195 protein-coding genes, 3 tRNA genes and 2 pseudogenes are annotated in these 203563 nt (G+C 44.2%); 110 read left to right on the forward strand and 90 right to left on the reverse strand.

Going from position 1 to position 203563, the window contains the following annotated elements; all coding sequences use genetic code 11:
- From PO830_RS12230 to PO830_RS12250, 5 genes are all read right to left on the reverse strand, one after another.
- A partial coding sequence (locus tag PO830_RS12230; protein ID WP_272853867.1) for a DUF1028 domain-containing protein occupies positions 1–1727 on the reverse strand: 1727 nt, incomplete at its 3' end.
- An 88-nt stretch (positions 1728–1815) separates the two neighbouring features.
- Positions 1816–2673 carry a hypothetical protein gene (locus PO830_RS12235; RefSeq protein ID WP_272853868.1) on the reverse strand — a complete coding sequence of 286 codons (858 nt, stop codon included), beginning with the start codon at positions 2671–2673 and terminating at the stop codon, positions 1816–1818.
- 39 nt (positions 2674–2712) lie between these two features.
- Positions 2713–4077: a choice-of-anchor J domain-containing protein gene (locus tag PO830_RS12240; protein WP_272853869.1), complete on the reverse strand. Its 1365-nt coding sequence runs from the start codon at positions 4075–4077 to the stop codon at positions 2713–2715.
- A gap of 68 nt (positions 4078–4145) precedes the next feature.
- The gene (locus PO830_RS12245) at positions 4146–4889 is read right to left on the reverse strand and encodes a hypothetical protein (protein WP_272853870.1); all 744 of its coding nucleotides are present in this window, start codon (positions 4887–4889) and stop codon (positions 4146–4148) included.
- 305 nt (positions 4890–5194) lie between these two features.
- On the reverse strand, positions 5195–7369 hold the full coding sequence (locus PO830_RS12250) for a hypothetical protein (protein WP_272853871.1): 2175 nt from the start codon (positions 7367–7369) through the stop codon (positions 5195–5197).
- Between the two features lie 228 nt (positions 7370–7597).
- On the opposite strand from PO830_RS12250, the gene PO830_RS12255 reads away from it, so the two are divergent.
- From PO830_RS12255 to hemL, 3 genes are read left to right on the forward strand one after another with little or no spacing between them, the layout of a single operon-like run.
- A complete protein-coding gene (locus PO830_RS12255) occupies positions 7598–8533 on the forward strand; it encodes a 1-aminocyclopropane-1-carboxylate deaminase/D-cysteine desulfhydrase (protein WP_272853872.1) in 936 nt (311 codons plus the stop codon).
- Positions 8533–9381: a glucosaminidase domain-containing protein gene (locus tag PO830_RS12260; RefSeq protein WP_272853873.1), complete on the forward strand. Its 849-nt coding sequence runs from the start codon at positions 8533–8535 to the stop codon at positions 9379–9381. The genes PO830_RS12255 and PO830_RS12260 overlap by 1 nt, the downstream gene beginning before the upstream one ends.
- A 5-nt stretch (positions 9382–9386) precedes the next feature.
- On the forward strand, positions 9387–10679 hold the full coding sequence (hemL, locus tag PO830_RS12265) for a glutamate-1-semialdehyde 2,1-aminomutase (protein ID WP_272853874.1): 1293 nt from the start codon (positions 9387–9389) through the stop codon (positions 10677–10679).
- A gap of 49 nt (positions 10680–10728) precedes the next feature.
- Here the strand turns inward: hemL and PO830_RS12270 are convergent, their stop codons facing one another.
- Together PO830_RS12270 and PO830_RS12275 are read right to left on the reverse strand one after the other, a co-directional pair.
- Complete coding sequence (locus PO830_RS12270; protein WP_272853875.1) at positions 10729–11055, reverse strand: hypothetical protein; 327 nt, start codon at positions 11053–11055, stop codon at positions 10729–10731.
- 76 nt (positions 11056–11131) lie between these two features.
- Positions 11132–11569, reverse strand: coding sequence for a hypothetical protein (locus tag PO830_RS12275; protein WP_272853876.1), 438 nt, complete (start codon positions 11567–11569; stop codon positions 11132–11134).
- A gap of 163 nt (positions 11570–11732) precedes the next feature.
- Here PO830_RS12275 and PO830_RS12280 point away from each other — a divergent pair, with 163 nt between their 5' ends.
- Positions 11733–13040: a hypothetical protein gene (locus tag PO830_RS12280; RefSeq protein WP_272853877.1), complete on the forward strand. Its 1308-nt coding sequence runs from the start codon at positions 11733–11735 to the stop codon at positions 13038–13040.
- An 83-nt stretch (positions 13041–13123) separates the two neighbouring features.
- Here PO830_RS12280 and PO830_RS12285 read toward each other — a convergent pair whose 3' ends face one another.
- Positions 13124–15358: a TPR end-of-group domain-containing protein gene (locus tag PO830_RS12285; protein WP_272853878.1), complete on the reverse strand. Its 2235-nt coding sequence runs from the start codon at positions 15356–15358 to the stop codon at positions 13124–13126.
- A 182-nt stretch (positions 15359–15540) separates the two neighbouring features.
- Here PO830_RS12285 and PO830_RS12290 point away from each other — a divergent pair, with 182 nt between their 5' ends.
- On the forward strand, positions 15541–16716 hold the full coding sequence (locus tag PO830_RS12290; protein ID WP_272853879.1) for a hypothetical protein: 1176 nt from the start codon (positions 15541–15543) through the stop codon (positions 16714–16716).
- A gap of 15 nt (positions 16717–16731) precedes the next feature.
- Here the strand turns inward: PO830_RS12290 and PO830_RS12295 are convergent, their stop codons facing one another.
- Positions 16732–18192, reverse strand: a complete 1461-nt coding sequence (locus PO830_RS12295; RefSeq protein WP_272853880.1) for a hypothetical protein — start codon at positions 18190–18192, stop codon at positions 16732–16734.
- A gap of 149 nt (positions 18193–18341) precedes the next feature.
- On the opposite strand from PO830_RS12295, the gene yiaA reads away from it, so the two are divergent.
- The gene (gene yiaA, locus PO830_RS12300) at positions 18342–18818 is read left to right on the forward strand and encodes an inner membrane protein YiaA (protein WP_272853881.1); all 477 of its coding nucleotides are present in this window, start codon (positions 18342–18344) and stop codon (positions 18816–18818) included.
- Positions 18819–18844: 26 nt separating this feature from the next.
- Here yiaA and lysS read toward each other — a convergent pair whose 3' ends face one another.
- The 3 genes from lysS to PO830_RS12315 all read right to left on the reverse strand — a co-directional run bounded on the left by lysS (position 18845) and on the right by PO830_RS12315 (position 22680).
- Entirely contained in the window at positions 18845–20539 is a 1695-nt protein-coding gene (gene lysS / locus PO830_RS12305; protein WP_272853882.1) for a lysine--tRNA ligase, read from the reverse strand.
- A 75-nt stretch (positions 20540–20614) separates the two neighbouring features.
- Positions 20615–21514: a TlpA family protein disulfide reductase gene (locus tag PO830_RS12310; RefSeq protein WP_272853883.1), complete on the reverse strand. Its 900-nt coding sequence runs from the start codon at positions 21512–21514 to the stop codon at positions 20615–20617.
- 98 nt (positions 21515–21612) lie between these two features.
- Positions 21613–22680 (reverse strand): helix-turn-helix transcriptional regulator, encoded by a 1068-nt coding sequence (locus PO830_RS12315; protein ID WP_272853884.1) that lies wholly within the window; start codon positions 22678–22680, stop codon positions 21613–21615.
- A 99-nt stretch (positions 22681–22779) separates the two neighbouring features.
- Between PO830_RS12315 and PO830_RS12320 the strand changes: the two genes are divergently transcribed.
- From PO830_RS12320 to lipB, 3 genes are read left to right on the forward strand one after another with little or no spacing between them, the layout of a single operon-like run.
- Positions 22780–22935 carry a YqaE/Pmp3 family membrane protein gene (locus tag PO830_RS12320; protein ID WP_084677456.1) on the forward strand — a complete coding sequence of 52 codons (156 nt, stop codon included), beginning with the start codon at positions 22780–22782 and terminating at the stop codon, positions 22933–22935.
- 6 nt (positions 22936–22941) lie between these two features.
- A complete protein-coding gene (locus PO830_RS12325) occupies positions 22942–23691 on the forward strand; it encodes a hypothetical protein (protein ID WP_272853885.1) in 750 nt (249 codons plus the stop codon).
- Between the two features lie 4 nt (positions 23692–23695).
- Positions 23696–24427: a lipoyl(octanoyl) transferase LipB gene (gene lipB, locus PO830_RS12330; protein ID WP_272853886.1), complete on the forward strand. Its 732-nt coding sequence runs from the start codon at positions 23696–23698 to the stop codon at positions 24425–24427.
- On the opposite strand, the gene PO830_RS12335 is transcribed toward lipB, so the two are convergent.
- Complete coding sequence (locus PO830_RS12335) at positions 24420–26852, reverse strand: hypothetical protein (RefSeq protein ID WP_272853887.1); 2433 nt, start codon at positions 26850–26852, stop codon at positions 24420–24422. The genes lipB and PO830_RS12335 overlap by 8 nt on opposite strands.
- Positions 26853–26927: 75 nt before the next feature.
- Positions 26928–27527 carry a ribonuclease HII gene (locus PO830_RS12340; RefSeq protein WP_272853888.1) on the reverse strand — a complete coding sequence of 200 codons (600 nt, stop codon included), beginning with the start codon at positions 27525–27527 and terminating at the stop codon, positions 26928–26930.
- Positions 27528–27641: 114 nt separating this feature from the next.
- Here PO830_RS12340 and PO830_RS12345 point away from each other — a divergent pair, with 114 nt between their 5' ends.
- A complete protein-coding gene (locus PO830_RS12345) occupies positions 27642–29585 on the forward strand; it encodes a putative porin (protein WP_272853889.1) in 1944 nt (647 codons plus the stop codon).
- A 2-nt stretch (positions 29586–29587) separates the two neighbouring features.
- Here the strand turns inward: PO830_RS12345 and PO830_RS12350 are convergent, their stop codons facing one another.
- The 7 genes from PO830_RS12350 to PO830_RS12380 form a co-directional block, all read right to left on the reverse strand.
- Complete coding sequence (locus PO830_RS12350) at positions 29588–31258, reverse strand: hypothetical protein (RefSeq protein ID WP_272853890.1); 1671 nt, start codon at positions 31256–31258, stop codon at positions 29588–29590.
- Positions 31259–31271: 13 nt separating this feature from the next.
- Complete coding sequence (locus tag PO830_RS12355; protein ID WP_272853891.1) at positions 31272–31784, reverse strand: hypothetical protein; 513 nt, start codon at positions 31782–31784, stop codon at positions 31272–31274.
- Positions 31781–33034, reverse strand: a complete 1254-nt coding sequence (locus tag PO830_RS12360) for a DUF6638 family protein (RefSeq protein ID WP_272853892.1) — start codon at positions 33032–33034, stop codon at positions 31781–31783. The genes PO830_RS12355 and PO830_RS12360 overlap by 4 nt, the downstream gene beginning before the upstream one ends.
- Entirely contained in the window at positions 33031–34995 is a 1965-nt protein-coding gene (locus tag PO830_RS12365; RefSeq protein WP_272853893.1) for an AAA family ATPase, read from the reverse strand. The genes PO830_RS12360 and PO830_RS12365 overlap by 4 nt, the downstream gene beginning before the upstream one ends.
- A gap of 1 nt (position 34996) precedes the next feature.
- A complete protein-coding gene (locus PO830_RS12370) occupies positions 34997–36046 on the reverse strand; it encodes a hypothetical protein (protein ID WP_272853894.1) in 1050 nt (349 codons plus the stop codon).
- A 50-nt stretch (positions 36047–36096) separates the two neighbouring features.
- Entirely contained in the window at positions 36097–37434 is a 1338-nt protein-coding gene (locus PO830_RS12375) for a microtubule-binding protein (protein WP_272853895.1), read from the reverse strand.
- A gap of 213 nt (positions 37435–37647) precedes the next feature.
- A complete protein-coding gene (locus tag PO830_RS12380; protein WP_272854054.1) occupies positions 37648–38790 on the reverse strand; it encodes an acyl-CoA dehydrogenase in 1143 nt (380 codons plus the stop codon).
- A gap of 69 nt (positions 38791–38859) precedes the next feature.
- On the opposite strand from PO830_RS12380, the gene PO830_RS12385 reads away from it, so the two are divergent.
- The 6 genes from PO830_RS12385 to PO830_RS12410 all read left to right on the forward strand — a co-directional run bounded on the left by PO830_RS12385 (position 38860) and on the right by PO830_RS12410 (position 44806).
- Positions 38860–39957: an anhydro-N-acetylmuramic acid kinase gene (locus PO830_RS12385; RefSeq protein ID WP_272853896.1), complete on the forward strand. Its 1098-nt coding sequence runs from the start codon at positions 38860–38862 to the stop codon at positions 39955–39957.
- A gap of 86 nt (positions 39958–40043) precedes the next feature.
- Positions 40044–41270, forward strand: coding sequence for a Glu/Leu/Phe/Val dehydrogenase dimerization domain-containing protein (locus tag PO830_RS12390; RefSeq protein WP_272853897.1), 1227 nt, complete (start codon positions 40044–40046; stop codon positions 41268–41270).
- Between the two features lie 23 nt (positions 41271–41293).
- Positions 41294–42661: a sodium:proton antiporter NhaD gene (gene nhaD / locus PO830_RS12395; RefSeq protein ID WP_272853898.1), complete on the forward strand. Its 1368-nt coding sequence runs from the start codon at positions 41294–41296 to the stop codon at positions 42659–42661.
- Between the two features lie 56 nt (positions 42662–42717).
- Positions 42718–43419 (forward strand): MotA/TolQ/ExbB proton channel family protein, encoded by a 702-nt coding sequence (locus PO830_RS12400; RefSeq protein WP_272853899.1) that lies wholly within the window; start codon positions 42718–42720, stop codon positions 43417–43419.
- Between the two features lies 1 nt (position 43420).
- Positions 43421–43813 (forward strand): ExbD/TolR family protein, encoded by a 393-nt coding sequence (locus PO830_RS12405; RefSeq protein ID WP_272853900.1) that lies wholly within the window; start codon positions 43421–43423, stop codon positions 43811–43813.
- Positions 43814–43987: 174 nt separating this feature from the next.
- Complete coding sequence (locus PO830_RS12410) at positions 43988–44806, forward strand: energy transducer TonB (RefSeq protein ID WP_272853901.1); 819 nt, start codon at positions 43988–43990, stop codon at positions 44804–44806.
- A 12-nt stretch (positions 44807–44818) separates the two neighbouring features.
- Here the strand turns inward: PO830_RS12410 and PO830_RS12415 are convergent, their stop codons facing one another.
- Both PO830_RS12415 and PO830_RS12420 read right to left on the reverse strand, forming a co-directional pair.
- Entirely contained in the window at positions 44819–45481 is a 663-nt protein-coding gene (locus PO830_RS12415) for a T9SS type A sorting domain-containing protein (RefSeq protein WP_272853902.1), read from the reverse strand.
- A 66-nt stretch (positions 45482–45547) separates the two neighbouring features.
- A complete protein-coding gene (locus tag PO830_RS12420; protein WP_272853903.1) occupies positions 45548–46210 on the reverse strand; it encodes a T9SS type A sorting domain-containing protein in 663 nt (220 codons plus the stop codon).
- Positions 46211–46488: 278 nt separating this feature from the next.
- Between PO830_RS12420 and PO830_RS12425 the strand changes: the two genes are divergently transcribed.
- The 6 genes from PO830_RS12425 to PO830_RS12450 all read left to right on the forward strand — a co-directional run bounded on the left by PO830_RS12425 (position 46489) and on the right by PO830_RS12450 (position 52634).
- Positions 46489–48978, forward strand: coding sequence for a T9SS type A sorting domain-containing protein (locus PO830_RS12425; RefSeq protein ID WP_272853904.1), 2490 nt, complete (start codon positions 46489–46491; stop codon positions 48976–48978).
- Between the two features lie 7 nt (positions 48979–48985).
- Positions 48986–50206: a bifunctional folylpolyglutamate synthase/dihydrofolate synthase gene (locus PO830_RS12430; protein ID WP_272853905.1), complete on the forward strand. Its 1221-nt coding sequence runs from the start codon at positions 48986–48988 to the stop codon at positions 50204–50206.
- A gap of 155 nt (positions 50207–50361) precedes the next feature.
- Positions 50362–50436: transfer RNA gene (locus PO830_RS12435), tRNA-Val, on the forward strand.
- Between the two features lie 562 nt (positions 50437–50998).
- Positions 50999–51181: a hypothetical protein gene (locus tag PO830_RS12440; protein WP_272853906.1), complete on the forward strand. Its 183-nt coding sequence runs from the start codon at positions 50999–51001 to the stop codon at positions 51179–51181.
- Positions 51182–51275: 94 nt separating this feature from the next.
- A tRNA-Val gene (locus PO830_RS12445) sits at positions 51276–51350 on the forward strand.
- A 306-nt stretch (positions 51351–51656) separates the two neighbouring features.
- Positions 51657–52634: a YitT family protein gene (locus PO830_RS12450; protein ID WP_272853907.1), complete on the forward strand. Its 978-nt coding sequence runs from the start codon at positions 51657–51659 to the stop codon at positions 52632–52634.
- Between the two features lie 66 nt (positions 52635–52700).
- Here the strand turns inward: PO830_RS12450 and PO830_RS12455 are convergent, their stop codons facing one another.
- The 8 genes from PO830_RS12455 to gldJ form a co-directional block, all read right to left on the reverse strand.
- Complete coding sequence (locus tag PO830_RS12455) at positions 52701–53204, reverse strand: Dps family protein (protein WP_272853908.1); 504 nt, start codon at positions 53202–53204, stop codon at positions 52701–52703.
- 143 nt (positions 53205–53347) lie between these two features.
- Positions 53348–53764 carry a DUF2452 domain-containing protein gene (locus PO830_RS12460; RefSeq protein ID WP_272853909.1) on the reverse strand — a complete coding sequence of 139 codons (417 nt, stop codon included), beginning with the start codon at positions 53762–53764 and terminating at the stop codon, positions 53348–53350.
- Positions 53761–54051, reverse strand: coding sequence for a TIGR03643 family protein (locus tag PO830_RS12465; protein WP_272853910.1), 291 nt, complete (start codon positions 54049–54051; stop codon positions 53761–53763). The genes PO830_RS12460 and PO830_RS12465 overlap by 4 nt, the downstream gene beginning before the upstream one ends.
- On the reverse strand, positions 54041–55576 hold the full coding sequence (locus PO830_RS12470; protein WP_272853911.1) for a cryptochrome/photolyase family protein: 1536 nt from the start codon (positions 55574–55576) through the stop codon (positions 54041–54043). The genes PO830_RS12465 and PO830_RS12470 overlap by 11 nt, the downstream gene beginning before the upstream one ends.
- The gene (locus PO830_RS12475; RefSeq protein WP_272853912.1) at positions 55573–56892 is read right to left on the reverse strand and encodes a DASH family cryptochrome; all 1320 of its coding nucleotides are present in this window, start codon (positions 56890–56892) and stop codon (positions 55573–55575) included. The genes PO830_RS12470 and PO830_RS12475 overlap by 4 nt, the downstream gene beginning before the upstream one ends.
- Positions 56859–57023, reverse strand: a complete 165-nt coding sequence (locus PO830_RS14835) for a DUF2256 domain-containing protein (RefSeq protein WP_442870111.1) — start codon at positions 57021–57023, stop codon at positions 56859–56861. Before PO830_RS14835 ends, PO830_RS12475 begins: the two co-directional genes overlap by 34 nt.
- Before the next feature lie 35 nt (positions 57024–57058).
- Positions 57059–58339, reverse strand: coding sequence for a UDP-N-acetylmuramoyl-tripeptide--D-alanyl-D-alanine ligase (locus tag PO830_RS12485; protein ID WP_272853914.1), 1281 nt, complete (start codon positions 58337–58339; stop codon positions 57059–57061).
- 80 nt (positions 58340–58419) lie between these two features.
- Positions 58420–60108 (reverse strand): gliding motility lipoprotein GldJ, encoded by a 1689-nt coding sequence (gene gldJ / locus PO830_RS12490; RefSeq protein WP_272853915.1) that lies wholly within the window; start codon positions 60106–60108, stop codon positions 58420–58422.
- Positions 60109–60338: 230 nt separating this feature from the next.
- On the opposite strand from gldJ, the gene porU reads away from it, so the two are divergent.
- The 9 genes from porU (at position 60339) to PO830_RS12535 (ending at position 72579) form a co-directional block, all read left to right on the forward strand.
- Positions 60339–64187: a type IX secretion system sortase PorU gene (gene porU / locus PO830_RS12495; protein WP_272853916.1), complete on the forward strand. Its 3849-nt coding sequence runs from the start codon at positions 60339–60341 to the stop codon at positions 64185–64187.
- Positions 64188–64221: 34 nt separating this feature from the next.
- The gene (porV, locus tag PO830_RS12500; protein ID WP_272853917.1) at positions 64222–65376 is read left to right on the forward strand and encodes a type IX secretion system outer membrane channel protein PorV; all 1155 of its coding nucleotides are present in this window, start codon (positions 64222–64224) and stop codon (positions 65374–65376) included.
- Positions 65376–65858 carry a cytidine deaminase gene (cdd, locus tag PO830_RS12505; protein WP_272853918.1) on the forward strand — a complete coding sequence of 161 codons (483 nt, stop codon included), beginning with the start codon at positions 65376–65378 and terminating at the stop codon, positions 65856–65858. The genes porV and cdd overlap by 1 nt, the downstream gene beginning before the upstream one ends.
- 147 nt (positions 65859–66005) lie before the next feature.
- Positions 66006–67004 carry a pyruvate dehydrogenase (acetyl-transferring) E1 component subunit alpha gene (pdhA, locus tag PO830_RS12510; protein WP_272853919.1) on the forward strand — a complete coding sequence of 333 codons (999 nt, stop codon included), beginning with the start codon at positions 66006–66008 and terminating at the stop codon, positions 67002–67004.
- Between the two features lie 2 nt (positions 67005–67006).
- A complete protein-coding gene (locus PO830_RS12515; RefSeq protein ID WP_272853920.1) occupies positions 67007–68686 on the forward strand; it encodes a pyruvate dehydrogenase complex dihydrolipoamide acetyltransferase in 1680 nt (559 codons plus the stop codon).
- 71 nt (positions 68687–68757) lie between these two features.
- Complete coding sequence (locus PO830_RS12520; RefSeq protein WP_272853921.1) at positions 68758–69444, forward strand: SDR family NAD(P)-dependent oxidoreductase; 687 nt, start codon at positions 68758–68760, stop codon at positions 69442–69444.
- Between the two features lies 1 nt (position 69445).
- On the forward strand, positions 69446–70042 hold the full coding sequence (locus PO830_RS12525; RefSeq protein WP_272853922.1) for a SprT-like domain-containing protein: 597 nt from the start codon (positions 69446–69448) through the stop codon (positions 70040–70042).
- A 4-nt stretch (positions 70043–70046) separates the two neighbouring features.
- Positions 70047–71126: a mannose-1-phosphate guanylyltransferase gene (locus PO830_RS12530; protein WP_272853923.1), complete on the forward strand. Its 1080-nt coding sequence runs from the start codon at positions 70047–70049 to the stop codon at positions 71124–71126.
- A 4-nt stretch (positions 71127–71130) separates the two neighbouring features.
- Positions 71131–72579, forward strand: a complete 1449-nt coding sequence (locus PO830_RS12535; RefSeq protein ID WP_272854055.1) for a DUF389 domain-containing protein — start codon at positions 71131–71133, stop codon at positions 72577–72579.
- Here PO830_RS12535 and PO830_RS12540 read toward each other — a convergent pair.
- From PO830_RS12540 to gcvP, 7 genes are all read right to left on the reverse strand, one after another.
- Entirely contained in the window at positions 72576–73349 is a 774-nt protein-coding gene (locus tag PO830_RS12540) for an ABC transporter ATP-binding protein (protein ID WP_272853924.1), read from the reverse strand. The two genes, PO830_RS12535 and PO830_RS12540, sit on opposite strands and share 4 nt — an antisense overlap.
- Positions 73349–74086, reverse strand: coding sequence for an MlaE family ABC transporter permease (locus tag PO830_RS12545; protein WP_272853925.1), 738 nt, complete (start codon positions 74084–74086; stop codon positions 73349–73351). Before PO830_RS12545 ends, PO830_RS12540 begins: the two co-directional genes overlap by 1 nt.
- A 48-nt stretch (positions 74087–74134) precedes the next feature.
- Positions 74135–75208 carry an alkaline phosphatase gene (locus PO830_RS12550; protein WP_272853926.1) on the reverse strand — a complete coding sequence of 358 codons (1074 nt, stop codon included), beginning with the start codon at positions 75206–75208 and terminating at the stop codon, positions 74135–74137.
- 69 nt (positions 75209–75277) lie between these two features.
- Positions 75278–76123, reverse strand: a complete 846-nt coding sequence (locus PO830_RS12555; protein ID WP_272853927.1) for a glycosyltransferase — start codon at positions 76121–76123, stop codon at positions 75278–75280.
- Between the two features lie 52 nt (positions 76124–76175).
- On the reverse strand, positions 76176–76697 hold the full coding sequence (locus PO830_RS12560; RefSeq protein ID WP_272853928.1) for a class I SAM-dependent methyltransferase: 522 nt from the start codon (positions 76695–76697) through the stop codon (positions 76176–76178).
- Between the two features lies 1 nt (position 76698).
- Positions 76699–77760: a 3-oxoacyl-ACP synthase III family protein gene (locus PO830_RS12565; protein ID WP_272853929.1), complete on the reverse strand. Its 1062-nt coding sequence runs from the start codon at positions 77758–77760 to the stop codon at positions 76699–76701.
- A gap of 66 nt (positions 77761–77826) precedes the next feature.
- The gene (gene gcvP / locus PO830_RS12570; protein WP_272853930.1) at positions 77827–80682 is read right to left on the reverse strand and encodes an aminomethyl-transferring glycine dehydrogenase; all 2856 of its coding nucleotides are present in this window, start codon (positions 80680–80682) and stop codon (positions 77827–77829) included.
- A 138-nt stretch (positions 80683–80820) separates the two neighbouring features.
- On the opposite strand from gcvP, the gene PO830_RS12575 reads away from it, so the two are divergent.
- Complete coding sequence (locus tag PO830_RS12575; protein ID WP_272853931.1) at positions 80821–81645, forward strand: hypothetical protein; 825 nt, start codon at positions 80821–80823, stop codon at positions 81643–81645.
- Here the strand turns inward: PO830_RS12575 and PO830_RS12580 are convergent.
- Genes PO830_RS12580 through purK form a run of 5 tightly spaced genes read right to left on the reverse strand, consistent with a single transcriptional unit; the run spans position 81627 to position 86166 of the window.
- Entirely contained in the window at positions 81627–81869 is a 243-nt protein-coding gene (locus PO830_RS12580) for a hypothetical protein (protein ID WP_272853932.1), read from the reverse strand. The two genes, PO830_RS12575 and PO830_RS12580, sit on opposite strands and share 19 nt — an antisense overlap.
- A 3-nt stretch (positions 81870–81872) precedes the next feature.
- Entirely contained in the window at positions 81873–82424 is a 552-nt protein-coding gene (locus PO830_RS12585) for a sigma-70 family RNA polymerase sigma factor (protein WP_272853933.1), read from the reverse strand.
- Positions 82425–82473: 49 nt separating this feature from the next.
- A complete protein-coding gene (locus PO830_RS12590) occupies positions 82474–84504 on the reverse strand; it encodes a M3 family metallopeptidase (RefSeq protein WP_272853934.1) in 2031 nt (676 codons plus the stop codon).
- Positions 84505–84512: 8 nt separating this feature from the next.
- Entirely contained in the window at positions 84513–85004 is a 492-nt protein-coding gene (gene purE, locus PO830_RS12595) for a 5-(carboxyamino)imidazole ribonucleotide mutase (protein ID WP_272853935.1), read from the reverse strand.
- Entirely contained in the window at positions 84997–86166 is a 1170-nt protein-coding gene (gene purK, locus PO830_RS12600) for a 5-(carboxyamino)imidazole ribonucleotide synthase (RefSeq protein ID WP_272853936.1), read from the reverse strand. Before purK ends, purE begins: the two co-directional genes overlap by 8 nt.
- Before the next feature lie 146 nt (positions 86167–86312).
- Between purK and PO830_RS12605 the strand changes: the two are divergent.
- The 5 genes and pseudogenes from PO830_RS12605 to PO830_RS12625 form a co-directional block, all read left to right on the forward strand.
- Positions 86313–86891, forward strand: a pseudogene (locus PO830_RS12605) (adenylate kinase); the annotation flags it as partial.
- 20 nt (positions 86892–86911) lie between these two features.
- Positions 86912–87925 (forward strand): GTPase ObgE, encoded by a 1014-nt coding sequence (gene obgE, locus PO830_RS12610; RefSeq protein ID WP_272853937.1) that lies wholly within the window; start codon positions 86912–86914, stop codon positions 87923–87925.
- A gap of 41 nt (positions 87926–87966) precedes the next feature.
- Positions 87967–88485, forward strand: coding sequence for a DUF4136 domain-containing protein (locus PO830_RS12615; RefSeq protein ID WP_272853938.1), 519 nt, complete (start codon positions 87967–87969; stop codon positions 88483–88485).
- A gap of 33 nt (positions 88486–88518) precedes the next feature.
- Positions 88519–89484, forward strand: coding sequence for a tetratricopeptide repeat protein (locus PO830_RS12620; RefSeq protein WP_272853939.1), 966 nt, complete (start codon positions 88519–88521; stop codon positions 89482–89484).
- A gap of 126 nt (positions 89485–89610) precedes the next feature.
- A complete protein-coding gene (locus PO830_RS12625; RefSeq protein ID WP_272853940.1) occupies positions 89611–90966 on the forward strand; it encodes a UDP-N-acetylmuramate--L-alanine ligase in 1356 nt (451 codons plus the stop codon).
- On the opposite strand, the gene PO830_RS12630 is transcribed toward PO830_RS12625, so the two are convergent.
- Both PO830_RS12630 and PO830_RS12635 read right to left on the reverse strand, forming a co-directional pair.
- Complete coding sequence (locus PO830_RS12630) at positions 90959–91564, reverse strand: FMN-binding negative transcriptional regulator (RefSeq protein WP_272853941.1); 606 nt, start codon at positions 91562–91564, stop codon at positions 90959–90961. The genes PO830_RS12625 and PO830_RS12630 overlap by 8 nt on opposite strands.
- Entirely contained in the window at positions 91564–92007 is a 444-nt protein-coding gene (locus PO830_RS12635; RefSeq protein WP_272853942.1) for a DUF1569 domain-containing protein, read from the reverse strand. The genes PO830_RS12630 and PO830_RS12635 overlap by 1 nt, the downstream gene beginning before the upstream one ends.
- Positions 92008–92072: 65 nt before the next feature.
- Here PO830_RS12635 and radC point away from each other — a divergent pair, with 65 nt between their 5' ends.
- From radC to PO830_RS12670, 7 genes are read left to right on the forward strand one after another with little or no spacing between them, the layout of a single operon-like run.
- Positions 92073–92765: a RadC family protein gene (gene radC, locus PO830_RS12640; RefSeq protein ID WP_272853943.1), complete on the forward strand. Its 693-nt coding sequence runs from the start codon at positions 92073–92075 to the stop codon at positions 92763–92765.
- A gap of 6 nt (positions 92766–92771) precedes the next feature.
- Positions 92772–94055 carry a DUF7033 domain-containing protein gene (locus PO830_RS12645; RefSeq protein ID WP_272853944.1) on the forward strand — a complete coding sequence of 428 codons (1284 nt, stop codon included), beginning with the start codon at positions 92772–92774 and terminating at the stop codon, positions 94053–94055.
- Positions 94052–94741, forward strand: a complete 690-nt coding sequence (locus PO830_RS12650; protein ID WP_272853945.1) for a YjjG family noncanonical pyrimidine nucleotidase — start codon at positions 94052–94054, stop codon at positions 94739–94741. Before PO830_RS12645 ends, PO830_RS12650 begins: the two co-directional genes overlap by 4 nt.
- 47 nt (positions 94742–94788) lie before the next feature.
- Positions 94789–95346 carry a hypothetical protein gene (locus tag PO830_RS12655; protein WP_272853946.1) on the forward strand — a complete coding sequence of 186 codons (558 nt, stop codon included), beginning with the start codon at positions 94789–94791 and terminating at the stop codon, positions 95344–95346.
- 5 nt (positions 95347–95351) lie between these two features.
- Positions 95352–96755: a DUF5723 family protein gene (locus tag PO830_RS12660; protein WP_272853947.1), complete on the forward strand. Its 1404-nt coding sequence runs from the start codon at positions 95352–95354 to the stop codon at positions 96753–96755.
- Positions 96752–97561 carry a hypothetical protein gene (locus PO830_RS12665; protein ID WP_272853948.1) on the forward strand — a complete coding sequence of 270 codons (810 nt, stop codon included), beginning with the start codon at positions 96752–96754 and terminating at the stop codon, positions 97559–97561. The genes PO830_RS12660 and PO830_RS12665 overlap by 4 nt, the downstream gene beginning before the upstream one ends.
- Complete coding sequence (locus PO830_RS12670) at positions 97548–100919, forward strand: VCBS repeat-containing protein (RefSeq protein ID WP_272853949.1); 3372 nt, start codon at positions 97548–97550, stop codon at positions 100917–100919. Before PO830_RS12665 ends, PO830_RS12670 begins: the two co-directional genes overlap by 14 nt.
- On the opposite strand, the gene PO830_RS12675 is transcribed toward PO830_RS12670, so the two are convergent.
- Positions 100913–102199: a replication-associated recombination protein A gene (locus tag PO830_RS12675; RefSeq protein ID WP_272853950.1), complete on the reverse strand. Its 1287-nt coding sequence runs from the start codon at positions 102197–102199 to the stop codon at positions 100913–100915. The two genes, PO830_RS12670 and PO830_RS12675, sit on opposite strands and share 7 nt — an antisense overlap.
- Before the next feature lie 88 nt (positions 102200–102287).
- Here PO830_RS12675 and PO830_RS12680 point away from each other — a divergent pair, with 88 nt between their 5' ends.
- Positions 102288–103046: a rhomboid family intramembrane serine protease gene (locus PO830_RS12680; protein ID WP_272853951.1), complete on the forward strand. Its 759-nt coding sequence runs from the start codon at positions 102288–102290 to the stop codon at positions 103044–103046.
- On the opposite strand, the gene rlmB is transcribed toward PO830_RS12680, so the two are convergent.
- The 6 genes from rlmB to PO830_RS12710 form a co-directional block, all read right to left on the reverse strand.
- Complete coding sequence (gene rlmB, locus PO830_RS12685; RefSeq protein ID WP_272853952.1) at positions 103043–103777, reverse strand: 23S rRNA (guanosine(2251)-2'-O)-methyltransferase RlmB; 735 nt, start codon at positions 103775–103777, stop codon at positions 103043–103045. The genes PO830_RS12680 and rlmB overlap by 4 nt on opposite strands.
- Position 103778: 1 nt before the next feature.
- Positions 103779–104522 carry a DUF6503 family protein gene (locus PO830_RS12690; protein ID WP_272853953.1) on the reverse strand — a complete coding sequence of 248 codons (744 nt, stop codon included), beginning with the start codon at positions 104520–104522 and terminating at the stop codon, positions 103779–103781.
- A gap of 65 nt (positions 104523–104587) precedes the next feature.
- A complete protein-coding gene (locus PO830_RS12695) occupies positions 104588–105565 on the reverse strand; it encodes a hypothetical protein (RefSeq protein WP_272853954.1) in 978 nt (325 codons plus the stop codon).
- Between the two features lie 19 nt (positions 105566–105584).
- Entirely contained in the window at positions 105585–107285 is a 1701-nt protein-coding gene (locus PO830_RS12700; protein ID WP_272853955.1) for a SusD/RagB family nutrient-binding outer membrane lipoprotein, read from the reverse strand.
- A 16-nt stretch (positions 107286–107301) separates the two neighbouring features.
- Positions 107302–110577 carry a SusC/RagA family TonB-linked outer membrane protein gene (locus PO830_RS12705; protein ID WP_272853956.1) on the reverse strand — a complete coding sequence of 1092 codons (3276 nt, stop codon included), beginning with the start codon at positions 110575–110577 and terminating at the stop codon, positions 107302–107304.
- A gap of 121 nt (positions 110578–110698) precedes the next feature.
- On the reverse strand, positions 110699–112441 hold the full coding sequence (locus PO830_RS12710) for a POTRA domain-containing protein (RefSeq protein ID WP_272853957.1): 1743 nt from the start codon (positions 112439–112441) through the stop codon (positions 110699–110701).
- 135 nt (positions 112442–112576) lie between these two features.
- On the opposite strand from PO830_RS12710, the gene rpsL reads away from it, so the two are divergent.
- The 39 genes from rpsL (at position 112577) to PO830_RS12905 (ending at position 137139) form a co-directional block, all read left to right on the forward strand.
- Positions 112577–112951, forward strand: a complete 375-nt coding sequence (gene rpsL / locus PO830_RS12715) for a 30S ribosomal protein S12 (protein ID WP_024770883.1) — start codon at positions 112577–112579, stop codon at positions 112949–112951.
- Between the two features lie 31 nt (positions 112952–112982).
- Positions 112983–113459 carry a 30S ribosomal protein S7 gene (gene rpsG / locus PO830_RS12720; protein WP_272853958.1) on the forward strand — a complete coding sequence of 159 codons (477 nt, stop codon included), beginning with the start codon at positions 112983–112985 and terminating at the stop codon, positions 113457–113459.
- Between the two features lie 8 nt (positions 113460–113467).
- Complete coding sequence (gene fusA / locus PO830_RS12725) at positions 113468–115600, forward strand: elongation factor G (RefSeq protein ID WP_272853959.1); 2133 nt, start codon at positions 113468–113470, stop codon at positions 115598–115600.
- Between the two features lie 10 nt (positions 115601–115610).
- Positions 115611–115916, forward strand: a complete 306-nt coding sequence (gene rpsJ / locus PO830_RS12730) for a 30S ribosomal protein S10 (RefSeq protein ID WP_010181931.1) — start codon at positions 115611–115613, stop codon at positions 115914–115916.
- A gap of 173 nt (positions 115917–116089) precedes the next feature.
- Positions 116090–116701, forward strand: coding sequence for a 50S ribosomal protein L3 (gene rplC, locus PO830_RS12735; protein WP_272853960.1), 612 nt, complete (start codon positions 116090–116092; stop codon positions 116699–116701).
- Entirely contained in the window at positions 116701–117330 is a 630-nt protein-coding gene (rplD, locus tag PO830_RS12740; RefSeq protein WP_272853961.1) for a 50S ribosomal protein L4, read from the forward strand. Before rplC ends, rplD begins: the two co-directional genes overlap by 1 nt.
- A gap of 7 nt (positions 117331–117337) precedes the next feature.
- Positions 117338–117628 carry a 50S ribosomal protein L23 gene (gene rplW, locus PO830_RS12745; RefSeq protein ID WP_272853962.1) on the forward strand — a complete coding sequence of 97 codons (291 nt, stop codon included), beginning with the start codon at positions 117338–117340 and terminating at the stop codon, positions 117626–117628.
- 27 nt (positions 117629–117655) lie between these two features.
- On the forward strand, positions 117656–118480 hold the full coding sequence (gene rplB / locus PO830_RS12750; protein ID WP_272853963.1) for a 50S ribosomal protein L2: 825 nt from the start codon (positions 117656–117658) through the stop codon (positions 118478–118480).
- A 6-nt stretch (positions 118481–118486) separates the two neighbouring features.
- Positions 118487–118765 (forward strand): 30S ribosomal protein S19, encoded by a 279-nt coding sequence (gene rpsS, locus PO830_RS12755; protein ID WP_272853964.1) that lies wholly within the window; start codon positions 118487–118489, stop codon positions 118763–118765.
- Positions 118766–118771: 6 nt separating this feature from the next.
- On the forward strand, positions 118772–119179 hold the full coding sequence (rplV, locus tag PO830_RS12760) for a 50S ribosomal protein L22 (protein ID WP_272853965.1): 408 nt from the start codon (positions 118772–118774) through the stop codon (positions 119177–119179).
- 7 nt (positions 119180–119186) lie between these two features.
- On the forward strand, positions 119187–119900 hold the full coding sequence (gene rpsC, locus PO830_RS12765; RefSeq protein ID WP_272853966.1) for a 30S ribosomal protein S3: 714 nt from the start codon (positions 119187–119189) through the stop codon (positions 119898–119900).
- A gap of 20 nt (positions 119901–119920) precedes the next feature.
- Positions 119921–120340: a 50S ribosomal protein L16 gene (rplP, locus tag PO830_RS12770; protein WP_272853967.1), complete on the forward strand. Its 420-nt coding sequence runs from the start codon at positions 119921–119923 to the stop codon at positions 120338–120340.
- Positions 120341–120357: 17 nt separating this feature from the next.
- Positions 120358–120549, forward strand: coding sequence for a 50S ribosomal protein L29 (rpmC, locus tag PO830_RS12775; RefSeq protein WP_272853968.1), 192 nt, complete (start codon positions 120358–120360; stop codon positions 120547–120549).
- Between the two features lie 17 nt (positions 120550–120566).
- A complete protein-coding gene (rpsQ, locus tag PO830_RS12780) occupies positions 120567–120833 on the forward strand; it encodes a 30S ribosomal protein S17 (RefSeq protein WP_272853969.1) in 267 nt (88 codons plus the stop codon).
- 2 nt (positions 120834–120835) lie between these two features.
- Positions 120836–121204 carry a 50S ribosomal protein L14 gene (gene rplN, locus PO830_RS12785; protein WP_272853970.1) on the forward strand — a complete coding sequence of 123 codons (369 nt, stop codon included), beginning with the start codon at positions 120836–120838 and terminating at the stop codon, positions 121202–121204.
- Positions 121205–121215: 11 nt separating this feature from the next.
- Entirely contained in the window at positions 121216–121530 is a 315-nt protein-coding gene (gene rplX, locus PO830_RS12790) for a 50S ribosomal protein L24 (RefSeq protein WP_272853971.1), read from the forward strand.
- 2 nt (positions 121531–121532) lie between these two features.
- Complete coding sequence (gene rplE, locus PO830_RS12795; RefSeq protein ID WP_272853972.1) at positions 121533–122084, forward strand: 50S ribosomal protein L5; 552 nt, start codon at positions 121533–121535, stop codon at positions 122082–122084.
- Position 122085: 1 nt separating this feature from the next.
- On the forward strand, positions 122086–122355 hold the full coding sequence (rpsN, locus tag PO830_RS12800; protein ID WP_272853973.1) for a 30S ribosomal protein S14: 270 nt from the start codon (positions 122086–122088) through the stop codon (positions 122353–122355).
- Between the two features lie 65 nt (positions 122356–122420).
- On the forward strand, positions 122421–122822 hold the full coding sequence (rpsH, locus tag PO830_RS12805; RefSeq protein WP_272853974.1) for a 30S ribosomal protein S8: 402 nt from the start codon (positions 122421–122423) through the stop codon (positions 122820–122822).
- Positions 122823–122839: 17 nt separating this feature from the next.
- A complete protein-coding gene (gene rplF / locus PO830_RS12810) occupies positions 122840–123382 on the forward strand; it encodes a 50S ribosomal protein L6 (RefSeq protein WP_272853975.1) in 543 nt (180 codons plus the stop codon).
- A gap of 11 nt (positions 123383–123393) precedes the next feature.
- Complete coding sequence (rplR, locus tag PO830_RS12815) at positions 123394–123750, forward strand: 50S ribosomal protein L18 (protein WP_272853976.1); 357 nt, start codon at positions 123394–123396, stop codon at positions 123748–123750.
- 7 nt (positions 123751–123757) lie between these two features.
- A complete protein-coding gene (gene rpsE / locus PO830_RS12820) occupies positions 123758–124282 on the forward strand; it encodes a 30S ribosomal protein S5 (RefSeq protein ID WP_272853977.1) in 525 nt (174 codons plus the stop codon).
- Between the two features lie 11 nt (positions 124283–124293).
- A complete protein-coding gene (rpmD, locus tag PO830_RS12825) occupies positions 124294–124473 on the forward strand; it encodes a 50S ribosomal protein L30 (protein ID WP_272853978.1) in 180 nt (59 codons plus the stop codon).
- Positions 124474–124483: 10 nt separating this feature from the next.
- Entirely contained in the window at positions 124484–124936 is a 453-nt protein-coding gene (rplO, locus tag PO830_RS12830) for a 50S ribosomal protein L15 (protein WP_272853979.1), read from the forward strand.
- A 13-nt stretch (positions 124937–124949) separates the two neighbouring features.
- Positions 124950–126293 (forward strand): preprotein translocase subunit SecY, encoded by a 1344-nt coding sequence (secY, locus tag PO830_RS12835; protein ID WP_272853980.1) that lies wholly within the window; start codon positions 124950–124952, stop codon positions 126291–126293.
- 2 nt (positions 126294–126295) lie between these two features.
- Entirely contained in the window at positions 126296–126511 is a 216-nt protein-coding gene (infA, locus tag PO830_RS12840) for a translation initiation factor IF-1 (RefSeq protein WP_034259287.1), read from the forward strand.
- Positions 126512–126515: 4 nt separating this feature from the next.
- Positions 126516–126632, forward strand: a complete 117-nt coding sequence (gene ykgO / locus PO830_RS12845; RefSeq protein WP_015361145.1) for a type B 50S ribosomal protein L36 — start codon at positions 126516–126518, stop codon at positions 126630–126632.
- A 2-nt stretch (positions 126633–126634) separates the two neighbouring features.
- A complete protein-coding gene (gene rpsM / locus PO830_RS12850) occupies positions 126635–127009 on the forward strand; it encodes a 30S ribosomal protein S13 (RefSeq protein WP_272853981.1) in 375 nt (124 codons plus the stop codon).
- A gap of 9 nt (positions 127010–127018) precedes the next feature.
- Complete coding sequence (rpsK, locus tag PO830_RS12855) at positions 127019–127417, forward strand: 30S ribosomal protein S11 (protein WP_272853982.1); 399 nt, start codon at positions 127019–127021, stop codon at positions 127415–127417.
- A gap of 94 nt (positions 127418–127511) precedes the next feature.
- Positions 127512–128117, forward strand: coding sequence for a 30S ribosomal protein S4 (rpsD, locus tag PO830_RS12860; protein WP_272853983.1), 606 nt, complete (start codon positions 127512–127514; stop codon positions 128115–128117).
- 21 nt (positions 128118–128138) lie between these two features.
- Positions 128139–129131, forward strand: a complete 993-nt coding sequence (locus PO830_RS12865) for a DNA-directed RNA polymerase subunit alpha (RefSeq protein WP_272853984.1) — start codon at positions 128139–128141, stop codon at positions 129129–129131.
- Between the two features lie 28 nt (positions 129132–129159).
- Complete coding sequence (gene rplQ, locus PO830_RS12870; protein WP_272853985.1) at positions 129160–129636, forward strand: 50S ribosomal protein L17; 477 nt, start codon at positions 129160–129162, stop codon at positions 129634–129636.
- A 118-nt stretch (positions 129637–129754) separates the two neighbouring features.
- Entirely contained in the window at positions 129755–130480 is a 726-nt protein-coding gene (locus PO830_RS12875; protein ID WP_272853986.1) for a hypothetical protein, read from the forward strand.
- A gap of 88 nt (positions 130481–130568) precedes the next feature.
- Positions 130569–131321 (forward strand): hypothetical protein, encoded by a 753-nt coding sequence (locus PO830_RS12880; RefSeq protein ID WP_272853987.1) that lies wholly within the window; start codon positions 130569–130571, stop codon positions 131319–131321.
- A gap of 47 nt (positions 131322–131368) precedes the next feature.
- On the forward strand, positions 131369–132070 hold the full coding sequence (locus tag PO830_RS12885; protein ID WP_272853988.1) for a hypothetical protein: 702 nt from the start codon (positions 131369–131371) through the stop codon (positions 132068–132070).
- 103 nt (positions 132071–132173) lie between these two features.
- Positions 132174–133298, forward strand: a complete 1125-nt coding sequence (gene carA, locus PO830_RS12890; protein ID WP_272853989.1) for a glutamine-hydrolyzing carbamoyl-phosphate synthase small subunit — start codon at positions 132174–132176, stop codon at positions 133296–133298.
- 134 nt (positions 133299–133432) lie between these two features.
- The gene (gene eno, locus PO830_RS12895; protein ID WP_272853990.1) at positions 133433–134719 is read left to right on the forward strand and encodes a phosphopyruvate hydratase; all 1287 of its coding nucleotides are present in this window, start codon (positions 133433–133435) and stop codon (positions 134717–134719) included.
- A gap of 175 nt (positions 134720–134894) precedes the next feature.
- Positions 134895–136181: a citrate synthase gene (locus tag PO830_RS12900; protein WP_272853991.1), complete on the forward strand. Its 1287-nt coding sequence runs from the start codon at positions 134895–134897 to the stop codon at positions 136179–136181.
- 43 nt (positions 136182–136224) lie between these two features.
- Positions 136225–137139: a dimethylarginine dimethylaminohydrolase family protein gene (locus PO830_RS12905; RefSeq protein WP_272853992.1), complete on the forward strand. Its 915-nt coding sequence runs from the start codon at positions 136225–136227 to the stop codon at positions 137137–137139.
- Here PO830_RS12905 and PO830_RS12910 read toward each other — a convergent pair.
- Complete coding sequence (locus PO830_RS12910; RefSeq protein WP_272853993.1) at positions 137136–137696, reverse strand: sugar O-acetyltransferase; 561 nt, start codon at positions 137694–137696, stop codon at positions 137136–137138. The two genes, PO830_RS12905 and PO830_RS12910, sit on opposite strands and share 4 nt — an antisense overlap.
- A gap of 193 nt (positions 137697–137889) precedes the next feature.
- Here PO830_RS12910 and ctlX point away from each other — a divergent pair, with 193 nt between their 5' ends.
- Positions 137890–138822 carry a citrulline utilization hydrolase CtlX gene (ctlX, locus tag PO830_RS12915; RefSeq protein ID WP_272853994.1) on the forward strand — a complete coding sequence of 311 codons (933 nt, stop codon included), beginning with the start codon at positions 137890–137892 and terminating at the stop codon, positions 138820–138822.
- 2 nt (positions 138823–138824) lie between these two features.
- On the opposite strand, the gene PO830_RS12920 is transcribed toward ctlX, so the two are convergent.
- On the reverse strand, positions 138825–140252 hold the full coding sequence (locus PO830_RS12920) for an SDR family oxidoreductase (RefSeq protein ID WP_272853995.1): 1428 nt from the start codon (positions 140250–140252) through the stop codon (positions 138825–138827).
- A 106-nt stretch (positions 140253–140358) separates the two neighbouring features.
- On the opposite strand from PO830_RS12920, the gene PO830_RS12925 reads away from it, so the two are divergent.
- Positions 140359–140565, forward strand: a complete 207-nt coding sequence (locus tag PO830_RS12925; protein WP_272853996.1) for a hypothetical protein — start codon at positions 140359–140361, stop codon at positions 140563–140565.
- Here PO830_RS12925 and PO830_RS12930 read toward each other — a convergent pair.
- Entirely contained in the window at positions 140562–140993 is a 432-nt protein-coding gene (locus tag PO830_RS12930) for a hypothetical protein (protein ID WP_272853997.1), read from the reverse strand. The genes PO830_RS12925 and PO830_RS12930 overlap by 4 nt on opposite strands.
- Positions 140994–141069: 76 nt before the next feature.
- Between PO830_RS12930 and argS the strand changes: the two genes are divergently transcribed.
- Complete coding sequence (gene argS, locus PO830_RS12935; protein ID WP_272853998.1) at positions 141070–142851, forward strand: arginine--tRNA ligase; 1782 nt, start codon at positions 141070–141072, stop codon at positions 142849–142851.
- A gap of 1 nt (position 142852) precedes the next feature.
- Here argS and PO830_RS12940 read toward each other — a convergent pair whose 3' ends face one another.
- Genes PO830_RS12940 through PO830_RS12950 form a run of 3 tightly spaced genes read right to left on the reverse strand, consistent with a single transcriptional unit; the run spans position 142853 to position 146882 of the window.
- On the reverse strand, positions 142853–145417 hold the full coding sequence (locus tag PO830_RS12940; RefSeq protein ID WP_272853999.1) for a TonB-dependent receptor: 2565 nt from the start codon (positions 145415–145417) through the stop codon (positions 142853–142855).
- Complete coding sequence (locus PO830_RS12945; RefSeq protein WP_272854000.1) at positions 145398–146303, reverse strand: FecR family protein; 906 nt, start codon at positions 146301–146303, stop codon at positions 145398–145400. Before PO830_RS12945 ends, PO830_RS12940 begins: the two co-directional genes overlap by 20 nt.
- Positions 146304–146360: 57 nt before the next feature.
- The gene (locus tag PO830_RS12950) at positions 146361–146882 is read right to left on the reverse strand and encodes an RNA polymerase sigma factor (protein ID WP_272854001.1); all 522 of its coding nucleotides are present in this window, start codon (positions 146880–146882) and stop codon (positions 146361–146363) included.
- Between the two features lie 95 nt (positions 146883–146977).
- On the opposite strand from PO830_RS12950, the gene PO830_RS12955 reads away from it, so the two are divergent.
- Positions 146978–148747 carry a hypothetical protein gene (locus PO830_RS12955; protein ID WP_272854002.1) on the forward strand — a complete coding sequence of 590 codons (1770 nt, stop codon included), beginning with the start codon at positions 146978–146980 and terminating at the stop codon, positions 148745–148747.
- Positions 148748–148771: 24 nt separating this feature from the next.
- The gene (locus PO830_RS12960; protein WP_272854003.1) at positions 148772–149263 is read left to right on the forward strand and encodes a hypothetical protein; all 492 of its coding nucleotides are present in this window, start codon (positions 148772–148774) and stop codon (positions 149261–149263) included.
- A gap of 47 nt (positions 149264–149310) precedes the next feature.
- Here the strand turns inward: PO830_RS12960 and PO830_RS12965 are convergent, their stop codons facing one another.
- The 6 genes from PO830_RS12965 to PO830_RS12990 form a co-directional block, all read right to left on the reverse strand.
- Positions 149311–149949, reverse strand: coding sequence for a response regulator transcription factor (locus PO830_RS12965; RefSeq protein ID WP_272854004.1), 639 nt, complete (start codon positions 149947–149949; stop codon positions 149311–149313).
- Positions 149946–151937 (reverse strand): ATP-binding protein, encoded by a 1992-nt coding sequence (locus PO830_RS12970; protein ID WP_272854005.1) that lies wholly within the window; start codon positions 151935–151937, stop codon positions 149946–149948. Before PO830_RS12970 ends, PO830_RS12965 begins: the two co-directional genes overlap by 4 nt.
- Positions 151938–152070: 133 nt before the next feature.
- Positions 152071–153555 carry a M28 family peptidase gene (locus PO830_RS12975; protein WP_272854006.1) on the reverse strand — a complete coding sequence of 495 codons (1485 nt, stop codon included), beginning with the start codon at positions 153553–153555 and terminating at the stop codon, positions 152071–152073.
- A 38-nt stretch (positions 153556–153593) separates the two neighbouring features.
- The gene (locus PO830_RS12980; protein WP_272854007.1) at positions 153594–156104 is read right to left on the reverse strand and encodes a TonB-dependent receptor plug domain-containing protein; all 2511 of its coding nucleotides are present in this window, start codon (positions 156102–156104) and stop codon (positions 153594–153596) included.
- Between the two features lie 2 nt (positions 156105–156106).
- A complete protein-coding gene (locus PO830_RS12985; RefSeq protein ID WP_272854008.1) occupies positions 156107–157006 on the reverse strand; it encodes a FecR family protein in 900 nt (299 codons plus the stop codon).
- A 54-nt stretch (positions 157007–157060) separates the two neighbouring features.
- A complete protein-coding gene (locus PO830_RS12990; RefSeq protein ID WP_272854009.1) occupies positions 157061–157588 on the reverse strand; it encodes an RNA polymerase sigma factor in 528 nt (175 codons plus the stop codon).
- A 74-nt stretch (positions 157589–157662) separates the two neighbouring features.
- On the opposite strand from PO830_RS12990, the gene PO830_RS12995 reads away from it, so the two are divergent.
- Positions 157663–158319: a hypothetical protein gene (locus PO830_RS12995; protein WP_272854010.1), complete on the forward strand. Its 657-nt coding sequence runs from the start codon at positions 157663–157665 to the stop codon at positions 158317–158319.
- Positions 158320–158443: 124 nt separating this feature from the next.
- Positions 158444–159820 carry a fasciclin domain-containing protein gene (locus PO830_RS13000; RefSeq protein WP_272854011.1) on the forward strand — a complete coding sequence of 459 codons (1377 nt, stop codon included), beginning with the start codon at positions 158444–158446 and terminating at the stop codon, positions 159818–159820.
- 159 nt (positions 159821–159979) lie between these two features.
- On the opposite strand, the gene PO830_RS13005 is transcribed toward PO830_RS13000, so the two are convergent.
- Entirely contained in the window at positions 159980–161365 is a 1386-nt protein-coding gene (locus tag PO830_RS13005) for an NAD-dependent succinate-semialdehyde dehydrogenase (RefSeq protein WP_272854012.1), read from the reverse strand.
- A 258-nt stretch (positions 161366–161623) separates the two neighbouring features.
- Here PO830_RS13005 and ffh point away from each other — a divergent pair, with 258 nt between their 5' ends.
- Together ffh and PO830_RS13015 are read left to right on the forward strand one after the other, a co-directional pair.
- The gene (ffh, locus tag PO830_RS13010; protein WP_272854013.1) at positions 161624–162952 is read left to right on the forward strand and encodes a signal recognition particle protein; all 1329 of its coding nucleotides are present in this window, start codon (positions 161624–161626) and stop codon (positions 162950–162952) included.
- Positions 162953–162976: 24 nt separating this feature from the next.
- A complete protein-coding gene (locus tag PO830_RS13015) occupies positions 162977–163855 on the forward strand; it encodes a bifunctional 5,10-methylenetetrahydrofolate dehydrogenase/5,10-methenyltetrahydrofolate cyclohydrolase (RefSeq protein ID WP_272854014.1) in 879 nt (292 codons plus the stop codon).
- A 7-nt stretch (positions 163856–163862) separates the two neighbouring features.
- Here PO830_RS13015 and PO830_RS13020 read toward each other — a convergent pair whose 3' ends face one another.
- The 9 genes from PO830_RS13020 to PO830_RS13060 all read right to left on the reverse strand — a co-directional run bounded on the left by PO830_RS13020 (position 163863) and on the right by PO830_RS13060 (position 170046).
- Complete coding sequence (locus PO830_RS13020; protein ID WP_272854015.1) at positions 163863–164300, reverse strand: YkvA family protein; 438 nt, start codon at positions 164298–164300, stop codon at positions 163863–163865.
- Positions 164301–164357: 57 nt separating this feature from the next.
- Positions 164358–164840, reverse strand: coding sequence for a thiol-disulfide oxidoreductase DCC family protein (locus PO830_RS13025; RefSeq protein WP_272854016.1), 483 nt, complete (start codon positions 164838–164840; stop codon positions 164358–164360).
- A gap of 5 nt (positions 164841–164845) precedes the next feature.
- The gene (locus PO830_RS13030; protein WP_272854017.1) at positions 164846–165880 is read right to left on the reverse strand and encodes an AI-2E family transporter; all 1035 of its coding nucleotides are present in this window, start codon (positions 165878–165880) and stop codon (positions 164846–164848) included.
- Positions 165881–165882: 2 nt separating this feature from the next.
- Positions 165883–166314, reverse strand: coding sequence for a VOC family protein (locus tag PO830_RS13035; protein WP_272854018.1), 432 nt, complete (start codon positions 166312–166314; stop codon positions 165883–165885).
- Positions 166315–166317: 3 nt separating this feature from the next.
- Entirely contained in the window at positions 166318–167274 is a 957-nt protein-coding gene (locus PO830_RS13040) for a YybH family protein (RefSeq protein ID WP_272854019.1), read from the reverse strand.
- A gap of 60 nt (positions 167275–167334) precedes the next feature.
- A complete protein-coding gene (locus PO830_RS13045) occupies positions 167335–167574 on the reverse strand; it encodes a Rho termination factor N-terminal domain-containing protein (RefSeq protein WP_272854020.1) in 240 nt (79 codons plus the stop codon).
- Positions 167575–167617: 43 nt separating this feature from the next.
- A complete protein-coding gene (locus PO830_RS13050) occupies positions 167618–167818 on the reverse strand; it encodes a hypothetical protein (RefSeq protein WP_272854021.1) in 201 nt (66 codons plus the stop codon).
- A 100-nt stretch (positions 167819–167918) separates the two neighbouring features.
- Positions 167919–168509, reverse strand: a complete 591-nt coding sequence (locus PO830_RS13055; protein WP_272854022.1) for a hypothetical protein — start codon at positions 168507–168509, stop codon at positions 167919–167921.
- 4 nt (positions 168510–168513) lie between these two features.
- Positions 168514–170046: a helicase HerA-like domain-containing protein gene (locus PO830_RS13060; RefSeq protein ID WP_272854023.1), complete on the reverse strand. Its 1533-nt coding sequence runs from the start codon at positions 170044–170046 to the stop codon at positions 168514–168516.
- 79 nt (positions 170047–170125) lie between these two features.
- On the opposite strand from PO830_RS13060, the gene PO830_RS13065 reads away from it, so the two are divergent.
- Genes PO830_RS13065 through PO830_RS13075 form a run of 3 tightly spaced genes read left to right on the forward strand, consistent with a single transcriptional unit; the run spans position 170126 to position 171295 of the window.
- Positions 170126–170380 (forward strand): hypothetical protein, encoded by a 255-nt coding sequence (locus PO830_RS13065; protein WP_272854024.1) that lies wholly within the window; start codon positions 170126–170128, stop codon positions 170378–170380.
- 29 nt (positions 170381–170409) lie between these two features.
- Positions 170410–170619: a RidA family protein gene (locus tag PO830_RS13070; RefSeq protein ID WP_272854056.1), complete on the forward strand. Its 210-nt coding sequence runs from the start codon at positions 170410–170412 to the stop codon at positions 170617–170619.
- 46 nt (positions 170620–170665) lie between these two features.
- Complete coding sequence (locus PO830_RS13075) at positions 170666–171295, forward strand: 7-carboxy-7-deazaguanine synthase QueE (RefSeq protein ID WP_272854025.1); 630 nt, start codon at positions 170666–170668, stop codon at positions 171293–171295.
- Positions 171296–171342: 47 nt separating this feature from the next.
- On the opposite strand, the gene PO830_RS13080 is transcribed toward PO830_RS13075, so the two are convergent.
- Entirely contained in the window at positions 171343–171888 is a 546-nt protein-coding gene (locus PO830_RS13080) for a DUF2911 domain-containing protein (protein WP_272854026.1), read from the reverse strand.
- Between the two features lie 219 nt (positions 171889–172107).
- Between PO830_RS13080 and gyrB the strand changes: the two genes are divergently transcribed.
- The 5 genes from gyrB (at position 172108) to secDF (ending at position 180139) form a co-directional block, all read left to right on the forward strand.
- The gene (gene gyrB, locus PO830_RS13085) at positions 172108–174048 is read left to right on the forward strand and encodes a DNA topoisomerase (ATP-hydrolyzing) subunit B (protein ID WP_272854027.1); all 1941 of its coding nucleotides are present in this window, start codon (positions 172108–172110) and stop codon (positions 174046–174048) included.
- A gap of 75 nt (positions 174049–174123) precedes the next feature.
- Entirely contained in the window at positions 174124–175143 is a 1020-nt protein-coding gene (locus tag PO830_RS13090) for a DUF6588 family protein (protein ID WP_272854028.1), read from the forward strand.
- A 181-nt stretch (positions 175144–175324) separates the two neighbouring features.
- Complete coding sequence (mdh, locus tag PO830_RS13095; RefSeq protein WP_272854029.1) at positions 175325–176251, forward strand: malate dehydrogenase; 927 nt, start codon at positions 175325–175327, stop codon at positions 176249–176251.
- A 70-nt stretch (positions 176252–176321) separates the two neighbouring features.
- On the forward strand, positions 176322–176954 hold the full coding sequence (locus tag PO830_RS13100) for a hypothetical protein (RefSeq protein WP_272854030.1): 633 nt from the start codon (positions 176322–176324) through the stop codon (positions 176952–176954).
- Between the two features lie 158 nt (positions 176955–177112).
- Positions 177113–180139, forward strand: coding sequence for a protein translocase subunit SecDF (gene secDF / locus PO830_RS13105; RefSeq protein ID WP_272854031.1), 3027 nt, complete (start codon positions 177113–177115; stop codon positions 180137–180139).
- Between the two features lie 72 nt (positions 180140–180211).
- Here secDF and PO830_RS13110 read toward each other — a convergent pair whose 3' ends face one another.
- From PO830_RS13110 to PO830_RS13140, 7 genes are all read right to left on the reverse strand, one after another.
- A complete protein-coding gene (locus tag PO830_RS13110; RefSeq protein ID WP_272854032.1) occupies positions 180212–180703 on the reverse strand; it encodes a DUF192 domain-containing protein in 492 nt (163 codons plus the stop codon).
- Positions 180696–181529, reverse strand: a complete 834-nt coding sequence (gene lgt, locus PO830_RS13115) for a prolipoprotein diacylglyceryl transferase (RefSeq protein WP_272854033.1) — start codon at positions 181527–181529, stop codon at positions 180696–180698. Before lgt ends, PO830_RS13110 begins: the two co-directional genes overlap by 8 nt.
- A gap of 73 nt (positions 181530–181602) precedes the next feature.
- Positions 181603–181857: a membrane protein insertion efficiency factor YidD gene (gene yidD, locus PO830_RS13120; protein ID WP_272854034.1), complete on the reverse strand. Its 255-nt coding sequence runs from the start codon at positions 181855–181857 to the stop codon at positions 181603–181605.
- A 5-nt stretch (positions 181858–181862) separates the two neighbouring features.
- Positions 181863–183347 (reverse strand): cysteine--tRNA ligase, encoded by a 1485-nt coding sequence (gene cysS, locus PO830_RS13125; RefSeq protein WP_272854035.1) that lies wholly within the window; start codon positions 183345–183347, stop codon positions 181863–181865.
- 21 nt (positions 183348–183368) lie between these two features.
- Positions 183369–184046 (reverse strand): GTP cyclohydrolase I FolE, encoded by a 678-nt coding sequence (gene folE, locus PO830_RS13130; RefSeq protein ID WP_272854036.1) that lies wholly within the window; start codon positions 184044–184046, stop codon positions 183369–183371.
- A 136-nt stretch (positions 184047–184182) separates the two neighbouring features.
- A complete protein-coding gene (locus tag PO830_RS13135; RefSeq protein ID WP_272854037.1) occupies positions 184183–185700 on the reverse strand; it encodes an OmpP1/FadL family transporter in 1518 nt (505 codons plus the stop codon).
- Positions 185701–185732: 32 nt separating this feature from the next.
- Positions 185733–186758, reverse strand: coding sequence for a hypothetical protein (locus PO830_RS13140; protein WP_272854038.1), 1026 nt, complete (start codon positions 186756–186758; stop codon positions 185733–185735).
- Between the two features lie 119 nt (positions 186759–186877).
- Here PO830_RS13140 and proS point away from each other — a divergent pair, with 119 nt between their 5' ends.
- From proS to PO830_RS13160, 4 genes are all read left to right on the forward strand, one after another.
- Entirely contained in the window at positions 186878–188353 is a 1476-nt protein-coding gene (gene proS, locus PO830_RS13145; protein WP_272854039.1) for a proline--tRNA ligase, read from the forward strand.
- Between the two features lie 77 nt (positions 188354–188430).
- Positions 188431–188505, forward strand: a tRNA-Glu gene (locus PO830_RS13150).
- Positions 188506–188522: 17 nt separating this feature from the next.
- On the forward strand, positions 188523–188774 hold the full coding sequence (gene rpsT, locus PO830_RS13155; RefSeq protein ID WP_272854040.1) for a 30S ribosomal protein S20: 252 nt from the start codon (positions 188523–188525) through the stop codon (positions 188772–188774).
- Positions 188775–188851: 77 nt separating this feature from the next.
- Positions 188852–189685: a glycoside hydrolase family 16 protein gene (locus PO830_RS13160; protein WP_272854041.1), complete on the forward strand. Its 834-nt coding sequence runs from the start codon at positions 188852–188854 to the stop codon at positions 189683–189685.
- Here PO830_RS13160 and coaD read toward each other — a convergent pair whose 3' ends face one another.
- Together coaD and PO830_RS13170 are read right to left on the reverse strand one after the other, a co-directional pair.
- Positions 189686–190123, reverse strand: a complete 438-nt coding sequence (coaD, locus tag PO830_RS13165; protein WP_272854042.1) for a pantetheine-phosphate adenylyltransferase — start codon at positions 190121–190123, stop codon at positions 189686–189688. It abuts the gene before it with no gap.
- 27 nt (positions 190124–190150) lie between these two features.
- Positions 190151–191134 carry a D-alanine--D-alanine ligase gene (locus PO830_RS13170; RefSeq protein WP_272854043.1) on the reverse strand — a complete coding sequence of 328 codons (984 nt, stop codon included), beginning with the start codon at positions 191132–191134 and terminating at the stop codon, positions 190151–190153.
- Between the two features lie 96 nt (positions 191135–191230).
- Here PO830_RS13170 and PO830_RS13175 point away from each other — a divergent pair, with 96 nt between their 5' ends.
- Entirely contained in the window at positions 191231–191851 is a 621-nt protein-coding gene (locus PO830_RS13175; protein ID WP_272854044.1) for a PASTA domain-containing protein, read from the forward strand.
- Positions 191835–192884, forward strand: coding sequence for an RluA family pseudouridine synthase (locus PO830_RS13180; RefSeq protein ID WP_272854045.1), 1050 nt, complete (start codon positions 191835–191837; stop codon positions 192882–192884). Before PO830_RS13175 ends, PO830_RS13180 begins: the two co-directional genes overlap by 17 nt.
- Before the next feature lie 61 nt (positions 192885–192945).
- Here the strand turns inward: PO830_RS13180 and PO830_RS13185 are convergent, their stop codons facing one another.
- The 3 genes from PO830_RS13185 to PO830_RS13195 form a co-directional block, all read right to left on the reverse strand.
- Positions 192946–194694 carry a T9SS type A sorting domain-containing protein gene (locus PO830_RS13185; RefSeq protein WP_272854046.1) on the reverse strand — a complete coding sequence of 583 codons (1749 nt, stop codon included), beginning with the start codon at positions 194692–194694 and terminating at the stop codon, positions 192946–192948.
- A gap of 276 nt (positions 194695–194970) precedes the next feature.
- Positions 194971–195831, reverse strand: a complete 861-nt coding sequence (locus tag PO830_RS13190; RefSeq protein WP_272854047.1) for a hypothetical protein — start codon at positions 195829–195831, stop codon at positions 194971–194973.
- 338 nt (positions 195832–196169) lie between these two features.
- Positions 196170–197060 carry a hypothetical protein gene (locus PO830_RS13195; protein ID WP_272854048.1) on the reverse strand — a complete coding sequence of 297 codons (891 nt, stop codon included), beginning with the start codon at positions 197058–197060 and terminating at the stop codon, positions 196170–196172.
- Between the two features lie 291 nt (positions 197061–197351).
- Between PO830_RS13195 and yaaA the strand changes: the two genes are divergently transcribed.
- Positions 197352–198113: a peroxide stress protein YaaA gene (gene yaaA / locus PO830_RS13200; protein ID WP_272854049.1), complete on the forward strand. Its 762-nt coding sequence runs from the start codon at positions 197352–197354 to the stop codon at positions 198111–198113.
- Complete coding sequence (locus PO830_RS13205; RefSeq protein WP_272854050.1) at positions 198113–198775, forward strand: uracil-DNA glycosylase family protein; 663 nt, start codon at positions 198113–198115, stop codon at positions 198773–198775. Before yaaA ends, PO830_RS13205 begins: the two co-directional genes overlap by 1 nt.
- A 2-nt stretch (positions 198776–198777) precedes the next feature.
- On the opposite strand, the gene PO830_RS13210 is transcribed toward PO830_RS13205, so the two are convergent.
- From PO830_RS13210 to PO830_RS13220, 3 genes are all read right to left on the reverse strand, one after another.
- Positions 198778–198906, reverse strand: coding sequence for a 30S ribosomal protein THX (locus PO830_RS13210; RefSeq protein ID WP_272854051.1), 129 nt, complete (start codon positions 198904–198906; stop codon positions 198778–198780).
- Positions 198907–199035 carry a hypothetical protein gene (locus PO830_RS13215; RefSeq protein ID WP_272854052.1) on the reverse strand — a complete coding sequence of 43 codons (129 nt, stop codon included), beginning with the start codon at positions 199033–199035 and terminating at the stop codon, positions 198907–198909.
- Between the two features lie 78 nt (positions 199036–199113).
- Complete coding sequence (locus PO830_RS13220) at positions 199114–202413, reverse strand: VCBS repeat-containing protein (protein ID WP_272854053.1); 3300 nt, start codon at positions 202411–202413, stop codon at positions 199114–199116.
- A 179-nt stretch (positions 202414–202592) separates the two neighbouring features.
- Here PO830_RS13220 and PO830_RS13225 point away from each other — a divergent pair.
- Positions 202593–203563: pseudogene (locus PO830_RS13225) on the forward strand (hypothetical protein); the annotation flags it as partial.

The following is a 203563-nucleotide window of genomic DNA, read 5'->3' on the forward strand; positions in this document are numbered from 1 at the left end:
AGTACTAAAAAGGCACTGTTGAACACATCGTTACGTGTTTCTGCGTCCATCGGACTTCCCATGACCATAAAGTCACGTTTTTGAAGGATCGGAGTAGAAACAGCAACATTGATTGTCCCATTATTGGTCACTGAGGCATCTTCTTCAACCTGAACCAGACTTCCTGTATGTTCTAATAACAAACTTCCATCAACGGTAATATCAGCGTTTACACGCACATAATCGTCTGCCGCAATCGTCAGCGTCTCTCCCGTATTCACCGTAAGGGTACACACATCAAGTATTCCATGGATATCTGTATCGTAGGTGCCGTCTATCACCACCGGATTGGTGCTATCTGGAGCCCCACTTGGAGACCAAGAGCTTCCATTCCATGTTTTAATAGGGCCAGTACAGGCGGCGATTTCAGTCGTAGTAATTTGGATATCATCAATAGCCATATCACTGGCAAAGCCATTCCCTAAAAGGGCATTTATTCTAATTTTAACGGTGCTCCCGGCATAAGCGGATAGATCGATGAATTCATCATTCACCCAACTAGCACCTTGATCGCCGGTTCTACTCCATAGTGTATTCCAGGAAGATCCACCGTCATCACTAGCTTGCACAGAAAGTGTTCCCATATTTGCTCCAAGCATATGATAATCAAAGGTCATAGAAACAGTGTGTCCGGAAGGAAATTCAAAACAGGGTGATCCAATCATTGCATTTCTAGGTGCTGTTCCTTGTCCATCAATATTGGAAGCTTCTACAAAGGTATATAGAGTGCCCTGATTGGCCCCAGTAGGTCCCGTACCATTGGACGGTGTCGAGTGACGGGTTCGAATCCAAGAACTGTTGGTGTTACAGGTAATAACTTCCTGCTCCCAAATGGTTTCTTCAAAGTCCATTGCATATGGGAATGTATTTACCGTTTGTCGGCAATGAGGTGTGTTTTCTCCAATGTCATACAGACATTGCAAGATATCAATAGGTTCAATATAATCTGCAACAGCAGCGGTAGTGTCGCCAATATCATATATAAGTCCCGGGCTTGTCTCACCGGGAGAAAGAACTTGCACAAATGCCGTTCTACCGCTATTTCCTCTGGATTGGCATCGGCTGTCTCCCCCAACACGCTTAGCCGCTTGAAGCGCAGCCATAAGCTTATCTCCTAAGGTGCCCTCTGTATTGTTGAAAATAGCTTCCATGTCATCTAATAAATCCTGTCCGTTGGCGGTGTCTAAAATGTTTCCTTGAATGGAATAGGTATATAAGGCGTTATCACCTTGTTGATCGTTTTTATAATCTCCATTGGAGGCACCTGAGAATCCGGCAGCTCCTGGATTATCCACACCAACGACTCCATATTGTCGGCTAGCGGAATTTCCGTCAGCCGCTACCGTTGCGTTAATGATCTGCTGTGGGGTGTCTCCGGCAAGCATTCTATTTCGCGCAATGGTTTGTGTTGAAGCATTATAGGCTGCCTGTGAGTGAATAGCTCCTACAATATTATCAGGGTTTGTGGTGCCATCGGTAATAAGGTCACTTAAAAAATCGATTCCGTTTGTATAGGAAACACAGCTACAGGCGGCTCCACCTACTTGACCGGTGGTTTTATCGTAGGCCACGATAGAAAAAGTATCTCCTTCACTGTCTCGCGAAGTATCTGGATTCGTACCTAAGTTTCCTTCAGCTTCTTCAGGATTTTGTTGACAAGCAGTCATTCCGAAGAAAAGAACGGCCATAAGTAAACTCGTAATTATTACGGGGGTTTTGAGTAATTTGTTGATCATTGTTGTGTAGGTATAAGATTATTTGAGGCGTATTTAAATGTTAGAGTTGTTGTAATAAGGTGATGGTTAAATAAGCATCTTGCGCATTGTCTGTTAAACCGTCGTTTCCGTTATAAGGACCCGAGCAGATACCAAAAAAGGCATAGCCAGTAGTGGGTCCACCGCACAAGCCAGATACGTTGAGACTATTCGGGTTGACATTTATCCAATCCCATAGGCGGGCTCTCACACGAATGTTGTAGCTAACACCTTCAGTTAGACTCACCTGATGTTGGATGGTGGTTTGACGTCCTAGCGCTTGAAAGGCATTGGTAGGTGCTCTCTTGGTGTTTGAGGATACATTGCTTTCCCCAACGGTTACACCATCTATTTCTAGCATGTAGGAGCCATGTACGGTACCTTCATAGGAAGTGTTCGACATGTTTGCGGCAGCGATGTACCCGCTCACATGAATTTCGTAGACGCCCGTGTAGGGTGCCACAAAATTCTGGTCTAGCCCCGGAATGGTATAGGTTGTAGTTGTATTTGCTGCTCTTTCTGTAGTTGTCTGCTCATATTGAACGGTAAACCCTTCATTGAACATTTTTTCCCATTGCGTTCCATTCCAAAAATAAAATCCTGGTGACACCTGATTTAAACCGCTTCCCATGGTAGCGGTATTATACACCCATAAGCCTTCTACGTTGGAAGGTGAAATTGTTGTCGCGTCATTTCTTGATTGTAAGGCGACTCTAGGTATCATGAGGCCTTGGTCGTCGCTATTAAGCTGAAGAATAGCGCCATCTTCGATGGTTTCGTAATCGCCGGTTGACGTTTCGCCAATGATCACCTGAGAAGATGCAGGCAGTGACATTGTCAATAATATAAGTGCGATTAAGCGTGAAGTAATATTTTTCATGATTATTATTTGAGAATTGGGGTGCAAATCGGTGTCTTGTTAGAATTGTCGAATTAGACTAATTGTCATGGTTCCTCGCTGCGCGTCGTTTACAGAGCTACTTCCTGAATAGCCACTGGTGTTCTTTCCAAAGGTGGCTGTACCCACATTGTTTGGAAGCCATTCTCTTCCGCGTACTGCAAATCGATAGGTCGTTCCTGCGGCCAGATTGATATTATAGATGATGCTCGCACTCTGCGCCAGGTTATTCACGGTAGTACTACCAAGTCGTTTGGAGGAAGAGGTGAGGTACGTTTCTTTCAATGTGGTAAAGGATGTCACCGCAGTATTGGTCAAACTAATATTGTCAATAGCAATATCTGCTTGCCAGGTAGAGCCGGTGGTCCTATTGAATCGTAATTGAATAGATCCTCCTATATAGGCAGACAAATCTACGCTCTGTGTGTTCCAAACGTTCCCTTGATTTCCGGTCTGTGACCATATAGGAGTCCAGGTTCCTCCGTCATCATCACTAACCTCTAGAAGGAAGGTTCCCATATCGGCAGCGCCATACATATGATAGTCGAATGTAAAGGTGGCGGCAGGCAAAGAGGTTAAATTGAAACAAGGAGACGTTAATATCGTCTGTCTATCTGGATAGTTGGGGGTCGATGCTTCGGTATATATATACCAGCTCCCATTGGAGGCTGCAGCGGGTCCGGTATTTCCACTTGGGGTCCCTCCCGCATCACGGGTCCAATCAAAAAAATCAGCCGCCGATTGTGTCCATAGGCCAAGTCCGCTTTCAAAACTCTCGTTGTAGGGATAGGTCGTAACACCTCCGGTGCAGTCGTCACCGCTTCCACCGCCACCGCCACCGGTACTGATGTCGGCCATGGCTAAACTTATGGATCCTTGAGTGGCGCCATCGCCAGTTGTACTTATCAGGTTCCCTGCGGAATAAAAAGCTTCCACTCTAATTTGGTAGGTTCCGCTGAAAGGAACGGTAAATTCTCCGGTATCGAGTCCGGGAAGAATCACATATTCTGTGCTGGTAGTACTTGCTAACACTTCAGCCGATTGCTCGTAGGTTAAATTATAGCCCTGTGTATAAAAGCGTTTCCATATCGAGCCATCGAAGTAATAGAAACCGGGTGTCACTTCATTTCCAACACTTCCTGCCGTCGCGGTATTGTAGACCAAGAGACCGGTAGTGGGCGATCCGCTGATCGTGGTATTATCGTTGGTTCCTGTAAGAGCTACCTTGGTCATTAAAAAACCCTTATTGGTACTTCGTATATCTAGAGCTGCCGAGGCATTTGGAGTGGTAGTATTCACCCCAACCTGAGCGGTGGCCACTGTAGCGCACAGTAGTAAAGAGATTTTGAAGGTTGAAAACCGATTCAATATTGTAAAAAGTTTCATAGTAAGATGCTTAATCCAGTTGATATGTAAATCGCTTCATTCATAGAAGAATAGGCAGATTACTGATTTTATTGTTGTTTTAACAAAGTCACGGTAATGGACCCTCGTTGGGCATTATTAACCCCACTGGCACCAGGATATCCGCTAGTGTCCTTACCGAAGGTACCCAGGCCAACATTATTGCGTGACCATTCTCTACCGGTTACGTTAAAACGATACGTGTCCAGAACATCGAGGTCTACAGTGTAAATAATCGTTGTATTTTGGGGTAAACTGTTCAAGGTAGTCGTCTGAATTCGTTTGGAAGTGGAAGTCACATACTTTTCTTTCACGCGCACCGGTAGGCCTAAAAGTCCCGTAGTCATATTTAAACTCACTGAAGCCTGGCCAACTCCTTCGGAAGTGGTGGAGGATAAGTTTCCACAGGCATAGGCAGTTTCAACTCTAATTTGATAGGTTCCGGAGTAAGGCACATTAATAAATCCCGTATCCAAACCAGCAATTTGGGTGTATACAAAAGATAACGCACTTGCAGTCGTTTGTGAGCTTTGATCAAATTTGATTCCATATCCCCGGTTATAGAAACGCGACCATTGGGTTCCATTCCAATAATAGAAACCCGGGGTAACTTGAACCGGAAGTGCCCCGGCTGTTACCGTGTTGTAAACCAGGAGTCCAACAGATGCAGCGGGGGTAATGGTAGTGACATCGTTGGTTCCTGAAAGCGCCACTTGAGGCGTTAATAGTCCTTTGTTGGAACCTGAAATATCAAGTAGGGCACCGCTTGCCGGAGAAGTCGTATTTATTCCCACTTGGGCGGTTGTTGTTACCACTGCAAATGAAGAAATAAATAGAAAATAGCGCCAACACCTTTTTCTTATGTAATAACTCATCATGGTCTGATACTTAATTAATTGGGGATACAATAGCATTTAAAAATCTTTGAAATGCATTAAAAAATCGATGAAATGCATTAAAAATTAATATATGTCAGTAAATACTTACGTAAAATGTAGGAATGTGGTTTTATTGTATCTAACTTTTCCTTGAATTCTTACATCAAAAAAAACCCGTGATTGGCATCACGGGTTTCAATAGTAAATAAGATTGGTAATGGTCAGCGGTTTGTATTTTCAAATAGTACCGTGTTGTTCTCCTGAATCCCGTCCTCGCGGTTGTTATTGGGAAGGATCGCTTCAGGGGCATTGGGAAATCGCAAATCGGTATACAGCGACCGTGCTTCGGAAGTTGTTCCTTCAGAATCTTTTCTGTTAGCCACAATATGCCAGGAAAATGGAACGCTACTCGTTCCGCCTTGTAATTCTGTAACAGTAAAGCCGCTTTGTGTTTTATTCGTTACGTAAACACCATTACAGTCTCCTTCGAGTTGAATAAAAACCTTTAAGGGATGTTGCTCACTCACTACAATATTGTTCGAAAGGATCGGATCGATTGTGACATTGGCGACGCCATTTTGAAGAGTTCCGGTTCCATAGTCTTCAAAAAGTACTTCGGGAGCCTCTGGGGCGAACATGATTTTTTTAGGATCTCCATTCGTGGCCCCATCAACAATAGTAGATACAGTGCCGTTTCCAATAATCTTATATTGAGTAGACCCGTAGCGAGCGCCTGCATAGGCATACGAGTAATTGCTGCTCGAGCCGCCACTGTAAAAGAATCCGCCGTAATACATAGAAGATCCTCCTACGTAGCTACTGTTCGTAAACCCGGCGAGCATAGCTCTTGGATCTCGGTTATCGGCATCGATAGCGCTTCCGGTATAGTTGGTTTGAAAGCGTGCGGCTTCCCGATCTCCCGAGGTTTTTTCCGTAAGAACATACAATCCCAGATCGGTAGCATTGCTATTGACCCCCACATTATAGTGAAGGCTTGAGGCAGAAGAAATTGAAGTTGTGCTTCCAGAAACGGCTCTTATCCCCATATTTTGTCGGGTAGTTCCTATGGCATCACTCACGGCCAACACACCATTGGCACCATTAGCACCCGTACCCCAGCCAATTATGCCTCCTATTAGGAAAGAGCTTCCGGTAAAGGCTGTGGTTCCGTAGACTCCGTGATTATTAGCAGAGGTGCCAAAAACCCCAAAGCCTGTTCCCGTATCAGAACCATAAAGTGCTACTCCCGTACCATTGGTTTCAGAAATAACTCCATACGGTTGAGCGGGGTTATTCACACGAAGAGCAGCATTGTTATAAGGATTGCTTCCTATGCCTACGGTACCAGCATCTGCAATCTGCATACGCTGTACATCATTGGTTCGAAAGCTCAGAGACGTATTATCGGTGGTACCTAAAAAATTGGTGCTGCTATTGGTACCAGCATTTCCCAGAAGTGACCAGTCCCGGCCTCCAGTTCCTCCCATGGCAATCCATTCCCCATCATCCCAATAGTAGAATCCTGGAAGTACTTCGGTGCTTCCGCTACTAGCGGATGCTGTATTGAATACCAATAATCCTGATGTAGGTGCCACAACCGGCGCAGCCACATCGGTAGCGGTAAGTGCTACACGATTGATCAGTAGTCCTCTGTTGATATCTGCCAATTCCAATTGTGCGCTTCCATTGGGCGAATTAGTACCCATTCCCACGTTATCACTGCTACCATCTACGAATAGGGCATTTTCTTGGTTGTCGGTTTCCACCCGTAAATTAATATCATCTCCAATAGGATTAAAGGTCCATTCCAATTCTGATCCACCGGAATTGTTGGCATTGGCGTTGAAGAAATCATAGCCTTCAATAGACATGTTCATTTGATTGGCTCCAGGTTTCCAGAATCCCATGGTACGCTCCGAATCCCAGGAGTAGAAGGGGCGTATCCGCGTCCCGTTTCCCATGGCTAGTACCTGAAAGTCGTTGGCGACTCGAAATCGCTGCGTATCATTGGTACGAAAGGTAAGCGCTTCATTGTCGGTAGTACCCACAAAATTGATGTCGGCATCAGTACCATCGTTTCCAAGGAGTTCCCAATCGTCCCCGGAAAGTGAGCGCCATTGTGTTCCGTCCCAATAAAAATAACCGGGTCCGGTCGTGGTATTGGTGTTATACACCAACAAGCTTTCTGTTGAGCTACCCACGATAGGGGCAATGGTACCTAAATTTAAAATGTTCACTCGGGGTACCAAAATAGCCTTATCACTACTTGTGATATCTAAAATGGTTCCGGAGTCAGGCGTTGTGGTGCCTATTCCTACTTGCGAATAAAGCTGGGTCGCAAATAGCAGGGATACTACAACGCAGGGGCAAGTAATAGAGCGTAGTAGTTGTTTCATAAGATTTGGGTTTTTGGTTTTTTGTCATAACACAATTCTAATAATAATAACGACAAAACGCAAAAAACATAGATGAAATACACTAAATATTAACAGAAAAGCTAACAAATTGCCAAAATTAGAATTTATTCCATGCTATTTTAGCAATTTCCCAGATGATATTCTCACAGTGTATCTTACTACTTGATAATCAAATACGTAGTATTTGCGTAGTTTTGAAGCATGAGGATGTCGCCATTTTCTTTTGAACCGACCTACGATGTCGTCGTTGATGAAATTAAAGCTGAGTTCTTGACCGAAAAGGGAGTTAGCTTGCATCTTTTACGTGAGGATACGCTTCATCCTGAGATTTCCGGAAACAAATTTCGAAAATTGAAGTACAACGTAGCAGAAGCACTCAACAAGAAAAGTTCCGGATTGTTAACGTTTGGCGGAGCTTATTCCAACCATATTGCCGCTGCGGCCGCGGTCGGAAAAAGGATGAATCTACCTACCATAGGAATCATTCGAGGGGATGAGCTAGAAAATTCGTTTCTAGAGAATCCGACGCTTCGCTTTGCACACGAACAAGGAATGCAATTAGAATTTTGGAGCCGGAATGCGTTCCGAAGAAAAGACAGTACCGAATCCATTGAAGGATGGAAGCAACAGTGGGGTGATGTGTACATCCTTCCCGAAGGCGGCACCAACGCCCTTGCCGTGAAAGGCTGTGCCGAAATTATTAAGAAGCCTCATCACCAGTATACGCATATCGCAGTTTCTGTTGGAACTGGTGGCACCCTGGCGGGAATTGCAACCACCGCAAAACCCCATCAGCAGCTGCTTGGCTTCTCTGTCCTAAAAGGCACCTTTCAGGCAGAAGTGATTGAAAAATATGCCCCTTCGAAGAATGTTATACTTACCGATGACTATTGTTTTGGTGGCTATGCCAAGGTAACCCCCTCCCTTATATCTTTTATAAATACCTTTCGGCTACAAAATAATATTCAGCTCGATCCCGTTTACACAGGAAAGATGATGTGGGGACTTTTTGACTGGGTTAAAAATGGGAAGTTCCCTAAAAATAGCCGTATTTTAGCCGTTCATACAGGTGGCTTGCAAGGCATCGCCGGTATGAATCAGCAATTGAAACGAAAAAATAAGCCGCAAATTCTAACTTCATAATGCGTTACCTACTTGTATTGCTTCTCTGTGTCACCTTTTCCGTTGTAGGATGTAAAGCGAAGAAAAAAACGACCTATAAAAAACGAACCACGACAGAACGGGTCAGCAAACGGCCTAAAAAAGAGGAGGTAGTTATCCAGAACACCACTACCGAGAGAGAAGGCAGCACCGTGGTGATAAAACCCGATGCCAATGCCTCGTATGCCGAGATCGTTGCGGCGTACATCGCGAGTTACAGTGAGATTGCCCAGGATGAAATGCTTCAGTACGGCATTCCCGCGAGTATCACACTGGCTCAAGGTATTTTGGAAAGTGGCGCTGGCCGTGGCGAGCTCACCGGAAAGGCCAATAACCACTTCGGAATAAAATGCCATAAAGGTTGGACAGGGGGAAGGGTGTATCACGATGATGATGAAAAAGGCGAGTGCTTCCGAAAATATAAAGATCCTAAATATTCGTTTCGAGATCATTCTTTGTTTCTAACGCAACGCAGTCGCTATCAAGATCTCTTCACACTGAAAAAAACAGATTATAAAGGCTGGGCCCGAGGCTTGAAAAAAGCGGGCTATGCCACGGATCCCAAATATCCCAACAAGCTCATCAGCATCATCGAGCGCTACGATCTTACCCGTTTCGATAAGGAGGTGTTAGGAGGTTCGTACGATTCCGAAGAAAACCAACAAGGGGAAACCATTGAAACCTATACCATCCGCAAAGGGGATACTCTTTACAGTATTTCTCGTCGATTCAATATGACCGTGGATACGTTAAAAGAGTATAACGGCCTCACAAGCAATACCATTTCTGTAGGACAAGTGTTATATTTGCGTCCAATTAAAAATCAATAATTTTTATGTTGTACCAACGCAGTAGCGCCTTATTTGCAGCCGCGAAAAAGGTAATACCCGGTGGGGTTAATTCGCCTGTACGTGCTTTTACTGCAGTAGGTGGTGATCCTATCTTTGTTGAAAAAGCCAAAGGCGCATACCTCTATGATGCCGACGGAAATCAATTGATAGATTATATCAACTCTTGGGGTCCTATGATTTTAGGACATGCACACCCTGACGTGCTCGAAGCCGTTATCTCCTACGCCAAAAAAGGAACATCCTTCGGAATGCCCACCGAATTGGAAACGAAGATCGCTTCTCTAGCGGTCGAGATGGTGCCAAATATTGACAAAATTCGCTTTGTCAATAGCGGTACCGAAGCGTGTATGAGCGCGGTTCGTCTCGCAAGAGGGTATACCGGACGCGAAAAGATCATCAAATTTGCAGGATGTTATCACGGCCATAGTGATTCCTTTCTGATTCAGGCGGGAAGTGGTGCCGTTACCTTTGGAACCCCTAACAGTCCCGGGGTTACCCAAGGAACAGCCCAAGACACCCTGTTGGCGCGCTATAACGATATCGACCACGTTACGACTATCGTGGAGGCTAATAAAGACGCCGTTGCCTGTATTATCGTAGAACCGGTAGCGGGAAATATGGGATGCATTCCCCCAAAGGAGGGATTTTTAGAAGGACTCAGAGCGCTCTGTGATGCCCATGATATTTTGCTGATTTTTGATGAGGTGATGACCGGCTTCCGATTGGCGCCCGGCGGAGTTCAAGAGCTTTTGAATGTGCGTGCCGATATCGTTACCTTCGGAAAAGTTATCGGCGGTGGATTGCCCGTGGGAGCCTTTGCTGCCAAGGCCGAAATCATGGGGCACCTTGCTCCTGAAGGCCCCGTGTATCAGGCTGGAACGCTAAGCGGAAACCCCTTGGCTATGGCCGCGGGATTTGCCATGTTAACAGCACTAAACAATGAAAGGGAGGTGTTTTCCTCGCTGTCACAAAAAACGGAATATCTACACAAAGGCATGGCGAAGGTGTTGGATGCGACATCGCGACCCTATACCATTAACCGAATCGGCTCGATGATTTCTGTTCATTTTTCGGAAACTCCTGTAACCGACTTCGAAACGGCGGCGAAGGCAGCCACAGGTGACGCGTTCAAAACCTTCTTTCACGGGATGCTGAAAGAGGGGATATACATCGCTCCCAGTGCCTTTGAAACCTGGTTTCTCTGTGATGCCTTAACCTATGACGATCTCGATGCTACCATAGTTGCATGCGAGAAGGTGTCGAAAACACTAGCATAAAAAAACCCCTCAACGTTTGAGGGGTCTATTTTTATTTGTAAAATACGAACTAATTTCTGCTTTCCATCCAAGCGGTATATTGAGTGCTTGTGAGCGTCTTTTTCATTGCCGCATGTAACTTCGCATCATTTTCTTTTACCGCTGCCTTGTAGGCACTGGTAGATTCATCCATTCCCTGAATTTCTTTTCTGAAAGCTACTTCATGGCTTACGAGTGCACGGAAAAGAGTGCGTTCCTGATCTCCTGAAAGATCTAGTTTCGCATCTAATTGCGCTAATTTGTTCTTGGCTGCTTCCTCAGGGCGAAGTTGATTCTGGGCATCAACCGTCTGAATTGATAAGAAAACTACCGTAAGTAATAACATAAATCGTTTCATGGCCGTCCTATTTAGGGGTCTAATGTAATACATAGCGTCTTACAATAGACAACAATTAAGCCAAAATGATTAAATCTTAACGTTTTTTATGACCTTTACGATGTTTTTTCATGCGATGTTTCCGTTTTTTACCCTCTTCCCATTTTTGAAACTGGGCTTCCGTCAATATGGATTTCATTTCTTTTTTGTAGGCAATCTGTTGGTCTAATCGATTCTTTTTCAGCTCAAACAGCGCCTCTGAACTAAGTTCACCCTGTTGTTTTCGCGCCGCTTTTTGTGATTGTCTTTCGGTAGCCTTGGTAGTTTCCAATGCTAACAGCTGCGATTGTTGCGCACTGTTGAGATCCAACGCCAATGTCATTTTTTTGACGTGCAACGCTGCCTTTTGTTCAGGGGTGAATTCCTTCATTTTCTGTCGCATCTCTTTTCGCATAGAAGCGCGATCTTCTTTTTTCTCCTGGGCCCGTACTGCGACTATAGTGAAGAGTAGAAGTACGGTAACTAACTTTTTCATTACTACTATTTTTTAAAGATTACACCTCTTGGACTTCCTTCGGAAGAAAAAGTTTAATCGCCCTGCGACTGCTTCCCTCATTCAGAGTGCGGGTTGCCTCATTCTTGCTTTCATGCCTATTTGCGACACGCTATTTTCGGAGCGAACTTTAAAATGAAATAAGATGAAAGCAAAATGGATATTACTAGTACTTCCCCTAGCTGTGGGCACTTGGGTATTATCAGATGTGTTAGAAAAAACGCCATCTCCCGAAACCAAACGCACCTTACTGGCAGAACGGGGTTGTGTTTTTATGACGACCATGGGATCGCAGTCCTCTACAAATTATGCCAAGTACAAAACCAACGAGAACATCCTATTGAGCGTTCGTGATGGCTTGAGTTGGCTAGCAGCGGCGCAACTTCCCAATGGCGGTTATGGGGCCGGAAGCCACAATGCGCAACACGTTCGAGATCCACATGCAGTACCTGCCGATCCAGCAACTACGGCCATGGTGGCACAGGCGCTACTGCGCAGCGGCAACACCTTCGAAAAAGGTACTTATGCTCTTCAATTGAAACGTGCCGTGCTCTTTTTGCTCGAAACGATTGAAAGTAGCGAGGCAAATGAATCGTTTATTACTGAGGTACGCGGTACGCAAATTCAACGAAAGTTGGGAGAGAACATTGACGCCGTACTCACTGCGCAATTGCTTTCAAATGTGTTAGATCGAAATTTAAAAGGCATTGACAAAAAGCGAATTACTCGCGGATTGGATGTTTGTATTGATAAAATTGAATCGGGAACGGATGCTTCCGGAAAACAAATGGGTGCCGGATGGGCTGGAGTGCTGCAAAGCGGATTAGCCACTAGTGCTCTGGAAAGTGCCAAGGCCGTGGGAGTTCAGGTGGATGAAGCGGTGATGGATCGCAGTCGGAAGTACCAGGAAGGAAACTACAACAAAGATACGGGTGCCGTGAGCACCGAAGATGGCGCGGGAATCATGTTGTACGCGGTGAGCGGTAGTGTACGCGGAAGCGCTGCCAAAGCTCGGAAGGCCAAAAAGGCGATCGAGCGGGCAAAACGAAACGGTATCCTTTCCGAAGATGCCGAAGTGAATGCCATGAACTTAAAGAAAGCGGGTTTTGCTGAAAGTGATGCGATGGGCTATGCTACCTCCTATGAAGTGTACGAATCTGCCAAACAAAAGGCGCAGGAGGATGAGGTGATGAATGGCTTCGGAAATAATGGAGGCGAAGAATTCCTGAGCTTTCTTCAAACGGGAGAGTCGCTTTTGGTGAACGAGGACGATCAGTGGAAGCAGTGGTATGACGATATGAGTGGTCGAATTCTTAAAATTCAAAATGACGACGGAAGCTGGAACGGGCATCATTGTATTACCAGTCCGGTATTTTGCACGGCTACTAGTTTGTTGCTGCTCACGGTTGAAAACGACATTGACTTTTTGAAAAAAGTAGGCGCAAACGATTAGTTTTTTGGTTGGTTAACACCATTCGGTTGTTTCGGAAAGGAACCCAGGGGCGTGCATCAGCAATCCCACACCGGATGGTGTTCTTATTGATATTTGGCCAGTACTTCTTGAAATTTCGGATCGTTACGATACGCGTCCCAATCGCTGTCCTTCTCGACAAAGGCCACGGTTTCCTCTTTCCGTTCTAAGGACTTCTCAAGCATCTCAAATGCTTTCTCCCGATCGTCGGTTTGGGCGTACAAACAAGCCAAATTATACGACGGACCGCCCATCGCATTCGCTGCTTCCAAAGAAGCTTTTCCTTTTTGGATAAAGACTGCTTTTTCGGAATCTGAATCGAGATACCCCGATTTGTACAAATACGCGACCCCTAAGTTTTCAAGTATATTATCATTGTCTGGGTCGAGTTGTTTGGCACGTTCAAAATGGGTAATTCCTTGGTCCAGCATGGCTTCCTCCTTGATTTGTTGTGAGTGTTCGGTAAGAACATATCCCAGTCCGTTAATCGCATAGACCGAATTGTTTTCCAACGTGAGCGCCTTTTCAAACGACTCTTTTGCAGCATCAAAATCGGCCAAGGTTCCAAAGGCCTTTCCTCGCTCAAACAAAATGTTGCCAACTCCATTGTGCGCGCTTACGTATTTGGGGTCTAGCGCAAGGGCTTGTTGGTACATGGCTAATGGGTCATCAAACGATTCGAAAGTTTCAAAGGGTTTGTTTTGCTCGAATAGAATGTTTCCTAGAATAACGTAGGACACGGCATCATCTTGATTTATTTGTAACGCTTGGGTGACCTTCTCATGTGCTTGTTGGAGATGATACGTATCCCGTTCGAGGATATATATTCCATAAAGGCTAAGTCCCCAATTGGCGTATACCAAATTGTTTTGAGGGTTAATCTGTTGGGCTCTTTCATATTTTTCAATACTACGCTCATAGATGGCAGTGTTTTTTTCAAGAAAGCCTTTTTGATACAAGGCTACGCCCCAACTATTGAAAAACAGATCTTCTTCCGGATGGTATTGAGAGGCGATTTCAAAGTGTTTCAAGCTTTCCTCTAGGAGGGCTGGGTTGGCATCCTGTTGTAACCAGATTTCGTATTTTTTGTAGGCCCATTCCGAATGCAAGGTCTTCTTCAGGTTTTTATAAGTTTCCGAAGTTTTATCGGGAAAGTCTTCAAGAATGGCGTGCGCCTCTTCATAGTGTTGACGAGTAATTAAATCAATGACTTCCTGATTGTAACTCTTCTCGGCAATTTCTTGTTGCGACAACGATGTTTGCACGTGCCCGGTTCTGCTTTCTTGTTCGTAGCGGTGAACCGCGTCATTAATGAGCTTCCGGCTGTTTTCGAATCGATCTTTGGTGTATTTATATAATTCGGTGTTGATCTTGGTGTTGTTCAAGGTGCTTTCTTTCTTCGGAACATCGATATCCTTTATGTTTTCCGTTAGGTCCATGAGGAACGAAAACGGCTTATGAAAGATTTTTGGCGTTTCAAGTTCCAGTTCGCTGTGGAGTTTCAGAAAAAAAGAATCGGCGTCATACCCTTTGATGTTAAAAGCACCCTTGTTGTTGTTTTCAAAAAGTGTTTGATGCACGCGCTCGCTAGGATCGTTGTTGAGGTAGCTTACCCAGAACAATTCGTTATCGAAGCGACCCAGATCGCCTATCACATTCAATATTGGGTCGTCGCCACTATACCCCAGAATGATCCAGGGCCGATCAACACTTATTTTGCTGAGGATATTGGAAGCGCTTTTAACAACCCGATTCATTTCATCGTCGGTATTCAGAAGCCAGAGTCCGTGTTGCTGTCCATGTAAATAGGTCACAGAGCCGGTGGGCAGCGAACCGGTAGTAATATCGTTGAGAATAGCGATGTCGTACGTAGGGGGAATAAAATTATAGAGGGCGGAGGCGCGCAGTAACAGGTCGTCAAAATTTACGGTCAACACATAATCCACATATTTATGTTTTAAGAGTTGCGCCAGGTAAATATGCGCCACGTTTACTTTCGCTTCTTTAATATAAGTACGAAGTAAGGTGTTTCGGTCTTTGGCATTCAAACATTTTAAGACATTCGCATAGGTTTGTTGATGTTTGCTAAGGCGCTTGATTTCGGGTTTATCACAGTACAACTCTAATGCTTTTTGCATAATGGTATGGGCCGAAGGAATTCCGGCAGAAACCGAGGCACCCGCGCCCAAAAACACGATGGGTTTGGGTTGTCCATCGGCATGGGCTTTCTTCATCAAATAGACCAAGCTTTCAATGTCTTTGGTTCGAAACTCCAAAGGAGGATTGCTGTTCAGATCCATAGCTAAAATTTAAAAACCGAGGGGAAAGGCGTACTAAGATAAGCAAATGTTTGATATTCAATTGCTTTTAGAGGTGGTGCTAGCAGTACTTCCCTTGAAATACACGAATATGTATCTACATGGTCACTCCTATAGACGCAAAAGTTAGTTTAAAAATGGTATTTTCACCAAAAAATATAGCTATGCTTCGAGCGTTTTCTATTGGTGTTGTCCTATTTTTTATTCTTTCTTGTGGTTCCGATGACTCCGTGACTTCAGAAGCCTCTGACGATATCTCGGCTTCAGATGATACTGGCGATTCTTATACAGATTCAATAGACTTCGATATTACGTTGTTAGCTGAAAACGAAACGGAGGAGTTCTTGCTTCAGCAAATTCAGGGCGGAGCAATGTTTTCCGAAGTGATGAATGTATCGCAATCCAGCGGGGCGAAAGGCGGGATCTACCATTATAATCGTACCGATAACAGGCTCTCTTTTTCGGTACTCAATTTTTTTGAACCCACCGTGCTTCAATTCGACTTGGCATCCAGAGACTTTACCGAGTACCAAGGATTTTTCAATATTCCCACCGAGGGCAGTCGCTATGCTTTCGGAAGCGGTCAAAAGATTATTACGTTCTTTAATGATCCAACCGTAGATGAAAAGTATCTATTTGAAGTGTATGACATTCCCTCTGGAATGAGTTCTGGCAGTATTGAGTTGGCACCTTGGCAATTTGTCAATCCGTTTAATCGGGAATATAATTTTATGAAGAATAATTATATGGCCTTGTTTCTCGATGATGGGTCCTCTGGAGTTAATAAACGAATCATCAATCTAAATGATCCTGAGAATATTCATACCATTGAGTTGCCAGAAGCATCGGGTTCTGAAGCAATTTTGCAAGACCGATATTATCTGTTTCAAGGAGATTCGTATTTGGTGTATGATCTTACGGAAGGATCGTGGGAAGCTCCGGTTTCGGGCGGCGATCCCATTGAAGGACATCGCATCCGCCACAATGCATATCAAGTAGGGGCTGAGATGGCATACCTAGAAGCAGCGTTACCGCCTACTTTTTACCGATATTCTCCCACTATTTATAATTTCGACACAAAGTCAAAGCGTAAATTTCGGCCCGATGCGCTCACGGAGGCGCTGGAAGCAGGATACGGGCATTCAGCAACTCGTATCAATACGCAGTACCTCAGTCTTGAGAAGGAGGTTATCATTTACGCTTATGAATACAGGCTTTTTGATGATAGTGGCGACACCTATGAAGATCGGTATGCCGTCGCTTTTATGAACTATAATGATGAAATCATTGCAAGGCTCGATGTTCCTAATGAAGTCCTTGATATTTTTATTACACGATAAGTACGGTGGTAAGTATTAAAGAGTAGCATCCCCTCGAAGTACCTCTAAGGTGGTCTGATATATGGGTTGCTGGAGCGTTTTCGACTTCAGCCAGGCGTAAAAGCTCATAGCAAAGAGATCTTCTTCCTCCAGACTGCGCCACTCGAATGAGGTCTCTATTTTCTGTAGAAATTCTTCGGAAGTCGCTACAGATGGAGTATCGTACCACTGTTCGGCCAGGGAAAGAAACACCAGGGCTCTCGATTCTCCCATTCGCTGTAAGGTAGTTCGATACTTTCTACGGAAACTTTTAAGTCGAGAAGCCAGCGGATCCAATAAGTCCTTTTCCATGAGTAATAATATTTCCATGAGTTCTTTCTGAAGTACCCAGGCGTTCCCAAAAGTTTTCAAATAATAGGCGGGCGAACGATCCAACTGAAGCAGTTTTCGGTACGCGGCATCAAAATGCTCCTGCTGAAAAGATACCAGTACCTGAATCAATATAGCTTCGGGGGCAGTTTTATCAAGTTTAGCGAGGGTTGTCACCGCCTTCTCCAGGTCGCCGCTGTAGAGGAAATTGAGCGTTCGATACCGTTGAAGTTGTTGCTTCAGGTTTTGGCTGCCGGGAAACAACTTAGAATTCAATGCTTCTTCCAATTGTGACAGTACCGCTAAGGAGGTTTCAAACGTCTTATTTCGAAAATGTGAAATAGCTACCAAGAGGAGAATTCGACTGTAATAATAACGATGTTTTGTAGTGGACTCATTTTTGCCTTGTACTGCGGAAAATAACCTAGTAATCCACAAATGCGCTTCCTTAAAATGTCGGGTTTGCTCCCCCACGCGATACACTTGTTTTAGCACCATGAAGTAGCCTTTATAGGTAATGGTTTCGTCAAACTGCAACTGTGAATCGGTTTGAAGCCACGAAAAAGGAGCTGTTTGTGGTGCTTCCGAAGCCATGCCTACTTGGGCGCATAAGATGTTTATTTGGTGTTCTTGCTGAAGTGCCCGCACGTATTTGTGGTAGGTAGTTATGGAGTTGCTACGGGTCTCCGAGGGGTAATGATGTAAGTGTTGCACTTTGGTATGGTAGATTTCACAGAGCAGCGCATAGGCATCCAGCATTTCTGCCTCCTGTTCGGCCTTCCGAAGTGTTTTCATCGCTAGCGAAAACAAACGTTGTTCAAAAAAGACTCGAGCCGCTAACAACCCCCGTAGGATATGCATTTCTTCACTGCTTTCTTCCTCGAAGTTCTGGATCGCGATAAATTCTATCAGACTATCTTTTAATCGCTTGGTCAGTGCATATAAGCTATTTTTGGCTGGTTTCCCGTAGATCGCAGTATCTAAATGGGTGTAGTTCTTCTTGCAAAGCAAGCGAAAAAGTGCTGTGTTCTTGGTGTCGCTTCGCTGATTACGCGCCTGCTGAAATTGAATAAATCGCTGCCGTTCTCGATCGCTAAGAAGGTCGATAATATCAATAAGATCATCCATTGAATCGTTAGATTGTAATGATAAATATACTGTAAATAGTGAATTTTAATTCAAAACTACTGATTGAATCATAAGAATATTGTAAAAGTTGATTTGTCAGGATGGCGCATTCCCGGCATCTTTGGGTTCTAATCATAACATCATGTGATATGGAAACTATTGAAAACAACACTACCAACACGGTAAAAAATAATGCGAAGGAGCAGATTCCTTTTCATTGCCGACCAACCCCTGCCTTTATTTCGGCTTCCTGGACGGCCTTATTTATTGGAATGATCTCTTTCTGTGTCGGACTCTGGAACTCGAACATGTGGTTGAACGAAAAGGGATATTACTTTACCATTTTAATGTTTGGCCTCTTTTCGGTCGTGTCGGTTCAGAAGAGTGTGCGGGATAAACTAGAAGGGATTCCGGTAACCGAAGTGTACTACGGGATCAGTTGGTTTACCACCATTGTTTCGATTTTATTGTTGGTCATCGGACTCTGGAACGCCGATCTCGAATTGAGCGAAAAAGGATTTTACGGAATCACATTTATTTTAAGCTTGTTTTCGGCCGTAGCAGTACAAAAAAATACCCGCGATATTCATTTTCTGGACCGGCAGAAGGAATCTAAGACCCCATAAGAAAAAAGCCGCATCCGCGGCTTTTTTTAATGTAGCTCAACAAAGAGGCCTTCGTCTGTTTTCTCGACCTTGGCCAATTTGTGTTTGGTGAGGGTCTTAATAGACTTATCCCACTTCTTATTGCTGAGTCCGCTCTGTTCTTTTAGGTCTGAAAGCGGAATTCGCTCTGCTTTTTTCAGAAGTTCGAAAACTGTTTTTTCCTCTTCCTTTAGATCAACTTGCACACGGCGCTCCGGCTTCATTTGTGGGAAAAACAATACTTCTTGAATAGACGCATTGTTGGTCAAAAACATCACCAGTCGGTCCATTCCAATCCCCATGCCACTGGTTGGCGGCATGCCGTATTCCAAAGCGCGTAAAAAGTCATAATCAATAAATTGCGTTGCTTCGTCATCGCCGCGATCGGCTAATTTAAGTTGTGCTTCAAAGCGCTCTCGCTGATCAACCGGATCATTCAACTCGCTGTACGCGTTTGCTATTTCTTTTCCGCAGACCATCAATTCAAAACGCTCGGTAAGCTCGGGATTCTCTCTATGCTCCTTGCACAAGGGGCTCATTTCCTTGGGATAGTCTGTAATGAATGTAGGCTGAATAAAATGGGGCTCGCATTTCTCACCAAAGATTTCATCGATAAGCTTGCCTTTTCCCATGCTGTCAACTACCTCGATATCCATGGCTAAAGCAGCTTCGCGAATGTCAGCTTCCGATTTGCCTAAAATATCGAAATCGGTATATTTTTTTATCGCTTCGGCCATGGTTACTCGTGGATACGGCGCTTTAAAATCGACCGTATGGGCTCCGAAGGTCACCTGGGAAGTACCATTTACCTGCGTGGCACAATATTCCAATAATTGTTCGCAGAATTCCATCATCCAATGGTAGTCTTTATAGGCCACATAGATTTCCATGGCCGTAAATTCGGGATTGTGCGTACGGTCCATTCCCTCGTTCCTGAAATTTTTACTGAACTCATACACGCCGTCAAAACCACCTACAATAAGACGTTTGAGGTACAATTCGTTGGCAATACGCATGTACAGCGGAATGTCTAAACTGTTGTGGTGCGTCACGAAGGGACGTGCGGCGGCACCACCCGGAAGCGGTTGCAGAACAGGTGTTTCTACTTCAAAATAACCACGTTCATTAAAGAAGGTACGCATCGCGTTGAACAACTTGGTACGCTTTAAGAATACTTCCTTGACATGTGGATTCACAACCAGATCCGCGTACCGTTGCCGATATCGAAGTTCGGGATCGTTAAAGGCATCGTGCTCTTTACCCTCACTGTCTGTTTTTGGCAAGGGTAGCGGTCGTAAGGCTTTTGAAAGCAGGGTGAAGTCATTTACCATGACGGTTTTTTCCCCTACTTGTGTGGTGAACAAGGTCCCTTCAATACCGATGAAATCACCAATATCGAGGAGCTTTTTGTAAATATCGTTGTATTTTTCCTTGTCGTCTCCCGGACAAATTTCATCTCGATTAAAATACACTTGAATGCGTCCTTCCGAATCCTGTAGTTCCGCAAACGAAGCTTTTCCCTGAATTCGTCTCGACATCAAACGACCGGCCATCACCACTTTCTTTCCTTCCTCGAATTTCGATTTGGCGTCTGAGGTTAGCGTGTCTACCGGAAACAAATCGGCCGGGTAAGGGTTAATCCCTTTTTGCTGTAATTGTTTGCGTTTTTCTCTACGTACTTGTTCTTGTTCAGAAAGTTGCATGCCTTGTAATTTAAAGGCACAAAATTAGCCTATTTGGAGCGTATTCTTCCTAAAAGTTTCTAAAAAATAACCCTCTTAATCGGCTTTGGCTCCCTTTAATACAGCGATGGTTTCCTGTAGGTTTTTATCATCCGGGTGAAGGTCTAAAGCTTTTTCGTAAGCGGCAATCCCGGCTTCCCTCTTACCGACAGCTTGCAGCTTGTTACCAAGATTTACAAAGGTGTAGTATTCTTCGGGAAAGACGAGTGTTGCGAGCGTCGCTACCGCTACGGCCGCTTCTGGTTCTTCGGCCGCGAGCAAGACACTGGAGTAGGTTAGCATTCCGCGTAGGTCTTGAGCACGCTCTTTGAGGGCTGCGATTACGTAAGGTTGTGGTTCATGTAAAGATGCCGCACCTTGATTTTTCAGTTGCTGTATTATAAAAGTGACTTCAGGGTACTTAGGTTCATACGTTTCTGAAGTAATGATGGCTAGCAGGTCTGCTTCCAAAGAGGTTTTTGGAGACTCCACAATTCTTCCTATTTCTCGATGATTTTTATACACCACAAATGTTGGGACTCGATGAATGCCCAGGCCTTCTTCTTCGCCACCCGGACTCTGTTTGTACTGAGATCGGTCATTATCGAGCGCAATAAGTTGTAACCGGTCTAAGGGGAATGCTGCTGCTTCCAATACCTTGTAGAAACGAGGGATTTCGCGTTGGCTGTCGCCACACCAGGTTCCCATAAAGGCGGTGATGGTATATTCTGAAAGTTGGGTTTGAAGCGAGGCAACAATGCTCGCGTCGGGTTGGTACGCTTCCCATTCGGAACTGAACCACGCTGCAAAGGGTTCAGAAGAAAGGGCCTCCTTGTTGATGGAACCTACTAGTTTTAGGGAAGCATCGTCCTGAGTAATGCGCTGGTTAAAAGACTGAGCCGAAAGCGAAACTGTAAGGAAACAGCACAGAAACGTGCAAAATATGGAATGTAACATATGGAAAGAGTTTTTAAAAGTTCCTTCCAAAAGTGTGCTTCTCAGGTTGTATCTGAAAGAAAATCGGGGTTGAAAAAAGTACTAGACCCCCGTTTGATTTAGGTCTGAAACCGTTGCTTTACCTCCGACCGATTGCGCACCCCCAACTTTTTATAGAGATTGTTAATGTGCGTCTTTACCGTGCTCACGCTTACGAAAATTTCACCGGCAATCTCCTTATTGGTCTTATTGTTGAGTATGAGTTGCAATACTTTTTCTTCTTGGTCGGAAAGGCGTTCTCTGGCCTGCTGTTGCGAGAGACGTTGCGTGTTTTTCCTTCGGAAGAGATAGGCGTTACCAAGGATGGAGAGTAGGCATACTCCGCCTAACAAATAAACCCACCACGGTAGCGATGTGGTGATATCGGCTTCTGAGATCAGAAAGCGATCGCTTCTTAGTTCTGCCTCAAATTGCTTGGTATAGGGCGCTTCCGGGTAAGCGGTTTGAAGTCGCTCTAATAGTTGATCGTAGTATTCATTGTTCCGAAGATCGGTTAAATAATAGGAGTGCAGCATGCTTTTTCGGTCGCTAATGAACGAGTAGATATAAAGCTCTGCCAGGGGCTCGTTTAATTGTGCCCCGTATTCCTGAAGAATCCCAAACCACTTCTGAGTATTCACTTTGCGATTAGCTTCACTGCGGTACTCCATAAAGGCATACCGCATATCGTTTTTCAGCGAATCGATTTTTAGAAAGGTGCCGGCACTTCGATCGCGGGTAACGATCTTGCAGAACATTTCCTGCTCAAACCCAAAGGGGAGCTCCAGAGTGGTTGTGTTGTTGGCAACGAAGAGTATTTCTTCACTATTGGGGCAATGTCCGGTGATATGAGCTACATTTTGATCGGTATCTTCACAGATATCGGCATGAATGCGATAAATCTTGTTTTCCGAAGGAAGATTGGTTCCGGCAAACATAAAATACCCCTGGCTATCGGGTCGGGTTTTGGCAATAATCTGTTCGTGGTACACTCCGGAAAGCTTGCGGTAATCCTCTACCAACGACAAGTATACCGTGCCCTCCTCAAAGGCAGGACCCACCTTGCCTTCAAAAAGGTATTGCGCGTTGAGTGGAGGCGAACAAATCGCACTCAAGAGAAAAATAGCTATGGGTAGTCCGCGTATCATTTCGACCAAGATACTAACATTGCGCCTGTCCTACAATGCTTGTAACAATTCTATTTTTCAACGACCCATAGCTTGATTATTAATCGTAATTTTGTAAGTATGAGTATTTGGCGGGTGTTACTGTCCATTTTATTTCCGCCTCTGGCGGTTATTGACAAAGGGTGTGGTTCGATCCTGATTGTTTTAATTTTAACCATTTGTGGTTGGATACCCGGTGTGATTGCGGCCTTAATTATTCTGAATAACCCAAAATAACGAATGATGATTAAAAAAGTACTACTACTCGGAATGCTTGCCATATCCTTGGTGAGTTGTCAGTTTACGGAAACAATGGTGCTCAACGAAGACGGGAGTGGAAGGATGACCGTGCAAATGGATCTTAGTGAGATGATGGCTTTTACGCAGGAGTTTCAGAAAGATTCTACGCTTACGAAGCAAGACACCATTATTCCTTTTAAAGCTCTTTTTGAAGAAAAGAAAGACAGTATCGCAAAGCTTTCAGCAGCCCAACAAGCGCGACTCAAGAAAATGGAGAACTACAGCGCTCATTTAGTAACCGACCCTGAGGAGGGTACTATGATTCTTGATATTTTCGTTGATTTTGCTTCCGTGAGCGAAGCTAATAATTTGATGAACGGATTCAGTCAGGCAGAAGGCCTCGTCCCCAAGTCGGGTACCAATATGAGCGAAGATGCTTCCGAAGAAAACGAAGAAGAACCGGAGGTTCTGGGAGTGAAGTATGCTTTTAAAAATGGCGTGTTCAAAAGGGACGCGTTTATTAAAGACAAGGCAGCTCACAAAAAACAGATTGATAGCTTGCAATCGGCCAAGGCGTTTATGGAAGATATTTCGTACACCTTAAAATATACCTTTCCGAAGGCTATAAAGCAAAGTTCTGCAGAAGACGCCATGTATTCTTTAGACCGAAAAACCGTACAGATCACACGGAAATTTATCGATTACATGACCAATCCGGATGTACTGGATTTAGAAGTAGTTTTAGAACAATAGAACCATGAATAAAAAGGTGGCGCTTACCGATCTGGGTAATAAAGACTACAAGGATACGTGGGACCTGCAGGAGGTTTTGTTTCAAGACATTCTTGACACTAAAATCAAGAATCGCAGAGAACAAACGTCGGTCGCTACCAACAATCATTTTTTGTTTGTTGAACATCCCCATGTATACACCCTCGGAAAAAGTGGTGATATATCTAATTTGTTGATTTCTGAAAACCAGCTAGAAGATATAGGCGCAACTTTTTACAAGATCAACCGTGGGGGTGATATCACTTATCACGGTCCGGGACAAATTGTAGGGTATCCCATACTCGATTTAGAGAATTTTTTTACCGATATCCACAAATACCTGCGGCTGTTAGAGGAAATGGTGATTTTAACCCTGGCCGATTATGACATTGCAGCCGAACGTTCAAAAGGTGAAACCGGCGTTTGGTTAGATGTAGGGACTCCCTTTGCCCGAAAAATCTGCGCTATGGGAGTACGCGCTAGCAGATGGGTAACCATGCACGGGTTTGCGCTAAATGTCAACGCAGATTTAGGCTATTTTGATCATATGATTCCCTGTGGCATTCGAGGAAAAGCGGTAACCTCCCTGCATGTAGAATTAGGGGAAGAACACATTGATGAAGCGGAGGTAAAAAAGCGATTGCTTGAGCACTTTTCCAACTTGTTTGAAGCCAGCCTTGAACCTCGTGCCCTTTCTGAACTTTCAGCCCTTATTTGAGCTCGTACCGCATGAGCGTCTTGGCACCTCCTTGTCCTGTTAATAACAGTTGCCCTTGGTGGTACTCAAGATCGAACGGACCACTACCATATACCGGAAATCCGCGTTGCAAAACTCCCTCTCGATTGTATAGATATACCTTGTTTTCTTGTGTCTCGGTGACGCAAATATAGAGTCCGTTTCGCGTGTTCAGAGTTACCGGCTGGGTATAAATTCCAAAGGGCAGTTCAATCAGTTGCTGGTCTATGCGTAACAAATTGTCGTTCAAAGTGATCAGGGTGGTACCTGCGGTTTGTCTTGAATAGCCTGCTGAAACATTTTCTTTCGTCGATTCGACACTGCCTGACGTCGCGATCTTTGAGAGCGTGTTATTTTCCTCCCAAACTACAAAATGTCCGTTTTCTCCTGTAATGGGTAGTTCTGAAAATGCAAAGGTTTCTGAAACCGATACGCGCGTTTTTCCGGTTCTACTGAGAATATGTAAGGTGCCGTTTTCCAGCGCTAGCAGTACGTAGTCCTTATTGCCCATTCTGATGTGTTGCACGGGCAATACAATAGGCGATGCTGCCTTTCGAAAGGTAAACCCGTTTACTACCTTGCCTTTAGCGTTGTAGAGAAGCACTTCCTTGCCTTGAACGATGGCAAAGCGATAGTTGCGATTGTTATCATAGTCAAATACCGAAAGCGGCTGTGTAATATCATCCTTAAACTGAATAGGGAAGGGAGCGACCGGTTTTCCATTCCGATCCCATACGTGAAGCGCGTTTTTGGTGGTGAACACAAGCTGTTTTTTACCGTTTCGCAAGAGGTCTATTTCATGAAAACGACCAATAAGAGGTTCCTTTAACGACTTGCTCCAAAGGAGGTTTCCTTCGGCGCTCAGTAAGTGGACCCTGTTCTGAATATCCTGAACAACAACATCTTGTCCGGATGTACGGTGATTACTAAAAAATGTGGGGAGTGAAAGCAGGTCGTTATCCATTGTTTTGCTGAAGCGTTGCACCACCTGTCCCGGCGGTTGTTGTGAACTGCCAACAGGTAAACAAGCAAAATTAGCATGCGCAAAGGAGCCTTCGTGAATCAGCTGTAACATGCTAAACGGATATCTGGAAGATGCGGAGGTAGTTGCAGACGGCGTTTTGAAAAAGAAATTTGCAGTGCTCTCCATCGCTTGGTTGCTCCAGTGGTAATATACCAAGGAAGCGTTGCTCGTCATTACATTCATATGGTCCTCATAATACGCTGTCTTGCTCAAGGTGTTATTCGTTTGAAACGCTACGATAAGGGCTTCGGCAACTGCCCTATTTTCAGTTAGCACCACAAAATCTTCCAGCTCGAAAGCATAGACAGGATTAAGGGCTCCTAATAAAGGTTCTAGCGGACCAAAAAATTCTGGGGTTCGACCCAGTGTGTATAATTGTTGATCGCGAAACGTCTCATCTTCGTTCAAAAAGGCGGTCCACACCTCCATCATCCGAGCGGGGTCGATACCTCTGAAGGCCCAGGCCTTTCCAGATGCCATTACAAGGCTTCCCAATTCACTGGTTCCACTTAAGATGCCTTCCGGATCTTCTACGACAATCGAATCTTTTTCTCGAAAGCTGAGTTGCCTTAGCAAACGCGACCCGTCCGAATAGGTCGCAGAAGTCGCTTCCTGTGCATCCAATGGTAGTATTTCTGGAAGTAAATTGGTTTGGGGTTGCTGTTGCTTAAAAAGGTTCAGAAGCGGTTTGATAGAATCATTTACCAATACGACTCCGGTAGTCTCGATACCTCCTGAAAGTAAATTCACATCCCAGACGCCGGGACCTCCTAAAAGCCCCGTTTCCTTTGAGTTCTTCCGCAGCGGTTCATTGTAAAGAATCGCAAGTTCTGAGGTTTCCTTCAAACTAAAGAACTTTTCAACCGAAGCGTCCCAGGTCGCTTTCGAATCTAGCTGTGCTACGAGCCATTCTTTAGAGGAGGAAGCTAAGAAAACACTGTCTCGCACCGCCGTATAGGCAATGGTCTCGCCTAGGGTCACTTTTTTGTATTCCAAAGGTGCTTGCGTGATGCCTTCTACCATTCGATTCGGAACGCTATCTAACACCAGCAGGGTGCTGTCATTCCTGGTAACATAGAAATAATGGGCAACACTATCCTGCCGCTTGAAACCCAAATAACTTTTAGCTGTAGGCTTAAGGTGTTGGAGTAACGACTCTTGTTCGTCGAGAAACACACTAAGTGGATTATCCGGAAACTGAGAAATTAAGGCGTTCTGTTCCCAATCGGTTCTAAAAAGATCGTAGTCCGAAATTTCGTAGATGATCGAGGTATCCTTCGGAAGGTATTGGTAGAGGGGTTGATCCTTCGAATCGGCCAATTGACAAGCGCATAAGTGCAATAATGCGACCCCCAGGATAATACCGAAAACAGTCCTTTTCATACGTACAAAAATACGCAGGAATGGAACGACATATTGGCTTAATTAAAAGAGATTATTGACGGGTTGTTAACAGTGCTATAAAGGAAAGGATAACTGTTTTGGAAGCAATTGAAAACTGCTGCGATGATAGGGAGTACTTCCAAATTCTTGCAGGGCCTTTCGGTGTGCTTTGGTAGGATAACCTTTGTTGCGATCCCATTGATATTCCGGATGCTCTTCGTGAATTCGTTTCATGAATGCATCGCGATAGGTTTTAGCTAAAATTGAGGCCGCTGCAATGTGAACGTACTTGCCATCTCCTTTGATCACACATTCATAGGGTATGTCGTCTACCGGCTTAAACCGATTGCCATCCACCGCGATGAAGTCGGGTGTAGGTGTAAGTTTGCGAATCGCTCGTTGCATCGCGGCGACAGACGCCCAAAGAATATTCATGGTGTCAATTTCTTCCATCATCACGTGTACCACGGCGTAGCTAATGGCTTCGTTTTCAATAACCTTCTTTAAATACTCCCTCTTTTTCGCTGAAAGTTGCTTAGAATCATTGAGCATGGGGTGCGCGAAGTCCTTCGGAAGAATAACGGCTGCTGCCGTTACAGGTCCTGCCAAACATCCACGACCAGCTTCGTCTGTCCCACATTCTATTCGGGCTGGGGAAATATAAGGTGTCAACATATCCTTAAAAGTACTTTTTTTATAATGATAAAAGAAATCTCGGTTCCTCACGTTATCGATTGAAAGCATTTCGGGGCAAAAGCATACCTTTGCGCCTTAATCGCATTCGGCGCCATGAAATCAGTTGTGTTTTTCTTTATTTTCTGTTGTTCCTTTGGAGGGCTAACCGCACAGATAGGAGGCACGCCAGCCAACCTTCCCGCGAACGACTCACTGGATTCACCTTTCAAGGGAAAGGACATTGGTGAAATTAAACGCGCACCTATCGACTTGTACAAAATTATTTCCTTTGAACGCGATACGACCTACTTAGATACTACCTTGTCGATCCAAAAGGAATATAAATTCAATTACTTGAGACGCGACGATTTTGAACTGCTTCCGTTTGCGAATGTGGGGCAGACCTATAATTCGTTAGCCTATGATTTCGATCAAGACAACCTGATGCCCCTATTTGTCGCGCAATCCCATCACTTTAATTATTTAGATACCGAAGACATTAACTATTATCGGGTTCCGACGCCGCTTACCGAACTGTACTTTAAAACTGCTTTCGAACAAGGGCAACAGTTGGACGCTTTTTTTACCGTCAATACCAGCGAGCGCTTCAACTTTTCAATCGCCTATAAAGGGGTGCGCTCGTTGGGGCAATACCAACACATTCTTACGAGTACTGGAAACTTTCGTTTTACCACTAATTACTTCAGTAAAAACAAACGGTATCGTTTTCGCGGGCATCTGGCCGCGCAAGATATTTTGAATAGAGAGAACGGGGGACTTACTCCCAACTCTATTTTATTGTTTCAAACCGATGATCCCGAGTTTGAAGACCGCGGTCGCTTAGACGTGAATTTTGAAGATGGTGAAAACAAATTGGAGGGACTGCGCTTTTTTGGAGAACAAGAATACGACCTCATCGCCCAACGGGATTCTACGGGTTATAATGTAGTGACCGCCGGAATGAGAGCTTCTTACGAAGACAAATACTATGAGTATCGTCAAAACGATCCGTATGTGCCGTACGGGCCTTCTTACAAGACCGAAGAATTGCGTAAAACGACGAAATTGGAAGATTTTAAAGCTCGGGGGTATGCGCGATGGGAAAACTCCTTGTTGGGAAATATGAGTGCGTTTATTCAGTACACTGACTACAACTACGGGTATAATACGGTAATTGAATTAACCGATGGGCGTATTCCCAACCGTCTGAAAGGAAATTTGGTGCAAGCCGGAGCCACTTATGAAAAGGAATATCGTGGCTTTCAATTATCGGGGGAAGGTATGATTAACATTTCGGGCGATTTCGACGCCAATTACCTGCGTGGTGCCGCTTCGTTTGCTTTTAATGAAGATAATAAAGTGGAAGCTTCCATCCGTGTACATTCGGTAGCGCCTAACTTCAATTTTCTGCTCAACCAAAGCGACTATGTCAATTACAATTGGCAGACTAATTTCGATAATGTAAAAACGCAAGCGCTACAATTCAAATTAGAATCAAAAAAATTGGTAACGGCTACGGTTACGTACACCGGGATCGATGATTATACCTACTTCGCCATTCAACCCCAAGATTCAACCCCCACCCCACAACAGTTTGGAGAACGGGTTGATTATCTCAAGGTCAAAGCCGAGCGGGAGTTCCGCTACGGAAAGCTCGCGTTGATGAATACCGTCCTGTTCCAGCAGGTAGTTAGTGGCGAAACGGTATTCAATGTTCCGCAATTGGTGACTCGAAATTCGCTGTATTATACCGATGAGTGGTTTAAGAAGGCATTATTCCTGCAAGCCGGCGTTCATTTTAAATATTTCACGTCCTACAACATGAATGCTTATGATCCCGTTCTTGCTGAATTCTATGTGCAAAACGATCAGGAACTGGGAGGGTTTCCGCTTGTCGGACTCTTCTTTAACGGAAAGATTCGACAAACTCGAATCTACTTTCAGTACGAGAATTTCAGTGCCCTTTTCTCAAATTCGAATGATTATTTTTCAGCTCCGGGATATCCTTATCGCGATCCGGTATTGCGTTTTGGTCTCGTTTGGAACTTCTTGCTCTAGTATTATTGCCTCGGAAGAGAAGGAGAAGGTTGTGCCGTCTCCTGTTGCGTAAGCGTGTCCTTCACAATGGTATCCAAAGAGCGCGTTGGGATCACATCCGGGTCCATACGTTCTGGCCAAATGTCTGTGTCCTTTAAGTTTTCGGAAGCTTTCCAGGTTTCCCCTAGCTGATTGAGTATTTCCTCGTTCCAGCGGGAAGGGTGTTTGGCGTCTATCCACACCACGTCCCTGTACTGCGCATCCACCAAGGCGAGATCGGGCGTCGCGGCGCCATCAAATTTTTTACTGTCCTCACGTTTGGCAGCAACCGTAGAAAGTACGAACAAGCGTTTTCGGCCCGCAATATTTTTGATGAACGGACGGAATTCTACCGGTCGATTAACCGTCCAATCGTATTCTTTCCTCGATTCGATCACTTTAAGCGGCATGGCAGAAACCCCGGCCATACCTTCTTTCTTGGCGGCATGATTGTAATAGAAAAGCTGGTCGGTTCCATCTGCTGGGATCATGACACTGAAAGAAAGACTGGTGCGTTCTTCTCCGATGGGTTCGAGACCAAACCAATGATAGAGTCCGCTATACGCGTCCACTTCCATGCCATCAAAATTAAAATCGGTCACAAACGGCTGCCAGTTCTCATCATCCTCCAGATCGGGTATTTTTACTGCTGTTTCCATGTTCCACGGCAATGGGTCGGTAAATCCACCCAGGAACTGCAGCGATTGTGCCTGGAGGCGTGATACTTCTTCCGCTAAGGTGTTCTGTCGGGTTAGGAAGGGGTGCTCTTGAATTTTGGAAACAGGTATATAGGTGCCTTTACCAATGGTGACGCGTTCCAAATAATCGGACATATCATGCTCACCGGGTTCAATAACCATCACGCCGCCATAGGTTGGGTAAGGAAAGAAAAATCCTTTCCAACGAATCAAACTTACCACCTGCACCCAGCGGCCCTCGTCGTTTTTCATATAGAAAACATCGCTGGGTTCCAATGTGAATAATTGCAGCAGGTTAAATCGCTGTACCACCGCATTGTAGGTGTTTCTGCTGAAGGCCATAGATTCTCCGATGCTAAAGGTGATGGGTACTCGATTTTCTCCTGCGAAGCGCGGAAACGGAGACGTGCTTTCTACCACAAACACTTCCTCGGTATTGTCGTTCATACGTTGCCACATGTATTCTTTGGAAGGTTGTACGGCCATGGTCCATTGATTGGTGCTGTCTACCCGTACTAATTGAGGCAGTGTGACTTCTTGCGTTTCGCCAACCGATTCGTAGGCCATGGTGACAATGTTGTTGAACGGTTGAATGCGTTCGTTTTGCGTCAATGGCAATTCATGAATTTCGACCTTATTAAGATGTGTAAAAACGTTGTAAGTCTTCATGTAATCATAGAGCTCCAATTTCCAACCAAAGAACCAGCCTGTAACGAAGAAGGCCGCAATTCCAAGTAAGATTAGAAGTCGTTTTCCCGCATTCGGTGCGTTCCGAAATTGCCGAAGGGTAAGGAATAGAAAGAGCAATCCTATCAAGAGAATAAATAGATACTTCCGTAAAAATAACAAGGCCGGCTGATAATCATCTCTCAAAAAGAACAAGAGGGCGACCAAGAGAAGTGCGCTTATGATAACAATGCGTTTTTGTTTGGGACCTTTTTTCCAATACGATTTCATGATACGTTGGTTTTTACTTGATCATTCCTTTATTCTTCAAACGTTCCCGAGCGCTGGGACGATCTTCGGTTTCCGTTTTTTCAGTGGGTTCCGGCGCCGATTCGGGGGTGTCTTCTTCAGTGATATCTTCCACGAAATCTCGTCCTTTGTTATAGGCATCCTTCATATTCTTTTTGATATTTTCAGCTTTTAACCCTTCCGAAGTAAAAAAGAATAGAGAAGCAATATAAGTTCCGATCAACGTTCCAACGATAGCCGAAACGAAGTATTGAACAAACACATTCACGGGGGTCGCGAAACTAATAATGGCTCCTGCAATCACAAACACCAACGTAATCCACACAAGTCGCATGAGAAAGGGTTGCCGATGTACAAACCCTTTGCGATTTTCGGGTTTCATTTGTAATTCTTTTGAATGCATTACCGTATTGAAAAAGCGATAGATGCGATTGCTCTTGGATTCACGCCAGTAAATGACGATACCCAAGAGAATAGCCAGCGTAAAAACAATAATTTCTAGTGTCATGATGCTTTCGGTTTTCGTGGGTTGAGCACGCTTTCAATGACCCATTTGCGATAGCTTTCGGGCCAGGTGGGAAACGCGCTATAAAATGTTTCTTTATCGTACCAATAGAGGTGAAGAGGGTCAATAGGGGTAAGTTTGGTAAGTAGTGTCCAAACAAGCTCAGTATGCTCTTCCTCTAACGATGAATGGGGTTCTAGCAATGCTTTTGAATAAACAGGGGCTACGACCTCATTGATGTTCAGATCACGTTCTACGATTTTTCTTTGATTATAGCGTTCTACGCTTAAAAGTTCTTTCTGAGTGGTTTCATCAAGTTCGTTAAGATAACGTTTGAAGATAAACGGACTGTCGAGGATCTCCTGAAGCGGATGATTCCATTCGGTGAGCTTCTGCACAAAAAGGTGCTTTTTAATACGTTCGTAGCGAGGGGTTTTAGCGGCTTTTCTGATGTCGAATTCAGCGATCACATGGTTCACTAGCGTAGTCGTTAATTCAGTGTGATTAATGTGAAATAAGGTTACCTCGTGCGCCGTGTCTTTGATCGCTTTTTTGAACATTTCTTCCGATTCAAACACCATGATGTCCGTAATGAAATCGCGCAGCAAAAAGACGCCACCAAACGCTTTGGTGTAGAAGGAGCGCACTTGTAAGGTGAGCGGTTCAAGATCTAATTTTCGATTTCGCAAATCACCATAGGTTCTGGCCGAATCTAATAATTGGTGATGCAACTGCGTATCGATAAAATGATTTCCATCTTGAAATTTTTCAACCAACTTGCGTTGCTCAGTTTGTTTTTTCTGAAGATCATTCAGCAATTGAAAGCGAACTTCCACTTTTTGATAGCGTAATAAATCGAGGGGCTCGAAATAGGAGTCCATAAACTGATCGATATCGAGGCACAACGCTGAATCTTTCGTGATATCGCGAATTTCTTTTCTATAGGCAGCGAACACTGCCGTCATTAGATCTGCATCAAAGCTATGAAACGGATAATATACCGGCTTGTCCTCCTGCTGGGGCGACACAATAATAGCATGCGTATTCGCTTCACTTGGGTTGAGGTAATGCCGATGTTCCTTCTCTTCGGCAATTTCAGGGCTCCACCCCATGGCGTCAATGTGAAATCGCTCCAGTGACGTAGGTGCGATTCCTAACAACTCTAAACAGCCATTGTAGCGACGTGCCAAAGCTCCTGAAACAGGAACCAGACCCGCGCCAAATAATCCGGCTGATTTGAGTTCGTCTATCATAGCGTGTCTTTTTCAAATTGATCTCGTGCTTCCATCTGAACGCGGAGATCGTGCACCCGCTGGTCTACTTTCCGTTTAAAATCGGTATCGGCAATGGTCGCCACGTTGTCTAAGTATCGTACCACCTCTTGCTTTCGGATGTCTGCAAAACTCATTCCTTTCATGTTTTCCTTCATCAATTCCTGCAACATCTCGAATTTTGTATCGTAAGGTTGTTTGAAGTATCGCGTGGGGTCTTCAAACCATTCCTTCGGAAGGTCAAAATCGGTGAGGCGCAAGGAAACCGCACTCTGAATGTTTCGAACATCCCGGGAGGAGAAAAACGGAAAAGCCTTTTGGATCGCCTGATACAAGGCGGCATAGAACATATGATCGGTGTCTTGATGCTTGCCAGAAACCTGCTCGTATATCGCTAATACGCGTTCTTCTGTAGGTTTTTCTATCTGTGAAAGAATTTCTCCCATGTTTTTGGCGAGTCCCTGATCGCTCAAGTAGTGGTAGTCCGTAGGATTGTTCATATTGACAAACCCGGGTAAAGTCTTTTCAATTTTATGCCACCACAAATAATCCTGGTCTACAAAATCGGGTAGGCTGCGGGCGCCATCAATTTTAAACCTGCCTTGAACACGAGAGATCACGGCTTTATCGAGCATTTCGGGTAGGTTGGTAAAGAGTCCCACCGAGCTATTTCCGTAGTTGACGGCATAGGCACCTTCGGTATAGCGTAAAAACACACCAATCACCTCCTTCACTCCTGCCGAAACTCCTTGTGCGGTTCGTTCTTGCAAATTGTTCTCGGCATCGTCAATGGGTGCGAAAATCAATTTTGTAGGATCTTGCAGGGGTTTCATCCATTGTACCATTTTTTCAGCAGAACCTCCCTGAAAGGTAGAGATGAGGGTATCGGGCATGGGGTGAAACAAAAATGGAATTTCCAATTGATCACAATGCTCTTTCAAGCGGGTGGCGATGGCCGCAATGAGCATGCTCTTTCCAGTACCCGGAATTCCGTAGCCCATAAATACCGGCATAAATCCGCCTAGCTCCTGAAACGGATTTTTCTTCGCCTGAAAATCATAGCTCAGCAAACGCTCGGTCAATCGACGAGCAAAGTGCTTGGCATCGCGGTTCCCCACGATCTCTTCAAACTTAATTTTATTGAATTCAACGCTTTTAGCCGTTCCTTCCAACACATTCTCCCAGCCCGAAACGGCAAAGTCGCTGTCTTCTAATTTGTACGTGCGGTCGGTAATCGTTTCGGTGTATTCGAGGGATCCAATACGTTGTTGAATTTCAGAAACTAAGGCTTCAAAGAACACCGCCGTAAGGTCGGCCACATCCTGATCGGATCGTACCATTTCTGGGTGCGACAGGTATTTATCATAATAAAATAAGGTGCAGCTAATGCCCTTTATGGGAGAAACGAGTGAAACCTCTGGAATCCCGGCAAATTTATTTTTCAAAACGGTAAGGTCGTCCGAAGCCACTTCTCGTAATTGGTATTGAATGAAGTATGCCATTCCGTAGAGCATAAAGGCAGTGGCCGTATGCTGTTTGGAGTCGAATTCCCGTCTTCCCGAAGCGTCCAGAGCTTCTTTGCGTTCGTTGAGGGTAGAAAATCCTGAGGCATCCGAATAGCTGTCCCGTAACCATAATCCAAGCGTAATTCCTTCTTGAAGCGCATAAAGTGCTTTGTTTAGTTGCAACGGAATGGCGACACTTTCGGGCAACAATTTCTTTTTTAAGGCCAGAACCGTTTTGGAGACCGAGGTAATATCGTTGGTCGCTTTTCCGGTCGCTTTTGAAAGGTACAAGAGAATGGAATCGTCCTGGCTGCCTTTTTCTTTGCTTTTGGCGTTATAGCTTTGGTCCCATTGAATTCCCTTGAGGTACGAGGTGGCTTCGTCCCGAAGGTTTTTCAGTTCAACGTGTTTTATGGGAAACGTACTGTTATGTTGCATATTAGGGGTCTAGGGTCTCTATTTCAATGGGCGGAACCGTCAATCGGTTCATCGCTTCTGGAATTTTATCGTAATACAATTGCATCACACGATGCGGGCAAAATACGTAGGTGGAGGGCCGTTGGGTCTCCCATACCTGTAGTTCTTGTTTGCTAAAAATACTTCCTTCACTCACCGTTTCTGTGCTCACGCAACTGGCAATCTCCAAGCTCATGGCAAAGGCGTGCAAATCGACGGTTTTTTTAACAATAGCTTCTAACAGGATGTGGGTCAACGTAAGTTCATCTTTTGCAAACACATTGTGCAGGGGGCCCAAATCGATCTTTTTCACCTCTTTGGGATGAAGCTTAGGCAATTTTTTGTCGATGCCATAGGCCATCATTTCTACGCTCATATTTCGGTCTGCCACCTGTTCAATCGCCTCATAAATGGCTTCGGTATATTCGTTAACCGTTGTTTTGTACAGGTCGAAATACATGAAACAAACAAACGGGCGGTTGTGCGTTACATCGTAAAAAGCCCAGCTTACCACATATGGGGTTTCGCTGTTTTCGATGCGAACGATCTTTCCTTGTACGAACTTCCGAAAGATGTAATTTCGCTGTACAGAGTTGTAGTATACAATGGATGCTGCTTGTTGCAGTTTTCGCTTCGGAATGGGTTCCTTGTATTTCAGCAATTGCGTTAAAAACTCTTGTTGCAAGTGCTCCTTGCTGGGGAGTTTCGCAATGTGTTCTTTCCGAAGTTCCAAATCGTTATAGAGATACCGAAATTCCAAATAGTTAGGAAGGCCCGACTCGGTCAAATCGATCTTCATTTTTTCATCCTCATCGTACAAATACTTTACCCGAAACGCTTCTAACGAATAGGTGATCAAATCGCAGTACTGCTGTAGGAAGGAAAGTTCAATGGCATGGCAAATCTTTTCGCGATCCATGGCCTGAAGCATCTGTTCAAAGGCGTGGGTAACGATCTTAAAATAGACCGTATACTGCTCCTTGGTTTCCAGGACAGCACTGTCTAAGGGTGTTACGATTTGGTTAATCCCCATGCTATTAGATGTACGATTTTTGGTTGTCTATGCTTCGGAACGACAATGGGTTAGCTTAACAGGTCATCGTCTTCAGATGACGCCGGAGCGGGCGCATCGGGGGTCTTCTTAGCAGGGTTTTCTTTTCCGGAGGCGTAATACTCCTCAAAGATTTCCTTCATGTCAATACCATAGCGGGCGGCAAAATCCTTTTGAATTTCGGCATCCTTCTCCCTAATTTCCTGTAATGATTCGGCATAACTGCTGTAGACGCCCTGCATTACCTTTTCATGCACAGGAATATTGTCCATCATTTCCTGGCGGGCTTTGGCGCTCGCACTGTGCATCGCGGCTAGGGTAGAACCTATATGCTCGTCGGTTTTAACCCCAAGATGTTCAAGGATGGCAGCAAATTCCTGATCGGTTCTGGCTTTGAGAGCCACTACATATCCGTCATAATATTTCAAACGCTCGTCTGTATCACTTTTCAGTTTCGCACGGTGTGTTTGTAGGTTGCTTCGCAAGCTGGTGAGTACTTTGATCGTGAGGTTGTGCTTGTGAACAAAGCTATCTTTACTCGCCGCCAAGGTGGTGTAAGCGTTTTTAAGCCCTTCTAGTTCTTCTACTTTTTGTTCGATCTCAGTGATCTTTCCGATGGCTTCAGAATATTCTGTAGATTGTTTGTCGCTAATAGATTCCAACTCTTGTCGGGCTTGTTTTAATAAGGCGTATTGTGCTTCTAATTTCTCTTCCGTCTCCTTTTTCTTTTCTAACGCCTTCGTATGATTTTTACTGGCTTCGACAATGGCTTCCTGTAATTTTTCTTCCACCTCTTTAATTTCCACCTCGCGATTCTTCAGTCGCGTCACGGCAGCCTGACTTTTAAACGATAGCTCGCTTAATAAGGTTTGCACATCGGCATTCTCGATACGTTCCTGAAACATTTGCTTGGCCTTGAGATCGGCAGCCTCGCGTGTTTTCTGGGCCGCTTTCAATTCTTCTTCGCGCTTGCGGATGCGCGCTTTGCGCCCCCAAAGGTTATTCCACCAGTTATCGGTTACATTTTCGGCATCTTCTAAGGCCAATCGCGCTCGCTCCAGATCTTTCTGGGCGTTATCAATAACTTTTTGCTCATTGGCATTGAGCGTAGAAAACTTCTCGAAGATAATACCTACCTCATCCTGATAATCGGTAAGATCTTTAATGGCGTCCAGTAGCGTCGCACGGTCTTTTTCCGCCATATGCACCACATCATCCAAGGTGGCATTTAGAATTTTTTGGCGTACTTCCGGGTCGTCCTCCTGAGCGAGTTTCGACTTCATTTGGTCAACGGCTTTTCCCCAATTGACATCTACTTTTTCTTGTTTGGAAGCAGAATCGGTTTCTAAAAGATCAAAATCATCAGACATGGTAATGGTTGTTTAAAAGTGTTGGTTGAACATAATAGGGATGTAATTTCGGTAAAAAAAACGAGTTAGGGAAACACGCTTTTTAAATTTGAAGCCGATTTTTCCAAAGCTCCCGAACTATTAGTCGAAACACGCTAGAATTGTTACATGACCTGCCGATCGCTCATAAAATAACCTGCCAATCGGCAGGTTTTCCAAAGCTATTCTCCAGCGCTAGTCACGCAGCAAGCCTCTGGAGATCACAATCTTTTGAATTTCGCTGGTACCTTCGTAGATCTGGGTAATCTTGGCATCCCGCATCAGGCGCTCCACGTGGTATTCTTTTACGTATCCGTTTCCTCCGTGAATTTGCACGGCTTCCACAGTAGTTTCCATCGCCACTTTACTGGCTTGTAATTTTGCCATGGCACCGCTCATATCGTAGTTGGCTCCCTGATCCTTGTCCCAGGCGGCTTTCATTACTAAATGTCGCGCCGCTTCAATATTCACATGCATATCGGCCAACTTAAAAGCGATTGCCTGATGGTTGCAAATCTCTGTGCCAAAAGCCTTTCTGATCTTAGAATATTCTCTGGCTAAATCGTAGGCTCCTGCGGCAATTCCAAGGGCTTGAGCAGCAATTCCAATACGGCCTCCGCTTAAGGTTTTCATTGCGAATTTAAATCCGAATCCATCTTCGCCAATACGATTTTCCTTCGGAACTTTTACATCGTTAAAGTTGAGGGTGTGAGTATCGCTTCCCCGAATTCCCAATTTGTCCTCTTTCGGGCCTACCTCAAAACCATCCCAAGATTTTTCAACAATAAAGGCATTGATGCCTCGGTGTCCCTTGTCGCGATCGGTTTGTGCGATGACGAGATAGTAATCGGCGCTACCTCCATTGGTAATCCAGTTTTTTGTACCGTTCAGGAGGTAATGATCTCCTTTGTCTACAGCAGTGGTACGTTGCGAAGTAGCATCGCTTCCTGCTTCCGGTTCGCTGAGGCAAAAAGCGCCAATCGATTCTCCGGTAGCGAGCTTGGTTAGGTATTTTTGTTTTTGTTCTTCAGACCCATAGGTTTCTAATCCCCAGCATACAAGTGAGTTGTTTACGGAAACAATTACCGAAGCGGAAGCGTCGATCTTGCTGAGTTCTTCCATGGCAATCACATACGAAAGCGTGTCCATTCCGCCACCGCCGTATTTTGGGTCGACCATCATTCCTAAGAATCCGAGTTCGCCCATTTTTTTGACTTGTTCGGTCGGAAAGGTTTGATTCGTATCTCGCTCAATCACTCCCGGGAGCAGTTCATTGTTGGCAAAATCACGCGCTGCCTCGCGTATCATCAGGTGTTCTTCGGAAAGGTTAAAATCCATGGTATCAGTACTTTTATCTAAATCGTTTTCGATGCGCGGCAAAGATACCTTTTTGACTAGAATTTTTCAATGAATCGCGCTATTTTTACAGAAATGAAGCAGAACCAATATCGGGTACTCGGAGTGATGAGTGGCACTTCCTTGGATGGGATCGATCTCGCGGTGGTGTCGTTACAGGCACCCACGGAAGGCAGGGATAACCATTGGTCCTTTTCGTTGGAAGAGACCCAAACAATCCCGTATGATCCTACCTGGAAACATATCCTGCGAGAAGCGGTTCATTTTTCGGAAGGCCGATTGCAACAGTTAAATCATAAGTATACCCACTATCTGGCGTCTGTTATCAAAGAGCACTTCGGGCAAACGACCCTACAAGGCTTCGATGCCGTTTGTAGTCACGGTCATACTATCTTGCATGAACCCGACAAAGGGTATACCCTGCAAATCGGCAATCAGCAAGCGTTGGCGTCGCTCTTGCAAACCACCGTGGTCTGTGATTTTCGCGTGGCCGACGTGGACTTGGGGGGGCAAGGGGCTCCCTTGGTCCCCGTAGGAGATCGCCTTCTATTTTCGGAATACAACTATTGTTTAAATCTGGGAGGTTTTGCGAACTGTTCTTTTGAGTACCAAGGCAAACGGATCGCCTACGATATCTGTCCGGTTAACATTGTGCTGAATCGCTATGCTGAAAAATTAGGATTTGAGTACGATGCTTCAGGAGCACTGGCTGCTTCGGGTACCATTAATGAAGAATTGCTTGAACAGCTCAATTCTCTGTCGTTTTACAAGCAAAAGCCGCCTAAATCGCTGGGAATAGAATGGGTTCTTCAAGAGATGTTTCCGCTTCTAAATGCTTCCGAAGAACCTCCTAAAAATATACTGCGCACCGTCACCGAACACATCGCGGTACAATTAAGTCGCCAATTTAATCCGCAGGCTACCGTACTGGTTACTGGCGGGGGTGCCTACAACGATTATTTGCTGAACCGCCTTCGAATACATTCCCGAGCAACCTACATCTTGCCTGAAAAACAGCTTATTGATTTTAAGGAAGCCCTGGTATTTGCGCTTCTGGGGGTGTTGCGATTGCGAGGTGAGGCGAACTGTCTTTCAAGCGTCACAGGGGCGTCAAAAGACCATTCAAGCGGTGTGATTTATAAACCCTAAAATAATGGTAAAATAACCTAAAGCCTTCACAACTTTTCTATATTTGTAGTTCTTACTTTAAATTTCCGTATCGAAGCTATTCCTGCATGAAAGAACTCCTTAAGAAGTACGAAGAAAAAGATCCCGAAATTGTATTCCACTGGAACGACCCAGAAACCGAAGCGGAAGGGTGGACCGTCATCAACTCATTACGAGGCGGCGCAGCCGGCGGCGGAACGCGTATGCGTCCCGGTCTCGATCAAAACGAAGTGCTATCTCTGGCCAAAACCATGGAAGTGAAATTTACCGTCTCGGGTCCGCCTATCGGTGGCGCGAAGTCTGGTATTAATTTCGATCCTAGCGACCCACGAAAAAAAGGAGTCTTAGAACGCTGGTATAAAGCGGTTTCTCCCCTTTTGAAAGCCTACTATGGAACCGGGGGCGACCTCAATGTCGATGAAATTCACGAAGTAATTCCCATCACCGAAGAAAGCGGCGTATGGCATCCTCAAGAGGGGGTGTTCAACGGTCATTTTACGCCTTCCGAAGCCGATAAGATCAATCGCATTGGGCAATTACGGCAAGGTGTCATTAAGGTTCTGGAAAATGAAACCTATTCTCCGGATGCCTCTAGAAAATATACGGTGGCAGACATGATCACCGGGTATGGTGTAGCAGAAGCAGCGCGACATTATTATGAGATCTACGGTGGAGATATCAAAGGGAAGCGTGCGATCGTGCAGGGCTTTGGAAACGTAGGCGCTTCAGCGGCCTACTACCTGGCTCAGGCGGGCGCTAAAATAGTGGGAATCATCGATCGCGTTGGCGGAATTATTGACGAAGATGGATTAGGCTTTGAAGAGATCAAATCGTTGTTTCTGAAGAAAGAGCGCAATACTTTGCAGACCGAAAACATGCTTTCGTTTGAAGAAATGAACGAAAAAATCTGGAGTTTGGAAGCCGAAATCTTTGCGCCTTGTGCCGCGTCCCGACTGATCACGCAAGAGCAGATCGCGACCTTGATCGATACGGGTCTGGAAGTGATTAGCTGCGGCGCCAATGTGCCGTTTGCCGATACGGAAATATTCTTCGGTCCCATTATGGAGTTTACCGATAACAAAGTCAGTTTAATCCCTGATTTTATTAGTAACTGCGGAATGGCTCGTGTGTTCGCTTATTTTATGGAACGGAAGGTACAAATGACAGACGAGGCCATCTTCAATGATACCTCCATGACCATCCGAAATGCCATTCAGAATACCTTCGACAATAACAGCACCAAGACAAATATTAGCAAGACGGCTTTTGAAATTGCGCTGAAACAATTAATTTAGAACCATACTAAACACACCCATATATGGAGTCCATCATTATCTTGATATTTGTAATAGGCTATCTCTCTATTACACTCGAACACCCCTTAAAATTAGACAAAACAGTTCCCGCGCTTATCATGGCCGCACTTATTTGGGCCTTATTAGCGGTAGGATTCCATGAAGGTTGGTTTGATGTTATCAATACGGAAGAACAAGCCTTTAACTTTTTGTCGGGAGGTGAAGTGGCCGAAGAGGGCTTCAATGGAACCTTATTACACCATTTAGGGAAGACCGCAGAAATTTTAATCTTCCTAATTGGCGCCATGACCATTGTCGAGATTATTGATCTTCACCGTGGGTTTGAAGTGCTGAAAGGCGCCGTGAAAACCCGAAGTAAGCGCAAATTGCTGTGGATCATTGGTATTTTAGCGTTTATCCTTTCGGCTATTATCGATAACCTTACCGCGACGATCGTTCTGGTAACTTTACTTCGCAAACTCATTCAGAAGCGAGAAGACCGCCTTTGGTATGCGGCTATGGTTGTGATTGCCGCCAACGCTGGTGGAGCCTGGTCGCCCATTGGAGACGTTACTACCACCATGCTTTGGATCGCAGACCGCGTAAGTGCGCTTGGATTGATTGAGTATGTGGTATTACCTTCTATTGCCTGTTTCTTATTGCCCTTCTTTATTGCGGGCATGCTTAAACCCTTCAAAGGAGAAATTTCGGTGGATAGTACTGAAGACCTGGAAGCCGAACGACTGTTGAGCAGTCGCACCATGTTATTTCTTGGTTTGGGAATGATCGTATCGGTACCCATCTTTAAAACAGTAACCCACTTACCGCCGTACATGGGAATGATGCTGGCCCTAGGAGTTGTATGGTTGGTTTCTGAATACATTCACCCGGAAGAAGATTTTACCGAAGAACGGCGTCATCTCTATTCGGCGCATAAAGCATTGTCGCGGATTGAAATTTCCAGTATTCTATTCTTCTTAGGAATTCTAATGGCCGTCGCCGGATTGGAAAGTCTGGTATACGGTGTCGTTAACGGGGAAGAAGTAGGAACCCTTCGATATTTAGCGGAAGTACTTCAGAAAGCCATTCCGAGTCAGGATGTGGTGGTTATTCTCTTAGGAGTCTTGTCGGCGATCATCGACAACGTGCCGCTAGTAGCAGCCTCTATGGGAATGTATGACGCTCCCATGGATTCACCGCTATGGCATTTTATCGCCTATTCTGCCGGAACCGGAGGAAGTATGCTCATCATTGGATCGGCTGCGGGTGTAGCCGCTATGGGAATGGAGCGAATCGACTTCATCTGGTATCTGCGCAAAATAGCTTGGTTGGCATTGATCGGCTTCTTAGCCGGTGCCGCCGTGTTCTTAGCGGTAGAATACCTTTTCTAAGTCCCAAACAATTTAAAGACGCCTTTGTCGTTATCCATTAAAACCTAAAGGAACCTATGCTTACCCTCTTCTTTCAGGACGGTGCGGAAGCAACCGGGCAAGAATTAGAGCCCGTTGTAGAAGAAAAAACACTGTCGGTTATTGAACTCATTATGAATGGCGGCCTCGGAGCGCAAGTCATTATTGGAGTTCTGTTCGTATTGCTTTTTATTGCGGTCTATATCTACTTTGAGCGCTTGTTTGCGATCAAAGCCGCTTCTAAACTGGACAACAATTTCATGAACCAGATCAAAGACAATGTAGCGAACGGAAATGTACAAGCGGCTAAAATGCTCTGTGCCCAACAAAACAGTCCGGTGGCCCGCCTTACCGAAAAAGGGGTATCGCGTATTGGGAGTCCGTTAGAGGATATCAACACCGCCATCGAAAATGCAGGTCGATTAGAGGTCTATAAGCTTGAAAAGAACGTAAGTGTGTTAGCGACCATCGCCGGAGCCGCACCCATGATTGGGTTCTTGGGAACGGTGATCGGGATGGTATTGGCGTTTCATCAATTGGCGACGAGCAGCGGACAAGCAGAAATGGGCGCTCTTGCCGAAGGTATTTACACAGCGATGACGACAACAGTTGCAGGATTGATCGTGGGGATTATTGCCTATATGGGATATAACCACCTGGTGGTGCGCACCGATAAGGTAGTCCACCAAATGGAAGCCACGGCAGTAGATTTCCTCGACTTATTAAACGAACCGGCTTAAAATGAATTTACGCGGTCGAAATAAAATCAGTCCCGAATTCAGCATGAGCTCCATGACCGATATTGTATTCCTGTTGTTAGTCTTTTTCCTATTGACCTCTCCTGCGATTACTCCGGATGCCCTGGATCTTATACTTCCGAAGGCAAAAGGAAAATCAACGAATCAGCAAAAAGCCTCGGTAAGTATTACCAGCGCCGGCGCGTATTATGTAAATAAAGAGCGCGTTAGTGAATACAGCATTGAATCAGAATTGAAAAGCATATTGGCAGGACAGGAAGAGCCTACCATCATTTTAAGAGCCGAAGAAGGTGTGCCCATTGAAGATGCCGTCTTTGTAATGGACATTGCCAATAAAAACGATTTTAAGGTCGTTCTAGCGGTACGTCCCAATTAGGGCGTTCCCCCGCCTGCGGCGCGGTCCGGCCTGCCTGCCGGCAGAGGCAGGCTTTCGGCACTACACGGTAGATTGCCTCAATCTGCCTGATTTCTCAAATATGAGGTTAAGGCGGCAGACAGGTCCGTAACGCAGAAAGAAACATTGGAATCAAATTTTGTAGTTCAACAACACATGGCACTATTAGACACCCAACATAAAAAAAGAAGCATGACGATCACCGTGGTGCTACACGTGCTTATTTTGCTGCTGTTGTTCTACGTGGGGCTTACGTATTTAGACCCGCCTCCTGAAGATGGGATTGCCGTAAACTTCGGCACCATGGACACGGGTAGTGGAGACGTTCAGCCTAATGAACCTATCAAATCGGCGCCTCAGGAAACCACCCCGCCACCCGTTTCACAACCCAAAAGCGAGATCAAAGAAGAGGTGGTCACACAAGATACTGAGGAAGCTCCTGTCATCAAAAAAGAAGAAAAAAAGGTGGAGGCGGTAGAAACGCCTAAAGAGACGCCTAAGAAGGAACCTCCAAAAAAGGTAGAACCCAAACCTGATAAAACCACTACCGACGCTATTTCGAGCCTGATTAACGGACCTAAAAACAACGGTACCGCCCAAGGCAGCGAAGGCGATGACAACACCAGGGGTGATAAAGGAGATCCCAATGGCGACCCCAATGCCAAAAGTTATTACGGTACCGGCAAAGGATTGGATGGCGACGGAAATTATCTATTGGGCGGCCGAAAAGCGTTGAACAAGGCCAAGGAGACTCAGGAATGCAACGAAGCCGGAACGGTGGTGGTAAGTATCGAAGTAGACCGCAACGGTCGCGTAATCAGCGCCACTCCCGGGGTGCGTGGAACTACGAATAATTCAAGATGTTTGCTGGAGCCCGCCAAGCGCGCCGCCTTGGCAACAAAATTTAATTCCGATAGCAATGCGCCCGCCAAGCAGATTGGGAAAATCATCTACAATTTCAAACTTTCACAATAATACATTAGGAAACTACCGGGCAATTATCAGTTTTTTAATTTCTCTGGCATTTTCGGCTTCTATCGTTAAAAAATACACTCCGGCTGGCAGGGTGCTCACGTCCATACGTAAGGGTAAGGTACCACCCTTTTTTTGTTGTACTTGTTGACCTTGGGCATTATAGAGTGTGAGCTGTTGCACGGGGATGGCGGCTCCTTGTATGGTGATGATCTCCCGCCCCGGGATAGGGGTGATGGTAAGCATGGCCAGTGCTGTACTTTCCACATTTAACACGATGGGGTCTTCCAGCGGGGCAGAAAAAGTAGTTGAGGCGCTATCGGCAAGCTCTTTGGGTAAATAATTACATTCCAGTTCGGGATCCAGGGTAAAATATATCTCGCATGTAAAATGATAGTCTGCGGGCACCTGAGGTAGTGTTATTAGATGATCGGTAGTGATGGTGGTAGGGATAACATCAAGATTTTGGAGGTAGCATAATTTTAGGATGATACTGTCATTAGTAACCACCTGTGCTTCTTCAAGATAGGCTGTCGAAAAATTAGGACTATGCATTACCACTTCCACATCAATTTCTGAAGGATCGCCGGTAGGCGAAATCGTAACTCGCTCAATTCTGCCTTGACACAGGGTGACCGTGGTATATAGTAAGAACACAAGAACTACATAGGGTTTCATAAAATTAATTTTTGAGAAGGTTATATGTATCCACAATTTCAAACTTTTACAATAGTGAGTTATGAATTACCGAGCTATTATTAATTTTTTTATCTCCCTAGCGTTTTTGGCTTCTATCGTTAAAAAATAGAGGCCGGCTGGCAGGGTACTCACATCCATACGTAAAGGTAGCGTGCCACCATTTTGGTGTTGCACGTTTTGACCTTGAGCATTATAGAGAGTGAGCTGTTGCACGGGAATGGCTGCTCCTTGTATGGTGATGATCTCCCGCCCCGGGATAGGGGTGATAGTAAGCATAGCCAACATTGTACTTTCCACATTTAACACGATGGGGTCTTCCAGCGGGGCAGAAAAAGTATTTGAGGCGCTATCGGCAAGCTCTTTGGGTAAATAATTACATTCCAGTTCAGGATCTAAGGTAAAATATATCTCGCATGTAAAATGATAATCCGCGGGCACCTGAGGTAGTGTTATTAGATGATCGGTAGTGATGGTGGTAGGGATAACATTAAGATTTTGAACGTAGCATAACTTTAGGATGATACTGTCAGTAGTAACCACCTGAGCTTCTTCGAGATAGGCTGTCGAAAAATTAGGGCTATGCATTACCACTTCCACGTCAATTTCTGCAGGATCGCCGGTAGGCGAAATCGTAACTCGCTCAATGCTTCCTTGACTTAGGGTTATTGTGGCATATAGCAAGCATGCAAGAACTATATAGGGTTTCATAAAATTAATTTTTAACAAGGTTATATGTATCCACAATATCACCATCACAGATTAATGCTAGGGTGTAATAGCCGGTTACACATGCAGGGGAGCGTCGTCAATATACGAAATAACTAGGTCTATATAAGTGGCTCTTCTTTTATATCACAGCCAAGATTTATGGTTCTTATATACGCAATCTTTCAATAAATAGCCTGCGTAGCATCTTTCAGTAGCTCGTTTTCTCAGTGTCAAAAAAAGCTGCTGTTTTTCAGTATCTTTATCAAAAATAAGATACTATGAAACTCCAATACCTTACTCTTTTATTACTATCCATTTTCTCTTTAGGGTGTCAAGACATTCAGACATCCAAAACTTCAGGAGCAACATCAGAAAAAGCGCCTACCGATGTCATGTTTATGCAGCGGGCGTTTCCTTCAGGACAACTTAATACCTCGGCGTATCGGGAAGCCATTGCATGGAAAAAACAACGCAACAGCGAGGCGCCTTCCGCGGCCGTGTGGGAATTTACAGGACCTACCAATATTGGAGGTCGTATTACCGATATTGAGATCCCTTCCAACAACCCCGATACCTATTATGTTGGGGCGGCTTCCGGAGGAATTTTTAAAACCACCGATGGGGGTAGCAGTTGGACGCCCATCTTTGATGATCAGGAAATGCTGTCTATTGGCGACATCACCATTTCCGAAGCGAACAATGATATTGTTTGGGTAGGTACAGGCGAAGTGAATGCCGGAGGAGGTTCTTTAGCCTATGACGGCGATGGGGTATATCAAAGCATCGATGGCGGCCTTACGTGGCAACCTAAAGGCTTGCCAGATATTGGCAGCGTGGGTAAAATTTTAATAGATCCTAATGACGGAAACACAGTCTTTGTAGGTGCCATGGGCCCTCTCTTTCGGGATGACGACAATCGCGGCGTGTACCGAACCACTGATGGCGGCACTACCTGGGAGCAGGTATTGTTCATTAGCGATGTGACCGGAGTGATCGATATGGCCATGCACCCCACCCACGGCGATATTCTATATGCGGCCACCTGGGAGCGCATACGCCGACCGGAATTTAGACAATACGGCGGTGCTACTTCCGGAATCTACCGATCACTAAACGGCGGTGATTCCTGGACCGAATTAACCACAGGGCTTCCCTCAGCCCCTACCGATAAAGGACGTATCAGTATTGTGATTGCACCTTCTAACCCGGATGTGTTGTACGCGCGCTACGCCAATGCGTCAGGAAGCATTGAGGGGGTGTATCGTAGTAGCGATGGCGGTGATTCCTGGACGGAAGTAAATTCGAGTCAGCTGACCAACGTAGGCTTTCACTGGTGGTTTCGTGGAATTTATGTGGATCCTACCGATGAGGACGTGCTGTATAATGTCGACTTTGTCGTTGAAAAATCAACCGATGGGGGAAATAACTGGACTGCTTCTTTTCCCGGTGTTCACGTGGATCAGCATGCCATGGCATTTCATCCTAACAATTCTGATATCGTGTTACTGGGGAATGACGGCGGTTTTTATAAAAGTTTGAATGGGGGTGCGAGTTGGACGAAGGACGAAACCCTGCCTATAACGCAGTTTTATCGCTTCCATGTCGATGCGCAAAACAGTGATAAACGATATGGGGGTGCTCAAGATAATAGCACCATGCGAACTAGTTCCGGCGCTTTGGGAGATTGGAATATCATTACGGGAGGAGATGGATTCCAACCCTTAGTCGATCCTACCGATACTAATGTGATTTATGCCTTATCGCAGTATGGCGGACTCGTAAAATCGACAAATAACGGCGCCTCTTTCAACTTGGTGTTGAACGGCATCGACGGTGCCGATCGGAACAACTGGGATACGCCTATTTGTTTTGATCCCGACAATTCACAAACCTTGTATTTTGGTACGAATCGACTGTATCGTACGACAAATGCCGCAAACAATTGGACGGTGATTAGTCCCGATTTAACAAACGGACCGGGCGGAGGAAATCTTACTTTTGGAACCCTTACGACCATCGATGTTTCTACGCTGGATAGCAACCGGATTTATACTGGAGCCGACGACGGTACGGTGTTTACAACGCCAGACGGTGGGACCACTTGGACTGATATTTCGGCAGGCCTACCGGATCGTTGGGTCACGAAGGTGCTGGCAGATAGAGTGGATGCCAATACAGTATATGTAACGCTTTCTGGGTATCGATTTGGAGAAGATAACGGTCATGTCTATAAAAGCACCGATGCCGGAGCGACCTGGACAAATATCGGAACCAGCTTACCGGATATCCCGGTGAATGATATTGTAAAAGATCGTTTTGACAACTTGATCATCGCCACGGATGTGGGCGTTTTTGGAAGTCAGGATGAAGGAACCAATTGGCAGGTATTGGGAGCGAATATTCCTTCAGTGGTGGTTAATGATATGCATATCGACGAGGCAAACGATCAATTGTATATCGCTACGTATGGTCGGTCGAGCTATCGATTGGATTTAAGTTCAGACATATTTTCTGTTTCGGAAGTAGGTACAGCTTCCCCCGTGTTAGCTCCGAACCCTGCTTCGGAACGTACCGTAATTTTCTTTGAGACACCGCGAAGTGGTGTTTGGAAATTATACAACGCAACCGGAACTTTAATTGAGCAGCAAGCCTTTCCGCAGCAAAAAAGTGTAGCGCTCTCTGTGGCAACGTTGTCGGAAGGAATGTATTATGTGCAAATAGTTTCTTCGGAAGGAACTACGACCCAAAAATTATTGGTATCCCATTAAGTAGACTGTGAGTAACTATTCTGAAACGATTGCGTGGCTGTTCAAGCAGTTACCCATGTACCAGCGACAGGGGCAAGTAGCCTATAAAGCCGATTTATCGAATACCCTTGCGCTGATGGACCATTTGGAACACCCCCACCACAGCTTTAAAAGCGTTCATGTGGCCGGAACCAATGGAAAAGGTTCTGTGAGTCATATGCTCGCTTCAGTACTGCAAGAAGCCGGTTATAAGACAGGATTGTACACCTCGCCACACTTAAAGGATTTTCGGGAGCGTATTAAAATTGATGGCGCGATGATTACTGAAGATGAGGTGGCTTCCTTTGTTCAAAAGCACCAACACTTTTTTGAAGACCAGGCACTTTCATTCTTTGAGATGACGGTGGGCCTGGCCTTTGATTATTTCAGAAAGGAAAACGTGGATATCGCCATCGTAGAAGTGGGGATGGGCGGTCGCTTAGACAGTACCAATGTGGTCGTGCCGGAAGTTTCTGTCATTACCAATATTGGTTTAGATCACACGCAGTTCTTAGGAAGTTCTATTGCGGCTATTGCTCGAGAAAAAGCAGGGATCATAAAAGAAGGAGTTCCCGTGGTTATTGGAGAAATTCACGAACAATCGGAACCGGTATTTCAGGAAATAGCGGAAGCCAAACACGCCCCACTGGTTTTTGCAGAACATACCGATTGGCCGAACTATGAGTTGCCACTTAAAGGAACGTACCAAAAGAAGAATTTGAAAACCGTATTGGCAACGTTACAATCGTTACGGAATCAAGGATGGAACATTTCCGAAGAACACCTGCAACTGGGGCTTCAGAATGTCTTACTAAATACGGGCTTACAAGGAAGGTGGCAGGTGTTGGGAACCGCGCCAACGATCATTTGTGATACGGCGCATAATAGGGAGGGGTTGACGTATGTACTACAGCAACTTGCGGAAGAACCCTACGAGCAACTGCATATTGTAATGGGAGTTGTCAATGATAAAGACCTTGATTCAATATTACCCCTCTTTCCGAAAGCGGCGCACTACTATTTCGCAACACCAGATGTTCCTAGGGGGCTACCAGCTTTGCAATTGCAGGAAATAGCCCAAAGATTTGACCTGCAAGGGGCTGTATTCGAGTCGGTTGCAAAAGCGTTAGAAGCGGCGAAAAATGCTGCTCATACCACCGACCTGATCTTCGTAGGCGGGAGTACTTTTACGGTGGCGGAGGTGGTGTGATATTTTTTACGTATTTGTTTGTGGGAAATAAAAACTACCTTATATTTGCATCCGCTAACTGAAAGGGCGCGTAGCTTTCTCCTCCGTTCACTACGGCGGACAGGCAACTTCGCTACACGCAGTGAAAATTTGAAGTTGGCGAAGTTGACATATTGGGGCGCGTAGCTCAGTTGGTTCAGAGCACTTGGTTTACACCCAAGGGGTCAGGGGTTCGAATCCCTTCGCGCCCACTTCAAACAGAATCCCGATGCAGCATTGCATCGGGATTTTTCATTTCAAGCGGTGAGAGCTTGTTCTCATCCGTGAAGAAATGAAAAATACGATAACTGCGAAGCAGTTTAGGGATGATTCTATTTGCAATCGTGGTTTCGCTTCGGTATGTTTTCCGCAGGAAAAGAATCCCGTATGAAATACGGCTTTTGCTTGCAAATATTATAAAGCCTTGCTACCGTTTCGCTCCTCGCTAAAAAAGTCCATTGGACTTTTTATGAACGCTCGGCCGTCCTCGCGCCCACTTCAAGCAGAATCCCAATAACGGCAAAGCAGTTTAGGGATGATTCTATTTGCAATCGTGGTTTGGCTTTGGGATGTTTTCCGAAGGAAAAGAACCCTAAACCGATTGGATTTTATTCGTAGCTGGGAATTGGAGTATTACAGTAGATCACTCTCCAAGTGCAATTTTTTTTAATAGTTTCTATGTCTCATATAATCAGATAACTAAAAATTTATTATCTTTAAACGTTAGCTCCCGGTTTTGTCTAACTCCTTATCATGGGAATAAATAATTTTATTATGAAAAATGCTTTTGCGATAGTGATCCTGCTAATTTTAGCACTCAATGGTTGTTCACCAGAACAGGAACACAGAACAACTTTGTTGCCTGAAGAACGGGAAAATGTCCAACTTTCAGCTCAAGAAATTCAACTCGCTAGTGAAGCCATTGTAAAAGCCGTTATGGATAGCGATTGTCATTGATTCACGCGAAAAAAATTAATTAAGATTTCCATTAAATAGTTGCACCGCTGCTAGATTAATAGCTGCGGTTTTTTTATTTTTAACCCTTCATAATGGGTCATTAACTCAGTTGGTTCAGAGTGTTACCTTGACAGGGTAGAAGTCACTGGTTCGAATCCAGTATGACCCACATCAAGCAGTCTCCCGGGGAGGTTCTTCCTGGGATTTTTCATTTCAGACCGTACCGCAACATTGTAATTAAGGGAAAGAAATAAAAAATTCCTAGCTGCCGAAGGCGACTGGGAGGCTATTTGCAGCAATGAGTTTAATTGGATCATTACAATAATCCATTATGCCCCACATCAAGCAGTCTCCTGGGAAGTCTTTTCCCGGGTTTTTATTCCTAAAATTTTACTGGAATCGTTGGTAATATTTTTGGTTTTTCATTGGTAAGAAACCAACTTCCTCCTATCTTTTATACCAAAATCAACACACAGTGAATACACTCTTTAAAAGCATCATTAAAGAAGCGGTAAAGCGGCGGTATCAGAATCATGCTACGAAAGCAACCACCGCATTTATCGAAGAGAAGACCAAGCGAATTGAGATTGAAGTCTCGCACGAGTTGCAAGATTTCTTCTACATTGTGCTGGGTGTGTTGTCGGCTACCTTCGGATTGCACGGTTTTCTACTACCCAATTCCTTCATTGATGGCGGAGTTACCGGAATTTCCCTGATCATTACCGAGTTGTCAGGGATACCGCTACCGCTTTTGATCTTCGGAATCAACCTCCCTTTCATTGCATTGGCTTACGTGGCGGTAAGCAGGCGATTTGCGATTAAAAGCATTATCGGTATTTCGCTGCTTTCGTTGTCCTTGTATCTTATCCATTTTGATTCGTTAACCAATGCCCCCATCCTGATCGCTTCTTTTGGCGGATTGTTTTTGGGCTTGGGCATCGGTCTCGCCATACGGGGTGGGGCCATTATCGATGGGACCGAGGTGCTCGCTATATACATCAGTAGGAAGTCGAATCTAACGGTGGGTAATGTCATTCTTATATTCAACATCGCTATATTTCTAACGGCGGCCTATATCTTTTCCACGGAAATCGCGCTCTACGCCATTCTCACCTATTTTGCCGCCTCTAAGACCGTGGATTTTGTGATCGACGGGATCGAAGAATTTATGGGAGTGACCATTATTTCTGAAAAACACGAGGAGATACGAAAGGTGCTTATTGAAAAACTAGGAAGGGGATGTACGCTGTACAAGGCTCAGAATGGTTTTCCGAAGGAAGGCATTGGTCTGGTAGATACGATGGTGGTCTATACCGTCATTACCCGTTTAGAAATGAGTAGATTGCAAACTGAAATTGACAAAGTAGACGAGCAGGCATTTATTATCATGGCTTCTGTAAAAGATGCCAAAGGCGGAATGATCAAGAAAAAACCGTTAAAGAAACTACATTAAACGTTCGAACGCAAAGACATAAAAAAGCCCACGGTGCCGTGGGCTTTTTTGTCATATAGGTGGTGTCTACTCTTTTAGGATGCTACTGTTGAGCCGTTCTTTGCCTCGCTTCGTCCAAGCATTCAGCATCCAGCTGGCTTTTTCCAAATACCGAATGTAGGCGCCAATCAAATCGATGGTACCTTCATCCCCAGAATCGTCTGCCTTCTTCACAACCTTTTTCATTTGTTCCAGTAGTTTTCCGTGATCCTCGATTAAGCAGTTCACCATCTTCTTATCATCAATAAGTGATTTCTCTTCAGTGATGTTTGAGATTTCCAGATAATGACTGTATTTACTCATCGGGTGGAAATTCAGCGTCAGGATACGCTCTGCGATCTCATCAATCTTTTCGCGAGCATCGGTATACAACTCTTCAAATTTCAGATGTAAATCAAAAAAGTTCTCCCCTAAAATATTCCAGTGGAAATTCCGAAGCTTTTGATAATATAAGTGATAATCTGCCAACAAAATATTGAGTTCCTTAACGGTTGGCTTATGTAATTTTTCTTGTTCTTCTAGATAGTTCATGTATGCTATATTTGGTAATTTTTCAATGTAAAGATACGTCAATAAACAACTGGAATAAAGTGTTTTAACGCCCTTTAACCGATTTTAGAATTTTCCTAACGTATAAGAAAACGCAATGCGTGTATTGCTCAAATAAATCGTGCCTACGAAGGGTCCGGAAGTTTCTTCCACAATTTATCGGCGGTTAGTTGGAAGGTGCCCACGTAATCAAATGAACACTCGTCTGGAGCAATTGGAGACAGAAATAAAGCTTCCTTTTTATCGCGGTACAGAAAGTAGGTAGCGCCTACATTGGGCTCAAATTGAAACCGAGCATTATAGATTAGGTTGTTGTATTCATATTCGTCCCGTAAGGTATCCAATTGCTTTTTGAGGGCGGCAAAGCGGGTTTCCAATTGTTTGTTAACTTTCTCAATGTTCCGATTCTTCCAATGCGTAGTATCGGTCGTCGTGATAGCAGGAGCGCCCAGATTGGTGCCATAGGCCTTCAATGAGGCATCATAGCGTTGTTGCTGCTCATCGTAGACTACCTGATCTGGTTTCTTTTTGTGGCTGCTCATTTTCGCTTTGCTATTTTATTGTGAGAAATATGTCGCTGTCGCGAACTTTTAAATCGATTATCGCTTCCTTCAAAGGTACGCAATTTGGCGTGTTTGGTTGCGCGACCTTGAACGCGCTTCCGCCACATGCGAAAGCTCGAGGCTTTCATCTGTTGGCGCATAAAGGTAATCACTTCGTCTTCGGTCAACCCAAACTGAAACGTGATCGCTTCAAAGGGCGTTCGGTCTTCCCAGGCCATTTCTATGATCCTGTCTTTCTCTCTCTCGGTAAAATTTTCAGTATGCATCTGGGTTTTTTATAATGTCATGCGCACGCTCCTTATGCGCGGTTAATGTTTCTTTGTTCATTTTTTCGAGCAAATTCATCATCATGCTCATTCGTTGATTGTCTTTAAAGTACTCTTTTTTGTCATCTAGAAAATGCCAATACAAGCTGTTGAACGGGCAAGCATCCTTTCCGGTCTTTTTAGATACCTTATATTGGCAATCGCCGCAATAGTTGCTCATCTTATTAATATAACTTCCGCTGGAAACATAAGGTTTGGTCGCGATTTTACCACCATCGGCAAACTGACTCATACCCCGGGTGTTGGTAATTTCAACCCATTCAATCGCATCTATGTAGATGCCCAAATACCAGGCATCCACTTCGTCGGGATGCGTTTGCGTTAGGAGGGCAAAGTTGCCGGTGATCATCAACCGCTGAATATGATGTGCGTAAGCATGATCCATACTTTGCTTGATGGCATGATGCAAACAATTCATCTTGGTATCACCGGTCCAGTAGAAATCAGGGAGCTTATTCTGGTTGTCAAGTTTATTGGAGCGTCGAAATCCTGGCATTTCGAGCCAATACATGCCACGCATAAATTCACGCCATCCTAGAATTTGGCGCACAAAGCCTTCTACCTGAGAAATATCAATACGCTCTTTATCTTTTTCCCAGGTCTCGATCACGGCATCTATCACTTCCTTGGGAGAGAGCATTTTGGTGTTAAGCGCAAACGACAGTTTACTGTGGAAAAGAAACGACTCTTTGGGGTCCATCGCGTCTTGATAATCACCAAAATGTACTAGCAATTCTTCCGTAAAATACCGTAACACCGCTAGGCAATCGGTTCTGGAGGTTGGCCAACGAAATTGCTTGGCATCAATGGTGCCCATGGTTTTAACCTGTTGATCCTTCAGTAAGGTGACCAGTTCTGAAACATCCTTTCGAAAGCCTTTATCATGCGGAATCTCGGGCGTGCCCTTCCATTTCTTGCGATTGCTCTTGTCGTAGTTCCATTTGCCTCCCTCCGGATCTTTATCGTTCACCATTAGAATATCGTGCTTCTTTCGCATGTAGCGATAGAAGTACTCCATGGTATAGGTTTTTTTGTCAGAAAAGAAGGAAGATAACTCTTCGCGGGTGGTCAAAAAGTGTTCGGTGTCGAAAGCTTCCGTTTGAATATCGATTGCTTCGCATAGTTCCTGTAATTGTTCGTCCAACCGATATTCATCAGGAAGCAGGTATTCAAATTTATCAATTTGTTCGATTTCTATGAGTGCGGTAATGTTCTTCGGAAGGGATTGTTGATTATCAGCATCGTCCAGCGTATGATACAGCACCCTGTGGCCGTGCTCTTGAAGCCAATCCGAAAAATTCCGCATGGCGGCAAAGAATCCCACCACCTTCTGAATATGATGCGTTACATAGTCGGTTTCCTGACGCATTTCAGCCATATAATACAATACGTTGTCATCAGACTCCGAAAACCAGCTGTGCTTGGCGTTTAACTGATCGCCTAAAATAAGTCGGAGTGTCTTCATATGTCAGTAGTTTCAGCGGTCCACAAGGCTCGAAAAGCGCCATCGGCATCGTAACGTTCCGCTTGCTTAGCCACATTAAATTTCCGGTCCCGTGGATCATTTCCGACGCCTGCCACATACATCCAATTGCCGTAGTTGCTATGCACGTCGTAATCGATGAGTTGTGATTCAAAGTAGGCGGCACCAATACGCCAATCCTGTAGTAGCTCTTTAGCAAAGTAGGACGCCACATTTTGTCTTCCACGATTGCTCATCCACCCGGTCTTTTTAAACTCGATCATATTCGCATTCACAAAATCCGACTCCGTTTTACCCTCGATCCAGGCGTTAATTTGATCCCAATCCGTATTCCAATCGTACTCCTTTTGTAATATGCCTCCTAGCTGAAAAATCGCGTTCTCATGGGCAAGAGACACATATTTAAAGAAGTCGCGCCATATCAATTCGAAGAGCAACCAATACGTGTCTTGATTCTTTTCAATTTCTTTTTCATAGCGTTTTACCGCATGATATATGGTGCGTGAAGACACACTTCCATTGGCGAGCCAAGCAGAAAATTTTGAACTGTATGCCGTGCCTATGAGTCCGTTGCGCGTATGTTTATAGGTGCTTAATTGGCGTGTTTCAAAAAGATAATGTTGCAGGCGATGCAGTGCTTCTTTTTCTCCTCCGGAAAAAGGAAACGCGGTATTGGGATGTGTTTTAGGCGGACTAAGTTCCAGGGTTTTCCAACTGGGTACCTCTGTTTCTGTATCGACAAAGTTTGAAAGCTCAAGCGGTTCCGGCGCTACTAGTGGTCGCACTTCGGAATATTTTTCCAGTTTCTTTCGAAAGGTGGTAAACACCTTTGGAATGTCATTCAGAGCGAAGGGAACGTCGTCCGGGTGAAACAAAAACTGGTCATAACACGTTTGTACCGTCACATTGGTTTCGATAAGATTTTTCTTGAGGTTGGTTATTATTTCTTTTTCTTCAGAAGTCCATTCTTCCTGGGTGTAAATACAGGAGATATCATATTCTGAAATTAATTCGGGAAGAATTGTTTCGGGTTTTTCAAAATAAATGAACAATGGGATATTCAATTCCCGCAACGATAATCGTAGCTCTTTTACCGTCTCCTTTAGAAATTTCGCTCGAAAAGCGTTGGTCTTGGGAAATCCAAAGCGATCTTTCTGAAACTGCCTGGGGTCAAAGCAATATACGCCAATGACGTTGCGATGTTTGGTAGTAGCTTGGTATAAGGAGTGCTGATCCTTCGTTCGGAGGTCGTTCCGAAACCAAACTAATGCGGTACTGTTTTCTTTTTCTTTCGACATCCGTTGCTACAATAAATAACCGATTCCCAGTCGCGTTCCCACTTTTTACGCCACTGAAAGGGTCGTTGACAAACCGGGCAAATTTTGGTAGGACGCTGAGAAGGTTTCATTTGTCTAACAAAAATAAACATCTGTTAAACAAAATCTGTTAAGAGAATGGCAAATTTTACAGATAGGGTAGGGCGCGTTCCAGTGCCATGCCGCGACTCCCCTTAATAAGCATATGGCTTTTCGGCAGCGGTTCTTTTTGAAGTGCTTGGGCGAAGGCATCAAAGGTTTCGAACACCTGTATGTGTGCAGCTGTATGGCGAGTAGCCGCAAAATGGGCGCCTACTAAAAACACCTTATCAATGGCTGCCGTATGCATCATATCAACAATTTGCTGATGCTCTTCGGAAGCGGTTGCCCCCAATTCGAACATATCACCCAGAATGGCGACTTTATGCGGCGCTTTGCGCGCGAGAAAATGCTTCAGCGCTGCTTGCATGCTAGTAGGGTTGGCGTTGTAGGCGTCCAGCAAAATATGGTGACCGTTGTGTTCTCGTTGTTCACTACGATTCATTTTTGGGTGGTAGCTTTCAATGGCGTTTTTAATGTTGTCGATGGTTACGTTGAAGTGTATTCCTATCGCCACGGCCGCGGCAATATTTCCGAAGTGATACACACCCCCTAGCTGGCTTTGAATGGTGTTGTCTTGTGCCGCTACGGTAATGGTGGGATCTTCCGAAGCTAAGGTTATTGGAATATCGGCAGAAGCGTTACCAAAGGTGATGCGATTGACTCCTTCTGAATGCTGCAATTGTGTGGTGTCTGTGGCGTTGACAAACACCATTTTATGATGTTTTTTCAGATGCCGATAGAGTTCGGTTTTTCCTTGCACTACGCCTTCCAGACTTCCGAAGCCTTCTATATGCGCTTTTCCGAAGTTGGTAATGTAGCCAAAGTCAGGCATGGCAAGAGAACTCAAGAATTCAATTTCCTTCAGGTGATTGGCGCCCATTTCAATAATACCGTATTCGGTAGCAGGGGTGAGGCGCAGTAATGTAAGCGGCACACCAATATGATTGTTCAGGTTTCCTAGAGTGGCGACCGTATTGTACTGAGTAGAAAGTACCGCTTGAATGAGTTCTTTGGTCGTCGTCTTGCCGTTGCTACCGGTAAGCGCAATAATGGGAACGCCCAATTCGTTTCTGTGCAACGATGCGAGCTGTTGTAGTAAGGTCAATACATCATCACATAAAAGAGTTTTGCCAGGAACCGCATACTGTTCTTCATCGATCACGGCGTAGCGAGCTCCTTTGGAAAGGGCTTCTTGCGCAAAGGTGTTGCCATTAAAAGACGCGCCCTTCAAGGCAAAGAACAGGGAGTTCGGAAGGATCTTGCGGGTATCGGTACTCACACCATCGCATTCCAGGAAAAGAGGGTATAGGGTTTCGGCGGTTACCATAGGGTTCTAGCTTGTTGAGAAGGTACTAAAAAACCCTCACATGGTGGCATGGAGGGTTTTTGTATTTTTTCGTAAGACGCTTAGTGTCTTGGTCGTTTTCCTTTTTGTGATTTTGAACCTACACGAGACATGGCGCAACGGAATCCGATATAGTCGGTTGCCATATCCTGCGGGAAATAGCGTCGCTGAGCCGGATCTAACCAGTAGTCGCGATCTCTCCAGGATCCTCCTTTGTACACGCGTACTTCGTTGTTAATAAGGGTGGTTCGCTTGGTAGATTCGTCGTACTGACGTTCAAGGTTTCCAGTACTATCTGCATACACTTCGTGTGTAGGCGAGTTGTACATGCGCTTGCTGTTGTCTACTTCACTATCCCCACCATCATAGAAATCATTGCTGAAGGATTGATAGTAACGCGTAGAACGCTTATCTCCATCACGGTAATCGCGGTTATCGCTGGTAGAGAAGTTGGTTCTTAAATACGTTTCTGATTCGTCTACAGGCACCTGCAAGATTTCTCCCGGAAGGTTTCTCGCGACGATCTTACCGTTGCTCAAGGTGTCGTACACAATAGAATCGGCGGTCACTACTTTTACCTGACCGTCTTCGCCAATGGCGTTCTTGGTATAAACGTTTCCACGGTAATAGTTGAAGTCATTAAACTCATCATCAACGATAGGTCGATAGACATCCGCCACCCATTCGGCTACGTTTCCGGCCATATCATAAAGTCCGAATTCATTGGGTTCGTACGATTTCACTTCGGCTGTAATATCGGCACCGTCATCACTCCATCCTGCGATTCCACCGTAGTCACCGTCTCCTTGCTTGAAGTTCGCCAATTGATCTCCACGGCTTCGACGTTTCCCTGAACGCGTATACTGTCCGTCCCATGGGTATTTCTTTCTTCCGCGGTATACATTGTAATTACGTAAACTTACCAAACCTAAAGCGGCATATTCCCACTCGGCTTCCGTTGGAAGTCGGTACGAAGGTAACAAAAGACCATCTTTGCGCTGAACGTATAAATTGGTACTGTCTTCGTTTCTTCTTGCTAAGGATTCAGATCGTTTTCCGCCACGGGTAATAGAGTCATTTCCACCGTACGTTTTGGTAGGTGAATTTAAATACGTTTCTGTGCTGAAGGTTTCTCCCGGTTCTACATCATATCGTGCGTTTCTCGAAGTAAATCCTTCTTCTTCCAGGATCAATTCGTTTACACGATCGGTACGCCAGTTACTGAATTCAACCGCTTGAATCCAACTTACACCCACCACCGGATAATCGGCATAGGCAGGGTGACGCAAATAGTTATTGGTCATCACCTCGTTGAAACCAAGTCGGTTTCTCCATACAAGAGTGTCTGGCAAGGCGCCTTCATATATTTTTCGATAGTTTTCTTCGGAAGGTGGAAACACCCCTTTCAACCAGTCAAGATATTCGAGGTACATTAAGTTAGTAACCTCTGTTTCGTCCATGTAGAAGGACTGTACGTGTTGTTGATTCGGACTGTTATTCCAATCATGCATCGGATCATCTTGTACCCTCCCCATCGTAAAGGTTCCTCCTTCAATGAAGACCAAACCGGGGCCGGTTTCCTGTTCTTTTGCCTGCGGATTGTACTGGAAACCACCATCTTTGGAGTTCATTTTCCAACCGGTAGCACGAGAACTGTTCTTATAATCACGTGATTTGCTACAGCTCACAAAAAAGGTCGTAGCCACGACTGCCAAAGCAAGCTGCAACGCTAGGGTTTTTCTTAAGTTCATAGTTTAAGGTTGTGCAAAATTGGGTTCGCAATATACTAATTAACGTCAAAAGCGCAATATTATTTTGTTAAATTAATACGCTGTAAGGATAGGTCTTAGCGACCGACACTGTTCGATAACGCTTCAATTTTTGGTTTAGTATATCATGCCAATATGATTGCTTATAGTGTTGCTGAAAAACTTGCCTCTTACAGAATACTAAGTGTATATTTGAGGCGTTAGTATTTATGATGAGAAAATCCTTACTAGTTGTCGTTTTCTTTTTGTTTCTATTGCCGATTGTAGCGCAACAGCGTTCGGTGACTATTGATTGGAGCCGACTCAACCCGTCGGCTACCGAAAGTGCCACAAAGACTTCCGCCAATCCTTCGGAAATACTAACCACGCGTGAGAGTGTCTCTCAATCGTTGCATGTAGATGAATTTCAGCTGGCGTTTTACTACCATTGGCGGGATAATGCCTGGGTGGCGCCAAACTCCTTACAGCTTACCAACGTACGCTACGAAAGTGTAACCGCTGCGGAAAGAGCCGCGGTCAATGAAACGTTGGTGCCTACATCCATTACGGCTTCTATTAGTACGAGCAGTGCTCGTGATGTATTGCATACACAACTTATGATTTCTCCTATAGTGCGTAGAAACGGAAGCCTTCAAAAGGTGGTTTCCTTTGATTTTACGGTTTCGTATGGAGGCCGTAGCAGTATCGGGACTAAAATGCCATTGAGCAATTCGGTCCTGGCAAACGGTGTCTGGTTCAAATTCAGAATTGATAAATCGGGTGTCTACCAACTCGATCGTTCTTTTCTCGAGCGTTTGGGGATGAATGTCGGGAGCATCAATCCCCGGAACCTTAAAATTTATGGTCATGGAGGGAAGCCCTTACCATTGGCGAACGACCTTAATGATCAAATCGATTTACCCGAAGTCGCCATAAAAGTCGTGGGAGAAGCCGATAATTCTTTTGACTCGGGTGATTTTATTTTGTTTTACGGCGAAGGAACTCAGGGTTATGTCGAGGAAAACGATTCTCACCTCAATCCCTACAGTGATGAAACCTATTATTACATTACCGCCGATGGTGGTCCGGGTCTTCGCGTGCGTCCCATGAACGAACCCTCTGGAGCCGGAACGCCTATTACTACCTTTAACGACGCACTGTTCTTTGAGGAAGATGAATTTAGTCCGTCGCTGGTGGGAAGACAATGGTATGGCAACAGATTTGATATCGAAAGTGAGCAATCCTTTACTTTTACCATTCCTAATATTGTGAGTAGCGTCCCCACCAATATAATTATCCGGGCCGCAGCAACCTCCGAGTCCATAACCTCTATGGCGGTCTCGGTAAATGGTACCAGCCTCGACCCCTTAAATTTTGGGGCCACTAGTCAGTCTTTTTTACTGTCCATTCAAGAAACGACCGCAGAAGTTCCGCTAGGTACAGAAGAAATTACGGTAGACATGACCTATAATAATTCGGGTAACCCTTCTTCTGTAGCCTATCTGGATTATATACGCATTGAAACCATGCGAGCGCTTGCGGGTGTAGCGGGTCAATTGTCCTTCCGATATAACGATGCCGCGACGAGTTCTGGCGTTGGGGAATATCAAATCGCAAATGCCGCCCAATTTTCAGAAGTGTGGGATGTTACACAGCCAGCTTCGATTGTGGTGAAAGAACACGACGGAAGTGGTTCTCTTACCTTCAAGGCTAATTTGGGAGAAATTCGAGAGTATGTGGCGGTAAACCCTTCCGACTACTTTACCCCTATCGAAATTCCTGACGCGCGTGTACCCAACCAAAACCTGAAAGGAAGCGTCTTCAATGCCACTGGCGGCGGATTTCAGGATGTTGACTATCTAATTGTCGCGCCCCCCATTTTCATTCAGCCTGCCCTGCGATTGGCAGATCATCATAGAAACCATAGTGGGCTGCGGGTCAAGGTAGTCACTACCGATAAGATCTACCAGGAATTTAGTAGTGGGAAACAGGATATTTCGGCCATTCGAAACTTTGTCAAGTATATATATGACAATGCGTCCAATGCTGAAAATCGCATTAAGTACGTAGGCTTCTTCGGAGATACTTCCGTAGATTATAAAAACCGACTTCCCGGTAATAACAATATGGTCCCCACCTATCACGAGCTTATAGGAAGTAGTTCTGTACAATCGTATATGAGTGATGATTTCTTCGGAATGATAGACTCGGGAGAAGGTACCATGCTAAGCAATGATCGCTTAGACATTGCGGTGGGACGAATCCTGGCCGACAATGTTACCCTCGCCAATCAAATGGTTGATAAGATTATAGGATATTCTTCAAATGCTGCCTACGGAAACTGGCGCAATAACTTTGTGTTGGTTTCTGACGATGTAGATGAGGTGTACGAATATGAAGACATTGAGGTTACGCTAGATGCCTTAGGCGATCAGATTGAAGCAGAAATACCCTTCGTTAACGTTAAAAAAATTCATTCCGACGCCTTCCAACAAGAAACCTCTGCCGGAGGAAATAGATACCCGGCGGTCACCGAAGCGATTGAAAATGCAATCGACGTAGGTTCATTAGTAATGACCTACCTGGGGCATGGTGGAGAAGACGGACTCGCAAAAGAATTTATCTTCACAAAGACCATTGCGCAAGAACTCAAAAACACCAATCGCTATCCCTGCATCGTCACGGTTACCTGCGAGTTTTCAAAATTCGATAACCCGCTACGTGTCACAGCAGGAGAACTTACCTACTGGAATCCAGACGGTGGTGCCATTACCCTTATAACTACCACCAGGTCTATTAATGTATCGGTCGGGGTAGATTTTAATCAGCAATTAGCGCCGTTTCTTTTTGGTTTTGAAACGCCCGATTACCCAACACCGGCGGAAGCCCTTCGATTGGCAAAAGCGAATATTAATGCGGAACAAAGACGCGTAGCATTTTGTGTAGGAGATCCGGCTTTAAAATTGGCCTTTCCGAAGAACAAAATAGAGCTTACTACAATCAATGGTATCCCAATCGAAGCGTCCACCGATACGCTTCAGGCCCTCAGTAAAGTGCGACTGGGCGGAGTAGTCACCGACCCGGCCGGAAATGTATTAACCGATTACAATGGAGTGCTAGAGGCCAAGGTATTTGATAAGTATGTAGACCGACAAACTCTTGGGAACGATGGCGTGCGTGATCCTACCACCAATGAGTTGTTAATTCTAAATTATAGAGCCTTAGGAGAAGGTTTGTTCAACGGACAGGCTACGGTGGCCAATGGAGCATTCGAATTTGAGTTCGTTGTGCCACGGGACATTCAGATTCCGGTAGGAAACGGTCGTGTTAGCTTATATTCTGTCAAAGAAAACTTTCAAGAAGACCAAACCGGTGTTAACCTTACTATTAATGTAGGCGGATTAAATGAAGACGCTCCCGAAGACAATGTGGGCCCCACGGTGCGTCTCTTTATGAACGACGAAAGCTTCACCTCGGGAGGGGTAACGAACGATTCGCCCATTCTCATCGCCAAGCTCGAAGACGAAAATGGGATCAATACCGCTAGTGGCATTGGGCACGATATGATCGCGATACTCGATGGCGATGAGGTAAACCCGGTCATTCTGAATGAATATTACCAATCTGATGTGGATGATTTTACCAGAGGCACCGCTTCTTATCAACTTCGAGATCTGGAAGAAGGATTGCATACCCTCACCTTAAAAGCGTGGGATGTGTACAATAATTCCTCTACTCAAGAAATTCAGTTTGTCGTGGCCGGTGATGACGAATTAAAAATTACGCGTGTGCTCAATTACCCCAATCCGTTTGTAAATTACACCGAATTCTGGTTCAATCATAACCGTCCTTTTGAGCCTTTAGAAGTTCAGGTACAGGTGTTTACAGTGACAGGAAAAGTGGTGTGGACCAAAAACCAATTGATCAATACCGACGGGTTTTTGTCGCGTGATATCGTCTGGGATGGTCGCGATGATTTTGGAGATCGTATCGGAAAAGGTGTTTATGTATATAAGATTACGGTAAAATCTACGTTAACCAATCAGCGGGTTGAAAAATTTGAAAAACTCGTTATCCTTTAAAAATTAAAATTATATTTGTCAAAAATTGAACCTCATGAAGAAATTTTTCCTTCTCATAACCCTCATTTTCTTTACCTTCAAAGCGTTTTCTCAAGGTCCTACTGAACAAAGTCGAGTCATTACGACAGGTGTTCCTTTTTTATTGATTTCGGCGGATCCTCGTTCGGCTTCCATGGGTGATGTTGGGGTGGCAACTTCAGCGGATGCTTTTTCACAGCAGTGGAATCCAGCCAAGTACGCATTTTCGATTTCGAAACAAGGGGTAGGAGTTACCTACACGCCTTATTTGAGCAACCTGGTGAACGACATTTTCTTAGGAAATCTGGTTTATTACAACCGTATCAACGAACGTAGCGCGATTGCCGGAAGCATTCGTTACTTTAGTTTAGGTGAAATTGAAGCGCGAGAAACACCGCAGCAAATTCAGCCGCTGATTCTGAGTCCGAATGAATTTACCATTGACCTTTCTTATGCGTTGCGTTTAAGTGATCGCTTTTCTATGGCGGTTGCGGGACGTTATTTGAGATCCGACCTGAAACTTCAGGTGGCTTCTGAAGATGCTTCTGCCGCAGCTTCTTTTGGGGTTGATATTGCGGGATACTATCAAAGTGAAGAGATCGCCTATAACGACTTTGACGGTCGTTGGAGGTTAGGATTCAATATTTCGAACTTAGGTCCTAAGATCAAATACGATGACATTGGGCAGGAAAACAGTCTCCCTACCAATCTTGGTATTGGCGGTGGTTTCGATTTTATCTTGGATGAATACAACAAAATCGGACTTACCGCAGAGGCCAATAAATTGTTGGTGCCTACACCAAGTGATTCAAATAACGATGGCGTGATTAACCGGGAAGATGACTATTATAACGAAAGCTTCTTTAGTGGCGTGTTCTCTTCCTTTGGAGATGCTCCAGACGGATTTAGTGAGGAGATTAAAGAGGTTACGTGGGCACTAGGAGCCGAGTATACCTATCAAGATGTGTTCGCGCTTCGTACCGGATATTTTAATGAAAGCGATGAGAAAGGAACGCGTAAGTTCTTTGGTTTGGGAGCCGGTTTTAAGTATACGGCCATTACTATCGATCTATCGTATCTGTTCTCAACCTCCCGAGTTATTAGTCCGTTAGAAGGAACGCTTCGTTTTGGTCTTACCTTTAGCTTCGGAGACGAGTACGACGAATACTAGTGAAAAAGCACCACATTACGACCACTCTGGAAGTGTATGAGAGCATTTCAGAATTAGAAGGTCCTATTCAAGCATTAATGCATAAGGCGCAAGTGGCACGAGATAAGGCCTATGCGCCTTATTCGCGTTTTAAGGTGGGAGCCGCGCTATTACTCGACAACGATGAAGTAGTTACTGGAAATAATCAGGAAAACGCGGCCTTCCCTTCAGGCTTATGTGCCGAACGTGTAGCGGTCTTTTATGCCGGTGCCGAACATCCGGGACGTTCAATCAAAGCACTTGCCCTTACAGTACATTCTGAAACCAAGAATATTACTACTCCGGTGCCGCCCTGTGGCGCGTGTCGTCAATCGTTAGCAGAATATGAAGTGCGACAAGAAGCGCCCATCGAAATCTATTTTATGGGGGCCACTGGAAAGGTGGTTAAGGCCGCTTCCGTAGAAGCACTTCTTCCGTTAGTTTTTGATAGCTCATTTCTGTAACCCACGGGTTTTATTATTATCACTCGAAATCGTTTTCGGTTGTTTTTGCTGAGAACTTGTTTTGTAGAACTTCAGAATATAGTATTTTTGTTATGCCTGTGCGGTTTCGCATGGCTGGTATTCAACACGAACCCAACAATTCAATTGATGAAAAAAATAACGAAAGCTACCTACTTGCAGTGGTATGAAGATATGCTGTTTTGGCGCAAGTTTGAAGATAAATTAGCACAGGTGTACATTCAGCAGAAAGTGCGTGGATTTTTACACTTATACAACGGGCAGGAGGCAGTGTTGGCCGGTTCCCTGCATGCCATGGAGCTCGGTAAAGATCGCATGATCACCGCCTATCGAAATCACGTGCAACCTATTGGTATGGGGGTAGATCCCAAAAAGGTGATGGCCGAACTCTACGGAAAGGCCACAGGGACCTCAAAAGGATTAGGAGGCTCGATGCATATCTTTTCAAAGGAGCACCGTTTTCATGGTGGACATGGAATTGTGGGTGGGCAAATTCCTCTTGGAGCTGGGATGGCTTTTGGTGATAAATACAACGAAACTGGTGCCGTAACGCTCACATTTATGGGAGATGGTGCAACGCGTCAAGGGTCGCTTCATGAGACGTTCAATTTGGCCATGCTGTGGAAGCTTCCGGTGGTTTTCTGTGTGGAAAATAACGGATATGCCATGGGAACTTCGGTAGCGAGAACCGCCAATCATACAGACATTTATAAATTGGGTCTGGGGTACGAAATGCCTTGTAAACCTGTGGATGGGATGAAACCCGAAGTGGTTGCCAAAGAAATGCACGAGGCCATTGAAAGAGCGCGTCGCGGAGACGGACCTACGTTTCTGGAATTGCGGACGTATCGATATCGTGGACACTCCATGAGTGATGCCCAACACTATCGTACCAAAGAGGAAGTGAAGAAAAAACAGGAGGAAGATCCTATCTCGTATGTGTTGAATCATATCTATGAAAAGAAATGGGCGACCGAAGAAGATGTGAAGAAAATCGATAAACGGGTAAAGGATCTGGTAAGCGAATGTGAAAAATTTGCTGAAGAATCTCCCTATCCGGAAACCAGCGTGATGTACGACGCAGTATACGAACAAGAAGATTACCCCTTTTTATCACATAAACTATAAGTATGGCCGAAATAATCAACATGCCGCGCCTCAGCGACACCATGGAAGAAGGAACTGTTGCTACCTGGTTGAAAAAGGTGGGCGATAAAGTAGAGGAGGGCGATATTCTTGCGGAGATTGAAACGGATAAAGCAACCATGGAGTTTGAATCTTTTTATGAAGGTACGCTGTTGCATATTGGTATTGAAGAGGGCGAAACGGCCGAAGTAGATAAACTACTGGCTATTATTGGTGACGAAGGTGAAGACATTTCCGAACTATTAGAAGGAGGCACAGCCAAAGGTTCTGATGAGAAGAAAACGGCGAAGGAAGAAACCAAAGACGAATCAACTAGTGAGGAAGCAGACGAAGGTGCTTCAGAGGATGCTTCCGAAGAAGCCACAGAAGAAGAAACCGTTGAAAAATCTGATGATCTGCCAGAGGGTGTAGAGATCATTACCATGCCACGGTTGAGCGATACGATGGAAGAAGGTACCGTTGCCACTTGGTTGAAGAAGGAAGGGGATGCTGTAGAAGAGGGTGATATTCTGGCGGAAATTGAAACCGATAAGGCCACTATGGAATTTGAATCCTTTTACAGTGGAACACTGTTGAAAATAGGGATTCAGGAAGGAGAAACGGCAAAAGTAGATGCGCTACTGGCCATTCTTGGGCCTGAAGGTACCGATGTTTCCAAGATCGACACCAGCAAGAAATCCAGTTCAGCTAAGAAAGAGGCTCCGAAGAAAAAGGAAGCTTCCGAAGAGAAGAAACCTGAAGTCAAAACCGAAACCAAGGAAACCTCCAAAAAGAAAGCAGAACAACCACAACAATCAACCTCCTCTGGCAGTAGTAGTGAAGGAAGAATTTTTGTCTCTCCATTGGCTAAAAAATTGGCGGAAGAACGAAATATCTCACTGAAACTGGTGCAGGGTAGTGGTGAAAACGGTCGAATTGTAAAGCGCGATATAGAAAATTATCAGCCTTCAGTAGCAGGCGCAGCCTACACTCCTGTTGGAGAAGAAAGCTTTGAGGAAGTCACCAATTCCCAAATGCGCAAAACAATTGCCAAACGCTTGGGCGAATCTAAGTTTACGGCACCGCATTACTACTTGACGATAGAGTTGGATATGGATCACGCAATCGCTGCGCGAACCGCTATCAACAGCGATCCCGATGTCAAAATATCCTTTAACGATATGGTGGTAAAAGCATGTGCGATGGCGTTGCGAAAACATCCGCAAGTTAATTCTCAATGGACTGATAAGACCACCAAGATCGCCAAACACATTCACATGGGTGTAGCGGTAGCGGTAGACGAAGGTCTGGTGGTTCCTGTGTTGAAATTCGCCGATCAAATGAGCTTTACACAAATTGGAGCTCAGGTCAAAGAGCTAGCAGGGAAGGCGCGCAACAAAAAGCTAACACCCGAAGAAATGCAAGGGAGTACCTTTACGGTTTCTAATTTAGGCATGTTCGGAATTAAAGAGTTTACGTCGATTATTAACGCACCCAATTCGGCCATCCTCTCAGTAGGAGCAATAGTACAAAAACCTGTAGTGAAAAACGGTGCGATTGCGGTAGGGAATACCATGACCGTCACCTTGGCCTGTGACCACCGTACCGTCGATGGAGCCACCGGAGCCAAATTCTTACAGACGGTTCGACAGTACATTGAGAACCCGGTAACGATGTTCGCATAGTACCTTTTGAAAAGCTATAGAATCCCGCTAGAATCTCAGGAAGCTAGCGGGATTTGTGTATCTTTAAGTCTATGAAAAAAAACATTATTATTACCGGAACAAGTCGCGGTATTGGTTATGAAATGGTGCCAATTCTCACGGATGCCGGACATAATATTTTAGCGCTTTCTCGTAACGAAGTACCGGTGTCTGGTTTAGATATTTCCAATTGCACATGTTTCTCCTGTGATATTACCAGCAAAACTGACATTAAGAAAGTATCGGCCTTTGTCACCGAACAGTGGGGAGGAAAAGTAGATGTATTGATCAATAATTCAGGTACGCTCGAAAACAAGCCGTTCGCTACCATGAAATTGGAGGAGTTTAAGGAAGTCTATGAGGTCAATGTTTTTGGCCTGGTTGCGATTACCAAGGAAGTTATTCCATTTATGACGAAATCGGGACATGTAGTTAATATAAGCAGTATGGGAGGTATTCAAGGAAGCGTGAAGTTTCCCGGTCTTAGCGCCTATAGCAGTAGCAAGGGAGCGGTCATTACCTTGACGGAACTATTAGCGGAAGAATATAAAGAAACAGGCCCATCATTTAATGCGCTGGCCTTAGGGGCGGTCCAAACCGAAATGTTGGCTGAAGCATTCCCAGGCTATAAGGCACCGTTAGATGCAAAACAAATGGCTCAGTACATTTCTGAATTTGCCCTGCATGGAAATGCCTATTATAACGGAAAGGTGCTACAAGTCTCTAACTCGACACCCTAAGATGGAAGCGACTCTCGCTAAATATGTGCCTCCCGCTGCGGTGACTCCCTTATTTCAATTGATCCAAACACATCAAGTGCATCTCAAAATTGTCAACGAGCGCGTCACACGACACGGAGACTACCGGAAGCGCCCTGATGGAAGCCATCAAGTGACCATTAATGCAACGCTAAATCCCTATCGATTCTTAGTAACCTTGGTCCATGAAATAGCGCACCTAGTGGCATTTTCACAATTTGGCGCACGTATTAAACCACACGGCAAAGAATGGAAACAAACCTTTCAGCGGTTAATGTTGCCCTACCTGCGTCCGGAAGTATTTCCGCAGCAATTATTACCGTTATTGGCACGTCATTTTAAGAATCCGAAAGCGAGCAGCGATACCGATGCGCCTTTAGCATTGGCGCTAAAACAATTTGATCCGCCGAACGATAAAAACTATATATTTGAAATCCCAATGGGAGGCGAATTTCGTCTTTACAACGGAAAAATTTTTAAGCGCGGAAACAAACGCGTAAAACGATACGAATGTTTGGAGATCGCAACAGGAAGAATCTATTTGTTCAATCCGAATGCAGAAGTAGAATTTTTGAAGTAATCTTATGAATACCAATTATTATGCAGTAATTATGGCCGGCGGCATCGGATCCCGTTTTTGGCCGGTAAGTACCTCCCAGTTTCCGAAACAGTTCCACGATATGTTAGGAACTGGGCAAAGTTTGCTGCAAAAGACATTCAACCGACTTACACAACTAGTGCCTCCTCAGAATATTCGGGTGTTAACCAATGACCGGTACTTGGATTTGACCTTAACCCAATTACCAAAAATTGATGCCTCCCAGGTGATCCTCGAGCCCGCTATGCGCAACACGGCACCTTGTATCTTAATGGCAGCCATGAAAATTCAGAAGGAAAATCCTAATGCGTTGATGTTGGTAGCACCCAGTGATCATTGGATAGAAGATGAAACAGCGTTTCAGGCAGATGTTATGCAGTGTTTTGGGCGTTGTGAACAGAACGACCATTTACTTACATTGGGGATCCCTCCTGCCTTTCCCAATACAGGTTATGGTTATATTGAAAGTGCAGCAGAAGATATCAAGGGAATCAAGAACGTCCTTCAATTTAGGGAGAAACCCGATTACGACACCGCAAAAGAGTTTGTCGCGGCTGGTAATTTTTACTGGAACGCTGGTATTTTCATTTGGAGCGTGACGTCTATTACCACCGCTTTTGAAACCCATGAACCCGTTATGCATGCATTGTTTTCTGAAGGGAAACCAGTCTATAACACTTCCGAAGAAATTGAATTCGTGAGGAATAATTATGAAAAGGCAGAAAACATCTCGATTGATTATGCCATTATGGAAAAAGCCAACAATGTGTTTGTAAAGGAAGCGAACTTCGATTGGAACGATCTGGGTACCTGGGGCGCGTTGCATGATAAACTTGCAAGCCATAGTTCCGAAAATGCTACCGTGCGTGCCACCCTTCATGCGGAATCAGCTAAAGGAAACATGGTCTATACAGCCAAGGAGAAGCTGGTCGTGATCGATGGATTAAAAGATTATATCATCGTGGATAAAGAAGGGGTTTTGATGATCTACCCCAAATCAAAAGAACAAGACATCAAAAAATTAGTAGCAGACATACGCCAACAATACGGCGATCAATATTTATAGCATGATGGAGCAGGAGCAGAATAACCACTCGAACCCTTCCGGTTCACCTGATCAAAAAAAACAAGCTGCCTTTGAAGCTGCGAAGTTAACTGCCTGGGAAGGACTCAAAAAATTCTTTTCAGAACTTCTAGACATACGTAGCGATACCGATCGCGATGCCACCGTGGCAGCGGTTAAGAAGGACATTCCGTTTAAAGGACACAATGCCTGGATCTTGATTTTCTCGATCTTTGTGGCTTCTATCGGATTGAATGTGAGTAGCACTGCCGTAGTCATCGGTGCCATGTTAATTTCGCCGCTAATGGGTCCGATTGTAGGTGTCGGACTTTCCGTAGCCATTAACGATGTAGAAACGCTGCGACGCTCCTTAATTAACCTGGGCGTTATGGTGGTCTTAAGTGTTCTTACCGCCTTCCTGTATTTCACTGTATCGCCTATACGCGAAGAAACGCCAGAGCTGGTCGCGCGAACCTACCCAACCATCTTGGATGTACTGGTAGCTATTTTTGGCGGACTCGCACTGATTGTTGCCAAAACAAAAAGCGGGACCATTGCCAGTGTGATCTTCGGGGTAGCGATTGCTACGGCCCTGATGCCACCGTTGTGTACCGTGGGATACGGACTCGCCATTGGAAATTTAGAATTTGCCGGAGGCGCATTATACCTGTTTTCGATTAATGCCGTTTTCATCGCATTGTCTACTTTTTTGGTCGCAAAACTGCTGCGGTTTCCATTGGTGCGCTATGCGAACTCAAAACGTCGGAAAAGAATTGCACAAGTGGCGTCCTTAATTGCCGTAATCGTTATGGTGCCTAGTGTGTGGTTATTTATCAACTTATTAGATCAGCAGGTTTTTGAGCAGCGTACCAAAGATTTTGTTAAGAATATTATTCGTTATGAAGGCGCCGAAGTGGTGAAGTTTACCCAAGATTATAAATCTAAAAATATAGACGTATATCTTATTGGGCAACCGGTGCCACAACCTAAGATCAATCAATGGATGCAGGAATTAGAAGCGACAGAAAACCTGGAGGGTTGTAATCTGCGCATCTATCAAGGTGCCGACCGTAGTGGTGAATTGGCCGCTCAAATTTCAGGAGATTTGAAAGCTGATATTCTTGAGGAACTCTATGTGAAGAACGAGAATACCCTGCGAGATAAGAACGAGCGTATTGAGTTTCTGGAAGATGAAGTCGCCCGCTTAACGCTACGTGAAAAGGTGCAATTCACTGATGTTACGAAAGAAGCTAAGATTATATATCCCGAATTGGAGTCGTTGAGTCTTTCTGAAAAGATCACCGACAATTTCGAGCGTGTGGATACACTATCGGTATTTACCGTATCCTGGAACAACGGTTTGAATCGCAGAGAGCGCGAACGCAACGCCGAAAAATTAGCGGCCTGGCTTCAATATAAAATGAAATTAGATACGTTGGCGATTGAAGGAAATTAACCGCGCGTTTTTTCTTGGTTCTGAATATCTCGAATCTTTTTGAAAAGATCGGAAGAGTAGACAAATTCGGTGACGTCTTTGTTGGTGGTCTGGAAGATTTCATTGCTATCGCCTTGCCACGCTAAGTTCCCTTTCTGAAGGAAGACAATTTTCTCTCCAATTTCCATCACCGAGTTCATGTCATGCGTGTTAATAACCGTAGTGATATCGTACTCATGGGTAATCTCCTGGATCAAATTATCAATAAGAATCGCCGTCTTCGGATCCAGTCCCGAGTTGGGTTCATCACAGAATAAATATTTGGGCTTATTGACAATAGCACGTGCGATGGCTACCCGTTTCTGCATTCCCCCTGAAATTTCTGAAGGGTATTTTTTATTGACATTTTCTAGGTTCACGCGCGCCAGTACTTCATTTACCCGCTCTAGCATATCCGCTTTTTTCTGCTTGCTGAACATGCGCAACGGGAACATCACATTTTCTTCAATATTCATGGAGTCGAAGAGGGCCCCGCCCTGGAAGACCATGCCCATTTCTTCCCGAAGATCACTTTTGGCATCGGCGTCCATATCTTGGATGGCTTTTTCTTCATATATAATGCGTCCTGCTTCCGGCTCGAACAATCCTAATAGGCATTTCAGAAATACCGTTTTCCCGCTTCCGCTTTGTCCAATGATCAAGTTAGTTTTACCTTTTTCGAATTCGGTGGAAATTCCTTTCAGAATATGATCGGGTCCAAAGCTCTTATGTATTTCTTCCACACGTATCATTAGCTAAGCAATAAAGAGGTTACAATATAATTAGTAAGAATTATCAGCACACTGGTCCATACAAAAGAGTTGGTACTCGCTTTTCCTACTTCCAAAGCGCCTCCTTTCATGTAGAACCCTTGCCAAGAAGGAACCGTGGCCAAGATAAAAGCGAATAAGGTCGTTTTAATAAAGGCGTAGAGTACGTGAAAAGGAATAAAATCCTCCTGGAGTCCCGTAATAAAGGATTCTGAAGATGTAAAATCGCCATATACGGCAGCCACCCATCCTCCCAGAATTCCTAAGAACATCGATATCACAATAACGAAGGGGTAAAATAATAACGCTATAATCTTTGGAAAGACGAGATAGTTTAAGGGGTTTATTCCCATCACCTCCAACGCATCGATTTGTTCTGTGACGCGCATCGAACCGATACTTGAGGTAATAAAGGATCCCATTTTACCCGCCATGATGATCGAAATAAAGGTAGGCGCAAATTCCAATACAACCGATTGGCGCGTTGCATAACCTATTAAGTATTTTGGTATTAGCGGGTTATTAATGTTGAGAGCGGTTTGGATGGCTACCACACCCCCAACGAAAAAGGAGATGAAAGCAACGATTCCTAATGAATTGATAATAAGCTCGTCTATTTCTTTGAAGATGAGTTCGCGAATAACGGAGGTCTTCGTGGGTCTGCTGAAGGTCTTTTTCAGCATTAAAAAATAAGAACCAATGTCGGATAGGTATTTCATAGCGGGTGTCTACTGCTAAAGTAACAAATTTAGCCGAGGGCGGTGGTCTTACTGGTTAAGAACTAGAGCACTCATTTTATGATAGATTTGTGTATTCTCATAGATTCCACCAAAGGTGCTGGCTCCGGGTCCTTTAGCGAATACGGGTACCATGGTGGCCGAATGTCCGTCGGTAGAAAAGGAGGGGAGTATCTTATTGTAATTTCTACCATCAGAAGACAATGTAAACCCACCAGTTTCATGATCTGCCGTAACGATAACAAGCGTTTCGCCGTCTTTTTCTGCGAAGTCAAGGGCTGTCCCAATGGCGTTATCAAAATCGATTAACTCACTGATAAGATATCCCGCTTCGTTCGCATGACCACCCCAATCAATCTGTGAGCCTTCTACCATCAAGAAAAACCCTTCTTCGTTTTGGGACAATCGTTCCACGGCCAATGCCGTGGCTTCAGACAGAAAGGATCCGCGTCCTTCACTCATTCGCGGCATCCCGTCGTCAGCCAACAGATACACCTGTTTCATCGCACCACTGATAGCTCCTAATTTCGTAGTGTCTACAGCGAAACCGTGTTGTTGAAGTTTGGGTAGTAAATCGAGTTGATCGCTTCGTTTGTTAAAGTACTGGAGTCCGCCTCCCGCGATAAAGTCTACGTCCGATTCTGGTAAGAACTGTGCAATGTCTTCCGCTTGTCTCCTTTTTTCTACATGGGCGAAGAAACTGGCAGGTGTGGCATGGGTGATTGAAGAAGTTGAGATGATACCCGTGTCGTATCCTTGTTCCGAAAGTTGTTCTAAGATAGTCTTTACGGGTTTTTTCTGAACATTCATGGCGATGGCACCATTGTATGTTTTGATGCCACAGGAAAAGGCTGTAGCTCCGGCAGCCGAATCGGTAATTAAGTTATCGGCAGCAGACGTTTTGATGAGTCCGATGGTTGGAAATCGATCAAAATGCGAGTCACCTTCATTAAAAAATTGCGCCGCAGAAATTTCGCTAAGCCCCATGCCGTCACCAATGAGTAAAATAATGTTCTTCGGTTTTTTGACTGCGGAAGATTCTTGGGTGTTCCCCGTGCTGATGAAGCACAAAATAAAAATGGTGAGTAGAATTTGGAGTCGCATAAAGGGAAAAATTTGAAGCAATAAAAGTACGTAATCTGGCGCGTTAGGAACGTTAATGCTTCGTTATTTCTAAAACCCTACTTTGCGTCGAATATTGCGCCAGCGATACGATCGAATAAAGCGCCCCTCTTCTTCGGGAACTATATATTCTTCTGGTGCGTTCCAGAATCCCTGGAGGGTATTCCAAAAAAAAGGGAGACTACGTTTTTTGTAAGCCATTTTAGCGGAAGCGATAACTGTCAACCAAAACCCGTACCGCATTCTTTTAAACGCTTCACCTTGTTTGTGCTTGGCGGAATGATGATAGGCGTTTCCGGTGGGTTTTAAGTGTTTTACGATTAATGAAGTATCGGTAACCACCTCCCAGCCATGAAATCGAGCGAGGAGTTCGTCAACCGTATCCCAACCGATGCTGTGTTTGAGTCCGCCTATGTCATCGAAGCATTCCTTACGATATAGCTTTATGGGTCCCCTAACTTTATCTTTTGTGGAGAGGGCCTCGAAGGTCCAACCGGTTTTGGTATTAATGTATAGGTTACCACCAGCGATCCCTACCTTTGGATTTTGTTGAAACAATGCATACACCCGTTCAAAATAATGAGTTGGAAGGATAATGTCTGCATCAAACTTTCCGATGAGGTCAATTCCGCTATAAGATAGTTGAGTGAATCCGTGATAGAAGGCTGCCACCACTTTGGATCCGGGTTGATGTCCCGTTTCCGAAGCTGTGCTTACCGATTGAATCCAGGGATACTTTTCTGAAAATTGCTCGCAGATCTGGCCGCTCGTATCGGTAGATCCATCATTGACCAACACCAATTGATCGGGTAGCACTGTTTGGTTGACAAACGAATCCAATACCTGCTCCAGATGTTGAGCCTCATTGTGAATAGGAATGATGATGCAGCTGCGCATATTTTGAAGAAAAGCTCCGCAAAGATAAGTAAAAACGCCATTGCTGTGAACGCTAGGTACGTTCTGCATACACCAAATAATACCGAGGTGTAAAGCGGCGAAGGATAGGGCGAATTCCTATTTTCTTAACAGGATTCGTAAATTTTTCATGTGCTTTAATGTGCCAACCCGACTTCTCCAACAACCAATCGAATTGCCAATCTTCAAATTCATGATAGTGCTGATCACGCTCATCATTGGGGTTGCGGTAGGCCGAAGCAAACCATAACTTAAGCGGTACTGAAGCGACGAGCTTCGTGGCTTCAATATCTTTTAGAACATTGAATGGCGATACCAAATGTTCGAAGATTTCAAAGGCGGTTACCACATCGTAACCAGGCGCTTTCACCGCAGCTGTTTGGATGTCAAGATCCTCTCCCTGAGTATTGGTTACCTGATATCCTTCGGCTTTCAGAATGTCTGAAAACGGATTGGTGACTCCCAGGTCTAACACCTTGGCATCTTTGGAAATGTGTTGCGCTACAAATCGAAGGGTATGTTGGTAGCGTTTCTTGGGAAAATTTCCTTCGTACATATTACACTCTATAGACTAGTGCATTGATATTCATTCCGGCCCCTACACTTGCAAACATGATAACATCACCTTCGTTAAAATCATGCCCTTCCATACCGCCTCGCTGTATCAAATCGTATAAGGTGGGCACAGTAGCAACGCTCGAATTTCCCAAATTCTGGATCGTCATCGGCATAATATTTTCGGGCATGTTTCGATCGTATAATTGGTAGAATCGCGAAACTATGGCTTCGTCCATTTTTTCATTGGCCTGATGGATCAAAATTTTAGAAACTTCATCAATGGATACACCGCTAGCATCCAAGCACGTTTTCATTGCTGCAGGCACATGTGAGATAGCAAACTCGTAAATCTTTCGACCGTACATTTTTATGTACCGTCGGGCATCAGTGATTTCTTGGTTGTTGGATTCGCCAAAGTAAATAAAATGGGCTTCATCGTAGGTATAGGTAGCAGTTTTATGGGCGAGGACTCCTTTGTTTTCTTCGGAAGTGGCCTCAATTACCGTGGCTCCGGCACCATCGCTGTAGATCATAGAATCACGATCGTGTTGATCGATTACCCGGGATAATGTTTCAGCACCAATAACCAGGCAACGCTTGGCTTGTCCTGCTTTTATGTACACATTCGCTTGAATAAACCCTTCTAGCCAACCGGGACAACCAAACAACACATCATAGGCGACGCAATTTGCGTTCTTAATCTTCAGCAAGTGCTTCACTCGAGAACCAATACTCGGTACGGTGTCGCTCTGAGGGGTATTGTGTTTAACATCGCCATAGTTGTGTCCTACTATGATATAGTCTAAGGTTTCAGGGTCAATAGAAGCATCTTCAAGGGCTTTTTTAGCCGCTTGAAAGGCGATGTCTGAGGTGGTCAGTTCGTCCTTGATATAGCGTCTTTCTGAAATCCCTGTGATCGCCTGAAACTTTTGAATGATCACCTCGTTTTCATGATGAAAAGGAGTGCCATCATTATTATAAAACGAATGTTCTGAAAAGCGTTCGTTTGGAGCGACCTTGCTAGGAATATAACTACCTGAGCCTATGATTGTAGCATTCATATGATAAAGATTATTCAAAGGTACTCAAAAGCGGATGGTTTTATGTTATAAAACTTGTAAAACCATTTATACCGTTTCTTCCATATACGCTTCTATGGGTTCGCACGTACACATTAAATTACGATCTCCGTAGGCGTCATCCACACGACGCACGCTTGGCCAAAATTTATTCTCGTGTAAATAGGGTAATGGGAAGGCCGCTTCTTGACGTGTATACGGAAATTCCCAGGTGTCGGCCGTCAACATCGCCTGAGTGTGTGGCGCGTTTTTCAAGACATTATTGGGCTCGCTTTTCGAAGCTTGATCGATTTCTTTTCGAATGGCGATCATCGCATCACAAAATCGGTCAATTTCCGCCTTACTTTCACTTTCTGTAGGTTCTACCATGATGGTTCCCGCCACCGGAAAGGAAACCGTAGGAGCGTGAAATCCGTAATCCATAAGTCGTTTGGCGATATCCGTGACCTCGATTCCGGCCTCCTTGAAGGGGCGACAATCTAAGATCATTTCATGGGCGGCTCGGCCTTTCTCTCCGGTGTAAAGCGTGTCGAAAGATCCTTTCAAACGCTCTTTTATGTAATTGGCATTTAAAATCGCATACTGCGTAGATTTTTTGAGACCATTGGTTCCTAGCATGCAGATGTAGCCATAGGAAATAAGGCAGGCCAACGCGCTGCCCCAAGGAGCTGCCGAAATCGCCGTGATCGCCTCTTCTCCTCCAGTTTTTACAAGCGGATTTCCCGGTAAAAAAGGAACCAATTGCTTGGCCACACAAATGGGTCCAACGCCCGGTCCGCCTCCCCCATGGGGAATGGCAAACGTTTTGTGTAAGTTCAAGTGGCACACATCGGCACCAATGGCGCCAGGATGCGTTAGCGCTACTTGTGCATTCATGTTGGCACCATCCATGTAAACCTGCCCGCCATACTCGTGAATGATACCCGTGATTTCTTTGATCGCCGACTCATATACTCCGTGAGTAGACGGATATGTGACCATCAGCGCTGCCAGATTATCTTTGTGCTCCATGGCTTTTTCACGTAAATCATCCACATCAATATTTCCTTCGTCGGTGGCTTTGGTAACGACCACCTTCATGCCAGCCATCACGGCACTGGCGGGATTTGTACCATGAGCAGAAGAGGGGATTAAACAAATATTTCGATGGTCTTCCCCTCTGGATTGGTGATATGCTCTAATTACCATAAGTCCGGCGTATTCTCCTTGCGCACCCGAGTTTGGCTGTAGCGAGGTGCCGGCAAATCCTGTGATCTTAGTGAGTTGATCTTCGAGTTTTTTGAGCATCAACTGGTATCCCTTTGCCTGCTTTACAGGAACGAAAGGATGTACATTCCCCCAGCGATCATCACTTAGCGGAAGCATTTCCGCAGCCGCATTCAATTTCATGGTACAGGAACCTAAGGAGATCATCGAATGGTTCAGCGCCAAATCTTTTCGCTCCAGGCGTTTCATATAGCGCATCAATTCGGTCTCACTGTGATAGCTGTTGAATACTTCGTGGGTGAGAAATTCAGTTTTCCGCTCTACGGAAGCCGGGATGGTGTTTCCTTCGGAAAGCGCTGTTATTTTCGATACTTCTTTTTCCGCAATATCAGCAAAGATCGAGACGATGTCATTGATGTCTTTCAGGGTAACCGTTTCATTAACCGACATGCAAACGGTTTGATCATCTGGATAATAGAAATTGAAGAAGTGCGCTCTAGCAAGAGGTTTTACCAAAGAAACATCGGCCGTAAAGCGCAGGGTGTCAAAGTACGTTTTATTGTGTTGTTCAAACCCAAGTGCGGTGATCGCTTTTTCCAGCGTCAAGGCCGAACGGTTTACTTTGGAAGCAATATGTCGTAAGCCTTGAGGTCCGTGATATACCCCGTACATGCTCGCCATTACGGCAAGGAGCACCTGTGCGGTACAAATGTTAGACGTTGCCTTATCACGTTTGATGTGTTGTTCTCGGGTTTGAAGTGCCATGCGCAGCGCACGGTTTCCATCAGTATCTTTGGTAACACCAATAATGCGCCCTGGAATATTTCTTTTGTACGCTTCTTTAGTAGCGAAGTAGGCCGCATGCGGACCGCCATAGCCCAACGGAATACCGAAGCGTTGCGTGGTTCCCACCACAACGTCCACCCCGAAATTACCAGGTGATTCCAGGAGCACTAGACTCAAGATATCGGCCGCGACAGCCACCTTGATCTCTGCTTCCTGTGCTTGTTGTACAAAGGCGCGATAGTCATATACGTTTCCGCTCGTTCCAGGATACTGTAGGAGAGCGCCAAAGAAGTCGGGAGTAAAGGCAAAGGTTTCATGCGAACCAAAAACAAGCTCGATACCTTGTGGAATAGCGCGCGTGGTAAGCAATGATTTGGTTTGTGGCAAAACCTCTTCGGAAACGAAGAACTTCAACACCTCCTGTTTCTTTTGATCTCTGCTGCGAAGTGAAAAAAGTAAAGACATGGCCTCGGCTGCAGCGGTCGCCTCATCCAAAAGGGAGGCGTTGGCAAGCTCCATACCGGTAAGATCGGTGATCATGGTTTGGAAATTGAGCAGCGCTTCTAATCGACCCTGTGCGATTTCTGCTTGATAGGGCGTGTAAGCAGTATACCATCCCGGGTTTTCTAAGATGTTGCGCTGAATAACCGGGGGAATGTGCGCCCTGTGATATCCTAAGCCAATGAGGCTTTTACTGTTCTTGTTATACGCGGCCAACTCGTTGATGTGTTCCAAAAACTCCTGCTCACTCAAAGCAGGGTCGAGGTCCAACTCCTCTTCCAGGCGGATTTCCTCGGGAATCGTTTCAGCAATCAGTTGTTCCATACTTGAAACACCGATGGTTTCAAGCATTTCTGAAAGGTCACTTCGTCGTGGGCCAATATGGCGTAAAGCAAAAGAATCAGTATTCATATTATATGGTTTCTTCAGTTGCGCAAAATTACATATTTACACGCTAAAAAAGCGGGTTTTAACAGGAAGTCCGAGCACAACTTTTCAACTAAAAAGGAAGGTTACTAACAGTTTCGCTATTTTTGTAAAAAGTCCCCATTGAAAAGGTTGTTTTCCTTTTATCTTCAGAGTAGTATCCATGTGGCATTGGCAGTTACTGCCTTGGCGTACATCACGTATACAGAGTATGCTTGGACCCCTTCTTCAGAACTCTTACTTTTTGTATTCTTCGGAACCATTACCGCCTATAATTTTGTAAAATATGCGGGGATCGCTGGCTTGCATCATCGCAGTCTGGCTCGATCGCTTCGGACCATTCAGTTGTTTTCGTTGATCTGCTTTTGCATTTTAGTTTATGTAGGACTTCAGTTATCCCGGGAGGTGTGGCTTGCCGTCTTGATATTTGGAGGGCTCACGCTCTTGTATGCAGTTCCTTTTGCCCGAAATAAAAGCTTGCGAACCCTATCCGGAACAAAAATATTTATCGTAGCGATAACCTGGGCGGGTGTAACGGTCCTTGTGCCCGCCGTCGCAACCAAAGCCGTGTTATTAGAACCCAGCCTCATGCTCACGGCTGTTCAACGTTTTCTGCTGGTATTGGTCTGGACCTTACCTTTTGAAATCAGAGATCTGCGTTTTGACGATCCACGATTAGGAACGTTTCCGCAGCGATTAGGAATAGACGCTACCAAATACGTTGGCACGGCAATTACGGGCGTGGTATTTTTATTAGAGTATTTTAAGGAACCCACAAACTATGAACACGCCTACAGTGTACTGTTTATTGTTGGAATCTCAGCTGCTGCTCTCTTGTTAACACCAGAAAGACCTTCTCGAAATTATGCGGCCTTTTGGGTAGAAGGCATTCCGATTATTTGGATGATGGCGCTCTTACTGTTGACACATTACTTGCCCATATTCTGACGCAGACGTTCTTTCATCAGGTCTTTTTCAGAAGTATTAAGCGTACGTACCTTGGGATTCTTCATCAATTTGGTGAGTTTGCGATTTCGTGACGTATACTTGCGACAGGCACGGCAGTACAATAGATGAATGTTGAGCTTCACCTTTTCCCAAAAGGAGGCTTCGTTGTACTGCGATTTGTCACAGGTGTGATTGGCTTCACTACATTTAATAAATACCCTCATTTCTTATAACCAACTTTTTTCTAAACATTCTGCCATCGATTTCCGAGCTCTATGAACAATAACCCAAAGGTTAGACGGGGTAATATCGTATTCATTACAGAGCGCATCGGTATCGTACCCATCGATCGTTTTCTTGGTGAAAATTTCTTTTTGTTTTCCTTTAAGCGTTTCCAAACATCTAAATATCGCTACGCCCAGTTCTTCATTTTCTAAGGTGTCTTCTGCGGTTTTGTCGAAGGGATCCTCCACGCGTTCCTCTAGCCAGTCCCCTTCCGAATCTTCATCTCTGTAGGTAATATGCACCTCGGCCTGTCCTTTTTTAGAATTCTTTTTTCGATAATGATCTATGATCTTTCGTTTTAAAATTGCTGTGAGCCAGGTTCGTTCTAAAGCTTCCCCTTTAAAATTATCTTTCGATTTTAATCCCGCTAAAAAAGTTTCCGAAATAAGGTCTTGCGCTACCAAATGATCATTGACCCGTACAATCGTGTAATTGTACAGATAGTCTGAATACGTGTCGACCCAACGTTCTGGATCAAGCATGGAAGAGCTCATTTTGCCTTTGTCGTAGTTTGTTCTAAAAATAACAAACTTGTACTGAAATTTAGCTACTTTTTTTAAGCAAGCCGGCGCGTCGTAGCAATGCTTCAGGATTGGGTTCTTTTCCGCGGAAAGAAATATACAGTTCCATAGGGTCTTTGGTACCGCCTTGTGATAGCACCTGATCCTTAAATTGGGTAGCCACTTCTTTATTGAAAATACCTTCCTGTTTAAAGTATTCAAAAGCGTCTGCGTCCAATACTTCGGCCCATTTGTAGCTGTAATAGCCTGCGGAGTAGCCTCCCTGGAAAATATGTGAAAAGGCTGTGCTCATACAGGTTTCTGGCGTTTTTGGATACAGTTGTGTGTTCTCAAAAGCCGCGTCTTCAAACGCTTTAACATCAGCAATTCCGGAGGGGTCTTGCCCGTGCCATGCCATATCCAATAGGCCAAAACTCAGTTGCCGTAGCGTTTGCATGCCTTCGTGGAAGGCAGCAGATTCTTTGATCTTATTTACGTACTGCTGAGGAATAATTTCTCCCGTTTCATAATGCGTGGCAAATAATGCCAGTGTGTCTTGTTCGTAGCACCAGTTTTCGAGTATCTGACTGGGGAGTTCGACAAAATCCCAATAAACATTGGTGCCCGATAGGTTTGGGTATGTAGTGTTCGCCAAGATTCCGTGGAGTGCATGACCAAATTCGTGAAACAGGGTCGTTACTTCATTGAAGGTAAGTAGCGATGGCTTACTGGCGGTAGGCTTGGTGAAATTACAAACAATGGAGATATGCGGGCGCTCATTCTTGCCGTGGATGCGTTGTTGCGGTTTATAAGAGGTCATCCATGCGCCGTTTCGCTTTCCGGGTCTCGGATGGAAATCGGCATAAAACAAGGCTACTTCAAACCCCTCGGCATCGGTTACATTATAGGTGCGTACTTCCGGATGGTAGGTGTCAACACTATTGGTCTCGTCAAACTGTAATCCGTAGAGCTTTTGGGCCACCTTAAAAACGCCGGCAATAACCTTTTCCAATTGAAAATAGGGCTTCAACTTTTCGTCATCTAAATCAAACTTTTCTTGTTTTAGCTGTTCTGCGTAATAGGCGCCGTCCCATTTTTCTAAGCGGTCAATTCCATCTTTTTCTTTGGCGTAGGCTTCTAGCTCATCAAATTCTTGTTGTGCGGCCGGATGCGCTTTTTCCAATAGTTCGTTTAAGAATTCGGTAACGGTCTCGGGTGTTTTCGCCATGCGTTCTGCCAAGACGAAGTGGGCATGAGTTTGATACCCTAAGAGTTGTGCACGCTGGTGCCGCAATTGGACGATTTGCAGGATGACGTCTTCATTGTTATTCTCGTTTTTCTGAAATCCTCGGGCACCAAAGGCCAAGGCCAATTCCTTCCGAAGCTCGCGATTTTGTGCATATTTCATAAACGGAATGTAGCTTGGATAATCCAGAGTAATCACCCAGCCATCCTTCCCTTTTTCTTGGGCCGTTTGCGCTGCCGCTTCTTTGGCGCCTTCGGGAAGTCCTTTTAGTTGTGTTTCGTCTGTGAGGTGCATTTGATATGCCTGTGTATCTGCCAGTACATGCTCTCCGAAGGTCAAGCTGAACTTTGATAGTTCCTGATCGATTTTCCGAAGCTTGGTTTTGTTGGCTTCAGAAAGGTTGGCGCCATTTCGTGAAAAGCCTTTGTACTGTTTTTCCAGTAGCATGTTCTGCTCTGGGGTGAGCGATAATTGCGCTCGCTGATCATATACTGTTTTGACACGTTCAAACAAGGCCTCATTCAGAAGTAGGTCATTTTTAAAGTCAGCCAGCATTGGCGATATTTCCTGCGCTAATTTTTGAATGGTTTCGTTTGTTTCAGCACTATTCAGGTTGAAGAAGATGTCGGTGGCTCTATTCAATTGGGCGCCGCTGTACGCTAGCGCTTCGATCGTATTTTCAAAGCTCGGTGTGTCTTCATTTCGCACGATCTGATTGATTTCACCGTGCGTCTGTGCAATCAATTCCTCAATGGCAGGAAGATAATCGCTAGGTTGAATATGCGAGAAGGGAGCCTGTTCAAAAGGCTCCAATAAAGGATTGTTCATGGTAGTATTTATTTTTTGGAAGACAGACTGGCAGCCCCTTCTATAACTTTGTTCTTAAGTCCGTCTTTGTACTTCAAAATGGTAGTGCGAATGGTTTCATTCTGGCTTCCCAAAATCTGAGCCGCTAAGATTCCGGCATTTTTAGCACCGTCTAGAGCAACAGTGGCTACCGGTACGCCCCCTGGCATTTGGAGGATGGACAGCACCGAATCCCATCCGTCTATGGAATTTCGGGATTTGACGGGCACGCCAATGACGGGAAGCGGAGATAATGAGGCGATCATTCCCGGAAGATGAGCCGCGCCACCGGCACCTGCTATGATAACGGAAATACCCCGGTCATGTGCGTTCTTGCCGTAATCAAAAAGCTTGTCTGGAGTGCGGTGTGCCGAAACGATATCCACTTCGGTGTCTATATTGAATTCTTTTAAGATATCGATCGCTTCCTGCATGATGGGCAGGTCGCTCGTGCTTCCCATGATAATTCCAACTTTACTCATGATCCTGTTTGCTTATTACGTTGATATTTTTTTTCACAGCTTCCGCGGTTTGTCTGGCTTTGCCCATGTCTGAATTGACGATGGTCACATGTCCCATTTTCCGAAACGGACGGGTCTGTTTTTTACCGTAAATGTGAGGCGTCACACCTTCCATGCCCATAATTTTTTCAATGTTCTCATAGTGCACAGGGCCTGTGTGGCCTTCAGCACCCACTAAATTCACCATCACACCGGCTACTTTACTTTCGGTATTTCCCAATGGAAGATTCAATACCGCCCTCAAATGTTGTTCGAACTGGTTTGTAAAACTGGCTTCAATGCTGTAGTGGCCACTATTGTGGGGTCGTGGTGCCACTTCATTCACTAAAATTTCGTTGTCTTTGGTCTGAAACATTTCTACGGCTAAGAGTCCCACGTGTTCAAAGGCTTCCGAAACCGATAAGGCGACCGCCCGTGCCTTTTCAGCAACGGATTTTTCAATACGTGCGGGACATAACACATACTCTACTTGGTTTGCTTCCGGATGAAATTCCATTTCCACTACAGGATAGGTGGTCATCTCTCCAGACGCGCTACGTGCTACAATCACCGCTAATTCGTTCTTAAACGGGATCATTTTTTCGGCAAGACACGGTCCTTCTGATAATGGAATAAGGTCTTCGGCATCACGAATGACACTCACTCCTTTTCCGTCGTAACCTCCCGTACAGCTTTTCCAAACAAAGGGAAAGGATAGCTCCTTTCGTACGACAGCCTCCTGCAACTGGTATTTATCCTCATACACTTTAAAGGGCGCCGTTGGAATTTGGTGTTTCTTATAAAAGTGTTTTTGGACCCCTTTGTCTTGAATATTTTTTAGCGTTGCTGCGGAAGGATAGACCGTATGTCCTTCAGCTTCTAACTTTTCTAAGGCCGCTACGTTAACACTTTCGATCTCGAAGGTTAGCACATCGACTTTTTTTCCGAAGGAATACACGGTGTCGAAGTCCATGAGATCGCCCTGCTCAAAAGTATCGCAGGCAATCCGGCAAGGGGCTTCGGCACTGGGATCGAGTACCCGCGTTGCGATATCGAACTTGCGTGTTTCGTACAATAACATTTTTCCTAATTGTCCACCCCCAAGAATTCCCAGAGTGAATGTGGATGAAAAATAATTCGCCATACCGCAAAGATAAGAAAAGCAGGGGCAGTGGTGATGAGATTTGACAAAGAATGATTACGCCTACCTTTGAGGGCGTAACGCAATAGAATTTGTATCTTTGCGCGGTTGCTATGTGGCATTATTTTAAACAACTATTCACAAAAAAGAATACCATGACAAACATTGTACTGTTTGGCCCTCCAGGTGCTGGAAAAGGAACGCAGGCGGAGGTTCTTAAGGAAAAATACAATTGGGTACATATCTCTACTGGAGACGTGTTTCGATTCAATATAAAGAATGAAACCGAGCTAGGTGCCTTGGCCAAAAGTTATATGGACAAGGGGCATTTGGTGCCCGATACGGTAACCATCGACATGCTAAAAGCCGAAGTCGAGAAAAACCCCGAAGCCAATGGGATCATTTTCGATGGTTTTCCGCGAACAGAAGCCCAGGCCGAAGCGCTCTCTAGCTTGATGGAAGAGATGAATTCACAGATCAATGCGATGGTGGCGCTGGAGGTAGATGATGAGGTATTGGTTAACCGACTTCTGGAACGGGGAAAATCGAGCGGTCGTGCCGATGATGCCAATGAGAATGTAATTCGGGAACGGATCGCTGAATATTATCGGAAAACCGATATTCTGAAAAAATATTACCAGCAGCAAGACAAATATTATGGCGTAAACGGTGTGGGTCGTATTGAAGAAATCACGCAGCGCCTAAGCGATGTAATCGAGGCATTGTAGCCAAAAAAAGCACCCCAGGAATGACGGAAGGAAATTTTGTAGACTATGTAAAGATCCATGTTACCTCTGGAAAGGGTGGGCAGGGGAGTGCACACCTTCGGCGCGAGAAATTTGTGCCCAAGGGCGGCCCAGATGGAGGCGATGGCGGTCGCGGCGGGCACATCATCGTCAAGGCTAATAAAAATCGCTGGACGCTTTACCACCTAAAATTCAAACGGCACTTTAGAGCGGAGCACGGCATGGCCGGAGGGAAGCAAACCAGTACCGGAGCCGATGGCGACGATGTCTACATTGAAGTGCCGCTAGGGACGGTGATTAAAGATACCGATAAGGATGTGGTGCTGAAAGAACTCATGGAAGATGGTGAAGAGTTTATCGTGGCCAAAGGAGGGAAAGGCGGATTAGGAAACAGCCATTTTAAATCGTCTACCAATCAAACTCCGCGGTATGCACAACCGGGATTGCCGGGAGAAGAGGCGAACATCACCCTTGAAATGAAAGTCTTGGCCGATGTAGGTCTGGTTGGATTTCCCAATGCGGGAAAATCGACTTTGCTTTCGGTGATTACAGCCGCCAAGCCGAAGATCGCCAATTACGAGTTCACGACGCTTAAGCCCAACCTTGGGATCGTAGAATATCGCGACTACCAAACCTTCGTGATGGCAGATATTCCGGGAATTATTGAAGGTGCCGCCGAAGGACGTGGTCTAGGGCATTATTTCTTACGACATATTGAACGAAACTCTACGTTGCTTTTTTTAATTCCGGCAGACGCTCCCGATATTTATAAACAGTACGAAATCTTGCTAGACGAGCTACGACGCTATAATCCTGAGCTGCTCGATAAAGACCGCTTAGTAGCTATTTCTAAGAGCGATATGCTGGACGCCGAATTAAAAGCCGAGATGAAAGCGGAGCTCGACCCGCAATTTCAGGAAGTGAACTATCTTTTTATTTCTTCCGTAGCGCAACAGGGACTCATGGAACTGAAAGATACGCTCTGGGGGATGTTAAATGAGCAGCCCGCGCATTAGGTTTGGTGTGTTTTTTGCTATTTTTAAAAGAAAACACTGCAATGAAACCAATTTTTCTCTTTGTTATAAGTATTTTCCTGTTCTCCTGCGGCACCACCGTGGCAGTCGATTACGATAAAGAAACCAATTTTTCTCAGTACACTACCTATAATTACTATCCCAATATCGAATCGGGCTTAAATGACTTGGATAACAAGCGCATCATGCGCCTTACCGATAGTTTATTACAGAGTCGAGGATGGGAACGGGCTGCTACCCCACAGCTGTTTATCAATTTTTATGCAAGCGAGCAACTTTCAGTCTCTCGAAATACAATAGGGTTTGGCTTCGGAAGCGGCGGCGGAAACGTAGGCGTGGGGGTAGGCGGAGGCATCCCTATAGGTGGTAGGAATATCGACCAAGTGCTTACCTTCGACCTTATCGATGTTTCTAACGATGCCTTGATTTGGCAGGCAAAGGCCGAAGGGCATTATAAGGAAAAAGCGAGCCCCGAGCAAAAAGTGCGTTATTACGAAAATACCCTTCAGAAAATACTGAAAAAATATCCGCCCAAAGCATAATATAAATCCCAACAAAAAGTTTCTATGTTTGCGATGATGATACAACCTACAAAATATCTTTGGTGGCTATATTTGCTGCCCCTTGCTTTGCTAGGGCAGAACTCGTACGATCAGGCGGTACGACACTATCACAACGAACAATTTCAGCAAGCAAAACCCTTGTTTGAAGCATATCTAGAACAGCACCCAAAACATGTGGCAACGCGCGAATACTTAGGCGATATTGAAGGCTATACCAAAAACTGGAACGAGGCGCTCGACTACTATAAACCGCTCCTTGCAGACGCTCCTAACAACGCCACATACCACTTCAAGGTGGGGGGTGTTTTAGGCATGAAGGCATTAGAAAATAAACTCGCAGCGATCACCATAGTAGACGATATAAAATTTCACTTCGAAAAAGCAGCTCAGTTAGATCCACAGCATATCGAAGCCCGGTGGGCCCTGGTGGAGTTCTACCTGCAGTTACCAGGCCTTTTTGGGGGAAGTGAGAAAAAGGCGATTCGATATGCCAAAGAACTGCTTCAGATTTCCCCTGTAGATGGCTATTTATCACTCGGGTATATTGCAGAGTACAGCGATCGCCCAGAGGATGCCGAAACCTATTATAAAAAGGCAGTGGATGTGGGCGGCTCACCACATACGTACGAGAAGCTCAGCAATCTGTACGAAAAGAACAACCGACCGGGAGAGGCGATTCAAACGACCAAAAAATCGTTAGAGATGCATCAGCGAAACCGACTCAATTACCAGATCGGGAAAATCGCCGCGCAGTATAATTTAGAAGCGCAATTAGGCATACGTTGTCTTCAGGCGTATATCGCTAACCACACGGTTCGGGATGGAGTGCCTAAAGACTGGGCCTACTTCCGTATGGCACAGATTTATAAAAATATGGGGCATAAGGACCATGCGCTTAAATGGATCAACAAGGCTCTTCGCGATCGTCCCGATTTTTCCGAAGCGAAAGAAGAAAAAGAACGTATTTTATCGCTGTAATTTTTTTGGGCAATCCCCTTACGGGGCCGCGCTATTGGCTGTAGTTTTGCAAGCAAAAGCTACCTGCCGCTATCGCTATTGCAAAAGAAAGATGGTATCTTTACCCTGAAATTTCAATAACGTAAGATGCGAATTCACTTTATTGCCATAGGAGGCAGTGCGATGCACAATCTTGCCTTGGCCCTCCATGAAAAAGGATACAAAATTACCGGCAGCGATGACGATATTTTTGAACCTTCCAAAAGCCGTTTGGCTACCAAAGGATTGCTTCCCGAGGCTATGGGATGGTATCCCGAGAAAATTGATGCCAGCATAGATGCGGTCATCTTAGGGATGCATGCTAAGAAAGACAATCCCGAGCTTCTTCGCGCTCAGGAATTGGATCTTACCATCTACAGTTATCCAGAATTTCTCTATGAACAATCGCGTGAAAAGACCCGAGTGGTCATTGGCGGTTCCCATGGTAAGACCACCATTACCGCCATGATCCTTCATGTAATGAAGTATCACGAAAAAGAAGTAGATTATATGGTGGGAGCCCAACTGGAGGGATTCGATACCATGGTGCACCTTACCGAAGAGAACGACTTTATCGTGTTAGAAGGAGATGAGTATTTATCTTCTGCTACCGACCTCCGACCTAAATTTCATCTTTATCAACCCAATATCGCTCTGCTTAGTGGCATCGCCTGGGATCATATCAATGTGTTTCCAACCTTTGAAAACTATGTGGAACAGTTTGAAATTTTCGTTTCTAAGATAACGAACGGCGGGGCCTTGGTCTATAATCAAGAGGATCCTGAAATTGTCAAGGTAGTATCGCAGGCTACCAATCCCATTAAAAAATATCCCTATCAAACCCCGGCGCATAGCGTTTCCGAAGGAGAAACCTTGCTAGACACTCCTGAGGGGCCTATGCCTCTCGAAATTTTCGGGAAACACAACGTAAACAATTTGGAAGGAGCGCGGTGGATCTGTCAGCTTATGGGTGTAGATGAAGCCGAATTTTACGAAGCGATCGCCAGTTTCAAAGGGGCCAGTAAGCGTCTTGAACTAATTGCTGAAACTGAGAATTCAGTAGCATTTAAGGACTATGCGCATTCTCCAAGTAAAGTAAAGGCAACCACACAAGCGGTTAAAGAACAATTCCCGGATAGAAAGTTGATGGCTTGTTTGGAACTTCATACCTACAGCAGTTTAAATCCAGATTTCTTGACAGAGTATCAGGGAGCCTTAGATGCGTCCGATGTGGCCGTAGTGTATTATTCGCCCCATGCCGTGAAGATTAAACAACTAGCGGAAATTAAACAAGAACAGATTGAAGCGGCTTTTCAGCGAGAAGATTTGATCACCTTTACCGATCCGGCCGATTTTAAGACCTATCTTTTTACACAGGAATATGAGAACTCGGTGCTATTATTAATGAGCAGTGGGAACTACGGAGGCTTAGACTTCAACGAAATACAAGAACAGCTCACATAAACTCGGTATACACCCTGTGGATGAGTTCATGCCATGAGGCCTTGGTCTCTTTTAGAAGCGCTTCTTTGGCGCGCTGCATGTCGGTTATCGATTTGTCTTGTGACAACTTAAATTTGCCTTCCCATTGTAAATCGGTAATTTCAAACGTTTGAATGTACGGCAGTAACCGTTCCATTCGTACATCGTCTATTGACAATTGAAACTTAGGATCATTCCCTTCCAGAAATGCGGTCATTTCAACCATTGAAGTTTTAACAAGGTCGGGGTCGTCAATAGGTGTTAGCACCCCCGAAACATGCACGATGATATAGTTCCACGTAGGAAGTTGAGAGGTGTCATATACAGAGGGAGATATATACGTGTCTGGACCTTTGAAGATGACCGTAGCGGCAGCGCCGCGGATGATCGTATCACACTGTGGGTTTTGCCGATCGATGTGCGCGATGAGGCGCTTTTCTTCTTGCGCCAGCATCACCGGTAGGTGTGTCGCATAGGGTACATTTTCCTTGGCCGTAAGTAATACGGCGAGGGGACAGGCTCTTGCGACGGCCCTCATATGTTCGAGTCGCTCCGATTGATGGTGCGGTGGTGGATACATTAGAGTCCGAATTGCCGTAAATGATGGTCTAAATGCTTGTATTGCATTTGTCCGTATTGTGCTTTCGTAAAATGTCCAAAGCCCGGATGTTCGGGCCATTCATCACGATTTCGGTGGTTGTGCACCTCCTCTAACAGGGATTCCAGTTGCTTCATTTCAGTAGTAAAATCTCGTTCGGTAGTTTCTTTCATGGCTTTGGCAGTTGGAAGGTTTTTCCGCCACGGCTTATCATTGTATAAGGCTTTTTTGAACACTACTTTGGCCAGCCAATTGGGTTTCAATCCGTAATCATTTTTTTCTAACATGATATTCAATGGAGCCTGGCAGTGATGAAGCATTTGCGCCGGACTCATCTTTCCCCATTGTCGATTGCTTTCCGGAGAAAGTTGTGCTAGGCGTTCACGAATTTCGACATATACTTTTTCTTCAAATAGATTTTTCATGCTATTTTCAATTACAAGAATTCAATATTAAAGATACGATATTCTCGTAAAGAACTGTTCACCTGTTGAAAGATGCTTCCTTCTCGATAAAAAAATGGAAAAGTGACGACCGTCCCCGGGAGAAGCTGGTTCAAAAGGGGGCATCGGCCGTGAGTGATGCTGAATTGATTGCCATATTGATTGGATCAGGAACACGAGAAGAATCGGCGGTTTCGGTCAGTCAGAAAATACTCGCTGCAGCCGAACACAAACTCCAGCGATTAGGGAAATACTCCCTTCATGAACTTATGGCATTCAAGGGAATTGGCGAAGCCAAGGCGGTAACCATAGTGGCCGCCATGGAACTGGGAAGGCGCCGACAAGCGGAAAGAGGTGCCTCCCGCCCGAAAATTTCGAGTAGTACCGATGTCTTTCAGTTAATGCGTCCGCTTATTGGTGAGTTGGCGCACGAAGAGTTTTGGATCGTTTACTTAAATAACTCGAATCGGGTATTGGAAACTGTGCAATTGAGTAAAGGCGGTATCACAGGCACTTTGGTCGACGTGCGATTGGTGTTTAAGAAAGCACTGGCGATAGGCGCCGTGGCGATCATTTTAGCGCATAATCATCCTAGCGGAACCTTGCGTCCTAGTAAGAGTGATCTTCAGCTTACTAAAAAGCTAAAGACAGGCGGAGAAAGCCTCGACATAAAAGTGCTCGATCATCTAATTGTGACTGAAAAAGCGTACTTTAGCCTTGCGGACGAATCGATGATCTAATTCTGCATGCTGCTTGTCTATACCCAAAAATGTACTCCTAGAATTGACTATGTGTTCAAACACATTTGTACCCGAATTTTGGGCGTCAAGGTAGATTTTACTTCCACTATTGAAGCGTTTATTGCCCATACCGGTCCGAAGATGTCCTACGGCAAACACCCCATAGGAAACGAGTTGTTTGTACAGAGTATTGGGTTGTTGCAACAACAGGGTATTGAAAGCACCGAGATCCATGTGAAGGAGTGGGAGGGGGTCAAAGCGTTTTTCGCGGTAGGGGAGAAAAGTGCCCTACCCTTTGATATTTTTGCGGCCGGATTCTTTTTACTGTCTCGCTACGAGGAATACCTGCCTCAGGTGAAGGATGAGTGGGGGCGATATCCCGCTCAAGAAAGTTTGGGGTTTAAGGAAGAGTTTTTAGAATGGCCTGTCATCGATCTGTGGGCGCAGCGATTGAAAGAAGTATTGTTGCGGCAATTCCCCGATATGCAATTTGTCGATAAAGCATTTGCCGAACATCACGTTATTAACGCCAGAGTGCCGTATCAGTATGCAAATCGCGGTTTGTTTCGATCGTTGATTGGCTATGCATACGATCTTTGGCGCTTCAGAATGACCCCGTTACTACGTCGTAGTCAGGTGTTGTTCAATCTTCGAAAAGATGCGTTCGATACGTTTACCTTTGCAATAGATACGCTGAAAAAAAGCAAACAGCCATTGGCCTTCTTTTTTCTCCTTGGAGAATCAGCGCATTTTAATGAAAATATTGATACGAAACGACAGCGTTTCCGAAGCCTCATAAAATACGTAGCCGATTATAAAGAAGTAGGAGTCATGTTTTCTCATGATAGCCTTTCGGAATATGAATTCATGAAGCGGGAGAAGCGCACCATGGAAGCGATTACGAATCGGAAAGTATCGGCAACCATGAACGACTATTTCGCCGTTTCTCTTCCGGAAGCCTACCGACACTTAATCGAACTGGAAGTAACACGCGATTATACCATGGTTTATCCTGAAACCCCAGGATTTAGAGCGGGTACCTGCACTCCCTTTCTTTTTTATGATTTGGATTACGAAATTAAAACACCCCTAATAATTCAGCCTATCGCAGCGACTACGAAGGCGTTTAAATCGCTAAAGCTTTCCGAAATAGAGCCGTATTTAAACCGACTTCAACATCGGGTTAAAGAGGTAAACGGTACGTTCACCCTAATCTTTAGCAATACCGATTTTGCCGAAGTAGGCAGCACTTTTTGGCGGCGCTATTTTCAACAAGCTCACTCCAAATGAAACTAGAAAACATCACCGACGTCTTTTTTGATTTAGATCATACTCTTTGGGATTTTGATCGCAATTCCGCTTTGGCCTTCGAACAGGTATTTGTGAAACACGACATTGCATTGACCTTACCCGCGTTTCAACAAGTATATGAGCCTATAAACCTGGCATATTGGAAGCAATATCGAGATAATAAAATTAGCAAACTCGAGTTGCGGCGGGGTAGGTTTCGGGATGCGTTCGAACCCTTCGGAATGCGATTCGACGAAGCGCAACTCGATGCTTTGGCGGTGACGTACATTGAGGAATTACCTAAAAACAATCATCTTTTTGAGGGGGTCGAAGAAACGCTGGAATACCTTTCAGAAAGATACCGACTGCACATTATAACCAATGGCTTTGAAGAGGTACAATATATCAAATTAAAGAACAGCAAGATCGATCATTTCTTCAGGTCGGTAACCACTTCCGAAGAAGCAGGGGTGAAAAAACCACACCCAGACATATTTAAATTAGCTCTTCAAAAGACGGCTTCAAACCCAAATACCTCGCTGATGATAGGGGATAGCTTTGAAGCCGATATCGAAGGCGCTCATGCCTATGGAATGCATACCTTATTTTACAATTATCGCAAGGAAGAATTTACGCATCCACACAACACCATTGAAACCATCTCGCAGATAATGTCGTATCTATAATACTACGGCAGATAATCTGCCGTTATCTAAGAAAGTTTCCCCAAACTATGAACACAAACCTATGGATACCCACACTGGTCATTTTGGTGTTGGTGAGTACGATTTCCTGTATTAAAGACACCGATTTTGAACAGGCGAGTGATATTACAGCGCGCCCTGTGGTAGAACTAAACCTTATTCATTTTGAAGTAGACGCCGGTGAATTTTACGACGAGAGTACCAACACCTCGCGTCTTACGCTAAGTGATACCACCGAAATACGTTTTTTAGATGACTCCGGACTTCAAGAGAGTTTGTTGAGAGCCGAATTTTTGTTTGAATTTACCAATGCCATCCCACGCACCTTCGACGTGACGTTTCAATTTTTAAGTGAAGCGACCGATACCACGTATACCACACAAACCTTCGTAGAGGCCGGTACTGTAGGCGTTCCGTTGGTCACTACCTACGAAGAAGTAGTGGAAGGTGCCGAAATTTTAGAGCTTACTTCCGCTAACCGCGTTGTGGTGAATGTTACTATTCCAGAAGCGAATGCCGAGTTAGAAGGCGCCCTAAGGCTTAAATCTAAGACCACCTATTTTTTAGAAATTACTGAGCGAGAATAACTACTATGAAGCACGTAATTTTTATACTACTGGCAACTTGCCTAAGCCTTGGCGCATGGGCTCAGAACAAGCAGATTTTATATGGATTTGAGGATATTCCACAATCGTTGCTGGTCAATCCTGGAGGGAAAACCCAATTGCAGAAACATTATGGGATTCCCTTCTTTTCACAAATACATTTTAATGGAGGTGCCTCGGGGATCAGCGCGTACGATATTTTTGGGGGTTCAGGCGATATTAATGAAAAGATAGATAATAAGATCTTTGAAATGGAAGAAACCGATTTCTTTTCGGTAACCCAACAATTGGAGATCTTAAGTTTTGGGTGGCGTACGCAACAGGACTACTATCTCTCTGGTGGGGTCTATCAGGAGTTTGATTTTATTTTTTATTATCCAAGGGATTTGGCGATCTTGGGATGGAATGGCAATCAAGCGTATTTAGATTACGAATTTGATCTAGGCCAACTCAGTACCACGGGAGACCTTCTTACCGTATATCACTTTGGTGCCAACAAAGCCTTGAGCAATAAGTTAACGGTAGGGCTTCGCGCGAAATTCTACAGTAGTATTTTGAGTTATCGTTCGGTAGGGAATCAAGGCACTTTTGTGACCACTCGAGCCGATTCTGATGCCGAGAATATCTACGAGCATCGACTTCAGGATATCAACATGCGGGTAGAGACTTCTGGAATAGCCAATCTCGATGAAGGTCCGGTGGGATCAAAATTGTTAGGACGTGCGCTGTTCGGTGGTAATCTGGGTGTGGGGGTTGATGTAGGCGCCACCTATGATATTACCGATAGGTTGCAACTCAGCGCGAGCGCGCTTGATGTGGGAGCTATTTTCCACACCAAGAATACCGAAAATTATTCGGCCCAAGGTGATTACACCCTAGACGGAATCGAACTCTTATTTCCACCTCTGAGCGCCGGAGATGAGACCTTTCCTTATTACGACAATCTGGAGGATGAAATCTTAGAAGAAGTGGCCGTAGACACAACCACCAACTCGTATACGCAAATGCGACCGATGAAACTCAATGGCGCGTTGCAGTATCGCTTCGGAAAGATTTTGAGCGGCGGTGTTTGCGATTGCAGAAATATGGGCAAGGGAGCCGATCGCGATCAGGCTATAGGCGTGCAGTTTTTTTCCATGGCCCGCCCCAAAGGTTGGCAAATGGCAGGCACTGTTTTTTACTATCGAAGGATTTTTGATTTTTTAAGTGCAAAAGCCACGTACACTTATGATGCCTATGAGACTGGTAATGTGGGCATAGGAATTTCTACTACGCTCAATAAATTTAACTTTTATTTAGCAGTGGATAACTTGCTACGTTATGGAAATTTGGCTAAAGCAAAAAGTGTATCTTTACAGTTCGGTTTTAATATTAAAATGGATACGGAATGATGCGACGTTTTTTTGTGCTAATGGTTCTTATTACCATCATGGGGCAAGGCCTGGCACAAACTTCACTACATGATTACAGCTATATTGTAGTACCTACTCAATTTGAATTTACCAAAGGTAAAGACGCGTTCCGACTCAATACGCTAACACGGTATCGCCTACGACAGATGGGGTTTGATGCGGTATGGCAGGAAGAATTACCCGAAGCTGTCACCCGATGCGAAGCGGCCTATGTTGACGCCGAAAGCAGTGGTGGATTTATCAATACGAAGGTTAGAATCTTGGTGCGTGATTGTAATAATATGATCGTATTTTCTTCCATAACTGGTTCTTCCAAAGAAAAGGAATATGAAATTGCCTATCGCGAGGCCTTCGAAGAAGCCTTAGAGAGCTTTTTGATGACAGACGACACTACCACAACAGATATCGCCGTTGTTTCAGAAGAAAATAGTGGAGACAACAGCCAGGAAGAGATAACACCCGCTAAGACGGCTGTCGAATTAAGTACTGATAGGCCAACGTCTGCTACAAAGCCCAACGGGAATTCGAATGAAGTGACACCAGAAGCAACATTTGTCTCGGGTGCGTTTGAAATTAAGAAAGAAAATAACAAGTACGTGCTATTGAAAGAAGGTATGAAGGTTGGCGCGCTTACAGCCATGTCTCAAAAAAATATGTACCTCATAACCTCTTCTGAACTCACCGGAATCGTTCAAAAAACTGTGGATGGTTTTGAAGCGGAAGTCCGAATTGCAGGAGAAGAGGAATTGACAATGATGAAATTCAAAAATTATGAATCAAACTAATACTCCCCAACTATTACCGCTTGTTCGCATAGTATTTCTTTCAGCAATACTCATCTTACCAGTAAGCTGTAAGGACACTGTTGCAGAAACAAAGAAGGTAGCAACCAGTAATGACGCTACTCAAGACTTTTCTAAGGGTTTGTTTCAAAAACTTCCCGTTTCGCAAACGAATATCGATTTTGCCAACAATCTTCAAGAAGATGTTAGCACCATGGAAAACTTGTTCGATTTCGATTATTTCTACAACGGTAGTGGCGTTGGATTGGCTGACTTGAACAATGATGGATTGCAAGAAGTGTTTTTCACAGGCAATCAAGTACCTAATAAGCTGTATCTCAACAAAGGTGATTTTGTGTTTGAGGATATTTCAGAAAGCGCGGGAATCAATGTGAACAAGCAATGGGCTAATGGTGTTACCTTTGCCGACGTCAACAACGATGGGTTTTTAGATATTTATGTATCACAAGGAGGACCCAGACAAGCCGCAGACCGTCCTAACTTACTTTATATCAATCAGGGAGATCTTACCTTCAAGGAAGCCGCAACAGACTACGGTCTCGCAGATACTGGAATAAGCACTCAATCGGTTTTCTTTGATATGGATAAGGACGGCGATCTTGATTGTTTTGTTTCTAATGAGAATGAATTTTACGGACTGGATCCCATGGTGTTCTATGAAAGCATGAAGCTGTCCGATAACCTCGCGCGCAGTTCCGGGCATCTTTATGAAAATCAAAAGGGAACCTTCGTTGATATCTCCAAAAAGGCAGGGGTCATGCAAGCCTCATTCGGCTTGGGCGTAACGGTAAGCGACATTAATAATGATGGCTGGCCAGACATCTATGTGGCGAACGATTACTACGCGCCGGACGCCTTGTTTATCAATAATGGAGATAAAACCTTCAGAAACGAAACGAAATCGTATTTAAATCAGGTTTCATTTTTCGGAATGGGCGTCGATATTGCTGATATCAACAACGATAAGTTGCAAGATATATTCGTTTTAGATATGGCAAGTACCGACCATATTCGTTCAAAAACGCTTATGGCTTCTATGGATGCAGACCGTTTTTCTTTGTTGGTGGACGAAATGGAAATGCCACATCAGTACATGTATAATTCGCTGCAGCTGAATATGGGAAATCAGAAATTTCACAATATTTCTCACTTGTCGCAGGTGGCTAAAACCGACTGGAGTTGGGCGGGGCTGTTGGCGGATCTTGACTTGGATGGGTATAAAGATATTTATATTACCAATGGGTATCGGCGCTATGGTTCCGATAACGATTCCCGAAATATGATTCGGTCTATGAAAAAGACCTATCGAGGGAATGTTCCAAAGGAAATCAAGGAACGGCTCTACAACTCGCTTCCTTCCGAGAAGCTCTCTAATGTGTTTTATCACAACAATGCCTTTCAGGAGTTTGAAGATGCGACCGCCACATTCGGTCTATTAGAACCTTCCTTCAGTAACGGTGCAGCCTATGGCGATCTTGATAACGATGGCGACTTGGATTTAGTAGTGAATAATATCGATGAAGCCGCTTTTGTCTATAAAAACCAAGCCACAGAACGCGGGGCGAATTTTCTGAAAGTAAAAACGCAAGGAATGGCTAGCGAGCCTTTTGCGAAAGTGGAAGTTATCGCTAATGGAGTTTCCCAGCTTATTGAAACCAAACGTGTCAAGGGATACCTCTCGGCCACCGATAACGCCGCGATCTTTGGCTTAGGAACAGAAACCGTAGCAGATACCGTACGAATTATTTGGCCCTCCGGAAAATATCAAGAAAAATATCAAGTAGCAGCCAACGCTACAGTATCATTTGAAGAAAGTGAAGCCACCTTGACCTATGTAGCGCCTGCCGCACCAAAAGCCTTATTTAAGGAAGCGTCATCCACGTTTGGATTAGACTTTGCCCATTCCGAGAACGAATACAATGATTTTGAAAAGGAAATTCTATTACCCTACAAGCAATCTACATTAGGACCCTTTATCGCTAAAGGCGATGCTAATGGCGATGGGTACGACGATCTGTTTGTAGGAGGTGCCGCCAATCAGGGCGGAATGCTGTATTTGCAAACAAAAGAGGGTTTCATTCCCGCAAATAATACTGCCTTCAAAAGGGATGCCGCGCATGAAGACATGGAATCCGTATTTTTTGACTACGATGGCGATGGCGATCAAGATTTATATGTGGTAAGCGGCGGAAATGAATTTGAGGATGGGGATGCTCGCTATCAAGATCGTTTGTATTCTAATGATGGCTCTGGAAACTTTAGTCGCGTTCAAGACGCTACTATTGCGAGCAAGAGTTACAGCGGAAAAACAGTAGCTGCCACCGATTTCGATCACGATGGTGATCTCGATCTTATCGTTGGAAACCGAATTCAGCCACAGCATTACCCCCAACACGCCCCATCGTATATCCTTCGGAATGAGGGCGGACGCTTTACAATACTTACCGATGAGGTGGCGCCACAATTCTCTGATGTTGCCATGATCAATAAAGTATTGGTCACCGATTTTAATAACGATGGCTGGGAAGACTTCATCACGGTAGGGGAGTGGTCTGCTATTCGCATGTTTCAGAACAATCAAGGAACTTTTACGAACATCGCCCCTCAAAATGGTCTCGATAAAAAGAAAGGCTTATGGTACACGATTGCTGAAACAGACATCAACCGAGATGGACAACCTGATTATATTCTAGGGAATGTGGGGAAAAACCTCAGGGTGAAAGCCTCGGTGGAACAGCCCTTTTCTATTTTCGGAAATGATTTTGATGACAATGGCACTTACGACATTGTATTGAGTGGGCATTACAAGGGAAAACAAGTTCCGTTTCGCGGCCGACAGTGTTCTTCGCAGCAAATGCCGTTTATCAAAGATAAGTTTGAAACCTACAACGAATTTGCCCATGCTTCCCTAGAAGATATCTACGGAAGCAAACTTGAAGAGGCCTATCATGGTGAAATTAACGGACTGGAATCGTTGGTGTTGATAAATCGGGGGAAGGGCGCGTTCGACGTGAAGAAGCTTCCACGTTTAGCACAGAAATCAGCAGTTCTTGGAATCGTTACTACCGATGTAAACAATGATGGGTGGCAAGATATCGTGATTACGGGGAACATCTACAATACCGAAGTGGAAACGCCGCGCATCGATATGGGTACCGGGCAAGTACTGCTCAACAATGGTAATGAGGACTACGAGGTGGTTCCTCAGAAGCGCAGCGGTCTCTATATTTCTGGTGACACCAAGTCGCTCATCATGTTGAGCAATACCATGATGGAAAAACAACTATTAGTGAGTGGACGAAATGATATGCCGTTATCGGTAATTGAATTCAATCAGTAAGTATATGAATCCTTCCAAAGGGTTCGTAGGTAGTCTCGAAGTTTTTCCTCTCTAGGGTTTTTTCCGGGTTCATAGAATTTGGTTCCAGAAAGTTCCTCTGGTAAAAACTCGTGTGGAACAAAGTTTCCTTCATAATTATGCGCATATGCATAGTCTTTCCCGTAGCCTAATTCTTTCATTAGCTTCGTAGGGGCATTTCGAATCGATAGGGGTACTGACAGATCTCCGGTCTCACGAACGACTCGCTGAGCCTCGTTAATTGCCTTATAAGAGGCATTGCTTTTGGCGGAGGTCGCCAAGTAAATGGTACACTGACTCAAAATGATGCGCGCTTCTGGAAACCCGATGGTCTTTACCGCCTGAAAGGTATTGTTGGCCATAACCAGTGCTGTGGGGTTTGCCATTCCGATATCTTCGGAAGCGAGGATAACTAATCTTCTCGCGATAAAAGCAACATCTTCTCCTCCTTCCACCATTCGCGCTAACCAATACACTGCCGCATTGGGGTCACTACCACGAATCGCTTTAATATAGGCAGAAATAATGTCGTAATGTTGCTCTCCGGTCTTGTCGTACAATACCGTGTTTTTTTGAGCCTTCTGCATCACCTTCTGATTAGTGATCACAAAGGAGTCGCCTTCTGCAAGACCTTCCGAAAGCACTACTAATTCTAGAATATTCAAAAGTTTACGAGCATCCCCACCACTCAATCGTATGAGCGCTTCAGTCTCTTTCAATGTGATGGTATATTTCTTCAAAAGAGTGTCTTCTGCCAATGCACGTTGTAAAAGCACCTCTAGATCATTTTTCTGAAATGCTTTCAGTACATAAATCTGGCAACGCGACAGTAAGGCAGGAATCACCTCAAAACTTGGGTTTTCTGTGGTCGCTCCAATTAGGGTCACCCATCCCTTTTCTACGGCTCCTAGCAGCGAGTCCTGTTGCGATTTGCTGAATCGATGTATTTCGTCAATAAATAAAATGGGGTTCTTAGTACTAAAAAGGCTGTCACTTTCTTTCGCTTTTTTGATGACTTCTCGAACTGCGGCAACACCACTATCAACAGCACTTAGCGTATAAAAAGGTCGGTCTGATTGCGCTGCGATTATCTGGGCCAAAGTAGTCTTTCCAATACCGGGAGGCCCCCAGAAAATCATCGATGGGATGATACCGGTTTCAAGTTGTGAGCGCAATGCTCCTTCTGGGCCTATGAGGTGCTGCTGACTAACATACTCACCTAAAGTACGTGGGCGTAAACGTTCGGCTAAGGGGGTGTTCATATTACAAAATTACGATTTTAACCCTCCTTTGGTACTGACAATCTAACAGAAATTGTTGAATGGGATTGTTTTTTGCTAGCTTTCTACTGTGAAGCCACAACAGCCTTTAGAATTCGCGTTAGGTACCTTAACCTATCCATTACTGCTCGTTTTTTCGATGTGGCTAGTATTATGGATTGAAGTTAGATTTCATGTAAATTTAAATTTCTTAGGCGTGTATCCACAGCGGTTAGAAGGATTGCATGGTATTATTACTGCTCCTTTTGTGCACAGCGGTTTGGAACATTTGTTCAATAATTCAGTGCCGTTATTTGTGCTGAGTATGGCGCTTTTTTACTTCTACAGAAATATTGCCTGGCGCGTGTTGATTCTTGGAGCCCTATGTACGGGCTTGCTTACCTGGATTATTGGACGCCCTGCGCTTCATATTGGAGCGAGTGGTATTGTGTATATGTTGGTGGCTTTTATTTTCTTCAAGGGATTGTTATCGAGACAATATCAGCTTATTGCCATCGCTTTTATCGTTGTTTTTCTCTACGGAAGTTTGATCTGGTATGTATTTCCTGTGGATCCTCAAATATCCTGGGAGGGTCATTTATCAGGCTTTGGTGTGGGCGTGCTATTTTCCCTGCTATTCCGAAGTCCGGCTTTACCGAAACGCACCTATGCCTGGGAAGCTAGTGATTACAATCCGGAAGAAGATACCTTTATGCAGCATTTCGATGAAGACGGAAATTTCATTGAATCGTTTCCTGAAGAAAAGGAAGAAGTATCAAATTCTCCAGATCATTTGATCATTACGTACGAGGTGAAGAATGAAAAGGATCAAAGAGAGCAGGGTGATTAAGAGCGTTGTCGCACGATCTCATAGAGAAAGGCGCCGCAGGCCACGGAAACATTTAAGCTGTTGATCTCACCATAAACCGGTAACGATGCTTGCTCATCGCACATTTTTAGCACGGATTTTGAAATTCCGGTGCCTTCTGAACCCATGACCAATGCTAGAGAGTCTGTTAAGTTGAGATCATAAATGACATGATTGGTTTTCTCGGTCGCAGCGATGGTTTTTATTCCGGAGCCTTGTAAATAGAAGAGCGCATCTTTAATATGATCCACTTTGCAAATAGGAATATTGAAAATAGCTCCGGCAGAGGTTTTCACCGTATCGCCACTTACAGGTGCTCCGCCTTTTTTCTGAATGATAATCCCGTGAACGCCGGTACATTCAGCCGTACGGATCATTGCACCGAAGTTACGAACGTCACTTATTTGATCAAGAACAATAAACAACCCCTTTTTACCACTATCAATAATAGGCTCAACAAGTTCCTCCATGGTCACAAATTGAATCGGGGAGGTGATCGCTACAACGCCCTGATGATTGCTGCGTACTAAGCGGTCTAACTTTTCTACAGGCACAAGATTAATAGAAGTGCCTTGTGCCTCGAGCTGTGGAATAATTTCCTCGATTTTTGAATTCTCAAGACCCTTCTGAACATAAAGTTTGTCGATAGATTTATTGGCGGCAACGGCTTCCAATACTGGGTATATGCCAAAAACGTAGGCTTCTTTTTTCATATCAGTTCAAAGTTACGGAAATATCGCTAAGAACGATTTTTCGCTCTTCCTTAATATTACGGTTGTTATAGGCTTCGTACAAGGATGAAACATCTAAGGTTTGGTCTAGCGGACTCATGATAAAATAATCGGCAAAAAGCACCTTGTTAACGGTGCGATGGTCCACAAATTTTAAAAAGCGCAAATCTTCACCATTCAACTGATATTTCTCGGCCATGTAGCGAATAAAATTTGTTTCTGGTTCGATGTACAAATAAAAAGTGTCGCCGGGGCTTCCTTCAAAGGGTTTGTATGAAATGTGAAGCGTATGATATTCCGTATCGAGTATAGTGACGTTGTTTTCACGTTTGGCGATGATAGCATTGCCATTAAATACATGTGGGATGCCTTGAATAAAGGTGAAGGCGTCTAGGTACTGTGTAAGCTGAAATCTGGAATACGATCCATCAGTTTGCTTTTCGCCATTAACAAAATATTCTTGGTATCCATTCTTGTAGGTGGCAACATAATCAATACTATCGACCGTTCTTCTAAGGGTAAATTCTGTTAGATGATTGTTTCTTTCAAGGGTATAATACAGGTCCTCCACAGTAAACTCAATATGAGATTTTGAAATTTGGGGAGCACCATAGACTTCCATTAATGACGCTAAGATAGCATCCCCTTCTTGGAACGGATCGCTATGTTGTTCTTCACATGAAAGTATACAATAGAAAATAAAAAGGTAGAAAATAGTGTTTCTCATAGCGTTTAAAAATAAAAAAAGCTACTCATTTCTGAGTAGCTTTTTCTGAGCTATTTATAACTGAATTACTGCTTCGTAAATACAGCTGTTACATCTACAGGTCCTTCACCACAATCACTGTTGATGTTATCTGTAAATACCAAGGTAAATACAGAGTCATCACCAGTAGTGTATGAACCTAAAGTTCCACTAGGAGCAGGACCTACAAGAAGTCCGGAGGAACATTGAAGTCCCGTTGGTTGCGCGTTAGGGATAATGATGGTGTTACAAACTAATTGGAAACGGAAAGGTACTGGACCTTGTCCTACACCTGCATCAGGCAAATACTGATACATAAACATACGATCAACCGAAGTATCTCCAGCAGAAATATCTGCTACTAGGTCACTAGCGAAAACATTGAATCCAAGAACTCCGGGAGTTTGAGATGTTAACGCATAAGCGCCAACGAACTCATCTGCCTCTACTGGACAAACAGTTGGAGTAATATACTGGAATGGAGAGTTAAAGAATCCACCCGTAATAATACTTCCTGCATTGTTTACAGAGAAGGTACGTCCATCTGTCAAGTTCAATTGAAGACGGGTAGTGAAGTTATCACCTCCAAAGATGTTATCTCCTGCTAATCCGAAAGCAGAGTAGAAATCTCCAGCAGTAATTACCAGGTTGTAACGTGGTAATCCGAAAGGACCATCGGTCCATTCACTTGCAGGAATGCTTCTAAGTAATACTTCAGAACCAACAGTGGCACCGGTAGTATCTCCATTGTCAGGAGAGTTATCTGTAAATGTTGCAAATACATCAACACTTTCAAGAAGGTCACCATTTTGTGCATCTTGTTCTTCAAGAGTAACATCAAATACTACCTCGCTGCTTTCGGCACCTACTGCGATTTCATTCGCTGCAATGGGAGTGATCGTTCTAAGAACAGCTCCACGAGTGGTTCCGTTCGTAACATCGTCTACGACGAGTTCCTCTTCACAACCTACCATTGCCACAGCAACGATAAGAAGTCCGTAAATTTTGATTAGATATTTATTCATAATACAATTTTTTTAAATTTTAGTTAGCAGGAGGGAACGCTGGCGACGCAGGATTCGTATCCCAGAATACTTGAGTCGTCAAATCGGGTCTCTGCTGGATATTTGGATTAGCAACTACTTCAACGTTCGGGTAGAAGTACGTACGTGGGAATGGTCCTGGGTCTGGGTTAAGGTTTGGCTTAACCGTTGTAGGATATCCTGTTCTTCTGTAGAAGTTATAAGCATCAGAACCACCTCCATACATAGTAATGAAGTATTGCTCTGCTAGTGCATTCCAAGAATCATCTGAAGTATCAGTAATTTTTCCTGCTTCAGCAGTGATATATGCAGTAACTTCAGCTGGAGTAGGCTCAAACGAAGAATCTGCTTGTCCGTCAAGAGCGATAAACCCTTGTACCTTAGCGATAGACTTTTCAAGTCCAGCAGTTACAAGTGCAGCTGCAGTTCCAGGTTGCCCAGCAGCTAACGCTACTTCAGCTCTCCAGAAGTCTACGTAAGAAGCAAGAATGATAGGCTCAATTCCAGCTCCACCACCACCAGCTCCAAGAGTCAGCTCGTTGAATGCATCATCGTCAAATAATCCACCTGCAGGGTATACACCAACAGCAGTTCTAAAGAAGTTATCTGGAGGAGTACCATCGTCATCTCCGTGATCTCTACCCCAATATCCGTTCTCTAACCAGCAGAAGGATACTCCTTGAGCGGTATAGTGAGCAGGAGGAGTTTCTAAAGAACACGATAAACGCTCTCCGTTACCATCAGGGTTACAAGATGCACCAGGAGTACAGTCTGTTTGACGGTAGAAGTAATAACGAATACGTGGGTCATCATCGCTAGGATCCATTACGTCGTCTCCTTGCATGGTCTCCATCAACCAGTTAGATTGGTAGATATTTGCACCGGAGGTCGTGTAATCGGCAGCGTAGTCTTGGTGACGTGTATCAGGATTTAATTCCTGTACTCCAAAGTCGAATTCGAAATCTTGACTTGAATCAGAGATGAAGTTTCCACCTGCAACAATAGCATTAAAGGTAGAAATATCTCCCGTAGTCAATGCGTGACGCATTTTCAACGTGTTCACAAGTGCAATCCAGTTGCTAACATTTCCTTCGTAGAAGAAGTCTAAAGCCCCTCCCGCACCATCTGCGGCCTGGAAGAATGCTAATGACTCATCTAACATAGATAGCGCAGTACTGTATACCATCGCGTCGTCATCAACATTAGGACTTGGGAATTCCAATGGATTTAGTGCTTCACTAAAAGGAATATCTCCAATAAAGTCTACTAATAACATCAATTGATGTGCTTGTAGCGCTTTGGCCACTCCAAGGTGGAATGAAAGATCTGTATCTGGATCTTCGTTCAATCCTTCAAGGATGAGGACGTTAGGGCTTATCCCGCGAGCTACACCCGCAAAGATTTGGCTACTATAGAATCGAGACCAACTTGCGTTGAAAATGTTCGATTGAAGGTTCTCTCTGTATGTTCTTCCGAAGAAGTAATCAATACGTGTCAAGTTAGAACTTTGGTCGTTCATTGTTACCATGTTTGCCACGTAAGCACGTTGAATCGCACTCAATAACAAATCTGGGTCTGCTTGATCTTCAGATAATTGGTCGGGATCATTTAAGATCTCCAATTCTGTCGTTTCACAAGAGTGAAACAGCGCACTAGCCGCAATTGCCACTAGTGTGAATAATCTGTACATTGTTTTTTTCATAATCATTTTTTTTTAATTAAAAGGATGCTTTAATACTAAGTCCATATCTTCTTGAACTAGGACCGTTAATGTAGTCAAACCCTCTACCGTTACCGATACCAACACCGGCTACGTTAGGATCAAAGTTTGCACCATCAGGTGTATTGTAGGCATCATACCACAGGTTAAATCCACTCGCAGTAATAGATACTGATCCAAAAGGAGTTCTGTCTAAGAAACGCTTAGGAACAGTGTATCCTAAAGAAATTTCTTGAAGTCTGATTACAGAAGCATCGTAAACAGTTAACTCTTTAGGACCGAACAACAAGTTGTTGAAGTAGTACTGTGAGTTGTTAATCTGGATATCGTTAGGTTGTCCATTGTCGCTTCGTACACCTGGTAAAATGTAGGTGTTCACACGGTCTTCCGTTTCTACGATAAGACCACGTCCTAGAAGTACAGCAATGGTAGAACTTGCTATGTCACCACCTTTAGTGTGGCTTACTTGGAAGTTTAAGTTAAAGTTCTTGTATGAAATAGAGTTCAAGAAGTTCATTACGTAATCAGGGTTTGGATTACCAATGATAGGCGTAATAGAACGTCCGTCATCTAATACAATATTGTCTTCAACAAGGTAGTTACCAGAAGAAGCATCTACGATAAGGTTACCAGCATCGTCACGCGCAACACGTGTACCAACGATAACACCTAATTGCTCTCCACGGATCGCAGCGTTTGCACCAAGAATAGGATCTGCAGAACCAGCAAATAAAATCTGGTCTTCATCCTGCTCCGTTACAATTTGCTCACTCTTCGTAAAGTTCACTCGAGAGTTCCAGTTGAAACCACCTTCGGTTTCGCTACGGAATAGATCTAAGCTAAGGTCAGCTTCATATCCGTCTCCTTCAACCTTACCAATGTTATCAAAGGTTTGCGTAAATCCTGTAGAAGGCGCAAGTGGCTTAAATACGATTAGATCGGTTGTAGAACGGTTAAAGTAAGAAGCGTTCAATGTTAAGCGGTTGTCTAACAAACGAGATTCGAAACCAACTTCAAATTCACTGATAAGCTCAGGCTGAAGGTCAGGGTTCGCACGGAAGTTATCCGCAGTGTTCGTTGTGATTGCTCCAATAGCTCCACCATTTTCAATAGGTTCTTGAGCTACGTACTGAACTGCTGGGAAGCCTGAAGGGAATCCTGCAGAAGTACCTAAACCAGCACGCAATTTCAAGTAGTTAAGTCCCCATCCTTGTGATCTCAAACCATCAAAGGCAGAAGTCGGGATGAAAGAGGCACTTACAGAAGGGTAGAACTGGCTGTTGTTTTCGGTAGGTAAGTTAGATACCCAGTCGTTACGAGCCGATACCGTTAAGTAAGCAAAGTCATCATAATCAAACAATACTTCTCCAAATACCCCGATAATGTTTTGCTCAGCAAAATTTTGGATTGGAGATTGTGTTGTAAAGTTGAAGTGTCTCAACACACCGAAAACGATCTGTCCGTCACTTCGAACCCCTTGTTGGTCAAACTCGGTAGAACGAGTCGTTGCACCTACTGTAAATCCTAATCCGAATTTATCAGTAACATCATAGTCACCACTTAACGATAAGTAGTGGTCCCAAATACGGTTGTTGTTATCCCAAGTTTGGTAAAAACCAAAAATAGCCTGGTTAAAGTTAACCCCGTCTTTGTTTGAGAATTGCGTGTTACGCTCGTTGTAGAAGTCAACCCCTACACGATATAGTAAGTTCAAGTTGTCTGAGAAATCATACTGTAACGAAGCAGTACCGAAAACACGGTTAGTCAACTGACGGCTACCAGCGTTCTTCACACTCCAACGTGGGTTGATAATATCGTTACCATCACGATAGTAAATACTACCACCGGTTTCTGGTAATTCGAATGGAAGCCCCATTAAGTCTACTGAACGCGGCGTAAAGAATACGTTTGCGAACGTAGAGAATCCTAACGTACCGTTACCTCTACTCGCAGCTACTGGAGGAGAAGTTACATTGTTACGTGAGAAGTTTAACGTGGCAGTAACGCTAAAGTTGTTAGACAACTGTGCGCGTCCACCAACCGCTAAGGTGTTACGGCGAATTCCGTTTCCAGGAGTAAATCCTTCTTCGTCTAAGTGTCCGTAGTTTACGTTGAAGGCTACTTTTCCGTCTTCAGAGTTTCCGCGAACGTTAATAGAGGTGTTGCTTACGGCTCCCGTACGGAAGAAGTTCTCAACACTATTATAAGGACGATAGTCATAACGTTGTCCTGAGAATTGGTTCAACAATTCGTTATCTCCACCTCTAAACCCGTTAAGGAATGAAGAAGAAGAGTATGGGTGCTCTACCGTTCCGTTAGCATCAATAAGACCAGCAGGGTCATTCAAATACCCATCAACACCGTCTGGGCTAAAGCCTGGTCCCCAGTTACTGAAGAACCACCCGAACGACTGGTCAAATCCGTTACCATAGCTATCTTGGTAGTCTGGTAAGGATGCGATTTCGTTAAAGAAATAAGATTGGCTAACTGAAATTTCGGTCTTTTTTGCAGCACCAGTTGCTCCACCACCACCAGATTTGGTAGTAATTACGATTACCCCGTTTCTACCGGCAGTACCGTAAAGTGTTGCAGCGGCAAGACCTTTTAATACGTTAACGCTTTCAATGTTGTTCGGATCCAAATCTAAGAAACGCGAAGAACCAACGTTACCGTTCAAGAAGTTTCCTTGAGCGTTGGTGTCGCTACTAAAAGGAACACCATCTACGATAAATAATGCCTGGTTACTTCCGGTAATAGAGTTATATCCACGAATTACTACGTTGGTCGCAGAACCCGAAGTACCCCCTTGAGAGGTAATTTGAACCCCAGAAGCCTTACCAGAAAGAACACGGGCAACATCCCCTTCAGTTCTTTGCTCAATATCTTCAGACTCTACAGTACTAACTGCATACCCCAAAGCCTTGGCTTCCTTTTTAATACCCTGTGCTGTAACAACTACCTCGTCAAGCTGTGCTGCATCTTCCTCCATTGTGAGGTTGATGGTGCTTGTGGCAGCCGTTACCGGGCGCTCTACAGATTTAAAACCTACATAGCTATAAACAAGTGTCTGGCCCACACTGGCTTGAACGGTATAGTTACCGTCAAAGTCAGATTGCGTACCGGTACTTGTGCCCTTTACGATAATGTTAACTCCTGGCAACGGGAGACCACTAGGGTCGGTCACCGTACCGGAGATTGTTTTTTCTTGTGCAAACGTGAGTTGCACTACAAACGCTAGTAATAGCGTAAGAATTCCACTAAACTTTGTTCTCATTTTTATAATTTATTTGAATTAGCCAATGCCAAAAATCACAATAAAAAGTTAAATACACAACTTTTCATTACTAAAATTTACATTTTTTTTTACCGCATTGTTACGCTATTGTTACGCTTCGTCAAAACCGTGAAGACAGGCTTAGATGGATTTTTGTGTTTGAAAATTTGAAATTTTCACCCTCCAAATTTCCGTTGGCAATATTCAACTTAAAGACCCCTGCCTGAGTGCTTAATCCGATCCCAAAACCGAAGCTGTAAAGTTGTTGTTTTAGATCAATTACGTCGTTTTCAAAATAGGCTAGATCGATAATTGTATGTGCGTACAACCCAGGATTGAACTGATATCGATATTCTGTATTTAGTACAGAATAAAACGAGGCGTCGATACTATTCTCATTAAAACCTCGAATACTGGTAATCCCTCCAAACCGAAATAGTTCATTGGTAAGAAAGCTATCGCTGTCTAAGAGAGCCGTAGTGTTTTGTATAAAAAAGGAGTTTTCCCTATTTAAGTTGATGATATAGTGTGCTATCGAGCGTATCCGAAATTGATTTTCTGTAAGCGTATCACGTTCGCGTGTCCCCCATTCACCTTCTAAGTTGATGGCGCTCTTTTGAGGGAATAGCGGGTTGGGTTGTCGTTGGGTATATGCGAGTCCGCCAATTGCGTACCGACCTTTGTAGTCCTCTACGGTAATGTCTACTAACGCTTCCTCCTGCAGATTGCTCGACACATAACCTTTGTATCCAATATACGTACTAGTAGTTGGTGTAACTTGATAAGAAACCTGCGCAAGTTGTTCAGTGGTTGAAAAAGTGGAGTCTCTTTTAAAAATTTTCAATTCACCAGCAACACCAAACGGACTCCCTAACAAATATGGCAGAGTAGTTCGCGCTCTAAAGTTTTGCTGCTCGTTGCCATCGGCTTTGTAGTTTATCAGTAATTGTTCCCCGAAGTTAAGATTGTTGTTGAGTTCTAAATTTAAATATCCATTAAAAATTAGTTTGTTGGTTTCTTCGTCAGTAGCAAAGCCCAGAATTCCATCAAAAAGATTATTGTTCTCTTTTTCGAGGTATAAATACACGGTGGTCGAGTCACTTCGGAATAGTGCTTCGGGAGGCTTGATGCTCCGCGCAAATCCGAGGGCGTCCAAAAGGTCATTTTTCCTTATCAAGGTTTTTCTATTAAATATTCTTCCCGTTCTAACTCCTGCATAATGGGTGAGATATGATCTCGGAAACTTTTCATACCCTTTTATCGCGATTGAATCTATCGTTCTACTGGATTGTACAGATGTGGTTAATGTGGCTGTAATCCTGTTCTCTCTTTTCTGAAGGGACGATAATTGAAGAGAGGCGAAAGGATCACCTTGTTGGGTGAGCAGTGAGGTTAAGGTGTTTAGCGTTTCAGAAACCCGATACATGGGAATCGTGAAGGTGCTATCTGACGTTTGGTTGCTCCAGGAAGGGATTTGTTTCTTACGGAAAGGCGTGTTTTTATAATCAATTTCAATAAATGCGTATTTCTTTCCGAAGTGATATTGTGCCATATACAGACTGTCGTTCTTTTTCTGAAGTACTTGAAGCCTGGCGTCCACAAACCCCATGCGTTGGAGGAGGGTCGGGATGGTATCTACCTGCCGCTGCAGCGAGCGGTAATTAAGGAAGGTTGAAGAGGGGAGAAGACTGTCTTGTAACGAGGCGGGGATAGGTTGCTCTGCGGAAACTTGCAATGTTAAACGCGCCTCTTGTGCCCATAGGGATGCGTGGGTATATATATTAAGGTATAGAAACAATAGCAAAAATCGCTTCAATGTGTGGTCTTTGATTTGCAAAACTAACGTTTCGCATAAGGTTTTCATATATGCGGTCGGTTCTTTTTGCGTTCGGCTGAAAATTAATGCGGTACTGTTTGAATAATCAAATAAATATTCTACCTTTGCACGCCCTTTTAGTGGGGAAATTTTATTTTTTATTTAAGTATAACAAGGATTTATATGCCAACTATTTCACAATTAGTACGAAAAGGAAGAGCCAAAATAACCAAGAAGAGTAAATCGGCTGCTTTGGATTCGTGCCCGCAACGCCGCGGTGTGTGTACGCGTGTATATACCACTACTCCAAAGAAACCGAACTCTGCAATGCGTAAAGTAGCGCGTGTTCGTTTGACGAATGGAAAAGAGGTAAACGCATACATCGGTGGTGAAGGTCACAATCTCCAAGAGCACTCGATAGTATTGGTTAGAGGTGGAAGGGTAAAAGATTTGCCAGGTGTTAGATATCACATTGTTCGTGGAGCCTTAGATACCGCAGGTGTTGAAGGAAGAACGCAACGTCGATCTAAATACGGAGCCAAACGCCCTAAGAAGTAATTTTAAGTAATAATCGCTTTAAAACGAAGAAATGAGAAAAAGACAGGCCAAAAAAAGACCGCTTTTACCCGATCCCAAGTTTAATGATCAGTTGGTGACACGTTTTGTCAATAACATGATGTGGGACGGAAAGAAATCGGTGGCTTTCAATGTTTTCTATGATGCGCTTGATATCGTAGAAGAGAAAAATCAAGATGAAGAAAAAACGGCTTTGGAACTCTGGAAAGATGCGTTATCTAACATTATGCCTCACGTAGAAGTTCGTAGCCGACGCGTGGGTGGAGCAACCTTCCAAATTCCAATGCAAATACGTCCCGACCGTAAGATCTCTACCGCGATGAAGTGGTTGATCTTGTACGCGCGTAAGCGTAATGAAAAGTCGATGGCGGCAAAATTGGCTGCAGAAATTCTAGCAGCTGCTAAAGAAGAAGGCGCCGCGGTTAAAAAGCGTATGGATACGCACAAAATGGCCGAAGCAAACAAAGCATTCTCACACTTTAGATTCTAAAAAATACCATGGCACAAAGAGATTTAAAATTTACAAGAAATATTGGGATTGCTGCGCATATTGATGCGGGTAAAACAACCACTACCGAACGTATTTTGTACTACACCGGTGTAAGTCACAAAATTGGTGAGGTGCATGATGGTGCGGCAACGATGGACTGGATGGAGCAAGAGCAAGAGCGTGGTATTACCATTACCTCGGCTGCAACTACCTGTACCTGGAGATTTCCTTTGGAAAATGCACAGCCCACTCCCGATACCAAAGAATACAACTTCAATATTATCGATACTCCCGGTCACGTGGATTTTACCGTAGAGGTAAACCGTTCGTTGCGTGTATTGGACGGTCTGGTATTTTTATTTAGTGCTGTTGATGGGGTGGAGCCTCAGTCAGAAACAAACTGGCGTTTAGCAGACAACTACAAAGTGCCGCGTATTGGATTCGTAAACAAAATGGACCGACAGGGGTCTAACTTTCTCGCTGTTTGTCAACAGGTGAAGGATATGTTGAAATCCAATGCGGTGCCAATCGTATTGAATATTGGTGATGAAGCTGATTTCAAAGGAATTATCGACTTGGTGAAGAACCGTGCGATTATTTGGCATGACGAAACTCAAGGAGCTACTTTTGATGTGATCGATATTCCTGAAGATATGAAGGAAGAGGCTCGTAAGTACCGTGCGCTTCTTATTGAAGAAGTAGCTACGTATGACGAAGAGCTTTTGGAAAAATTCATGGAAGATGAAGATTCTATTACCGAAGAAGAAGTGCATGCTGCGCTTCGTGCTGCGGTAATGGATATGGCAATTATCCCAATGGTTTGTGGGTCTGCCTTTAAAAATAAAGGAGTTCAGTTCTTATTAGATGCTGTATGTCGTTATTTGCCTTCACCGGTAGATAAAGAAGGTATCGTAGGGGTGAATCCAGATACTGAGAAAGAAGAAGTTCGAAAGCCAGATGTAACAGCGCCTTTCGCTGCCTTGGCTTTTAAAATTGCTACCGATCCGTTTGTGGGTCGTTTGGCATTCTTCCGCGCGTATTCAGGGCGTTTGGACGCAGGTTCATACGTGTTGAACAACCGCTCAGGTAAAAAAGAACGTATTTCTCGTATCTACCAAATGCACTCTAACAAGCAAAATGCCATCGAATATATCGAGGCAGGAGACATTGGGGCGGCTGTTGGTTTTAAAGATATTAAGACTGGAGATACGCTCACCGATGAGAAGCACCCAATTGTACTGGAATCTATGGATTTCCCAGATCCGGTAATTGGTATTGCTGTTGAGCCTAAAACTAAGGCTGATGTGGATAAATTAGGTATGGCGTTAGCGAAGTTGGCAGAAGAAGATCCAACCTTCCAGGTGCGTACCGATGAAGCCTCGGGTCAGACTATTATTTCTGGTATGGGTGAGCTTCACTTGGATATCATTGTAGACCGTTTGCGTCGTGAGTTCAAGGTAGAAGTAAACCAAGGACAACCTCAAGTAGAGTACAAAGAAGCGGTTACGCGTAGAGCCGAGCACCGTGAAGTATATAAGAAGCAATCCGGTGGTCGTGGTAAATTCGCGGATATCGTGTTTACATTAGAACCTGCGGAAGAAGGAAAAGACGGATTAGAATTCGTTTCTGAAATCAAAGGTGGTAACGTTCCTAAGGAATTTATTCCATCTATTGAAAAAGGATTCAAAATGGCGATGCAGAATGGTCCGTTGGCTGGTTATGAAGTAGAAGCGATGAAAGTGACCTTGACGGATGGATCGTACCATGACGTGGATTCCGATCAATTGTCGTTCGAATTGGCTGCGAAGCTTGGATTCAAAAACGCTGCAAAAGCTGCGAAAGCAGTAATTATGGAGCCTATCATGAAGCTGGAGGTAATTACTCCAGAAGAAAACATGGGTGACATTGTAGGTGACTTGAACCGTCGTCGCGGACAGGTAAATAACATGGGTGACCGTGCCGGAGCCAAAGTGGTGAAGGCCGATGTGCCACTTTCTGAGATGTTTGGATATGTAACTACGTTGCGTACCTTGTCTTCAGGACGGGCAACATCTACCATGGAATTTTCACACTATGCCGAAACGCCTTCTAATATTTCAGAAGAAGTGATCGCTGCGGCAAAAGGAACTGCTAACGTTTAATATTTCAGCAATGAGTCAAAAAATCAGAATTAAATTAAAATCTTACGATCATAATTTAGTAGACAAATCTGCTGAAAAAATCGTTAAGACCGTAAAAAGTACAGGAGCGGTAGTAACGGGACCCATCCCATTACCTACCCATAAGAAGATCTTTACTGTGTTGCGTTCACCGCACGTAAACAAAAAGAGTAGAGAGCAATTCCAATTGAGTTCATATAAACGCTTGTTGGATATTTACAGCTCTTCCTCTAAAACCATTGACGCGCTCATGAAATTAGAGTTGCCAAGTGGGGTTGAAGTAGAGATCAAAGTATAAGGAAACACCACTTGACGAAAGTCGGGTACATGTCCGGAGCTGCGAGCGAAGGAAAAACGGAAACAAAATAAAATTCAGGGCTGGATTTATTTTGGCCCTGTTTTTTTCTGAAAGGACAGCGCTAGCGCCTCCGAAATAAACTGAAAATAAGTAATAACTAATAATTAATAACTATGTCTGGGTTAATAGGAAAAAAGATCGGGATGACCAGCATCTTTGACGAGAACGGAAAGAATATTCCGTGTACCGTGATCGAAGCAGGTCCCTGTGTCGTTACCCAAGTCAGAACCACAGAGGTTGACGGGTATGAAGCGCTTCAACTTGGTTTCGATGACAAGAAGACAGCTAATAAAGCGGCTGAGGGCCACGCTAAAAAAGCGGGAACTACTGCAAAGCGTCGTGTTGTTGAATTCCAAGGATTTGAAGAAGAGTACAAATTAGGTGATAGCATCACGGTAGAACATTTTGTTGAAGGAGAATTTGTAGACATTACAGGTACTTCTAAAGGAAAAGGATTCCAAGGGGTTGTAAAACGTCATGGATTCGGCGGTGTAGGGCAGGCCACGCACGGTCAGCATAACCGTTTAAGAGCACCGGGATCCATTGGTGCTGCCTCGTATCCAGCACGTGTATTCAAAGGAATGCGCATGGCGGGACAAATGGGGAATGAAAAAGTAAAAGTTGAAAACCTACGAGTGTTGAAGGTAGTTCCGGAAAAGAACTTACTTGTTGTGAAAGGGTGTGTTCCCGGTCATAAGAACGCTTACGTAACAATTCAGAAGTAATGAAGGTAGCAGTAGTAGATAAAAACGGAAAAGACACCGGAAGAAAGGTAGAACTTTCTAAAGAGGTGTTTGGGATTGAGCCCAACAACCATGCTGTATATCTCGATGTAAAGCAGTACTTGGCAAACCAACGTCAAGGAACGCATAAGTCGAAAGAGCGTGCCGAAATTGCTGGCTCTACCCGTAAGATCAAAAAACAAAAAGGAACCGGTACCGCACGTGCGGGAAGCATCAAATCTCCAATCTTTAAAGGAGGTGGGCGCATCTTTGGACCTCGTCCAAAGGATTACCGATTCAAATTGAATAAAAACTTGAAGCGATTGGCTCGTAAATCTGCCTTAACTATGAAGGCAAATGATAAGGCTATCGTTGTGATTGAGGACCTCTCTTTCGATACACCGAAGACCAAAGAATTTACTTCGGTATTGAAATCACTCGGGCTGGACGATAAAAAATCCCTCGTAGTGTTGGGAGAGTCAAATAATAACGTATATTTGTCGTCTCGTAATTTGAAAGGCACTGAAGTTATAACTAACTCAGAATTAAGCACTTACAAAATTATGAATGCAAATAGCGTCGTGTTATTTGAAGGTTCTTTGGAAGGAATTGAAGAAAACTTAAGTAAATAGAGACGAGATGGATATCTTAATTAAACCTATTATTACAGAAAAAGCTACAGCTGATGCGGAACTCAGTAACCGATACGGCTTTGTAGTGAACTCGAAGGCGAACAAGGTAGAAATCAAAAAAGCGGTTGAGGCCACTTATGGAGTTTCTGTTGAAAAAGTTCGCACAATGAATGTCCGCCCAGATCGCCGTGTTCGTTACACGAAATCGGGGATTCAAACTGGTAAAACAAATGCTTACAAAAAAGCAATTGTACAGGTGGCGGAAGGTGATACTATAGATTTTTACGAAAACATCTAAACGCGGTTTAGATAAAATTAGACGACTATGTCAGTAAGAAAATTAAAGCCAATCACCCCAGGACAGCGTTTTAGAGTGGTTAACGGGTTTGACGCCATTACCACTGATAAGCCGGAGAAGAGTTTGCTCGCTCCGAAAAAACGTTCTGGAGGTAGAAACAGTCAAGGAAAAATGACCATGCGCTACAAAGGGGGTGGTCATAAAAGACGATATAGAATTATCGACTTTAAGCGTGACAAGCACGGAATCCCGGCTACTGTCGCAACGATTGAATACGATCCGAACCGTACCGCATTTATCGCTTTGGTAAATTACCAAGATGGTGAGAAGCGTTACGTGATTGCCCAAAACGGGCTTCAAGTAGGTCAGAACATTGTATCAGGCGAAACTACCGCCCCAGAAATTGGAAATGCAATGACCTTGGCCAATATCCCACTAGGTACTATTATTTCTTGTATCGAATTGCATCCTGGACAAGGAGCTGTCATGGCTCGTAGTGCAGGAGCGTTTGCTCAACTAATGGCGCGTGAAGGAAAATATGCAACTATCAAGTTGCCATCTGGCGAAACCCGAATGGTATTGAGTAGTTGTTTAGCCACCATTGGTGCTGTTTCTAACAGCGATCACCAATTGATCGTTTCTGGTAAAGCGGGACGTTCAAGATGGTTGGGTAGAAGACCTCGTACAAGACCAGTTGTGATGAACCCGGTAGATCACCCAATGGGTGGTGGAGAAGGGAAGTCTTCTGGTGGACATCCACGTTCTCGTAAAGGTATTCCTGCTAAAGGGTATCGCACGCGTACAAGAACTAAAGCGAGTAACAAATATATTATCGAACGTAGAAAGAAATAATTAGTTATGGCAAGATCATTAAAAAAAGGACCTTACGTTCACTATAAATTAGACCAAAAAGTCCAAGAAAATGTGGCGTCGAACAAGAAGACGGTGATCAAGACCTGGTCACGGGCTTCGATGATTACGCCCGACTTCGTCGGACAAACCATCGCGGTGCATAACGGACGTCAATTCGTTCCCGTATATGTAACCGAAAACATGGTAGGACATAAATTAGGCGAATTTTCACCTACACGATCATTCCGTGGTCACGCAGGTGCGAAAAACAAAGGAAAAAAGTAATAGGCCATGGGAGTTCGTAAAAGAGAAAGAGCAGAGCAAATCAAAGAAGCAAAGAAAACACAATACTTTGCGAAATTGAACAATTGCCCTACGTCGCCTCGTAAGATGCGTTTGGTTGCAGACCTAGTGCGCGGTGAAAAAGTAGATAAAGCGCTGAACATTCTAAGATTTAGCAAGAAAGAAGCATCTAATCGATTGGAAAAGCTATTGCTTTCGGCTATTGCCAACTGGCAGGCTAAAAATGAAGATGCAAGTATTGAAGATGCTGATCTTTTTGTGAAAGAAATCCGCGTGGACGGTGGAACGATGTTGAAGAGACTTCGCCCAGCACCACAAGGTCGCGCACACAGAATTAGAAAACGTTCCAACCACGTAACATTGGTGCTTGGAGCTAACGATAACACACAAAGCTAGAAGTTAAATGGGACAGAAAACAAATCCAATCGGAAATCGCTTAGGTATCATTCGCGGATGGGAATCCAACTGGTACGGTGGTAACGACTACGGTGATAAGCTCGCCGAAGACGATAAGGTTAGAAAATATGTTCATGCTCGTTTAAGTAAAGCTAGTGTGTCACGAGTAATCATTGAGCGTACGCTTAAGCTTGTAACCGTTACTATCACTACGGCACGTCCCGGTATCATTATCGGAAAAGGCGGTCAAGAGGTAGACAAGCTGAAAGAAGAGCTTAAGAAGATTACCGGAAAGGAAGTTCAGATTAACATTCACGAAATCAAGAGACCAGAGCTTGATGCAACGCTGGTAGCAGCCAGTATTGCACGACAAATTGAAAATCGTATTTCATACCGTCGTGCCATCAAAATGGCAATTGCCGCTGCGATGAGAATGAATGCTGAAGGAATCAAGATCCAAATTGCTGGACGTCTTAACGGTGCTGAAATGGCGCGTGTAGAGTCTTATAAAGAAGGACGTATTCCTCTTTCCACGTTTAGAGCCGATATTGATTATGCTTTAGTCGAGGCCCACACTACCTATGGTAGATTAGGTGTTAAGGTATGGATCATGAAAGGTGAAGTTTATGGTAAGCGAGAGCTTTCTCCTTTAGTAGGATTGTCCAAAAAAGGAAAAGGATCTGGCCGGGGTGGTAACAAATCACGTCGTAACAGAAAGTAATTTTTTAAAGAGAAAAGAACATGTTACAACCTAAGAGAACAAAATACCGCAAGCAGCAGAAAGGGCGTATGAAAGGAAACGCGGGCCGTGGAAATCAATTGGCCAACGGAACCTTCGGAATAAAATCATTGGATTCTAATTTCGTAACCGCACGTCAAATTGAAGCTGCCCGTATTGCCGCTACCCGCTACATGAAAAGGGAAGGTTCAATCTGGATCATGATTTTCCCAGACAAACCAATTACAAAAAAGCCCTTGGAAGTACGTATGGGTAAAGGAAAAGGTGCCGTAGAATATTATGCTGCGGTAGTGAAGCCTGGTAGAATTATGTTTGAAGTTTCCGGCGTTCCGTTGGCAACTGCAAAAGAAGCGTTGCGCCTGGCGGCTCAAAAGCTTCCTGTACGAACTAAATTCGTGGTATCGCGAACCTATCAAGAGTAATTTTTGAAATGGCGACTATGAAACAATCAGAGATAAAAGAAGCATCTACAGCGGAACTACAGGAGCGTATGTCCGAATTAAAAAAGGCACATACCGACCTTAAAATAGCACACGCTATTTCACCGTTGGAAAATCCAATTCAACTGCGCGCACAACGACGTGTGATGGCTCGAATTGCGACTGAACTAACTAAAAGAGAAGTACAATAACGGTACGAAGCTGAACGATGGAACAAACAACAACAAGAAATCTAAGAAAAGAACGTATTGGGGTAGTAACCAGTAACAAAATGGAAAAATCCATTGTTGTTAGTGAGGTGAAGAAAGTAAAACACCCTATGTACGGAAAGTTCGTGTTGAAAACGAAGAAATACGTAGCACACGACGAGAAAAACGACTGCAACGAAGGTGATACGGTACGCATCATGGAGACGCGTCCTCTAAGTAAAACCAAATGTTGGAGGTTAGTAGAAATCATAGAAAGAGCTAAGTAATCATGGTACAACAAGAATCGAAACTAAAAGTAGCAGACAATACCGGAGCCAAAGAAGTTCTTTGTATTCGCGTATTGGGCGGAACCAAAAAACGGTACGCCTCTATTGGAGATAAAATTGTGGTTACTGTAAAAGAAGCGACGCCTAACGGAAATATTAAAAAAGGAGCTGTCTCTACCGCTGTGGTAGTGCGCACCGTAAAAGAAGTACGTCGTCCTGATGGATCGTACATCCGTTTTGATGACAACGCTTGTGTGTTATTGAACCCACAAGGGGAGATGCGTGGAACCCGTGTATTCGGTCCCGTAGCGCGTGAGCTTCGCGACAAGCAATTTATGAAAATAGTATCATTGGCACCTGAGGTGCTTTAATACGAAACAAGATGGCAAAGCTTAAGATAAAATCAGGGGATACGGTAATCGTTACCGCCGGTGAACACAAAGGTTCACAGGGTGAAGTATTACGTGTTTTCCGTGAGAAAAACAAAGCAATCGTAGAAGGAGTGAACATCGTGAAAAAACACGAAAAACCAAGCGCAGCGAATCCACAAGGAGGAATTGCCGAAAAGGAAGCTCCCATTCATATTTCGAACCTTTCACTAGTAGATCCTAAGTCGGGGGAAGCAACCCGCGTAGGATACCGAATGGAAGATGGTAAGAAAGTGCGATTTGCAAAAAAATCGAATCAAGTATTATAGTTATGGCATACACACCAAGACTTAAGCAAGAATATAAGGAGCGTGTTGTAAACGCCCTAACCGATGAATTTGGCTACAAGAATGTTATGCAAGTTCCTAAGTTGCAACGTATCGTTGTTTCTCGAGGGATTGGAGCGGCAGTAGCTGATAAGAAATTGATCGACAATTCCGTGGAGGAGCTTTCTAATATTACCGGTCAGAAAGCGATAGCAACCATCTCTAAGAAAGATGTCGCTACCTTCAAACTTCGTAAGGGAATGCCCATCGGGGCAAAAGTTACCCTTCGCGGAGAGCGTATGTACGAATTTTTAGACCGTTTGATTACAACGGCCCTTCCTAACGTACGTGACTTTAACGGGATTAACGCTACCGGTTTCGACGGAAGAGGAAATTATTCTTTGGGAATTACGGAACAAATCATTTTCCCGGAAGTGAATATTGACCGTGTGAAGAAGATCGAAGGGATGAACATTACGTTCGTCACTTCTGCGGAAACCGACAAGGAAGCGAAATCATTATTAACCGAATTAGGATTACCTTTTAAAAAGAACTAAGATGGCTAAAGAATCAATGAAAGCCCGCGAGGTGAAACGACAGAAAATGGTAAAGAAGTATGCCGAAAAACGCAAAGCTTTGAAAGAAGCAGGCGATTGGGAAGCACTTCAGAAGTTACCAAAAAACTCGTCGCCGGTTCGTTTGCACAATCGCTGTAAACTAACGGGAAGGCCTAAAGGATATATGCGTCAGTTTGGTGTGTCACGGGTTATGTTCCGTGAAATGGCCAATAACGGATTGATCCCAGGGGTGCGTAAAGCCAGCTGGTAATAAACTTTAATGGGTTTCAGGTTTGCCGGATGACCGGCGAAAACCGTTACCGTAAATACAACTAAATGAAAACAGATCCAATTGCAGATTATCTAACTCGAGTTAGAAATGCTATTAGTGCAGGACACCGCGTGGTAGAGATACCCGCTTCCAACCTGAAAAAGGAGATCACAAAGATCCTTTTCGATCAGGGGTACATCTTGAGCTACAAATTTGAAGACGATAATGGTCCTCAGGGAACCATCAAGATCGCCTTGAAGTATGACAAGTTGACCAAAGATCCTGTCATTAAAAAAATTCAACGAATTAGTAAACCCGGTTTACGTAAGTACTCAGGTTCTTCAGAAATGCCGCGCATCCTCAACGGCTTGGGAATCGCTATCGTGTCAACTTCCGCAGGAGTTATGACAGGAAAGCAGGCGCAAGCGCAGAATGTAGGAGGAGAAGTACTTTGTTACGTATACTAATTAAATAAAGACAAGAAATGTCAAGAATAGGTAATAACCCGGTAGCTATCCCAGAAGGTGTAACAGTGGAAGTAAAAGACAACGCTGTTACCGTGAAAGGGAAATTAGGCGAGTTAACGCAGCAGTTTGATGCCGTTAGCGTATCGGTAGAAGAAGGAAAAGTTGTAGTAGAACGTCCTTCTGATGCCAAAGATCACAAATCAAAGCACGGTTTATACAGAGCTCTAATCAACAATATGATTGCAGGGGTTTCTGAAGGCTTCACCAAGAAGTTAGAATTGGTTGGAGTTGGATTTCGTGCCAGCAACCAGGGGCAAAAATTGGATTTGGCCATTGGGTTTTCTCACAACATCGTGATGGACATCGCTCCAGAAGTGAAAGTGGAAACACAATCTGAAAAAGGTAAGAACCCTATCGTAATATTAACATCGCACGACAAACAGTTGGTTGGGCAAGTTGCCGCTAAAATCCGCAGCTTCCGTAAGCCAGAGCCTTACAAAGGAAAAGGAATCCGTTTTGTTGGTGAACATATTAGAAGAAAAGCAGGTAAATCTGCATAAGAAATTAAGTTATGGCATTATCTAAAAATAGTAGAAGAAACCGTATTCGTAATCGAATCAGAAAGACGATCTCTGGAACAGAGCAGCGACCTCGTTTGGCGGTTTTCAGAAGCAATAAAGAAATTTATGCGCAACTTATTGACGATGTAAATGGAACTACCATTACCGCTGCATCTTCAAGAGATAAAGACATTGACGCATCAAAAGTCAATAAGAGCGACGTCGCCAAATTAGTAGGACAGGCAATTGCCGAGAAAGCTAAAAAGGCAGGGATCGACACAGTTGCTTTCGATCGCGGAGGATATTTGTATCACGGACGCGTTAAATCATTAGCTGAAGGAGCTCGCGAGGGCGGATTAAAATTCTAAAAGTATTATGTATCAAGATTATAAAAACGTAGAAATAGTAAAACCCGGCGGCCTAGATCTTAAAGATCGTTTGGTAGGAGTACAACGTGTTACCAAAGTAACTAAAGGGGGTAGAGCTTTTGGATTTTCAGCCATCGTGGTTGTTGGAGATGAGAACGGAGTCGTAGGACAGGGACTAGGAAAGTCGAAAGACGTGGCTAGCGCCATTGCCAAAGCGATCGAAGATGCAAAGAAAAATTTAGTACGCATTCCTCTAAATAAAGCGACCCTTCCGCATGAGCAGAAAGGGAAGTATGGGGGAGCTCGTGTTACCTTATTACCGGCAGCGCCTGGTACAGGGGTAATTGCTGGAGGTGCTGTTCGTGCAGTACTGGAAGCCGTAGGAGTACATGACGTACTTTCAAAGTCACAAGGATCTTCCAACCCACATAACGTGGTAAAAGCTACTTTTGATGCGCTACTACAATTGCGTAGTGCACAAACGGTAGCAAAACAACGAGGAATCTCTTTGGAGAAATTGTATAAAGGATAATCACAGGAATCATGGCAAAAATTAAAGTAACAAAGGTTCGCAGTGCAATCAACCGCTCACAACATCAAAAGAGAACGCTTGAGGCACTTGGCTTACGTAAAATAGGCCAAACTGTAGAGCATGACGACACGCCAAGCATTCTTGGTATGATAAAAAAAGTTAATCACCTGGTTTCAGTAGAAACCAACTAAGACATACGCAATGGATTTAAGTAACTTAAAACCAGCAGAAGGTTCGGTTAAAAACCAAGGAAAACGCGTAGGGCGTGGCCAAGGAAGCGGTAAAGGTGGAACCTCTACCCGTGGACATAAAGGGGCAAAGTCTCGTTCTGGATATTCCAAGAAAATTGGATTTGAAGGAGGGCAAATGCCACTACAGCGTCGTGTTCCTAAGTTTGGTTTCAACAACCGTAACCGCAAAGAATACCAAGGAATCAATGTTGATACATTGCAACAATTGGTAGACGATAAAAAAATTAAGGATACAATAGATTTCGACACTATGGTGGAAATGGGCTTGGCTCATAAGAATGACATGGTGAAGATTTTGGGAAGAGGAGAACTGAAGGCGAAATTAAAAGTGTCTGCTCATAAGTTTACCGCTTCTGCCCAGAAAGCTATCGAAGCTGCAGGAGGTGAAGCTGTAACCCTTTAATCTTAGATCAAGGATGAAATTTATTGAGACCATAAAGAATGTTTTCAAGATAGAAGAACTGCGCGACCGTATTATGGTAACGCTAGGTTTTTTATTGGTATACCGATTTGGTGCCCAAGTGGTGCTTCCGGGTATCGACGCATCGCGTTTGAGCGAATTTGCCGGTAATTTTGATACCGGTGGAATTGGCGGATTACTCAATGCGTTTACTGGAGGTGCGTTTGCAAATGCTTCCGTATTTGCACTGGGGATCATGCCTTACATCTCAGCTTCCATTGTGGTGCAGTTAATGCAGATTGCAGTACCGTACCTACAGAAGCTTCAGAAAGAAGGTGAAAGTGGTAGAAAAAAGATCACACAAATCACCCGATGGTTGACCATTGGTATTTGTTTGATTCAGGCACCAAGTTATTTGGCCGGTCTTCCCGCACTGGGAGTTCCCGCAGAAGCGTTTATCTTAGGACAAACGCCCATGTTCTACATCTCTTCGACCATCATTTTGGTCACAGGATGTATTTTCGCCATGTGGCTGGGTGAGAAGATCACCGATAAAGGAATCGGAAATGGTATCTCGATCCTTATTATGGTAGGGATTATCGCCACCCTCCCGCTTTCATTCGTTCAGGAATTCGCTGCTCGCGTATTTGAATCGAACGGTGGATTGATCATGATCTTGATCGAATTGGTGATCTGGTTCGTAATTATTTTAGCCTCTGTGATGTTGGTCATGGCGGTTCGAAAAATACCCGTCCAGTACGCACGTCGTACGGCGACAGGTGGGTATGAGAAGAATATCTTTGGAGCCCGTCAGTTTATTCCGTTAAAGCTAAACGCTTCTGGAGTAATGCCGATCATCTTTGCACAAGCCATCATGTTCGTGCCTTCAGCAGTGGCGAGCTTGTCAGATAGCGACTGGGCACAGACTATTCAGGCCAACTTTAGCGATATTTTTGGTCTGTGGTACAATGTGGTGTTTGCTGCGTTAATTATCATATTTACGTACTTTTACACCGCGATTACAGTGCCTACCAATAAAATGGCAGACGACTTGAAACGCAGCGGTGGGTTTATTCCCGGAATTAAGCCAGGAACAGATACCGCCGAATATTTAGATAGAATTATGTCACAAATCACCCTGCCAGGATCTATTTTCTTAGCATTGATCGCAATTTTTCCTGCCTTCGTTGTGAAGATCTTAGGGATTCAGTCGGGATGGGCATTGTTCTACGGTGGTACATCACTCCTCATTATGGTTGGGGTGGCAATTGATACCATGCAACAAATTAACTCCTACTTATTGAACCGTCACTATGATGGCTTGATGAAAAGTGGTAAAAACAGAAAAGCAGTAGCATAATTATGGCAAAACAACCCGCAATAGAACAAGATGGAACCATTGTTGAAGCATTGTCTAATGCAATGTTTCGAGTAGAACTGGAAAACGGTCATATTGTGACCGCCCATATTTCGGGTAAAATGCGCATGCACTACATTAAGTTGTTACCCGGAGACAAAGTAAAATTAGAAATGAGCCCTTACGATTTAACAAAGGCTCGAATAACATACAGATACTAAGGTTATGAAAGTAAGAGCATCTATAAAGAAAAGAAGTGCCGACTGCAAAATTGTTCGCAGAAAAGGCAGACTATATGTAATTAATAAAAAGAACCCTAAGTTCAAACAAAGACAAGGATAATTATGGCAAGAATCGCAGGTGTCGATATCCCTAAACAAAAGAGGGGTGTAATCGCGTTAACGTATATCTTCGGAATCGGTAAAAGCCGGGCCCAAGAAATACTTGAAAAAGCCGGAGTAGACGAGAACAAAAAGGTACACGAATGGAACGATGATGAAATCGGAAACATTCGTGAAGCGGTTGGATCGTTTAAAATCGAAGGTGAACTACGTAGCGAAGTTCAATTGAGCATCAAACGCTTGATGGACATCGGATGTTACAGAGGTATTCGTCACAGAGCTGGTCTTCCTTTACGAGGGCAGCGCACGAAGAATAACTCGAGAACAAGAAAAGGAAAACGTAAAACTGTTGCTAACAAGAAGAAGGCAACTAAATAATCACTAGAAATGGCAAAGTCTAACCCAAAAGCGAAAACCGCTAAAAAACGGAAAGTGAATGTTGAGTCGGTAGGAGAAGCACATGTTACTGCCTCCTTCAACAACATCATCATTTCGTTAACGAATAAGAACGGAGATGTTATTTCTTGGTCTTCTGCCGGTAAAATGGGCTTTAGAGGTTCTAAGAAGAACACTCCTTACGCTGCTCAATTAGCTGCTGAAGATGCTTCAGGAGTTGCGCATGCGGCAGGTCTACGTAAAGTTAAAGTATACGTTAAAGGACCTGGAAACGGGCGCGAGTCGGCGATTCGTTCTATTCACAATGCCGGAATTGAAGTTACTGAGATCATCGACGTAACACCGCTTCCGCACAATGGATGTCGACCTCCAAAACGTCGAAGAGTATAATTTTATAATATCAATCACCTGAAGGAACCAAGAACCTTAGAGGATAAGCTAACAACGACCTTAATTTAAGGTTCCCTTCAATAAATCAATAGAAATGGCAAGATATACTGGTCCAAAAACTAAAATAGCCCGAAAATTTGGTGAGGCTATCTTCGGAGACGATAAGTCGTTCGAAAAAAGAAATTACCCTCCGGGACAGCACGGAAACAACCGTCGTCGCGGGAAGAAGTCGGAATACGCAATTCAGCTTGCTGAAAAGCAAAAAGCAAAATACACCTATGGTATTTTAGAGCGTCAATTCCGTAACATGTTTAAGAAAGCGACGGCCGCTCCCGGAATTACCGGTGAGGTGTTGCTACAGCTTTGTGAATCGCGTCTCGATAACGTAGTGTATCGAATGGGGATCGCTCCTAGCCGTCCCGCGGCACGTCAATTGGTATCACACCGTCACATCACGGTAAATGGTGAGAAAGTAAACATCCCATCCTATCAATTAAAAGCGGGAGATGTGGTAGGTGTTCGTGAAAAATCGAAATCACTTACCGCTATCGAAGCATCACTAGACAACGCGAGTCACGTGTACGAATGGATCACTTGGAATGGTGACTTGAAAGAAGGAACCTTTGTGTCTGTACCACAGCGCATCCAGATTCCTGAAAACATCAACGAGCAGTTCATCGTAGAATTGTATTCTAAATAATAAAAACACACCCGTCATATTATGGCAGTATTTACATTTCAGAAGCCTGATAAAGTTATCATGATTAACTCCACCGACTTCGAGGGGAAATTCGAATTTCGCCCGTTGGAGCCAGGATATGGATTAACTGTTGGTAACGCATTGAGACGTGTATTGTTGAGCTCTTTAGAAGGGTTTGCCATTACATCGGTTCGCATCGAAGGAGTAGATCACGAGTTTTCAACTATCGCCGGTGTGGTGGAAGATGTTACCGAGATCATCCTGAACCTGAAACAAATCCGCTTTAAGCGTCAAATTGATGAAATCGATAACGAAACGGTAACTATCTCTGTTTCCGGATCAGAAACCTTAACGGCAGGAGACTTTCAAAAGTTCATTTCTGGATTCCAGGTGTTAAACCCCGATTTGGTGGTTTGTCACATGGACAAAAAAGTGAACCTGAATTTCGAGATTACGATCGAAAAGGGACGCGGTTATGTTCCAGCCGAAGAAAATAAAAAGTCGAATGCTCCTTTAGGAACGATTTTTACAGACTCTATCTATACTCCGATAAAAAACGTAAAGTATAGTATCGAGAACTACCGTGTAGAACAGAAAACGGATTACGAGAAGTTGATATTTGAAATTATTACCGACGGCTCGATTCATCCAAAAGATGCCCTAACGGAAGCTGCAAAAACACTAATTCATCATTTTATGTTGTTCAGTGATGAGCGCATTACTTTGGAAGCTGATGAGATTGCGCAAACTGAGACCTATGATGAGGAATCCTTACATATGCGTCAGTTGTTAAAAACCAAATTGGTTGATATGGACCTAAGTGTTCGTGCCTTGAATTGTTTGAAAGCTGCCGAGGTTGATACCTTAGGAGATTTGGTTTCGTACAACAAGAACGACTTGATGAAGTTCAGAAACTTCGGAAAAAAATCCCTTACTGAATTAGAGGAATTGGTAAGTACCAAAGGACTTAGTTTCGGTATGGACTTGTCAAAATATAAATTGGATAAAGACTAGGGCGTACTAGTTATATAAGCATAAGAACATGAGACATCGAAAGAAATTCAATCACTTAGGAAGAAAGACCGCGCATCGTAAGGCTATGTTAGCCAATATGGCGTGTTCCCTAATTGAGCATAAAAGAATCAACACGACGGTTGCCAAGGCAAAAGCTTTGAAGCAATTTGTAGAGCCTTTGGTGACCAAGTCGAAAAACGATACGACACACAATCGTCGTATCGTATTTAGTAAGTTGCGTCAAAAAGATGCCGTTACCGAATTGTTTAGAGAAGTAGCTGTAAAAGTAGGAGATCGTCCGGGAGGCTATACCCGTATTATTAAGCTGGGTAGCCGATTGGGAGATAGCGCCGAAATGGCGATGATCGAATTGGTTGATTACAACGAATTGTACAATGCCGGAAAACCTGCGAAAAAGAAATCTACACGTCGTAGTCGACGTGGTGGCGGAAGCAAAACAACAGCTCCTGCTACGCAAACTAAAGCTGCTAAAGAAGAAGAATAAGAGTTAAACATCATTGCAGTATTATTTTTAATATATTGAAAGGGTAAGGTTTTGTAAAGCCTTACCCTTTTTTGGCATATACTTTGTTTATTTGATTACCTAAAATTTAAAAAAATCTATGAAAACCATTTTTCTGTTACCATTAATGCTATGTTCGATCCTCGTATCGGCACAACCTGATGACAACGGTAGAAGCAATGTCGACGCTAACAACAGCGCGAATACCCAAGTTTTGCAAAGCATCTCTCAGAATGTAAATCAACGGGCAAACCTTCAAGGAAGTGCTGTGTTTTACAATCCTAAGTTTGATCGGGAGGGATCGGTTTATTTGTTCGACCGTTGGGATAATACGGCGCGTGTCTACCCAAAAACAGGTGGATTCTTTACTACTAGCAATATGAACTTCAACATTCAACGAAGCATGTTCGAGAGTAAGAAAAACGATTCCATTAAGGGATGGAACTTTGCGAGTATCGACAAGATCAGTTTAGACGGAAAAACCTTTAAGAGTTATTATTTTGAACCTTTAAAGCGACAAGTAATCTTTGAAGTAATTTTTGAAGGAGAGGACTTCTCAATCTTGAAAAAGTACGATATCTACATTCAGCCGGGAAACCCAAACCCAATGATTGGTCGTATGCGTGATAAGGTTATTCAACGCTCTGATTATTTTGTAGATACTCCTACCGAACTAAAAGAAATTCGTTTTAACAAACGTAATATTCTCGATTTGTTCAGCAAAGAAAAGAGAGAACTTGCTGAAGACTATGCGCGTAAGTATGAAATGTCTTTTCGCGATGAGGAAGATCTACAAAAGATCCTGAATTTCGTTCAGCATCAATAGCTGAGAGCAAGTTGTTTGTAGTGTTTTTTTGATTTTAGGTGCTAATTGATCGTCAATTAGGTTTTGTTTCAACATTAAATAATTTGATATGAAATTTCAAATCAGCATCTTTCTGATTTTAGCATCACCATTCTTGTTCGCTCAAAATCAATCTCAAACTACTACTGCCTTTGCCGGTGCTTCCACCAATATTAATGGCTTACAAGCAAATCAAGAAGGTACTTTGATCAATATTCAGGGTACCTTTTCTAAAATTCTAGGACTCAACATTCTGGAATTCGATGACCTCATTTTCGCAGAGGCTTCCATGGAGGGTTCTTCTTTGTTGTTCGAAGATTGGAACCAAACCGCCACTTTTATTGCTTCTGAGAAAAAGTACCGAGTAGGCGGAGTCAATTACGATATTCGGAGAAAATCCTTTATTGCTAAGATTTCTGAAGACTCCCTCTTTACCTTCGACGCTAACTTGTTTAATCGAGCCATCGTTGGAAACCGAACCTTCATCACCCACGGAACCAACGCGCAACCCAATGAAGTTTACGAATTGATTTTTGAAGGGGAAGATTTTTTATTGGTGAAAAAACATTCCGTAAAAATAAAAGAGGGAAATCCGAATCCTATGCTCGGACAGATGCGGGATAAAATAATTAAGCAATCTACTTATTACGTTCTTCAAAATAATCACCTCAGAGAAACACGACTTTCTAAGAAGAACGTTTTGGGGATGTTATCTAGAGAAGATAAAGAGATCGCGCAGGAATACGCCAAGAAATACCGTCGTTCTTTTAGAGATGAACAAGACTTACAGCAAATTTTAAATTATGTGTCTAATCAATCTTAAGTTGGCCATTATAATAAATTTGATCCATGTTTAAATACTGATATGATATGAAAACACAAGCTCTCTTTTTCGGAATGCTATTACTCTGTACAATCGCCAGCGCACAGGATCAACCTGTGAATCCGAATAACAATAACCTACAAGCCATTGGAGCTTTCGGAGCGAATGGAAATAATTTCGGTACTAGTTCTGTGGTGATCAACCCTCCTGAAAAGGTAGAAGGGTCGGTCCATCTCTTCGAGCGATGGAATAACACCGGTATTTTCACCATACCCGATCGCGATAAGCAGTTATATCTTCGGAATATTAATTACAACATTTTAAGAGATCGTATTGAATCCCAAATAGGGAAAGATTCGATCTTTACCTTCGACACGGGCCGAATTGAAAGTGTTTCCATAAATGGAAGAATTTTTAAAAATGTGTATACGCCCTCGATGCGAGCGAGTAAGTTGTACGAGGTGATCTACGAAAATGATTCTTTTGCTATTCTGAAAAACTATTATGTAACCATAGATGAAGGATCTGATAACCCTATGGTGAATCGACCTAATAAATACGCGCAGCACGATCAATACTATCTGAAACGAGGAGGATCTTTAAAGAGCTTCAAACTGAAGAAGCGAACGATCTTAGCCTTGGCTGGCGCTAAAGCGGAAACCGTAGCACAGTATGCAGATAAAAACGATTTGTCGTATCGAAGTGATAGAGATGTCAATCGAATGCTTTCGGCCGTATTGGATAACTAACTGAAAGGAGCGCTCGGCGCTCCTTTTTTTTGTTTATATGTTTTTAAAAAATTGATTTCAACAACTTTTGTAAAAATAGTACCTTTGACAAATTCAAATTCACATGAAATACGTATCTAGAAAACCCGCACTTATTTTATTGGCCGATGGCACAATTTTCCACGGAAAATCAGTTGGAGGCAGAGAAGGAACCGCATTCGGTGAAGTTTGTTTCAATACCGGAATGACTGGCTATCAGGAGATTTTCACCGACCCATCCTACTTCGGTCAGTTAATGGTAACAACCAATGCGCACATCGGAAATTACGGCACACAAGAAGAGGAGGTAGAATCAGAAGGCGTTAAAATCGCTGGCCTCATCTGTAGAAATTTCAGCTATCATTATTCGCGTGCAGCAGCCGATGATTCACTCGAAGGCTTTTTGGAAACGAATAATCTGCTGGCCATTAGCGACGTAGATACCCGAGCGTTGGTAAGCTATATTCGTGATCATGGTGCTATGAACGCAGTTATTTCGACCCGAGTTGACGAGGTTTCTGAACTGAAGAAGGAACTGGCTAAAACGCCCGATATGAATGGTCTGGAATTGGCGAGTAAAGTGTCTGCTAAAGAACCGTACTTCTTCGGAAATGAAAAGGCAACCTATAAAGTAGCGGCTCTTGATTTGGGCATCAAGAAAAATATCCTAAGAAACTTGGCGAAGCGCGATTGCTATATCAAGGTATTTCCATACAATACATCTTTCGAAGAATTACAGGCGTTTCAACCAGACGGATATTTCATCTCTAATGGTCCCGGTGATCCCGAACCGCTATCCGGCGCGATTTCGGTTGCCAAGAAAATTATTGCGACAGGAGCACCACTTTTTGGTATCTGTTTAGGACATCAAGTGATCGCCTTGGCCCACGGTATTGGCACGTACAAAATGCATCACGGGCATCGCGGCATCAATCACCCCGTTGTAAATTTGCTAACAGGTAAGGGTGAGATTACGTCACAAAATCACGGGTTCGCGATCAATCGCGAAGAGGCAGAAGCGCACCCCGATATTGAAATTACGCATCTACATCTCAACGATAAGACGGCTGCTGGTATTCGTGTCAAGAACAAACCTGTGTTTTCGGTACAATATCATCCGGAAGCCAGCCCAGGGCCGCATGATGCGAGATATTTATTCGACACCTTTTTGGACAATATAAAACAAACACAAACTGTAGAAGCCCATTAATATGGGCTTTTTTTTGGGCGGAAAACGAAAACGTTTTAGTGTTAAATTTCGATGAAAAATACCGGGGTGTGGCGAAGTAATTCCGCTGAAAACCTGCAACTTTTGTATCTTCACCTGATAAACAAACGATTATTATGAGCATAATTATAGATATACACGCCCGGCAGATTTTTGATTCACGGGGGAATCCAACCGTTGAAGTGGACGTAATTACTGAAAATGGATTCGTAGGACGCGCTGCGGTACCCTCTGGAGCTTCTACAGGAGAACACGAAGCGGTTGAATTACGCGATGGTGGATCCAATTATATGGGGAAAGGTGTACTGAAGGCCGTAGAGAACGTCAACGGAAAAATTGCCGGAACGCTCTTAGGAGTTTCAGTATACGAACAAGCGATGATCGATCAAATTATGATTGACCTAGACGGCACTCCCAATAAATCAAAGTTGGGAGCAAATGCCATTCTCGGTGTTTCTCTGGCCTGTGCGAAAGCCGCCGCAAACGAACTGGGACAACCTTTATATCGCTATGTGGGTGGTGTAAGTGCCAAAACACTTCCGGTACCTATGATGAATATCATCAACGGAGGATCTCACAGTGACGCGCCCATCGCTTTTCAGGAGTTTATGATCATGCCTGTTAAGGCAAAATCATTTACGCACGCCATGCAAATGGGCTCTGAAATTTTTCATCATTTGAAAAAGGTACTTCATGATAGAAACCTGAGTACAGCCGTAGGTGATGAGGGAGGATTTGCCCCTACCTTGGGCGGAACCGAAGACGCCTTAGATACCATTAAAAAAGCTACCGAAGACGCAGGCTATCAGTGGGGTGATGAAATTATGGTGGCCTTAGATTGCGCTGCTGCCGAATTTTTTGTGGATGGTTCTTACGACTATACAAAATTTGAAGGTTCCGAAGGAAAGATTCGAACCTCCGAACAGCAAGCCGATTATTTAGCGGAGCTTGTGGATAACTATCCTATTATCTCTATTGAAGATGGTATGGATGAAAACGACTGGGACGGTTGGAAGTATCTTACCAAGAAAGTTGGACACAAGGTGCAATTGGTTGGTGACGATTTGTTTGTGACCAATGTGGAGCGCTTGTCACGTGGTATTGAAAATGGAATTGCTAATTCCATCTTGATAAAAGTCAATCAAATTGGGACGCTTACAGAAACCATTGCAGCCGTTTCCATGGCACATCGTGCCGGATACACTTCTGTGATGTCGCACCGTAGCGGAGAAACGGAAGATAATACCATCGCCGATCTTGCGGTCGCCTTGAATACCGGTCAAATCAAGACAGGTTCTGCCTCAAGAAGCGATCGCATGGCAAAATATAATCAATTGTTGCGAATTGAAGAAGAATTAGCCGATACCGCCTATTTTCCTAAAAGAGACGCCTTCAAGATTTAAAATCATTCTAGCGAATCGTACAAAGCTGTCAAATCCTTGGCAGCTTTTTTTTATCGTCGATGGTTAGATGCGTTTTAATAATTTTTTAACCAAACCAAAGCGGATAAAATGTTAATAAATACCTTAACATTTTGTATCTTAGCACTTCTGAATTTTCAAAAATCTTTTCAACTATATGTCAAAAATTGCTACCCTTGAAATAGACGGTAAAAAGTACGAATTTCCCATTACCACAGGAACCGAGAATGAATCTGCAATCGATATTAAGGCGCTGCGATCCAGCACCGGTGGCATTACTACCATCGATCCAGGTTATAAGAATACTGGTTCTTGTGAAAGTGCCATCACCTTTTTGAATGGTGAGGAAGGAATTCTTCGTTATCGCGGGTATGCCATAGAAGAACTGGCGGAAAAAGCAGATTTTCTTGAAGTTGCTTACTTGTTGATTTTTGGAGAATTACCCACGAAAGAACAACTCTCGAAATTTCATTCTGATATTAAGGCCCAGTCCCATGTCGATGAAGACGTGAAAAAAATTATTGATGGATTTCCGAAGTCGGCTCACCCCATGGGGGTATTGTCCTCTTTGACATCTGCCCTGGTGGCGTTCAACCCTTCTTCAGTGAATGTAGATAGCGAAGAAGACATGTATAATGCCATTGTAAGGATCCTCGGAAAATTCCCTGTATTAACCGCCTGGGCATACAGAAAGCGTGTTGGACTTCCGCTCGATTACGGAGACGATTCCTTGGGCTATGTAGAGAACTTCTTAAAGATGATGTTCAAGAAGCCAAGTGGCGAATATTCCACTAATAAAGTGGTAGTCGACGCGCTAGATAAGTTACTTATTCTTCATGCCGATCACGAACAGAACTGTTCTACGTCAACCGTACGGATGGTAGGGTCTTCCCATGCGGGTCTTTTTGTATCTATCTCCGCAGGAATTGCTGCCCTTTGGGGCCCACTGCACGGAGGCGCGAATCAAGCCGTGATCGAAATGTTAGAAGGAATTAAGGAAGATGGGGGCGACACCAAAAAATACATGGCGAAAGCCAAGGATAAGGAAGATCCCTTCCGATTGATGGGCTTCGGGCACCGCGTATACAAGAACTTTGATCCACGTGCGAAAATCATTAAGAAGTCGGCTGACGAAGTACTAGGCGATCTAGGCGTAGACGATCCCGTTTTAGAGATCGCTAAAGGTCTGGAAAAAGAAGCCCTGGAAGATTCTTACTTCGTTGACAGAAAACTATATCCGAACGTTGACTTCTACTCTGGAATTATCTATCGAGCGATGGGGATCCCGGTTGAAATGTTCACGCCTATGTTTGCCTTAGGCCGACTGCCAGGATGGATTGCGCAGTGGCGCGAAATGCGACTTCGGAAAGAACCAATCGGACGACCACGCCAAGTGTATATTGGTGAAAACCTAAGGTCCTTCAAGGAAATAGATAAACGATAATCTTAAAAGCATCCAATACTTGGGTGCTTTTTCAATTTCAGTTATGTTGAAAGTACACATCACCGACGAAATTTCACGTCTGCGGGCCGTTATCTTAGGGACCGCAAGAAGCAATGGCCCTGTGCCGGCGCTGGAGGATGCCTACGATCCCAAATCAGCGGAACACATTAAAGCAGGCACCTACCCAAAGGATGAGGATATGGTTCGTGAGATGGATGCCGTCGCCAAGGTGTTTGAAAAATATGACGTTACCGTCTATCGGCCCAGAGAAATCGAAAATCTCAATCAAATTTTTACGCGCGATATCGGTTTTGTTATTGACGATATTTTTATCAAAGCCAATATTCTGCCCGACCGGGACGAAGAGATTGAAGCGATTCAATATGTGATCGATCAAATACCGAAGGATAAAGTGCTTCAGTTCCCTGAGGAGGTTCACGTAGAAGGAGGTGATGTCATGCCCTGGAACGACTATATTTTTGTAGGAACCTATTACGGGGAGGATTACCCAAATTATATTACTGCGAGGACCAACGTAGAAGCTGTGGAAGCCTTACGGAAAGCCTTTCCGAAGAAAACCGTTAAATCGTTCAGCTTAAGCAAGTCGAATACAGCCGCAAAGCGAAATGCCCTGCATTTAGATTGTTGTTTCCAACCTTTAGGCAATGGCAAAGCGATAATTCACAAAGAAGGATTTTTGGTAGAAGAGGAATATCAGTGGTTGGTCGATTACTTCGGAAAAGAAAACTGCTTCCACATTACGCCTCAGGAAATGTACGATATGAATAGTAACGTTCTTTCGATTGCTCCAGATGTTATCATTTCAGAAAAGAACTTCACAAGACTAAATACCTGGCTCCGAAGCGAGGGCTTCACCGTAGAAGAAGTTCCCTACGCCGAAATAGCCAAACAAGAAGGCTTACTGCGCTGTAGTACGCTACCGCTTATTCGAGATTAGTCATTCGCTATGGTTCGAATGACGCGGGCGGGATTTCCGGCGACAAAAGCATTGTCGGGAACGTCCTTCGTAACCACCGCACCAGCGCCTACCACTGCAGCATTGCCAATGGTCACTCCGGGGCAAACAATTGCGCCCCCTCCAATCCATACTTGATTGCCGATGGTTATCGGTTTTGCATACTCTGTACCCGAATGGCGCGCTATGGCTTTCATTGGGTGTGTCGCTGTGTAGAGTTGAACATTAGGAGCAAGCATCACCTGATTCCCAATTTGAACTGACATGACATCCAGAATGCAACAATTGAAGTTCATAAAGACGTCTTTCCCCACGGTGATATTGTATCCATAGTCGCAATAAAAAGGAGGCTCAATCCATAATCCGTCTCCGGCAGATCCAAAAAGCTTATAAAAAAGGGCATTTCGCGCTTCTTTATCTGTATCACCCATGGTATTGATTTTTTGAAACAACAAGCGAGCATTGTGGCGCTCCTCGACGAGTTGCGCATCTAAGGGATCGTAAAGGTCGCCCCGAAGCATTTTATCTTTTTCGGTCATGGTTTTTCTTTTGTTAAAGGTAGTATATTCCACATGAATGCGGTGATAGTAACTCAGGCAGAGAGGCTATGTCAGGCAGCGGATAGGTCGCTTGCAAGCGCTCAAAAAACGGTTGAAAAAATTTAAATTACGAGTTCATTTTTGGGGAATAATTTCGGTAGTTTTGCAATCAATTTATGAACTACATTTCCCTATGAAACAAATCACTGATACCGTCCTGATGGTTCGCCCGGTTGGCTTCCGAATGAATGAAGAAACCGCTGTGAATAACTATTTTCAAGAAGATATCGATTTGAAGAATGCGGAAATTAATGCCAAGGCCCAAGCCGAATTTGATACGTTTGTTGAAAAGCTTCGATCGGTTGGAATTCAAGTGGTGGTATTTCGAGATGATAGCCAATTAGATACGCCCGATTCCATCTTTCCAAACAATTGGGTGAGCTTCCATGAGAACGGTGATGCCGTCATCTATCCCATGTTTGCGGAAAACCGTAGAAAGGAACGTCGCGAGGAGATATTTACGACCTTAGAAGAGCATGGTTTTGAGGTGAAGCATATTGTAGATTATACCGATGCGGAGCAAGAAGGGTATTTCTTGGAAGGAACAGGAAGTCTGCTCTTAGATCGCGTTCATAAAAAAGCGTATTGCGCGCTTTCCCCGAGAGCCGATGAAGAACTGTTTATCGAATTCTGCGAGGATTTTGAATACACCCCGGTGATTTTTACGGCGAACCAAACGGTGAATGGTGAACGCATGCCTATTTATCATACCAACGTGATGATGTGTCTGGCCGAAGAATTTTGTGTGATTTGTTTGGATGCCATCGACAACCGACTTGAAAAGAAGAATGTGGTGCAGCATCTCAAAGCTGATGGAAAGGAATTAGTGCCTATTTCGGAAGCGCAAATGCATCAGTTTGCCGGAAACATGCTACAGGTGCAAGGAGAACACAATAAGTACCTGGTGATGAGCAAGGCGGCGCACGACAGCCTCGACGCGTCACAAAAAAAGATCATTGAATCTCATTGCGAGATCTTAAGCAGCGATCTTACCACCATTGAAACCTGTGGCGGCGGAAGTGCTCGCTGTATGATGGCCGAGGTATTTCTTCCGAAGAAATCTTAGCCTTACTTCGAAGTAGCGATATTTCGAATCATCCCTTCGAAGATAAAGTAATGAAACGGGAGCATCAAATACCAGTAGATGCGCCCCCAGAGTCCGCGGGGTCGAAAGGTCGCTGTTTGATGGAGTACATTCTTTTCATCGATACAAAACTCCAGCCAGGCCTCTCCGGGCACGCGCATTTCAGCAAATAAGAGCAGGCGCTTGTCTTCTTTGTCTGCTAACAATACCCGCCAAAAATCCAAAGAATCACCTTCATAGATCTTATTGGGATGAGTACGCCCACGCCGCAGTCCCACTCCTCCAAAAAGTTTGTCAATATAGCCTCGGATCTTCCACAGCGTTGTGGCGTAGTACCAGCCTTTATTTCCTCCTATCGACCAGATATTCTCCAGGGCTTGTTCAGGGTGGGTAAGCGGGAGTTGTTTCTCGTCTTTTAAACAACCGTACTTTGGCACCTGAATATAGGGCTCCAATCCTCTTCGGAAACGACCGCTTACCATAGAATCCTTCCAGGAAGAAATCACCTGGTTCTGCTCTATTTTCTCGAAGGCCAGTTCAATTGCGGTACGATAACCAATGGGCTGTACGTTAAGTAGTTCTTGTAGCCGGGTATCTTTGGAAATCACCTCTACCCGCATACTGTCTACTAAATTTAAGGCAAGCTTGTAGGAGGTAGACGTAACGAAATAAAGCCAATAGGAAGATAGTCGGGGCGACATCACGGGGACGTCGAAAATATACAATCGAAGGTTTCGAACGGTACAATAGGTTTGCATCATTTCCTTATACGTAAGAATGTCGGGTCCTCCAATGTCGTATGATTCATTATAGGTAGCCTCAGTTCCAAGAACTCCGGTGAGGTAGTGCATCACATCTCGAATAGCAATGGGTTGACAGCGCGTTTTTACCCATTTCGGAGTAATCATCAGGGGAAGTTTCTCACAGAGATCTCGTATGATCTCAAAAGAGGCGCTTCCAGAACCTACAATGATAGCCGCCCGTAATACCGTGAGTGCAACCTCTCCCTTGGAAAGAATCTCCTCCACGTTTTTACGAGAGCTGAGGTGTTTGGAAAGTTCTTCCTCGTTGCTGATCCCGCTTAGGTAGATGACTTGTTGACAATGGGTAGGAGCTAAGTATTTCAAAAAGTGTGATGCCGATCGGGCCTCCTTTTCATCAAAATCTTGCGTAGAACTGCTCATCGAGTGGATGAGGTAGTACGCTGCGTCAATGTCGATAGGAAGTTTCGAGGGTTCAGGATCTTCTAAGAAATCAATTTCTATAATTTCGATGCGTTCTCGCATTTTGGCATCCACAGCGAGCCGCTTGGCGTTGCGTACCACGCATACTACCTCATGTCCGGCTTCTAAAAGTAAGGGGAGGAGTCGCATGCCAATATATCCATTGGCGCCCGTAAGCAAAATCTTCATTGTATAAATGTAGGACTTCCTAGCGTTCAATCTCGTTAAAAAGGGGTTAAGAATCGCAGCGGCACCTAATTATCTTCTATCTTTATTCACTAAACCAACCGTTCTCATGAAGATTTTAAAAACCGTTTTGGTCGTTGTGGGTCTCGTATTGATTGCAATCGGACTCTATAACGCGTTTGTTCCGCAACAGGTGGTAGATATTGGTCCGCTTGAGGTTTCCGCCAAGGAAGGGCTCAGCAATCAAACCATCGCTATGATCGCCTTAGGCGTTTTGGCACTCCTTGCCGGCGCATTTATGAGGCCCCGCACTTAAGAAGGGAATTGACCGGAGGCGATATAGGTTGCTTTCGCAGCCGATAGATTTTTCATAAAGCGATGAATTTTCTTGTCGGAAGGTCGCGCTGTAACCTTTACATATTGCGTCTCACGATAGATAGAATATAGTTCTGCCTCTCCTTTATACAAAGTAAGTTTGTGATAAGGGATCACCCATGCATACGATTCTAAGAGCGAACGGAAGCCCACAATAATACCCGAAGGGCGCATTTCAATGTTACAAACATTGCGGTTGTTGTCTAAAATCAGGAGATTGTTAATGGTTACGCTCGCTTCGGTGATAATGAGGTGCCCAATTCCAATCCCGCCTCGTTTGATTCGTTCTTTGAGCGAAAATGGCTTGCCAACTTCACCTTCTATCTTGCGAACTACCTGGTGATTGTTATACGATACATTCAATAGCATAATTCCTCTAAAGATACGGAATTGACCCCTAGCAAAAAGGGAAAATCCCGTATCTTTGCCCCCTTAAAACCGTCTTATGAAGTTGCAGGTATTGCTTTCAGAACACATTAAAAAAGCCGTCCACGAACTTTTCGATGCGACGCTCGAAACCGTAGAGTTTCAGGCGACGCGCAAAGAGTTTGAAGGCGATATTACAGTCGTAGTATTTCCTATGTTACGCGTGGTGAAAGGCAATCCGGCAGTCATTGGGGAGCAGTTGGGGAGCTATCTGGTGAAATCGGTAGCGCAGGTAACTTCTTTTAATGTGGTGAAAGGGTTTTTAAATATCGTGCTTAGCGACGATTATTACCTCAATTTTTTCTACGCTTCAGGGCCGTTCGAGCACTTCGGAATGGTTTCCGAAGGAACTGATGCCGTGATGGTGGAATACTCTTCTCCCAACACCAACAAACCCTTGCATTTAGGACATATCCGAAACAACTTGCTGGGATATTCGGTGGCTGAAATACTAAAAGCCTCTGGAAAGAAAGTATATAAAACGCAGATCATCAATGACCGAGGTATCCATATTTGTAAAAGTATGTTGGCCTGGCAGCGCTTCGGAAACGGTGAAACTCCTGAGTCTACCGGACTGAAGGGAGACAAACTGGTTGGAAATTACTATGTTAAATTCGATCAGGAATACAAAAGGGAAGTTGCTGAACTCGTTGCTAACGGTACTTCCGAAGAAACCGCGAAGACAGAAGCTCCTATATTAATAGCGGCCAAAGAGATGCTGCGAAACTGGGAAGCCGGAGATCCCGAAACCGTGGCCTTATGGCAGAAAATGAATGGTTGGGTGTATAAGGGATTCGATAAAACCTATAAGGCCTTGGGTGTTGATTTTGATACGCTTTATTACGAAAGTGATACCTATTTGCTTGGGAAAGAGGTGATTGAAGACGGTCTCGCTAAAGGGGTTTTCTATACGAAGGAAGATGGGTCGGTTTGGTGCGACCTTACCGAAGACGGCTTAGACGAGAAACTGGTATTGCGCAGCGACGGGACCGCGGTCTATATGACGCAGGATATGGGTACCGCCGTGCAGCGAATCAAAGACCATCCCGATGTCAACGGAATGATCTATACCGTTGGTAACGAGCAAGACTATCATTTCAAAGTCTTATTCCTGATTCTGAAAAAACTAGGGTATCAATGGGCCGAAAACCTGTTTCATTTAAGCTACGGAATGGTCGATTTACCTTCCGGAAAAATGAAAAGTAGAGAAGGTACTGTTGTAGATGCCGACGACCTTATTGCCGATATGGCTAAGACGGCCGGTGAAATTTCCGAAGAGCTTGGAAAGATTGATGATCTTTCCGAAGTAGCGAAGAAAGAATTGTATCACACCATCGGCTTGGGAGCGTTGAAATACTATATTCTGAAAGTGGATCCCAAGAAGCGAATTCTTTTTAACCCGGAAGAGAGTGTTGATTTCCAGGGGAATACGGGGCCATTTATTCAGTACACCTACGCTCGTATCCAATCTATTTTGCGAAAAGCGGTAAGGCAATTGCCTATGGATCGAGCGATAACACCCAACTTCGAATTACACGAAAAGGAACGGGAGCTATTAAAACTGTTGCAGCAATTTCCGGAAACGGTGCAACAGGCAGCCGAACAATACAGTCCGGCCCTGATCGCCAACTATACGTATGAATTGGTGCGCGAATTCAATTCGTTCTACCAGAACGTACCTATTTTAGGCTTGGAAACCGAAGCGGTCTCTATCTTTAGAGTACAATTAGCGGAAGCCGTGGGAAAGGTGATTAAAAATGCATTTTCGCTATTAGGAATTTCGGTGCCAGAAAGAATGTAGCTTAGAACAGCCACTGCACCGAAACATTTGGAGTGAACCCGAGGGACGATTCTTCAATCTGCTGTACTACAGGGGTTCCTTCACTATTGGTATTTAGCACATATCGTATGTTCAGGATGTTCTTTCGATTGAGCACGTTCAGCAAGGCAACGTTCATTTTTAGATCACTTCGTTCACTTAGCTCCCAAACATATTCTGCCGCCAGATCTGCCCGAATGTAATTGGGAAGTCGTTCCTGATTGGGACGGTCGTATACCAATTGCGGGGTGTCTGCGGAAGTATCAATTTCATTTCCTTCTAAAGGCACTGTATACGGTTTGCCGGTATTCATTCGGAGCCCGGCGCTCATTTTAAGGCCTTTCCAAACGTAGGTGCCTGCAAGGGTAAGGCGATGCCGTACATCAAAATTACTAGGAAATACAGCGGGGAGCAGGTCTGGGAAGTCGTATTCATTGTTGTTATAGATATAGGCGATCCACCCGTAAAAATCGTTCACCTTTCTACTTATAAGGGCTTCCACACCGTATACTGAATAGCTTCCAACGACTCGCGCCAGTTGAAATTGATTCTGAAATCCCTGGCTGTTGCTACCCACACCTTCAACCGATTTGTAGAACCCGGTGGCATTGAGAACCCAGCTTTTTTTAGCATAGGAGAGCCCCAGAGATGCCTGTTTACTGGTCTTTATTGGTGTATCTTCGGCATCGGCCAGGATCCATCTCCTTTTTTCTAAGCCCAAGAAGTCGCTGTTGAAATCGATGCGTTGTGTGGTGGTTTGATTTCTAAATTCTCCTGAAGCTTCTACCGCAAACCCGTTACCTAGATCCTGCCAAATATGTAGTCGGGGTTCCAGCCGAAAGGAGGAAAATTTTTCAAAATAATGACCTCTAAGACCGCCCCGAATCACCGTTCTTCCCTCATGCAGCGAAAGGTCCATTTGCGAATACACCACATGCGTTCTAAGCACATCTTTTTCATAATCTCGAAACCGAGGCAAGTTCACATCTTGGGTGTTGGCGATGCCTACTTCTGAAAAGTGATACCCATTATGCCATGCCATATTTTCAGAAAGAGAGAATTGCGTATTTGCTTGCACACTTAGGTCTAACACCTCGTTTTCCTGAAGCAATGCCTGCCGCGAGAGTAAATCGGCATTAAACGCTGCTAGAAAATAGTAGCTCACGTAGGCTTGCACTTCCGTACGAAAGCGGCGGCTCCAATTACGCTCCCATTGCAGACCTGTGGCCAAACTGGTTTGGTCGAGTTTGTTGGTTTCAGAAATAGCATTGGAAGGAATTTCTTCGACGATGTCCAGGTCGTTATCGATGGCGATCAAATTCCACTGGAGTCGATCTTTAGGCGTAAACTGCCAGGATAGTTTTCCGCTGAGATCATAAAATACGAAATCCTCACGGGTCTCAATATCGGTTTCGTTGACTCCACTTTCTAAATTGGTGATATCGGTATTCTGAAAAATGCGTTGTGAATAGGTAGCGTAGGCGGGAGATTCAACAATATTGTTAATGGAGCGTCGCCCCGAAACCTGTACGTAAGCCTTGTCTGAAATGGGAATATTGGCCATTGCGTTGGCATTAAGCAGGTTAAATCCTAACCCGCCCTGAAAACGATCTGGCTTTTTATTGGAAGAATGCATCGCAATAATACCGCTCACACTTTCACCATACCATGCCGGTGCTCCATTTTTATATACCTTCAAGCGTTCTGTGATGTAGGGATTGTAGGCTGAGATCAGGCCAAAAAAGTGTCCCGTTTGGTACATGCGAATACCATCCCACAGCACGACATTCTCATCATTATTACCGCCTCTGATATTGATGGTAGAAATAGTTTCGTTCACACTTTCTACGCCCGGAACATTTTGAACCACCTGGAGCACATCGTTTTCTACCTGTCCAGGCACCAGGCTAAAATCATCGGCCTTCACTACCGTAGAACCATCTGCATTCTGGTCGATACCTTGCACTAAAATCCCTTGGATTCGCACGGTTTCCAATAAAGAGATCGCCGTAAACATGAGAAATTGGGGGCAGTTGTTACGCAAGGCTGCTACAGGAAGGGTAAGGGTTTCGTACCCGACATGGCTAATTCTTAGCATGGTTCCGGAGCTGCCTTCCGGAATAGAAAAATATCCCTGTTGGTTGGTGGTGGTGCGAAAACTACCATCGGTCATGGTAATGGTCGCTTCAGACAAGGGCACTCGTTGGAGTCCGTCTATAAGTTGCCCACAGCGTTCGGTGGTGGGAACTCCTTTTTTAGTCACTGCAATATAACGCGTGTCAATTGTAGTAAAGGTAAGGTCTGTTTGTGCTCTGAGGTACGCAAGACTTTCAGACAAGGAATTTTGTTTGGATGGAGGAGGTAGTCGAACATCAAGAACCACAGAAGCATCATAGGAAAAGCGAACGTCGTACTGCGTTTCAAGTAGGGTTAGAATGGCAGTGAGCGGTTGGGCACCAGTATTCTGACCCCATGTCTTGGGAGCAAGAAGGAGTATTGATATAATAATAAGTCTGACTGCCGTCCACTTAATCTTCTGCTGCAGCATAAATGGTAACGTATTCGCCATCAATAGTATACGTGAGGCCTAATGGTTCAAATACCGAACGCAGGGCCACTTCAAGGTCGTTGTGGGGGAAACTACCCGTAAATTGTTTTTGTAGGTTGGAAGGGCGGTTTATCGTGATGGGATATTGTCGTTCTAATTCTTCAATAATAAGGGCGAGGGAAGTGTTTTCGAAACTGCTTTCCTCTTGCATCCAGGAGGGAGTGCTAACTGTGGCATGACGGAAGTTTTGCAAGCCGCCAGAAACCACACGCAGCGTATTTCCGGCCGCCACGTCTACCAACGTGTCACCATAGCGTACTCGTACCAATCCTTCATAACAACTTACGGAGAATTGAGAGGGGCGGGAATGGACATTGAATTCGGTTCCTAGCACTTCAACCGTACCATAGCTGGTAGTAACAGTAAAGGTCTTTCCCTTTTCTACGTCAAAAAACGCTTCTCCTTCCAAGGTAAGTTGGCGGTCTTCTTCCCAACCCTTATTGTCGTAACGCAAGGTAGATGCTGCATTGAGCGCCACCACCGATTGATCGGGTAAGGTAATCGATTCTTTTTGTGCGATGCGGGTAGTGATTTCCGTGCCTTGCGTAGCCAGAAAAAAATAGGCGACGGCGACAACCGCAATGGCTGCGGCTATGCCCCCAAGCCATCTTAGGTTACGCCCTGTTGATGTGGACGACGTATCCTTCAGCAAGCGTTGCTGCAATTGGTCGTACTGGGCATCGGCATGCCATTCGGGCACGGTAAATTCGGCCGTAGCTTCAGCTATTTTCAGGTAGCTCGCGGTTTCTGGATTCGCTCGGAGCGCGTCGGTATCGGCTTTAGATGCCTCACCGTTTAACCAATTATGTAATTTTTCTTTCAACATTTTGGGGTGTTCTCTATGTCTGTAACAAATAACTTTCGGTTTACCCTACCTCTACTATCATATATTTTCAATGCTTTTCCGAAGCGATTGCAACGCTAAACTCATGCGCTTTTCTACGGCTTTTACAGAAATACCTAAAATTTCAGCAATTTCATGATATTTCTTGCCTTCAATTCGGTTTAACAAAAAAGCGGTGCGTTGTGCTTCCGTCAATTCTGCAATAGCATCCTGCACCTTTTTTCGGTATTGTTTTTCCTCTAATAAAAACTGAGGCGATTGGTGTTCTATCTTATGCGGTTGTAGTTGTGCGTGTTTGAGTACCACTTTTTGATGGGCGACTTCGTTCAGGAATAAATTTTTGGCTACGGTATACAAAAAAGACTTTGCTTTATTCGTTGAGACGGTAGAACAGTTTTTCCACAGCTTCACAAAGGCTTCCTGCACATAATCACTAGCCTGGGCAGCATCGCCACATTTGAAATACATGAAATTGTACAAATGCCTGCTTTGTTCTTTGTAAATCGCACTGTACACTTTTTCGTTACAGACGTCGTTCGTATTGGGCTTTATAGGTTGCATTGGTACGAAGATATTTAAAATTTTTAGGTTTGAAGGGTAGGGTATCTTGATTCTAGTTTGTTTCAATACTAAAGCCCCAAAAATGAGCTGTAAAAATGAAACCGATATATTTCCTATTATTTTTCGCGAGCAGTTTGATAATAACTTCCTGCCAACAAGAGGCTAAAGAATTCATTGACGAAACCGATGAAGAAGAGACCTTCACCGCCACGGCAAACCTGACAAGTTTGTTGGTACGCACCGCACAGAATTTTGGTGGAATAGATGATGTTATCGACGGAAGCGATTGCTTTTCCATTCAGTTGCCTATTACAGTTATTGTAAACGGGCAAGAGGTGACGGTTGCAGAAGCATCTGATTACGACCAGGTGACCACTATTCTGGATCAGTTTCCAGATGATGTCGATACGGTTGAATTCGTTTTTCCGATAACCGTGGTGTTAGCCGATTTTACTGAGATTGTTTTGAATAATCAGGATGAATTTGACGCCTTGTCTGCACTTTGCGATGAAGGCGGATTTTTAGCCTCTATAGGCTGTGTCGATTTGGTGTATCCTATTACCTTTTTCAGATTTAATGCGAGCAGTGAACAGACCGATACGGTAACCGTGACAGATGATTTAGCGCTGTATCAGTTTCTTACACAATTGCAGGAAGACGAGTTTATAAGCATACAATATCCGCTATCGCTAGTGGTGAACGGAACTACCGTTACCGTTTCTAGCAATCAGGAATTGGAAACCCAATTAGCGAATGCCGAATGCACTACAAGCGGTGGTATCGACGAGGCTGAATTTACCACTATTTTGACCGCGGCTCCCTGGTATGTTGGATATTATTTTGACGATCTAGACATGACCAGCACGTTTCAAGGTCATGAGTTTACCTTTGCTTCCGATGGGAGCGCGGCTGTCATGACTGCTTCGGAAACCACTGCGGGAACGTGGCAGTTTGATGTAGATGGAGACCGATCATATCTCGATTTTTTCTTCGGAGCTCAGACGCCTCTCAACCAATTGAATGAATACTGGGAGATCGTAACGTATTCTTCCGAAGAAATTACCTTCCGAACCGTTAGTAGTGGTGATGGTAGTATTGATTATCTAACGCTAAGTAGCACACCTCCTTCCGGTGGTGGCGACGATACCGAACTGAATGAATTTATCAATACCCTTACCACCGACACCTGGTTTGTGACGCTCTTAGAGGATAGCGAAACCGACCTCACCTGTAATTACCTTGACTACACGTTCAATTTCATTCAGAACGGCACGGCAACCGCTGTCACGGGTGCTGCCACTCGAAATGGAGTGTGGCGTATTGAACGGGAAGGTGGCGTGCTTGTACTCACACTAAATTTTGACAGCAGTGGTAGTGGCAATCCATTAGGCGATCTAAACGATGCCTGGGAGGTAGACTCTTTTACCATGGATGCTATTGCGCTACGAGATGCCAGCAGTGGCGGTGATGACGATCTGCTCTCTTTTGGTCGATCGCTTCCAACAAGCTGCGATTCGGGTCCCGATCCACAAGAATTGCGGAATATCCTGACGCAGGGCACATGGTTTGTAGAGCAATATCTGGATGATGGCGACGATGAAACTAATGTATTTTCGGGTTATGACTTCGCGTTCCAATCAGACGGATCGGTGAATGCCAACAACGGCTCAGAAAACGTACCCGGAATTTGGGCCGTGGGAATTGCGGGAGAGGAACTCAGTTTCGAATTTGATATGGATAGTCCTATCAATGATGCCGATGATGACGATTATCGCGCTATCAGTTACGATGCCACAACCGTTACCTTCATTACTCGTGATAGTAGCGGTGCAACAGAAGATATATTAACCTTTAAACGAAATTAATTAAACCCTTAAAACAAACACTTTATGAAAAATAGAATTGCCTTTCTTAGTATCTTACTTACTTATGTATTCTTTGTTGCTGCTTGTTCCAAAGATGATGATAACTCGAATGGGAATACCCCTAATGACAATGGGACCGTGGCACAACAAACGGCTACGGTAGCCGATACCGGAACCTGGCAGGTAACGCTGTTTATTGATTCTGATGAAGACGAGACCTCCGATTTCAACGGCTATGTATTTACATTTGATGCCGACGGATCGGTGGTGGCTGATAATGGAACTACCTCGATCTCTGGGACCTGGTCCATTACCGATAGTAGCTCTTCCAGTGATGACGACGGAAGCTCTAGCGATGATGATTTCAATCTGTTCTTTTCGGTGCCGGATACCAGTGATTTTGAAGATCTGAATGACGATTGGGATATCGTATCGGTTTCCGGTGACAAAATTGAGTTGCTTGACATTAGCGGAGGAAACGGTGGTACCGACCGATTGATTTTCGAGAAATTATAATCCTTTTTTGCCCCAAGAAAGAGCCACCCGTATCGCGGGTGGTTTTTTTATTTGTGCAATTCGTATTCAAGCGCCACGCGAACAAGACCGGCGGTATTTCTAGCACCCGTTTTCATAAGCATGTTGCGTCGATGGGTTTCCACGGTTCCAAAACTGATGTGGAGACGTTCTGCGATCTCTTGGGTAGTCATTTCTTCCAGAATACAATGCAACACTTCCTTTTCACGTCGGGAAAGGGTGGGAAACGGACTGCTAGTGACAGTTTTTTTCTTGACAGCGCTATTCAGAATAATTTCATTAACCGTATCGTCCAAATACATCCCCCCTTGATGCACCTTTTTTATGGCTTCGGTGACTTCATGCTTTCCCGCATTTTTCAGTACGTAGCCCTTGGCCCCCTGGTCTAACATCAATTTAATCAAACTACTTTCCTTATGCATCGATAAGGATACGACCTTCATCTCGGGATGCGATTTGAGTAACTCCTTGCAGGTATCAATCCCGTTCTTATCAGGCATGTTGATATCTAGCAATACCACATCTGGGGCGGCTTCAGGAATGCGTTCTAACGCTTCGTCACCGCTCAGAGCGCTGCCAATAATAGTAATGTCTGGGTCATTTTGCAATAACAACTGCATGCCTTCAATCACCATTTTGTGGTCGTCTACAATAAATACTTTGATCATGAGATGGGGATGTTTATGGTGACTTGAGTGCCGTTACCGGGTTGTGAATCCCAATTGATAGTTCCATCAAGATAATCCACTCGACTGTGAATGCTCTTCAGTCCTAAACCACCTTTTGCGACTGCCGTATCATATTCAAACCCAACACCGTCATCTTCAATAATAATATGCAGTTGTTCGTTGTGTCGTAATACTTGAATGAGTATGGAATTGGCCTCTGCATGCTTCCGAATATTGGAAATCACTTCTTGCACGATCCGATAGATCATCACCTTTTTACTATTTTCTAAATTCTCAGGAAGTTTTGAAATCTCGAGAGAGGCTTCATAGCCCTGTAATTTTAACTGATCGGTGAGGTCTTCAAGCGCACCGGGAAGTCCTGAAATACTTAGCGCATGCGGCATCATGTTATGGGAAATACGACGTACCTCTAAGCAGGCTTCATCAATGAGATCGTTAGTTCTTTCGGTCACATTAAGCTGCTCCAATTGCTCAATTTCATTTTGAATGGTAGTAAAATGTGCTTTTACGGTACTTAGGAGTCCGCCTAAACTGTCGTGGAGATCTTTGGCGATGCGAAGGCGTTCGGCTTCTTGGCCTTCAATCATGCTACTCATGGCCAATAATTTATTTTTCTGTTTGAGTTCTGTAATGTGTTGTTGTTGAATAGATTCATTCTGTGCCGTGATGGTCTTCTGATATTGCAACCGTTTTCTGAAGAAGAAGATGGACAGCAGGAGAATCACTCCTAAGGCGATCAATCCTATGGTAATCATCCTTTTTTGCCGCGTTTCTTTTTCGATGACCAGATTCTGAGCGAGAATTTTTCGCTCTTTTTGCTCGGTGTCAAATTTCACTTCCAGTTCGGCGATGTTTCGTTGCATGCGATCTGAATTCAAGCTATCCAGAATAGCCGTTTCTTGTAATTTCACATCATAGGCTTCCCGATAATTACCGGTTGCAAATTGCGTTTCCGCCATTTTAATAAGCAGTTGCGCTAGTAATTGAGGCTTCTTGATGCGTTCAATTTTGGCAATGGCTCCTTCCAAATAGGGTAGGGCCAGACTGGGGCGGTTATTTTCGAGATAGGTATCGGCAAGCGCGAGGGTGTTGTAGGTGAGTGAGTTGGTGCTATTCAAACTGTCGCTGATGGCGATAGCAGTTTTGAGACTCGTGATGTTCTCCAGACTTGCGCGCTTTTCAAAAATAGACTGAATGGGCATATGCCCTGCGGGCATATTAGGATGGGCTTCTTCATAATACCTGGCGAGTATCTCTGTAAATTTGGCCGTGTGTACGGCATCTTCTGCTTGTACAAAATGTTCAATTAAGATGTAGAGTACAAATCGATTGGAAGGACTGTTGCCATACGCTTCGGTGGCGTCCCACATTTTTAAATAGTAGTCGCTGTTCCCTTCAATATCACCCAGCAAACCTTGTAACTGTCCCTTTCCGTAGTATACATTCCAAAGCAAATCTTTGAACTCTTCTTTTAGGGCGATTCTTTCCGCTTTGTTCAAATAAGACAGGGCTTGGTCTAGATTGGTTTGGTAAAGATGGGTATGGGCAATCGAAATATAGTACCGAAGCGTATGGTATTCGTCATTTCGGGATTGCGCGATTTCGAGTCCGCGTAACTTCAGTCTTAGCGATTCATCCGTAAGGCCTTTTTGGGATAAAAACTGACTGTAATTTTGGTAGAGGATCATCTGCGCCAAATCGGAGTCGGTTTTTGCCAGTGTATACGTAAAAAGCTCATCGACGTAATCTCGATGTTTCAGAATAAGACTTCCAATAAATTCGTAGCCTTTGATCTTTTCTTCGGAAGTCTGTGTGCTGATACTTCGTAAGACGCTATCTACCTTTTGTTGCGCCACTTCTTGCGTTATTCCGCAGACCGAAAAGAGAAACAGCATCACAACAATCGATCGCCTTAACACGTGTCCTATACGTTGATAAAAACCTAATTGAAAGTTCTTTTGTTTCATGTACAGCAGGCTTTAAGAAAAAGCGAGTGGCACTAAAAATACAGTATAGTTTTGGCTTTACAGCGCATTTACTACAAGAACCAGCACAAATTCTATGAATTCCGGTAGGAAATTACCAGCGTGCTAGCAGGTGCTAATTCCCATAAAGTTGCTTGCCCGCCGCCTCGTAGGTGTCACCTTTACTCCAAAAAGGCGTTTCAGGATCGTTTGCAATGGCCCTTCCGCTAAGTACGTATGCTCTAAAGAATGTTTCGAGATACTCAAAATCAATAGAATCAACTTCATCGCCAGGGCGGTGATAGTATTTCGTAACATCTCCGTTAAAGGCAGTAAAGCCCATTGAAAACGTGGGGGCCGGAATACCTTTCTTGGCGAAGTGTACGTTGTCACTTCGGTCGAATAAGCCTTGTTCAGGAGCAGGATCCTCTATTGCATTCAACCCAAATTGAGCTACCGCATTCTTAATGGTATTCCCGGCTGTGGTGCGATTCAGGCCGATAATGGTCGCTAAGGAGGTGTCGTTATACCCTCCGTTATCACTGTTGAAACAAAAGACCATTTGATCGAGCGGAAGAATAGGGTGGTTTACGTAATAGTTGCTCCCTAAGAGCCCCTTTTCTTCTCCGGTGAACAAAATAAATAGGGCCGATCTTTTGGTTGGATATTTAGCGAGGTTTTGCGCCATGCTCAACACGGTGGTGGTGCCTACCGCATTGTCACGAGCCCCGTTGTAGATAGTATCGCCGGTTTCGTCGGGTTTGCCGATGCCCACGTGGTCGTAATGGGCCGAATAGATAATGTACTCCTTTTTTAGTTCTGGGTCGGTTCCGGGGATCATGCCCACAACGTTGTAAGAAACAATTTCTTTTGGCGCCTCACGACGTACCGATGCCTGAAACTTCGTCTCTTTATCAGCTTTCACGGCATTGATTCCGCTGCCATCAGCGTCAAATACCCAAAAGTGGTGGAAGGTATTTCCTTTATCCTTTTTTTCTTCGGAAGATAATTGCACCGAACCTCCGTTGAAGTTATGGTCAATATAATCCCAAATCTGAGCATTGGTCTGAACAAACTCTATCAAGCCAGTGGCTCCATTATCTTTCGCCCAGTTTTTTTTCTGTTCCCGTAAGGCGTAGGCCGCTTGGGCGTCTTGCGCTGTCGGACTTCCCGCTTTGACCACCACGAACTTCTTCCGAACATCAATGTCTTTATAATCGGTTTCCATGCCATAGCCCACATAGACAGCTTGTCCGCCAAAATTTATAGGTTCGCCTCCAAAAGCCACAAATTTTGTATACTTCTCGCTTCCAATGGCAAAGGCCATATCGGTGGGGGCTTCCGTCTTGGTTAAAGGCACTTCTTGGTAATAGGATCCCGTTTGGGGGTTGGGCGTTACCCCATAAGCGCGGAAGGTATTGGCCAGATAGGCAGCGGCTATTTTATTTTCAGGAGTTCCTGTTTCTCTTCCTTTCAGTAAATCATCCGCTAAGAAATAAATATGACCTTTAATTTGATCTTTGGTCACGGTTTCTATCACACGTTCTTTTTCGGTGGTGTTCTGAGCAAAGAGGCTTATGCTAAGCAGTATACAAAAAAGGGCAAAAAAGTGTTTTTTCATGGTGTCTATTTTTTCGGAAGCTAAAGATAACAATTCTCTTAAAACATAACGCGTAGGGTCGCATTGGGCGTAAACGATAGGGCAGGCTCGTTTACCTGTTCAATGTTTCCGGAGGCATTAATGCGGTAAAATTGATTGATGGTATTCTTCGTATTTAGCAGGTTCCATACCGATGCACCTAAGAACATCTGACTCGTCCTTCCTAGCGCAAATTGATACGTCGCAGAGAGATCCACTCGAAAATAGTCCTTGATGCGATCACTATTAGGCCGGCTGTAATTGATCACTCCATTTTCAATTTCGTTTCCTTCGATGGGGTTCGTTGTTGGTTTTCCCGTTCGCCAATTGAGTCCGCCTGCAAAGTTGAACTGTTTCCAATGGTAGTCGATTCCATAGGTAAGGGAATGCGTTACATCTAGATTGTTTAAAAATTCGGAAGGGGTGAGTAGTGGAAAATCATAGGTGTTTTGCGCCCAGGAATAGCTCAACCAGGTATTGATCTGATCAAAACGTTTGTTCAACAACACATCCACCCCTACCACTTCGTAATTCCCATTGGCCCGCACTGAAGCAAATTGATTCTGAAACCGCTGACTCTGTGAGGTGATTCCGGTAACTTCTTTCCAGTAGGGCTCAATAGACACCTGCCAACCGCGTCGAGAATACGATACCCCAGTAGAAATCTGCCTTCCTTTCAGAATAGGAATACTATTGGGGTTGGAAAGCACCCAGCGCCGATTTTCAACTCCCAGAAAATCGTTTTGGAAGTCTATAATTTGGGACGTCGTCTGACTCTTAAATTCTCCCAATACCTCAAAAGTGAAGTAGGAGAGGAAGCGCTGACTAAAATTTAGGCGGGGTTCCAACAACAAGGTTCCAAACTTATCGATATAGTTACTTCTCAGTCCGACAACCAGCGAAGTCGCTCCATTGCGCGTTTTATAGGTAACATCGCCAAAAACACTGTGCGTTCGTAGCACTTGCTTATCGGTTCTTCTAAAGATCGGATTGTTCAAGCCCTCAAAATTGGTAATCCCCGTTTCGTTGAATTGATAGCCATAGGTATAGGTGAGGGAGGGGTTTCGTTGTTCTCGAAATGCCAGACGAAACCCATTTTCCAAGACATTGTTTTCTTGCGAAAGTTGTTGGTCGTTTACCACATCCTCATTGGTTGAATCGAGCGAATAGTCTGAAAAATACGCCTGAAAATAAGTGCTTAGTGTAGGGCTCCAATCACGTTCATAGTACAATCCTAATGCCAAATTATTCTGTTTTAAATCGCTTTGACGTGCAATAAAATTGTCATCTATAATGGCGCTTTCCACAAATTCGATACGATTTCCTATTCCTAAAAAGTTGAATCGTATCCGGTCTTTTTCCGTGGGTTGATATAAAAACCGAGTGGAGGCGTCAAAAAACTGGAACCGCGCATCCGAGACACTTTGCGTTTCGCTATTCGAAATAACTTCTGTATTCTGAAAAACTCTATCAAAATACGCGCTGTAGGTGGGTGATTCCCATAATTGGTTGATGGAACTTCGCGCCGCAATTTGCACGGAAGCCTTGGCGCCTAGCGGAATATCAGCAAAGCCGTCGGAACTGATCAGATTTGTTCCTAGCTCTGCGGAAATACTATCATTGATACGACGCGAACTTTCCATTGAGATCATACCCGATACCCCATCGCCATACGCGGCTGGAGTTCCATTTTTTACTACGGTTACTCGTTGCGTCAGAAAGGGGTTGAAAGCAGAAATGAGTCCGAAAAAGTGACCGCTTTGATACATTTTGACGCCATCCAGGAGGATGAGGTTCTGATCGTTTGTACCCCCTCTAATATTCAGAAATGAAACACGTTCTTCGATGCTCTGAATTCCAGGAAGCGCCTGAATGGTTTGTAGTACATCAGGTTCAATAAGCCCCGGCAGAATGTCAAACTCATTGTAATCTACCGTTAACGATCCGTTGGTGTTTTTAGTAATCCCGCGCGATAGGTACGAAGTGATTAGCACTTCGTCTAGCTTTTCGATTTTTCCGAAAACAAACGTTTGTGGGCAGCCTGAGGCAAAGACAGAAGCTTTGAAGCGGGTGAGCTCTTTTCCTTCGCTGTAGATAACGATGAGATCCTCTGGTGTCAAGGCCACCGCATTAAATTGTCCGCTATCTTCGGTTTGAACTTCTTGATAGGGAGTGCGTACGGTCACCTTTGTTACTAGGGTGCCGGTGTCTATTTCGCGTAGAATTCCACAGAGAGAAATTAGATTGTTTCGAGGGGCCACGGTAATGGTTCCGTCTGGCAACAAGGTATATTGAAACAGCGTGTTGTTTTCTAAATAAGAAAGTGCATTTGCTAAAGTAGTAAAGGTTGGAAGTGTGGAAAGTTGGTGTCCCTTCAGGTTGCTGTTTTGATAAGAAAATGTCACATCCCATCGCGATTCTAAAGTGGTAAATACTTTAGGCAGCGATACCGTTGGGGTACTATTTTGAGCAAAAAAAAAGGAATTACTACAGAGCAGAAGTAGCAATAAGAACCGGGAAACCCATCGCACAATTATTCACTTTTTAAAACCACTATCTTATCGTCGTTGATTTCATAAGACAAGGTAAGAGGAATTGTGATAGCTTGCAAGGCAGTAGGTAGATTTTTATGAGTGAAACTTCCGGTGAAAATAACCTGCGTATCGATATCGTTGGTTACGATGTCAATATCATATTGGCGTTCCATTTCGTCCAACACATAATGCAGCGGAACGCTCTTAAAGACCGACTTATGTTGAAGCCACGTGGGCTCAATGAGTGCCGTTAATTGATTTTCTAATTGTTCATTCGACCATCGAAGCGTTCTTCCCGCGGTTAGGGTATGAACATCGTCATTCAATGCTATTTCTACGCGGCCTTCAAAACACGTAACCTCGAAGAATTCTGGACGGCTGATGACATTAAACTGAGTACCTTTAACAGCAACCACACCGTGCGAAGTTTGCACGCTAAATTGTTTGCCGCTAGCCACTCTAAAGTATCCCTCTCCGTTCAGGGTAACGTTGCGATTCGTATTCCAATGAGCGTCATCGTAGGTTAATTCAGAACCTGCATTGAGGATCACTTCGGAAGCATCCGGCAATTCAAGACTAATGTGTTCTGAGTGATGCGCTGTGAAGGTAGTATTTGATGGTTGTGAAAGCGCCCAATACAATCCGAAAGCAATAACGAAGATCGCAGCAATGCGGAAAGCAACCTGTTTCCAAGAAGTTGTTTTAGACTCTTCCGAAGCCTTTTTCTCCTGCAATAAGGCATATTGAGAGGCGACCTCGAATTCCGGCGCTTTAAAAGACTGCGCCAATTGATCGATTTTTTGATACGAACGAAAGGCGTCTGTTTGTTCAAACGCCTCTTGTTCTGTATCGGTTAGAGAATGGTCTAACCATTTTGAAAGTAAATTTTCCTTTTTCATAGCAACTTTCTATACATGAAACAACTGAGGATGAAAAATTCCTACCCCCACCCCCTAAATTTTTTCAATTTTTTTTCTGAGAGTCGCTAAAGCCTTGTAAATACGCTTCTCGACAGCCTTTCTAGAAATGTTTAAAATGTCGGCTATTTCTTTATGTCGCTTTCCTTCCACGCGATTTAAGAGAAAAGCAATGCGCTGTTTTTCGGGTAATTCAGCCAAGGCGCGTTGAAATTTTTCCAAATACTGTTTTTCTTCCAGTAAAAACTGGGGCGTATGATTGGTACTCGAACGCGAAGGTTCATTTTTCTGATACTCTAGAACTACTTTTTGGTGTTTAATTTCATTTAAGGTGAGATTATTGGCGACCGTAAACAAGAAACTTCGTGCTTTTTCTGGTGGAATTTTCTTGCATTTCTGCCAAAGCGTAAGAAAGGCTTCTTGTGTTTTGTCCTTAGGATCAAAATGAGCTCCGTATTTATAATAGATGAAATCGTGAAGATCTGTAGCATTCTCTTCATATATTTTAGAGAATATACGTTCTTCACAAACGTTATCGGAGAGGGAGCGCTCTTTTTTGGTCATAGGGCGTAAATATATAAATAAATTATAGGTAGGAATTTCATAATCTCAGTTGTTCTATTAGTAAAGATAAGTACATGAAATACGCCGTCTTGCTCGTAATGCTGGCGCTTTGTTGGGCGTGTCAAAAAGAAGAGTTTACCGTGATTCAAGATCAGGAAGATACCGAGGAGGTCTCTAATGCCTCGGCAAACCTGCGCTTAAAATTACGTACGGTGAGCTCGCACGATGGGAGCTTTGATGATGTGATTGACAATGCTTCTTGCGTGAGTATTAAATTACCCTATACCCTATTTTTCAACGGCGAATTATATAATATTGGAACCATTCTCGATCTACAACCCATTGGACCTGAAGATGAAGTAGAATTGATATTTCCGTTGACGCTTGTTCGCAGCGATCATTCGGAAATTATTGTGACTAGCGAAGCACAATGGGAAGACGAGCTATCGGTTTGCGGTGCAGACACCTTAATTCAGGAACACAATCCCTGTGTGGACATTGCGTACCCCATTTCTTTAGCGATCTACAATGTTGCGGAAGGTCAGTTCGAAACGCGTGTGATTGCTAATAGTCAAGAACTATTTCCCTGGGTGGTAGATCCGCAGTCTGAAGACCTCATTTCTATCAACTATCCGGTAGACCTCATTGTAGGCGCGAGTAGCGTACTTACCACCAACAATAACAACCAGTTGGCCGATACCATTGATGCGCTGGCAAATTCCTGTGATTGAAATTGTTTAAATATTTTATTAAAATGTTAAACAAAAAGTTAAACTTTTGATAAAGTGACGCTTAGGCGTTTTGTTTTTTCCGTATCGTTCGTTTCTTTACAAGGCAAAACAAAAAACTTAAGCTATGAAGAACATTTCAAAAATTCTTATTTTATTTTCGATGATTTTTGTCGCATCATGTAGTAATGATGATGACAATACCATCACCAACGATGGAGACCAGACAATCGCCACGTACTTGGCTTCCGACGCTGATTATTCTGTTCTGGTGGATGCCTTACAGCGTGCTGGACTTACCGCTGCGCTGAATGCTTCTGGATCTACTACTGTTTTCGCTCCCAATAATGATGCGTTTACCGAATTTTTAGAAGCTAATGATTTTGCATCTCTTGACGATATACCCGAAGAGGTGCTCTCTAATGTCTTGTTAAATCATGTTATTAATGGTGAATTTGTAGCAACCGATTTTACTACAGGATATATTAGAACCAACGCCACGGCTAGTAGTGGATTAAACTTAAGTGCTTTTGTGAATGCTTCTGATGGAGTTGTCATTAATGGTACGTCTACTGTGGTGGAGGCTGATATTGAAGTTTCAAATGGAGTGGTTCACGGCGTTAATGGAGTCATTTCATTACCTAATATCGCAACACTTGCGAATGTAAATCCAAATTTTTCCAGTCTTACAACTGCTTTGGATGCCGCAAGTCTTACCGTGGCCGTGTCAGACCCGACAGCCAATCTCACAGTGTTCGCACCAACCAACGATGCCTTTGACACCTTTTTATCGGACAATGGTTTTGGAAGTTTGGGAGATGTTCCATTACCCGCATTACAGCAAACCTTATTAAATCATGTGTTGGCTGAAACCAATGCCAGTACTGATTTCACAACTTCTTACACCACAACCCTTGCTACTTTTGGAGATACAGACGATAACATCAGCCTGTATATAAATACCGATGCTGGTGTGGTACTTAATGGAAATTCTACTGTGGTCGCGGCAGATGTGGTTGCTACCAATGGAATTATTCACGCAGTAGATACGGTCATCGCGTTGCCTACAGTTGTGACCTTCGCCACAGCCGATCCTACATTTGGAACATTAGTAGATGCGCTGACGCGTCCCGACCAACCTGATTTTGTAGGAACGCTAAGTACGCCGCTGGGTACCGACCCGGCACCCTTCACAGTATTTGCTCCTACCAATGATGCCTTTGGTGACCTGCTTACCGAACTTGGCGTGGGAGCCCTAGCAGATATTGATGGACCTACGTTAACGGCAGCCTTAAATCTGCATGTTATTGCAGGAGCCAATGTTCGTGCCGAAGATCTTACCAATGGTCCTGTGACCACTTTGGGTGGCGATGTAACGATTGATGCGGATGCAGCAACTATTACCGATGCCAACGGTAGGGTGAGCACTATCATCGTAACCAATGTGCAAGCGAGCAACGGAGTTGTACACGCTATTGATACGGTATTGTTACCGGAATTATAGTGAACCGAGTAATGTCTAATTAGATGACTACCTAATTGCCTTAGAGAAGGTTTAATATATCAAAAACCCGACAGTTTCAAAACTGTCGGGTTTTTTCTTGCTAATGAAAATGACTGAGGTATTTGTCAGGAAGCATGAGTTTTTCGTATGCTGGGGCCACTACTTCAACGCCATGATGGCTTTGGCGTTGGTAAACTCCTTCATTCCAAAGCCGCCGTGTTCGCGTCCATACCCCGAATCTTTCACTCCGCCAAACGGCATATTAGGTTGCGCGAGTCCGAAGGAATTGATAAACACCATTCCAGTATCAAAGTGTTCCGCAGCCAGTTCAAAAGCTTTGTCTCCATCGGAAGTAAAAATTCCGCCGCCCAGGCCAAACCGGCTATCATTGGCAATTCTGAAGGCATCTTCGGTGTTTTTCGCTTTAATCAGTGAAGCTACCGGACCAAATAATTCTTCGTCATAGGCAGGCTGTCCGGGCTGTACATTTTCCAGTACGGTAGCGGGATAGAAAAATCCGTCTGCATCCGGTAGTTCTCCACCGCATAGTACCGTCGCTCCTTTACTGACACTTTGGGTCACCTGCTCATGTAAGTCTTTTCGAAGGTCCTCGCGCGCCATGGGTCCCATTCGGGAACTCGAATCGGTTGGATCACCGTAGTTGACTCCCTTCATTCGGGCAACAAATTTTTCTTTAAATGCCTCATACACTTCCTCAACAACGACAAACCGTTTCGCAGCAACACAGGTTTCTCCATTATTGTAAACCCTTCCATTTACGCATTGTTTCACGGCATTGTCTAAATCGGCATCTTGCAGTACTATATAAGCGTCATTGCTTCCTAATTCCAGCACCGTTTTTTTCAATGCGGCTCCGGCTACTTTGGCCACGTGCTCTCCAGCACCTGCGCTTCCGGTAAGAGTAACCCCTCGAACGTAACGATTCTTAATAACGTCATCAGATTGGTCGTGATTGATAATCAATACTTTGAACAAATGTTTTGGAAGTCCGGCCGACTCGATTATTTTCTCCAGTAGTAGTGCGCAACCGGTGACACTTTCGGCATGCTTCAGAAGTACTCCGTTACCCGCCATCAAATTGGCAATAGCATATCGAATTACCTGATAGGTGGGGAAATTCCAAGGTTGAATGCCGTAAATCACACCAAGGGGTGCATGCACAATGCGCCCTTTTCCTCCTTCGGGTAGTTTCCTGTCTTCCGCAGCGAGTTCTGTGGGCCCTTCCTTAGCGGTGTACTCGCAAATACCGGCACACAATTCAACTTCCTGTTCGCTTTGTTTCAGCAATTTACCCATCTCTTCAGTCATCAGAGCGGCGAGTTCTTCTTTGTGTTCTAATAACGCTTTTCCCACGTTTTTAAGATGTTCTGCACGCTCCTTTAGGGAGTGTTGACGCCACGTTAAAAATGCGTTATGGCAATTTTCGATGGCTTCTGAAACCTGTTTTTCGTTCATATAGGAATAGGTATGAATCGGTTTTCCAGAAGTCGGATTTATGGTTTGAAATTCTTTGGTAGTACTCATATGCAATGTTTTATGTTAACTCTTTTAAAGATAGGGAATCACCGTATTTATATGCCTTCTCAAGATGCTAAGCCTTCGTTAATGAAACGGTAAATCTTTCCGAAGAAATACAGCCGATGCGATCCAAAATCCACGCTTGGCCGCAGTTTTCAGTGCACTCCTTACAGAACTGTCTTTTCCTTTGAATAACCGATCGCTAGCTTTGCTACAAGCCTTTCAATTGCTATCTTTGCAACACGCTAAATTTCACGCAATACTATGTTTGATAATCTGACCGATAAATTAGATAAGGCCTTACACGTTCTTAAAGGACACGGAAGTATTACCGAGGTTAACGTTGCCGAAACCCTTAAGGAGGTACGTCGTGCTCTATTAGATGCTGATGTTAACTTCAAGACGGCGAAAAACTTTACCAATACGGTCAAGGAAAAAGCGCTGGGACAAAATGTATTGAGTTCCTTAAAACCCGGGCAACTCATGGTGAAGTTGGTCAAAGACGAACTCACCGAATTGATGGGCGGCGAAACAGAAGGCATCGACCTGAGTGGGAGTCCGTCGATCATCTTGATGTCGGGTTTACAGGGAAGTGGTAAAACCACCTTTTCCGGGAAGCTTGCTAACTACTTAAAGTCCAAAAAAACTAAAAAACCGCTACTGGTCGCTTGCGACGTGTATCGTCCGGCGGCGATCAACCAGTTGCATGTGGTAGGAGACCAAATTGGCGTGGAAGTGTACAGCGAAGAAGGTACTATGGATCCTGTTGAAATTTCTCAGAATGCTATAGCATATGCCAAACAAAACGGTCATAATGTAGTGATTGTGGATACTGCAGGACGATTGGCGGTCGATGAACAAATGATGACCGAGATCGCCAATATTCACACGGCGATCAACCCCAACGAAACCCTCTTCGTGGTCGATTCGATGACGGGTCAAGATGCGGTAAATACGGCGAAGGCCTTTAATGATCGTCTGGATTTTGATGGGGTTGTGCTCACAAAACTAGATGGTGATACACGTGGTGGGGCCGCGATCTCTATTAAAAGTGTCGTCAACAAACCCATTAAGTTTATAGGTACGGGTGAGAAAATGGACGCTATTGATGTGTTTCACCCTTCTCGAATGGCCGACCGAATTTTAGGCATGGGTGACGTGGTATCGTTGGTAGAACGAGCACAAGAGCAGTTTGATGAACAGGAAGCGCGAAAACTTCAGAAGAAAATTGCGAAAAATCAATTTGGTTTCGACGATTTCATGTCTCAGATTCAGCAGGTGAAAAAAATGGGAAGCATGAAGGATCTCCTCGGAATGATTCCCGGTGCTGGGAAAGCCCTCAAAGGAGTTGATATTGACGATGACGCCTTCCAGGGTATAGAAGCCATTATACAGTCGATGACGCCGGAAGAGCGTTCTACACCGTCGGTTATCAACGGCAGCCGAAAAAAGCGAATTGCCAAAGGGAGCGGTACTTCTGTGCAGGAAGTGAATCAACTTCTGAAGCAATTCAATCAAATGAGCAAAATGATGAAAATGATGCAGGGCGGCGGTGGTCGCAAGATGATGCAGATGATGAAAAACATGCAATAATCTCTTCACAAAACCCAACCAATTATGACCCTACTCGACGGTAAAAAAGTAAGTAATGATATTAAAGACGAGATAAAAGCTGAGGTTGATGCCATGAAAGCCAATGGCGAAAAAGTGCCTCATCTCGCGGCTGTTATTGTAGGTGATGATGGAGCTAGTCTTACGTATGTGGGTAGCAAGGTCCGCGCTTGTGAACGCATTGGTTTTGAATCGACGCTTGTCAAAATGCCACATACTACTAGCGAGTTGGAGTTGTTGAAAAAAATAAAGGAGCTCAATACGAATGACGATATTGATGGATTTATAATTCAGTTGCCGTTACCTCCTCAAATCGATACCCAGAAAGTGCTGATGGCCGTAGATCCTAGCAAGGATGTGGACGGATTTCATCCTGAAAACTTCGGAAAAATGGCCTTGGATATGAGTACTTTTATTCCGGCCACACCCTTTGGTATTCTTGAACTCTTAGAGCGTTACGATGTGGATACCAAAGGAAAACATACGGTGGTCATCGGAAGAAGCCATATCGTAGGACGCCCAATGAGCATCCTAATGAGTCGTAGAGGGTGGCCGGGAAATAGTACGGTTACGTTGACCCATAGTAATACAAAGAATATATCTCAGATCACCACTCAAGCCGACATCATTATTTCGGCTCTGGGAGTGCCAAATTTCTTAAAGGCTGAAATGGTGAAAGATGATGTGGTCATCATCGATGTTGGGATCACACGAGTTCCCGACGAGGAACACCCAAAAGGATACGTCATTCGTGGTGATGTAGATTTCGAAAAGGTAAGTGAAAAAGCATCTTTTATCACTCCGGTGCCTGGAGGAGTAGGGCCTATGACCATCGCCATGTTGCTCAAAAATACCTTATTGGCGCGTGAGCAGCGTAGAACGTAATACTACCTTATTCCTTGGCTTGCTGCAACCGCCAGTCTAGATAGCGGTGTAAGTCACTTTCAATCCACCCCATACCAATCGATAGCACGGCAAGATCATCAATATAGCCAACTCCGGGGATGAAGTCCGGGATAATGTCCATTGGGTTTAAGATGTATAACAGACCTAAGACGATCGTGGCAATAGTAAACCAAGGTACGCCGCGATATGTTCCGGTCTTAAAATCCCTCAGCATGGCCAACATAATTTTTCCGAGCTCGGCATATTTAGACAAGCTATTGGGGCCGCTAAATTTTTTGTGAATAGCCTCCTCATTTTCGAGAACGATTTCTACGTCATCTTCTTTAATGTGATCCACTTCATTGCGCATCGTATCTTCATCGACACCCGATTTGCGATTTCCAGGATTGAAGAACAAGCTTCTTTTTGAGTTTCCGAATAGCATAAGGTTGTTTTTCTTTAAAGATACGCCACCGATGTCAGTAATTGTTTTAAAGTTTTGTTATAACTGCTTCCCCAGCAATAGCACTCCTAAGAAGAGCACCAATAAATACAAAAGCCAGTAGGGGCGAAGTTTTTCAGGGTTGTTTCCGAAGAGAATGCGCGTCACGCGAAAAAAGAAGGGTCTGTTTTTCGCGATCACATTATAGCCGTGATCACTCAACCAGGTAAACCACCTGAAGTTCGTATACCAGCGGTGCCAGGGGAGTGGGTGTGCCGAATAAGAATAGCTGCGATAGGCCGAATCGGGCCCGCTAAAGACGCTTCCATCTGGCTCGATAAGACGAGAAGCCTTCTTAAACTCCTTGAGCGGAATGTCCTGAAAGTGCGATGCGATTTCCTGATACGTGACAAAATCGATTCGCCCTTGCGTTTTCTTCTTCCAGCGCTGTACCCAAAAGGCGCAAAACCCGCATTCGCCATCCCAAACCAACACGGGTTTATGTTCTGGCGGATACTTGGTTTTGGTAAATTTCTGAAACATCCTACTTAAAGATCAGGGTCATCGTCGTGTGTCACGTGCTTTCCGTATTCGCGTTTGTAGATGCGCACTACTATCAAAAAGAGACTGATAAGCAGTGGCCCAAAGATGAGTCCGATGAACCCAAATAGCGGTACTCCTACGATGACTCCAATTAGGGTGATAAGTGGATGCACGTTGTCCAGTTTTTTCAGCACATACAACCTAATAAGGTTGTCGGTAGATCCTACCACAATGAGGCCGTATAGTAAAATTCCCCAGGCTTGAAAATCGTTCCCCGAAGATAGTGTCAATATAAATACCGGAATGATTCCCAGTAAGGTTCCAACAAAGGGAATCATAGACCCAATGGTTACGACCACAAACCAAAACAGCGGATCATCGATTCCGAAGATGAGAAATCCAATAAGTGCCACGATTCCCTGTGCGATAGCGACCATAGGAATTCCCAGAGCATTCGACCGGACCATGGTGTGGGTCTCCTTTCCAATCTTTTTTAAGTTCTTTTTACTGATCGGAATATATTCAAATAAGGATTCACGCAACTGACTCCTATTGGTGAGCATGTAATAAAGCATAAAGTACATGAGTCCGATAGCAATGGTCACCTCAAAGGTACTTCCGGCCAAGTTCTGTAGATTTTCGGAAAGCCAGGAGGAAATCGCACCCACATCAATTTCAGAAGTAAAATCGTAGCCTAACTGGTCTTCCCATTTGGCGGTCTGGCTCTTAAAGGCGCGCACCACGCGTTCTGAGTTTTGAACCGCATTATTGATCTTATTTCCCAGCATAATTATAATCCCGCTTATCGGAATTAATATTCCGATAAAGGAAAGCACCATAAGAAGCGCTGCTGCCAGGTCAGGTTTCCATCCGCGACGCAAGAGGGCTACCATCCATTTTCGCATCAATACATAGATGGTAATTGCCCCTAAGACTCCTGAAAGGTAAGGGAGTAATTCCCTAAAAATCAGCGTACCCATTAATAAAATGAGGAGCATTACAAAGACTTGTCGGATGATATTAGGGTTTATTTGTTTCATGGTTAGGTGGCAAATAATTGGTCGAGATTTGCAAACGCTTTAAATTCTAGTGCGTTTCCGCTGGGGTCTTCAAAGAACATAGTCGCCTGCTCGCCGGGTTGACCCTCAAAGCGAATGTAAGGTTCTATGATAAAGGTGATTTCCTCGCGTTGCAGGTGTTGAGAAAATGCTTTAAAATCCTCCATGGTCAATACCACGCCAAAATGAGGGATAGGCACTTGCTTGCCATCTACTGGATTCGCTGCTCTTGGATTGGCCTCTTGGGTTTTTTCATGTAGCACTAACTGATGCCCAAAAAAATTGAAGTCCACCCAATGATCACTGCTTCTACCTTCTTCGCATCCCAAAACATCGCGATAAAAGAGACGATCTCTTTGCAGATTGCTCACCGGAATGGCAAGATGAAAGGGGCTAAGTGTTGTTGATTTTTCCATGGTTTATATTCGGTTCCAAATATCAAGATACATTTTCCAGGAGGTCCCGGTAAATTTCCAAACGATGACATATTTTCCTTTCCATTGGTAGCGGCCTTTTTCATCTTCAGAAATGCCTTCGTAGGTTCCAAAATCATATGCGAAGTCACCATGAACCACAATATCTGTAGGAGTGGCCTTATGGGAAAGGATGCGCGTATCTTTTGGCAGCGTCCATTTCTTAAGGATGTCTGCGGCTCCTGAAATCATCCCGCTGTTAGGAGGAAAAATATAGGCGTCTTCGGTATAGAGTTCGGTCATGGTTTGATAATCCCCTTCCTCATAAGCTTTCGAAAAGCGCCTGCTGTTCGCTCGGATTTCCGTTTCTGCGGAAACCGCTGTCGTGTTCCTTTTTTTACAATGGATGCGCCAGGTGGGAAAAACCACTTGTTCTTTGGGGTCGGTCCAGGCGCCTTCCCATTCAAATCCTTCCGAAGAAATGTCGCTGAAGGTCAACCGAAAAAATCCATCCATGCCGTTTGGGGCCTTTTGTTCTCGATACAAAACGATACTATCCCCGCGTTTTGTGCCTTCCCATACCGGTAGGGTTACGGTAGGACTGGCACTGCTGTAATAATGCACGTACCACTTGCTGCTATCTGCTATAAATTGACGGATACTTCCTGAATGACTTCCGTCTTCTTTCAAGGTTTCATCTTGTACGGCAGTACCGTTCATAATGTACTTAAAGGTCCAGGTCATTTGTTGCGGTGCTGCCCAAGTTTGATCTGCGTTTCGTGTTTCCGACAGACAATCACAAGTTCCAATAAGAGGAGCATAGTCGGCTACCGCTTGAGGGGCATTCGGATTTAACAAACCATATGGATTTTCAGAAGAAACTTCGTATTGGGTATACGACTGCTGGGCCAGAGGGGTCACGGCATACAATAAAAACGAGACGAGAAGCAATTGAAATTTCATGATACAGTGTTTCCACCTAGAAAATTACTACTAAAAATTGAGGTATGAAACTGCGGCTCCTTAATTGTTGCGTAGGGCGTGAATCAATTCTTTCTTATTCATCTTAGAGCGTCCGTCGATCCCTACCTTTTTTGCTTGTTCGTACAACGACTTTTTGGTCCACGATTCGTAGGGGGAAGCTGCTCCACCTTTCTTGCCAGAATCTGGCGTGTTTGCAATGCGTGCCGCTTTTTCTTTACTATAACCTTTGTCGCGCAAGGCTTCGTATTGGTCTTCGTTTTTGATACTTGGATTGGGCATGGTGTCGCAATTCAAAAAAACCTTCCGAAGAAGGTTTTATGTGTTAGTTATTTTCAGTTTGAACTTGGTCGGTGTCCTTACGATATTTCAATAATCCAATACCGGCAAAGAAAAATACCACTCCTAGAATAATGAGGGCCCACGGACTCAAACCGGAACTTAAGCTTCCAAAGGCTCCTAGAACACCCATAATTAAAGCAATGGCTCCTCCAATGGTCAAAATAAATCCTAAAATCTTAATCATAACATATTTATTGATTGGTTCTGATTAAAAGTAGGAAATGCGCCATCAAGTTGTGCGCCACTTAACAATCTGTTGGGGGAGTTTTCTGAAAAAATTAATATTATTCCAAAGGCTCCGGCGCGTCATAGTCGGTATCCCAGCCTACCATAAAGTATTTAAAGGTGGCCTCATTCGGAATTTGTGATTGCTCTATTTTCGCTTGATAGTCATACCGAATATTCTCGGGAAGTTGTTTTTTGTCGATGGTCACGTAGATATTGCTATCCTTTAGGAATACCACAACCGAGTTGATCGCATTTTCAATTCCAGCGATCTCGTAATTGGCTTTCAAGTCTCCGAAGGTGCTCTTAATGTTCAACCCTTTCTCGGTCTTGTAGCGACTGTCGAATATCTGGATATTGGTGATATGTGCCGAAGGGTCGTTTTCATCTTCTGGAGAGAGCAGCAACAATTTCGTACCGTCGGTATCGTACACTTCTACCTCGCCTTGCGTGCCAAGGGCATTTTCGTTGGGATTGAGTTTCACGATAGAATCGTTTGCAAAAATAGAATCGACCTTTTTCATCGCTGTGTTTTTGGCCAAAGGCCCCACCGCGTCTTTCTGAATAAGGAAGGGATCTGCTTCGTCACCGCATTGAATGAAAACGAAAGCCATGGCAACAAGAACTAAGGTTGTGAGGATATTTTTCATAGGGTTATTTTATTAATTTAGTAAGAATGCCCAATACGCTTCGTATCACGGTTGGACTGGTTAACACTTTTTCTAACGGACTTCTACTGGTTCGTCGGCGTGAGGAAGTCCGACTTCGAGACCGACTTTGCTGTGCTTTTTTCTTTTCTTCGGCTGCTTTTTCTTTGGCTTCTTCCAAATGTGCCTTTTCGATCTTCTCGTTTAGTAACTCGTAGGCGCTTTCCCGGTCGAGCGCTTCATTATATCGTGCTTTTAATTTTGACGCTGCCAACACCGCTTCCAGTTCGTCCTCCTCCAGGATGTCCATTCTACTCATAGGAGCACGCAGTAAAGTGGCTGCCAACGGGGTTGGAATTCCTTTTTCGTTCAAGGCCGATACCAGAGCTTCTCCAATTCCAAGTGAGGTAAGCACTTCGTCCGTTTCGTAATAATCAGACAGCGGATAATTTTCGGCAGTCAATTTGATCGCTTTTCGATCTTTGGCTGTAAAAGCACGAAGCGCATGTTGAATTTTTAGCCCTAACTGACTTAACACCGCATCTGGCACATCGGTTGGATTCTGTGTCACGAAATAGAGTCCGACGCCTTTCGACCGAATCAACTTCACAATACTTTCAATTTGATCCAGCAGCGCATCACTGGCCTCTTTAAAAATAAGGTGGGCTTCGTCTATAAAAATGACGAGCTCGGGCCGCCCTGTATCTCCTTGCTCCGGAAAGGTTGCATAAATTTCCGCAAGCAAACAAAGCATGAATGTAGAAAACAATTTTGGGCGATCCTGAATATCGGTCAGGCGAACAATATTGATATAACCTCGGCCATTTTCATCCACACGCAGCAGATCGTCGGTGTCGAAGGAACGCTCTCCGAAGAACAGGTCGCCTCCTTGTTGTTCGAGCTCTACAATACGGCGCAAAATGGCTCCGGAAGAGGCCGGAGAGATACGTCCGTATAGTTTAGAGATCTCCTCTTTGCCTTCTTCGGTGGCATACTGAAGGATCTTTTTTAAGTCCTTGAGGTCGAGCAGCGGAAGCTTGTTGTCATCGCAATACTTGAACAGTATCGAAAGTATACCGGCCTGTGTTTCTGAAACATCGAGAATTCTGGAAATAAGCACGGGCCCGAATTCACTAACGGTGGCTCGCAAACGCACTCCTTCTTGTTCCGATAGCGTCAAGATCTCCACGGGAAACTTTTTCGCTTCAAAAGGAATCCCGATTTTTTCATGACGCTCGTCGATCTTGGCGTGACCCGGACTCGGTTGTGCGATTCCGCTAAGATCGCCTTTCATGTCCATAAGCAATACGGGCACCCCTTTATCAGACAGGTTTTCTGCCAGTACTTGTAGCGTTTTTGTTTTTCCCGTTCCGGTAGCACCGGCGATGAGTCCGTGGCGATTGAGTGTTTTCATTGGGACCTTTACCAAGGCATTGGTGATGGTTTCCCCATCTAACATAGCAGCACCCAAGGTAATAGCCTCACCTTTCGTTTGGTAGCCGTTAGTGATGTGGTCAAAGAAATCCTGAGGGTTTGACATAGCTCAAAAATTTCGATAAAAATAGGAATTGTCCCCTAGGTATTGAAATATTCCGTACTTTACTTTTCAAAAGATATCGATGCCATATGCTTTCATTTTCATAGGAGTTTGTGCCCTTTTACTCTTCGGAAGTACCTCCTGTGAGTCCCCTCAAAACAAAACGGCCGAAGTGACAACCATTAAACCACTTCAGAAAAAGACCTATCATTCCTCCCACTATCCAAAGAAAAAGGAGGCGCCCTTTAGTGACGTCGTTGAGGTAGGGGATACCTACTACCTATCGGGGCAAATAGGGATGGATCATAACACGAGAACGTTAGTTTCCGGAGTATAGAAGCTGAAACGCATCAAGCACTTAGCAATATCAAAGAAGTATTAGAACGGCACCAGCTCGCCATGACCGATGTGGTGAAGGTGATGGTAGTGCTGAAGGACATCAACGACTTTAGCGCCTTCAACGACATCTATGTAACCTACTTTCCGCAGCGCCCGGCGCGTACCACCTTTGCTGCTTCGCAATTAGCTGCCAACGCCAATATCGAGATAGAAGTGGTTGCGGTTCGAGATAATTGAAGGTGTCATAGTTTCTAACCTTGGGTTTCTGTATCTTTGCACCCCCATGAAAAATACGATGCAAGAACAGGTAAACGAAGGTGTGTTGCTTCCGCTCATGGAGGCGTTCTACACCATTCAGGGAGAAGGATTTCACAAAGGCACTGCCGCCTATTTTATTCGTGTAGGAGGTTGCGACGTGGGTTGCCATTGGTGTGATGTGAAAGAGAGTTGGAATCCCAAATTGCATCCGCCAACATCAATCGAAACCATTGCGACCGAGGCCGCGGCATATTCTAATACCATCGTAGTCACCGGGGGCGAACCCTTGATGTGGAATATGGATCCTATCACAGGCTTGCTGAAGGAAAAAGGCTTACAAACGCATATCGAAACCTCGGGAGCCTATACGTTTTCGGGCACCTGGGATTGGGTGTGTCTGTCGCCCAAAAAAACAAAACTTCCTACGGAAGAAATCTACCCACATGCCAATGAGTTAAAGGTTATCGTGTACAATAATGATGATTTCCGCTTTGCGGAAGAACAAGCAGCGAAGGTGGGAGATCGTTGTGTGTTGTATTTGCAACCCGAATGGAGCAAGCGAGATGCAGTGATGCCCAAGATCGTCGATTATGTGATGAAAAACCCAAAATGGAAGGTCTCACTACAAACCCACAAGTATCTCAACATACCCTAAAAAAAGCCTCCAAAAAAGGAGGCTTTCTAACAGATTCTTTCTTCTTATTATTTCTTATTGAAGGGTACCGCTACGCGCGTGTTACCCCAGCCAAGATGCATGTGTACACCTTCGGGGGCTTCCTCAAAGGCAATTGAAAATTCTTCCAGCGCATCCTCGGCTGTGGTTGCTGGGACGGTAATGCGTGCTACATCCTTCGATTCGTCATAAAAATAGCTTCCCCAAACATTGAGATCAGAATTGATAATGGCTGTCCATTCTTTCTCTCCCGGAATGGTAAAAAACGTATACGTTCCTGCCGGTACGGTGGTTCCATCCAGAGTCATGTCGGTATATAAGGTGAGTTCGGCTGCTTCATTCGCCCCCGTCCGCCATACTTCGCCGTAGGGCGCAAGCTTGGAAAGACTTCGGTCTTTCAGTTGGGGCCGACTGTAAACGATCTTGATCAATTTATCGGCATTGCGATAATCGCTTGGGTAGGAAGCGGCGTCCATCGGACTAACGTCCATATTACTGAATTTTTGTGCCGTCGCTTCCGAAGCGAAAAACAAACAACACAATAGCAACGAAAAGAAAAGGGTTATTTTTTTCATAATGAAAGGGTTATAAGTGAATTACAGTTTGGGTTAGGTCGTTTGACATTTCTATTTCTTACATCAAATTTTTGACACCTATAAAGAACGGGATTTTGTAACGCTTTTTTTCACAAAAATTTGTTAATAACTTCAGGGTGCTATTGGGGCTAAACCCCATATTTTACGAGGGGTTTTGTTATATTTGTTTGTTAGCAAAAAATAGAAAAGATAGCGTTTATGAGCGACGAAAAAAATATCAAAGTGTACGGTGCCGATAGCATTCAGGCGTTGGAAGGAATGGAACACGTGCGCAAGCGTCCATCGATGTATATTGGAGATGTTGGTGTTCGAGGTTTGCATCACTTGGTGTATGAGGTAGTGGACAACTCGATTGATGAAGCCCTGGCAGGGCATTGCGACACCATTAACGTTTGGATTAATGAAGATAATTCGATTACCGTGCGTGATAACGGTCGTGGAATTCCCGTAGATATTCATAAGAAAGAAGGCGTTTCAGCCTTAGAAGTGGTGATGACGAAGATCGGTGCCGGTGGTAAATTCGACAAAGATTCCTATAAGGTTTCCGGAGGATTACACGGGGTGGGAGTTTCGGTGGTGAACGCCCTTTCTGAACATCTAAAAGCCACCGTATATCGCGATGGGAAGATATGGGAGCAGGAGTACGAGCGCGGAAAAACGTTATACCCTGTAAAGACCACCGGAGATACTACAGATCGCGGGACCTTAGTAACTTTTAAACCTGATCCGGAAATATTTCAGCAAACCTTAGAGTACAACTACGATACCTTATCTAGTCGTTTACGGGAGCTGGCATTCCTTAACAAAGGAATTACCATCACTATCGAAGACAAACGACAAACCGATGAGGAAGGCAACTTTATTGGTGAGACCTTCCACAGTGAAGAGGGATTGAAAGAATTTATCCGCTTTCTGGATGGAAATCGCGAACCGCTCATCGAAGATGTGATCTCGATGGAGGGAGAAAAGAACGAAATTCCGGTAGAAGTAGCCATGGTCTACAATACGTCTTTCAATGAAAACCTGCATTCGTATGTAAATAATATCAATACCCACGAAGGGGGAACCCACCTCACCGGTTTCCGTCGCGGACTCACAACCACCTTGAAGAAATATGCAGATGCTTCAGGAATGTTAGATAAATTGAAATTTGATATTTCAGGAGATGACTTCCGGGAAGGGCTTACTGCCATTGTTTCCGTGAAGGTAGCCGAACCACAATTTGAAGGACAAACGAAGACTAAACTAGGGAATAGGGAGGTTTCTTCAGCAGTGAGTCAGGCGGTTTCAGAAATGCTTGAAAATTATCTGGAAGAGCATCCTAATGATGCCAAGACCATCGTTCAGAAGGTGATCTTAGCGGCGCAGGCACGTCACGCGGCCCGAAAAGCACGTGAGATGGTACAGCGAAAAACGGTGATGAGTGCGGGAGGCTTGCCCGGAAAATTAAGTGATTGTTCAGAGCAGGACCCCAAGCAGTGCGAAGTATTCCTGGTAGAGGGAGATTCGGCTGGTGGTACTGCCAAACAGGGGCGAGACCGAAACTTTCAGGCGATCCTTCCATTACGTGGAAAGATTCTGAATGTAGAAAAAGCAATGTCGCATAAAGTGTTCGAAAATGAAGAGATTCGAAACATTTTTACGGCCCTGGGCGTTACCATTGGAACCGAAGAAGACAGTAAGGCCTTAAACATGGAAAAATTGCGCTATCACAAAATCGTTATTATGTGTGATGCGGATGTGGATGGTAGTCATATTGCTACCTTAATCCTTACTTTCTTTTTCCGATACATGAAAGACCTCATAGAAGCGGGATATGTCTATATCGCTACGCCGCCACTCTATTTGGTGAAAAAAGGAAACAAAAAAGAGTACGCCTGGACCGATAAGGAGCGCGATGCCCTCAACCAGGAAATGGGCGGAAGCGCGAGCATCCAACGTTATAAGGGTCTTGGGGAAATGAACGCGGAACAGTTGTGGGATACCACGATGAATCCCGAGTTTAGAACCTTGCGACAAGTGACCATCGATAACGGAACGGAGGCTGATCGAATTTTCTCCATGCTGATGGGAGATGAAGTGCCACCGCGACGCGAATTCATCGAAAAAAATGCGGTCTACGCGAACATCGACGTATAACCCATACCGTTAAACTTAACCTAAAAGCCCGTGATGTCCGTCACGGGTTTTTTATTTTCCATAAAATTGAAAATCATGAACAAGAATATATTCCTACTTTTTTTATTCATCACTTCTGTGACAACGGCTCAGGAAAATTTAGAAGATTTATTGGCTGCGGGAATTCAAGATGCCCAACGTTTTGCGCGCGGCTACATTACGCCCGCGGCGGAAGCTGGTATTTATAATATGTCGAACGGTTGGATGCAATCGGCTGAAGTAAAAAAACCCTTGCGGTTCGATGTTTCCATTATTGGGAATGCCACCTTTGTGAGTGAAGAAAATCGTTCGTTTCTGCTGAACACAAACGACTACAATAATTTGCAATTTCGGGACGGAAGCACTTCCAAGGAAGTAGCAACCGCTTTTGGAGAAAATGATCCCGAAGTACTGGTTTTTGCGGAAGTACAAAACGGGCCCTTGACAGAAGAAGTAGAATTTCTGCTTCCCCAGGGATTGGCCTCAGTGAATGTTCGGATGCTTCCTACCGCCTTCTTGCAAGCGCGCCTGGGGCTTTTCAAAGCAACCGAAATAAAAGTGCGATTTCTGCCGAATATAGAACGTGAAGATGTGAAAACAGGTGTGTTTGGGGTCGGACTTCAACATGAGTTTACCCAATGGTTAGGCGCTGGTGAAACAGTGTTTCCCGTGGCCATATCGGGTATGGTAGCGTATAATCGTTTAAATGGTAATTACGATTTTACTGATGACGAGATCATTGAAGGAGAAAATCAGCAATTCGATCTGCTACAAAATAGTTGGACGTTTCAGGTACAGGCCTCAACAAAAATGAAGGTGTTTAATGTGTATGGTGGCGTAGGGTATGTTACCGGAACCTCCGACTTTGAGGTGTTAGGCACCTACCGCGTTCGCGCAGGTATCCCCTTTTTAGAAACCACAAATGAATTTACCGATCCCTTTACAGTACGTACTAAAGTTTCGGGCGTGCGTGCCACAATTGGCGCTGAAGTGAGACTTGGATTTTTTGGACTTCATGCCGACTATAACTTGGCAGAATACAGTAATGCTTCCGTAGGAATTCACTTTGGGATCTAATAGAAAAGTGGAGGGACAATTGAAGGCTGCTAACAAATTCATTTCGACTTACATATCCTTCCGAAGGAACCAAAAAACGAAAGGGCATTCTGCCACAAAGCAAAATGGTTTTCGTAATTTTGTAACACGAAAAAAGTTTCAGTTACTTCAAAACAAATTATAAATAAAATACACCATACGAATGAAAGTTACAGTTGTAGGAGCAGGTGCGGTAGGTGCAAGTTGTGCCGAGTACATTGCCATTAAAGATTTTGCCAGTGAAGTTGTTTTACTAGATATCAAAGAAGGCTACGCCGAAGGGAAAGCAATGGACCTGATGCAAACCGCTTCGCTAAACGGGTTTGATACCAAAATTGTTGGATCTACTAACGATTACTCGAAAACCGCAGAGAGTGATATTTGTGTGATCACGTCCGGAATCCCAAGAAAACCAGGTATGACCCGTGAAGAACTTATCGGGATCAATGCCGGAATCGTAAAATCGGTTTCAGCCAGCTTGATCGAGCACTCTCCAAACACTATCATTATCGTAGTAAGCAACCCGATGGATACCATGACCTATTTGGTGCACAAAACTACCGGACTTCCAAAAAACCGTATTATCGGTATGGGAGGTGCTTTAGACAGCGCCCGCTTTAAATATCGCTTAGCCGAAGCATTAGAGGCACCCATTAGCGATGTAGACGGCATGGTGATCGGCGGTCATAGTGATAAAGGAATGGTACCGCTAACGCGTTTGGCTACTCGAAACAGCGTGCCGGTTTCTAAATTCATTTCAGACGAACGTCTCAATCAGGTGAAAGAAGATACCAAAGTAGGGGGCGCTACCTTGACAAAACTGTTAGGGACTTCAGCCTGGTATGCTCCGGGTGCCGCTGTTTCGGGATTGGTGCAAGCCATTGCCTGCGACCAACGTAAAATGTTTCCATGTTCTACCTTGCTCGAAGGAGAATACGGATTAAACGATCTTTGTATCGGTGTACCGGTCTTGTTAGGTAGAAACGGTATTGAGAAAATAGTGGAGATCGAATTGACCGATGCCGAACAAGAGCATATGAAAGAAAGCGCAGACGGCGTTCAAAAAACAAACGGACTCTTAGACGTTTAATCCTGAGAGGCACCGATTAAATTGTATCGAAGACCGCAGCAATGCGGTCTTTATTTTTTATATTTGGCGCGTGTTACACAGAGGGTACATAACAATCTGCCTCATTGTCCTTGCCATCATTGGTGCGAGCAAGGATCCTTCACAGGTACCCAATCAAGAAATTCTTTTGCAATTTAAGGAGGCGGCAGTGTCCCCTTCTGAAGCGAACAAAGCCATTGCCCAAATTGAGCATCGTCTCAATTCTGTGGGAATCTCCAATGTACAGGTAGTAGATGCCGGCGATGGATTGCTGAAGATTTTGTATTATAGCGATGTTGATAGTGCCAAAATCGCTCGCCTGATCGGTGCAGAAGAAGAGCTTGCCATCACCCTTGCTTCCATACCGTTTCGATCTACTTCTGATCCAGAAAATAACGACTCCACACCCAGCTACGAGCTCAACGTTGTTGAACTTCAAAGTGATTTAGATGCCCCCTGGCATTTGAACGGTGAAAGTCTTCACTATGCTAATACGAAATTTAGAGGGGACCACTCGGTGGTGTACGCCTCGGGAATGCTGCCTGAACTCGATGGGGTTCCTGCTAGCTGGATTCCTTCGGAAACAAATGTAGCGATAGACTCGCTGCGCCATAAGAATCTCAAATCATTACTTCCTGAACCCCGCGCTGGCCCTTTTTCTGAAGGGATAGAAGCGATTTCGTAAAGGGGGAATACACTTCTTGAAAAGAACCTACTTTTCAATATCCTAGAGGGCTTACATTAAAGCGCCTCACCTTTATTCAATTATTACATAAAAATTGTCGAATTATAGGGTAACTGTTATATTTGCCCGATTTTTTAGAAGACTAAAACCATAAACACATGCAAAATAAAGGATTAGTAACCGTATTTGCGATTTTGTTCGGGTTGGTGAGTTTATACCAACTTTCCTTTACCTACATCGCCAATACCGTTGAAAATGATGCCGAAGCCTACGCTAAAAGTAGGTTTTCGGAAAACCAGCCGGACGAACGAAGTATTGCGGAGAGTCGTTACCTTGACTCCGTTGGGGCGACCCCTCAATTCTTAGGGATTGATTACCGTACGGCCAAAGAAAAAGAACTAAACAAAGGATTGGACCTAAAAGGTGGGATCAACGTGATCCTTCAGGTTTCGGTTCAGGACATTCTGAAAGGATTGGCCAACAACACCAAATCACCTGCCTTTAATCAAGCGCTGGAGAATGCGGTAGAGCTTCAGAAGAACAGTCAAGATACCTACTTAGAATCTTTCTTCCAGGCCTTTGACGCCATTCCTGGTGATAATCAATTAGCCGCTCCAGATATTTTCTTCAATAAAAATCTTGAAGAGGATATTGACATCAATATGTCTAACGCCGAAGTTAAAACGGTCATCGAACGTAAGATCGACGAATCCATTACTTCTGCTTTTGAAGTATTGCGTAAGCGTATCGATAAGTTTGGCGTAACCCAGCCTAACATTCAGCGGCTAGGAAACTCAGCTCGTATCTTAGTAGAATTACCCGGCGCCAAGGATGTGGAGCGAGTGAAGAAACTCTTACAGAGTACGGCTCAGCTAGAATTCTGGGACGTGTACAAATTCGAAGAAATGCAAGACTTCTTGGTTGCAGCCGATTCTAAAGTGAAAGAATTGACCGTGCCTACAGAAGAGCTGGAGGAAGGTGAAGAAGTACAGGATACGACCACCACTTCCGAAGATCAAGACATTCAAGATCTACTAGGGGGCGACGAGATTGAAGATGCCGATGAAGACCCTGCGAAAGCCAATCCAATATTGGCAAAAATGGTTTCTCCAGGATTTCAGGGGCAACCTGTTATCGCACGTTTCGCGGTAAGTGATACGGCTCAAATTAACGAGTATCTGCGCATGCCACAAGTACGCGCATTGCTTTCGGGCGATCAACGCTATACGAAATTCGTTTGGGAACTTCCGGAATACAACGAAGAGTTAGAAGAAGAGATTACCGGTCTCTACGCTTTGAAAAGAGACCGAAGCTTACAACCCCCGTTAAGTGGTGGCGTTGTAACCGATGCGCAACAAGCGTACGATCAAGTAGGTCGTGTGGCGGTAGATATGCAAATGAACGGTCAAGGTGCCAAGGTTTGGGAAGAGCTTACCGGAAACGCCTATAGCACTCAGAGTCAGATCGCCATTGTGTTAGATGACGTGGTTTATTCAGCTCCAGGAGTAACATCGGGTCCCATTTCAGGAGGACGCAGTCAGATTACTGGTGATTTCACTATCACCGAGGGTCAAGATTTAGCCAACGTATTACGTGCCGGTAAACTTCCTGCTTCTGCAGATATTATTCAGGCAGAATTTGTGGGTCCTACCTTAGGACAAGAAGCGATTAACAGTGGAATGATCTCTTTCTTGATCGCCTTGGGACTGGTCTTGATTTGGATGATTTTCTACTACGGAAAAGCAGGTGCTTTTGCCGACATCGCCCTAGCCGTAAACATTCTGTTTATTTTCGGGGTGTTAGCCGGACTAGGAGCCGTACTTACGTTACCGGGTATTGCGGGTATCGTATTAACCATTGGTATTTCGGTGGATGCGAACGTACTGATCTTTGAGCGGATTCGAGAAGAATTGGCCAAAGGGAAGGCGCAAAAAGATGCGATTAAAGACGGGTTTAACAACGCGCTTTCGTCCATCTTAGACGCAAACATTACTACGGCGCTTACCGGTCTTATTCTTTTGGTCTTCGGAACCGGACCTATTAAAGGGTTTGCGACCACCTTATTGATTGGTATTGCGACTTCTTTGTTTACCGCTATCTTTATTACCCGATTGTTTATTGATGGGTATTCGAAGAACGGAAAACCGCTAACGTGTTCCACAGGAATCACCAAGAACTGGTTTAAGAATGTGAACATCAATTTCCTCAGAAAGCGTAAGATCGCTTATGTGATCTCTGGAATCTTGATCGTTATCAGTTTGGGATCGCTCTTTACTGTCGGACTAAACCAGGGAGTTGACTTCGTTGGAGGGAGAACCTATACCGTTCGTTTTGATAAAGATGTTAGTGCCACTCAGGTGCAAGGACAGTTGGTAGATGTCTTCGGAAGTGCGGAAGCAAAAACCTATGGGGGAGACAATCAGTTAAAGATCACTACTAAGTATAAGATCGATGAAACAGGCGCTGAGGTAGATCAGGAAGTAGAGCAGTTGTTGTTCGAAGGACTTTCAGAACAATTGCCTTCCGGGATGACCTATGATGATTTTATCGCCGATGACGATAATAAAGTGGCAGGTCGAATGGAATACTATAAGGTGAGTCCGACGATCGCAGATGATATTAAAAAGTCGTCGTTTTGGGCGGTGTTAGGATCCTTGATCGTGGTATTCCTATACATTTTGCTTCGCTTTAGAAGATGGCAATTTAGTTTGGGTGCGGTAGCAGCGGTATTCCACGATGTATTGATCGTGTTGGGAATCTTCTCGCTAACGTACAAAATCATGCCGTTCAATATGGAGATCGATCAGTCGTTCATTGCGGCGATCTTAACGGTCATTGGATACTCCTTGAATGATACGGTAGTTGTGTTTGACCGAATCCGTGAGTTCTTTAACGAGCATCCAGGCTGGAAGATGAATCGTATTATCAACAGTGCGTTGAACAGTACGTTAAGTAGAACCTTGAATACCTCGATGACGACGCTCATCGTATTGATGTGTATCTTCTTTATTGGAGCCGAATCGATTCGTGGATTGATCTTCGCCTTGATGGTTGGGGTGATCGTAGGTACCTACTCATCGGTATTTATCGCAACTCCGGTGTTCTTCGATACCGTGAAGAAGCGCGGAATTGATTTGACAGATAAAAAGTCTGAAGACGAAAACGAAGACGAAAAAGCGGCCTAAGGTCGTTTCATTGTAACAAAAAAAGCCCGGCAGATACTGCTGGGCTTTTTTTGTTATAGGAGTTTGTTTCTATTATTTCACAAAGCTCATGTGATCCCCTTTTTGGAGGTTCCACTGGTCACTTAAGCCTGCATTCACTTCTAATACATACATGGCATCACCTTCTGAAGGAAGTGACGTAGGATCCATGGGTTGCGCGTTTTTCTGAATGCTAACCACTTTTTGATCGGCATCTAAATAGATGATATCTAAAGCGAATTGGGTGTTCTTCATATAGAAGCTTCGTGGGCGCTCGTCTTCAAATATGAATAACATTCCTCGATCCTGCTGCATGGTGGTACGATACATAAGCCCGGTTTGGGTTTGGTAGTCGTCGTCGGCGATCTCAATGTCCAACCTAGCGATCACTGAGTCGGTTGCCGCTTTTTTTAGTAGTAGCGTTCCCTCTTTTTTAAACGCTACTTTTTTGGTCAGTACTTTTTCTTCGGAAGAGGTATCCTTACACTGAGTAAAAAGAATACTTCCGAAAGCAAGACAGGTCGCTGCGATGATAGTCTTATTCATGTGCCGGAAGGTGTTTGTTGGAAGAACGTACCATAAGGTAAATTCCGATGAGAATAAAAGGAATACTTAACCACTGACCCGTATTCAAGATCCAGTCGGCGCGTTCGTCGACCTGAGCTTCTTTCACAAATTCAACGATAAATCGGACGCTCCACAACAGCGCTAGGAACAATCCAAAAATATACCCTAATTGGTTCCCTTTTGACGTCTTCCAATAGATGTAATAGAGAATGATAAAAACAATCAGGTAGCCGGTAGACTCGTACAACTGCGCTGGATGACGTGCAAAATCTTCATTGAGTTTCATAAAGATCACTCCAAAGTCACTGTTGGTTGGTTTTCCAATGATTTCTGAATTGATAAAATTCCCAATGCGCACAAAGATTCCCCCTAAGGCTACTGCAATCACGATGCGATCGAGGATCCATAGCATTGGTTTCTGCAACACTCGTTTGCTGTAGAGATACATGGCGATGATGATCCCTATAGCTGCACCATGACTTGCGAGTCCGCGAAACCCGGTATACTCAAATTCAGGTACCGTTCGTATGGGCAAAATCACCGAAAGTGGATCTTCCCACAGCAATTCTGTTTGGTAAAAAATAACGTGTCCTAAGCGGGCGCCTACCAAGGTGGCGATCACCGTGTAGATAAAAAGTTTGTCCAGCTTTTCTGAAGGGATGCCTTCGTTCTTAAAAATTCGCTTCATGACAAACCAGCCCAACGTAAATGCCACCACAAACATGAGGCTGTAATATTTTATTTCGAAAAAACCGAGGTCAAGGCCTTCATTGGGATTCCAAACAAAGCTTAAAAAATGCGTCATAGACTATATTTTTTGGTGGGAGTTTTTGAGCGTTCTTGTTTTGTGAGGTAAAGATAGCAAAATACACAAGTGATTATTGGGAGACCGGAGGTTCTTTTTCCGAAGCGGGAGGAACAGGGTCGTATCCGCTGCCGCCCCAGGGATGACATCGGGTAATCCGCCGCAACATGAGTCGGCTGCCTTTTATCAAACCATGCATGCGCAAGGCTTCAATTCCGTAGTGCGAACAGGTGGGTTGATAGCGACAGGTACTGGGTAAAATTGGGGAAAGCAGTTCTTGATACAATTTAATCAAGCCAATCAATAGTGTTGCGAGTCGCCGTTTCATGGGTCTTAGTTCAAACTAAAACTGGTTCCGTCCTTCCCGTCGTTCAACTGAATTCCCGCCTCCTGCAATTGATCGCGAATCCGGTCGCTTGTCTCGAAATCTTTGTTGGCACGAGCGCGGTTGCGAAGATCGATCAATAGTTGAATTGCCTGCGTCAATTTATCACTGTCGCCTTCCTGCGTCAAGGCGATATCTTGCAATCCTAATACGTCAAAGAGGAAGTCCTGTAAGGTTTGTTGGAGGAGTTCAATATCCTGGGGAAGCAAGTATTCGTTTCCTTCGGCCACTGCATGGATCGTTTTCACCGCTTCAAACAATTGAGCGATGAGAATCGGACTGTTAAAATCGTCGTTCATCGCATCGTAGCAGCGCTGTTGCCATGCTTTGATGTCTACTGTGCTTTTATCTGAAGCCTTGAGGTTTTCCACCATACGATAGGCATCCATAAGGCGATGAAATCCTTTCTCAGCGGCTTCCAGGGCCTCTTGAGAGAAGTCAAGAATACTTCGGTAATGTGCCTGATACATGAAAAACTTAGCCACTACGGGCGAAAAAGGTTTCTGCATTAAGTCGTTATCTCCGGAGAATAATTCATTCGGAAGAATATTATTTCCGGTAGACTTCGACATCTTTTTGCCATTGAGTGTAAGCATGTTGGCGTGCATCCAGTAGTGTACCGGACTTTTTTTGTTACTGGCTTCCGATTGGGCGATCTCACATTCATGGTGCGGAAACTTTAAATCCATTCCCCCTCCATGAATATCAAATTCATGCCCTAAATATTTAGTGCTCATGGCTGTACACTCTAGGTGCCATCCCGGAAACCCATCACTCCATGGGGAAGGCCATCGCATAATGTGTTGCGGTTCTGCTTTTTTCCAGAGCGCAAAATCTTGAGGATTCTTTTTATCGCTTTGCGCCGCCAGTTCGCGCGTATTAGCGATCATATCTTCTAACTTTCTACCACTTAATTTTCCGTATTCATGGTCTTGGTTGAATTTCATGACGTCAAAATAAACCGATCCGTTGGTTTCGTAGGCATAGCCTTCTTCGATGATCTTTTCCACGATTTCGATTTGCTCGATGATATGTCCTGTGGCTGTGGGTTCGATACTAGGCGGAAGCGCATTGAATTGCGACATCACATTGTGAAAATCTATAGAATATTTCTGAACCACTTCCATGGGTTCAATTTGTTCAAGACGCGCTTTTTTCAGAATAGGATCGTCTCCGCTTTCACCATCGTTTTCAAGGTGACCGGCATCGGTGATGTTTCGAACATAGCGAACTTTATAGCCTAAATGCTTCAAATACCGAAATACCAGATCAAAACTCAGAAACGTACGACAATTCCCCATGTGAACATTGCTATACACCGTAGGGCCACATACATACATGCCAACAGCTCCTTCGTGAATAGGGGTAAATACTTCTTTCGATTTACTGAGAGAGTTGTAAATACTCAATGATTGTTGTTCGTATCGTTTCATAAGAAAGGGTACAGGGGGCGGTTAAAATTCGGTTTCCAGTTTGATGTAGTCTAAGAATTCACGACGCGTTTCGGCTTGTTTGAAGGCACCACCAAATTCACTGGTAACGGTGCTGCTATCAATATCGCGTATTCCTCTGGAGTTGACACATAAATGTTTCGCGTCGATAACGCAGGCCACGTCCTCAGTGCCTAAAATCTGTTGTAATTCTTTTACGATCTGGATCGTTAGTCGTTCCTGCACTTGCGGGCGCTTGGCATAATAATCTACAATTCGATTCATTTTCGATAACCCAACTACCGTCCCGCTAGAGATATAGGCGATATGTGCCTTTCCAACGATAGGAAGTAGATGGTGTTCGCAAGTAGAGTAGAGGGTGATGTTCTTTTCCACCAGCATCTCACCGTATTTGTATTTGTTATCGAAAGTCGAGGCTTTAGGTTTTCGATCGGGATGAAGTCCGCCGAAGATCTCTTGTACAAACATTTTGGCAACACGAGTTGGAGTGCCTTTTAAACTATCGTCGGTCAAATCGAGTCCAAGCGTCTCCATAATGTGATGTACATCCTGTTTTATTAGGGCAATCTTCTCTATATCACTTTTTTCAAAAGCATCATGTCGTAGCGGGGTTTCGCTTGATCCACTCACATGATCATCGCCCATTTGCTCGATTTCCCTCAATTGTTTTTCCAAATCCATAATGGTAAGTAGAATTATTGCTTTGCGGGCACAAAGATACGCATTACAATGCGACTTGCCGCAATCGGTTTTCGGTTAAATTAAACAGCAGTACCGGTTGAGGTACTGCTGTTTAATGCGGTTTTATTTTTTATAATTACAACTGAAGTCCGAGCGTTACCACCACATTACTGTTGGTAGTATTTACCAATCCTCGTGTGGTAAGGCCGGTGTTGTACAATTGCTGATTGCGCTCCCGTTCTGCCGTAGCATAGGCGATATCCAGATTCATTCTTCCGAAGTTGTAGCCCAATCCCAACGAATATCCAGTGAGGTCGCCTAATGTATTTTCATTTACATACGGACTTTCCTCATAGCGTATACCGCCTCTTAAGCTGAAGTTCTGAATGCGATATTCACCACCCACCCGGTAAGAGGAAGCACCTTTTAACTGATTCTGAATGCGTGCGTTTTCGGCCGCAAATACGGCGTCATCATCAGGTCGAAATTCTAAGGAAGAATAATCTTTATAGTCGTAGTCAAAACTAATCAATCCTTGTCCTCCAAAAATATAGGCTGCACTCGCGGTAAGCTTTCCGGGGGTTCGAAGGTTATAATCGGGATACACATTGATGATATCCGGCGCGATAACACGATTCGAGGTTCCTTCACTCTCAATACGTCTTGTTTCAATGGCTTGTGTGGTTTCTTCGGAAATGGTAAAATAGGTGGGAGTCTCTAGCGCAATTCCCAGGCGGAAACCGGTACCCAATTTAGCGATCGCTCCAATTTGTGCCGAAAACCCGGTACCTAACACTGACAAATTCTCTTCAAACCAGACACGATCGATACTACTTCCTTCATTTTCATTACCCTCAAACAATAAGGTGCTCTGATCATAATTAATGATATGCGAGTTCAGATTGGCTCCAAAAAAGAAACGGTCTGTGAATTGTGTTCCTAAATTCAGGGTGTATTTTGCTTGATATCCTTGACTTAAAAAAGTGTATTCCTGATTAAAACTGCCGGGAGCAATATTGGAAACGTAAGCTGTATTGTCTGCATCCAACGTTACAGGATCAATCACAAACGCCTGATACCCTAAAAAAGCATTTTGGGCCGCCACGCCCTGAGTTTCTCCAAGGATGCTATAGCGTCCGTTAATCGACTCTCCAGAAAAAACTTCAAGATCTTCTAGCGGTATTCCCTGTGCCTGATTTAGAAAGAACGAGCCTATAGAGGTGTTGGCAGTTCCGTCTATAAATAATTGGTTGTCGAAGTTTTGGTTTTGATTGTAGTTCAAACCGATGGTAAACTTTTTCCAAGGCGATTCGGTATTTGGATTATTGATTACGAATACACCACCAAGATGATTAATATCAAAGTTGTCTTCTTCGGAAGCGGTGTTTGTTCCGAAATAGGTGGCGCTGTTTTCACGATTTTGATAGTTGAAGGACGCAGCAAAGCTATTGTCTAGAAATACCGCGCTTCCAGCCGGATTGATCGCCATAGCGGAGAGGTCTCCTCCAAGGGCCCCAAATGCTCCGCTCATAGCACTGAAGCGTGCGGTCCCTTGGGTGTCATCCAGACTGTATCTTAGTCCGTCATTAAGAGTTTGGCTCATTCCTGGTATGCAAACAGCACCCATCATGAGTAAGAATATGATTCTTTTCATATGCAATTTTTTTGAAATTTTCTTAGGAAATATTATCCGCGACCGCCGCCTCGTCGACCGCCGCCACCGCTACGGGCACCACTACTTCGCGATCCTCCTCCTCTGCTAAAGCCACTGCTGCGACTTGATGAGGAAGGTCGGCTAAAGGAGTTTGATCTTCGGCTTGTATTCGGGCGACTATACGAACGATTTGAATTTCTGTTATTTCTAATCGTACGTGATGATCTGTTTGTACCTCGAGAATTTCGATTAATCACACTACGTCTTGTGGTATTTGCTCGATCAATAGAACGAGAATTGCTTCGTCGTGCATTGGTACGGTTAATTCTTCGGTTCAACTCTGATCTCGAATACGAACTCCGACCGTTGGTTGCGTTAGAGCGTCCGCGATTAGCAGAACGTCCCGCGATATAATCGGTATTGCGTCTTCCGCGATTGTACGCATATCCGTTATAGTACCCACCATAGTAGTTATTATAATATGGGTAGTATGGGTTTCCGTAGAAGCCACCCCAACCAAATCCACCATTCCAATACCATGGATTATAGAAGCCGTAGCCCCAGCCAGCGCCCCAGTAAGGACGATTCCAGCCCCAGCCACCATACCAACCGGCATTCCAACCCCAGCCGCCATACCAACCGGCGTTCCAGCCCCAGCCAGTATTCCAGCCCCAGCCACCATTGTCATAAATATTGACGGTAACATTATCGGCATTGGTTCCCCAGGCACCGTATCCTTCCGAATAAGCGGGTTCTTCAATAATGATGTTTCCGTCTTCGTCTAGAGATTCGTTACTTGAGTAGGCTTCGATATTGGTAAAGACAGCTCCTTCTTCAGGAACATCTTCGTATACTTTATCTTTTGATTGAAAATACTGTTTGTAATAACTTGATTTTGTCTCTTCTTCAGCAGCCACCGAATACGTTGGATCTGACGCGTATATACCGTCAGATTCGTACGCCGACTGGCTCGAAGAACAGGAGGCAGCTAACAAGGCGATAAGGCCCGCTGCCAAGAGTGGAACTTGCTTTGTGAACTGGAGGTATAAAGTGCGCATATCTGCTGTTTTAAATTGTTGGACATTATAAAAATAACTAGTTTTGCCGAGAATAAAGGCTAAATAAAAACTAATTTTCTCACCTATAAAGGCACAATATCTGTGCCAAAAAACCTGCTATGGCAAAGAATTTAACTTCACGGGAACAGGATTACTCTAAATGGTATAATGAACTGGTTATTCAAGCAGATCTCGCTGAAAACTCAGGAGTTCGCGGATGTATGGTAATTAAACCCTATGGATATGCGATCTGGGAGCGGATGCAGGCCGAATTGGATCGGATGTTCAAAGAAACCGGGCATCAAAACGCGTATTTTCCTTTATTCATTCCGAAGAGTTATTTCAGCAAGGAAGCAAGTCATGTGGATGGTTTCGCAAAGGAATGCGCCGTGGTAACCCATTATCGTTTAAAAAATGACGAAGATGGGAATGGAATTGTTGTCGATCCCGAGGCGAAGTTGGAGGAAGAACTCATTGTGCGTCCTACCTCTGAAACTATCATTTGGGACACCTACCGAAAGTGGGTACAATCGTATCGCGACCTTCCTATCTTGGTGAATCAATGGGCGAACGTGGTGCGTTGGGAGATGCGAACACGACTTTTTTTGAGAACTGCGGAATTCTTATGGCAGGAAGGGCATACCGCGCATGCCACCAAAAGTGAGGCTATTGCCGAGGCCGAGCAGATGATGAACGTCTATGCCGATTTTGCCGAAAATTATATGGCGGTTCCGGTGGTAAAAGGACTCAAATCAGAAAGTGAGCGTTTTGCCGGGGCATTAGAAACCTACTGTATCGAGGCATTGATGCAAGACGGAAAAGCATTGCAAGCAGGTACGTCTCATTTCCTAGGTCAAAATTTTGCCAAAGCCTTTGATGTGAAATTTGCAGATAAAGACGGAAAACTTGAGCATGTTTGGGCCACGTCTTGGGGAGTGTCTACGCGTTTGATGGGAGCACTCATTATGACCCACAGTGATGATAATGGATTGGTGTTACCTCCAAATTTGGCGCCAGATCAGGTTGTAATCGTTCCTATCTATAGAAATGAAGAACAATTTGAAGCCGTGAGCGGGGTGGCAACCGACTTGCTCAAACAATTGCGAGCCAAAAACATTCGTGTAAAATTCGATGATCGTGATACGCACAAACCGGGCTGGAAATTCAATGAATACGAGCTAAAGGGAGTTCCACTTCGAATAGCGATTGGGCCGAAAGACGTTGAAAAGGGAACCGTAGAACTGGCACGTCGTGATACGTTAGAGAAATCGTTTGTGTCACAAGAAAAAGTAGCAACCCAAGTAGAAGGACTTTTGGACGAAATTCAAAATAATCTTTTCAAAAAGGCGGTTGACTTCCGAGAGGCGAATACACATAGTGTCGATTCGTACGAAGAATTCAAAAAGGTATTGAAGGCAAAAGGAGGTTTTATTTTGGCGCACTGGGACGGCACGGCCGAGACCGAAGAGCGTATAAAAAATGAGACAAAAGCCACGATTCGATGCTTGCCGCTCTCCGAAAATGAAGGCGCCGGAAGTTGCATGGTTACTGGGAAGCCGTCCGAGAGGCGTGTGCTTTTTGCAAAGGCCTATTAATTTTTTTGAAAAAAATAATAAAGCATTTGCAGCATTAAAAAATAGTTGTATTTTTGCATCCGCAAATTAAAACAATAGGCCCATTCGTCTAGTGGTTAGGACGCAAGGTTTTCATCCTTGAAACAGGAGTTCGATTCTCCTATGGGCTACCAAATTAAGAGAAAGTATTATGGCGAATCACAAGTCAGCGTTAAAGAGAATTCGAAACAGTGAGACCAAGCGTCTTCGCAATCGATATCAGCACAAAACCACGCGTAATGCCGTGAAGAAGTTGAAAGAAACGACGCAAAAGAAAGAAGCAGAGAAGTTGTTGCCTGAGGTTATTTCTATGGTTGATAAATTAGCCAAGAAAAACATTATTCACGATAACAAGGCGGCGAACTTGAAATCGCAACTAGCGAAGCACGTAGCGGCACTCTAATTGCTTATCTCTTACAATATGGAAAGCCTTCAGAAGTTCTGAAGGCTTTTTTTATGGAAAGAAGCTATCTTTAGTGCATGAAAATTCTATGGATTTTTTTAACGATGATAGCGTTCATCAATTGTCGCGATGCTTCAAAAACTTCCGAAACTTCTAAAACTTCCGAAGCGAGCCCACTGAAAATAAAAGATACCTTATACTGGAGTGACGAGTTTAATGGAAAGCAACTGGATACTCTGCTCTGGAATTACGAAACCGGTGCGCACGGTTGGGGAAACCAGGAATGGCAAAACTATACCGCGGGAGATAATGTGGAAGTAAGCGATGGTACGCTTAAAATTACGGCCCGTAAAGTAGGAAAGGGACAACAGCCCGGTGACTATACCTCTACGCGACTTACTAGTAAGGATACGTTTCAGTACGGACGCATGGAAGTTCGATTAAAAGTTCCCAAGGAAACAGGGCCCGGGTTATGGCCGGCCGCCTGGATGCTAGGGTATGATATTGAGACTATAGGATGGCCCGATTGTGGAGAGATAGACCTTATGGAATATGTGAGCTACGACCTCAATCATGTTCATATGACGTTCCATACGGCAGCGAACAACCATCTTCAGAACACCCAAATTACGACGGGTCCCATGGTTTTAGAAACCATCGAAGAATCATTTCACACCTATGGTATTCTTTGGAGCGCGCAGGCGATCACATTTTATATCGACGACCCTACCAACACGAAACTTCGCTTTACAAAACCCGATGATCCCACAACTGCAAATTGGCCGTTTGACAAGCCTTATTTTTTTCTGCTGAATATGGCTGTAGGGGGCGCGTGGGGAGGTCAGGAAGGAGTAGATGACACGATCTTTCCGGCTACCTTCGAGATCGATTACGTGAGAGTCTATCGATAATTAAGGAACGAGCGCACTGTAATCACCGCCGTTTCTGGCAATATCCCGTACAATAGAAGAAGAGATGTATCCGTGCTCCGGACTCGACATTAAGAAGACGCTTTCTACACCGTTTACCTTTTGATTTGCTTGCGCGATGGTTTGTTCGTAGGTAAAATCAGACGGATTTCGGAGTCCGCGTAACAAAAATCGGGCTCCTATCTTTTTACAGAAATCAGCTGTCAAGCCTTCATATACGGCTACTTTGATTTTGGAGTTTCCCGCAAAAGCGTTTTCTATTTGTTGCTTACGTTCTTCTAGCGTCCACATATTTTTTTTGGCGGCATTGGTCCCAATAGCGACAATAATTTCATCAAATAGCGGCAACGCTCGTTCAACAATATCAACGTGCCCCAAGGTGATGGGATCAAAAGAACCAGGAAAGACAGCGCGTTTCATAAAAAATAGTTCACTACGGTAAAAATACTACTTTTCTAAGGAAGCGCTTTCTACCAGGTACCCGAAAAAGTCGGTAAGCGTCAATCCTGCTGCCCGTACTTGTTTTGGGATGATACTTTCCTTCGATAATCCGGGGGTTGTATTGGTTTCAATAAAATGTGGAATATCGTCTTGTAAGATGAATTCACTTCGTGTAATGCCGTTCATGTTCAGCACCTGATAGATTCTGATGGCTTCTTTTCGAATGGCCTCTTCGAGTGCTTCGGAAATTCGGGCCGGTGTGATCTCTTCTGATTTTCCTTCGTATTTGGCTTCGTAATCAAAGAATTCGTTTTCTGAAACGATTTCAGTTATGGGCAGGACTACAATTTCCCCATTGTTTCGATAGGTTCCTACGGAAACTTCTGTCCCTTTCAAGGCAGATTCAATCAAGACCTCTTTGTCTTCTAAAAATGCTTTTTCCAAGGCGGGAAGTAAGGCGTCCATTTCCTTTACTTTGCTAATTCCGAAACTGGAACCTGCGCGATTGGGTTTCACAAAGCAGGGGAGTCCAACACGTTTGATGATCTCTTCTACAGGAACCTCACTGCCGTGATTGAGATAATACGAATTCGCCACGTGAATTCCGAAATTCTTTAAAACGGAAAGGCAATCCCTTTTGTTGAAGCTAAGGGCGGCCTGATAATAATCTGCGCTGGTTTGAGGAATTCCGAGCATATGCCAGTAGGCAGCTAAAATCCCATCTTCTCCCGGTGTTCCATGGATGGTGTTAAAAATAATGTCGGGAACCACTTTCTTTCCGGCAACCTCAAAGCTAAAATCGGCTTTGTCTACTGCAACTCTTTCCGAAGCATTGGGTACGTAAAACCAACCGGAGCTCAAAATGTGAATAGGGTACACATCATAGATTTTGGTGTCCAAAAACTCACAAACAATACCGCCGCTTTTCAGAGAAATATCGCGCTCACTAGAATATCCGCCCATGGCAACGGCGACCTGCTTTTTCTTCATACCAAATACAACTTGAATTCGTTTATAAAAATATCACTAATAGGAAGAAAGATACTAACTTTAGGTTTACTATTTTTGTTCCGAAACGAGAAACCTATGTCTTTTTTAAAGTTTGTGCTGAGCAAGGCGTTTTTGAAGCAATTGTTGTTGGCTATTTTGGCGCTTATCGTGCTGAGCTTTTTAATTATGTGGTGGTTGAAAGGAACCACCAATCACGGCCAACGCATTGAAGTCCCCAACCTGGCGAAGATGTCCTTAGACAAGGTAGAAGATGCGCTGGATGAAGCCGATTTGCGCTACGAAATTCTAGATTCTGCAAATTACAATCCCGAATACCCAAAATATTCGGTGATTGAACAAATACCACGGGCCGGAAAATTCGTGAAAGAAAATCGTAAGATCTATCTCACCCTGAATCCTTCCGGATATCGTAAGATCAAAGTACCCAATGTCTTGGGCAAAACCTTGCGGCAGGCAGAACCCACCTTGTTAGCCATGGGGTTTGAAATAGGAGAAATTTCGAAACGCCCTCATATTAGCGATCAGGTATTAGAAATGCGTCATGCCGGAGACCGACTTGACCCCGAATACGAACTACAAAAGACCTCAGTGATCGACCTGATCGTGGGTGATGGGTCGCTCAACCGAATTCAGAGTGATTCGGATGATACTGAAGATGAAACCCCTGAAACCGAATCGGATGACAGTGAATTCTAACAACGATCCCGATCTCGAAACCAACGATAACGACGACCTTTACGAACATTTCAGATTTGTAGCCGATAAAGGCCAACAACCACTTCGGGTGGATAAGTATCTGATGAATCGCATCGAGAACGCTTCTCGAAATCGCATTCAAAAAGCGGCGAAAGACGGAAACATTCATGTGAACGATTCCGCAGTAAAACAAAATTATAAAGTGAAGCCGGGCGATGTGGTTCAGGTGCTCTTTGAGCATCCTCCGTATGAATTCTTATTAGTTCCGGAAGACATTCCTATTGACATTGTCTACGAAGACGATGAAGTACTTGTGGTCAATAAGAAAGCAGGAATGGTTGTGCATCCCGGACACGGAAATTACAGCGGTACCTTGATCAATGCGCTGACCTTTCATTTTGAAAATTTACCGAATAATAGCAGCAACCGTCCCGGTTTGGTGCATCGAATTGACAAAGACACCAGTGGGTTATTGGTGGTGGCCAAGACCGAACATGCCATGACCCATCTGTCTAAGCAATTCTTTCACAAGACGACAGAGCGTGAATACGTGGCTTTGGTCTGGGGGCAGCCGGAGGAATCTTCAGGAACCATTGAAGGCCATATTGGCCGACACCCAAAAAACCGACTCCAAAATACCGTGTTTGAAGGCGACGAGGCGGAACGTGGAAAGCCCGCCATTACCCATTACAAAGTGCTCGAACCTTTGGGCTACGTGACCTTGGTTTCGTGCCGACTAGAAACCGGGAGAACGCATCAAATACGGGTTCATATGAAACATTTGGGACACACATTATTTAACGATGAACGCTATGGAGGCGATCGCATCCTGAAAGGAACTCATTTTAGCAAATACAAGCAATTTGTAGAAAACTGTTTTAAAGTATTGCCTAGACAAGCCTTGCACGCACACACCCTTGGCTTTGAACACCCTACCAAGGGTGAGATCCTTCGCTTTCAAGCGCCGATACCTGAAGACATGGAGGCCTGTTTAGAGAAATGGCGGAACTACACCAAACATCAGAAGGACTGATGTCATTATAAAAAAAGCCGAACTACTTAGTTCGGCTTTTTTTAGGGCTCAAGGAAAATGATTATCGCTTGATCCACTTGAGCGTTTTGGATTGCGTTCCGTTAGAAACGGTAACAAAATAGATACCAGAGCTCAGTTCCGAAAGATTTTTTTCAAAACCTGGGTTGCTTTGGAAGGCTACCTCTTCGGAAAAAATCAAGCGCCCTTCAACATTTACCATTTGCACGCTTACGGTTTCAGTACAAGCATTACACTGCAACGCTAATCGTCCTTCCGAAGGATTTGGCGATAGTGCAAACTCGGCATTCCAAACGACCTCATTCACGTCAAAAAGTTCCTCGCCTACGAGTCCGTAGCGACGGTTATTGCCTTTATACCCATTACTCAACACGGCGTCAGGGCTGTAGGGTACATTGAGGTCATAGACGTTGACAAAGGTAGAGTCGATTCCCGCGCCAAAAGTTTGGGTGTAGCTGTTAAAGGTAATATCCATCATTCCATCGTCATCTACATCACCTACCACGGCACCATTTAAAAACGTAAATCCTCGTGACCGAAGAGGAAAACCAGGAACTTCCCCGCTTCCATCTACCGAATAAGCATGAAGATATCCATTTCCATCCATATCGGTTAAGGTACTTGAGAAAATAACTTCCATCACTCCGTCATTTGTAATATCGGCAATGGTAAGTACGCCTTCATTCCCCCCGTATTTGGAAATCGGAAAATTGCTCAGATCGTTCCCATCTGGTGTTAATCCGTATATGGTGGGAAGGGGCGAACCATCCCCACTCGTATTTCGATCGGCCATAAATAACTCGTAGCTTCCATCTTCTTCCAAATCAACTACGGTAGGAGCAGAATAAGTCCAGCCTGCCGTGGCCACGGGCCATCCCGGATAATACGTCGCGTCGTGATTGAGTACATAAAACCCTGGAGCGTCCCCGTGATTGGTGCCCACAATTTCTAAGGTACTATCATCATCCAGATCTACGAGAATAGGCGATTGATAGGAATATTTTACATTAGGATCCACGAGTGGAAAGCCGGTGAGCAGCGTTCCATTGGCGTCGTAGGCATACATTCCGGTAGAGGAGGTGGCAATCACTACATCGTTTCCACCATCGTTATCAATATCTCCGATGGAAGGCGTAAAGGCCGGTGTTGCATCCAATAGAACGGGCCAATTGGCATTGATCTCCGTTCCGTCTATATTAAGGGCGTGTACATATCCTTCGGCGCTTCCCGCGCGTTCGCAAGTGATGATATCTAAGGTTCCGTCCAGATCTACATCAGCAATGGCCGGTGCGTTGATCATCCAGTTGTCATTAAAGTTCAAAGGCCATCCGGGAAGGTCGTTCCCAGAGGCTCCTTCCACCACATAAATACGTCCAACGGTGGTGGGATATCCTGTATTTACGATAATTTCAGGAGTTCCATCGTCATCCAAATCTGCCACGCTGGGAGGGAGAAGTACGGGCCCTAACACGTCTTTTTCCCAGAGGATGTCACCATTTCCTTCAAGGGCGTATAGTTTCGTATCGATTCCGTACAGGATCTCTTCAATACCATCGCCGTCGATATCTGCCAAGGTAACACCACGAGAATTTTTAATGATAGGGTTTGCAGGACGCCCAAAACTGAAAAGTTCGGTAACAGCCCCTCCTTGTCGAGCAGGTAATGTTTCGGGAATGGCCACTTCGGTCACCACAATTTGTCCCAACTCATTCAAGCTGGCTTTTCTGCCGAGCTGTTGAGAAGTTCCTACGGTAACGGTGGCAAGTAGTGCGAGTAAGAGTACATTTTTCATTCAGATCGTTTTTGTGTTAGTGGTTTAAAGCTATTTAGAACCGGAGTGCTCACTAGTTAATTTTTTCACAATTAACGCGATCGGGAGGTGTAAGCTACTGGCTGCGAAGAACATCTACAACGGCTTTTATCCATCCCTTTTGAACTAAAGCATCCTTTATTACAAAAATTCAATCGGTCAAGATAAGAAGCCGCTTTCGATGCTACCTATAAACAAACCTAGCTCATAGTTTGTTGTGCAACGCGAATAGGGGTCGCAAACTGTTGTTGCACGCTTTCAATACGGTACAGGAACATATTCTTTTTTGTATCGAATTCCGAAGCCATCTTTATAGAGTAATTGATTGGTTACAAGTCCGTTTTCATCAAATCGATAGGCTGTGGTAATCTCTTTGCTGTTGTCGAAGAGCCGCACCTTTTTCAGGAGGCTTCTTGACATATAGGTGTTCGGAAAAAAGTATTGTTGGAAAACCGGAAGGTTGGTGCCTACGATAGGTAACACATCGGGTCGGATTCCTGCCGATTCATGTTCAACCACACTCAGAAGGGTATGGGTGTCAACAGAAGGACCGCTCGCAATGATGGTCTCTAAATTGCCTTCCGAGTCGTGGTGAAAGGTAAAGACTGACGGTCTTTCTGAATCGACCGGATTTGAGTGTTTGATGGTAAACTGTTTGATGAGATCATTTTCGAAGGTGTAGGTGATGTATTGGTGGCTCAAACACGCGATACTACCATCGTTTCGTTTGGTTTCCCTTCGGAAGCTAATATGGTTAGCTGTCACTGAATCGACAATAAAGGTGTCGGGGTAGCGGCCTTCGAAGCCACAGAAATCATCATTAAGCGGTTTGAACTGTTCAATTTTCCGAAGCCCGGAAAAGTATGCGTCATGCTGTGAAAGATAAGTGAAGCGCAGGAGCGGCGTGGCGTCTTGAAACACAGTTTGGAGTCGGTTTTGAGTATCGTATTGAAATTTAAGTTCATAGCCATAACTGATGTTCTCTAATTTCGAAATTAAATAAGGGGTGGTGCTATCCTTAACGTCTTTGGAAGTGTCGTTAAAAATAGTTCCTTCGTTTTGAGAACACGCCAGAACGCAAAGTGCGATGATGATAATTGAGATAATAAATCTTTTCATAATACGTCATTTAGGTGGTTTATCTGAAGAAGCGTTCACCTAGGCGCATAGGAACGTTGGGAGGGTCCCGGGCAAGGTTTTCCTCTTCATAGCAATTTATAATGGAACAACTTAAAAGGGAATATTCCTAATGTAGTCGGTGCCAGATGTGTCTACTTCTGATAAAGTATTTTTTTAATACAATTATAATTAGACAGGTAAAGCGTTGTGGTTTTAGCTTTTATTTTTTGATACCTCAGCTGGTCTTAATAAGGATATGATCAATCGTCAATTAAGAGCATGGGTAGCCATCGAGTACCTTTCTACCTTTTAATAAAGAGTGGTTGATATATCGATCACTATTCGACAGGTATATAGGTGCGTTCAAAGGTGCTTTCAATTCCATTCTCACTCGTGTATACCTCTGAAATGACATTGCCAAATTCGTCATACGTCAATGTCGGAACCAGGTCAAACATCGATTCACTGCTTGCAGATTCTCGTACTCTAATGGTTGTTGGATTGTTATTCGAGATGCGATCATTGACAAACCATAATTCTGGAAAACCACCAGGTAATACATGATCCACCACTGTAGACATCGTTATAGGACGGGTTCCCTCATCCCAAGAGGTAGCCTCTAACATAATTTGATTACTCTCAAATTGAGCAATTGAAACTAAATTACCATCAGTATCGTGATTAAAATAAATATCCCAAACGCCAACATCTGTTGCTGTTTCGTAAAAGGATGTAATCAACCCATCTTTTTTAGTGACCACCCAAGTATAAGGAACGGTGCAAACAACTTCTCCATCTTCGGAAAACCCCTTCGAGCTGAATTCTGTTCGCTCAATCCCGTCGGGAGAAACCTCTCGATTCTTAACTTCGTGTTTGGTGTACAAATAGCCATTACCAAAACAGGTAGTTTCGTACATGGGTGTGTATTGTAGAATACTCTTTAAATTTTTATCTGAATCATATTCAAATTGAAACGATAATTCTTCCGGTAAATCGGGACCACTTGTATAAATGGCAATGGGTTGATTGTCTGAATTGTATTCAATATTGTGTTGAAATAAAGGAGGTTCAGTATTCCCGAAGTTGATCTTGGAAACTAAGAATTCGCCCGATAAATCATACTCTATGGGTTCATTATCCTCTTCCGCGACTGTATTAGGCTCGTTATCATTCGAACATGAATTTGCGATAAATGCAATGGACAATAGCAACAAGGTAATTTTTTTCATAACGTTGGATTTTTTAAGATGAAACATTTATGGAAAAAACCAACTCTTATGCTCTGGTTTTCTCCTTCATAGCAATTTATAATGGAACAACTCAGTTTGAAAAATTCCTAATTCGGTGCTATTCGAAGCGTCGTCATTAGGGGTTAAATAATGCAGTTAAGGAGTTTTAAATCAGTAGTATAATAGGATTTCGTGCCAGCTATTATTTTTTTTGATACTTGTATGAAATTTGAAAATTATCTTAGAAGCCTAGTTGCCCCGTTCTTTGTATTTTTATGCAAAATTTAGCTTATGAAAATCGTTATCTCTCCTGCCAAAACGCTCGATTACGAATCGAAATTACCCACCACGAGAGGGACTCAGCCACAGTTTCTGGAGGAGGCAGAAACGCTGAATAAAAAGCTGGAGCGCAAAACCAAAAAGGAATTGAAATCGCTCATGAGTATTAGCGAAAAGCTGGCCGATTTAAATTATCAGCGGTATAAAGAATTCACCACTCCCTTTGACAAAAAGAATGCGCGCCCGGCGGTGTATGCTTTTTCCGGGGATGTGTATCAGGGATTAGATGCGTATTCTCTAGCGACCGATACATTAGATCGTCTACAAGACTCTCTACGCATCCTTTCTGGCATGTACGGTATCTTGCGACCGCTTGATTTAATGCAGCCGTATCGTCTCGAGATGGGAACAGACCTACACATTCAACGAAACAAAAATTTATACGAATTTTGGGGAACGCGTCTTACAGATTCTTTGAATGAGGAGCTTGAAGACGATGAACTTTTTCTGAACTTAGCGAGTAATGAATACTTTAAAGTAATACAACCAGAGCGTTTGAAAGTACCGGTAATTTCTCCTGTCTTTAAAGATTTCAAGAATGGGAAACTCAAGATCATTTCTTTCTTTGCGAAAAAGGCAAGGGGGAGCATGGTGCGCTATATAATGGATCAAGACATCACTACTCAAAAAGGATTACTAGGGTTCAACTATGACGGTTATGGGTACAGTGAAAAGTATACCGAAAATGAACTCGAACCCGTATTTGTTCGCTAGTGTTCTGTCACCAACACCCATACCCACCTTTTTTATTTTCGAATACAGAAAAAGTCATCGTAGGAACACTACCGCCTCCACGATTTACTACAGGCGACCTAAAACCAGATGATGTCAATTTTTGTTACGGAAGCAGGGATGGGCAACTATGGCCAATTTTAGATCGAATCTTTGATTTAAAGCTTTCTTTTGAAGATACCGAAGAAGCCGTCGCACATCGAAAAGAATTTCTAAGAGCACACAAACTTGGTATTTGTGACATCGTAGAAACAGCCTATCGGGAGAAGATTGACGCTTCCGATCTGGGGATGCAAGAAGTGGTGTTAAGAGACTTAGTAGAGATCTTAGAGCGGTATTCATCGGTTCACACCCTTTTGTTTACGGGTGGGAATAGTAAAAACGGTCCCGAGTATTTCTTCCGAAGGCATTTGAAACAATACAATGTCAAGCTCGCTTTAATCGATTCAGAAGTGCCGAGAATTCATGAATTCCGACTCCCAAAAAGTGATCGGCTCATTAGAACAGTTTCTCTTACGGCGCCTTCGGGGGCTGCCAATAGAGCTGTGGGGAGCATGAGCGCTTACAAACGCCTAAAAAAAGAACACCCTAACATCAATACAGTTGATTTTAGGGTGTTACAATACAGAAATCACTTCCTGTAGCATTATTTTTCTTTTTCAACGCTTTTTGTCGTCTTGTGTTTTAAGTTCATACGTTTTTTACGTGGGCGGAGTTTTCCGTAAGATCCATTGTGGATTTTTCCACGTTTTGTCTTTTTATCTCCTTTTCCCATCTATTTCTTGTTCTGTTGTTTCTTTATCGTTTTTTCATCGATATCGAATTTATTAGTCTTCTGATTTGTATTTCCCGTGGGATTCGTCGGATTCTTTTGTTCCTTCTTCCGTTCAAATTTCTTTGCCATAATGCTTGATTTTTAGTAGCAAAAAGATACAGAGAACGAACGTTAAATTGTATTAATGCAACGCTAAAGTCCCGTTAACTATGGGTTGGGTTGGAAGGTAAAGATTTCCAGAGGAGCATTATTGCTTACCACCACATAATGTTCTTTCCCATTGATGGTAATGCGCTCCATATCTTTCGAGTCACTATCAATAAACGGATCGTATTGCTCACTTACTTCAAATCCACCGGCACCATCTCCTAACAATACATAGCCGTAATTACTGTCGTATCGAATGGTTTCCACTTCGGCATCGTAAATGGCACCCACACCCATAACATCCATGTTCCCATCCTCATTAAAATCGCCCGGAAGCAAGGCTAGGGTTGGGCCTGTTTGTACCTGATTTGGGAGCTTGGTAATCTTAAAACTGCCATTTCCTTGATTTTCTACGTACATGGTTTCAAACATATGCGCCATTAGCTGAAAGGCATCTTTTAACTTGTCTTCTCCATAAATATCCTTCATTTCCAAACTAGCGAACTCCTTATAGGTTTCAATTTTTTCTAATAGATAAGGATTTTGTTCGCTACTACATTCTTTTCCGCGCACGGGTACTAAGCGCCCTTCATTAATTTTGCTCAAGGCAACATCGAAGCTGCCATTATTGTCAAAATCCTTTCCGTAGATATAAATCGGCTTTTCCTTTTTCGGTTGAAATTTATTATTCTTTCCAATATTCCCCATCACGTAGTCTTCATCACCATCTCCGTCGAAATCGGCTGCGGTGACACTAAACCACCAGCCCTCTGTTTTTTCGAGCCCTTTAATATTTTGGGCGGGTGCAAAACTTCCATTATTGTTGCTATAGAAGGTGGGAGCCATCCATTCGCCTACGGTTAGCAGGTCGAGGTCACCATCGTTATCATAATCGGTAAAGATGGCTTCGGAAATCATCCCAGCTTCCGCCAGTGAGTTGTTTTGTGATGTTACATCGGTAAAGGTTCCGTTATTGTTTTGTAGCAAATAAGACCGTGGAGAAAGTGGGTATTTGGCGGGCACTACATTGCCTCCTACAAAGAGATCTAGATCGCCATCCCCGTCATAGTCTCCTGCTGAAATACTCTTTCCGGACACCAACATCTTAGGAAGACGTTGCGTAGCATTCGAGAAAGTCCCGTTCCCGTCATTCAGATAGAGTCGGTCTTGCAACAAGGCGCTGTCTTCCTTCAGTTCATAGCCAGCGCTAACCACATAGAGATCATTATCGCCATCTCCATCCGCATCAAAGAATAAGGCGTTCGCATCTTCATATGCCGCTTCTCTCTGCCATAGTGCCGTATTGGTTTTGCTGAAGGTGCCATCGGACTGCTGTGTGTAAAGCGCGGCAGCAGCACCGGCAGCGTTTCCTACAAAGAAATCTTCCAGACCATCTCCGTTTACGTCTGCTTTGGCCACTCCCGTTCCTTTGGTTGATTGTTTCTGCGGAATAAGTAGCTGTAAGCTGAAATCATTAAAATCATTTTCTTGATGCTGGTAATCGACGCCCATTTGGGCAATATCTAACGATTCTTTTTGCCCCTTATATTTCCGAAGCGCCAAACTATTGTTTTCTGCGGAAGCATAATCAACAGTAATTCGCTGGTTTCCGGTGACATTCGTTAGCGTAGAAACCTTCCCATCGGGCCATGCTACTAACACTTCTTCTACAGCGGGGGAATCTCCCAATCCGAAATGCAGTATTTGAGGTACAGACGATTGGAAGCCACGGGTGATGTAGAGTTTCTGATATTGGGTTTCTTCGGCTTGTTTAACGTAAACCGATGCGCCAATTCCCAGGCGGTTGTTCTCAGGTCCTTTAAAGTCGAACTGTACATAATTTTGATTCGAGTTGTTTTTGTACAAGCCAATTTGATCGTTCACGTTATTTACGATGAGGTCTAGATCGCCATCATTATCAAAATCGGCATAGGCCGCACCGTTTGAGAAATTTGGGTCATTGAGTCCCCATTCGTCGATTACTTTTGAAAAGGTGAGATCGCCATTGTTCTTGTAAATGTAGTTGTCCAGTTTTTGCGAAGGCATTAAATCTAGTACCGCTTGCAAGGTCATCGATTCACCACGGGCGTTACGCGCTTTAAGTTCATTTCTGAAATCTTGATTGTTGTAGTCTTTATACACCCCGTTGCTGATGAAGATGTCTTTGAGTCCGTCGTTATCGAAATCGGCCAACAAAGGAGCCCAACTCCAGTCGGTTTTCACCACGCCACTCAGTTGTCCCGTTTCCAGATATTTTCCATTTCCTTTATTATAGTGCAGCATGTTTGCCATATAGGCATGATGGTACCCAACATTAACCATGCTCATAAAGTTTTCGGTGCTCATAGACGCCATATTCTCTTTACTTCGGGCGTAATTTTCGGCAAGCATGTCAACTGTGATCAGATCGGGATGGAGGTTGTTATCAAGATCGGCGTAATCACTTCCCATGCTGTTAAAGGAAATATGATTCATCCTATCGTTGATTTCGTTTTTGAAAGTCCCGTCTTGTTGATTGATATACATCTGGTCAGGCTCTAGGTAGTCATTCGAGACATAAATATCGTCCCAACCGTCGTTATTAAAATCGCCAACGGCCCCAGCGAGTCCCCAAGCCTTATTGTAAAGTCCCGCTTCGGCGGTTACTTTCGTAAATCGGTTGCCATCGTTACGATATAGCTGGTCGCTGGTAACCTCTTCGATCTGACGTTGAATTTCACCACTAATTTTAGAATTGTTTTTGAAGTCGTACCGATAATTTAAGACATAAAGATCCAGGTCTCCGTCTTTATCATAATCTAATGGGTAGACCTGCGTGGTATAGCCGGGATCATCGATACCCCAGGCTTTGGCTTCTTCTTTAAACGTTCCGTCTTGTTGATTGACAAACAACTTGTTGCGACGTCCCTCATCGCTATCGAGAGAACCTGCTTTGCTCACATAGATATCGAGCCACCCATCGTTGTTGATATCCAGCATAGTAACGCCAGTTTTAAAGCCCTGGAAGTCTTCCGTTTTGGAAGAAGCGGTAATGTCTTCAAACTCAAAATTCCCTTTGTTCTTATACAATTTATTCGGTCCGAAGTTAGCGGTGAGATAAATGTCTTGAAGGCCGTCATTATCTATATCGCCCACGGCGACTCCAGCTCCGGTATATAGGTAGGGGTAATTCAGGAAGTTGAATTCCAGGTCTTCTCGAATCATATTTTTGAACGAAATACCCGATTGATCTGTGCCCACTTTCGTAAAGCGTTTTTCGGCTCCGTCTGTAAGTCCGCCATCCCGGGACGCTTTGGAAGGTTCCGAAGAACATGAAAAGAGTAGAAAACCTAAGCAACTGAAGATAAAAAAACGCAGCATATACTATGTAGATTAGTTGAAAGACAAATATAAAAAACTTTAGAGAGCAGCAAGCATTCGCTGTAAATTCCTGCTTTGTAGGAAAGTGCCGATTTCTTTTGGGTGGTAAATTATTGCTCAATCCGATTTTTTTGGTATTTTCGTCGCGTATTAACTATTCTATATTTAAAAATTCAATTATGAAGAAAATTACTTTTCTATTGTTGTGTTTTGTTCTTTCCTTTGGGGTGCATGCACAACAATTTAATGGGACTTCATCAAGCAATGATGTAGGTCCTACCCCAGTTAAGTCTGATCTTTCCCAGTTGGAAGGCCTTGCGAACAGAACGTCTCGGATGGCCAACAATGTGCTGTTTTTAGAAGGGTCTCCAGACCCTACTTGGGAAGCAGATGTGGTGAACAAACTTACTGCTGCTGGTATTCCTACCGTAGACCTTTTTGACGTAGATGCCGGAACACCCACCTTAGCAATGTTACAAATGTATGATGTTGTTATACTTTCTACAGATGGTGGGCCGCTGGATCCAGTAGGATTAGGTAATGTGGTTGGCCAATATGTGGATGCTGGTGGACATGTAGTCAACATGATGTTTGCAGTAAATTCTAACGTAGGAAACTTTAGTGCAAATTACGGATTAATGCCTGATGCTATGTTTTCTAATGGTTCACAAAGCCTTGGTACCATTTACGACGCAGGACATCCTGTTATGCAGGGGGTTACTACTTTTAGTAATAGTACCGGAGGTGGAGGTTATCTCGCCACAGGAACAGTACGTCCTGGGGCTACGTTATTAGCCGATTATGCAAGTGGTACTCCATTAGTAATTATTGCTGAAAACTACGGAGCCTCCGGAACGGCTCGCATGGTATATCTTAATTTTTATACACCATCTTCTGATACCGGAAGAGCTGATTTTTGGGATGCTAGTACCGATGGTGTTGCCCTTATGGTAAATAGCTTAAACTGGGCCGCAGGTGCTGTTGGAATGCCTCCAATCATTTCTTGTCCAGCCGATATTATGGCGGATACCGACCCAGGTGTGTGTAACGCAGTAGTAAACTTTGCAGATGCGGTTGCCATCGATCCTGATGGAGGAACGGTAACCGTAACGCAGACCATGGGCCCAACCAGTGGTTCTATGTTCCCTAC

Source organism: Altibacter sp. HG106, assembly GCF_028561755.1.
Taxonomy (GTDB): domain Bacteria; phylum Bacteroidota; class Bacteroidia; order Flavobacteriales; family Flavobacteriaceae; genus DFVG01.

What these genes read in the sequence shown, in the direction of transcription:
- PO830_RS12235 (WP_272853868.1), bottom strand. Translation starts at nt 2,673, where the DNA reads ATGAAAAATATTACTTCACGCTTAATCGCACTTATATTATTGACAATG.
- PO830_RS12240 (WP_272853869.1), bottom strand. Translation starts at nt 4,077, where the DNA reads ATGAAACTTTTTACAATATTGAATCGGTTTTCAACCTTCAAAATCTCT.
- PO830_RS12250 (WP_272853871.1), bottom strand. Translation starts at nt 7,369, where the DNA reads ATGAAACAACTACTACGCTCTATTACTTGCCCCTGCGTTGTAGTATCC.
- PO830_RS12255 (WP_272853872.1), top strand. Translation starts at nt 7,598, where the DNA reads ATGTCGCCATTTTCTTTTGAACCGACCTACGATGTCGTCGTTGATGAA.
- PO830_RS12260 (WP_272853873.1), top strand. Translation starts at nt 8,533, where the DNA reads ATGCGTTACCTACTTGTATTGCTTCTCTGTGTCACCTTTTCCGTTGTA.
- hemL (WP_272853874.1), top strand. Translation starts at nt 9,387, where the DNA reads ATGTTGTACCAACGCAGTAGCGCCTTATTTGCAGCCGCGAAAAAGGTA.
- PO830_RS12270 (WP_272853875.1), bottom strand. Translation starts at nt 11,055, where the DNA reads ATGAAACGATTTATGTTATTACTTACGGTAGTTTTCTTATCAATTCAG.
- PO830_RS12275 (WP_272853876.1), bottom strand. Translation starts at nt 11,569, where the DNA reads ATGAAAAAGTTAGTTACCGTACTTCTACTCTTCACTATAGTCGCAGTA.
- PO830_RS12280 (WP_272853877.1), top strand. Translation starts at nt 11,733, where the DNA reads ATGAAAGCAAAATGGATATTACTAGTACTTCCCCTAGCTGTGGGCACT.
- PO830_RS12285 (WP_272853878.1), bottom strand. Translation starts at nt 15,358, where the DNA reads ATGGATCTGAACAGCAATCCTCCTTTGGAGTTTCGAACCAAAGACATT.
- PO830_RS12290 (WP_272853879.1), top strand. Translation starts at nt 15,541, where the DNA reads ATGCTTCGAGCGTTTTCTATTGGTGTTGTCCTATTTTTTATTCTTTCT.
- PO830_RS12295 (WP_272853880.1), bottom strand. Translation starts at nt 18,192, where the DNA reads ATGGATGATCTTATTGATATTATCGACCTTCTTAGCGATCGAGAACGG.
- yiaA (WP_272853881.1), top strand. Translation starts at nt 18,342, where the DNA reads ATGGAAACTATTGAAAACAACACTACCAACACGGTAAAAAATAATGCG.
- lysS (WP_272853882.1), bottom strand. Translation starts at nt 20,539, where the DNA reads ATGCAACTTTCTGAACAAGAACAAGTACGTAGAGAAAAACGCAAACAA.
- PO830_RS12310 (WP_272853883.1), bottom strand. Translation starts at nt 21,514, where the DNA reads ATGTTACATTCCATATTTTGCACGTTTCTGTGCTGTTTCCTTACAGTT.
- PO830_RS12315 (WP_272853884.1), bottom strand. Translation starts at nt 22,680, where the DNA reads ATGATACGCGGACTACCCATAGCTATTTTTCTCTTGAGTGCGATTTGT.
- PO830_RS12320 (WP_084677456.1), top strand. Translation starts at nt 22,780, where the DNA reads ATGAGTATTTGGCGGGTGTTACTGTCCATTTTATTTCCGCCTCTGGCG.
- PO830_RS12325 (WP_272853885.1), top strand. Translation starts at nt 22,942, where the DNA reads ATGATTAAAAAAGTACTACTACTCGGAATGCTTGCCATATCCTTGGTG.
- lipB (WP_272853886.1), top strand. Translation starts at nt 23,696, where the DNA reads ATGAATAAAAAGGTGGCGCTTACCGATCTGGGTAATAAAGACTACAAG.
- PO830_RS12335 (WP_272853887.1), bottom strand. Translation starts at nt 26,852, where the DNA reads ATGAAAAGGACTGTTTTCGGTATTATCCTGGGGGTCGCATTATTGCAC.
- PO830_RS12340 (WP_272853888.1), bottom strand. Translation starts at nt 27,527, where the DNA reads ATGTTGACACCTTATATTTCCCCAGCCCGAATAGAATGTGGGACAGAC.
- PO830_RS12345 (WP_272853889.1), top strand. Translation starts at nt 27,642, where the DNA reads ATGAAATCAGTTGTGTTTTTCTTTATTTTCTGTTGTTCCTTTGGAGGG.
- PO830_RS12350 (WP_272853890.1), bottom strand. Translation starts at nt 31,258, where the DNA reads ATGAAATCGTATTGGAAAAAAGGTCCCAAACAAAAACGCATTGTTATC.
- PO830_RS12355 (WP_272853891.1), bottom strand. Translation starts at nt 31,784, where the DNA reads ATGACACTAGAAATTATTGTTTTTACGCTGGCTATTCTCTTGGGTATC.
- PO830_RS12360 (WP_272853892.1), bottom strand. Translation starts at nt 33,034, where the DNA reads ATGATAGACGAACTCAAATCAGCCGGATTATTTGGCGCGGGTCTGGTT.
- PO830_RS12365 (WP_272853893.1), bottom strand. Translation starts at nt 34,995, where the DNA reads ATGCAACATAACAGTACGTTTCCCATAAAACACGTTGAACTGAAAAAC.
- PO830_RS12370 (WP_272853894.1), bottom strand. Translation starts at nt 36,046, where the DNA reads ATGGGGATTAACCAAATCGTAACACCCTTAGACAGTGCTGTCCTGGAA.
- PO830_RS12375 (WP_272853895.1), bottom strand. Translation starts at nt 37,434, where the DNA reads ATGTCTGATGATTTTGATCTTTTAGAAACCGATTCTGCTTCCAAACAA.
- PO830_RS12380 (WP_272854054.1), bottom strand. Translation starts at nt 38,790, where the DNA reads ATGGATTTTAACCTTTCCGAAGAACACCTGATGATACGCGAGGCAGCG.
- PO830_RS12385 (WP_272853896.1), top strand. Translation starts at nt 38,860, where the DNA reads ATGAATCGCGCTATTTTTACAGAAATGAAGCAGAACCAATATCGGGTA.
- PO830_RS12390 (WP_272853897.1), top strand. Translation starts at nt 40,044, where the DNA reads ATGAAAGAACTCCTTAAGAAGTACGAAGAAAAAGATCCCGAAATTGTA.
- nhaD (WP_272853898.1), top strand. Translation starts at nt 41,294, where the DNA reads ATGGAGTCCATCATTATCTTGATATTTGTAATAGGCTATCTCTCTATT.
- PO830_RS12400 (WP_272853899.1), top strand. Translation starts at nt 42,718, where the DNA reads ATGCTTACCCTCTTCTTTCAGGACGGTGCGGAAGCAACCGGGCAAGAA.
- PO830_RS12405 (WP_272853900.1), top strand. Translation starts at nt 43,421, where the DNA reads ATGAATTTACGCGGTCGAAATAAAATCAGTCCCGAATTCAGCATGAGC.
- PO830_RS12410 (WP_272853901.1), top strand. Translation starts at nt 43,988, where the DNA reads ATGGCACTATTAGACACCCAACATAAAAAAAGAAGCATGACGATCACC.
- PO830_RS12415 (WP_272853902.1), bottom strand. Translation starts at nt 45,481, where the DNA reads ATGAAACCCTATGTAGTTCTTGTGTTCTTACTATATACCACGGTCACC.
- PO830_RS12420 (WP_272853903.1), bottom strand. Translation starts at nt 46,210, where the DNA reads ATGAAACCCTATATAGTTCTTGCATGCTTGCTATATGCCACAATAACC.
- PO830_RS12425 (WP_272853904.1), top strand. Translation starts at nt 46,489, where the DNA reads ATGAAACTCCAATACCTTACTCTTTTATTACTATCCATTTTCTCTTTA.
- PO830_RS12440 (WP_272853906.1), top strand. Translation starts at nt 50,999, where the DNA reads ATGAAAAATGCTTTTGCGATAGTGATCCTGCTAATTTTAGCACTCAAT.
- PO830_RS12455 (WP_272853908.1), bottom strand. Translation starts at nt 53,204, where the DNA reads ATGAACTATCTAGAAGAACAAGAAAAATTACATAAGCCAACCGTTAAG.
- PO830_RS12460 (WP_272853909.1), bottom strand. Translation starts at nt 53,764, where the DNA reads ATGAGCAGCCACAAAAAGAAACCAGATCAGGTAGTCTACGATGAGCAG.
- PO830_RS12465 (WP_272853910.1), bottom strand. Translation starts at nt 54,051, where the DNA reads ATGCATACTGAAAATTTTACCGAGAGAGAGAAAGACAGGATCATAGAA.
- PO830_RS12470 (WP_272853911.1), bottom strand. Translation starts at nt 55,576, where the DNA reads ATGAAGACACTCCGACTTATTTTAGGCGATCAGTTAAACGCCAAGCAC.
- PO830_RS12475 (WP_272853912.1), bottom strand. Translation starts at nt 56,892, where the DNA reads ATGTCGAAAGAAAAAGAAAACAGTACCGCATTAGTTTGGTTTCGGAAC.
- PO830_RS14835 (WP_442870111.1), bottom strand. Translation starts at nt 57,023, where the DNA reads ATGTTTATTTTTGTTAGACAAATGAAACCTTCTCAGCGTCCTACCAAA.
- PO830_RS12485 (WP_272853914.1), bottom strand. Translation starts at nt 58,339, where the DNA reads ATGGTAACCGCCGAAACCCTATACCCTCTTTTCCTGGAATGCGATGGT.
- gldJ (WP_272853915.1), bottom strand. Translation starts at nt 60,108, where the DNA reads ATGAACTTAAGAAAAACCCTAGCGTTGCAGCTTGCTTTGGCAGTCGTG.
- porU (WP_272853916.1), top strand. Translation starts at nt 60,339, where the DNA reads ATGAGAAAATCCTTACTAGTTGTCGTTTTCTTTTTGTTTCTATTGCCG.
- porV (WP_272853917.1), top strand. Translation starts at nt 64,222, where the DNA reads ATGAAGAAATTTTTCCTTCTCATAACCCTCATTTTCTTTACCTTCAAA.
- pdhA (WP_272853919.1), top strand. Translation starts at nt 66,006, where the DNA reads ATGAAAAAAATAACGAAAGCTACCTACTTGCAGTGGTATGAAGATATG.
- PO830_RS12515 (WP_272853920.1), top strand. Translation starts at nt 67,007, where the DNA reads ATGGCCGAAATAATCAACATGCCGCGCCTCAGCGACACCATGGAAGAA.
- PO830_RS12520 (WP_272853921.1), top strand. Translation starts at nt 68,758, where the DNA reads ATGAAAAAAAACATTATTATTACCGGAACAAGTCGCGGTATTGGTTAT.
- PO830_RS12525 (WP_272853922.1), top strand. Translation starts at nt 69,446, where the DNA reads ATGGAAGCGACTCTCGCTAAATATGTGCCTCCCGCTGCGGTGACTCCC.
- PO830_RS12530 (WP_272853923.1), top strand. Translation starts at nt 70,047, where the DNA reads ATGAATACCAATTATTATGCAGTAATTATGGCCGGCGGCATCGGATCC.
- PO830_RS12535 (WP_272854055.1), top strand. Translation starts at nt 71,131, where the DNA reads ATGGAGCAGGAGCAGAATAACCACTCGAACCCTTCCGGTTCACCTGAT.
- PO830_RS12540 (WP_272853924.1), bottom strand. Translation starts at nt 73,349, where the DNA reads ATGATACGTGTGGAAGAAATACATAAGAGCTTTGGACCCGATCATATT.
- PO830_RS12545 (WP_272853925.1), bottom strand. Translation starts at nt 74,086, where the DNA reads ATGAAATACCTATCCGACATTGGTTCTTATTTTTTAATGCTGAAAAAG.
- PO830_RS12550 (WP_272853926.1), bottom strand. Translation starts at nt 75,208, where the DNA reads ATGCGACTCCAAATTCTACTCACCATTTTTATTTTGTGCTTCATCAGC.
- PO830_RS12555 (WP_272853927.1), bottom strand. Translation starts at nt 76,123, where the DNA reads ATGCGCAGCTGCATCATCATTCCTATTCACAATGAGGCTCAACATCTG.
- PO830_RS12560 (WP_272853928.1), bottom strand. Translation starts at nt 76,697, where the DNA reads ATGTACGAAGGAAATTTTCCCAAGAAACGCTACCAACATACCCTTCGA.
- PO830_RS12565 (WP_272853929.1), bottom strand. Translation starts at nt 77,760, where the DNA reads ATGAATGCTACAATCATAGGCTCAGGTAGTTATATTCCTAGCAAGGTC.
- gcvP (WP_272853930.1), bottom strand. Translation starts at nt 80,682, where the DNA reads ATGAATACTGATTCTTTTGCTTTACGCCATATTGGCCCACGACGAAGT.
- PO830_RS12580 (WP_272853932.1), bottom strand. Translation starts at nt 81,869, where the DNA reads ATGAGGGTATTTATTAAATGTAGTGAAGCCAATCACACCTGTGACAAA.
- PO830_RS12585 (WP_272853933.1), bottom strand. Translation starts at nt 82,424, where the DNA reads ATGAGCTCTTCCATGCTTGATCCAGAACGTTGGGTCGACACGTATTCA.
- PO830_RS12590 (WP_272853934.1), bottom strand. Translation starts at nt 84,504, where the DNA reads ATGAACAATCCTTTATTGGAGCCTTTTGAACAGGCTCCCTTCTCGCAT.
- purE (WP_272853935.1), bottom strand. Translation starts at nt 85,004, where the DNA reads ATGAGTAAAGTTGGAATTATCATGGGAAGCACGAGCGACCTGCCCATC.
- purK (WP_272853936.1), bottom strand. Translation starts at nt 86,166, where the DNA reads ATGGCGAATTATTTTTCATCCACATTCACTCTGGGAATTCTTGGGGGT.
- obgE (WP_272853937.1), top strand. Translation starts at nt 86,912, where the DNA reads ATGACGGAAGGAAATTTTGTAGACTATGTAAAGATCCATGTTACCTCT.
- PO830_RS12615 (WP_272853938.1), top strand. Translation starts at nt 87,967, where the DNA reads ATGAAACCAATTTTTCTCTTTGTTATAAGTATTTTCCTGTTCTCCTGC.
- PO830_RS12620 (WP_272853939.1), top strand. Translation starts at nt 88,519, where the DNA reads ATGATGATACAACCTACAAAATATCTTTGGTGGCTATATTTGCTGCCC.
- PO830_RS12625 (WP_272853940.1), top strand. Translation starts at nt 89,611, where the DNA reads ATGCGAATTCACTTTATTGCCATAGGAGGCAGTGCGATGCACAATCTT.
- PO830_RS12630 (WP_272853941.1), bottom strand. Translation starts at nt 91,564, where the DNA reads ATGTATCCACCACCGCACCATCAATCGGAGCGACTCGAACATATGAGG.
- PO830_RS12635 (WP_272853942.1), bottom strand. Translation starts at nt 92,007, where the DNA reads ATGAAAAATCTATTTGAAGAAAAAGTATATGTCGAAATTCGTGAACGC.
- PO830_RS12645 (WP_272853944.1), top strand. Translation starts at nt 92,772, where the DNA reads ATGCTGCTTGTCTATACCCAAAAATGTACTCCTAGAATTGACTATGTG.
- PO830_RS12650 (WP_272853945.1), top strand. Translation starts at nt 94,052, where the DNA reads ATGAAACTAGAAAACATCACCGACGTCTTTTTTGATTTAGATCATACT.
- PO830_RS12655 (WP_272853946.1), top strand. Translation starts at nt 94,789, where the DNA reads ATGAACACAAACCTATGGATACCCACACTGGTCATTTTGGTGTTGGTG.
- PO830_RS12660 (WP_272853947.1), top strand. Translation starts at nt 95,352, where the DNA reads ATGAAGCACGTAATTTTTATACTACTGGCAACTTGCCTAAGCCTTGGC.
- PO830_RS12665 (WP_272853948.1), top strand. Translation starts at nt 96,752, where the DNA reads ATGATGCGACGTTTTTTTGTGCTAATGGTTCTTATTACCATCATGGGG.
- PO830_RS12670 (WP_272853949.1), top strand. Translation starts at nt 97,548, where the DNA reads ATGAATCAAACTAATACTCCCCAACTATTACCGCTTGTTCGCATAGTA.
- PO830_RS12675 (WP_272853950.1), bottom strand. Translation starts at nt 102,199, where the DNA reads ATGAACACCCCCTTAGCCGAACGTTTACGCCCACGTACTTTAGGTGAG.
- rlmB (WP_272853952.1), bottom strand. Translation starts at nt 103,777, where the DNA reads ATGAAAAAAGAAGCCTACGTTTTTGGCATATACCCAGTATTGGAAGCC.
- PO830_RS12690 (WP_272853953.1), bottom strand. Translation starts at nt 104,522, where the DNA reads ATGAGAAACACTATTTTCTACCTTTTTATTTTCTATTGTATACTTTCA.
- PO830_RS12695 (WP_272853954.1), bottom strand. Translation starts at nt 105,565, where the DNA reads ATGAATAAATATCTAATCAAAATTTACGGACTTCTTATCGTTGCTGTG.
- PO830_RS12700 (WP_272853955.1), bottom strand. Translation starts at nt 107,285, where the DNA reads ATGAAAAAAACAATGTACAGATTATTCACACTAGTGGCAATTGCGGCT.
- PO830_RS12705 (WP_272853956.1), bottom strand. Translation starts at nt 110,577, where the DNA reads ATGAGAACAAAGTTTAGTGGAATTCTTACGCTATTACTAGCGTTTGTA.
- PO830_RS12710 (WP_272853957.1), bottom strand. Translation starts at nt 112,441, where the DNA reads ATGAAAACCTTATGCGAAACGTTAGTTTTGCAAATCAAAGACCACACA.
- rpsL (WP_024770883.1), top strand. Translation starts at nt 112,577, where the DNA reads ATGCCAACTATTTCACAATTAGTACGAAAAGGAAGAGCCAAAATAACC.
- rpsG (WP_272853958.1), top strand. Translation starts at nt 112,983, where the DNA reads ATGAGAAAAAGACAGGCCAAAAAAAGACCGCTTTTACCCGATCCCAAG.
- fusA (WP_272853959.1), top strand. Translation starts at nt 113,468, where the DNA reads ATGGCACAAAGAGATTTAAAATTTACAAGAAATATTGGGATTGCTGCG.
- rpsJ (WP_010181931.1), top strand. Translation starts at nt 115,611, where the DNA reads ATGAGTCAAAAAATCAGAATTAAATTAAAATCTTACGATCATAATTTA.
- rplC (WP_272853960.1), top strand. Translation starts at nt 116,090, where the DNA reads ATGTCTGGGTTAATAGGAAAAAAGATCGGGATGACCAGCATCTTTGAC.
- rplD (WP_272853961.1), top strand. Translation starts at nt 116,701, where the DNA reads ATGAAGGTAGCAGTAGTAGATAAAAACGGAAAAGACACCGGAAGAAAG.
- rplW (WP_272853962.1), top strand. Translation starts at nt 117,338, where the DNA reads ATGGATATCTTAATTAAACCTATTATTACAGAAAAAGCTACAGCTGAT.
- rplB (WP_272853963.1), top strand. Translation starts at nt 117,656, where the DNA reads ATGTCAGTAAGAAAATTAAAGCCAATCACCCCAGGACAGCGTTTTAGA.
- rpsS (WP_272853964.1), top strand. Translation starts at nt 118,487, where the DNA reads ATGGCAAGATCATTAAAAAAAGGACCTTACGTTCACTATAAATTAGAC.
- rplV (WP_272853965.1), top strand. Translation starts at nt 118,772, where the DNA reads ATGGGAGTTCGTAAAAGAGAAAGAGCAGAGCAAATCAAAGAAGCAAAG.
- rpsC (WP_272853966.1), top strand. Translation starts at nt 119,187, where the DNA reads ATGGGACAGAAAACAAATCCAATCGGAAATCGCTTAGGTATCATTCGC.
- rplP (WP_272853967.1), top strand. Translation starts at nt 119,921, where the DNA reads ATGTTACAACCTAAGAGAACAAAATACCGCAAGCAGCAGAAAGGGCGT.
- rpmC (WP_272853968.1), top strand. Translation starts at nt 120,358, where the DNA reads ATGAAACAATCAGAGATAAAAGAAGCATCTACAGCGGAACTACAGGAG.
- rpsQ (WP_272853969.1), top strand. Translation starts at nt 120,567, where the DNA reads ATGGAACAAACAACAACAAGAAATCTAAGAAAAGAACGTATTGGGGTA.
- rplN (WP_272853970.1), top strand. Translation starts at nt 120,836, where the DNA reads ATGGTACAACAAGAATCGAAACTAAAAGTAGCAGACAATACCGGAGCC.
- rplX (WP_272853971.1), top strand. Translation starts at nt 121,216, where the DNA reads ATGGCAAAGCTTAAGATAAAATCAGGGGATACGGTAATCGTTACCGCC.
- rplE (WP_272853972.1), top strand. Translation starts at nt 121,533, where the DNA reads ATGGCATACACACCAAGACTTAAGCAAGAATATAAGGAGCGTGTTGTA.
- rpsN (WP_272853973.1), top strand. Translation starts at nt 122,086, where the DNA reads ATGGCTAAAGAATCAATGAAAGCCCGCGAGGTGAAACGACAGAAAATG.
- rpsH (WP_272853974.1), top strand. Translation starts at nt 122,421, where the DNA reads ATGAAAACAGATCCAATTGCAGATTATCTAACTCGAGTTAGAAATGCT.
- rplF (WP_272853975.1), top strand. Translation starts at nt 122,840, where the DNA reads ATGTCAAGAATAGGTAATAACCCGGTAGCTATCCCAGAAGGTGTAACA.
- rplR (WP_272853976.1), top strand. Translation starts at nt 123,394, where the DNA reads ATGGCATTATCTAAAAATAGTAGAAGAAACCGTATTCGTAATCGAATC.
- rpsE (WP_272853977.1), top strand. Translation starts at nt 123,758, where the DNA reads ATGTATCAAGATTATAAAAACGTAGAAATAGTAAAACCCGGCGGCCTA.
- rpmD (WP_272853978.1), top strand. Translation starts at nt 124,294, where the DNA reads ATGGCAAAAATTAAAGTAACAAAGGTTCGCAGTGCAATCAACCGCTCA.
- rplO (WP_272853979.1), top strand. Translation starts at nt 124,484, where the DNA reads ATGGATTTAAGTAACTTAAAACCAGCAGAAGGTTCGGTTAAAAACCAA.
- secY (WP_272853980.1), top strand. Translation starts at nt 124,950, where the DNA reads ATGAAATTTATTGAGACCATAAAGAATGTTTTCAAGATAGAAGAACTG.
- infA (WP_034259287.1), top strand. Translation starts at nt 126,296, where the DNA reads ATGGCAAAACAACCCGCAATAGAACAAGATGGAACCATTGTTGAAGCA.
- ykgO (WP_015361145.1), top strand. Translation starts at nt 126,516, where the DNA reads ATGAAAGTAAGAGCATCTATAAAGAAAAGAAGTGCCGACTGCAAAATT.
- rpsM (WP_272853981.1), top strand. Translation starts at nt 126,635, where the DNA reads ATGGCAAGAATCGCAGGTGTCGATATCCCTAAACAAAAGAGGGGTGTA.
- rpsK (WP_272853982.1), top strand. Translation starts at nt 127,019, where the DNA reads ATGGCAAAGTCTAACCCAAAAGCGAAAACCGCTAAAAAACGGAAAGTG.
- rpsD (WP_272853983.1), top strand. Translation starts at nt 127,512, where the DNA reads ATGGCAAGATATACTGGTCCAAAAACTAAAATAGCCCGAAAATTTGGT.
- PO830_RS12865 (WP_272853984.1), top strand. Translation starts at nt 128,139, where the DNA reads ATGGCAGTATTTACATTTCAGAAGCCTGATAAAGTTATCATGATTAAC.
- rplQ (WP_272853985.1), top strand. Translation starts at nt 129,160, where the DNA reads ATGAGACATCGAAAGAAATTCAATCACTTAGGAAGAAAGACCGCGCAT.
- PO830_RS12875 (WP_272853986.1), top strand. Translation starts at nt 129,755, where the DNA reads ATGAAAACCATTTTTCTGTTACCATTAATGCTATGTTCGATCCTCGTA.
- PO830_RS12880 (WP_272853987.1), top strand. Translation starts at nt 130,569, where the DNA reads ATGAAATTTCAAATCAGCATCTTTCTGATTTTAGCATCACCATTCTTG.
- PO830_RS12885 (WP_272853988.1), top strand. Translation starts at nt 131,369, where the DNA reads ATGAAAACACAAGCTCTCTTTTTCGGAATGCTATTACTCTGTACAATC.
- carA (WP_272853989.1), top strand. Translation starts at nt 132,174, where the DNA reads ATGAAATACGTATCTAGAAAACCCGCACTTATTTTATTGGCCGATGGC.
- eno (WP_272853990.1), top strand. Translation starts at nt 133,433, where the DNA reads ATGAGCATAATTATAGATATACACGCCCGGCAGATTTTTGATTCACGG.
- PO830_RS12900 (WP_272853991.1), top strand. Translation starts at nt 134,895, where the DNA reads ATGTCAAAAATTGCTACCCTTGAAATAGACGGTAAAAAGTACGAATTT.
- PO830_RS12905 (WP_272853992.1), top strand. Translation starts at nt 136,225, where the DNA reads ATGTTGAAAGTACACATCACCGACGAAATTTCACGTCTGCGGGCCGTT.
- PO830_RS12910 (WP_272853993.1), bottom strand. Translation starts at nt 137,696, where the DNA reads ATGACCGAAAAAGATAAAATGCTTCGGGGCGACCTTTACGATCCCTTA.
- ctlX (WP_272853994.1), top strand. Translation starts at nt 137,890, where the DNA reads ATGAAACAAATCACTGATACCGTCCTGATGGTTCGCCCGGTTGGCTTC.
- PO830_RS12920 (WP_272853995.1), bottom strand. Translation starts at nt 140,252, where the DNA reads ATGAAGATTTTGCTTACGGGCGCCAATGGATATATTGGCATGCGACTC.
- PO830_RS12925 (WP_272853996.1), top strand. Translation starts at nt 140,359, where the DNA reads ATGAAGATTTTAAAAACCGTTTTGGTCGTTGTGGGTCTCGTATTGATT.
- PO830_RS12930 (WP_272853997.1), bottom strand. Translation starts at nt 140,993, where the DNA reads ATGCTATTGAATGTATCGTATAACAATCACCAGGTAGTTCGCAAGATA.
- argS (WP_272853998.1), top strand. Translation starts at nt 141,070, where the DNA reads ATGAAGTTGCAGGTATTGCTTTCAGAACACATTAAAAAAGCCGTCCAC.
- PO830_RS12940 (WP_272853999.1), bottom strand. Translation starts at nt 145,417, where the DNA reads ATGCTGCAGCAGAAGATTAAGTGGACGGCAGTCAGACTTATTATTATA.
- PO830_RS12945 (WP_272854000.1), bottom strand. Translation starts at nt 146,303, where the DNA reads ATGTTGAAAGAAAAATTACATAATTGGTTAAACGGTGAGGCATCTAAA.
- PO830_RS12950 (WP_272854001.1), bottom strand. Translation starts at nt 146,882, where the DNA reads ATGCAACCTATAAAGCCCAATACGAACGACGTCTGTAACGAAAAAGTG.
- PO830_RS12955 (WP_272854002.1), top strand. Translation starts at nt 146,978, where the DNA reads ATGAAACCGATATATTTCCTATTATTTTTCGCGAGCAGTTTGATAATA.
- PO830_RS12960 (WP_272854003.1), top strand. Translation starts at nt 148,772, where the DNA reads ATGAAAAATAGAATTGCCTTTCTTAGTATCTTACTTACTTATGTATTC.
- PO830_RS12965 (WP_272854004.1), bottom strand. Translation starts at nt 149,949, where the DNA reads ATGATCAAAGTATTTATTGTAGACGACCACAAAATGGTGATTGAAGGC.
- PO830_RS12970 (WP_272854005.1), bottom strand. Translation starts at nt 151,937, where the DNA reads ATGAAACAAAAGAACTTTCAATTAGGTTTTTATCAACGTATAGGACAC.
- PO830_RS12975 (WP_272854006.1), bottom strand. Translation starts at nt 153,555, where the DNA reads ATGAAAAAACACTTTTTTGCCCTTTTTTGTATACTGCTTAGCATAAGC.
- PO830_RS12985 (WP_272854008.1), bottom strand. Translation starts at nt 157,006, where the DNA reads ATGAAAAAGGAAAATTTACTTTCAAAATGGTTAGACCATTCTCTAACC.
- PO830_RS12990 (WP_272854009.1), bottom strand. Translation starts at nt 157,588, where the DNA reads ATGACCAAAAAAGAGCGCTCCCTCTCCGATAACGTTTGTGAAGAACGT.
- PO830_RS12995 (WP_272854010.1), top strand. Translation starts at nt 157,663, where the DNA reads ATGAAATACGCCGTCTTGCTCGTAATGCTGGCGCTTTGTTGGGCGTGT.
- PO830_RS13000 (WP_272854011.1), top strand. Translation starts at nt 158,444, where the DNA reads ATGAAGAACATTTCAAAAATTCTTATTTTATTTTCGATGATTTTTGTC.
- PO830_RS13005 (WP_272854012.1), bottom strand. Translation starts at nt 161,365, where the DNA reads ATGAGTACTACCAAAGAATTTCAAACCATAAATCCGACTTCTGGAAAA.
- ffh (WP_272854013.1), top strand. Translation starts at nt 161,624, where the DNA reads ATGTTTGATAATCTGACCGATAAATTAGATAAGGCCTTACACGTTCTT.
- PO830_RS13015 (WP_272854014.1), top strand. Translation starts at nt 162,977, where the DNA reads ATGACCCTACTCGACGGTAAAAAAGTAAGTAATGATATTAAAGACGAG.
- PO830_RS13020 (WP_272854015.1), bottom strand. Translation starts at nt 164,300, where the DNA reads ATGCTATTCGGAAACTCAAAAAGAAGCTTGTTCTTCAATCCTGGAAAT.
- PO830_RS13025 (WP_272854016.1), bottom strand. Translation starts at nt 164,840, where the DNA reads ATGTTTCAGAAATTTACCAAAACCAAGTATCCGCCAGAACATAAACCC.
- PO830_RS13030 (WP_272854017.1), bottom strand. Translation starts at nt 165,880, where the DNA reads ATGAAACAAATAAACCCTAATATCATCCGACAAGTCTTTGTAATGCTC.
- PO830_RS13035 (WP_272854018.1), bottom strand. Translation starts at nt 166,314, where the DNA reads ATGGAAAAATCAACAACACTTAGCCCCTTTCATCTTGCCATTCCGGTG.
- PO830_RS13040 (WP_272854019.1), bottom strand. Translation starts at nt 167,274, where the DNA reads ATGAAATTTCAATTGCTTCTCGTCTCGTTTTTATTGTATGCCGTGACC.
- PO830_RS13045 (WP_272854020.1), bottom strand. Translation starts at nt 167,574, where the DNA reads ATGCCCAATCCAAGTATCAAAAACGAAGACCAATACGAAGCCTTGCGC.
- PO830_RS13050 (WP_272854021.1), bottom strand. Translation starts at nt 167,818, where the DNA reads ATGATTAAGATTTTAGGATTTATTTTGACCATTGGAGGAGCCATTGCT.
- PO830_RS13055 (WP_272854022.1), bottom strand. Translation starts at nt 168,509, where the DNA reads ATGAAAAATATCCTCACAACCTTAGTTCTTGTTGCCATGGCTTTCGTT.
- PO830_RS13060 (WP_272854023.1), bottom strand. Translation starts at nt 170,046, where the DNA reads ATGTCAAACCCTCAGGATTTCTTTGACCACATCACTAACGGCTACCAA.
- PO830_RS13065 (WP_272854024.1), top strand. Translation starts at nt 170,126, where the DNA reads ATGCCATATGCTTTCATTTTCATAGGAGTTTGTGCCCTTTTACTCTTC.
- PO830_RS13075 (WP_272854025.1), top strand. Translation starts at nt 170,666, where the DNA reads ATGAAAAATACGATGCAAGAACAGGTAAACGAAGGTGTGTTGCTTCCG.
- PO830_RS13080 (WP_272854026.1), bottom strand. Translation starts at nt 171,888, where the DNA reads ATGAAAAAAATAACCCTTTTCTTTTCGTTGCTATTGTGTTGTTTGTTT.
- gyrB (WP_272854027.1), top strand. Translation starts at nt 172,108, where the DNA reads ATGAGCGACGAAAAAAATATCAAAGTGTACGGTGCCGATAGCATTCAG.
- PO830_RS13090 (WP_272854028.1), top strand. Translation starts at nt 174,124, where the DNA reads ATGAACAAGAATATATTCCTACTTTTTTTATTCATCACTTCTGTGACA.
- mdh (WP_272854029.1), top strand. Translation starts at nt 175,325, where the DNA reads ATGAAAGTTACAGTTGTAGGAGCAGGTGCGGTAGGTGCAAGTTGTGCC.
- secDF (WP_272854031.1), top strand. Translation starts at nt 177,113, where the DNA reads ATGCAAAATAAAGGATTAGTAACCGTATTTGCGATTTTGTTCGGGTTG.
- PO830_RS13110 (WP_272854032.1), bottom strand. Translation starts at nt 180,703, where the DNA reads ATGAATAAGACTATCATCGCAGCGACCTGTCTTGCTTTCGGAAGTATT.
- lgt (WP_272854033.1), bottom strand. Translation starts at nt 181,529, where the DNA reads ATGACGCATTTTTTAAGCTTTGTTTGGAATCCCAATGAAGGCCTTGAC.
- yidD (WP_272854034.1), bottom strand. Translation starts at nt 181,857, where the DNA reads ATGAAACGGCGACTCGCAACACTATTGATTGGCTTGATTAAATTGTAT.
- cysS (WP_272854035.1), bottom strand. Translation starts at nt 183,347, where the DNA reads ATGAAACGATACGAACAACAATCATTGAGTATTTACAACTCTCTCAGT.
- folE (WP_272854036.1), bottom strand. Translation starts at nt 184,046, where the DNA reads ATGGATTTGGAAAAACAATTGAGGGAAATCGAGCAAATGGGCGATGAT.
- PO830_RS13135 (WP_272854037.1), bottom strand. Translation starts at nt 185,700, where the DNA reads ATGAAAAGAATCATATTCTTACTCATGATGGGTGCTGTTTGCATACCA.
- PO830_RS13140 (WP_272854038.1), bottom strand. Translation starts at nt 186,758, where the DNA reads ATGCGCACTTTATACCTCCAGTTCACAAAGCAAGTTCCACTCTTGGCA.
- proS (WP_272854039.1), top strand. Translation starts at nt 186,878, where the DNA reads ATGGCAAAGAATTTAACTTCACGGGAACAGGATTACTCTAAATGGTAT.
- rpsT (WP_272854040.1), top strand. Translation starts at nt 188,523, where the DNA reads ATGGCGAATCACAAGTCAGCGTTAAAGAGAATTCGAAACAGTGAGACC.
- PO830_RS13160 (WP_272854041.1), top strand. Translation starts at nt 188,852, where the DNA reads ATGAAAATTCTATGGATTTTTTTAACGATGATAGCGTTCATCAATTGT.
- coaD (WP_272854042.1), bottom strand. Translation starts at nt 190,123, where the DNA reads ATGAAACGCGCTGTCTTTCCTGGTTCTTTTGATCCCATCACCTTGGGG.
- PO830_RS13170 (WP_272854043.1), bottom strand. Translation starts at nt 191,134, where the DNA reads ATGAAGAAAAAGCAGGTCGCCGTTGCCATGGGCGGATATTCTAGTGAG.
- PO830_RS13175 (WP_272854044.1), top strand. Translation starts at nt 191,231, where the DNA reads ATGTCTTTTTTAAAGTTTGTGCTGAGCAAGGCGTTTTTGAAGCAATTG.
- PO830_RS13180 (WP_272854045.1), top strand. Translation starts at nt 191,835, where the DNA reads ATGACAGTGAATTCTAACAACGATCCCGATCTCGAAACCAACGATAAC.
- PO830_RS13185 (WP_272854046.1), bottom strand. Translation starts at nt 194,694, where the DNA reads ATGAAAAATGTACTCTTACTCGCACTACTTGCCACCGTTACCGTAGGA.
- PO830_RS13190 (WP_272854047.1), bottom strand. Translation starts at nt 195,831, where the DNA reads ATGAAAAGATTTATTATCTCAATTATCATCATCGCACTTTGCGTTCTG.
- PO830_RS13195 (WP_272854048.1), bottom strand. Translation starts at nt 197,060, where the DNA reads ATGAAAAAAATTACCTTGTTGCTATTGTCCATTGCATTTATCGCAAAT.
- yaaA (WP_272854049.1), top strand. Translation starts at nt 197,352, where the DNA reads ATGAAAATCGTTATCTCTCCTGCCAAAACGCTCGATTACGAATCGAAA.
- PO830_RS13210 (WP_272854051.1), bottom strand. Translation starts at nt 198,906, where the DNA reads ATGGGAAAAGGAGATAAAAAGACAAAACGTGGAAAAATCCACAATGGA.
- PO830_RS13215 (WP_272854052.1), bottom strand. Translation starts at nt 199,035, where the DNA reads ATGGCAAAGAAATTTGAACGGAAGAAGGAACAAAAGAATCCGACGAAT.
- PO830_RS13220 (WP_272854053.1), bottom strand. Translation starts at nt 202,413, where the DNA reads ATGCTGCGTTTTTTTATCTTCAGTTGCTTAGGTTTTCTACTCTTTTCA.